The sequence below is a fragment of the Amycolatopsis suaedae genome (assembly GCF_004214935.1).
Lineage (GTDB): Bacteria > Actinomycetota > Actinomycetes > Mycobacteriales > Pseudonocardiaceae > Amycolatopsis > Amycolatopsis suaedae.
The window spans coordinates 168,534-372,399 of the sequence record NZ_SFCC01000008.1 but is presented as its reverse complement, the minus strand read 5'-3'; the positions used below and the strand labels follow the sequence as shown (position 1 = coordinate 372,399).

The window sequence follows — 203,866 nt, the reverse complement described above, 5'->3', positions numbered from 1 at the left end:
GAGGGCAAGACGATGGGTCACGCGGGTGCGATCGTGTCCGGTTCCTCGGGCACCGCGGCCGCGAAGAAGGAAGCCCTCGAGGCGGCCGGGGTGAAGGTCGGCAAGACCCCCACCGAGACCGCCGAGCTGGCCCGCGAGCTGTACAACAGCCTGCACTGAGTTCCAGTGGTGGAGGGGCCGGCGCCGGGGACGGTGTCCGGCCCCTCTTTCTTTGCCGAACACGCAACCGATCACGGATACGGAACGTCGGAACCGAGCGAGGCGGCGCTTTGCGCTAACGTTCTGGCGCCTCCGGAGTGCCGGTCGAACCAAGGAGAGTCCCGATGAGCTTCCCCAGCAGTGGGCCCGGTTACCCCCAGCAGGGTGGCGGGCAACCGAACCCGCAGGCGCCGGGCACCGGGGGTTTCCCGCAGGCGCCGCACCAGCAGCCCGTGCAGGGCGGCGGTCCGCAGCTGACCCCGCAGAACCTGTCGCTGTTCCTGGCGCTCGCCGTCGCGGTGCTCGGCCTGGTCAACTACTTCATCAGCTTCTCCAGCGAGGCGGGCGACGGCGACTGGGCTGTGCGGTTCCTGCTGATCGGGGGTCTGGTGTCGGCGCTGCGGGCACTGCCGAACGGCCCGAAGGCGCTGCCGTTCGGCACGCTGCTGAGCGTGGCGGGCGGCCTGTTCGCGATTCACGCCGTCGTGCGGGTGCCCGAGGGCTCCGAGACTCCCGGCATCCTCACCGTGCTGATGATCCTGGGCATCCTGCAGCTGCTGGTGGCGGTGGCCGCGGTGCTGTTCGAGCACGACGTGATCAGCATGCCCGCGCCCAAACCGCAGCAGCCGCAGTACGCCCAGCCGCAGTACGGCCAGCCGGGCGGTCAGGGGCAGCAGCCGCAGCAGGGTGGTCAGCCGCCGCTGCACCAGCCGACCTCGCAGTACGCGCCGCAGCCCCCGCAGGGGCCGACCGAGTCCGGGCCGTTCTCCCAGCCGACGCAGTACTCCTCGCCGGTCACGCCGCCCTCGGCTCCGCCGAGCGGGCCGCCCGCGCCGCAGGCCACCCAGTACGCACCGCAGCAGGGCCAGTTCTACTCCCAGCCGGAGCCGGGCCAGGGCCCGGGGACGCCACCGGGCGGCACGGAGAAGCCCTGACGCTTTCCCCTGTCCGGGTGGCTGTGGCATGAGCCATCGTTGATCAGCGGCGAGCCTCACCCGGTCGGCCCAGTCGGAATGCGATGGTCGGGGCATGCAGGTGCTCACCACTCCGACTCCCGCCGAGGGCGAAGAGCGGTCGAGCGACCCCGAAACGGGTGAGACACCACCCGAACTGAGCACCGTAGGCCGGTTCCGGGTATTGGCCGGTGCGGCTGTGTGGCCGCTGCTGGCCGGATACGTGCTGGTCGCCGGACTGCTGGCACTGGTGACCGGTGTCGCCGCGCAGGCGCGGTTCTCGCTCGTCACCGTCGTCTACGCGGCGGCGCCCGGCTGGCTGGCGGCACACCAGGTCCCGGTCTACGTCAACGGTGAGCCGCTCGGCGTGCTGCCGCTCGTGCCGACGATCGGGCTGTGCCTGCTGGTGGCCAGGGCCGCTGCCGGCGCCGCCCGCCGGCTCGGCTACCGGGAGCCGGCGCAGGCGGTTCCGCTGATCGGCATCCTCACCGTCGCCCACGCCACGCTGGGCACGACGATCGCCATCCTGTCGGCGGGCAGTCCGGTGACGGTGGAACCACTGGACGCCTTCCTGGTGCCGGCGTTGCTCGCCGCGGTGTCGGCGACGGCCGGGGTCTCCGGCCGGTGCGGGTTGCTCGGCACGGTGCGCCGCTACCTGGACCCGGTCGCCATGCGCGGGCTGCGGACCGGGGCCATGGGCCTGGCCGCGCTGCTGGGCGTCGGTGGCCTGGTGTACCTGCTCGCACTGGCCCTGTCGGTGCCGACCTCGCTGGAGCTGTACCGGACCGGGGCGCCCGACGTCGGCAGCGCCGTGGGCATGTTCCTGCTGTCGGCCGGCTACCTGCCCAACGCCATGGTCGCCGGGCTGTCGTTCGCCGCCGGGCCGGGCTTGTCGCTGGGCGCGGTGGACATCGGGATGTTCGGCTTCTCCGGCGGTGAGGTGCCGTCGCTGCCGCTGCTCGCCGTCCTGCCCGAGCAGCCCGCGCAGTGGTGGCCCGTGTTGCTCCTGCTGCCCGCTGGCGTCGGCGTCCTGGTCGGCTGGCAGCTGCGGCGGGTGAGCCCGGACCCGTTGCTGCGGCTGCGGGCGGTCGGTGTCGCCGGAGCGCTGACCGCGTTCGGCTGCGTCGTGCTCGGCACCGTCGCGGGCGGCAGGCTGGGCAGCGGGCTGTTCGACCCGGTCGAGATCCCGGTGGCGGCGCTGTCGGTCTCGGTGTTCTGCTGGGTGGTGCTGCCCGCGGCACTGGTGGTGTGGGTGGTCGGCGGTACGCCTGAGCCGGAGGCGCCGGTCGCGGTCGACGACACCCCCACCGAGCAGATCGACGCCGTCCCCGCGGAGCCGGAGGAGGTCCCCGAGGCCGAGCCCGGCGAGGCCGCCGCCGAGGAGGAGCCCGGGGAGACCCCGGACCCCGAAGAAGCCGAGGAAACCGAGGAAACGGTGGTCGCGGAGGACGCTCCCGAGGAGCCCCCGGCCGAGGAGCCCGAGGAAGACCCGGAGCAGCCACCGGCCTCGTGAGGGAGACGGCCGCCACACGGTTAGGCTGGCTCCCGCCAGGCACGACGCGCCGAGGAGACCCTTGACCACCAGTCGGATCACACTGCCCACTCCGGCCAGGGTGGTGGTGCTCGCCTCGGGATCGGGCACCCTGCTGCAGGCCCTGCTGGACGCGACCGCGGGCGACGGTTTCCCGGCCTCGGTCGTGGCCGTCGGCACCGACCGCGCCGGCGTGGCCGCGCTGGACCGGGCCGAGCAGGCAGGCATCCCGTCGTTCACCGTCCGGATCGGTGACCATCCCGGCCGTCCGGAGTGGAACACCGCGCTGGCCGACGCCGTCGCCGCCCACCGGCCGGATCTGGTGGTGTCGGCGGGTTTCATGAAGATCCTCGGCCAGCCGTTCCTCGACCGCTTCCCGAACCGGGTGATCAACACCCATCCCGCGCTGCTGCCGTCGTTCGCCGGCGCGCACGCGGTGCCGGAGACGCTGGCGGCCGGGGTGAAGGTGACCGGGTCGACCGTCCATTTCGTGGACGCGGGCGTCGACACCGGGCCGATCATCGCGCAGGAGCCGGTGCCGGTGGAGCCGGACGACGACGAGGCGAGCCTGCACGAGCGGATCAAGGCCGTGGAACGCAGGCTGCTGGTGGACGTGGTGGAGCGGCTGGTCCGGGCCGGCTGCACGGTGGACGGACGAAAGGTGAGGTTCAGGTGACCAGCGCAACGGGGCAGCGGCCCGTCCGGCGAGCTCTGATCGGTGTCTCGGACAAGACCGGGTTGCTGGAGCTAGCGACCGGCCTGCACGCCGCGGGGGTGGAGATCGTGTCCACCGGCGGCACGGCGAGGGTCATCGCCGACGCGGGTGTCCCGGTCACACCGGTCGAGGAGGTCACCGGGTTCCCCGAGTCGCTGGACGGCCGGGTGAAGACGCTGCACCCCAGGGTGCACGCCGGCCTGCTGGCCGACCGTGACCGCGCCGAGCACGTCGAGCAGCTGCGGCAGCTGGACATCGCGCCGTTCGACCTGCTGGTGGTCAACCTCTACCCGTTCACGCAGACGGTCGCCTCCGGCGCGAGCGCCGACGACTGCGTGGAGAACATCGACATCGGCGGCCCCGCGATGGTGCGGGCGGCCGCCAAGAACCACGGCAGCGTCGCCGTCGTCGTGGACCCGGCGCGCTACGACTGGGTTCTCGAGCGGGTCCGGGAGGGCGGTTTCGAGCTGGACGACCGCAGGCGACTGGCCGCGCAAGCGTTTGCGCACACGGCGGCCTACGACACGGCCGTCGCGTCCTGGTTCGCCAACGTCTACGCGCCCGCCGACGACTCCGGCTTCCCCGACTTCCTCGGCGCCACCTGGGACCGCGGCGAGGTGCTGCGCTACGGCGAGAATCCGCACCAGCGGGCCGCCGTCTACCGGCACTGGCGCGGCGGGCTGGCCCACGCCGAGCAGTTGCACGGCAAGGCGATGTCGTACAACAACTACGTCGACACCGACGCCGCCCGGCGCGCGGCCTACGACTTCGACGCCCCCGCGGTGGCGATCATCAAGCACGCCAACCCGTGCGGCATCGCGATCGGCGACGACGTGGCGCAGGCCCACCGCAAGGCGCACGCCTGTGACCCGGTGTCGGCCTACGGCGGGGTGATCGCCTGCAACCGGCCGGTCAGCGTGGCGCTGGCCGAGCAGATCGCCGAGGTGTTCACCGAGGTCGTGCTGGCGCCGGACTTCGAGGACGGCGCGCTCGAGGTGCTGACCAAGAAGAAGAACATCCGCCTGCTGCGGCTGCCGGAGACGGCGAACCCGGACCCGGTCGAGTTCCGGCCGATCTCCGGCGGGGTGCTGGTGCAGACGGTCGACGCCGTCGACGCGCCCGGCGACGACCCGGCGAACTGGACGCTGGCGACCGGTGAGCCCGCCGACGCCGAGACCCTGGCCGACCTGGAGTTCGCCTGGCGGGCGGTGCGGTCGGTGAAGTCCAACGCGATCCTGCTCGCCGCGGGCACGGCGACCGTCGGCGTCGGCATGGGCCAGGTGAACCGGGTCGACTCGGCGCGCCTCGCGGTGCGCAGGGCAGGCGATCGGGCCGGTGGTTCGGTGGCCGCGTCCGACGCGTTCTTCCCGTTCCCCGACGGCCTGGAGGTGCTGGCCGAGGCCGGTGTGCGCGCGGTGGTGCAGCCGGGTGGTTCGGTCAGGGACGCCGACGTGATCGCCGCGGCGGAGGCCGCCGGCATGACCGTCTATCTCACCGGGACCCGGCACTTCGCGCACTAGGAGTGTGCTGAACAACCCGGCCCGTCGCGCAGCAGGGCGGGGTTGTTCAGCACACTCCTAGGAATGCGCGAGCACCTCGTTGCCGACATCGGTGACGGCTTCGATGAGAACGTCGTCCGGGATGGGCACGTTGTCGAGGAAACCGACGTCCCAGCCGCTGTACTGGACCAGGTAGAACGTGTCGCGGTCGATGATCTGCAGGTGTGCCTCGCGGATCGTGCCGCCCATGTCCTGCACGCTGAGGCACGCGCGTTCGCCGAGGGCGGGCTGGGGCTTCGGGACGCCACCGCAGCGTAGTTCGGCCTGCCGTTCCGGCGTGATCTTCCGGATGACGACCACCAGGTCCCTGCTGCCGTCGCCGTCCCTGCCCCGGGTCTGCCCCCAGGCGCACTGGGTGTGCGTCGAGTCCTCAGAGCTGGCACGTGGTGTGGGGTTGGTGGTGCGCATCCGGGCGAGAGTGCCGTCGCTGACCGCGGAGCACGCGGCGCCCAGCCGGGCGCCGGTCGGCGGCTCGCCGCCCGGTTCGTGCGCCTGCTGGTAGAGGACGAAGACGGTGACGCCCCCGCCGAGCAGGAGCAGGAGGGGGACGGTGACCAGGGTGACGACCAGCCAGACCCGGCTCCCGCGACGGGGTGGCGGCCCCGGCATGGGCGCGGGCCAGCCGCGGTGGGGTCTCTGCTGAACAGGCGGGCCCTGCCACCCAGGCGTACTCACGATGCCACCTCCGAACGTACGTGTTCACTCTAGTACACGTACGCTCGGCCGGATGCGGCTTTAGCCCGCTAAAGCCGCATCCGGGGGCTCACTGCCCGCGGGCGCCGGTGACCTCCTTGCCGACCTCGGTGACCGCGTTGACCAGCTCGGTCTCCGGCATCGGCACGTTGTCGAGGAAGCCGACGTCCCAGCCCTTGTACTGGACGAGGTAGTGCTTGCCGCCCTGCAGGAACTGCAGCTGTACCTCGCGGATGACGTCGCCCTCGTAGACCTTCAGCCCGAGACAGGTCTGGGTGCCGATCTGCGGTGGCTGCAGCGCCTCGCCGTCGCACTCGGGCTGCCGCTCACGGCCGTCGGTGACCTGGAAGGTCAGTTCGCGGTGCCCCTCGCCGTCGCGGCCCTGCGTCTGCTCCCAGACGCACGAGGTGTGCTCCGGCCGCTCGGAGCTCAGTCCCGGATAGGGATTGGTGGTGCGCAGCCTGGCCAGCGTCTGCTCGCTCACCGCCGCGCAGGCCTTGCCGAGCTGGGCGTTCGACGGCGGCGACCCGCCGTCCTCGTGGGCGTCCTGGTAGAGCAGGAACAGCGTCAGGCCCCCGCCGAGCAGGAGTAGCACCGGAATGGCGACGAGGGTGATGATCAGCCCGGTCCGCTTCTTCTTCGGCGGCGGCTGCCCCCAGCCTGGCTGGGGTTGCTGGTACCCGTACTGCGGTTGCTGGGGGCCGGGCCAGCCGGGTGCGCCCATGGATTCCGATCCTTTCGCCGACCGCGCCGCATCTTGCCCCATCGTGCCGCACGAGCGGTGACGTGTCCCCGTGTTCGGACCGGCCGCACTGCCGCGTTACTCCGTCCGGTCGACATGGTGACCGGCGAGGTCGACTGACGGTAGAACGGAAGAAAGCTGATCTTTCTTCGTCTGGGGGTACCGGTGGGTGTCGGGCAGCGGATCGCGGCCATGCCTGGGGTGGGTTCGGTACGCAGGCCGGCCGGCGGCGCCGAGTTCGACCTCCACTACGTCCGGACCGGGCCGGCGGGGGACTGCCCGCTGGTGGTTCTGCCCGGCGGGCCCGGGCTGGCGTCGATCCTGCCGTACCGGCGGCTACGGATCGAGGCGACGGAGCGTGAGCTGGACGTCGTGATGATCGAACACCGTGGTGTGGGTCTTTCACGTATCGGGTGCGATGGTGCGGATCTGCCGGTGTCGGCGCTCACCGTCGGTGAGGTGGTCGACGACATCGCCGTCGTTCTGGACGCCTGCGGAGCCGAGCGGGCGGTGTTGTACGGCTCGTCCTACGGCAGCTACCTCGCCCAGGCGTTCGGCGCGCGTCATCCCGGCCGGGTCGCCGGGATGGTGCTCGACTCGCCGATGCTCACCGCCGAGGACGACGACCTGGCGCGGACCGCGCTGCGCAGCCTGTACCTGGGCGTGGTGCGCGAACTGGTCGACGGCGGGCTGATCCCGGCCGACGAGAGCGGCGCGGTCGTGCAGGTGGCGCACGAGTTCGGCGGACCGGTCGCGGCCCGCAGGCTGCCCCGGCTGGTCGCGGGCGGGCGGGGGCGCGGGCTGTGGACCTGGCTGGCCGGGCTCGGTGAGGCGGAGACCGCCAGGGTCGTCCGGTACGTGATGGAGTTCGACCTGGTCGGCGCGATCGCGTTCGGCGAGCTGGGCTACGCCCCGCAGCCGGACGGCTTGCCACTCGACGTCAACCTGTCCTTCGCCCGGCAGGCAGGGGACTTTCCGGCCTTCGCGGGCGAGCCGTTCGATCTGCCCGCCGAGCTGCCGCGGTTCGGCTGGCCGGTGGCGGTGCTCTCGGGCGAATGGGACATTCGCACGCCGAGGGCGGTCGCCGAGCGGATCGTCGAGCTGGCGCCCGACGCGGTGCTGGTGCCGCTCGCGGAGACCGGGCACAGCGCGCTGGATACCCACCGGCTGGCCGCGCTGACCGCGGCGAGAATCGTTGTGGCGGGGGCACATCACCGGCTGCCCGGGCTGGCCGATCGGCTCGCGGCGCTGCCCCGGCGGGGCGGCGCGCGGCTGCTCGGACCGCTGCTGTGGGCGCGATTGGCGCTGGCCGCGGCGTTGCCGTCGAGGTAGTGGGACCACTCACTCGGGTGAGTTCCGCCGGGCTTCTTGACAGTGGTTCAGCGGCGGGTGTGTACTCCTGACATCGAACACGTGTTCGATGCACCGCCTTCCCCGTGGTGCCGAGTGGTGACCCGCACCCGGGTCACCAGCGTACCCGCGTGGGGAGGTGGCGACTGTCGTGACGAGTGGGCTGGTGGACTCTCCGCCCGCCGCGGTACCCCGGGCTACCGCCCTGGCGGCGCTGACCTCGCTGCCCGGCGTGAACACGGCGAGCGGGGTGGCGTCCGCCGCCGCGCACGCGGCCACCACCGGGCGGGTCCTGCCGGTACTGCCCGAGCTGGCGGAACTGCTGCCCGCTCGCGGGCTGCGGCGGGGAAGCACGGTGGCGGTGCGGAACTCGACCTCGCTGCTGCTGGCGTTGCTGGCCGCGGCCACATCCTCGGGTTCCTGGGTGGCCGTGGTCGGGATGCCCGACCTCGGCGTGGCGGCCGCCCGGGAACTCGGGGTCGAACTGGCCAGGCTGGCGCTGGTGCCCGATCCGGGTGCCGACGTCGCCGCCGTGACGGCGGCGTTGCTGGACGGGATGGACGTGGTCGTGGTGGGCGCCGCGGCCCAGCCCGCCGGCGGTGTGCACCCGCGGGTCGCCCACCGGTTGTCGGCACGGGCCCGTAACCGGGAGGCGGTGCTGCTGGCGCACGGGCCGTGGCCGGGTGCGGAGGTCGAGTTGAGCTGCCGGACGCGGTCCTGGTCCGGTGCCGGAGCCGGCGACGGCCACCTGCGGGGCAGGCAGGTGGAGGTGCGTACTCGGGGGCGTGGTGCGGCTGCCCGGCCGGGTGGTGGCGGGCTGCTGTTGCCGGGGCCCGGTGGTGCGGTGGCACCCGGTGACGTACCCGTCGCCGCGGTGCGCGAGGTGGGCTGAGGGGAGGTGTTTTGTCCACAGTAGACACAGTGAATGTGGTGGAACCGGTTCGCACGCTGGTGTTGTGGTGCCCGGACTGGCCGGTGGTGGCGGCCTGTGCGGCGGATCAGGTGCCGGCACACCGTCCCGCGGCGGTGTTCGCCGCCAACCGGGTGGTGGCCACCTCGGCGGTGGCGCGGGCATCGGGCGTGCGCAGGGGACAGCGGCGCAGGGAGGCGCAGTCGCGGTGCCCGGAGCTGGTGGTGTTGCCCGCGGACCCGGACCGGGACGCCCGGTTCTTCGAGCGGGTGGCCGCGGCGGTGGAGGAACTGGTCGTCGGAGTGGAGGTGGTACGTCCCGGGGTGGTGGCGGTGCCGGTGTCCGGTGCTGCCGGCTACTTCGGTGGTGAGGAGCCGCTCATCGAGATGCTGGTGGATCACGTCTCCGGAGTTGCGGGGGTGGAGTGCCAGGTCGGTGTGGCTGACGGGGTGTTCGCCGCCGTGCTCGCGGCGCACCGGGCGGTACGGGTGCCGCCGGGCGCGACCGCGGCCTTCCTCGCGCCGCTGGACGTCCGGGAGCTCGATCAGCCCGGCGCGGACCGGGGTGAGCTGGTCGACCTGCTGCGCCGGCTGGGGATCCGCACCCTCGGTGCCTTCGCCGAGCTGACCGAGCGGGACGTGGCGTCCCGGTTCTCCGCCGACGGGCTGCGGGCGCACCGGCTCGCCCGGGGCCGGTTCGACCGGCCGCCGCACCGGCGCAGGCCGCCACCGGAGCTGTCGCTGAGAACGGAGTTCGACCCTCCGCTGGAACGGGTGGACGCCGCCGCGTTCGCGGCCAGGTCGCTGGCCGGCCGGTTCCACGCCGGGCTGGCCGAGCACGGGCTGGCCTGTACCCGGCTGGGTATCTACGCCGGTACCGAGCGGGGTGAGGAGTTCGCCAGGGTCTGGCGCTGCGCGGAGCCCCTTGACGCGCAGGGCGTGGAGAACCGGGTTCGGTGGCAGTTCGAGGGCTGGCTGCGGGCGGCCGAGCCGGGGGCCCGTCCCACCGGCGGCGTCACCTGGCTGCGGCTGGTGCCGGACGAGACGGTCGAGGGCAGGCACCTGCAGACCGGGCTGTGGCACGGCGCCGGGGCGACGGCCGACGAGGAACGGGACGGCAGGGCGGCGCGGGCCATGGTGCACGTCCAGGGCCTGCTCGGCCCGGAACGGGTCGTGACCGCGCGGCTTGACGGCGGGCGGGGGCCCGCCGAGCGGGTCCGGCTGGTGCCGTGGGGTGAACGCCACCAGGCCGACACCCCCGCCAACCCGCTGGACCGGACGGACCCGGCCTGGCCGGGGCGGCTGCCGGCGCCCTCGCCGGCGACGGTGTACCGGCGGCCGGTGCCGGTCGGCCTCCGCGGCGAGTCCGGTGCGGAGGTGGTGTTGCTCGGCCGTCGCGAGCTCAGCGAGCCGCCCCGGGCGGTGGTGCTGAGCGGGCAGCCGCGGGCGGTGCGGCGCTGGGCGGGGCCCTGGCCCGACAAGCTGGTGCGGTCGACCTGGCAGCCCGACCGCGTCTGGATGCAGCTGGTCCTCGAAGGGAGCGGGGACGAGCCGGAGGTCGCGCTGCTGATGGCGGCCGACCTGCGAACCGAGGCTCCGCAGTGTCCGCAGTGTCCTCAATGGACGATCGAAGGGATGTACGACTAGTGGGCGACCAGGAATTCCTGCGCAGTGTGTCGGCCTGGCTCGACGAGCTGGAGCCGGGAAAGCGTGGTGCCGATCTCGACGAGTTCGACGACGTGGAGGAGGAGCTGCTCGCGTTGATCCCGGCCCCGAGGGTGTCGGCGGAGAACCTGCCCTGGTGAGTGCGTGACGTCATGGGATGGAACAACCCACCGGTCACCTGGGAGACGCTGAACCGGTCCCTTTCCGGGGAACCGGCCGAGATCCCGGAGCGGGAACGCGACGGCGGCGACAGTCCGGCGTGGGGCAGGCGGCGCGAGCACTACAGCCGCCCCGCCGACCTGTCCTCGACGCGCCGGAAGGAACGGGAGGAGGCCGGGTCGGGGACCCGGGTGCCCTACGCCGAGCTGCACTGCCACTCCAACTTCAGCTTCCTCGACGGTGCGAGCCACCCCGAGCAGCTGGTGGAGGAGGCCGCGCGGCTGGAGCTGGACGCGCTCGCGATCACCGACCACGACGGCCTGTACGGCGTCGTGCGGTTCGCCGAGGCGGCGCGCGAACTCGGGATCAGCACCGTGTACGGCACCGAGCTGAGCCTCGGGCTGTCCGGTCCGCAGAACGGTGTCGCCGACCCGGAGGGTGAGCACCTGCTGTTGCTGGCCAAGGAGAAGCCGGGCTACACCGCGCTGAGCCGGGCGATCACCATGGGACAGCTGCGTGGCTACGACGACGCCGACGGAAGGCTGTCCCGCGCCGAGCGGGCGGAGAAGGGCAGGCCGATCTACGACCTGCACACCGTGGCGAACGAGGTCGCCGGCGAGTGCGCCGTGCTCACCGGCTGCCGCAAGGGCGCGGTCCGCAGCGCGCTGGTCACGGCGGGCCCGGACGCGGCAAGGCAGCGGCTGCGGGAGCTGGTCGACCTGTTCGGCCGCAACGACGTCTACGTCGAGCTGATCGATCACGGCCAGCCGCTGGACAGCACCCACAACGACCAGCTGGCCGTGCTCGCCGAGGAGCTGGGCCTGCCCACGGTGGCCACCAACGCCGTGCACTACGCGATTCCCGAGCACAGCAGGGTCGCCGACGCGGTCGCGGCGATCCGCGCCCGGCGCGGGCTGGACGAGATGGAGGGCTGGCTCCCGCCCAGCGGTGAGGCCTACCTGCGCTCCGGTGAGGAGATGGCGAGGCTGTTCGCCCGCTATCCCGGCGCGGTCCAGCGAGCCGCCCTGCTCGGCAGGCGGTGTGCCTTCGACCTGCAGCACATCAGGCCCGAGCTGCCGCCGTTCGACGTGCCCGAGGGCCACACCGAAGCCAGTTACCTGCGCAAGCTCGCCTACGACGGCGCGGCGCGGCACTACGGCAGCCGAGCCGTGAACTCCAGGCCGTACGCCCAGATCGAGCACGAGCTGAAGATCATCGAGGATCTCCGTTTCCCCGGTTACTTCCTGATCGTCTGGGACATCGTCGACTTCTGCGTCCGCAACGACATCCTGTGCCAGGGCAGGGGATCGGCCGCCAACTCGGCGGTCTGCTTCGCGCTGGGCATCACGAAGGTCGACCCGATGGAATGGAACCTGCTCTTCGAGCGGTTCCTCGCCCCCGACCGCGACGGCTACCCGGACATCGACCTGGACATCGAGTCCGACCGGCGGGAGGAGGTCATCCAGTACGTCTACCGCCGCTACGGCCGGTTGCGCACCGCCCAGGTGGCCAACGTCATCACCTACCGCTCCCGGTCCGCCGTGCGGGACGCCGCCCGCGCACTCGGCCACTCGCCGGGGCAGCAGGACGCGTGGAGCAAGCAGATCGACCGCTGGGGCATGCTGCGCGACACCCAGGGCGACGTCGACCACGACATCCCCGCCGACGTCGTCGAGCTGGCCGGCGCGCTGGAGGGCTTCCCTCGCCACCTCGGCATCCACTCCGGCGGGATGGTGATCTGCAAGCAACCGGTGAGCGAGATCTGCCCGATCGAGTGGGCGCGGATGGCCGACCGCAGCGTCCTGCAGTGGGAGAAGGACGACTGCGCGGCGGCCGGATTGGTCAAGTTCGACCTGCTCGGCCTCGGCATGCTGTCGGCCCTGCACTACATGGTCGACCTGGTGCGCGACCACGAGGGCGTCGAGGTCGACCTGGCGCATCTGCCCCTCGCCGACGAGAAGGTCTACGACATGCTCTGCCGCGCCGACGCCATCGGCGTGTTCCAGGTGGAGAGCCGGGCCCAGCTGGCGACCCTGCCCCGGTTGCGGCCGAGGGAGTTCTACGACCTCGCCGTCGAGGTGGCGCTGATCCGGCCAGGGCCCATCCAGGGCGGTTCGGTGCATCCCTACATCCGGCGCTCCACCGGCAAGGAGAAGTGGGAGCTGGAACATCCGCTGCTGTACAAGGCACTGCACAAAACCTGCGGCGTACCGCTGTTCCAGGAACAGATGATGCAGATCGCGCTGGACGTCGCCAACTTCACCGCCGCGGAGGCCGACCAGCTCCGGCACGCGATGGGTTCCAAGCGGTCGAAGCGGAAGATGGAACGGCTGCGGCAGCGGTTCTACGACGGCGCCGCCGCCAACGACGTCCCACGGGCGCTGGCCGAGAAGATCTTCGCCAAGATGCAGGCCTTCGCCAACTTCGGCTTCCCGGAGAGCCACGCGCTCAGCTTCGCCCACCTGGTGTTCGCCAGTGCCTTCTTCAAGCTCTACTACCCGGCCGCCTTCTGTGCGGCGCTGCTGCGGGCTCAGCCGATGGGGTTCTACTCGCCGCAGTCCCTGGTCGCCGACGCCCGGCGGCACGGTGTGGTGGTGCGCGGGCCGGACGTCAACGCCAGCCTGTCCCACGCCACCCTCGAACCGGTCGGGGAGGGTGAGCCGGGCAACGCGGTGCGCATCGGCCTGGGGGTGGTGCGCAACATCGGCGACACGCTGGCCACGCAGCTGGTCGAGGAGCGGGAGCGGGGCGGACCGTTCCACGACATGGCCGACGTCGCGAGACGGGTCCGGCTGACCACCCCGCAGGTGGAGGCGCTGGCGACGGCGGGTGCGTTCGGCTGTTTCGTGCCCGACCGCAGGCAGGCGCTGTGGTCGGCGGGTGCCGTGGCGCAGGAACGCCCGGAGAAGCTGCCGGGTACCGGGGTGGGCACGACCGCGCCGATGCTGCCCGGCATGGACGGGATCGATCTCGCCGTCGCCGACGTGTGGGCGACCGGCCTGTCCCCGGACAGCTTCCCCACGCAGTTCGTCCGGACGAAGCTCGACGAACTGGGCGTGGTCACCGCCGCGGCGCTGCAGGAGGTGCCGGGTGGTACCCGCGTGCTGGTCGGCGGCGCGGTGACCCACCGCCAGCGGCCAGGTACCGCGGGCGGCATCACGTTCATCAACCTCGAGGACGAGACGGGCATGGTGAACGTGGTGTGCTCGGCCGGGCTGTGGCGCCGCTACCACCGGGTGGCCAGGGCCAGCCCGGCGTTGCTGGTCCGCGGCGTGGTCGAGCGGGCCGACGGCGTGGTCAACGTTCTCGCCGACCAGATGCAGCGTCTGGACATGCGGGTGCCGAGCAGGTCGAGGGACTTTCAGTGAACGCGGCCAGCCGGCCGGCCAGTGCCCGCACCAGGTCGCGGAGGGCGTCGGGGCGCTCGATGACGAACGGCCGGTCGAGGGCGGCGAGCAGTGGCGGTATCCAGTCGAGTCGCTGAGCCCGGATCCGGGCCCTGACCCAGCCGGCGTCGGGGATCGCCTCCAGCGCGGCGATGGCCGGCGGGAAGACGGAACGGATCTGCTCGGGCGCCGACCGGATCCGCACGGACACCTCGTGCTGGTACGGCGTCTCGGCGATGGCGGTCAGCACCTGCTGGGCCGGGTCGAAACCGGCTGGTGTGTCGAACGTTCCGGCGAGCATCTCGACGCCGGTGATCCTGTCGGCGCGGAACGTGCGCACCTGCCCGCTGGCGGAGTCGAGGCCGCTCAGGTACCACCGTCCGTTGTGTGCCACGACCCCGTACGGGTGCACGACACGTTCACTGGCACCGCCGTGGGCAGCCGTGTAGGCGAGTTCGATCGGGCGTCGTTCCCGCGCCGCCTCCGCGACAGTGAGCAGCACCCTGGCCTCGGCGGTGAGTGCCGATCGCGCGGGGGTGGTGAAGTCGGCGATCTCCAGCAGCGCGTCGAGCCGGCGGCCGAGGGCTTCCGGCAGTACTCGCCGGACCTTCGCGGCCGCGCTCTCCGCTGCCGCGGCCGAGGTGGTGACCAGTCCGGCTCGCCGGCCCGCGACCAGGCCGAGCAGGACGGCGAGCGCCTCCTCGTCGGTGAGCATCAGCGGGGGCATCCGGTAGCCGGGGGCCAGGCGGTACCCGCCGTGTCGTCCGCGCACCGACCGGACCGGGATGTCCAGGTCCAGCAGGTGGTCCACATAGCGCCGGACGGTGCGTTCATCCACGCCGAGCCGCTCGGCGAGCTCGGCGACGGTCCGGGTACCTCCGCTCTGGAGGATCTCCAGCAAGGCCAGGACACGGGCGATCGGCCGGGTCACGAGAAAGATCCTGCCAATACCGGGCGGAACCTGTCCACTTTCGCTTCTAGCGTGTGCGGTGTCCCTCCACTGCAGAAAGGATCCGCCGTGCGGTTTGCCTCAGTTCGTGTCATCACCAGCGACGTCGCCCGCCTTGCCGAGTTCTACGAGCGGGCGACCGGAATCGAGGCGCGCTGGCTCGCCGAGCAGTTCGCCGAGCTGCCGGGTGAGTCGTGCACCCTGGCGATCGGCAGCGCGCAGACGATGGCGTTGTTCAGTGCCGGGGCGGCGGTGCCCGAGTCGAACCGGACCGTGATCCTCGAGTTCCTCGTCGAGGACGTCGACAGGGAGTACGACCGGCTGACGGGCCTTGCTCCCGAGATCGTGCAGAAGCCGACCACGATGCCGTGGGGAAACCGCTCGCTGCTGTTCCGTGATCCCGACGGCAACCTGGTCAACTTCTTCGCCCCGGCCACCGACGAGGCCCGCGCGCGGTTCGCCCGCTGACGGCGAAGCCCCTTGTGCGTATGGTGTACCCTTACGAAAAATAAGCGTATGGTGTACGCACAAGGGGGCTTCATGGCGAACGGCCTGGCCGGGTGGATCCAGGAGAACGGACACCCGATCGACACACTCGGTCTGGAGGCCTCGCCGGACGATCTCGCCCCGCTGGCCGGGATCGTCGGATCGGCACGGGTGGTCGGTCTTGGGGAGAGCTCCCACCACGTCCGGGAGTTCTATCAGGCGCGGCACCGGATGCTGCGGTTTCTCGTCGAGCGGTGCGGGTTCACCGTCCTGGCCCTGGAGGCGCCGTACGCCGGCGGTCACCTGCTGGACGACTGGCTCGGGGGTGGTTCCGGCGACGTGAAGGACCTCGCCTCCGCCGCCATCGCCCTCGGGCTGGGCGACGTGCCGGAGCTGCACGACGCTCTGCGCTGGCTGCGGACGTACAACCGGCGTGACCACGGGGCGCCGGTCCGCTACGCGGGCGCCGACCTGCCGGGATGCCTCGGATCGCCGTTGCCGGCACTCGATGCCGTCGCCGCCTATGTCGAGGCACACGACCCGGACGCGGTGCCGGTGCTGGCGCGGGCACGCGAACTCACCGGCCGTTTCCACGACCCGGCGCCGATGAAGGTCCTGTTCGGATACCCCTCGGTGGCCCAGGCGGAGCGGGACGCGCTGACCGCGGCGCTGGCCGAGCTGATCGCGCGGACACAGCGAATGGCGCCCCGGCAACGGGCCAGGGGGAGGGGAGCCGAACACGCCGAGGCGGCGCACCTCCTGCGGGGTGCGTGGCTGCTCGATCAGCTGCACCGCTCCATGGCCGTGGAGGGCATCGAGATCGCCTCGACCTTCCGCGACGTCTACCTCGCGGAGTCGGTACTGCACCTGCTGGAACGCGATCCCGGCGCCCGCATTGTCCTGGTCGCGCACAACTGGCACCTGAAGAAACTTCCGGAACCGTTCGGTGCCGGCGAACTGTTACCCGCCGGGTATCACCTCGCCGCGGAGCTCGGAACGGACTACCGCGCGATCGGGGTGACCTCGCGTGGCGGCCGGACCGCGGTCGCGAGCGGCGACCTCACCGGCTTTCCGTTCCGGGAGGCCGCCCTCCCGCCGCCGGAGGACACGGCCATCGAGTCGGCCTTCCCCGCCTCCGCGACCTGGACTCTCGCCGATCTGCGCGCGGCGAGCGGAGTCGAAGACGCCGGAAAGTACACCCGGATGCGGATGGCGGACTACTTCTGCGACCAGCCCGCCTTCGACTGCTTCGACGCGCTCGCCTGCGTCACCGAGACCAGCGGCACGGCTCACACTCGCTGAGTTCCCGCCCCGGGCCGGTAGAGCTCGGCCAGCCGGTGGAAGGCGGCCTTCGGCTCCCAGTCGACGGTGTCCGCCGACTCCCGTAGCACCTTGACCACGCCGTAGCTGGCCAGGTCGAGGTCGTGCCGCGGATCGGCCGAGTGCGGGTGGAACGGTTCGCTGAACTGGAACGCGAACGCGCCGTGCACCCGCTCGGCCGCGAACACGGCGAGCAACTCGGCCAGGTAGCCCGCCTGCTCGTCCTCGTCCCGCCGCGGACTGCCTTTCACCGTTCCGCCGCCGGGGCTCCAGTGCACCACGTGCTCGCCGGAAGCGCCCTTCGCCGCCGCGCCGACGTAGGCACAGCAGCCGAACTCGGTGATCACCACCGGTTTGCCGTGCCGCCGCAGTGCTCGCACGGTGCCGGCGTAGTTCCTGGCGTTGGACCGGTCCCGGTACAGGTTGACGCCGACCACGTCGAACGGTGTCCAGTCCACGCTCTCCCAGCTGCCCGCCGCGTAGCTGACCTCGCCGCCGAACCGGTCGCGCACCGTCCGGCAGACCCGCGCGAGGTAGGCGTTGAGCCTGCGGTTGTACCACCACAGCAGCAGCGGCCAGGTGGTCGTGAGCGCGACGGTCCGCCTGCGCAGGGTGCCGCCGGGGACGATGCCGGTGCCGAACAGGCTCAGCTCGCAGCCCACCGCGACGGTGACCCGGCCCGGGTGGGCGGTCCGCAGCCGTTCGGCCAGCGTGGCCGTCTCGGCCAGTGCGGCATTCTGCTCGGCCGCGGTGGCACCGACGAGCCGCGGCTGCAGCCACACGCTCAGCCCGCGGTCCAGCGCGGCCGTCGCCGGGAGTGCGAACCGGTCCAGTTCGCTGCCGTACAGCAGGACCGCCGTGCAGTGCAGGTCGTCGGCCAGCACGCCGATCTCGTGTTCGACCAGCCGACGGTTCCATGCCGAGCGGGACACGAACCCGGGCAGGTACCGGGTGCCGACGTCGTAGTTGACCCCGCGAAGCACCAGTGATTCGGACACAATAAGAATCGTATCCGAACACTGGTGTTCAGCGGGTCTCAGTCGATGGGCGGCTCACCCGGCTCCAGCTCGATGAGGTCACCCTCGGCGAGCAGCTCCTCGATCGACGCGGGCAGCACGTAAGCCGCGCCGCCGCCCGGCTGGTTGAACCACGGGATCGCCACCCCGGCCAGCGCCTCGAGCGGACGCTGCACGCGGTAGACGTGGTACGGCCGGTTGATCCACTCCGGCACCAGCGAGCGTTCCTCGAACGGCGTACCCGCGACGTAGGTCAGGTTGCCGTTCGGGCCGCCGAAGCGGTCCAGCTCGCTGCCCGCGGGCAGCTCGCGCAGCTCCTTGCCGCGGAACAACGTCAGCGGCGGCTCGCCCGGCAGCGGCGTGATCGGCCACTGGGTCCCCTGACCACCGCCCTGACCAGCCTGGCCACCCGCGGCGGCGGGCCGCTGCTCGGGCTCCGGGCGCCGGGGCGGTGCCGGACGCGGTGGTGCCGGTGGCGCGGGCGTGGGGGCGGGCGCCGGCCGCGGCGCGGCCATGGGCTCGGGGGCGCGCGGCGGCGGGCCGTCCGCCGGCCGTGGTGAACGCGGCGGGCCGGGCTCGACGGGCTCGCCGTCCAGAGCCGCGCCCAGCGACCCGGCGGCCGCGGCGGGCGCCTGCGGTGGCGGACCGGCGGGTGCGGGCCTCGGCGGGGGCGCTGTCACCATCGTCGGCTGGGCCGCGGCGGGCGGCGGGACCCGGCGGGGTGGCTCGGCCGGCGGCTCGGGCTCCCGGCGCGGCGGCTGGACCGGCGCGGGCGGCACCGGCGGCGCGACGGCGGCCTGCGGCGCGGGTGCGGGCGGCTCCGGAGCCTCGGGCTCCTCGGGCACCTCGTGCAGTCCGCCGAGGTTCGTCCGGCCGTCGCGGTCCAGCAGCAGCTTGCCCAGCAGGAAGGCGGCGGCGTCGTCGGCGTCACCGAACACCGCCGGGTTGACCAGCTCGCCGTCGTACCAGCCGACCCGCCAGCCCGACTCGACCTCCTCCAGGCTCCAGCCCCGGTCGATCGGCTCGCCGATGTGGTAGGCGTCCTCGGGCACGTCCAGCTCGTTGAGCTTGGCACGCAGTTCCCCGAGCACCGGCTCCTCGTCGTCGACCGGGTGGTAGGCGGCCGTCGGCGGCCCGGGGTCGGCCAGGGCGGGCGGCACCGGCGTGAAGTGGGTGGCCTGCTCGGGCTCCGGCTCCGGCTCCGGCTGAGCCTCGTCCTCCCGCGGGTCGTGGGCGTAGGCCCCGATCCCGTGGTCCTGCGGGTCCTCGGCGTAGCCCTGCTGCTCGTAGGGGACCTCGGGTTCCTGCTGCTCGTAGCCGTAACCGTCGTCGGCATGCTGCTGCGGCTCGGCGTAGGTGACGTCCTCGGCGTAGGCGTCGGCGTAGGACGGCGGCTCGTAGTCGTGCACCGGCTCCGGCTGCGGGGCTTCCGGCTGCGGTGGTTCGGGGTCGGGCTGCACCGGTGCGACGAAGGTCGTCTCGGGGGCCGGCGCGACCGGCGGCGGCCCGGGCGGGGCACTCGGGCGGGGCGGCGGCGCGGAACGCGTGACGTGCGCTGCCGCCGCCTGCTCGGCCTGCTCGCTCACCTCGGGCGCGGTGTAGCCGGCGGCCCGCACGTGGGCGACCAGGTCGGGCTCGGGGGCGACCGAGTACTCCCGCAGGTAGTAGTTGACCGCGGCCGGCCAGATCCAGGTGCCGTCGGTGTGGAAGGCGACCGGGACGGTCGGCTCGGGCGGGGTGGCGAGCAGGTCGACGTCGTAGCCCCGGCTGGGCAGGATGACCGGCGCGGCGTCGAGGTACTGCAGCACCTGCTCGGCTTCCTCGACGGTCAGGTCGGGCCGGGTGATCAGTGGGTGCCCGTCGGTGTCGGCGCCGTCGAAGACGCGGGCCATGCGGAACCGCGGCCCCGGCTGCTCAGGAGCGAGCCCGGCCATGCGGCGCATGAGCCACTCCGGGACGTTCTCGTCGGAGCGGGGGAACATCCGTAGTTCGTCCGAGTACGCCTGCGGCGGGGGCATCAGGTCCCACTTGGGCTCTTCGCGGTCGTACTCGAGGTTGTAGCTGGACGGGTGGTCGAGCTGGTAGCGGGCGTTGAACCAGGTGCCGCGGCCCTCCCGGTACATACCGGCGCGCAGCTTCCCGAACAGTGCGGCGATGTCGTGGGTGGCGACCCATTCCTGAACCCCGCCGTCGGCGGTCTGGACCTCCCCGGTGAGCTCGTGGTACCTGCCCACGGCGCGGTACTCCGCGGACACCTGCCGCCAGTCGCGCGGCGCGGCGCGCAACAGGGCCAGGCCAATCTGCTTGACCAGGGTGTCCTGCTCGGTTGCGTTCAGCTGGGTCGTCGGTTGTGCCACCCGAATATCTTGACTTGTCCGCAGCGTCAATGCACGGGACATGTGGCGATTCATGCCACCGACCAGGTGGTCGGTGATTTGGCACTCGCCCGACTGGGGGTGCCGAGGCGCAGATCACGCAGGCTGTACGCGGGTTCGGGGCCATCCGGTTGCCAGAATGAGGGTGATGACTGCCACCACTCCGACGGCGGATCCGGGCACCGTCCCGAGCGGGCCCTCCGTCATCCGCCGTGTACTGGGAGTAACGCTCGCGGTGGTCTCCGGGATCGCGATGGCGGTGCAGGGCCGGATCAATGGCCAGCTGGGCGAGGAGCTGCACGACGGGTTGCTCGCTGCGGTGATCTCGTTCGGCGGCGGTTTGGTCCTGCTGCTTGCCGCGTTGCCGTTCGCGGCGCGGATGCGAGCCGGCTTCACGGCCGTGGCCCACGCCGTCCGGGAGGGCACGCTGCGGCCGTGGCACTGCCTCGGCGGGCTGGCCGGGGCGCTGTTCGTCGCCGGGCAGTCGATCACCGTCGTGGTGCTCGGCCTGGCCCTGTTCACCGTCGGCGTGGTGGCCGGGCAGACCGTGAGCAGCCTGCTGGTCGACCGCGCCGGGCTCGGTCCCGCCGGCCCGAAGGCGCTCAGCTGGACCAGGGTGCTCGGTGCCGGACTGACGCTGGCCGCCGTCGCGTGGTCGGTCTCGGCCGGCATGGCCGAGATCGGCGGGAACGAGATGTGGCTAATCGTCCTGCCGGTCGCGGCGGGGGCGTGTGTCGCGGTGCAGCAGGCGATCAACGGCCGGGTGGGCGCGGCGGCGGACAACGCGCTGACGGCTACTCTCGGCAACTTCGCGGTCGGCTTCGTCGCACTGGTGCTGGCATGGCTGGTGTCGCTGGCCGTCCGCGGCGGGCCCACCGGTGTACCCGCCAATCCGGTGCTCTACCTGGGCGGGCTCGTCGGCATCGTGTTCATCGCGGTGGCCTCGCTGGTGGTGCGCTGGACCGGGGTGCTGCTGCTGGGGCTGGCGGCCATCGCCGGGCAGCTCGTCGGGTCGGTCCTGCTGGACGTCGTCGCTCCCGCGCGGGGGGAGCACCTGACCGCGTCGACGCTGGGTGGGGTGCTGCTCGCCCTGGTCGCCGTCGTGATCGCCGGGTGGAGTCCCCGCCGGTGAGGGCTTTGGAACAATGGCGGCCGTGACGGCGACGATTCTCGACGGCAGGGCCACCAAGGACGCCATCTTCGCGGAACTCGGTCCGAGGGTGGCCGCGCTGGCCGAGCGCGGAATCACCCCCGGGCTGGGCACCGTGCTGGTCGGCGACGATCCCGGTTCGCACTGGTACGTGAAGGCCAAGCACTCCGACAGCGCGAAGGTCGGCATCGCGTCCATCCGGCGCGACCTGCCTGCCGACATCTCCCAGGCCAAGCTCGAATCGGTCATCGACGAGCTGAACGCCGACCCGGCCTGCCACGGCTACATCGTCCAGCTGCCGCTGCCGGCCCACCTGGACTCCGGCGCCGTCCTGGAGCGGCTTTCGCCCGCTAAAGACGCCGACGGGCTCGCGCCGGTCAGCCTCGGGCGGCTGGTGCTGGGTGAGCCCGCGCCGCTGCCGTGCACGCCGCTAGGCATCGTCGAGCTGCTGCGCCGCTACGAGGTGCCGCTGGCCGGTGCGCGGGTCACGGTCGTCGGCAGGGGGATCACCGTCGGCAGGCCGCTCGGGCTGCTGCTGACCCGGCGCAGCGAGAACGCCACCGTCACCCTCTGCCACACCGGCACCCGTGACGTCGAGGCGGAGATCAAGCGCGCGGACATCGTCGTGGCCGCCGCCGGTGTGCCCCACCTGATCACGCCGGACATGGTCCGGCCGGGTGCCGCGGTACTGGACGTCGGCGTCTCCAGGGTGGACGGCAAACTCACCGGTGACGTGCGTCCGGACGTCGCCGAGGTCGCCGGCTACCTGGCGCCCAACCCGGGCGGCGTCGGCCCGATGACGAGGGCGATGCTGATCAGCAACGTCGTCGAGGCCGCCGAGCGAGCAGCGTGACTGTCGTGCCCGCCTCCCCCAGGGAGTCCGCCGGTCCCAGCCAGCCGGAGCAGCCACCGCCGCCGCCGAGCAGGCGGTCGTGGGTGGTGCACCTCCCGTTCCTGGTGGTCATGCTGATCGTCCTGGTGGCGGGCGTGCGGATCTGGCAGTACCACTGGCGCCAGGGCGCCGCGCTGATCGCGGTGGCGCTGCTGGTCGCGGCCGGCCTGCGGGCGGTGCTGCCCGAGGTGAAGGCCGGTCTGCTGGCGATCCGCGGCAAGGCCATCGACGTGCTGAGCTACCTCGGGTTCGCCGTGGTGATCCTGTTCGTGGCCCTGACGATCACCGGCGGCCCGTTCGGCTGACGGGCCGCCGGTGCGGGTCAGGCGGTAGCGGGTGCCGGAGCGGTCTCGCGGCGGTCGAGCAGGCCGGACACCGCGGCGATGCTCAGACCAAGTACCGCCAGCATGGCGCCCACCCAGTTCGGCGCGACCAGGCCGAGCCCGCCGGCGATGACCAGGCCACCCAGGTAGGCGCCGATCGAGTTGGCGATGTTGAACGCCGACTGGACGGCCGCCGACACCAGCGACGGCGTACCACCGGCCTTCTCCATGATCCGCGCCTGCAGCATCGGGCCGATCATGAACCCGGCGACGCCGACGGCGAACACGGTGATGGCCGCGCCGACCTTGCCCTCCGCGGTGACCGTGAAGACGGCCAGCACGGCGGCCAGGGCGGTCAGGGCCACGTAGAGGCTGGGCATCAGAGCCCGGTCGGCCAGGCGGCCGCCGAGCAGGTTGCCGATGGTCATGCCGAGCCCGGCCAGCGCGAGCAGCAGCGTCACGTCGCCGGGCGCGTATCCGGCGACGTCGGTCAGCATCGGGGCGATGTAGGACAGGCACGCGAACACGCCGCCGAGGCCGAACGTGACGATCGCCAGCGCCAGCCACACCTGCGGGCGGCGGAACGCGGCCAGCTCGCCGCGCAGCGACGCCTCGGCCGGCTTGCCCTGGTGCGGAACCAGCTTCTGGATGGCCGCCATGGCGACGAGACCGATCGCGGCGACGACGGCGAAGGTGGCACGCCAGCCGACCTGCTGGCCGAGCAGCGTGCCGAGCGGCACGCCGATCACGTTGGCCAGCGTCAGGCCGACGAACATCATCGAGACGGCCTTGGCCCGGTTGCCCCGGTCGACGAGGCTGGACGCGACGACCGCGCCCGCACCGAAGAACGCGCCGTGCGGAAGGCCGGCGACGAACCGGAAGGCGACGCCCACCTCGGCGTTGGGCGACAACGCGAACAGCAGGTTGCCGACGGTGAACATGGCCATCATGGCCAGCAGCATCGTCTTGCGGGGCAGTCGCACCGCGACGGCCGTGAGCAGCGGAGCCCCGATCACCACACCCAGCGCGTAGCCGGAGATCAGGTAACCCGCGGTGGGGATGTCCACGTTCAGGTCGGCGGCGGCCTCCGGCAACACCCCCATCATGACGAACTCGGTGGTGCCGATGCCGAAGGCACCGATAGCGAGCGCGAGCAGCGCGATGGGCACGGCTCTCCTTTCGAGGAAGCGATGGGCTGTATCGATCCAGCGGTGGACACAAAAAGAGACAGGCCAGCGCGGACCCCGACATCGCTGAGCTGTCTGCTACCAGTTCAACCGATCGGAGCCGAAAAATCATCCTCGAACGGCGTGAGGTCGCACACCGTAACGACGATCACGCCGGGGGCGTGGTGTGCGCGTGCACTTCTCCGGTGCGCAGGTTGATCGCCAGGGCACGGCACCACGGCTCGTCCGGCGTCCAGCCCTGCGCGGGTGTGAAGTGCAGGCGGACGCAGGTCGCGGTGTCGGGAACGGTGCCGCCGATGTCGCGGGTGCCGTGTGCGGCCTCGCCGGCCGCCGGGGAGAACGCTCCGCCGTTGTAGTCGCTGTAGCTGGTGCCCACGTCGTCCTCGGCTCGTAACAGCCAGTAGGCGTGGAAGAGGTTCTCCACCCCGCCGGGGACGAACTCGTAGTGCAGGGCGGCGCCACCGCGGGCCAGCTCGAGCCCGCGGGCCACCACCCGGTGACCGCGCGCCAGTTCGCCGAGGTCGACGTCGAACTCGATGTCCAGGGTCCGCCGCACCCCGCCGGCGTCGTTGGCCCGGCGGAAGTACTCGTCGGTGGCGGTGCGCGGCGGGATGGTCATCGTGTCCCTCTCGACGGGTTCACCTGGTCATCTCGGGGCGGCGAGGATGCCGTTCAGCAGGCCGGGGAACAGTGCGTCCAGGTCCTCGCGGCGCAGCGAGTTGTACTTGGCCGTTCCCTGGTGGCGGTCGGTGATGACGCCGGCCTCGCGCAGGATCCGCAGGTGGTGGGTCAGCGTCGACTTGCTCACCGACACCTCCAGCCCGCGGCACGCGATCTCACAGCCCGGCCCGGCGAGCTGGCGCACGATGGCGAGCCGTACCGGATCGGCGAGGGCGTGCAGCACGGCCTCGATGTGGATCTCGTCGCGAGCGGGCTGCGCCGAGTGGCCCCGCTGCTCCGGGGCGAGCTGGACTTCCGTCACCGCGTCCATGTCCCTATTGTCCCCCGGATCGCCGGGATTGCTCCAGGCCACGCAACACGACGGTGAGGCCGCGGCGGAACTCGGTCGCCGCCGGCACCGTGCGGGCCAGCGCCGCCGTCTCGGCGACCAGCGGGAATTCGTCGCCGGGCAGCGCTGCCATCGCCGCCGTGCCCGCGCCGGACAGGGCGCCGTAGTGCTCGCTCTGGAGTGCGCCGAGCAGGTAGCTGACCAGTGTGCGCTGCGCGATCACCCGTTCCTTGCCGGTGAACCCGGCACGGGTGAAGGCACCGAGCGTCGCCTCGATCCAGCGGACCGAACTGGGCGCGGCGTGCCGGCGCGCCACCAGCAGCGGGATGGTCGCCGGGTGCCCGGCGACGGCCTCACGCAACCGTTCGGCGAGCACGGTGAGCTGGCGCTGCCAGCTCGCCCGCGGCGGCACCTCCAGGTCGATGCCGCTCAGCACGTGGTCGACCACCCAGGTCTCCAGCTCCTCGCGATCGGAGACGTAGCGGTAGAGCGACATGGTGCCCATACCGAGTTCGGTCGCGACCGCCCGCATCGACAGCGCGGGCAGTCCGTCCCTGTCGATCACCGCCAGCGCGGCCGCTGCGATCCCTGCCTGAGTCAGCGAGCGAGGTCGAGGCACGGCTTGACAGCGTACAGCTTACGCGTATTTTGAGTTTTAAGCGTACATCGTACTCCTAAGAAGGGTTGGTTCATGCTGGGCAGATCGAGTCCCGTCGTCGATGTCGTGTCCATAGCCGGCGTGCCCGTACGGGTTCCGGACCCCGACCGCGTGGTGCACCTGCAGTTCCGCCGGTTCGCCGGCTGTCCCGTCTGCAACGTGCACCTGCGCTCGTTCGCCGTGCGCCAGGACGAGATCACCGCCGCCGGGGTGCGCGAGGTGGTCGTGTTCCACTCGCCCGCCGACCAGTTGCGTGAGCAGGCGGGCGACCTGCCGTTCGACCTGGTGGCCGACCCGGACCAGGACCTCTACCGGACCTTCGGCGTCACCTCGGCCCGGCGTGCCCTGCTCGACCCGCGGGCCTGGCCCGGCATCGCCAGGGCGGTGGCGGTCACCGTGCCCGCGGTCCTGCGCCGCCGCGTGCCCGCGCCGCCACCCAGCCCGCACGGCGGCAGGCTCGGCCTGCCCGCGGACTTCCTCATCGGCGCCGACGGCACGGTGCTCGCGGTCAAGTACGGCGAGCACGCCAACGACCAATGGTCGGTCGCCGAACTGCTCACCCTCGTGCGCCAGGAGGTGCCGGTCCGATGATGTTCATCGAGATCTACCTGCCCGCCGGCAGGTTCGACACCGGCACGCGGACGCGGATCGCCGAACGCGTGGCGACCGGCCTCGTGCCGTCCGGAGGTGCCCCCGAGGCCGTGCTCGACGGCGCGCGGGCGATGACCCAGGTCGTCGTCCACGAGCCCGTGGCGTGGCATGCGGGAGATTCCAGCGCGCCTCCTTTCGTGGTCAGGCTGACGTTGCCCGCCTCGGTGAAACCGGCCGAGGCAGGTGGCTACTACGTTCCGCGGATCACCGGCCTGCTCGCCGAGTTCGTCGACGACCCCGGCCGGCTTCACCGTGAACCTCACGCGTGGGTGCAGATCGTCGGCCTCGACGAGGGCGCCATCGGTGCACTCGGGCGCCCGCTGTCGTCGACCGATCTCACGAGGATGATCACCGCCGGGTACCGCGAGACCGCTCCTGCCGCGCAGGACGGCATCGACCCGGTATGCGGTATGCGGGTGGATCCCGCCTCCGCGACCGTCACCCACGAACACGAGGGCGCGACCTACGTGTTCTGCGCTCCGGTGTGCCGCGAGGTATTCCTGGAAGAACTCGCCGCCGCGAGCTGACCGCTACGACGCGTCGATCTCGCAGTCCGGGCCGGGGAACACCAGGCCCTCGTGCCCGTCGGCGAACCGCACGAGATACGGGGGAGCGCCGTCCTCGCCCCGGACCTCGACGATCTCACCGTGTTGCTCGCCCGCACCGACCGTCCGGCCGTGGACCAGGATCCGGTCACCCACTGCCGCGTGCATGGCGCACCACCTCCGCAACGCGTTCACATGTCCTCCACGGTAGGAGCATCGGAGCGATCCGGCCAGAGTTGTGTACGAGATGCCCGTTCGCGTGCGCGTGCAGCGGTTTGTCGCCCGTCGTGCTTACGATGGCCGAGGAGGTGTCCGCAGATGTGTGGAATCGTCGCCGCGGTCGGCGAGGTCGACGTCGAGTTGTGCCGCGCGATGCTGGCAAGGATCAAGCATCGGGGGCCCGACGACACGGGAGAGATTCACCGGGGAGAGGTGTGGCTCGGCCACCAGCGGCTGTCCATTATGGACGTCGAGGGTGGCGCGCAGCCGATCGCGAACAGCGATCGGGACACCTACCTGGTCGCCAACGGCGAGATCTACAACCACCGGCACATCCGTCGCGATCTCGGCCACGAGCTGTTCGAGACCGGTTCCGACAGCGAGGCCGCGCTGCACGCGCTGATCGTCGACGGACCGGTCGGGCTGGCGAGGCTGCGCGGGATGTTCGCACTGGCGTTCATGAACGACGACGGTGAGTTCCTCGTGGCACGGGACTCACTCGGCGTGAAGCCGCTGTACTGGGTACGCAGGGACGAGGTGACGCTGTTCGCCAGCGAGCTGCGTGCCTTCGCTCCCGCCGACCGGCCGTTGGTGGAGAGCTTCCCGCCGGGCCACTGCTGGACCCCGTCGGGCGGTCTGGTGCGGTTCGCCGACGCCGTCCCGGCGCGGGTACGGCCGGCCCGGCGCGCCGACGTGCCGGGGGAGTGGGACGAGGCCCTGCTCAAGTCCGTGCGTGAGGTCGTCGTGACCGCGGTGGAGAACCGCATGATGAGCGACGTCGGGATCGGTGTGTTCCTCTCCGGCGGGCTCGATTCGGCCATCGTCGCCGCGGCGGCCGCGAGTTACGCCGAGCGGACTCGGCAGCCGCTGCCGACGTTCGCGGTCGGCGCACCGGGTAGTGCCGATCTCGAGGCCGCGCGGGTGGTCGCCGACTTCCTCGGCACCGAGCACCACGAGATCGTCATGACTCCCGCCACGGCGGCGGAGGCGCTGCCGAAGGCGGTACGGGCGATCGAGCACTACGACCCGTCGCTGGTACGCAGCGCGGTGCCGAACCTCCTGCTGGCCGAGTACGCGGCGAAGCGGGTGCACGCGGTGCTCACCGGTGAGGGCGCCGACGAACTGTTCGCCGGGTACTCGTACTTCCACGCCGAGCCGTTCACCGATCCGGATGCGCTGCAGGCCGAGCTGGTGCGCACGGTCACCGAGTTGCACCACCTGAACCTGCAGCGGTGCGACCGGACCACGATGGCCTACGGCATGGAGGCCCGGGTGCCGTTCCTGGACCGCGACGTCATCGAGCTGGCGCTGTCGATTCCGCCGGAACACAAGATGATCCGGCCCGGCGTGCCCGAGAAGCAGCTGCTGCGCGAGGCGTTCGCGGGCTGGCTGCCGGAGGACATCCTCATGCGTGGCAAGGAACAGTTCGGCGACGGCTCGGGCGCCAAGGACGTACTGGCCGACGCGGTGCGCTCGATGCCGGAGCTGGCCGCCAGGGAGGGGGTGACGTTGCGCGACCGGCAGGAGTCGGTCTTCTACGCCGTGTGGCACGACGAACTGGCCGGCATCCGCCCCGGCGCCACGCTGGGGATGTTCGCGACGACGTAAACGGCTGGCCACCGTGGTTACGGTGGGGTGATGAGCGAGGTCGTCGCCGAGGTTCCCGGTGTCTGCGGTCAGCTCGTGCTCAGGCGCGCCGGCCGCGCCCTCGAGGTGATCGCCAACGGGACGTTTCTGATGGACACCCGCAACGGCGAGTCCGAGCGGCTGCTCGTCACCGCGGCCGCCGACCGGGTCGCGCCCGGCGCCCGGGTGCTGGTCGGCGGGCTGGGCGTCGGCTACACCCTGCGTGCCGCGCTGGATCACCCGGCGACCGGCGAGGTCGTGGTGGTCGAGCGCGAACCGGCGGTCGTCGAGTGGAATCGCACCGGCCCGCTGCGTGAGGTGCACGGCGACGCGCTCGCCGACCCGCGTGCCACCGTGGTGACGGCGGACCTGCTGGAGTGGCTGCGTGACACCGGGGAGTCGTTCGACGTGGTCTGCCTCGACATCGACAACGGTCCGATGTGGACCGTCACGGACGGGAACGCCTCGCTGTACGAGGAAACCGGGCTGGACCTCGTAGCGGCGCGGTTGCGTCCCGGGGGCGTGGTCGCGGTGTGGAGCGCTGCCGACAGCGCGGACTTCACCCGGCTGCTGCGCACCCGCTTCGCCGACGTCCGCGTGCTGCGCGTCCCGGTGCCGCGCGGCGAGCCGGACGTGGTCTGGCTCGCTAGTTGAACCAGGTGCCGAACATCGACGCGTTGGAGCGTCCGGTGAGGCGCTCGTTGAGGTCGATGGCCTGAGCCTCGGTCAGCAGGCAGATGTAGTCCGCGACGGCACGTGCGCGTATTGTTTCCTTGTTGCCACCCACGGCGTCGCGAAAATCGTTGTCACGTTTGATGTCCTTGTAGATAACTCGCAACTGCACGGGTGGACTTTGTGTCTTACGCGGTTTCTCCAGATGGTGCATGAGTTGTTCGTAGAGGGAGGCGATGATCGCTCGCTGCCCCTGCTGCATTACCGCGAGTGAGGGACGATCGATCACGTAGAACCAGGTGAGCTCTTTGAGGGCTTCGACGCGGTACTGAGTCTCGGTGTCTATACGGATTGACGGGGCGAAGTCTCCCGTTAGCTTGAAGGCATCGATGCACTTGGTGATGTTTTGCGAGGTGAGCTCGTTCATGCGCACGCGGTTTGTCCGGGTGTCCCAGCAAGCCGACTTGATTTCCCCCTCGAATTCCTTGACCACCAGGTTAAGTTGGTGGCTGAAGGCGCACTTGTCGAAGTCCTTCCGCTTTCCCAGTCTCTTCGCGGCGTGCTTGAGGATTCTCTGCTTGTCCGGTTCGAGATTGTGCAATGGGATGAGGCCCGCGCGGAAGTAGTCCTCGATGTCGTGAGTCGCGTAGGTGATGTCGTCGGCCCAGTCCATGGCGATGGCGTTGAGGCAGCGGCTGTCGTCGGGGTGGCTGCGTGCGAAGTCGAAGTCGCCGAACTCGCTTCTGTACGCACCCCATTTCTCCCCTTTGGTACGGTCGGTCCAAGGGGGTGCTTCCTGTTTGCGCCGAGCTTCCTTGGTGGCTTTCGTGCACGGGTACTTCAGTACGGCGTCAAGTGTTGCGCGCGTCAAGTCCAGTCCGAGGTAGGACATGCGTCGTCGAGCCAGCTTGGTTACCACTCGGAATGACTGGGCGTTTCCCTCGAACCCCTCTAGGAGCGGGGCTGACTGCAGTATTTCATTCAATTTTTCTTCTGCCGCGTGCCCGAACGGCGGGTGTCCGATGTCGTGTACGAGTCCGGCGGTTTCGACGACATCGATGTCGAGGGTGGATCGGTCGAACTCGGGTTCTTGCTTTTTCGCCACGTGCTGCACCAGGCGACGTCCGATCTGGGCCACCTTCAAACTGTGCGTCAGCCTATTGTGTAGCACTCGCTGTTCGCTGACAGCGGCGACCTGAGTCACGCCGGACAGTCGCCTGAAAGCAGACGAGTACAGGACACGGTCCCTGTCCCGCTCGAATTCTGTGCGAGAGTATCTGTGGTCGTCCGTCGAGTGCCGACGTTCTTGTGGGTTCTTCTGCTGTTGCATGGGCCGACCCCTCCTGCGCCTGGGCGCCCGCCCGTTCGGACGGGTGTCCACTACGGCGTTCGGCAGAAGCGGGTTGTTACGGAGGGTGGCCTCACGGCTGAACATCGACGCCCGACCGTCGCGCAGGCGAGATCCAATCGGGTCCTTGATCAGGCGTGATCGAAGTGCAACGCCCTCGCTATTTCTTCGCCGCTGCCTTCGCGGCGCGCTTGAAGTCGCGTACCTGGGCCAGCGACTCGGGGCCGGTGACGTCGGCGATGGAGCGGTGCGAGCCGTCCTCGCCGTAGGCGCCCGCCGCCTCACGCCAGCCCGCCGGCTGCACGCCGAGCTGCTTGCCGAGCAGGGCGAGGAAGATCTTCGCCTTCTGCTCGCCGTAGCCGGGCAGTGCCTTCAGCCGCTTGAGCACCTCGGGCCCGTCGGGCTTGCCCTTCTTCCAGATCGCGTCGGTCTTGCCGTCGTAGGTCTCCACGACGAACTGGGCCAGAGCGTGCACCCGACGGCCCATCGAACCGGCGTACCGGTGGATGGCCGGCTTCTGCACGCACAGCTCGACGAACTCCTCCAGGTCGGAGTCGGCGATCTTGCGGACGTCGAAGCCGTCCATCCGGTCGGCGATCTTCTTCGGGCCGATGAAGGCGACCTCCATCTGGATCTGCTGGTCCAGCAGCATGCCCGTGAGCAGTGCGAACGGGTCCTTGCTGAGCAGCTTGTCCGCGTCGGCGTCGCCGGTGAGTCGCAGCGTCTTGGGCATGGGCTACATACTGGCACGTCAGGGGCTAACCGGGCAGCCGGCGGCGGCCCGCGAAGCCGATGTCGGCCCGGTGGTACCAGGCCAGCTCGGTGTCACCCTCCAGCCAGCAGAGCAGGACCGGGACGCCGTCGAGCTCGGCGGGGAAGTCGACCAGCAGCGGCGCGAAGCCCTTCAGCTCGGCGCCGGTCTGCTGGACGGTGGTCATCAGGTCGTCGAGCCTGGCCTGCGCGGCCTTCAGCTCCGGCAGGCCGCCGAGCGGGGTCGGCGGTCCGTCCGGGCGCAGCGACGCGGTCAGCTCCGCGGCGTCGGCCCGCAGCGCGACCAGCTCGTCGAGTACCGGTAGCAGCCGTTCCAGCTCGTCCCGGGCCTCGGACACCGTGAACAGGGCGGCGGCTGTCATGTCGGGAACCTCCTCGGTGCGGGTTGGCAGGGCGAAACTATCGCTGGTTTGATGCCAGCACGCGACCGCTCACACCGCCGGGGACCGATTACCGCTGGGTAACAAGGGTGCGCCCGACACGGCCGCATCATTTACCAGTACGCTTGTACCGCTACCACGAGACGTGCAGACAACGCGTGAACCCGCGAGAGGAGCACCGCTGCTCATGGCCAAGATCAAGGTCGAGGGCACCGTCGTCGAACTCGACGGCGATGAGATGACCCGCATCATCTGGCAGTTCATCAAGGACAAGCTCGTCCACCCCTACCTGGACGTCAACCTCGAGTACTACGACCTGGGCATCGAGGAGCGGGACCGCACCGACGACCAGATCACCGTGGACGCCGCCAACGCCATCAAGAAGCACGGCGTCGGCGTGAAGTGCGCCACGATCACCCCGGACGAGGCGCGGGTCGAGGAGTTCGGCCTGAAGAAGATGTGGCGGAGCCCGAACGGCACGATCCGTAACATCCTCGGCGGCGTGGTGTTCCGCGAGCCGATCATCATCTCGAACATCCCCCGGCTGGTGCCCGGCTGGACCAAGCCGATCATCATCGGCCGGCACGCGCACGGTGACCAGTACAAGGCCACCGACTTCAAGGTCCCCGGCCCCGGCACGCTGACGATCACCTACACGCCGGAGGACGGCTCCGAGCCGATGGAGTTCGAGGTCGCCAAGTACCCGGAGGGCGGCGGCGTCGCCATCGGTATGTACAACTACCGCAAGTCCATCGAGGACTTCGCGCGCGCCTCGCTGCAGTACGGCCTCGACCGCGGCATGCCGGTCTACATGTCGACCAAGAACACGATCCTCAAGGCCTACGACGGCATGTTCAAGGACGTGTTCCAGGAGATCTTCGACGCCGAGTTCAAGGCGGACTTCGACGCCAAGGGCCTGACCTACGAGCACCGGCTGATCGACGACATGGTCGCCGCCGCGCTGAAGTGGGAGGGCGGCTACGTCTGGGCCTGCAAGAACTACGACGGTGACGTGCAGTCCGACACGGTCGCGCAGGGGTTCGGCTCGCTCGGCCTGATGACGTCGGTGCTGCGCACGCCGGACGGCCGGACCGTCGAGGCCGAGGCCGCGCACGGCACGGTCACCCGGCACTACCGCCAGCATCAGCAGGGCAAGCCGACCTCGACCAACCCGATCGCGTCGATCTTCGCGTGGACCCGGGGCCTGGAGCACCGCGGCAAGCTGGACTCCAACTCCGAGCTGGTCGGCTTCGCCAACAAGCTGGAGCAGGTCGTCATCGAGACCGTCGAGAGCGGCAAAATGACCAAGGACCTGGCCCTGCTCGTCGGCAAGGACCAGGCGTTCCAGACCACCGAGGACTTCCTCGCCACGCTGGACGCGAACCTGCAGCGCAAGATGGCCGAGGGCTGATCCCGCTCGCCTGAACGCCGGAGGCCACCCTCACGACGAGGGTGGCCTTCCGGCGTTTCGGGCACGCTATGTAGTCGGGTGATCACAGTGATCCTGCTGCCGGGTGGTTGCGTGCGCCGAGCCTTCCGCCCGGCTCTACCCGGTGCATACCCTGGTGGGACGGGTTTCGGCTTCTGCGAGGGAGCGCCGGTGATACTGGGAATTCCGAAGCGGATCCTGCTCATCATCGCCGTGGTGGGCGGGGTCGCGGTGATCTACTTCCTCGGGGCGGGCAAGCAGGCTTCCGAAGGCGCCGAAGGGCCGACCGGCTGCAAGATGTCCGTCACGGCCGACGTCCTCAACGTCCGGGCCGCGCCCGCCGACTCCGCCGAGATCGTCGGCAAGTACAAGCAGAACGCCGAGACCGACGCGCATCCGGTGGTGCAGAACGGGTTCCGCAAGCTCGGCGAGAATCGCTGGGCCGCAACGGAGTTCCTCACCCCGCTGCAGGGTGCTCGCTGCGGTTAGAGCCGGACCCGCATGGGTCAGCAGTAGCCGTCGCGCTCCGGCGACGGTCCGCTGTCACCGGTGTAGGCCACGGTCAGTCCGGGCGCGGACAGGCGGACGCCCAGGTTGGGCACGTAGTGCGGCAGCAGCCGGGTGGCCAGCTCGAACGGCCCCACGCGAGAGGCCGACGCCAGGTCGCGCAGGTCGAACACGGTCGCCGGATCCGGCCCAGCGCGGTCAGGTCGCTGCAGTGGTCGGGATGGGCGTGGGTGACGATCACCGCGTCGACCGCCCCGTCCGGGCAGGCCGCCAGCAGCGGGCCGGCGGTGCCGTAGCCCAGGTCCAGCAGCACCCGGAAGCCGTCGTGTTCGAGCAGGTAACCGCTGCACGCCCGGCCGGGCTCCGGCCACGCGCCGCAGCTGCCGAGCACCAGTAGTTCACCCACGAGTGGTGATCCTGCCAGCCGGTAGCCTGCCGGGGTGCTGACCGTCGCCACCGTGAACGTCAACGGCATGCGTGCCGCCGCCAAGAAGGGTTTCGTCGAGTGGCTGGCCGCCACCGGCGCCGACGTCGTCGCCTGCCAGGAGGTGCGTGCCGAGCCGGAGCTGCTCCCGCCAGCGGTACGCGAGCCCGAGGGGTGGCACGCCGTGCACGCGCCCGCCGCGGTGAAGGGGCGCTGCGGGGTCAGCGTCTACTCGCGTGCCGAGCCGTCGGCCGTGCGGATCGGGTTCGGCGAGCCCGAGTTCGAGGACAGCGGGCGGTACCTGGAGGTCGAGTTGGACCACGTGGTGGTGGCGAGCCTGTACCTGCCCAGCGGCGACGTCGGGACCGAGCGGCAGGCGGAGAAGGAACGGTTCATGGCCGCGTTCCTGCCCTACCTCACCGAGCTGCGGGCCAAGGCCGCCGCAGGCGGGCGCGAGGTGCTGGTGGTGGGGGACTGGAACATCGCGCACGCCGAGGTGGACCTGAAGAACTGGCGGGGCAACCGCAAGAACTCGGGGTTCCTGCCGGAGGAACGGGCCTGGCTGAGCCGGGTCTACGACGAGGCGGGCTACGTGGACGTGCAGCGCCGGGCCGATCCGGACGGGCCGGGGCCGTACACCTGGTGGTCCTACCGGGGCAAGGCCTTCGACAACGACACCGGCTGGCGCATCGACCTGCACGTGGCGACGCCCGCGTTGGCCGACTCGGTCGCCTCGATCCGGGTGGAGCGGGCGGACAGCTACGAGCTCCGCTGGTCCGACCACGCCCCGGTGACGGCCACCTACGCCTGGCCGCCCGCCTGAGAAACGCGAGCAAGGGAGCTTTACTACCCTTCTTCGCTAGTAAAGCTCCCTTGCTCTCGTTCAGGGGCGCACGTAGGTCAGGTGCAGCACGCCGGAGTCGAAGCGCTCGACGTCGGCGAGCTTGAACCGGCGGGGCTGGAACTCGCCCTCCAGCAGCGGTACGCCGGAGCCGGCCGTCACCGGGTGCAGCTTCAGCACCAGCTCGTCGATCTCGTCGCGCAGGGCACCGGCGAGCGTGGCGCCGCCGACGAGCCAGATCTTGGCGCCCTCCTCCTGCTTGAGTTCCCGCACCTTGGCGACCGGGTCGGTGTTGACCAGCTCGACCTTCTCGCCGGGGACCTCGGTCAGGGTCCGGGAGAACACCAGGTGCCGCAGGTGCTCGTACGCGTCGTTCACGCCGGCCTTCACGCCGCCCTCGTAGGAGACGCGGCCCTCCAGCACCGTGTCGAAGTGCTTGTTGGGGGTGTCAGCGAGGCCGAGAGCGGGCCGGACGTGGGTGGGGATGATCTCGGGCCAGTCGCGCAGCAACGCCTCGCCGTGGTCGCCCTGCATCAGGAAGAAGCCCTCGCGCTGGGTCGGGTCCTCCCGGTCGGGGGCGGCGATGTAGCCGTCGAGGGTGCAGGCGACGAGGTAGGTCAGGGTTCGCACGGGGGTCTCCTTCTGCAGAACTACTGAGAACAGAGTACTTCAGTTGGAGTGGTAAAAGCGAGGGCCCGATACGGAGCCGTGACATTCGGGTCGCTAGTCTCGGCGCCGATGCTGACCGCAGACCACAGGGCTTGACACGCTCGGTAGCTTTTCCCCAGCAACGTTCCCTCGTTCGGGCGACAAGTTCGTCTCAGGAGGCACCCCGGTGCGCAACCCCCGGCACAACCTGTTGCGGCCCGTCATGGCCGCGACCGCCCTCTCCCTGTGCCTGACCCTGCTGGGCGCTGGTTCCGCGTCCGCCGCCACCGCGATCGAGCCGGAGGCCATGTCCGCCGGCATCCTCGGCCCCGTCGGCCTTGTCGCCGTGGTTCTCGGTGTGGTCGGCATGGCGCTGGGCATCCTGCGTCAGCGCCGCAAGGCCCGTGCCGCCCAGCCCGCGCCGCCGCAGCAGCAGCCGCACGAGGAACCCACCCGCCCCACCCTTCAGCCGCACGCCTGAGCGTCGAACACGGCTCCGGCGCACGGGCCCAGCGTGACGCCGTCCCCGAGCGTGACGTCGCCGGTCGACACCAACGGCACGAGTGCGGAGTCCCAGGGCAGCGAACGGCCCGTCGGCGCGAGGTTCAGCACCACCAGTGAGCGTTCCTCCTCCGTCGCCCGGAGGTAGGCGAGCACGCCGGGCGGCCCGTCGGTGAACACCTGGGTGCCGGCCCGCAGTGACGGCCGCCGCCTGCGCAGCGCCAGCAGTTCCCGGTAGAGACACAGCGTCGAGCCCGGGTCGGCCAGCTCCGATTCGACGTTGAGCCGCCCGGCCGTCGCGCCCAACGGCAGCCACGGCGTCCCGGTGCTGAACCCGTGGCCCGGACCGGCCGTCCACGGCATCGGCGTGCGCTGGGGATCGCGGCCGTTACGGTCCTCACCGACGCCGGGCGGCAGCTCGGTGTCCGGCAGCCCCAGCTCCTCGCCCTGGTAGAGGAACGGCGTGCCGCGCAGGGTGAGCAGCAGCATGGCGGCCAGCCGCCCGGCGGCCTGCCCGCCCCACCGGCTCACCACCCGTGGGATGTCGTGGTTGCCGAGGAACCACGCCGGCCAGACGTCTTCGCCCGCCAGGTCCAGGAACTCCTGGACGGTCGCCCTGATCGCGGCCGCGTCGAAGGGCAGTCCGGAGAACACGAAGTTGTGCGCGAGGTGCAGCTCGCCGGGAGCCACGTAGGGCAGGATCCGCCGCTGGTCGAACTCCCAGACCTCGCCGACCGCGACGGCATCCGGGTACTTGTCGACAAGCGTGCGCACCTCACGCAGGTAGTCGTGCAGCGTCGGCCAGTCCCGCTGCCGCGACGGCAGCCCGTCGACGTTGTCCCGGTACCCGGGGTCCTTGCCCAGCCGGTTGATCGAGTCGAGCCGGACGCCGTCGACGCCGCGGTCCAGCCAGAACCGCAGCACGTCGAGCTGGGCCTGCCGCACGGCGGGGTTGGACCAGTCGAGGTCGGGTTGCTGCGGCAGGTGCGAGTGCAGGTACCACTGGCCGGTCTCCGGGTGCCACGTCCACGCCGGGCTGTCCGGCGGGAAGCCGGCGACCCAGTTGTTCGGCGGGCCGCCGTCGGGGCCGCTGTCCCGCCAGACGTAGAAGTCCCGCATCGGCGCACTGCGCGAGGTCGCCGCGGCGCGGAACCACGGGTGCCGGTCGCTGGTGTGCGGCAGCACGATGTCGACGAGGATCCGCAGGCCGCCGGCATGTGCGGCGGCGATCAGTTCCTCGGCGTCGGCATCGGTGCCGAAGACCGGGTCGACGGCCGTGTGGTCGCTGACGTCGTAGCCGAAGTCGGCCATCGGCGAGCGGAAGAACGGCGAGATCCACAGCGCGTCGACGCCCAGCGAACGCAGGTAGCCGAGCCGTTCGACGATCCCGCGCAGGTCACCGATGCCGTCGCCGTCGGTGTCGGCGAAGCTGCGCGGGTAGATCTGGTAGACGACGGCGTCCTGCCACCACGGCCTGTTCATGGTGCTCCTCTCCGGTGAAGGCGGCGGATCGGCTGACGACGACGGCCGCGGCGAGCCCGCACACCGCCGCGATGGTGAGTGCGCCGCCGCCGAGGCTGACCCCGCCGGCCCAGGCGCCGAGCGCGATCCCGGCCTGGAAGGCGACGATGTAGACGGCCGATGCGAGATCCGGCTGGGCGGCCGCGCGCAGCACGGCGGCCTGCAGCACCACGGCCATTCCGCCTGCCGGAATCGCCCACAGCACCACGGCGACGGCCGCGACCGCGGTGGACACGGCCCCGGCGGTCAGCAGCAGGAGCATGCAGGCGGCGAGGCCGCCGGTGACCACCAGTGCGGTGGTGCGCGGGTGCCGGTCCACCGCCCGGCCGATCACGACGAGGCCGAGCACCCCGGCCGCGCCGTGCGCGAGCAGCATCGCGGAGCCGTCCAGGCGGACGTAATCGGCGATGATCACGGTGATGTAGGTGAACGCCGTGAAGTGGCCGAGCACGACGAGCACGGTGGTCAGGTTGACCGAGACGAGCGAACGGTCGGTCAGTGCGTGCCGCAGCGGCGAACCGCCCGTTCGCGGCACGGCGGGCATGGCGTCCACCGTCAGGCGGATCACCGCGGCGGCGAGCGCGGCGACACCGGCCATGACCAGGGCGGTGGCTCGCCAGCCGAGCGTCGTGCCGAGCCACGAGCACAGCGGGAGCCCGAGCAGGAACGCGACCGAGTTGCCCGCGTAGACGACGGCGGTCGCGCGACCTGCCCGTTCGGGCCCGAGCATCCGGCTGGCCATCGCCGCGACGACCGACCAGAACACCCCGTGACCGACGGCCGCCACCAGCCGCGCGATCACCGCCACTGCGTAGCCCGGCGCCACGGCGAGCAGCAGGTTCGACGCCGTCACCGCCAGGATCGCCGCGAGCGCGGTCGTCCGGCGGTCCCATCGGGCGGTCACCGTCACCAGCGGTACGACGGTGACCGCGACGACCACCGCGTACCCGGTGACCAGCAGGCCGATGGCCGGTTCGGACACGCCGAAACCGTCCGCGAGCTGGGGAAGCAGTGCGACCGGCAGGTTCTCCGACGTCACCGACGTGAAGCAGGCCGTGCTGAGCGCGGCCAGGGCGAACCGGGTCCGGACGAGCATTGTGTAACGATACACAGATAGGCTGGGGCAATGTCCAGCCCCAAAGCGTCCCGCGTCACCATGGCCGAGGTGGCGCGCCGCTGCGGCGTCTCCCCGATGACGGTGTCGTACTGCTACAACCAGCCGGAACGGGTCGCCGCGGACACCCTGCGCCGGGTCCGGGAGACCGCCGCCGAGCTGGGCTACCGGGGGCCGGACCCGACGGCGCGCTCCCTGCGCCGCCGCCGCACCGGCGCGATCGGCGTCGTGCTCGGCGAGCACCTGGCCTACGCCTTCGAGGATCCGCAGGCCCGCGGGTTCCTGACCGGCGTCGCGCAGGTGTGCCGCGAGCGCGGGATCGGACTCAACCTCATTCCCACCACCGGGGCGGACACCGACGTCGACCGGGTGAAATCCGCCTCGGTCGACGGCTACATCGTGTGGCCCACGTTCGAGTCCGACCCCGTGCTGGCCGCGCTGAGCGGGATCGGCAAGCCGGTGGCCATCCAGGGCGGCCCGGCGGTCGAGGGAGCATCAGTGGTGACCATCGACAACCGCGCCTCCGCACGCGAGCTGGCCGTTCATACGTTCGCCGGAGCCCGTAGGCCCGCCGTGCTGAGCTTCCCGTTCGACCCCGGCCGCCGAAGCAGGCTGGAGACCGGACCCGACCCGGCGACCGTCGAGTTCACGGTCACCCGCGAACGGCTGCTCGGCATCTACGACCACCGCGGCGGGTTGCCCGTGGCCGTCGTCAGCCGCAATGACCGCGCCGAGGCCGCCGCCATGGCCGAGACGCTGTTCGACACCTGCGAGCCGGACGCGGTGATCGCGATGAGCGACCAGCTCGCGTTCGGCGTGCTCGACGCCGCCCGCCGCCGGGGACTGCGGGTACCCGGCGACGTCGCGGTCGCCGGGTGGGACGACGACCCGGACGCCGGCCGGGAGGGACTCACCACGGTCGTGCAATCGTTGCAGGACCAGGGCCGGGACTGCGCGCTGATCGCGCTGGGCGAGGCCGCGCCGGACGCCGGGGCGGCGTGGTCCGTCACCGTGCGCTCCAGCACCGGGCTTATTCCCGGTTCGGCGAGGAATCCCTCACAGTAAGAGAATGTGCCCGTGAGCCGTCCGCGGTCGTAGGCTCGCGGTCATGGCTGATCGCGTGCTCCTCGCCCCGCCGGATCCGCAACCCACCTCCTCCGCGATGCGCAGGGCCCTCCGCCGCGCCGCCGACGGGGTCGCGCTGGACACCACCGAGGCCGCGATCCTGCTGCAGGCCAGGGGAGAGGACCTGGAACAGCTGATGGACGCGGCCGGCCGGGTCCGCGACGCGCACCTCGCCGACCAGGGCCGCAGCGGGATCGTCAGCTACAGCAGCAGCGTGTTCATCCCGCTGACCCGGCTGTGCCGGGACCGCTGTCACTACTGCACGTTCGTCACCGTGCCCGGCAAACTGCACTCGCTGTACCTGGAGCGCGACGAGGTGCTGGAGATCGCCCGCGCCGGTGCCGCGGCCGGCTGCAAGGAAGCACTGTTCACCCTCGGCGACCGGCCGGAGGACCGCTGGCCGCAGGCGAAGGAGTGGCTGGAGGCCCGCGGGTACGAGTCCACACTGGACTACGTGCGGGCCAGCGCCATCGCCGTGCTGGAGGAGACCGGCCTGCTGCCGCACCTCAACCCCGGCGTGCTGAGCTGGGCCGAGCTGCAGCGGCTCAAGCCGGTCGCCGCCAGCATGGGGATGATGCTGGAGACCACGGCCGACCGGCTGTGGTCGGAGAAGGGCGGCCCGCACTACGGCAGCCCGGACAAGGAACCGGCCGTGCGACTGCGCGTCCTCGACGACGCCGGGCGCGTGGGTGTCCCGTTCACCACCGGGATCCTGGTGGGCATCGGGGAGAACCGGACCGAGCGCGCCGAGTCGCTGCAGGCCATCCGGCAGCGGGCCAGGCAGCTCCGGCACATCCAGGAGATCATCGTCCAGAACTTCCGGGCCAAGCCGGACACGGCCATGCGGTCGGTGCCCGACCTGGACCTGACCGACCTGGCCGCGACGGTGGCCGTCGGCAGGCTGCTGATGCCGCCGGGCGTCAGCGTGCAGGCGCCGCCCAACCTCGCCGGCGAGGAGCACGCCCTGCTGCTGCGGGCGGGCATCGACGACTGGGGCGGCGTGTCCCCGGTGACGCCCGACCATGTCAACCCCGAACGGCCGTGGCCGCGGCTTGACGAGCTGGCCGAGTGGACCCGCCAGGCAGGCTACGAGCTGCAGGAGCGGCTGGCCGTCTACCCGCGTTACGTCACCGCCGCCGAGAAGTGGATCGACATCCGGCTGCACCCGCACGTCACGGCGCTGGCCACCGAGGACGGCATGGCCGACGAGGACGCGGCGATCGAGGGCCGCCGCTGGCAGGAGCCCGACGGCGGGCTGGACACGATCGGCCGCGCCGACCTGCACACCGCCATCGACACCGAGGGCCGCACCGGTGACCGGCGCGGTGACTTCGACAGCGTCTACGGCGACTGGGACATCCTGCGCAGCCAGGTGCCTGCCGCGCCGGAGCGGCTGGACACCGACGTCCGCACGGGCCTGCGGCTGGCCGCCGACTACCCGGGCGCGCTGCTCGAACCCGAGCACACCGACGCCGCGATGGCGTTGCTGACCGCCGACGGCCCGGCGCTGGAGGCCATGGCGACGCTGGCCGACGAGCTGCGTGCCGACGTCGTCGGTGAGGACATCACGTATGTCGTCAACCGCAACATCAACTTCTCCAACGTCTGTTACGTCGGTTGCCGGTTCTGCGCGTTCGCCCAGCGTGAGCGGGACGCCGACGCGTTCCGGCTGTCGGTGGACGAGGTCGCGGCGCGGGCCGTCGAGGCGGCGCACGCCGGTGCCACCGAGGTGTGCATGCAGGGCGGGATCGACCCGAAGCTGCCGGTCAGCTACTACGCCGACATCGTCAGGGCGATCAAGGCGGCGGTCCCGGACATGCACGTCCACGCGTTCTCGCCGATGGAGATCGTCTCCGCCGCGGCGAAAGCGGGCATCAGCGTCGAGGAGTGGCTGACCGAGCTGCGCGACGCCGGGCTCGGCTCGATCCCCGGCACGGCGGCGGAGATCCTCGACGACGACGTGCGGTGGGTGCTCACCAAGGGCAAGCTGCCCGCCCAGACCTGGATCGACGTGGTCAGCACGGCACACCGGCTGGGCATCCCGTCGTCGTCGACGATGATGTACGGCCACGTCGACCACCCCGGTCACTGGCTGGGCCACCTGCGGGTGCTGGCGCGGATCGCGGAGGACACCGGCGGGTTCACCGAGTTCGTCGGGCTGCCGTTCGTGCACCACAACGCGCCGATCTACCTGGCGGGCGTCGCCCGGCCGGGGCCGACGGTGCGGGACAACCGCGCGGTGCACGCGTTCGCGCGGCTGGCGCTGCACGGGCGGATCGACAACGTGCAGTGCTCGTGGGTCAAGCTCGGCGACGAGGGCACGGCGCAGGTGCTGCGCGGCGGTGCCAACGACATCGGCGGGACGCTGATGGAGGAGACCATCTCGCGGATGGCCGGGTCCGAGCACGGGTCCTCGCGCACCACCGCGGAGCTGGACCACCTCGCGTCGCTGGCCGGACGCCCCTCGCGGCAGCGGGACACGGTCTACGGCCGCCGCCTGGCGGCTTTAGCGGGCTGAAGACTGCGCCGGGGGCAAAACATAGGTACCGGACACGGATTGTTTCCCCCGGTGCACAGGCCGCAATGTTCGTGCCATGCGGACGGAGTTCTCACGGGCGCTCGACCAGGCGTTCACCGACAGCGGGCTGGGTCTTGACCGGGTGCGGCACCGGCTGGCCCAGCGTGGCGTGCGGGTCAGCGTCACGACCCTGAGCTACTGGAGAAGTGGAAGAAGCCGCCCGGAGCGGCCTGAGTCGCTCCGGGCGGTGTGCATCTTCGAGGAGCTGTTCGGCCTGAAGCCGGGCTCGCTCACCGGACTGCTCGGCCCGCGCCGGCCAAGGGGCCGCTGGTGTGCCGGCGCGGGCCGGACAGGTTCAGACTCCGCTGTTGCTGCGGATCCAGGACCGGTAGTAGGGCACGTCGACGTAGATCGACGGGGCCGTGGCGCAGGTGGTGCTGTTGTTGCCGGCCCGGCTGGTGGCACCGATCAGCTCCCACCGTCCGCTGACCTGCTTGATCTGCGGCCCGCCTGAGTCGCCGTAGCAGGCACCCTTGTTGCCGTCGGTGTTGTTGGTGCAGATCTCACTCGCGGCACGGATGCCCATGCAGCGGCTGTCGGCCACGATCGACGTGTCCAGCTCCTGCAGGGTGATCGGCGCGCCGCAGGCACCACGCGGGGCGCAGGTCTGGCCCCAGCCGATGATCCTGGTGGCGGTGCCGACCGGGCCCGACTCCGTCGAGATGCTGATCGGGGCCTGGCTGACCGGCGTCGACAGACGCAGCAGCGCCAGGTCGGCCGACGGGTGGGCGATGCGCTGCGCGACTCGCGCCACCGAACCGCCGCTGGTGCGGTTGGTGGTGCCGACGCGCACCTGGGCGGGCTGGCCACAGTGGGCGGCGGTGACCACCCAGGTCGAGCTGATCAGCGAGCCACCACAGGAGTGCCCGCCGGAGCTGGACTGCAGCGACACCATGAACGAGTAGACCTGGGTCGCGTTGCGACCGCCGACGATGAACGGCTGGACGCCGTCGGGGGCGGGAGCGGCAGCCGCGGTGGCCGGGACCGCCATGCCGGCGAGCGCGCTCGCGCCGGCGACGAACACACCGGCGAGCAGGGACCGTAGCTTCATTGCTTCTCCTTCGCTGAACCCGGTGTCACCGGGGGGAGTGAGGAAAACGTTATGAAGGCGCCCGCTCACGAAGCACCGCCGGAAGTAGTGTCGATTTAACCGTTTAATACTTTTGTCGCAGCCCCCTCGGCGGTGCGGCCGGCGGCCCGCCTGGAAGAATCGCCGCGTGGCACCAGAGCACTCGAAGCTGCGCGTACTGTCCGGGATCCAGCCGACGGCGGACTCGTTCCACCTGGGCAACTACCTCGGCGCGCTGCGCCAGTGGGTTCGCCTGCAGGACACGCACGAGACGTTCTACTGCGTGGTCGACCTGCACGCGATCACCGTCGAGCACGACCCGAAGCTGCTGCGCGAGCGCACCCGCCGGTCGGCCGCGCAGCTGCTGGCGCTCGGCGTCGACCCGGACCGCAGCACGCTGTTCGTGCAGAGCCAGGTGCCCGAACACGCCCAGCTGAGCTGGGTTCTGGAATGCCAGACAGGGTTCGGCGAGGCAGGCCGGATGACGCAGTTCAAGGACAAGGCCGCCAAGCAGGGTACGGACCGGGCCAGCGTCGGCCTGTTCACCTACCCCGTGCTGCAGGCCGCCGACATCCTGCTCTACCAGGCCAACGCCGTCCCGGTCGGCGAGGACCAGCGCCAGCACCTGGAGCTGACCCGCGACCTGGCGCAGCGGTTCAACAACCGCTACGGCAGGACGTTCACCGTCCCGGAGCCGCACATCGTCAAGGACACGGCCAAGATCTACGACCTGCAGGACCCGGCGATCAAGATGAGCAAGTCGGCGTCCGCGGTCAACGGCATCGTCGAACTGCTCGACGACCCCAAGCGCTCGGCGAAGAAGATCCGGTCCGCGGTCACCGACACCGGCCGCGAGATCGTGTTCGACGCCGAGAACAAGGCTGGTGTGTCCAATTTGCTCACCATCTACGCCGCGCTGACCGACCGGGCGATCGCCGATCTGGAGAACGCCTACGCGGACAAGGGTTACGGCGATCTGAAGAAGGACCTCGCGGAGATCCTGGTCGAGTTCGTGACGCCGTTCCAGGAGCGGGTCAGGTCCTATGTGGACGATCCGGCGGAGCTGGACAAGGTCCTCGCGCGCGGTGCCGAACGCGCGCGCGAGGTGTCCTCGGCCACCCTGGCTTCGGTCTACGACGCCGTCGGGTTCCTGCCCGGGGCTCACCAGCCGGGATAACGCCCCTGCCAGTCGGGTGGCTCCGGCCCGAACTCGGCGAGCGCGTCGACGGCCAGCGTGTCGATGACGTCGCGTAGTTCCAGTGCGGCCAGCCACTGGGCGGGGATGGCGCCGGGGCCGTGCAGTGCGCCGAGGATGTTGCCGCAGATGGCGCCGGTGGAGTCGCTGTCGCCGCTGTGGTTGACGGCCAGCAGCAGCCCGTCGGCGAGGTCGTCGGCCGCCAGTGCCGCGCAGACGGCGATGGCCAGTGCCTCCTCGCCGACCCAGCCGCCGCCCAGCTCCGCCGCGATGGCCTCCGGGGTCGGCCGTCCCCGCTTGGCCAGCGCGATGGCGGCGTCCAGCGCGGCGAACTGCTCCTCGTAGCCGTCCCACCGGATGAGTTCCAGCCGGGCCGCGCCGACCGCCCTCGGCAGGTCCGCGCCACCCAGCAGGGCCTGCACGATGACCGCCAGCGCTCCGGCGGACAGGTAGCCGCTGGGATGGCTGTGGGTCAGTGCCGCCGCCTGCGCGGCCAGCCGGAACACCTCGCCGGCGTCGCCGGGCCACAGTGCACACGGCGCGACCCGCATCACGCCGCCGCAGCCCTTGGAGTTGTTCAGCGCGTGGGTGAGCGTGCCCTGCACGCCGTCGGTGGCGAACGCGCGCAGTGCCTTCAGGCAGGTGCTGCCGGGTGCGCGGCGGTCGTGCAGCTCGCGGTTGCCGACCAGCCAGCCGTCGGGTTCGGCCGCAGTGGCGAACCGCCCTCCGGTCTGCTCCCACGGCCTGCCCTGGGTGTGCAGCCAGCGCTGGTAGGCGTGTTGCAGCACCTGGACGACGTCGCGTCCGCCCGCGTGTGCGCGGATCAGCCCTTCCAGGGTGAACAGCGTCATCTGGGTGTCGTCGCTGATCAGCCCCCGGTCCGGGTTGACGTATCCACGCAGCCCGTCCGGGCCGTGGGCTGCCCGGATGCCCTCGATCTCGTGGAACTCGATGTCGTAGCCCAGCGCGTCGCCGACCGCGCCGGCGAGGATCGACCCGCGGAACCGGTCCGCCCTGCTCACCATCCCGGGTACCTCGCCAGCCACTCGCCGGTACGCGGCGGCTCCGGCCCGAACTCGGCGAGGCCGTCGACGGCCAGCTGGTCGATGACGTCGCGTAGTTCCAGCGCGTCCAGCCAGGGCGCGGGAATGGCGTCGGGGCCGTGCAGTGCGCCGAGGATGTTGCCGCAGATGGCGCCGGTGGAGTCGCTGTCGCCGCTGTGGTTGACCGCCAGCAGCAGCGCCTCGCCCAGGTCGTCCTCGAAGACCAGCGCCGCGCAGACCGCGATGGCCAGCGCCTCCTCGCCGACCCAGCCGCCGCCCAGTTCGGCGGCGATCGTCTCCGGCGTCGGCCGACCCCGGCCGGCCAGCGCGATCGCGTTCTCCAGTGCCCGCAACTGTTCCTGGTGGCCGTCCCACCGGACCAGCTCGGCCAGTGCTGTGTCGACGGCCTGCCGCAGGCCCGCGCCGTCGAGCAGTGTCCGCACGATGACCGCCAGTGCCCCGGCGGACAGGTAGCCGCTGGGATGGCTGTGGGTCAGCGCCGCCGACTGGGCGGCCACCGTGAACACGTCCTGTGGCCACAGCGCGCACGGCGCGGCCCGCATGACGCCGCCGCAGCCCTTGGAGTCGTTGAGTTTCGTGGTGAACGTGCCCTGGGGACCGCCGTTGGCGAACGACCGCAGCGCCCGCATGCAGGTGTTGCCCGGCGCGCGGCTCTCCAGCAGGCCGCGGTTGGTGACCAGCCAGCCGTCCGGCTCGGTACGGCCCTCGGCGAACCGGCCGCCGTTGCGTTGCCACAACGTCGCCTCGCCGGGGCGGGGGCCGCTGTCGCGTTCCCACGGCGCGCCCTGGGTGTAGAGCCAGCGCTGGTAGGCGTGCTGCAGCACCTCGACGACGTCGCGTCCGCCCACGTGCGCGCGGATCAGGCCCTCCAGGGTGAACAGCGTCATCTGGGTGTCGTCGGTGATCAGGCCGCGCCCGGGGTTGGCGTACCCGCGCAGCCCGTCCGGGCCGTGCAGCCTGCGGATGCTGAGGATGGAGTCGAACTCGATGTCGAAGCCGAGTGCGTCGCCGACCGCGCCGGCGAGAAGGGACCCGCGGAACCTGTCCGCTCTGCTGACCATGCTGGAGAGACTGCCAGCAGGCCCCGCGGGTTCCCGATCAGACGTACTGGTAGCCGCGCAGGTCGCGGATCAGCAGGTGGCAGTTCTCCAGCCTGGCGGAATCGCTCAGCGACCGGTAGATGCCCCACTTGGGCCGGATGACGTCGTCCAGGAACGTGTCGCCGTTCTTGCTGGCGTCGATCAGCGTGCTGCCGCCACTGCGCAGCACCCAGCGGACCCGGCCGGAGTTGCCGATGCGCTGCTCGATCTCCACGTCGGTCCACCGGTTGTGCAGCCTGGCCAGGTCGACCCTGCCGACCAGCACGTCACCGCCGAAGATCTTGAACTCGACGGTCGGCGTGCTGCCGACGTGCCGCAGCGACATGACGGTCAGCGGCGAGGTGCCCTTGCCCGGCATCTTCGTCTGGAAGATGTGCGTGAACGAGGTGGTGGCCTTGAGCGAGGACGGGATGTACATCGAGTACGTGACCCGCCAGGTCTCACCGTCGCGCCAGTTCAGCACGGTGCCGTTCTGCCGCATGCCGCGGACCTCCTGCCGCTGGCGGTCGGTGGAGGTGTCGCGGTCGCGGGTGTGCATGTCGAAGCGGTACGCGCCGCCCTGCGGGTAGATGTGCTTGACGCCCGGGTGCGACTTCGCCCGGTCGTCCTCGACGCCCTCGAAGGCGTTCAGCCCGGTGGAGCCGGGGTCGGGGTTCCAGCGCAGCCGCCAGCTCGCCGCGTGCGCGGGGGCGGCCGCCAGCAGGGGAAGGGTCAGCGCGCCGCCGAGGACGGCGCGGCGCCCGACGCCAGGTGCGGGGTTCACGGTGGTCTCCTCTCGGTACCTGGCGGCGGACGGTGGAAAGCGCTTTCAGCGTCGCATCGGGGCGTCACCCGCGTCAACCCGCTCGCGTTGCGGCCTCCGGTGGGCCTGGTTAGCGTTTGTTAATGGCGGAACAACAGGAAAAGCTCCTTCCCAGGTTGCGCAGGCGTTACCCGTGGCTGGACCACCTGGTACGGGCCAACGACGCGTTCACCGAGCGCTACGGCAACCACTACGCCGCCGCCATCACCTACTTCAGCGTGCTGTCGCTGTTCCCGCTGCTGATGGTGGGGTTCTCCGTGGCAGGGATGGTGCTGGCCGGTGACACGGCCACGCTGGACAAGCTCAAGCAGGGCATCATCAACTCCGCGCCGGAGGGGCTCGGCGACTTCCTGTCCAACATCGTCGGGACGGCACTGCAGGCCGGTGCGGGTACCGGGATCATGGGTCTGCTGCTGGCCCTGTACTCCGGCGTCGGCTGGATGACGAACCTGCGGGACGCGCTGACCGCCCAGTGGGGGCAGGAGAAGCAGCAGCTGCCGCTGGTGTCGACGACCCTGCGTGACCTGGTCGCCCTGGTCGGGCTGGGCCTGGCGCTCGCGATCTCGTTCGGCCTGACCGCCGCCGGCAGCGGAATCGGCCAGCTGCTGCTGGAACTGGTCGGTCTGGCCGACCAGACATGGGCGATCGTCGCGCTACGGGTCGCGACGATCGTGCTGTCGCTCGCCGCGAACGTGCTGGTGTTCCTCTGGGTGATCGCGCGGTTGCCGCGGGAACGGGTCAGCGCCCGCAGCGCGGTCAAGGGCGCGATCATGGCCGCGGTCGGCTTCGAGGTGCTCAAGCAGGTCACCACGGTCTACCTGGGCTTCGTGTCGACGTCGCCGAGCACCGTGGTGTTCGGGCCGATCCTCGGCCTGCTGTTCTTCGCCAACCTGGTGTCGCGGTTCCTGCTGTTCGTCACGGCGTGGACGGCGACCGCGCGGGAGAACCAGACCAGGATCGCGCCGCCGCCGCCCGTCGTGGTGAAGCCGCACGTGCAGGTGGTGCGCGGACCGGGCGCCGGTGCGGTGGCCGGTGCGTTCAGTGTCGGCGCGTTGCTGGGCTGGCTCACCCGCCGCCGCTGAACGGCGCCGAAACAAGGGCGACAGGAGATGCTTCGCGCGCCTAAGCTTTCTGTTGACTCGAACAGGGGGCGCGGTGAGCGACACGTCGACGCGGGAACGGCCGGCGAAAGTCCGGTATCCACGCGAGATCTGGGTTCTGGCGTTCGGCAGTTTCCTGATCGCCATCGGGTTCGGCCTGGTGGCACCCGCCATTCCCAGCTTCGCCACCAGCTTCGACGTCGGCGTGACCGCCGCCTCCGTGGTGATCAGCGCGTTCGCCGCGATGCGGCTGGTGTTCGCACCGGCCAGCGGCAGGCTGGTCACCGCCTTCGGTGAGCGGCCGATCTACCTGTGGGGCCTGGTCATCGTGGCCGTCGGCACGCTCGCCTGCGCGCTGGCCGTCGAGTATTGGCAGCTGCTGGTGTTCCGCGCGTTGTCCGGCATCGGGTCGACGATGTTCACCGTCTCGGTCACCGGCCTGCTCATCCGGATCTCCCCGCCGCAGCTGCGCGGGCGGGTCTCCGGGCTGTCGGCGACGGCGTTCCTGCTCGGCAGCATCGCCGGTCCGCTGGTGGGCAGCGGGCTGGTGGCGATCTCGCTCCGGGCGCCGTTCGTCGTCTACGGCATCGCGTTGCTGCTGGTCGTGGTGCTGGTGTGGTGGCAGCTGCGTAACTCCGAGCTGGCCGGCCGGGCCGCCGGGGAGGCCGCGCCGACGCTGACGTTCACCGCCGCGCTGCGTCACCGCACCTACCGCGCGGCGCTGGGCGGCAACTTCGCGCTGGGCTGGATGGTCTTCGGCGTGCGGGCGTCGCTGCTGCCGCTGTTCGTCACCGCGGTGCTGGTGCAGAGCGAGCAGTTCACCGGCGTCGCGCTGGCGGTGTTCTCCGTCGGCAACGTCCTGCTGCTGCCGGTGGCCGGACGGCTGGCCGACAGCATGGGCCGCAAGCCGGTCGCGGTGACCGGGCTGGCGTTGCTGGCCATCGGCAGCGTGGCGATCGGGCAGACCGACAACGAGTGGCTGTTCCTGGCGGCGTCGCTGGTCGCCGGGATGGGGTCGGGTGCGATGAACCCGCCGCAGAACGCCGCCGTCGCCGACGTCCTCGGCGCCAAGGCCCGCGGCGGCGGGGTGCTGGCCGGGTTCCAGATGTCGGCCGACGTCGGCGCGGTGCTGGCCCCGCTGGTGGCCGGGTTCATCGCCGAGCAGTGGTCCTACGGCGCGTCGTTCGCCGTCACCGGCGGCATCGCCGCGGTGGGCTGCCTGCTCTGGGTGGTGGCGCGGGAGACGCTGCCGGCCGAGCACGCGGACGAGCACACCGCGCAGGACGCGGTGACCGAGGAGAGCTGCAAGGACACCCGTTGCGGTTAGCTCCACCCTGGGGTGGAGCCGTCCGGCTGTCTGGTGGTCCAGACTGCTACCGATGACGTTGTGGCGACGACTGCTGACCGGCGACCCGGAGACCGGGCCGCTGGTGCGCGTCCTGGTGACCGCGGTACTGGCGGTCGCCCTGCTGGCGGGCGGCCCGCGCGAGCCCTGGGTGTGGGTACTGGCCGCGATCGCGTTCGGCTGCTGGCTGTTCTGGGCCGTGTTCGACGGCAGGCTCGGCTGGGCACCGCTGGCCGCGCTGGCCGCGTGCTCGCTGCTGTCCACCGGCACGATCGGGCGGGCCGACAGCGGCGCCGCGACCATGGCGTTCGTGGCCCTGCTGGCGCTGGCGTCGCACCTGCGCCCGCCGACCTGGCTGATCCTCGGCGTGCTCGCAGCGGACCTGGTGCTGCTCGGCGTCGTCGCGCCGCACTGGACGGCCGCGACGTACGGGCTCGCCGGGCTGTTGCTGGTGCTGACGTTGTTCGGGCTGAACCGGCGGCAGTACCGCAGCCGGGTCAGGCAGACCGAGGAACTGCTGGAGCAGACCCGGCGAGTCCAGGAGGAACGGGCGAAGGCCGCCGCGCTCGACGAGCGGACCCGGATCGCCAGGGAGATGCACGACGTGCTGGCGCACTCGCTGGGCGCGCTGAGCGTCCAGCTGGAGGTCGCCGAGGCGCTGCTGAGCGAGCGGGGCGACGTCGGCGCGGCACTGGACCGGGTGCGCCGGTCGCGGCGGCTGGCCGTCGACGGCCTGGACGAGGCCCGGCGTGCGGTCGCCGCGCTGCGTACCGACGTCCGGCCGCTGCCGGAGGCGCTGGGGGAGCTGGTCGAGGCGTTCCGGCTGGACCACCCGTCGCCGATCACGCTGCGCACGGCTGGGACGCCGCGGCCGGTGTCGGCGGCGGCGGGGGTCGCGCTGCTGGCCACCGCCAGGGAGGCGCTGACCAACGCCGTCAAGCACGCGCCGGAGGCCGCGGTGACCGTCGTACTGGACTACAGCGGGGACACGGTGTCGCTGGAGGTCGCCAATCCCGCGCCGCCCGAGGCCGGGGCGGGCGGCTACGGGCTGACCGGCATGCGTGAGCGGATCGCTCTTGCCGGCGGGACACTCGCGGCGGGGCCGGTCGCCGCCGGGTGGCGGGTGTTCGCCGAGGTGCCGCGGTGATCCGGGTGCTCGTGGTGGACGATCAGCAGGTCGTGCGGGAGGGGCTGGTCGCCCTGCTGGAGCTGGTCGACGACATCGAGGTGGTCGGTGACGGCGGCGACGGCGAGCAGGCCGTGCGGCTGGTCGCCGAGCGCCAGCCGGACGTGGTGCTGATGGACCTGCGGATGCCGGGCTGCGACGGCGTCACGGCCACCGAGCGGATCACCCGTGATCACCCCGGGGTGGGCGTGGTCGTGCTGACCACCTACGCCGACGACGAGTCCATCGACTCCGCGCTGCGGGCCGGTGCGCGGGGTTACCTGACCAAGGACGCCGGCCGCGGGGCGCTGGCGTCGGCACTGCGCTCGGCCGCGGCCGGACAGTCCACTTTCGACGCCGCGGTGTCCCGGCGGCTGGTGTCCGCGCTCGCCGGCCCGCCACCCCGCCGAGGCGGCCAGCCGGACGGGCTGACCGCGCGCGAGGCCGAGGTGCTCGGCCTGATCGCCCGCGGGCTGACCAACGCCGAGATCGCCGCCGAGCTGTTCATCGGGGAGGCGACGGTGAAGACGCACATCAACAACGCGTTCGCCAAGATCGGCGCCCGCAACCGGGCCGACGCCGTGCGGTACGCCTACCGCGTGGGGCTCTGAGATCCACCCGGAACTCCACCCGCGGGAGGTCCGAATCCACCCGGCCGGCTGCATAACGTCCCGGACATGACGAACTTGGCTTTCGACGCGTCGGACGTGATGAGCTTCCTGCTGCTGAGGGTGGCGATCATCGCCGGTGTGGTGGTGCTGGTCGCCCTGATCGTGCTGGGCGTCGTCGTGCTGCTGCACCGCAGGGGAAAGCTGGGCCAGGCGCGGCGCGTGGTCGAGCCGATGGCCCGGAGCTGGGGCGAGCGCGGCGGGCCGGTACGCCGCGCCGCCACCCGCACGGCGCTGACCGGGCTGGACCGCTTCGACCGGGACGACCGCGACGACCGGGACGACAAGGACGACCGGGACGACCGGAACGGTCGCTAGAGACCCTGGTGCGGGTCCTCGGCGGCGCGCTTGCGCCGGTGGCCCACCACGAAGCCGACGATGATGATCACGCCGACGAACATCGTGATGATCCAGCCGGTGACGCCGAACGGGTCCTCCGCCGTCGACGCGGCCGCGGCCACCGGCGACTTGCCGGCGACGTCCGCGGTCGGCTCGGTCGCGCCCGCGTCGTAGTCGACCTTGCCGACCGGCTCCGGGTTGGCCGCGGCCAGCGCGAAACCGTAGTCGAGCAGCTTGGCGGCCTGGTCGGAGAAGCGGATCGGCTTCTGCTCGCCACGCATCATCACCACGGCGAGCCTGCGGCCGCCCTGTTGCGCGGCGCCGACGTAGGTGTGCCTGGCGTCGTCGGTGAACCCGGTCTTCCCGCCGAGGAAACCGGGGTAGGACGACAGCAGCTTGTTGTCGTTGTACAGCGGGAACGGCTGCTTCTCGCCCCAGCCGGGGAACTGGATCTGCCTGGTCGCGACCGCCTTGGCGAACAGCGGCTGCTTCATCGCGGCGTGGAAGATCAGGCTCATGTCGTAGGCGGAGCTGGACATGCCCGGTCCGTCCAGCCCCGACGGCGTGGCCGCGCGGGTGTCGGTCGCGCCGATCGAGGTGGCCAGCGCGTTCATCTTCTCCAGCGTGGCGGGCACCCCGCCGAGCGCGGTGGCCAGCGCGTGCGCGACGTCGTTGCCGGAGTGCATCAGCAGGCCGTACAGCAGCTGCTCCACCGTGTACTGCCCACCCGCGACGATCCCGACGCAGGTGCACTCCTGCTCGGCGTCCTCCTTGGTGACCGTGATCGCGGTGCCGGGCTGCAGCTCCTTGATCACCACCAGCGCCAGCAGCGTCTTGATCAGCGAGGCCGGGCGCTGCCGCCCGTGCGGGTCCCTGGCCGCGATGACGGCGCCGGTGTCCAGGTCGTGCAGCACCCACGACGCCGCGGTCACCTGCGCGGGTGGGTTGCGGGTGTTGCGCGGCAGGATCAGCCCGCACTCGGCCATCCGCTCGCCGCCGACGGCGCGGCCGGGCACCGGCAGCGGAGCGGGGGAGGCCTGGCCCGGCTTCGGTTTCTCCGAGGTGTCCACGGGCGGCGGGGGCAGTTCGCGGTTGGCGCAGCTGCCCTGCGACCGCGGCTTGTCGTCGTCGCGTCGCTGCGCACCCGCCTGGGGTGCGAGCACGGCGAGGAGCGCGGCGATCAGGACGAGCAGGACGGCCCGGTGACTGGCGTTACGCACCAGGGCAGGCTATCGGCGCCCGCGGCGGCCACTGAACTACCCTCCGGTCGCATGACCCTGTCCCGGCGTGCGTCACTGTTCCTGCTGGCCTTCGGCATCTGGTCGTGGATCGTCTGGGTGAACTTCGCCCGCAATCTCTTCGACAGCGACCGCGCCTTCGCGGCGGACGGCTCGCCGACGGCCTACTTCGTGATACACGCGGTACTCACCGTGGCCTCGGTCGTGTTCGGGACCATCATCGGGGTGATCGGCTGGCGCGGCTGGCGGGCGTCCCGCTCCGGGCGGTCATGACGATTGCCCCGAATGGGGGGCAGTGTTTCCCACCTCCACTGCATAACGTTGCGCGCATCGAAAGGGCAGGCGAGAACTACCGTTCCTCGTGAGAAGCCCACTCATCTGGAGGTGGAATGTCCCGGGTTCGACGATGGCTGCTCCCGGCGGCCTCGGTGCTGGCGGTCGGTGCCGCTGGTGCGCTGACCGCGCCAGCCGCGGCGGCGCAGCAGGATGCGGCGCCCACGTGCGACACGACCAGTCCGTCCTACAGCTACGTTGTCCTCTACCAGCCGTGGACCTCGGCCAGGACCGTCGACCGTGAGCTGACGGAGAAGTGCGGCACCAAGGTGCACTACTACCCGGAGATCGGCGTCGCGGTGGCCACCTCCCGCAACGCGGACTTCCAGGAGCGCATCGGTGTGTTCCGCGCGTACTCCGGTGCCCGCGAGGTCGCGATCCCGCCGACCACGGCCGCCGCGCAGGCACGCGCGCAGGCCCGTGCCGAGCTGGAGAACGAGGAGACGACCTCGGTCGCGGCCGACGGCGACCTCACCGCGCAGCAGTGGGACATGCGGGCCATCAAGGCCCCGGAGGCGAACAAGATCAATCCGGGCAGCTCCTCGGTCACCGTCGGTGTGCTCGACTCCGGCGTCGACCCGGCCCACCCGGCGCTGAAGCACGCCGTCGACACGAAGACGTCGGCAGGCTGCAACACCGGCGCGCCGGACACCACGCCGGCCGCGTGGCTGCCCACCAACATCGACCACGGTCAGCACGTGGCCGGCACGATCGCGGGCAAGGACACCGCCCGTGGCTTCACCGGCGTCGCGCCGGGGGTGAAGGTCGCCTCGGTCAAGGTGATCAACGACGACGGGCTGATCTTCCCGGAGGCCGCGGTCTGCGGCTTCATGTGGGCGGCCGAGAAGAAGTTCGAGGTCACCAACAACAGCTACTACGTCGACCCGGGCATGTTCTACTGCCCGAAGCAGCCGGGTGACGCCGCGGCGTTCGAGGCCGTCCGCCGCGCGGCGGACTACTCGTTCCGCAAGGGCGTGCTCAACGTGGCGGCCGCCGGCAACTCCGGCTTCGACATCAAGGCCCAGACCACCGACCCGAACCGCCCGCACCCGGTCGACCCCAGCTGCGAGATCCTGCCCAAGGGTTCGCCGCACGTGGTCACCGTCTCGGCGGTCGGCTACAACGGCACGAAGTCGTCGTACAGCAACTACGGCCGCGGCCAGATCGAGGTGACCGCCCCCGGTGGTGACCGCGCCCAGCTGCCGCCGCCGGGTGAGGGCGCCGGCTGCCCGCTGTCGACCATCTTCAACGGCCAGTACGGTACGAAGTGCGGCACGTCGATGGCCGCGCCGCACGCCGCCGGTGTCGCCGCGCTGCTGGCGAGCAAGTACCGGCACGCGCCGCCGTGGGCGCTGGCCACCCTGCTGGAGGTCACCGCCGACCCGAAGTCGTGTGGTGGCGCCGAGGGCTGCACCGGCCCGGACCGGAACAACTCCTTCTACGGACGCGGCCAGGTCAACGCGCTGAAGGCGGTGCGCTAACCGCCGGAAAAGCCGCCGCCATCGCGTGATGGCGGCGGCTTTTCGCGGGCGAGGTGGGTGGTCCCGAGTGCAGAACTCGCGGGCCGGAACGCAGAACTCGCGTGCGTGAGCGCAGAACTCACGACGTGGACACCGGTTCTCCCGTGGCGCCGGTCGCCCCGCGTGAGGTCAAGCTCGTGAAGGCCACCTTCATTACGTGTGACGTGGTGATGGTGGCCTTCACGTGCTTTGGTGCTTGGTGGGTTGTGGTGTTCGAGGCTGGTAGGGCGGGGGTCTCGACGACGAGTTCGGCGTCGACCTCCGGCCCGGCCAGCAAGAGGCGGACCTGCTGATCGAACGCGGTACGCCGGACCTCGCTGCCGCGCAGGGCCACCGGCACCCTCACAGCCGGCCCACCATCCGGACCAGGACGTCGATCTGCGCCGGGTTGTAGAGCTCCACGACGGCCTTGCCCAGCGCCTCCTGGGCGAACCGCTTCCCGAGCGGGGCGTCCGCGGTCAGGTTCAGCAGCATGGGGGACTCGGCGTACACCCCGCGGGCGTAGTCGGACATCCGCTCGGCCAGGTCCTGCCGGGTCGGCTCGTCGGCGTCGGCAGGCAGCCGGTCGAACTCGGCGGCGGTCGGCTCCAGCCGGTCCCTCCGCACCGACGCCACGTACGCGTCGAGCGCCTCCGGGCCGAGCACCTGCGCGGCGACGACCATCATCGCCCGGTCCGCCGGTGAGAGGCCGGCGACGGCACTCGCCAGCTCCGGTGGCAGGTCGGTCGGCGCCGACTGCCGCAGGATCAAGGCGAGTTCGACCCGCGCCCGCCGCAACCGTTCGATACCGGCGGCCAGCTCGGCGTCCAGCGCGCGCAGTGCCTCGACGGGGTGTTCGTCGGCGGAGCCCAGCTCGGCGATCTGCGGCAGGGACAGCCCGAGTTCGGTCAGCCGCCGGATCCGCAGCAGCCGGATGAGGTGCTCCACCCCGTAGTCCTTGTAGCCGTTGGGCCGCCGCCGCGGCTGCGGAAGCAGGCCGATCTCGTGGTAGTGCCGCACCGTGCGCAGGCTCGTGCCGGCGAGCTTGGCGAGCTGGCTGGTACTCCACCCCATGCGCGTCCCCTCGGTGCCGATCTCCGCCGAGTATCGCACCGCGGGTTCAGTAGTTTCGCCACTCCGCCTTGGCGTAGTCCAGCACGACCGGATGCATCAGTGTCGACGCCGGGACACCCGGCAACCGCCTGCGGTCCACCGGGAACGTGCCTGCCGCGCGCAGCGAGTCGGCGTCCAGCGAGGACGTCGATCACGTCGCAAAACCCCCTCAACGGACAACGGCGACACTGTAGCGGGGGCGGACAGCGGAAGGGGCCGCAATCGCGAAACTCGCGACGGCGGCCCCTCCGTCTGGGATCTCAGACGCGCTTGAACAGCAGCGCCCGCTTGACCTCCTGGATGGCCTTGGTCACCTGGATGCCACGCGGGCAGGCGTCGGTGCAGTTGAACGTCGTGCGGCAGCGCCACACACCCTCGGCGTCGTTGAGGATGTCCAGCCGCTCTTCGGCGCCCTCGTCACGCGAGTCGAAGATGAACCGGTGCGCGTTGACGATCGCCGCCGGGCCGAAGTAGGAGCCGTCGCTCCAGTACACCGGGCAGGACGAGGTGCAGCAGGCACACAGGATGCACTTCGTGGTGTCGTCGAACCGCTCGCGGTCGGCGATCGACTGGATCCGCTCGCGGGTCGGCTCGTTGCCGTAGGCGATGAGGTAGGGCTTCACCGCGCGGAACGCCTCGAAGAACGGCTCCATGTCCACATAGAGGTCCTTCTCGGTCTTCAGCCCCTTGATCGGCGCGATGGTGACGGTGGTCTGCTTGCCACCGCCCGCCATCAGGTCCTTGACCAGCACCTTGCACGCCAGCCGGTTGATCCCGTTGATCTGCATGGCGTCCGAACCGCAGATGCCGTGCGCGCAGGACCGGCGGAACGACAGGGTGCCGTCCACGTAGTTCTTGATGTTCATCAACAGGTTGAGCACCCGGTCGGTGGGCAGCGCCGGGACGTCGTAGGACTCCCAGTGCGGCTCGCTGTCGAGTTCCGGGTTGAACCGCAGGATCTTCACCGTGATGGTGACCGAACCCTCCGGCGCGGGAATCTGCGAGGTGTCGTGCGCACCTTCGGCGAGGACGGTAGTCATCAGTACTTGCGCTCCATCGGCTCGTACCGGGTGAAGGTCACCGGCTTGTAGTCCAGGCGGATGTCGGCGAGGAAGCCCGTCAGGCCCAGCGGTGCGTCTGGGTCCTCAGACTCGGGCAACTGCTTGTACGACATGGAATGCCGCATGAAGTTGACGTCGTCGCGGTTCGGGTAGTCCTCGCGGGCGTGACCGCCGCGGGACTCCTTGCGGGCCAGCGCGGCGACGACCAGCGCCTCGGCGAGATCGAGCAGGAAGCCCAGCTCGATGGCCTCCAGCAGGTCGGTGTTGAACCGCATCCCCTTGTCCTGCACGGAGATCCGGCCGTACCGCTCCTTGAGCGCCTGCACGTCGGTCAGCGCCTGCTTGAGCGTGTCCTCGGTGCGGTACACCGCCGCGTTGGAGTCCATGGTCTGCTGCAGCTCGGTGCGGATGTCGGCCACCCGCTCGCCACCGTGCGCGGTGCGCAGGTGGTTGACCATGCCCTCGACCATCCTCGCCGGGTCCTCCGGCAGGTCGACGAAGTCGTGGCCGGCCGCGTACTCCGCGGCGGCGATCCCCGCCCTGCGGCCGAACACGTTGATGTCCAGCAGCGAGTTGGTGCCCAGCCGGTTGGCGCCGTGCACCGAGACGCACGCCACCTCGCCGGCCGCGTACAGACCGGGGATCACGGTGTTGTTGTCCCGCAACGCCTCGCCGTGGACGTTGGTCGGGATGCCGCCCATGGCGTAGTGCGCGGTCGGGTACACCGGCACCGGCTCCTCGACCGGGTCGACGCCGAGGTAGGTCCTGGCGAACTCGGTGATGTCGGGCAGCTTGGTCTCCAGCACCTCGGCGCCGAGGTGGGTGCAGTCCAGCAGCACGTAGTCGCCGTGCGGCCCGGCACCGCGGCCCTCCAGCACCTCCAGCACCATCGAGCGGGCGACGATGTCGCGCGGCGCGAGGTCCTTGATGGTGGGGGCGTAGCGCTCCATGAACCGCTCGCCGTCCTTGTTGCGCAGGATCGCGCCCTCGCCGCGGGCGCCCTCGGTGAGCAGGATGCCGAGACCGGCCAGGCCGGTCGGGTGGAACTGGTAGAACTCGATGTCCTCGAGGGGAAGCCCCTTGCGGAAGTAGATGCCCATGCCGTCGCCGGTCAGCGTGTGCGCGTTCGACGTGGTCTTGAAGACCTTGCCGAAACCACCGGTGGCGAACACGATCGACTTCGCCTGGAACACGTGGATCTCGCCGGTCGCCAGCTCATAGGCGATCGCGCCGGACGCCTTGGGGCCGTCTGGGGTGTCAGACAGTGCGATGTCGAGCACGTAGAACTCGTTGAAGAACTCGATGCCGTGCTTGACGCAGTTCTGGTACAGCGTCTGCAGGATCATGTGCCCGGTGCGGTCGGCGGCGTAGCAGGCGCGGCGCACCGCGGCCTTGCCGTGGTCACGCGTGTGACCGCCGAACCGGCGCTGGTCGATCTTGCCCTCGGGCGTCCGGTTGAACGGCAGGCCCATCTTCTCCAGGTCGAGCACGGCGTCGATGGCCTCCTTGGCCATGATCTCCGCGGCGTCCTGGTCGGTCAGGTAGTCGCCACCCTTGACGGTGTCGAAGGTGTGCCACTCCCAGTTGTCCTCTTCGACGTTGGCCAGCGCGGCACACATGCCGCCCTGCGCCGCGCCGGTGTGCGAGCGCGTGGGGTAGAGCTTGGTCAGCACGGCCGTGCGGGAGCGCTGCCCCGCCTCGATGGCCGCGCGCATGCCCGCCCCGCCCGCTCCGACGATCACCACGTCGTACTTGTGGAACTGCATTGGAAACTCCGTGTGGTGGGAGGCGGTCAGCTGGCCTTGATGTCCGGGTCGAACGTGAAGATGACCATCGTGCCGACGGCGAGGATCAGCACCATCGAGGTGTAGAGCACCATCTTCAGCCAGAACCGCGTGCTGTCCTTGCGGGCGTAGTCGTCGATGATCGTGCGCAGCCCGTTGCCGCCGTGCAGCTGCGCGAGCCACAGCATCGACAGGTCCCAGAACTGCCAGAACGGCGAGGCCCAGCGGCCGGCGACGAAGCCCCAGTTGATGCGGTGCACACCGCCGTCGAGGATGTTCATGATGAACAGGTGCCCGAGCACCAGCACGATCAGCGCGACGCCGGACAGGCGCATGAACAGCCAGCTGTAGAGCTCGAAGTTGCTGCGGCGGGCGGCGGGCCTGCGCGGCGAGCGCGGCTTGTCCAGGGGGAGTGCGGCAGACATGTCAGTGGCCTCCGAACATCTCGCGCACCGTGCGCTCCAGCATGAAGTACGTGCCGGGCACCATCACCACGACCCAGATCCCGACCGTGCTCCACAGCATCACGCGCTGCAGCTTCGGTCCCTTGGACCAGAAGTCGACCAGGATGACCCGCAGGCCGTTGAGCGCGTGGAACAGCACCGCGCCGACCAGGCCGACCTCCATGAGGTTGACCAGCGGGGTCTTGTAGGTCTCGATGATCTCGTCGTAGGCGTTCGGCGACACGCGCACCAGCGCGGTGTCGAGCACGTGGACGAACAGGAAGAAGAACGTGGCCACGCCGGTGATGCGGTGCAGCACCCAGGACCACATGCCAGGGTCGCCGCGGTAGAACGTCCCGTTCCAGCGCGAGGCACCCGCCCGATCGCTCGCTTCCGCCGACTCGGCGGCGCTAGCCGTGGTGGACATCGGTGAACGGCCTCCAACGTCACTGATGGACTGAGCCCGTAACCCCGAAGGCGGCATCTCACCAGCGGATTCCCCGGCGCCGGTGCCGTGATCAAGGTCGTCGAGCTTTGATGGGATGGATGCTAGACCCGCCCCGCGGACGGGGCCTCACCTCGGGTTGACAGGTGTGACGCGCCAGACATCGGCCGTCACCCGGAAAGCGACGATTCCCATCGCCTTCACGGCCATCTGAGTGTTGATTCTTGATGGTTATTGACGGTTTATGGGGGACATCATATGTTATGTATCCCGCAGGTTCACTCTGCCGGGACCGCACGTCGCCGTTCTCCGCCGCCAGCAGAGAAGGGAAACGTCACCATGAACCAGCCGATCGACCGGCGTAGGGCCCTGGCGCTGGGGGCGGCCGGAGCGGGGGCTCTCGCGCTGGGCGGGCTCACGGTTCCGAGCGCGCAGGCCGCCTCCTGGGTCCTGAAGTGGAGTCCCGACCCGGCCCGTGACGGGCTGAACGCCTTCGAGGGCCTCGAGGATGACCGAGCCGGCTCGCACCCCGGCGTCAAGCACATCTACGTCCAGGACGGGGTCTACCGCTTCGACATGCACACCCGCGACCGGGACGGTTCGGACCGGCAGCGCAACGAGTCGAAGGGCATGCGTGCCAACGGGCAGGTCCTGAAGATCAACAAGGACACCACCTGGCGGATCTCCTACCAGGCCTACTGGCCGAGCTCGCTCACCGCGACCACCCGGTTCACCCACATCATGCAGATGAAGGTGCAGGACGTCGGCGGTCCGCTGTGGACACTGACGCCGCGGATGAAGTCCGGCAGGCCACGGCTGACGGTGCTGACCCTGCGCGACAACGACGCCAACACCGAGCACGACCTCACCGACTACGCCCCGCTGCAGAACAGGTGGATCGGCGTCGAGTTCGAGTTCAAGGCGGCCAACAGCGGCGGGTTCCTGCGCATGGTGCTGCGTGACGGCGCCACCACCGTCGTCGACCGGCGCACCACCGCCGTCGACCTGTGGCGGGACAAGAACTACCTGCGGCCCAAGTGGGGCATCTACCGCAGCATCGAGAGTTCCGGGCTGCAGAACACCTACCAGCTGATCCGCGACTACAAGGCCTACCAGTACGTCTAGGAGGAGTTCGCAGTGTTTCCACTGGCACGCAAGATGATCGCCGCCGTGGCCTCCGCCGCGACGGTGCTGGGACTGACCGTCGCGACGGCCACGCCCGCCACGGCGCTGCCCGACGGGCTGGCGCTCACGCCGCCCATGGGATTCAACAACTGGAACACCACCGGCTGCGACATCGACGAGAAGATGATCCGGGACATGGCCGACATCTTCGTCCGCGACGGACTGCGCGACGCCGGCTACCAGTACGTCAACGTCGACGACTGCTGGGCCGCGCCGGAGCGCGACCCGGTCACCAAGCGGTACCTGCCCCATCCGACCCGGTTCCCCAGCGGCATCAAGGCGCTGGCCGACTACGTGCACGCCCGGGGCCTGAAGTTCGGCATCTACACCAGCGCGGGCACGCTGACCTGCGCGAAGACCATGCCCGGTTCGCTGGGGTTCGAGGAGATCGACGCGCAGACGTTCGCCGACTGGGGCGTCGACTACCTCAAGTACGACAACTGCAACAACCAGGGCGTCGACGCGAAGCTGCGGTACACGACCATGCGGGACGCGCTGAAGAAGACCGGGCGGCCCATCGTCTACTCGCTGTGCGAGTGGGGCGAGAACAAGCCGTGGGAGTGGGGCGCCGACGTCGGTCACCTGTGGCGAACCACCGGTGACATCAACGACACCTGGAGCAAGACCGTCGACATCTTCAAGCGCAACGCCCCGCTGGCGCGCTACGCCGGGCCGGGGCGCTGGAACGACCCGGACATGCTGGAGGTCGGCAACGGCGGCATGACCACCACCGAGTACCGGTCGCACTTCGGGCTGTGGGCGATGATGGCCGCACCGCTGCTGATCGGCGCCGACCTGCGGGAGATCTCCCGCGAGCATCTGGACATCCTGCGCAACCGCGAGGTCATCGCCATCGACCAGGACAAGCTCGGCGTCCAGGCCAGGGTGCTGTCCAGCGAGAACGGCCTGTGGGTGCTGGCCAAGCCGCTGGCCGGCGGCGACGTCGCGGTCGCGTTGTTCAACGAGACCGAGGCCAACGCCCGGATCTCGACCACGGCGCGGGCCGCGGGGCTGCCGCAGCGGCCCGGCTACCAGCTGCGCGACGTCTGGACCGGCAGGAACTACCAGAGCGCCGGTGTCATCTCGGCGGTCGTCGCGCCGCACGCCACCACGATCTTCCGGGTGAAGGCCGACGCGCTGGGCTGGCCATTGCGGGAGCCGCTGGTCAGTGCCGGGCTGGAGCTGACCGCGCCGGCGCCGGGCGTGCCGGGCAACCTGACGCCCGCGGGCATGCCGTTCGATGCGACGGTCTCGGTCACCAACCACGCCGTGGTGCCGGTGCTGCGGCCGCGGGCGACGCTGACCGCCCCGGCGGGGTGGCGGGTCGAGCAGGTCAGCGGTCCCGCGCTGCCGGTCGTCGGGACCGGTCAGTCGGCCGTGGCGAAATGGCGGGTCACCCCGCCCGCCGGAGCGGAGGGGACGACGGCGGTGCTGCGCAGCGGTACCGAGTACACGGTGCTCGGCCGCGGCCGGGTGACCGCCGCGGAGGAGACCACGCTGTCGGTGCCGAAGCCGGTGCCGCAGGGGGTGAGCGCGCTCAGCGACGTGGCGTGGGCCTACGCCAGGAACGGCTACGGCCCGCCCGAGCGGGACATGTCCAACGGCAGCGTCCCGGCAGGCGACGGCAAGCCGCTGACGATCAACGGCGTCCGGTACGCGAAGGGCATCGGGGCACATGCGGTCAGCGAGATCGTGTTCTACCTCGGCGGGCGGTGCCGGTCGCTGGTCACCGACGTCGGCATCGACGACGAGCGTGAGCCGCGCCAGCAGGGGTCGTCGGCGTTCCAGATCTGGGCCGACTCCCGCAAGGCCGCCGAGACCGGCGTCCGCACCTGGCAGGACCCGGCGATCGGCATCAGCGGTGACCTCACCGGCGCGCGGTTCCTGCGCCTGTCGGTCACCGACGGTGGCGACAACAACTCCTACGACCGCGGTGACTGGGCGAATCCGGTCCTGACCTGCTGATCTGGTCACAGCACCGGAAGGCCACCTTCGGTACGTCCCCCGTGCCGGAGGTGGCCTTCACTGGCTCACATAGCGTGAGCGGGCGAACGCGGGGAGGCTCCTGAGCAAACATTTGGGTCACGTAGCGTGCCTTCGTTGTGTCCTCGGAATGGCCGTTGGGTACGGTTCGCCAGTCGAACCCGGCATTGGTGCCGGGTGTTCTCAGGCACCGTTGTGACAGGCAGCGGGGAGGGAGAAGCACCGTGCGCGGTACAACCACACGCACGATGGCGGCGGCCGCGCTGGCCGGAGTGCTGGCGCTGGCCGGATGCGCCAAGGATTCCGGAAACACCGGCTCGAACAACGCCGCCCCCCAGGACCAGGGCTCGCAGCAGACCTGCGCGACCGCCCCGGCCCCGCCCGCCGCGGCCCCGGCCGCCAGCAGCTCGGCGGACGCCGGCGAGAAGGTCGACGCCAGCGCGCTGCGGGTCGGCCTGGCCTACGACGTCGGCGGGCGCGGCGACGCCTCGTTCAACGACGCGGCCGCGGCCGGTGTCGACAGGGCGAAGGCCGAGTTGGGCGTGAAGGACGCCAACGAGAGCACCGCGACCGCCAGCGAGAGTGAGGACTCCAAGGCCCAGCGCCTCACCCAGATGGCGACCGCCGGGTACAACCCGATCATCGGCGTCGGCTTCGCCTACGCCAAGGCCGTCGAGGCCGTCGCGCCGAAGTTCCCGAACGTCAAGTTCGCCATCATCGACGACGACTCGGTCAAGGCCCCGAACGTCACCCCGCTGGTGTTCGCCGAGGAGCAGGGCTCGTTCCTGGCAGGCGTGGCCGCGGTCTACAAGAGCAAGTCGTGCCACATCGGCTTCGTCGGCGGCGTCGACACCCCGCTGATCCAGAAGTTCGAGGCCGGTTACCTGCAGGGCGCCAAGGCCGCGTCGAGCAAGGTCAAGATCGAGGACGAGTACCTCACCCCGGCGGGCGACATCTCCGGCTTCAACGACCCGGGCAAGGGCAACATCAAGGCCAAGGCCCAGATCGACAAGGGCGCCGACGTCATCTACCACGCCGCGGGCGCCTCCGGTAAGGGCGTGTTCGACGCGGCGAAGGCGTCGGGCAAGGCCAAGGCCATCGGTGTCGACTCCGACCAGTACAACCAGAAGAACGTCGCCGAGGTCAAGGACGTCATCATGACCTCGATGATCAAGCGGGTCGACGTCGCGGTGTTCGAGTACATCAAGGCGGTCGCCAAGAACGACCTGTCGCAGCTGCCGAAGCGGTTCGACCTGAAGGTCGACGGCGTCGGGTACTCGACCTCCGGCGGCATGGTGGACGACATCAAGGCCATCCTCGACGGCTACAAGCAGCAGATCATCGACGGCAAGATCCAGGTGTCGGACAAGCCGCAGAAGTAGCTGGCAGGCACGACAAACCCGTGTGGGGCTCGGGAAGGTGATCCCTTTCCCGGGCCCCATACGTGATTTCGAAGGTGAGGCATGAGCGATCCCGAACCCGCGCCCGAGCGCGGCGAACCGGTCGTCGAGCTGTCCGGCATCACCAAGCGTTTCCCCGGCGTCGTGGCGAACTCCGACGTCAACCTCACCGTGCACGCCGGTGAGGTGCACGCGGTCTGCGGGGAGAACGGTGCCGGCAAGTCGACGCTGATGAAGATCCTGTACGGGATGCAGAAGCCCGACGAGGGCACGATCTCGATCAACGGGAAACCGGTCGACTTCCGCAACCCGCACGACGCGATCCGCGCCGGTGTCGGCATGGTGCACCAGCACTTCATGCTCGCCGACAACCTGACCGTCCGGGAGAACGTGCTGCTCGGCGCGGAGAACCTGCACGGCATCGGGCGCGCGGCCACCCAGCGGCTGGCCGAGCTGGCCGAGCGCACCGGGCTGAAGGCCGAGCCGGACACGCTGCTGGAGCGGCTCGGCGTCGCCGACCGCCAGCGGGTGGAGATCGTCAAGGTGCTCTACCGCGGCGCGCGGATCGTCATCCTGGACGAGCCGACGGCCGTGCTGGTGCCGCAGGAGGTCGACGCGTTGTTCGACACCGTGCGGCAGATGCAGAAGCAGGGCTTCACCTTCATCTTCATCTCGCACAAGCTCGACGAGGTGCGGGCCATCGCGGACACGGTCACCGTGATCCGGCGCGGCACCACGGTCGGCACCGCCGACCCGAAGACGATCAGCTCCCGCCAGCTCGCCGAGATGATGGTAGGCAGCGAGCTGCCCAGCCCGGAGACCCGTGAGTCGACCGTCACCGACCGCGACGTGCTGCGCGTGTCCGAGTTGCGACTCGACGCCGAGGGCTCCGACCGCGCGGTGCTCGACCACATCTCGTTCACCGTGCGGGCCGGTGAGGTGCTCGGCGTCGCCGGTGTCGAGGGCAACGGCCAGACCGAACTGGTCGAGACCATCATGGGCATGCGCAAGGCCGCGTCCGGCACGATCGAGCTGGTCGACGCCGACGGCAACGCCCGCGACCTGACCAAGCTGGGCACGCTGGCCCGGCGGGAAGCTGGCATCGGCTACATCGCCGAGGACCGCACCCGGCACAGCCTGCTGCTGACGCAGCCGCTGTGGGCCAACCGGGTTCTGGGATACCAGACTCGGCCTCCGGTCTCGAAAGGACAGTTGCTCGACATCGCCGGGGCCCGGGCCGACACCGAGCGGATCGTGCGCGAGTACGACGTCCGCACGCCCGGCATCGACGTCCCGGCGGCGGCCCTGTCCGGCGGCAACCAGCAGAAGCTGGTGGTGGGCAGGGAACTGTCCGGTGAGCCGGTGCTGCTGATCGCCTCGCACCCGACCCGCGGCGTCGACGTCGGCGCGCAGGCGCTGATCTGGGAGCAGATCCGCACCGCCCGCGCGCGGGGGCTCGCGGTGCTGCTGATCTCGGCCGACCTCGACGAGCTGATCGGCCTGTCCGACACGATCCGCGTCATGCTGCGCGGCAGGCTGGTCAGCGAGGCCGACCCGGCCACGGTCACCCCGCAGGAGCTGGGCTCGGCGATGACCGGCGCGTCGGTGGAGGAGGGCGAATGAGTACCTGGCGCGCGAAGCTCCTGCCGCCGCTGCTGGCGATCGCGTTCGCGGTCCTGATCAGCTCGGTCGCGCTGCTGATCTCCGGTGCCGATCCGCTGAACGCGTTCGGCACCATGCTCTCCCAGCTGTTCGCCGGGACCACCGCGGTCGACACGGTGAACCTGGCCAGCACGTACTACCTGGCTGGGCTGGCGGTGGCCATCGGCTTCCAGATGAACCTGTTCAACATCGGCGTCGAGGGCCAGTACCGGTTCGCCGGGGTGATCGCGGCCATCGTCGGCGGGGCGTTCGTGCTGCCGCCGGTGATCCACGCGGTGTTCATCATCGTGGTGGGTGCGCTGGCCGGTGCCCTGTACGCGGCGATTCCGGCGATTCTCAAGGTTACCCGCGGGGTCAGCGAGGTCATCTCGACGATCATGCTGAACTCGATCGTCATCGGCATCGTCGCCTACCTGATCGACGACGAGCAGTTCGGTGAGCAGATCGGCAACAACGTCGCCACCAAGGAGATCCAGCCGTCCGGGCTGATCCCCGGCATCCCGCTCGGCGCGGCGGGCACGATGTTCGGCTTCGTGCTGATCGCCGCGGTCGTCGGCGCGGCCTACTGGTTCATGCTCAACCGCACCCGGTTCGGCTTCGAGCTCAAGGCCAGCGGCGAGTCCACGACGGCCGCCGCCGCGGGCGGGGTGAACTCGAAGAAGATGACGTTGATCGCCATGCTGCTCTCCGGCGCGGTGGCCGGTCTGGTCGCGCTGCCCGAGCTGCTCGGCCGCGACCATGTCTACGCCATCACCGCCACCACCGGCTACGGCTTCACCGGCATCGCGGTCGCGCTGCTCGGCCGCAACCACCCGGCCGGTATCGCGCTGGGCGCGTTGCTGTGGGCGTTCCTGGACAAGGCCGCGGTGTCGCTGGAACAGATCCAGGTGCCGAAGGAGATCGCGACGATCATGCAGGGAACGATCGTGCTGTCGGTCGTCGTCGCCTACGAGATCGTGCGCCGCGCCGACCTCGCCGCCGAGCAGCGGCGCGTCGGCAGGGCGCTGGCGGGTAACGGCAAACGCTCCAGCGTCAGCGAAGGAGGTGCGGTGTGAGCACGCTGACCGGTTCCACTCCGGCGACCCTCACGGAGCCGCCGAAGCGGCGCATGCCCGGCTGGGCGCGTGGCGTGCTGTGGGCCGTCATCGCCATCGGTGTGCTGTCCACGACGTCGTACCTGACCGGCGAACCGGGGCTGACCTCGTCGAACACCTCGCAGGTCGCGCTGCGACTGGCGCTGCCGATCCTGCTGGCCGCGCTCGGCGGGCTGTGGGCCGAACGCGCCGGTGTGATCAACATCGGCCTCGAGGGCATGATGATCCTCGGCACCTGGGGTGCCGCGTGGGGTGCCTACTACGGCGGTCCGTGGGCCGGTCTCGGCGCCGCGATCGTGTTCGGCGCGCTGGGCGGGCTGCTGCACGCCGTCGCCACGGTGACGTTCAACGTCAACCACATCGTGTCCGGTGTGGCGATCAACCTGCTCGGGCTGGGGGTGGCGAAGTACCTGGCCAGCCTGGTGTTCGAGCCGCTGTCGGGTAACCCGAAGGAGTCGCCGAGGGTGCCGAAGTTCGACACCTATTCCGCGACGTTCCTCTCCGACTGGCTGGGCGAGCTGGAGGCCGGGCAGCGGGTGGTGATCTCCGACGTCGCGGGCATCCTGCGCGGGCTGATCACGCAGGTGTCGCCGCTGGCGATGATCGCGCTGCTGCTGGTGCCGGTGAGCTACCTGGTGCTCTGGCGGACCCGGTTCGGCCTGCGGCTGCGCTCCTGCGGGGAGAACCCGGTGGCGGCCGAGTCGCTGGGTGTCAACGTGTACGTGCACAAGTACAGCGCGCTGGTCATCTCCGGCGGGTTCGCGGGCATGGGTGGCGCTTCGCTGGTGCTGCTCAACGGCGGCGCCGACTATCTGGAGAACCAGACGAACGGCCGTGGCTTCATCGGCCTCGCGGCGATGATCTTCGGCAACTGGCGGCCCGGTGGTCTGCTCGGTGGTGCTGCGTTGTTCGGTTACGCCGACGGCCTGCAGCTGTCCGGCGGCGGCACGCTGGTGCTGGCGTTGCTGTACGGCGCGGTGATCCTGCTCGGCGTGATCGTGGTGGTGCAGCTGATCCGGCGGCAGTGGTTCGCCGCGGCGATGGCCGTCGTCGGCGCCGGGATCCTGTACTTCATCTACTGGTCCAACGACGAGCTGCCCGAGCAGCTGATCCCGTACTCGGCGCACTTCGTCACGATCATCGTGCTCGCCGTGGCGTCGCAACGCCTGCGGCCGCCACGGTCGATCGGCAAGCGGTACCGGCGAGGTGAAGGTGACTGACTGGGAGCTGCTGCGGTCGGAGGCGGTGCGGGCGGCGAAGTCCGCGTACGCGCCGTACTCCGGCCTGCATGTCGGCGTCGCCGGGCTGGTCGACGACGGCAGGGTCGTGCTGGGCTGCAACGTGGAGAACGCCTCGTACGGCCTGGGGCTGTGCGCGGAGTGCACGATGGCGGGGCAGCTGCGGCTGTCCGGTGGCGGGCGGCTGGTCGCCGTGGCCTGCCGGAGCGGCGACGGTGAGCTGCTGATGCCGTGTGGCCGGTGCCGTCAGATCCTGTTCGAACTGGGCGGCGCCGAGTGCGAAGTGGACACTCCGCGGGGCATCCTGCCGATGCGGGAGGTTCTGCCGGACGCGTTCGGACCGGAGGACCTGCCGTCGTGAGCACCGAACCGTTCGCCGCCGTCGACGTCATCCGCGCGAAGCGGGACGGCGGCAGGCTCAGTGACGAGCAGATCGACTGGGTCGTCGATGCCTACACGCGCGGGGTCGTCGCCGAGGAGCAGATGTCGGCGCTGGCGATGGCGATCTTCCTGCGCGGGATGGAATCGTCGGAGATCGCCCGGTGGACCGGGGCGATGATCGAGTCCGGTGAGCGGCTGGAGCTGGCCGTCGACCGGCCGACGGTGGACAAGCACTCCACCGGCGGCGTGGGTGACAAGATCACGCTGCCGCTGGCGCCGCTGGTCGCCGCGTGCGGGGCCGCCGTGCCGCAGCTGTCCGGGCGCGGGCTGGGCCACACCGGTGGCACGCTGGACAAACTGGAGTCCATCCCCGGCTGGCGAGCCGAGTTGTCCACTGAGGACATCCGAAAGCAACTGTCCGAAGTGGGCGCCGTGGTGTGTGCCGCGACGCCGGCCCTGGCGCCGGCGGACCGCAAGCTGTACGCGTTGCGGGACGTGACGGCCACCGTCGAGTCGGTGCCGCTGATCGCCAGCTCGATCATGAGCAAGAAGATCGCCGAGGGGTCGGCGGCGCTGGTGCTGGACGTCAAGGTGGGGTCCGGGGCGTTCATGAAGACGCCCGAGGACGCTAGGGAGCTGGCGGCGGCGCTGGTCGAGATCGGTGCCGCGCACGGCGTGGCGACGACCGCGCTGCTGACCGGCATGGGCACGCCGCTGGGCCGGGCCGTCGGCAACGCGGTGGAGGTGGCCGAGTCGGTCGAGGTGCTGCGTGGCGGTGGCCCGGCCGACGTCGTGGAGCTGACCGTCGCGCTGGCGCGGGAGATGGTCGCGCTGGCGGGCCTGGACGCCGATCCGGCGGCGGTGCTCGCCTCGGGACAGGCGTACGAGACGTGGTGCCGGATGATCACCGCCCAGGGCGGTGACCCGGAGGCTCCGCTGCCTCGTCCTTCTTGTGTGGAGGTGGTGGAGGCGCCGCGGTCGGGTGTGCTGTCGTCACTGGACGCCTATGCGGTCGGTGTGGCGGCCTGGCGCCTCGGCGCCGGCCGGGCCCGCCGGGAGGACCCGGTGCAGCACGCGGCCGGGGTGCTCTGCCTGGCGAAGCCGGGGGAGCGGGTGGAGGCCGGGCAGCCCCTGCTGGAGCTGCACACCGACACCCCCGAGGCGATCCCGTCGGCCCGCGAGGCCCTGAAGGACGCCGTCGCCGTGTCCGACGCACCCCCGCTCCCCACCCCGCTGGTCCTGGACACCCTCCGCGCCGTCCTGTGATGCCGTGAAGGGGGCCCTCACGGCATCAGACGCCGTGAGGGCCCCCTTCACGGCATGGGGAGTTGCCCACAGGGGTGCGGTTGTCCACAGGCGGGCAGATCAGTTTCCCCCGGGGCGCTGAAACCGGCGCACTATGGCTGCTGTGATCAAAAAAGGAAAATGGACGGCCAGCCCGCGACTGCTCGCCGAGCGCAGTCGCCTGGGTGTCATCAGGGTCGCCACACTGGAAGCGCTCGGCATGGACAGCAAGACCGCCTACCGATGGTGTCTGCCGGGAGGCCCGTGGCAACGCCTCCTGCCAGGGATCATCCTGCTGCACAACGGCGAGCCCAGCGCCGATCAGCGGGCCGTCGCGGCATTGATGCACGGTGGGGTCGAATCACAGGTGACCGGTGTCGAAGCTTGCCGAAGACATGGGCTCAGACCCCGGCAACTCCCGGACACCGACGACATCCACCTGCTGGTCCCCCACGACCGGCAGGTCCGAAGCAGCGGCTACGTCACCATCGAGCGCACCAAGCGGTTGCCCGCGCCAGTCACGCGTGGCGGAATCCCTCTCGCGCCCCTGGTGCGGGCGGTCACCGACGCGGCTCGCCGGCTGCGGGACGAGAAGCAGGTGGCAGGCTTGTTGATCGAGGGTATTCAGCGGGGCCGATGTGACCCGAAGTCACTCGCCAGGGAGGTCGAGGCCGGTACGAAGCGTGGGACCGCTCTGCCCCGGCGCCTGCTCGCTGAGATCGACAGCCTTCGTTCGGTCGCCGAGCTGCACGCGCGTGAGGTGGCCGGTCGAATGCGGGTGCCGCCGACGCACTGGAACGCGGCTGTTCACGGTCCGTCGGGTCGTTACCTCGGAAGGCCGGACGCGTGGTGGGACGAAGTCTGTCTGGCCTGGGAGATCGACTCCTTCGACTTCCACTTCTTCCGCGACGGATACGCACGCACCCTGGAACGAAATGTCCGGTACGCCGGGGCGGGGATCACCGTCGTGCAGACACTGCCGTCACGGCTGAGATCCGACCCGGCTGGGGTCCTGGCGGAGCTGGAAGCGGCCTACAACACGGCCGCCGCCCGCCCGCGTCCGGATGTGACGCTCGCGGCCTGACCCGAATGCCGTGAAGGGGGCCCTCACGGCATCAGATGCCGTGAGGGCCCCCTTCACGGATTAAACAGGAAAGCGAGCCGGGGTCAGGAGTCGGAGGACTCGCTGCCGGAGTCGCCGGACTTGCTCTTGGCGTCGGCGGCCTTGGGGGCGCGGCCGTTGCGCTGGCGGCGCGGCTGCCGCGGCGCCGGGGGCGCGGCGGCGATCACGGGCTGGGCGGCGGCGGGGCCGCCACCGAGCATCAGCTCGGCGAACGTGGCCATGGCCTCGTCGAGCTGACCGCCGATGCGCCGCTCGGACTCCTCGTTGCTCTTGCGCACCAGCGAGGTGACCGAGTCGGTGTCCGGGCGGGCCGACAGGGTGCCCTCCACCTTCGACAGGCCGGTCTTGAGCGTGCCGTCCAGGTCGCCGAGCTGCGCGGCGAAGCCGTCCTCGACCTTGTCCAGCCTGCCGGCCAGGTCGTCGAGCCTGCTGGTGACCTGCTCCAGGCGGTCGCCCAGCTTGTCGAGCCGGTCGGAGGCGTCGACCATCTCGCCGGTCTCGGCCAGCGCGGTCTTGAGGGCCTCGGTGTTGGCGCCGATCCGCTCCTTGGTGGAGCTGTCCAGCGCGTCGACGCGGGAGCGCAGGTCGGCGTCGCCGGCGTCGATCCGCTCACGCAGCGTGGCCTCGGCCTGCTCGATGCGCTCACGCACCGGGCCGTGGACGGCCGCGGGCAGCGAGTCGAGCTTGCCGTCCTGCTTGTCCAGGTGGCCGCCGAGCTCGTCCAGCCTGCGGTGGATGTTCTGGAGCTTGTCCTCCAGCCCGTCCATCCGGCCGGCGACGCCCTCGAAACGGGCACCGACACCGTCGAGCCTGCCGTCGAGCTGCGCGAACGGCTTCGCCAGCTTGTCGACGATGCTCTCCACCGACCGCGCGAGTGCCGCGATGGCGTTGTCCTGGGCCTCCAGCCGCGACATCGCCTCGTCGAGGCGCTCGGCCAGCACGCTGACCTCGGTGCGGTCAGGCAGCTCGGACAGCCGCTTGCGGACGGCGCCCAGCGAGTCGACCGGCGCCAGCCTGGCGTAGATGTCGTCGAGGGCGTCGAAGATCTGCTGCTGTTCGCTCTCCCTGACCTCGGCCGCGCGCACCAGCATGTTGCGCATTCGGTCGAAGGACGGGGCCCCGATGTGGTTGTCTGTGGTCACTGCGGTGTCCTCCGTCAGTGGGGAAGGGACTACAGCGAGCTTAGCGACCGCCCAATTGCTCTCAGTGGCGCCCCCGGTGAATTGCAATGGAGCAACTCATCTCTATGGCCGATTCCTGGGCTTGATCGACAAAGCTCACGGTGAAGTCGAACGTGAGAGTTACGTCGGTGTAGGTGACGAGACTACACCGCGCGGACCTGCGTTCGGAGCGGCCGCTCGGAGTACCGTTGGCCCATGTCAACCTCGCCGAACCCCACCCTCGACCTGGAAACCATCCGCCGCGCCCCCAAGGTGCTGCTGCATGATCACCTGGACGGTGGCCTGCGGCCGCGTACCGTCGTGGAACTGGCCGAGGCCACGGGCTACAGCGCGCTGCCGACCACCGACGTCGACGACCTCGGCAGGTGGTTCCGGCAGGCCGCCGACTCCGGCTCGCTGGAGTCCTACCTGGAGACGTTCGCCCACACCTGCGGCGTGATGCAGACCGAGGACGCGCTGGTCCGCGTCGCCGCGGAGTGCGCGGAGGACCTCGCGGCGGACGGTGTCGTGTACGCCGAGGTCCGCTACGCACCGGAACTGTTCGCTGACGGAGGGCTATCGCTCGAACGAGTGATTGAGGCTGTGCAGGCCGGGTTCGCCGAGGGTGAGCGACGGGCCGCGGCCGCGGGCACGCCGATCCGGGTCGGCACGCTGCTGTGTGCCATGCGTCAGCACGCCCGCGCGCAGGAGATCGCCGAACTCGCCGTGCGTTATCGGGACGGCGGCGTCGCCGGTTTCGATATCGCCGGACCGGAAGCCGGATATCCGCCCACCCGCAACCTGGACGCGTTCGAATATCTGCGCACGAACAATGCGCATTTCACTATTCATGCCGGCGAGGCATTCGGTTTGGCGTCCATTTGGGAGGCTATTCAGCACTGCGGTGCCGAACGCCTCGGGCACGGCGTCCGCATCATCGACGACATCAAGGTCGGCGCGGACGGCGAGGCGCAACTGGGCCGCCTGGCCGGATATGTGCGCGACCGGCGTATCCCGCTGGAGCTGTGCCCGTCGTCGAATGTCCAGACCGGAGCGGCGCCGTCGATCGCCGAGCATCCCATCGGACTGCTCACCAAGCTGCGGTTCCGGGTCACGGTCAACACCGACAACCGGCTGATGAGCGGTTGCACGGTCTCCAGTGAGTTCGCCGCACTGACGGAGGCGTTCGGATACGACCTCGCCGACATGCAGTGGTTCACCATCAATGCGATGAAGTCCGCATTCCTCGACTTCGATCGCCGCCTCGACCTGATCAACACCGTGATCAAGCCGGGTTACGCCAAGCTGGCGAGCGAAGCTTCGACCGGGTGATCGAAGCTCACACCTTCGTGGGCGCAGCGGGTGCGCTGACTCCGGTCAGTGCACCCGCAGGCGGTCCTCGAACGCCTCGACCAGCTTGCGCCACTCGCCCTGCTCCGCGTCGAACGGCGCGCTCGGGGCCAGGCGGTTCGGGTCCGGCTTGAGGACGTAGGACACCAGCCAGCCGAGGCTCTCCGAAGTGGACAGTGCCTCCTCGACGTCCTTGTCCTCGGCCCACTCGGCGGCGTCGGTGAGCAGTTCGACCGCCAGCTCCAGCTGGGTCGGGTCGATGGCCTCCGGCCCCTCGGCGATGTCGTCGTCGAGACCGGACAGCTGGTAGGTGTTGTCGTCGTCGACCTCGACCTCCAGCTCACCGCCGGTGGCCTTGGTCAGCACCTCGTCCCAAGTGGACACCTCGGCGAGGTCGGTGCCTGCGAAGTCCTTGCCGTCGACCAGCGCGCGCTGCAGGGCCTTGGCCGAACGGAAGACGTCGACGCGGCCCGCGGAACCGAGGAAGATCGGCTCGTCGTCGAGGTAGCAGCGCAGGGTGTAGTACTCGTCCGAGCCGATCACGATCTTGATCGGGTCGATGCCGACCTCGGCCCAGAAGCCGGTGCGCTCCTCGGCGACCTCGTCGGAGTCGGCGTCGCTGTCCAGGTCCTCGTCGACGGCGTCGACGCCCGCCTCGGCCTCCGCCGACTCCTCCAGGAACGTCGCCAGCTCCTCGGCGGTCTGCTCGAGCAGCTTCTGGTCGACGTCGGGAACGGTCACCAGCTGGTCGATCGCGTCGAGGACGCTGTCCCACTTCTCCGAGACGGTCTCCGACAGGTCGGTCCACAGCCGCTCGCCCTCGCGGCCGGTGAACGGCAGGCGGCCCTGATCCAGCAGCGAGAAGCCCTCGCAGCCGTCGAGCACCTCGTGGACGTCGTCCAGCTCGCAGACGTCGGCGAGCGACCGGACGATGCCGACGATCTCGGCCAGCTCGGCGATGGTCCAGGAGTCCGGCTCCTCGGCGACCAGCTCCGGCACGCCCACCAGGTCGTAGGAGTGGTCGTCGTCGGGGATCAGCTCGGGGACGTTGAGCACCGGCACGGTGTTCCACGCGGGATGGTCGGCCAGATCGTGCTCGCCGGAGGTGCGCACGAACGCCGCCAGGTGGGCGGCGTCGGGAAAGGCGTACAGGTCCTCGTCGTCACCGAGGAACGCCTCCCACTCCTCGCCGTCCTCCCGCCAGCGTGGCGCCCACAGGGTGACCAGGTCGCCCTGCGGCAGCCCGAGCTCGATCGGGATGATGTCCTGTGCCATTTACCGTCCTCCGGATTACCACGCGCGACATGCGCAGCCTACGGGTTCCGTGCCGCAGCCGCGATCACCCCCGGCCACCTCGATGCCGGATGAGACAATTGGCGTCCTGATGACTCCTCTAGCCGACGCCGTCCCCGCCCAGCCCGATCCCGACTCCCTGTTCGAGGCGTTCTCCGACTGGGCGTCCGGGCGGGACCTGCAGCTGTACCCGGCGCAGGAGGAGGCGCTGATCGAGGTGGTGTCGGGGGCCAATGTCATCCTGTCGACCCCGACCGGATCCGGCAAGAGCCTGGTGGCGGTCGGTGCGCATTTCACGGCACTGGCGAACGGCGTACGCAGCTTCTACACGGCGCCGATCAAGGCGCTGGTCTCGGAGAAGTTCTTCCAGCTGATCGAGATCTTCGGCGCCGACAACGTCGGCATGATGACCGGCGACTCCAGCGTCAACCCGGATGCCCCGATCATCTGCTGTACCGCTGAAATCCTGGCCAACGTCGCGTTGCGCTTCGGTGCGGACGCCGACGTCGGCCAGGTCGTCGCCGACGAGTTCCACTTCTACTCCGAGCCCGACCGCGGCTGGGCCTGGCAGGTGCCGCTGCTGGAGCTGCCGAACGCGCAGTTCGTGCTGATGTCGGCGACGCTGGGCGACGTCACGTTCTTCGAGAAGGACCTGACCCGGCGCACCGGCCGGTCCACCGCGGTGGTGACCTCGGCCCAGCGGCCGGTGCCGCTGACCTTCCGCTACGCGCTCACCCCGCTGCACGAGACGATGTCGGAGTTGTTGAACGGCGGCCAGGCGCCGGTGTACGTGGTGCACTTCTCGCAGGCCGCCGCCGTCGAGCGGGCGCAGGCGCTGATGAGCATCAACGTCTGCGGCAAGGCCGAGAAGGCCGCGATCGCCGAGCAGATCGGCGAGTTCCGGTTTTCCGCCGGGTTCGGCAAGACGCTGTCGCGGCTGGTCCGCCACGGCATCGGGGTGCATCACGCCGGCATGCTGCCCAAGTACCGGCGGCTGGTCGAGCAGCTGGCGCAGGCCGGGCTGCTCAAGGTGATCTGCGGGACCGACACCCTCGGCGTCGGCATCAACGTGCCCATCCGCACGGTGGTGTTCTCCGCGCTGACCAAGTACGACGGCGTCCGCCAGCGCCACCTCAAGGCCCGCGAGTTCCACCAGATCGCCGGCCGGGCGGGCCGGGCCGGGTACGACACCGACGGCTACGTCGTCGTGCAGGCGCCCGACCACGTCATCGAGAACGCCAAGGCGCTGGAGAAGGCCGGTGACGACCCGAAGAAGAAGCGCAAGATCGTCCGCAAGAAGGCGCCGGAGGGGTTCGTCAACTGGACCGACAGCACCTTCGAGCGGCTGGTGGCCGCGGCGCCCGAGCCGCTGACGTCCAGCTTCACGGTGTCGCACTCGATGCTGCTCAACGTCATCTCCCGGCCGGGCAACGCCTTCGAGCACATGCGTCACCTGCTGGAGGACAACCACTCCGACCGGCCCACGCAGCGGCGGCTCATCCGCAGGGCCATCGCGATCTACCGCGCGCTGCTGGCCGCGGGCGTGGTGGAGCGGCTGCCCGAGCCGGACGCCGAGGGGCGGATCGTGCGGCTGACCGTCGACCTGCAGTTCGACTTCGCGCTCAACCAGCCGCTGTCACCGTTCGCGCTGGCCGCGATCGAGCTGCTCGACCCGGAGTCGCCGTCCTACGCGCTCGACGTCGTGTCCATTGTGGAATCCACGGTGGACAACCCGCGACCGGTACTGTCCGCGCAGCAGTTCAAGGCCCGCGGCGAGGCCGTGCAGGCGATGAAGGCCGAGGGCATCGAGTACGACGAGCGGATGGAGCTGCTGGAGGAGGTCACCCACCCCAAGCCGCTGGAGGACCTGCTGCTGGCCGCGTACAGCCGCTACCGCCAGGGGCATCCCTGGGTGGATGACTACGAGCTGGCGCCGAAGTCGGTCGTGCGCGACATGTACGAGCGGGCGATGAACTTCACCGAGTACGTCGGCTTCTACTCGCTGGCCCGCTCGGAAGGGCTGGTGCTGCGCTACCTCGCCGACACCTACGACGCGCTGCGGCACACGGTGCCCGACGAGGCCAAGACCGAGCCGCTGCAGGACCTCATCGAGTGGCTGGGCGAGCTGGTACGCCAGGTCGACTCCAGCCTGCTCGACGAGTGGGAGGCGCTGCGTCACCCGGAGCAGGAGGGCCCGGTGCCGACGGCGCCGCCGGAAGGGCCGCCCCCGGTCACCCGCAACGAGCGGGCGTTCCGGGTGCTGGTGCGCAACCAGCTGTTCCGCCGCGTCGAGCTGGCCGCCCGCCGGGACTGGGACGCGCTCGGCGAGCTGGACGGTGCCGCCGGCTGGGACGCGCAGGCGTGGGCCGAGGCCATGGCGGACTACTTCGAGCAGCACGACGAGCTGAGCACCGGGCCGGACGCCCGCGGGCCCGCGCTGCTGCTGATCGAGCGCGAGCCCGAGGTGTGGCGGGTCCGGCAGATCTTCGACGACCCGGACGGCGACCACGACTGGGGGATCAGCGCGGAGGTCGACCTGGCGGCGTCGGACGAGGCGGGCGCCGCCGTGGTCCGGGTCGTGACCGTCGACCAGCTCAGCGGGTTCGCTTCCGTGTGACATCAGGGACAAATGGGGGGTATACCCCAGGGTTGTCTCAGCTTGGGTGAGGTACGTTCCGCAGAGTGAGGAACCTACGCTCCTATATCTCCAGGTGGCTGGGTCGCCGGTACATCGCGCGGACGCAGAAGAAGGGGTTCGACCTCTCCAACATGTCGTTCCTCCCGGACTCGGCGCTGCTGCCGCTGAAGCGGGACGGGCTCGACCCGGTGGACGAACTGCGGCGCGTGCGGGAGAGCGAGCCGGTCAGCGAGATCCCGCTGCCGTTCGGGATGAAGGCCTGGCTGGTCACGGGGTACGACGAGGCGAAGGCGGTCCTGGGGGCCGCCGACGCGTTCAGTAACGATTTCACGAACCTCATCGGAACGGCCGGTGCCACCGACGAGCAGAACCCGGGCGGGCTGGGGTTCGCCGACCCGCCGGTGCACACGCGGCTGCGGGGCCTGCTGACGCCCGAGTTCACCATGCGCAGGCTGAACCGGCTGACGCCGCGGATCAACGAGATCGTCAACGAACAACTGGATTCGATGGCGAACAAGTCCGGCCCGGTCGACCTGATGCAGGACTTCGCGCTGCCGATCCCTTCGCTGACGATCTGCGAGCTGCTCGGTGTGTCCTATGAGGACCGCGACGACTTCCAGCGGCTGAGCACGGCCCGCTTCGACCTGTTCGGTGGTGCGACCGCTTCGCTCGGCGCGATCTCCGAATCGCTGTCCTACCTGCTGGAGATCGTCAAGAAGCAGCGCGAGGAGCCCGGCGACGGCCTGCTCGGCATGATCGTCAAGGAACACGGTGACGAGGTCTCCGACCGTGAGCTGGCGGGGCTGGCCGACGGTGTGCTCACCGGCGGGCTGGAGACGACCGCCAGCATGCTGGCGCTGGGTGCCATCGTGCTGCTGCGTGACCAGGAACACTTCCAGCGCATCCACGACGACGACAAGGCCATCAACCCGTTCGTCGAGGAGCTGCTGCGGTACCTGACCGTGGTGCAGGTGGCGTTCCCGCGCTTCGCCAGGCATGAGGTCGAGGTCGGCGGCGTGACGATCGGCAAGGGCGACATCGTGGTGGTGTCGCTGTCCGGTGCCAACCGGCACGCGTCGGTCGGCGCGGACGCGGAGTCGTTCGACCCGTCCCGCAAGACCTCGCCGCACCTGGCGTTCGGCTGGGGTGTGCACCGGTGCATCGGCGCCGAGCTGGGCAGGATGGAGCTGCGTGCGGCCTACCCGGCCCTGGTGCGACGGTTCCCGAAGCTCCGCCTGGCCACCGACCCGGACGAGCTGACCTACCGCAAGGTGTCCATCGTCTACGGAGTGGACACGCTGCCGGTTCTCCTCGACTGAGTTCAAGCGGAAGTAAGGCTTCCGCTAAGTCGGGGTGTAAGAATGCTCGCCATGACCGTCGAGCAGCCCACCAGCCTGCGGGCTGACGCGCGCCGTAACCGCGACCAGATCCTCGCCTCGGCGCGGGTGCTGTTCGCCTCGCACGGGGCCGAGGTCCCGATGGAGGAGATCGCCAGGCACGCCGGTGTCGGGGTTGGCACGCTGTACCGCCGGTTCCCGGACCGCGAGGCGCTCATCCGGGAGGTGGCGCAGGAGGCGTTCGGCACGGCCTGCGTCGGCGGCAGGGAGGCGCTGGCGGAGGCGGCGACGGCGTGGGACGCGCTCGTCCGGTTCCTCAACTACAGCCGCGAGGTCAAGCTCAGCGTCCAGCTGGCCATGCACTCGCCGGTCGCGCAGCGGGTGCTGGAGGAGGACCCGCGCACGGTCGGCTACCGCGACGAGCTGCTGGCGATCCTGGACGAGATCGTCCGCGCCGCGCAGGCCGAGGGCACCCTGCGGGCCGACGTCGGCACCGGTGACATCGCGATCATGTTCTCGACCCTGCTGCGCCAGCTCGCGTTCCGGGATTCGGAGCTGGCGCAGCGGTCGACGGCCCGCAGCCTGGCGCTGATGCTGGACAGCCTGCGGGCCGAGGGCGCCACGCCGCTGCCCGGCAGCCCGGTGACCAGCGCGGAGCTACTGGCCTAGCGGGTGCCAGACGGTCTTCGGCTCCAGGTAGCGGCGTAGCCGCGCGATGTCCGGCCGGTCGGTCCAGGACGGCTCGTCCTCCGGCACCGACAGGACCCGCTTGACGGTGCCGGCGGCCTCGCGGGCCAGCCCGGCCCGGTCCTCCGGTGCCGCGCCCGTCGGGTCCAGCGCGTTGACGTCGCCGTGGGCGGCCAGCCAGCTGCCCAGCTCCGCGGCCCGGCCGGTGAGGATGTTGACCACCCCGCCAGGGACGTCGGAGGTGGCCATGACCTCGGACAGCGTGATGGCGGGAAGCGGGCGGTCGGCGCTGGTCACCACGACCGCGGTGTTGCCGGCGGCCAGCACCGGCGCGAGCACGCTGACCAGGCCGAGCAGCGACGAGCGCTGCGGCGCGAGGACCGCGACCACGCCGGTCGGCTCGGGCACGGTGAACGAGAAGTACGGCCCCGCCACCGGGTTCGCCGCGCCGAGGACGGTGGCGATCTTGTCGGTCCAGCCCGCGTACCAGACCCACCGGTCGACGGCGGTGTCCACGAGCGACTGCGCGGCCTTGGCCGAGACGCCCTCGGAGGCGGCGACCTCCGCGGCGAACTGCTCGCGGCGGCCCTCCATCACCTCGGCCACCCGGAACAGCACCTGGCCGCGGTTGTAGGCGGTGGCGGCCGACCAGCCGCCGAACGCCTTGCGCGCGGCCACCACGGCGTCGCGGACGTCCTTGCGGGACGCGTGCGCGGCGTTGGCGAGGAAGCCGCCCTTGGCGTCGGTGACCGGGTAGGAACGACCCGACTCCGAGCGCGGGAACTTCCCGCCGATGAACAGCTTGTAGGTCTTGGCGACAGCGAGACGATCAGACATCGAGGTAGGCCTCCAGCCCGGTCCGTCCGCCCTCGCGGCCGAAACCCGACTCCTGGTAGCCGCCGAACGGCGCGGCGGGATCGAAGCGGTTGAACGTGTTGGCCCACACCACGCCGGCCCGCAGCTGGTTGGCCATCCACAGGATGCGCGAGCCCTTCTCGGTCCAGATTCCGGCGGACAGGCCGTACGGCGTGTTGTTCGCCTTGGTCACCGCCTCGTCCGGGGTGCGGAACGTCAGCACCGACAGCACCGGGCCGAAGATCTCCTCGCGGGCGATGCGCATGGACTGGTGGACGTCGGAGAACACCGTCGGGGCGAAGAAGAAACCACGCTCGGGCACCGGGCACGGGCTGGTCCAGCGCTGGGCGCCCTCGCTGTCGCCGGACTCGACCAGCTCACGGATCTTGGTCAGCTGCTCCGCCGAGTTGATGGCGCCGATGTCGGTGTTCTTGTCCAGCGGGTCGCCAAGGCGCAGCGTGGACACCCGGTACCGCAGCTTCGCCAGCAGCTCGTCCACAATGGACTCCTCGGCCAGCAGCCGGGAACCCGCGCAGCAGACGTGGCCCTGGTTGAAGAAGATGCCGTTGACGATGCCCTCGACCGCCTGGTCCAGCGGCGCGTCGGCGAACACGACGTTGGCCGCCTTGCCGCCCAGCTCCAGCGTCAGCTTCTTCGGCGTTCCGGCCACCGAGCGCTGGATCAGCTTGCCGACGTCGGTCGAGCCGGTGAAGGCGATCTTGTCGATGCCCGCGTGGTTGACGATCTCCGCGCCGATGTCGCCCGCGCCCGGCAGGATGTTGACCACTCCCGGGGGCAGGCCGGCCTGCTGGCAGATCTCGGCGAACACCAGTGCGGTCAGCGGCGTGGTCTCGGCCGGCTTGAGCACGACCGTGTTGCCGGTGGCCAGGGCCGGGGCGATCTTCCAGGCCAGCATCAGCAGCGGGAAGTTCCACGGGATGATCTGGCCGGCGACGCCCAGCGGCTTCGGGTCGGGGCCGTAACCGGCGTAGTCGAGCTTGTCGGCCCAGCCGGCGTGGTAGAAGAAGTGCGCCGCCGCCGTCGGGATGTCGGCGTCGCGGGACTCCTTGATCGGCTTGCCGTTGTCCAGGCTCTCCAGCACCGCCAGCTCACGGGCGCGTTCCTGGATCAGCCGGGCGATGCGGAACAGGTACTTCGCGCGCTCGGCGCCCGGCATCTTGCGCCACACCCGGTCGTAGGCCCGGCGCGCGGCCTTCACCGCGGTGTCCACATCGGACGCCGAAGCGGTGGAGACCTCGGCGAGGACCTCCTCGGTGGCCGGGTTGATGCTCTTCAGCGGCTCGCCCGAGCCGTCGGCGAACTCGCCGTCGATGAACGGCCGGTAGTGCGGCTTGAGGTTGGCGATGTCGCGCGACTCCGGCGCCGGCGCGTACTCGAAAACTGGCATCAGTCCACCGTCACGTAGTCGGGGCCGCTGTAGTGGCCGTCGGTCTGGGTGCGGCGCTGCAGCAGCAGGTCGTTGAGCAGGCTGGACGCGCCGAAGCGGAACAGCGCCGGGTCCAGCCACTGCTCGCCGGCTACCTCGTGCACGGCGACGAGGTAGCGGATGGCGTCCTTCGTGGTGCGGATGCCGCCGGCCGGCTTGACGCCGCGCAGCTGCCCGGTGCGGGTGTGCCAGTCGTGCACGGCCTGCAGCATCACGTGGGTGACCGGCAGCGTCGCGGCGGGGGAGACCTTGCCGGTGGAGGTCTTGATGAAGTCGCCGCCGGCCAGCAGCGCCAGCCAGGAGGCGCGGCGCACGTTGTCGTAGGTGGCCAGCTCGCCGGTCTCCAGGATGACCTTGAGGTGTGCGTCGCCGCAGGCCTGTTTGATCACCTGGATCTCCTCGAAGACCGCGCCGTAGCGGCCCTCCAGGAACGCGCCGCGGTCGATGACCATGTCCACCTCGGTGGCCCCGGCCTCGACCGCCATCGCCACGTCGGCCAGCTTGATCTCCCGGCTGGAGCGTCCGGAGGGAAACGCGGTGGCCACGCTGGCCACGCCGATGCCGGTGCCCTGGAGTGCCTCCACGGCGGTGGCGACCAGGTCGGGGTAGACGCACACGGCGGCCACCCGCGGCGTGTCCGGGCGCTCCGGGTCGGGCCGCTTGGCCTTGGCGGCCAGCGCGCGGACCTTGCCGCGGGTGTCGGCGCCCTCCAGCGTGGTCAGGTCGACCATGGAGATGGCGGTGTCGATGGCCCAGAGCTTGGCCGCCTTCTTGATGCTGCGGGTGGCCAGGCCGGCGGCCCGCTGCTCGACACCCACCTGGTCGACGCCGGGCAGGCCGTGCAGGAAACGGCGCAGGCTGGTGTCGTCGCGGGTGGCGTCGGCCAGCTGCGCGGGCAGCGGCGGGGTGTCCGTCGCCGTTGACGTAGCGGTCATGCCAGCGAGTCTAGGCCGTGCGCTGACGTGCCGGGCTGTGCCTTAGGCGAGCGGCTCAGCCCTCGAGCTGCTGCCTCGGCTGTTTGCGGGGCTTGCGGTGCACGGTAACCGCGCCCCAGAAGGCGAAGCCGGTCACCTTGACCACCGGGGCGTCGGGCGGGGCGTCGGCCAGCTCGCCCTTCTCGACGGACTCGAAGGCACCCATGAACCCGATGCCGGTGACGTCGACCACGACGTCGTCGGGCACGGTGATGTCGACCCCGCCCATGATCGCCACGGCGTTGATCGTGGAGTGACGCTCGGCGAAGCGCGCGCTGGTCAGGTCGATCTCGACGCCGCCCCAGAAGGCGAAGCTGTTGTGCGTCGGCGGCAGCACCCAGTTGCCCTTGCGGGTGGCGCCGGACATGACCGCGACCGAGTTGGTGGAGCCGGGCGTGCCGCCGATCCGGTTCGCCACCGTGCTCGGGGTGGCCGGCTGGATCGCGGCCGACGCCGGGGACGCCGGTACCACGGTGGCGCCGGGCAGGTCCTGCACCGTCGGCTGCAGGTCGGCCAGCGTCTTGGCGGCGTAGACGTCGCCGAGCCGCTCCTCCAGTTCGGTCATCGTGATCCGGCCCTCGCCCATGGCCTGGTGCAGGATCTGCGCCACGCGCTCACGGTCGGCGTCGGACGCCCGCATCTGGGACGGTTCGGGAAGCTCGCTCACCCGGCGAAGCCTATCGCGGGGACGCGCCCAGCGGACTCCATCCTTCAGACGACTCCGGGATAAGTTGTCCACCATGGACGTCCAGGTTGTCGAGCACCCGCTGGCCAAGGCCCGCCTGTCCACGATGCGCGACGCGCGCACGGACAGCGCCGCGTTCCGCGCGGCCCTGCACGAGCTGACGGTGATGCTGGTCTACGAGGCCACCCGCGACGCCGAGGTACGCACCGAGCGCATCCACACGCCGGTGGCCCGCACCGACGGCTACCGCCTGGCCAACCCGCCGCTGCTGGTGCCGGTGCTGCGGGCCGGGCTCGGCATGGCCGACCAGGCACACAAGCTGATCCCGGACGCCCAGATGGGCTTCGTCGGCCTGGCCCGGGACGAGGAGACGCTGCAGCCGACGCCGTACATGGTCTCGCTGCCGGAGTCGCTGGCCGACCGGCCGGTGCTGGTGCTCGACCCCATGCTGGCCACCGGCGGGTCGATGGAGTACACGATCCGGCTGCTCACCGGCCGCGGCGCCACCGACGTGACGGCCATCTGCGCGCTGGCCGCGCCGGAGGGCATCCGGCACCTGGAGGAATCGGGCCTGCCGGTGCGGGTGGTCACGGCCAGCATCGACGAGCGGCTGAACGACTCGGGCTTCATCGTCCCCGGCCTCGGCGACGCGGGCGACCGCCAGTACGGCGCCGTGTGACCGGTCAGGCCAGCCAGCCGCGGACGTTCATGCGCAACGCGGTCTCGTAGGCGCCGCCGAAGTCGAACGTGTCCGGCTGCGACCCGGACACCTCCAGCGACACCAGGCCGTGGGCCAGTCCCCAGGCGCTCATCGTCATGACGTCCGGGTCGACGTCACGGAACACCCCCGCCTCGATCCCGGCGGTCACCAGGTCCCGCAACGGCCGCAGGGTGCCCAGCGCGAGTTCGGCGGCGTCGTCGCCGGGCTCGAACCCGGGCACCGCCTGGGTGAACATGATCGTGTACAGGTGCGGGTCGGCGAGCGCGCTCTCCCGGTAGGCCAGGCCCAGCCGGACCAGGTCCTCGGCGACGTCACCGGTGGTCTCGACGCCGGCCATCCGGGCGCCGAACCGCCGGAAGCCCTCCACGAACAGGGCGTTGACCAGGTCGAGCTTGCTGCCGAACAGCGAGTACACGGCCGTGGTCGAGGTGCCGACCTCGGCCGCCAGCTTGCGCAGGCTCAGCGCCTTCGCGCCCTCCGCCGACAGCAGCTCGCCCGCCCGGTCGAGCAGCCGCAGCCGCAGGGCCTCGTCGTGGGTACGGGGGCGCGCCATGCGAACAGCCTAAGTTCGGGTTTGACCTGGAGCGCACTCCAGGTCGTACGGTCGATGTCATGAGCCACTCGATAGCCGAAGCCGCACGCCGGAGCGGCCTGTCGATCGACACCCTGCGCTACTACGAGCGCATCAAGCTGCTGGACCCGCCGGCCCGCGACGCCGCGGGGCGGCGCAGCTACTCCGAGACCGACCTGGCCTGGCTGGAGTTCCTCACCAAGCTGCGGACCACCGGCATGCCCATCCGGCTCATGCGTGAGTACGCCTCGCTGCGCCGCCTCGGCAACGTCAGCGCCGGCCGCCGCAAGGCGATCCTGGTCGAGCAGCGCCGGTCGGTCGCCGAGCGCATCGCGGAGCTGACGGCCTGCCTCGACGTACTGGACTACAAGATCGACAACTACGACCAGCTGGAACGTAAGTACATGGAGTCACAACCGGAGTTCGAGGGGAAGACCGCGTGAAGACACGCACACTGGGCACGCTGGAAGTCGGCGCGCAGGGCCTGGGCTGCATGGGGATGAGCGAGTTCTACGGCGCGGCCGACGACACCGAGTCGGTCGCCACCATCCACCGCGCGCTCGACCTCGGCGTCACCCTGCTGGACACCGCCGACATGTACGGCGAGGGCGCCAACGAGGAACTGGTCGGCCGGGCCATCGCCGACCGGCGGGACCGGGTGGTGCTGGCCACCAAGTTCGCCATCGTCCGCGACCCGGACGACCCGCACGCCCGGACGATCCGCGGCGACGCACCCTACGTGCGGCAGGCCGCGGAGGCGTCGCTGCGGCGGCTGGGCGTGGACCACGTCGACCTGTACTACCAGCACCGGGTCGACCCGAACACGCCGATCGAGGAGACCGTCGGCGCCATGGCCGAGCTCGTCGAGCAGGGCAAGGTGCGGCACCTCGGGTTGTCCGAGGCGGGTGCGGAGACGATCCGCAGGGCGCACGCGGTGCACCCGATCACCGCCGTGCAGACGGAGTGGTCGCTGTGGTCGCGGGAGATCGAGGACGAGGTGGTCCCGGTCTGCCGTGAGCTGGGCATCGGCATCGTGCCGTACTCGCCGCTCGGCCGCGGCTTCCTGACCGGGCGGTTCACCTCGCGGTCGGACTTCGGCGACGACGACTTCCGGCTGACCACCCAGCCGCGGCTGGCCGAGGAGAACTTCGACCGCAACCTGGCGCTGGTCGACGCGGTCCGGACGGTGGCGGCCCGCAAGGGGATCACGCCGGGCCAGCTCGCGCTGGCCTGGGTGCACTCGCGGGGCGCCGACGTCGTGCCGATCCCGGGCACCAAGCGGCGTACCTACCTGGAGGAGAACGTCGCGGCGGCGGACATCGAGCTGTCCGGGGAGGACATCGCCGAGGTGGAGGCGGCGGTGCCGGTGACCGAGGTCGCCGGCACGCGCTACCCCGAGGCGGCCCTGCGGCTGCTCGGCCGGTAACGCCGAGCCCGGAGCACGTGAAGGCCACCTTCACCACGTCTGACGTAATGAAGGTGGCCTTCACGTGCCTGGCGCGCTACGGGGAGCCGGTGAGCAGGCGGGTGACAGCGTCGGCGGCCTCGGCCGCCGGCACCGTCCGCTGGTCCCGGGTGGCCAGGCTGCGCACGGTGACGTTGCCCGCGTCCCAGTCCTCCTGGCCGACGATCACCACGACCTTCGCGCCGGCCTTGTCCGCCCTGGTCAGCTCCTTGCCCAGCTTGCGGTGCTCCAGCGGGCTCGACGTGCGCAGCCCGGCGCGGCGCAGGGCCGACGCGACCGAGCGGGCGGCACCACCCAGCTCGGCGACCACCGGGATCACCGCGACGTCGAACTCGTTGCGTGGCTTGGGCAGCAGGTCGTGCGTGGTGAGGAAGTCGATCAGCGTCACGTCGCCGAACGCGAACCCGATGCCGGGGATCTCCTTCGGCGTGAACAGCCCGGCCAGGTCGCTGTACCGGCCACCGCCGAACAGCGCCCGGTTGTTCTCCGGCGAGGTGTCGTAGACCTCGAACACCGTGCCGGTGTAGTACGCCAGGCCGCGCACGATCATCGGATCGAACTTCACCAGCCTGCCCGCGTCACTGTTGAGCACCTCGACCAGGTGCGACGCCTCGCGCACCGCCGCGGGCAGTTCGTCGAGCAGCGCGGTGCCCGCGGTCAGCGTCTCACCGAGCCGCTCGAACTGCTTGTCGGTCAGGCCGATCTCGGCGGCGTCGGCGGCGAGCTTCTCGCGGTCGTACTTCTCCCAGCGGTCCACCAGGGAGAACACCTGGAGTAGCTGCTCGCCGGTCACACCGACCACATCGGACAGCGCGCTGCTCAGCAGCGTCCGGTCGTTGGCGCGCACCACGAACATGTCCTCGGTCGCGCCGAGCGCGCCCATGATGTCGTGGACCAGCTCGAACAGCTCGATCTCGCAGTTCGCGCTCTCCGAACCGAAGATGTCGACGTTGATCTGCCAGTGCTCGCGGACCCGGCCGCGCTGCGGACGCTCGTAGCGGTGGCAGTTCGGGTGGCTGTACCAGCGCACCGGGAACTGCAGCGATCCGGCGTTGCCCGCGATCATCCTGGCCACCGACGGCGTCATCTCCGGCCGCAGCGCCAGCCGCCGCCCGCCGCGGTCGGTGAGCGTGTACAGCTGCTGGTCGGCCAGCTCCTGCCCGGACTTCGCCTCGTAGATCTCGGCGGACTCCAGGATCGGGCCGTCGTAGCGCTGGTACCCGTAGCTCTCGATCACCCGGTAGAGATGCTCGAACACCTGCGTCCGGACGGACATCTCCGCGGGGAGGAAGTCCCTGGTTCCCCGGTACGGGGCGGTCGGCAGGTACTCGGGCACGGTCGTTCCTTAGCTCGGCTGTACGGACCCCTCAAGCCTAACGGTCGCCCGCGACGGCAATAACAGCGCGACCAGCGCACCGGCCAGGCAGACGAAGGCGGTGAGCAGGAAGATCTCGGTGTACTGGGTGTGCATGGCCCCGCGTACCGCGCCGGTGTAGGCCCGCATCGCCGTCTCGAACTCCGCCGCGCTGGGGTGGAGCACCTTGATCGGGGCGTTCAGCGACCCGGTCAGCTCGTGGAAGCGGTGCAGGCCCCACGCCGACAGCGCGGCGATACCGACCAGCATGCCGGTCATCCTGGCCACGACCAGTGCCGCGCTCGCCACACCGTGCTGGGTGTCCGGGACCACCCGCAGCACCGCCGAGGACAGCGGCGCGATGACCAGTCCCAGCCCGAGGCCGACGATCACCAGGTCGGTGTCCAGCCGGGGCAGGCCGAGCGGGTGCGTGGCGGCGAGGACGTCGATCGGCCACGCCGACATCAGCAGGAACCCGGCGCCGGCGACGACCATGCCGCCTGCCGCCACCCAGCGTTCGCCGATCCGCGCGGACAGCCAGCCGCCCAGCAGGGCGCCGACCGGCAGTGCCACCAGGAACCGCAGCAGCAACAGCACGGCGCCGCGGTCGTCGCGGCCGAGCAGTGTCTGGGCGAACAGGTCTACGTCGACGAGCGTCACCATCAGCGCCGCGCCCGCGGCGAGGCTGGTGCCCAGCGCCGCGCCGAAGGGCCGGCCGCGCACGCCGCCGGTGTCGATCAGCTTCGTGCGTGCCCGCAGCTCCCACAGCACGAACGCCACCAGCACGACGGCCGCCGCCACCAGGCACGGCACGCCCCACTCCGGCAGCACCCGCACCCGCGGCTCCGGGTTGTACAGCCCGACCACCAGTAGCGCGAGCGTCACCGCGAGCAGCGCCGCGCCGGTGACGTCGGCTTTAGCCCGCGAAAGACGGTCCGGGCGCTCGTGCCGGGGCAACGCGAACTGGACCGCGACCATCGCCGCCGCCGCGAGCGGGACGTTCACCCAGAACACGCCACGCCACCCGGCCGCCGCCGCGATCGCGATGCCGAACAGCGGGCCCAGCACGCTGCCCAGTTCCTGTGCCGCCCCGACCGTGCCCAGCACGGCGGCCCGCCGCCGCTGCGCCCACAGGTCGGCGACCAGCGCCATGGTGACCGGCAGCAGCGCGCCGCTGGCGATGCCCTGCACGACCCGGCCCGCGACCAGCAGCGGCAGGTCCGGCGACAACGCCGTCAGCACGGACCCGGCGAGGAACCCGCCCAGGCACAGTTGCAGCAGCGGTTTGCGGCCGAACCGGTCCGACGCCTGTCCCAGCAACGGCATGGCCGCGACGTAGCCGAGCAGGTAGCCGGTGATGATCGGGGTGACGCGTTCCAGCCGGTTCACCGGGATCCGCAGGTCGTCGATGATCTCGCGGAGCAGGCCGACGACGACGTAGGTGTCCAGCGCGCCCAGCAGCACGGCCAGGCCGCCCGCGGCCAGCGCCACCCGGCGCCTGCCGCCCAGCACGGTGCTCACGCCGGGGGCGTGACGGTCACCGGCTTGTCCACATCGGACAGCGTGACCTCGACCGTGGCGCCGTCCGGGAACTTGACGGAAGCCTTCAGCGGCAGGCGCTTGCCGTCGGCCTGCAGCCAGTAGGTCGCCTCCGTGTCACCCTGGACGCCGGGCAGCAGACCGGTCAGTGCGGCCTGCGGCAGCTTGCCGGTGACCTTGTACGCCGCGACGCCGCCCACGTCCTCGCGGGCCTCGGTCTTCGGCTCCTGCACGCCGCCGATGACCTTGGCGATGCCGCGTTCCGGGTCCAGCACGGCCGACGGGTCGTAGACCGAGGAACTCAGCATCGCCGGGATCTTCTGGAAACCGCCGGTCGGCCCCTTCAGGTAGAGGGTGTCACCGGTGAGGACGAACTCGCCCTCGATCAGCTGACCGCCCAGCTCCAGCTTGCCGGTGCCCTTGGCGCTGCCGGACGGGCCGCCGTCCTTGGTCAGGTCGCCCTCCAGGCTCTGCACGCTCAGGCCGGCGACGGTCCCGTTGGTCTGCAGGGTGAAATGGGCGCTGCGGACGTCGCGCATGGCCGTCGCCGACTCGCTGACCAGGGTCGCGGCGTCGGGCAGTTGCGCGCCGGGTTCGTCGGAGGAACAGGCGCCGAGGGTGGCTCCGATGGCGAGCGCGAACGCGGCGAACAGCAGGCGACGGGGCTTCATGGCGTGCATCGTAGGCCTATCGGACGCCAGGGTTCGCTTGGTTGGCCGCGTTTCACCCCGTACCGGTTCGGCTACTCTGCGGTGACCCCCGCTGGAAGGGAGAAAGCCCTGCCAGAAATACGCGGTGACGACGGCGTTTTCGTGATCCAGCAACACCATGGCGGCCAGCCGCACTGGGACGTCCGGGTACGCCGGGGTGGCGACCTGGTCTCCTTCGCGGTGCCGCTGGGCCTGCCCTGTGAACCCGGCGTGAACCGGCTCGCGGTGTGCACCGATCACCCGGTCGCCGGTGAGCCGGTGACCGAGTGGGACCGCGGCAGCTGCGCCGCCGGGCACTGGAACGACGACCGCGTCGAGGTCACGTTCCACGGCGAGCGGGCCCGTGGCCGGTACGTGTTCGTCAACGTGCACGGCGAGGGCGACCGCCACTGGATCGTCCGCCGGGTGGACCCGGCGCCGGCCGGCTGGCGTCCGCTGCCGGTGTTCGTGCCGCCGATGCTGGCCCGTCCCGGGCTGCTGCCGAAGGTCGACGAGGACGAGCAGTGGGCCTACGGCCTGGCCGGCGGCGGGGTGCGGGCCGTCGCCAGGGTGCAGGACGGCTGGCTGGTCCTGCGTGACGCCGCGGGCGAGGACATCACCGCGCGCTATCCGGAACTACGCGGGCTCGGTGAGCGGCTCGCCGGTGCGGAAGTGTTGCTGGACGGGGAGATCGTCACCCCGCGCGGCGGCAGGCCCGCCGTCTACCTCGTCCACGACCTGTTGCATGTGGACGGACTGTCCTGTCTGGACCTGCCCTACGCCGAGCGCAGGGCCCTGCTGGACGGACTGGACCTCGCCGGTGCGCACTGGCGGGTATGCGGGCACTACGTCGGCGATCCTGCCACCGCGCTGCGGGTCGCGCACTCCCGCGGACTGGCCGGGGTCGTGGCCAGGCGGCTGGGCAGCCGGTACCGGCCGGGCAGGACCTCGCCGGACTGGCTGGCCGTGGACGGGGTGTACATCGCGGAGGTCGTCGTCGGCGGCTGGCGGCCCGGCTCGGGCAGGCGGTCCGGCACGTTCGGCTCGCTGCTGCTGGGACTGCGCGAGGGCGGCGTGCTGCGTTACGTCGGCAACGTCGGTTCCGGCTTCTCCACGGAGGAACTGGCCTGGCTGACCGGCAGGCTGAACGAGGCGGCCACCGACCGCTCGCCGTTCCACTCGGTGCCCGAGGGGCAGGCGGCAGCGGCGTACTGGGTGCGGCCGTCGCTGGTGGCCGAGGTGGTCCACCGCGGCTGGACCAACGCGGGCTGCCTGCGTAATTCCCGCTGGCGCGGACTGAGGTAGTTGCGGTAGCCTGAAGGCGTCTCCTCTCCTGGGTGAGGGCGGTCAGCCCCCCGGAGAGTGGTTCTCCAGAAAATCCGGTCCGAGCCGGATTCGTCGTGGCCGTAGTTCTCGCCACACCCTCCTTCGTAACTGACACAGAAAAGAAAACACCATGTCTGACAACACCTTCGCGGTGGCGGGCGTCCTCGACGTCGCCGGCAACCGCACCCTCCTGCGGACCGACGGGTACCTGCCCGGTCCGCGGGACGTCACCGTCCCACGTGGACTCGTCCGGGAACACGGGCTGCGCCGCGGCGACGCCGTGGCGGGCACCGCCGGACCCGCCGGGCTGACCGGCGTGGACACGGTCAACGGCAGGCATCCCCGCTACGCCGTGTCCCGGCCCGCGCTGGCCGACCTCGTCCCGGTGCATCCGGACGAACGGCTGCGGCTGGAGTCCGAGCCGCACCTGGTGACCGCGCGAGCGGTCGACCTGCTGATGCCGATCGGCAAGGGTCAGCGCGCGCTGGTCTTCGCGCCGCCCAAGGCCGGTAAGACGTCCGTGCTGCGGGCCATCGCGCACGGCATCGCCAAGAACCACCCCGAGTGCCACCTGATGCTGGTGCTCGTCGGCGAGCGGCCCGAGGAGGTCACCGACCTGGCCCGGACCGTTCCCGCCGAGGTCGCGGCCGCGACCTTCGACCACACCGCCCGGGACCAGACCGCCGTCGCCGAACTGGCCGTCGAACGGGCCAAGCGGCTGGTCGAGCTGGGCGAGGACGTCGTGGTGCTGCTGGACTCGATCACCCGGCTCGGGCGGGCCTACAACCTGGCCGCGCCCGCGTCCGGGCGGATCCTGTCCGGCGGCGTCGACGCGTCCGCGCTCGTGCCGCCCAAGCGGTTCCTCGGCGCGGCACGCAACATCGAGAACGGCGGCTCGCTCACGATCGTCGCCACCGCGCTGGTGGAGACCGGTTCGGCCGCCGACACCCTGATCTTCGAGGAGTTCAAGGGCACCGGCAACGCCGAGCTGCGGCTGGACCGGCAGGTCGCCGCCCGCCGGGTGCACCCGGCCGTCGACCTGCCCCGGTCCGGGACGCGCAAGGAGGAACTGCTGCTGGACCCCGCCGAACTGGCCGCGACCAAGGTGCTGCGCCGGGCGCTGTCCGGCCGCGACAACGCCGCCGACACGCTGGTCGACGGCCTGCGCAAGACCCAGACCAACGCCGAGTTCCTCGCCCGGATCGCCGGGACGGGCACGGCGCGGCGCGCAGCGTAGCGGAGACCGATGGCATCCCGATGATCTGACCATCCGGCTGCGCACGGTGGTGAAGTGCCTGGTAGAACGGTCGCTCGTGACTGGACAACCGACCTTCGTCCTGGTGCACGGCTCCGGCACCAGCTCGTTCATGTGGGCCCCGGTGCAGCGCGAGCTGGCGCTGCTCGGCCACCGCAGCTACGCGGTGGACCTGCCCGGCCACGGCTTCGACGCGGACTACTCACCGCACTACCAGGCCCCGCAGGACCTGGCCGCGTTCGGCGCCGAACCGTCCCGGCTGGCGGGCGTGACGCTCGAGGACAACGTGCGCCAGGTCGTCGAGGAGGTGCGCGCGCTGTCCGCGCACGGGCCGGTCGTGCTGGTGGCGTCCAGCCTCGGCGGGGTGACGGCGAGCAAGGTCGCCGACACCGTGCCGGAACTGGTCGCCCACGTCGTCTACGTCTCGGCGTGGTGCTGCGTGACCCGGCCGAATCCGGTCGCGTACATGGGGGAGCCGGAGTTCGCTGGCAGCCTGCTGCCGGGGCTCGGCGGGCTCGCCGTCGGCGACCCCGAGGCCATCGGCGCGGGCAGGGCCAACTACCGCACGGCCGACAAGGACCTGATCGCCGCGCTCAAGGAAGCCACGATGGCCGAGGCGGGCGACGGGCAGTGGCTGGCGTTCCTCAACATCATGCAGCCCGACGAGTCGATGCAGGTCATGCTGGGCGACGCCACCGTGCACGCCGACCGGTGGGGCACCGTGCCGCACACGTTCGTCCGGCTCACCGGGGATCGGTCGCTGCCGATCGAGCTGCAGGACCGCCTGATCGCCGACGCCGACCGGCTCACCCCGGACAACCCGTTCACCGTGCACACGGTGCACGCCAGCCACGCCGGGTTCCTGCTGAAGGCGAAGGAGGTCGCCGCGATCCTCGACGGGACCGTCGCTTCGCGCTAGGTTTCGCGCATGTTCGCACGCCGAGTGGCAGCCGTGGCTGTGTCCGTTCTCGCCGTCGCCGGGTTCGCGCCCGCAGTGGCTTCCGCCGCGCCCGCCCCCGCGCCGCCGACGGTGCGCTGCGAGTTCATCCCCACGCCGGACCTCCCGGCCGCCAAGCCGGTGAAGCCGCCGCGGCCCACCGCGCCGACGCGCGGCACGGCGCTGTCGGTGCTGCTGACCAACTACGGCCCGGTCGCCGTCCAGCTGGACCGGTCGGTGGCGCCGTGCGCGGCGCACAACTTCGCCCACCTGGTCCGCAGCCGGTTCTACAACCACACCCAGTGCTTCCGGCTGACCAACTCGGCGCGGCTGGGCGTGCTGCAGTGCGGTGACATCTACGAGGTGGAGAAGGGCGGCCCCGGCTACCGCTTCGCCGACGAGGTGACCGGCAAGGAGACCTACCCGCGGGGCACGGTCGCCATGGGCAACCAGGGGCCGGGCACCAACGGCAGCCAGTTCTTCGTCGTGCACTCGCACGCGAACATCCCGCCGAACTACAGCATCTTCGGCAAGGTCGTGCTCGGCATGGACACGCTGGACCGCATCGTCGCCGCCGGCATCGCCGACGGCAAGGAGGACGGCCTGCCGAAGCACCCGGTGCGCATCCACCACGCGTTCGTCATCTAGGGACTCGGCCTCTCCCGCGAAGCCGGGTGTCCGGCAGGGCGAGGTGGGTGGGTCCCGAGCGCAGAACTCGTGTTCCGGAACGCAGAACTCGCGTGCGTGAGCGCAGAACTCACGATGTGGACGCCGGTTCTCACGTAGTGCGCCGGTCACCTGGGTGAACGGTCCGTTCGCGCGAGTCGTCCGTTCTCACGCGCGAGTCGTCCGTTCCGGACCCGCGAGTTATCCGTTCCGGACCCGCGAGTTATCCGTTCCGGACCCGCGAGTTGTCCGTTCCCGCCCGCCTGGTCCCACCGTCCGGCGTGGCGGTTCCAGATAGCGAGACACCGCCCGTCCCAAGCTCGTGAAGGCCACCTTCATTACGTCTCACGTGGTGAAGGTGGCCTTCACGTGCTCGGGGACTTCGCCGGGCAGGGCGGGGAGGGCGGCTTCAGCGGGCTAAAGCCGGTTCTCGAGGGTGGCCGCCAGGGTGGCGCCCAGCTCCCAGCAGGCCTCCCGGTCGGCCGCGGTGGGCTCGCCGGTGACCGTCACCGGCTCGGCGGCCTGCTGCCAGCCCAGCCCGGTGGTGATCGACGCGATCCCGCGCAGGGTGCCCGACACGTCGCTGCCGCCGTGCACGAACACCCCGAACGGCCGCCCGCGGGTGGAGTCCAGGCACGGGTAGTACACCGTGTCGAAGAAGTGCTTGAGCGCCCCCGACATGTACCCGAGGTTCGCCGGCGTGCCCAGCAGGAACCCGTCCGCGGCCAGCACGTCGGGCACGGTCGCGCCGAGCGCGGGCCTGCGCACCACGTCGACGCCGGTGATCTCGTCGGTGGTCGCACCGGACAGCACCGCCTCGAACATCGCCTGAGTCGACGGCGACGGCGTGTGGTGCACGATCAGCAGCGTGGGCATCAGAACGCCGCGATCGTGCCGGGCGCGCGCTCGGCCCGCGACAGCGCCCGCAGCACGCTGGTCGGGCCGTGCCGCCGCACCGCCAGCCGGGACAGCAGGTCGATGACCCGCTCGGACGCGCTGTCCGGCAGCTCCGGTGTCGCCACGCCGACGCTGACCGCCAGGTCGTCCGAGTGCACCGCCAGCTCCATCAGCCTGGTCAGCAGCAGATCCTCCAGCAGCAACGACCACGGCCCCCAGAACGGCAGCCGCATCGGCCGGTTGTCCGCCTCCGGCAATCGCTCCGCCATGGTCGCCAGCGCGGCGTCGAACCGGGCCACCATCGCGGCGTGTCCCTCGGCCGCCTGCTGCTCGCCGCCGCGCCGGATGTTGACGTTGAACTCGGCGTCCAGGTCGGCGTCGATCCACTCCGCCCGCTCGTAGTGGCCGAGGACCGGCACGGTGGGCTCGGCGGGCGTCGGGCTGTCCAGCAGGTCCGGCAGCGCGAGCACCTGGAACGCCAGGTGCTCGGCCAGCCCGCCGACGGTGAAGTCCGCCAGCGCGCTCGGCTCGTCCCAGCGGGCGGCGACGGCCGGGTCGCGCAGCAGCTCGCCCGCGGCCCGCGCCGCGGCGAGGAAGTCCTCGCGGATCACGTGTCCTCCTTCAGCAGCGCCTCGACGGCGCCGCGTAGCCCCGCCAGCCGCCCGGCGGCCCGCTGCCGCGCGTCGGCCAGCTCGGCGGCCACCGGCTCGGTCACCTGCAGGTACGCCTTCAGCTTCGGCTCGGTCCCGGACGGGCGCACGACGACGCGCAGCCCGTCACCGGTCAGCCGCAGCACGTCCGCCTCGGGCAGCAGGTCGGTGACGGTCACCGCCGTCCCGGCCAGCTCGGCGGGCGGCTCGGCACGCAGCCGCGACATCAGCCTGCCGATCGTGCCCAGCTCCGACACCCGCAGCGACACCTGGTCGGTCAGGTGGACGCCGTGCCGCACGGCCAGCTCGTCCAGCGAAGCGGGCAGCGATCCACCGCGTTCCTTCAGCGTCGCGGCGAGGTCGCAGGCGAGCACCGCGGCGGCGATGCCGTCCTTGTCCCTGACGAAGTCCGGGTTGACGCACAGGCCCAGCGCCTCCTCGTAGGCGAACACCAGACCCTCGCCCGCACGCGCCAGCCACTTGAAGCCGGTGAGCGTCTCGGTGTAGCGCGCGCCATGTGCCGCCGCGATCTCACCCAGCATCGACGACGAGACGATCGTCGTCGCCACCAAGGGATCTGCACTGTCCACAGTGGACAAAATGTGCTCGCCGAGCAGGACACCGGTCTCGTCACCGCGCAGCATCCGCCACCCGTCCCGGTCGCGTACGCCGAGCGCGCACCGGTCGGCGTCCGGGTCGAGCGCGACGGCCAGGTCCGCGCCGGACTTCTCGGCCAGCTCCAGCAACAGGTCGGTCGCCCCGGGTTCCTCGGGGTTGGGGAACGCCACGGTAGGGAAGTCCGGGTCGGGCTCGCGCTGCGCGGCCACCAGTTCCGGTTCGGCGAACCCGGCGGCCCGCAGGGCGGCGGCCAGCGTCTCCGCGCCGACGCCGTGCAGCGCCGTCGCCACCACCCGCAGCTCACGGGCGGTGCCCCGGGGCAGTGCCGCCACCCTGGCCAGGTAACCGTCGACGACCTTGTCACCGAGCACGGTTGCCCCTGGCGCGCGGGGAACGGACACCGCCCCGGGCGCGGCGGCGATCGCCTTCTCGATCAGGCTGTCCGCCGGCGGGACGATCTGGGCGCCGGTGTCGTCGTAGAGCTTGTAACCGTTGTCGGCGGGCGGATTGTGCGATGCCGTGATCTGGATGCCCGCCACCGCGGACAGCTCGCGTACCGCGAAGGCCAGCACCGGCGTCGGCAACGGCCCGGGCAGCACCCTGGTGTCGAACCCGGCCGCGGTGAGCACCTCGGCCGCCGCCGTGGCGAACTCCGCCGACCCGTGCCGGGCGTCCCTGCCGACGACGACCACGCCACCGGCCTTGCCCCGCGACGCCAGCCAGGCGGCGACACCGGCGGTGGTCCGGACCACGACGGCGGTGTTCATGCCGTTCGGCCCGGCACGCACCGGGCCGCGCAGTCCCGCGGTGCCGAACTCCAGCGGGCCGCCCATGCGGTCCTCCAGTTCGGCCAGCGCGGCGGGGTCCTGGCTCATCGCCCTGGCCAGCACCTGCTGCAGTTCGGCGCGGCTGTCCGGGTCGACGTCGTCGGCGATCCACCGGAAGGCCCGGTCACGTAGTTCGGCGGTGAGGCTCACCCGGTCACAGTAGCCACACACGAGATCATCGGCGCCGATGACGGTATATGCGATCGGTGGCAGCTCCAGCGTCGGCAAGACGACCGTGGCGGAGCGGCTCGCCGCCAGACACGGTGTCGGCGAGGTGGTTCACGTCGACGATCTGCGCACCCACGACCTCACGGCGAGTCCCGGACACAGCTGGCTGCGCCCGGACGCCGAACTCCTGGAGGCGTTGCTGGCCTCGACGGCCCGGCTCCAAGCCACGCTGGCCACCGAACTCGACCGGCTCAGCGCGCTCGGTCGCTCCACGATCATCGAGGGGGAAGGCATCCAGCCGGACCTACTGCACCGGTACGCGCACAGCGACTGCCGCGTGGTCTACGTGATCGAGCCCGGGGAACAGGCGCTGTGGACGACACTCGCGACCCGGCCGGGCAGTTCACGGTTCCTGGCCCTGAGCCCGCCCGAACGGCGCGGCGTGGTGCGGATGAACCACCTGTACGGGCAGTGGTTGCGGACGGAGGCCGAGCGGTACCGGCAGCCGTGGCTGTCCAGCAGGCCCTGGGACACCCTCGACCGCCGGGTCGGCGAGTGCCTGTTCCGGTAGCTGGCAGCGCGAGCGGATTCTGCCTACGCTCGAACCAGTGCGAATACTCTTCTCGAGTCTGGTACACACCGGACATTTCTTCCCGCTGCTGCCGCTGGCGGCAGCGCTCAGGGACAACGGTCACGAGCTGCTGTTCGCCACCGGCTCGGACAACCACGACACGATCACTTCACTGGGGATGACACCGATCGAGGCGGGGATCGGCCTCGACGTCGGCGCGCCGACGGCGGCCGAGCAACTGGGCGTCGATCCGGACCCGAAGGCGGAGCGCTCGCCGGAGGAGCTGGTGCGGCTCATCGTCACCGCCTTCGCCGACGTCCTGCCGCGCCGCTTCGTGGCCGACCTCGAACCGGTGCTGGCCGAGCGTGCTCCGGACCTGGTCGTGTGGGAGGCGGGCAACCTCGGCGCGATGATCGCCGCCAAGCGCGCCGGAATCCCCAGCATCGCCCACGGGTTCGGCCGGGTCGGTGACGACGACTTCGACGTCCAGGGCGCCGAGGTGATCCAGCGGACCGCCGCCGAGTTCGGCGTCGAGCTGCCCGGCGGTCGCGGGTTCGGCGACCGCTACCTCGACATCTACCCGGAGTCCTTGCAGGGCAAGCGGTTCCTCGCCGAGGAGGCCGACCTCCGGATCCCGCTGCGGCCGGTGCCGTTCAGCAAGCCGGGTCCGCTTCCCGCGGTCGCCGAGGGCGAGCGCACCCGGCCGCTGGTGTACCTGACGATGGGCACCGCGTTCGGTTCGGCGGAGGTGCTGCGGACCGCCGTCGCCGGGCTGAGCGAGCTGGACGTCGACGTGCTCGTCTCGGCCGGGCCGTCGGTGGACGCCGGTGAGCTGACCGGCCTCGGCGACCGCGTCACGGTCGAGTCCTGGGTTCCGCAGGACCAGCTGCTGCCCCGCGTCGACCTGGTCGTGCACCACGGTGGCGCGGGGACGACGCTGGGCAGCCTGGGCGCGGGCGTGCCGCAGCTGTTCCTGCCGCAGGGGGCCGACCAGTTCATCCACGCCGGGGTGGTCACCGAGGCGGGTGGCGGCGAACAGCTGCTGGGTGAGGCGTTCGGCGCCGACGCCGTGGCCGAGACGGCGCGGCGGCTGCTCGACGAGCCGGGCTACCGGCAGGTCGCCGGCCGGATCGCAGGCGAGATCGCCGAGATGCCCTCGCCCGCCGAGGTCGCCACGCGGGTGGTCAAGCCCGGCTGACCAGCTCGCGCAGCAACGTGCCCATGCGCACCGCGGCGGCGCGGCCGGCCTCGAGCACCTCTTCGTGGTTGAGCGGTTCGCCGGTGATCCCGGCGGCCAGGTTCGTCACCAGCGACAGCCCGAAGACCTCGAGACCGGCCGCCCGTGCCGCGATGGCTTCCAGCACGGTCGACATGCCGACCAGGTCCGCGCCGAGCGTGCGCAGCATGCGGATCTCGGCCGGTGTCTCGAAGTGCGGGCCGGGTAGCCCGGCGTAGACGCCCTCGGCCAGGTCCGGCTCGATCTCCCGGGCGATCCCGCGCAGGCGGTCGGAGTACAGGTCGACGAGGTCGACGAAGTTCGCGCCGGTGATCGGCGAGGTCGCCGTCATGTTCAGGTGGTCGGAGATCAGCACCGGCTGGCCGACCGTGAAGCCGTCGCGCAGGCCACCTGCCGCGTTGGTGAGCAGGACCGTACGGGCACCGGCCGCCGCCGCGGTACGCACGTTGTGCACCACCGGGGCGATGCCCTTGTTCTCGTACAGGTGAGTGCGGCCCAGCAGGATCAGCGCGCGCTTGCCGCCGACCTCGACCGACCGGACGGTGCCGCCATGCCCCACCGCGCTCGGCGCGGCGAAGCCGGGCAGGTCGGCCAGCGGGATCTCCGCGGCCGGTTCGCCGATGACGTCGGCGGCAGGCCGCCAGCCCGAGCCGAGCACCACCGCGATGTCGTGCTTGTCCACACCGGTCCGTTCGGCGATCACCTTCGCGGCGTCGCCGGCTGCCTCGAACTGGCCGCCCGCGCTCTCAGTCATGCGGTGGAGCGTAACGCTCGTTAACCCGGTGGTGGGCTGGACCCGCACCGGTCGGGCCGTCGGCGTCTGGACTGACGAGCCCCAAGGCCGCTCAGCGGCCGACGGCGAGGAGGGAAGACGCCGACTGAAGGGCCCGACCGCGTCCGAGCGGAGCGAGGACCAACTACGCAGTGGTGCGGAAGGTGGGGACGATCTGGTCGAACAGCTCGGTGCGCGCGGTGACCTCCTGGTCGGTCGGGACGGCCACACTCACCACCCACAGGCTGCCGCCGTGGGTGAACACCTGCGCGAACGTCGTCCGCGCGGCAGGGCGGTCCGGGGAGTCGGGGTTCCGCTCGACCGTGTGGTAGGTCAGCGTCATCCCGTTGCGGCCGTCGGTCAGCGGCGTGGAGTCGGCGACCGTCAGCACGCCCTGCGGCCACGACTGCCGCAGCAGCGCCGCGTACTCCTCCGGGCCGGTGCCGCCGCCGAACCCGGCGAACCGCTCGACGGCGGCCACCTGCCTGCCGTCGGCGGAGACGAACCGCACCAGCGTGCTGGGCGGCAGCAACGGCATGGTGTTGCGCTGGGTGCTGAACCGGACCCAGTCCTCGGGCACCTTGAGGGTGAACAGCCCGCCGGACATGCCGCGGACGTTGGTGGCGTCCCCGTCGCGCTCGACGAGCGGGCGCAGCGGCGGAGCGGTCGGCGCCGGCGCTGGTTCGGTGTCCGGCGGGGCCAGCGGGCTGGCCGACACGACCCTGGTCAGCACGAATCCGCCCGCGGCGGCGGCCAGGAACAGCAGCACCGCCAGCAGCGCCAGGCCCACCCCGGCGGCCGCGCCGCGCCCGGCAGGTGCCGGTGCGGCGGCGGGAGCCGGGGCGTGGCCGCCGAACGGCAGCGGTCCCGGGTCGGCGGCCAGCGCGCCCTGCGACTGAGCCGGCGGGGCCTGCGCCGCGGGTGGTGCGGCGGCGGGGGCCGGGATGACCTGGGTGGCGCCCGCGTCGGGCTGGCCCCGCTCCGGCGGCTTGGCGGGTGTGCTGAACATCGCCGGGTCGAACAGGGTGTTCCGGGGCTTGCTGAGCAGCGGGTACAGCCGCTGCCGCACCTGCGCCAGCGACAGCCGCTCGGCGGGCTCCTTGGCCATCAGCCCGGAGATGATCGGCGCGAGCGGGCCCGGGCTGGGCCGCGGCACCTCCCCGTGCACGACCTCGGTGACGGTCTGTAGCGGGTCGCCGTTGACGTCGTACGGCGGCGCCCCCTCCACGGCGGCGAACAGCGTCGCGCCGAGGCCCCACAGGTCGGCCGCGTGCGACACCTCGCCACCGGAGGCGACCTCCGGCGCGATGTAGGCGGGGGAGCCCAGCATCATCCCGGTCCTGGTCAGCGTCACCTCGGAGACGTTGCGGGCGATGCCGAAGTCGGTCAGCTTGATCCGGCCGTCCGCCGCGACCAGCACGTTGCCCGGCTTGACGTCACGGTGGGTGATCCCGGCGGCGTGCGCGGCCTCCAGCGCGGCGGCCACGGCGTCGGCGACGGCGGCGGCCTGGTCGATGTCCAGCGTGCCGTTGTCCCGCAGCAGCGCGGCCAGGCTGTGTGAGGGCAGCAACTCCATCACGACGAACGGCTCGCCGTCCTCGCGGGCGACGTCGTGCAGGATGATCACGTTCGGATGCGACAGCACGGCGATGGCCCGAGCCTCGCGCAACGTGCGTTCCCGCAGCTCGGCGGCCTGCGACTCGTCGACGCCGGGCGGCAGCCGCACCTCCTTGACGGCGACCGGCCGGTGCAGGAACTCGTCGTAGGCCGACCACACCGTGCCCATCGAGCCCGTGCCGAGCACCGAGCGCAGCCGGTAGCGACCGGAAACCAGGCGGGTCTGCTCGTCAGGGGTCACACCCCTATTTTGTCGGCACCGCGACTCGCGTCACACTCGCAGGGTCCCCGGTGGCCCTAGCATGGTTTTTCATGACGACGACGTCCCTGCCGGAAGAACCCGGCGAGCTGGTGCTCGGCGGCGAGTTCGACGCGCCGAGCCGGCAGCGGTGGCAGGAGCTGGTCGCCGGCGTGCTGCGCAAGAGCGGAGCGTTACCCGAGGACTTCGGCGGCGATCCGGACAGCCTGCTCACCAGCCGGACCTACGACGGCATCGAGCTACGGCCGCTGTACACCGCCGACGACCAGGCACCACCCGCCGGTTTCCCCGGGCTGCCGCCGTTCGTCCGCGGCACCCGCCCGGAGGGCGCGCTGGTCACCGGCTGGGACCTGCGTCAGCTGCACGCCGACCCCGACCCCGCCGCGGCCAACCGCGCCATCCTGGCCGACCTGGAGGGCGGCGCGGGCTCGGTGTGGCTGCGCACCGGAACGGGCGGCGTGCCCATCGCCGCCCTGCCCGACGTGCTGGCCGGCGTCTACGCCGAACTGGCCCCGGTCGTGCTCGACGCGGGGGAGGAGTACGCGGCCGCCGCCGACGCGCTGCTGGCGGTGTTCGCCGACCGTGACGTCCCGGACAGCGCGGTCACCGGCAACGTCGGCGCCGACCCGATCGGCCTGCGGGCCCGCACCGGACAGCCGCACGACGTCGCCCCGGCCGCCGAGCTGGCCGCCCGGCTGGCCGGCCGCCATCCGAACCTGACCACGCTGGTCGCCGACGGGCTGCCCTACGCCGAGGCGGGCGGTGCCGACTCACAGGAGCTGGGTGCCGCGGTCGCCACCGGCGTCGCCTACCTGCGGGCGCTCACCGCCGCCGGGCTCGACGTCGCCACGGCGGCCCGGCAGCTGGAGTTCCGCCTCGCCGCGGGCGCCGACCAGTTCCTCACCATCGCCAAGCTGCGGGCGGCGCGGCGGCTGTGGGCCAGGGTCACCGAGGTCTGCGGGGTACCGCCGGAGCAACGCGGCATGCGGCAGCACGCCGTCACCTCGCCCGCCATGTACACCCGCCGCGACCCGTGGGTGAACATGCTGCGGGCCACCATCGCCTGCTTCGGCGCGGCCGTCGGCGGCGCCGACGCGATCACCGTGCTGCCGTTCGACCACGCCGTCGGCCTGCCCGACGCGTTCGCCCGCCGCATCGCCCGCAACACCAGCGCGATCCTCGGCGAGGAGTCCCGGCTCGGCGGGGTGATCGACCCGGCTGGCGGCTCCTGGTACGTCGAGCGGCTCACCGACGAGCTGGCTCACGCGGCATGGCGGGAGTTCACCGCCATCGAGGCCGAGGGCGGCATCGAGTCCACACTGGACTCCGGAGCGCTGGCCGGCAGGCTGGAGCGGACCTGGGCCGGGCGGGCGAAGCGGATCGCCAAACGGGCCGACGCGATCACCGGGGTGAGCGAGTTCCCCAACCTGACCGAGAAGCGTATCGAGCGTCCCGCGATGTCCACTGTGGACGGCGGGTTGCCCCGGCGCCGGTACGCCGAGGCGTTCGAGGCACTGCGGGACGCCGCCGACGCGGCGCAGGCCCGGCCCCGGGTGTTCCTCGCCACGCTCGGCCCGGTCGCGGCACACACCGCGCGGGCGACGTTCGCGGCCAACCTGCTCGCCGCCGGCGGCATCGAGGCCATCAACCCCGGCGCCACCGACGACCTGCCCGCCGCCCTGCGCGAGTCCGGCGCGACCGTGGCGTGCCTGTGCGGCACCGACCGCGACTACGACGAGCGTGCCGCCGAGGTCGCCACCCGGCTGCGTGAGGCCGGCGCGACGACGGTGCTGATCGCGGGCAAGCCACGCGACGGCGTCGACGGCGCCCTGTACGCCGGCTGCGACGCGCTGGCCGTCCTGACCGAGCTGCACGCGACGCTGGGAGTCACGGCATGACCATCCCGAACTTCGCCGACGTCGAGCTGGGCACGCCCGAGCCGGGCGGCGCCGCGGACTGGGCCGACGCCCTGCAGGCCAGCACCGGCAAGGGCGCCGACGCGCTGGCCTGGGAGACACCGGAAGGCATCGGCGTCAAGCCGCTCTACACCGCCGACGATCTGTCCGGAGTGGACTTCACCGGCGGCTACCCCGGCATCGCGCCGTACCTGCGCGGGCCCTACCCGACGATGTACGTCAACCAGCCGTGGACCATCCGGCAGTACGCCGGGTTCTCCACCGCAGAGGAATCCAACGCCTTCTACCGGCGCAACCTCGCGGCAGGCCAGAAGGGCCTTTCGGTGGCGTTCGACCTGGCCACCCACCGCGGCTACGACTCCGACCACCCGAGGGTCGCCGGTGACGTCGGCATGGCCGGGGTGGCCATCGACTCGATCTACGACATGCGTCAGCTCTTCGACGGCATCCCGCTGGACCGGATGAGCGTGTCGATGACGATGAACGGCGCGGTGCTGCCGGTGATGGCGCTCTACGTCGTCGCCGCCGAGGAACAGGGCGTGCCCCCCGAGAAGCTGGCCGGGACCATCCAGAACGACATCCTCAAGGAGTTCATGGTCCGCAACACCTACATCTACCCGCCGCAGCCGTCGATGCGGATCATCTCCGACATTTTCTCGTTCACCTCGCGCAACATGCCGCGGTTCAACTCGATCTCCATTTCCGGCTACCACATGCAGGAGGCCGGGGCGACCGCCGATCTGGAGCTGGCCTACACGCTGGCCGACGGTGTCGAGTACATCCGCGCGGGCATCGACGGCGGGCTGGACATCGACTCGTTCGCGCCGCGGCTGTCGTTCTTCTGGGCCATCGGCATGAACTTCTTCATGGAGGTCGCCAAGCTGCGTGCGGCCCGGCTGCTGTGGGCCAAGCTGGTCAAGCAGTTCTCCCCGGCCAACGACAAGTCGCTCTCGCTGCGTACGCACTGCCAGACCTCGGGCTGGTCGCTGACCGCGCAGGACGTCTACAACAACGTCGCGCGCACCTGCGTCGAGGCGATGGCCGCCACCCAGGGGCACACGCAGTCGCTGCACACCAACGCACTGGACGAGGCACTGGCGCTGCCCACCGACTTCTCCGCGCGCATCGCCCGCAACACCCAGCTGCTGCTGCAGCAGGAGTCCGGCACCACCCGGGTCATCGACCCGTGGGGCGGCAGCGCGTTCGTCGAGCGGCTCACCTACGACCTGGCGCGCCGGGCGTGGGCACACATCGAGGAGGTCGAGTCGGCGGGCGGCATGGCCAGGGCCATCGACGCCGGTATCCCCAAGCTGCGCATCGAGGAAGCGGCGGCCCGCACGCAGGCCCGCATCGACTCCGGCCGCCAGCCGGTGATCGGGGTCAACAAGTACCGGCTGCCCGCCGACGCCACCGAGGACGTCGAGGTGCTCAAGGTCGACAACGCCGGGGTGCGCGGTCAGCAGCTGGACAAGCTGCGGCGGCTGCGCGAGGAACGCGACTCCGCGGCGACCGAGGACGCGTTGCGCAGGCTCACCGCGGGCGCCGAGGCCGACGGCAACCTGCTGGAGCTGGCCATCGACGCGGCGCGGGCCAAGGCCACGGTCGGGGAGATCTCCGACGCGCTGGAGAAACTGTGGGGCCGCCACTCCGGCCAGATCCGTACCATTTCCGGCGTGTACCGCGACGAGGTCGGCAAGTCCGGGAACGTCGAGCTGGCCCGGCAGCGGGTCACCGAGTTCGGCGAGGCCGAGGGCCGGCGGCCACGCATCCTGGTCGCCAAGATGGGGCAGGACGGGCACGACCGCGGGCAGAAGGTGATCGCCACGGCGTTCGCCGACCTGGGCTTCGACGTCGACGTCGGCCCGCTGTTCTCCACCCCGGCCGAGGTGGCCCGTCAGGCCGTGGACGCCGACGTGCACATCGTCGGTGTGTCCTCGCTGGCCGCCGGGCACCTCTCGCTGGTGCCCGCGCTGCGTACCGAACTGGCGGAGCTGGGTGCCGAGGACATCATGGTCGTCGTCGGCGGGGTGATCCCGCCGCAGGACTACGACGAGCTGCGGGCCGCCGGTGCCGCCGCGATCTTCGGTCCCGGCACGGTGATCGCCGACGCGGCCGTCGAACTGCTCGGTCAGCTCAGCGCGCGGCATGGCTCGTAAGGTCGACGTCGCGGCCTACGCCAAGGGCGTGCTGGCCGGGGACAGGGGGACGCTGTCGCGGGCGATCACCCTGGTCGAGTCCAGCCGTCCCGAGCACCGGGCACTCGCGCAGGAGCTGCTGGTCGAGTTGCTGCCGTCGGCCGGTGGCGCGCGGCGGGTCGGCATCACTGGCGTCCCCGGTGTCGGTAAGTCGACATTCATCGATCAGCTGGGCACCGACCTGACGACGGCCGGGCACCGCGTCGCCGTACTGGCCGTCGACCCGTCGTCCACCCGCACCGGCGGCAGCATCCTGGGCGACAAGACCCGGATGGCGCGGCTGGCCGTCGACCCGGCGGCGTTCATCCGGCCCTCGCCCACGTCGGGCACGCTCGGCGGCGTCGCGCGGGCGACCAGGGAGACGATCGTGCTGATGGAGGCCGCCGGGTACGACATCGTGCTGGTGGAGACCGTCGGCGTCGGGCAGTCCGAGGTGACCGTGGCCAACATGGTCGACTGCTTCCTGTTCCTCACCCTGGCGCGCACCGGCGACTCGCTGCAGGGCATCAAGAAGGGCGTGCTGGAACTGGCCGACGTCATCGCCGTCAACAAGGCCGACGGCGAGCACGAGCGCGACGCCAAGCGCGCGGCCAGGGAACTGTCCGGCGCGCTGCGGATGATCTACGGGCCGGACGCGCCGTGGACGCCGCCGGTGCTCACCTGCAGTGCGCTGAACGGCACCGGCCTGGACACGGTGTGGCAGCAGGTCGGCAGGCACGCCGACACCCTGGCGGCCTCCGGTGAGCTGGCCGCCAAGCGCAGCCGTCAGCAGGTGGACTGGACCTGGTCGATGGTGCGCGAGCAGCTGCTGGACCGGCTGACCGCGCATCCGGGCGTCGCCGAGGTCGTGCCGGAGGTCGAGCGGGCTGTCCGCGACGGTGAGCTGACCGCCACGCTGGCCGCGCAGCGGATTCTGGACGCGTTCGGCAGGTCCGGATGACGCACAGTGGCCGGCAGGGCACACTGAGGGGCGTGGCGTACAGGCGTGTGGTGTTGGCGGTGCTGGCGGGTGTGCTCGTCGGGCTCGGTGTGCTGACCGGTCCGGCTGTCGCCGCCGAGCCGGCTCCCGGGTCGGAGATCGTGCTCGCGCAGACCCAGCCGGGGCCGGTGCTCGACCCGGCCGAGACCGAGCGTGCCAACGGGGAGAACAGCCGCAGCAAGCTGATCGCCGGCGGCGCGGCCGTCGTGCTGGCCGGGATCGTGTTCTGGGGACGGCGGGTGCGCAAGAAGCGCCGCAGTGGTGGCTGAGTTCGTTAAGCCTGACCGAACTGAGTGTCGCCGTTCGGCGCAGATCCACTACCGGCTGTCCGGTTGAGCACTGTGGAAACTGGTCCCTTGCGACCTGCATGGTGCACCATCGAGCACCGATGGGTACGACTTTTCTCACACTTCGAATGGCAGGTGCGGCGTGACCGTGCTGGATTCGCGGCCGGAGACGCCGGAGGACCGGGACGGCGTCCGGGTGGCCACCACTTCCGGTGACCCGGACGCGCTCATCACGCCCGGTGGCGTCAGCATGGCACCTGTGCAGGATGTCGGAGCCGGACGAGGCCCCGCCTGGCTCGACGAGTGGCTGACCGAACACGCGGCCGACGTCGTGGCGTGGCGGAGGCACATCCACGCCAACCCGGAGCTGTCGCGGCGCGAGTACGCGACGACCGAGCTGGTGGGCGGCGTCCTGCGCTCGGCGGGGCTGCGGCCGTCCGTACTGCCCGGCGGGACAGGCCTGATCTGCGACATCGGCGAGGGTGACCGGTGCGTCGCGCTGCGTGCCGACATGGACGCGCTGCCGCTGACCGAGGCGACCGGCCTGCCGTTCGCGTCGACCGTCGACGGCGTGGCGCATGCCTGCGGGCACGACGCGCACACCACGATCCTGCTGGGTACCGCGCTGGCCCTGCGGGCCGCCGACGAGCTGCCCGGCCGGGTGCGGCTGATCTTCCAGCCCGCCGAGGAGGTCATGCCCGGCGGTGCGCTGGACGCCATCGACGCCGGTGCGCTCAAGGACGTCGAGCGGATCTTCGGGCTGCACTGCGCGCCGAGGCTCCCGGTCGGCGTCGTCGGCACCCGGGTGGGGCCGCTGACGTCGGCCGCCGACCTGGTCGAGCTGCGGCTCACCTCGCCCGGCGGGCACACGTCGCGCCCGCACCTGACGGCCGACCTGGTGCACGCGCTGGGCACAGTGATCACGTCGCTGCCCGCGCTGCTGTCCCGGCGGGTCGACCCGCGGTCGGGCACGGTGCTGGTCTGGGGTGCGGTGCACGCGGGCGAGGCCGCGAACGCGGTGCCGCAGGACGGCGTCCTGCGCGGCACGCTGCGGACGGCCGACCACGACACCTGGACCCAGCTGGAGCCGCTGGTGGCGTCGCTGGTCGAGTCGCTGCTGGCGCCGACCGGCGTCGGCTTCTCGCTGTCCTACACCCGCGGCGTGCCGCCGGTGGTGAACGACCAGCTCAGCGTGGACATGATGCGGGCGGGCGTCGAGGCCGCGCTCGGTGAGCGGTCGCTGACCGACGCCGAGCAGTCGTCCGGCGGCGAGGACTTCGGCTGGTACCTGGAGCACGTGCCCGGCGCGTTCGCCCGCCTGGGCGTGTGGTCCGGCGAGGGCCCCATGCGTGACCTGCACCAGGGCACCTTCGAGCTGGACGAGCGCGCCCTCCTGGCCGGCATCCGCGTCATGACCCACACCGCCCTGACAGCCCTGGCCTGACCCGCGAGTCTCGCGCTCAGGAACGCGAGTGTCGTGTTCAGGAACGCGAGTCTCGCGCTCAGGCCGCGAACCCCCGGCGGGCGAAGGCCGCCCGGACGCCGGCGATCAGCCGGCTCGGGTCGTGCAGGTCGGTAGCGTCGGCGCGGATGACGATCCAGCCGCGCCGGCGCAGGTCCTCGTCCCGTCGCGCGTCCCGACCTCGCCGGTCCAAATGGGCGGCGTAGCCGTCGTACTCGACGGCAATCCGCAGGTCGGGCCAGGCGAAGTCGAGCCGGTACACCACGCGGCCGGCCAGGTCGGTCACCGGGAATTGCGGTACCGGCGGCGGCAGGCCGCCGTCGACGAGCTCCAGGAGGGTCCAGCTCTCCGCAGGCGACTCGGGTAGGCCGGTGGCCAGACCCAGCAATGCGTGAGCCTGGCGCCGGCCCCTCGGATCGACCCGCTCGTCGATCCGCATGCCGACCCAGTCCAGGAACCCCGCGTGTGCCTCGGCCGGCACGCGGGCGAGGACCTGGTCGGCGCAGGCCAGGGCCGAACGTCGGCTACCGCGGGTGAGCAGGTCTGCCAGTGCCAGCTCGACAACGACCGTGCGCAGGCCGTCGACCTCCTCCACGTCCGCCGGGTCGAGGCGGCCTCGGTGAGCAACCAGACCGGACCGGTCACCGACCCGGCTGCTGTAGGGCACGAGCAGGTCGATCGGAGCGTTGTCGGCCGCCGTGCAGCCGTTCAGCAGAAGGGTACTGTTCCTGGTGAGGGCGGCGTCCGGACCGGCGTGGAGAAGGGCTGCCTCGGCCCGGGTGTGGAATTCGAGGGCACGTTTACCGTCCATCAGGACGGAGCGGGAGAATGACACGAGGATGCCGTGATCGATCGCCGCACGCAGGGCTCGTTTGCCGAAGACCCGCATCGCGTCGGTGCGCAGGCAGGCGCCGTGTGCGCTGTTCGGAAGAGTAGTCACGTGCCTACTGTGCGCCCGTTGTGACGAGCGCGTGACCGTCCGAACGGACGTGGATGAAATCTGTGGATAACCCGAAAGGGTGTGGATAACTCATCCACTGGGCGCGAGCGCGTCATTCGCGTTCCTGAGCGCGAGACTCGCGTTCCTGAAGGCGAGACTCGCGGGTTAGGGGCCTATGCCTGAGCAGGGGCGGGTGCGCAGGGCCTCGACGTAGTCGGCGGGGGCGCCTGCGGCCTCGGCCGCGTCGGCAAGCACGCCCAGGTAGCGGGCCGAGGGCAGGCCGCCCTCGTAGGCGTCCAGCACGTACAGCCAGGCCAGCACCGAGCCGTCCATCGTCTGGACCCGCAGGCGGATCTTGTTGTGCATGCCCAGCTCACCGCCCTCCCAGCGGTCCAGCTGGGACTCGTCGAGCGGGGTGACGTCGTAGAGGACCACGAACACCCTCGACCCCGGATCCTCGACGATCGTGGCCAGGGCACCCTCCCAGCCCAGGTCCTCGCCGCCGAACGTCAGCCGCCAGCCCTCCAGCCAGCCGGTGCCGGCCATCGGCGAGTGCGGCGCACGCTGCATCATCTGGGCGGGTTCCATATTGGACCCGTAGGCGGCATACAGGGGCACGGGCGACAGCCTAGCGACCCCGTGCCGAACCGGCCCGGCTACGGTGGACGACGTGCCGACCACCACCGGCTCGAGGGAGGAACGACAGGTGACCAGGATCGTCATCATGGGCGGCGGGCCCGCCGGGTACGAGGCCGCTCTGGTGGCCGCGCAGCACGGCGCCGACGTCACCATCGTCGAGCGCGACGGCGTCGGCGGCGCCTGCGTGCTCTACGACTGCGTGCCCTCGAAGACGTTCATCGCCTCGTCCGGCGCCCGGGCCAGCCTGCACGGGTTCGCCGAGCTGGGCATCGCCACCGACCTGGCCGACACCAGCGTCGACCTGCGCACGGTCCACGGCCGGGTGCGCGGGCTCGCGCTGGCCCAGTCCGCCGACATCCGCGCCCGCCTGCAGCGCGACGGCGTCCGCGTGCTGACCGGTGAGGCCCGGTTCTGCGACGACGAGCCGGGCCTGGCCACCCACAAGGTCTCCGTCACCGACCACGACGGCAACACCGAGGTGCTGCCCGCCGACGTCGTGCTGATCGCCACCGGCGCCACGCCGAGGGTGCTGCCCGGCGCCGTGCCGGACGGCGAGCGGATCCTCGACTGGCGCCAGCTCTACGACCTGCCGGAACTGCCCGAGCACCTGGCCGTCGTCGGCTCCGGTGTGACCGGCGCCGAGTTCGCCTCGGCCTACACCGAGATGGGCGTGAAGGTCACCGTCGTGTCCAGCCGCGACCGCGTGCTCCCGCACGAGGACGCCGACGCCGCCGCGGTGCTGGAGGAGGTCTTCAGCCAGCGCGGCACGGCGGTGGTCAAGCACGCCCGCGCCGACCGCGTCGAGCGCACCGAGAAGGGCGTGGCGGTCCACCTGACCGACGGCAGGGTCATCGAGGCCAGCCACGCGCTGATGACCGTCGGCTCGACGCCGAACACCACCGACATCGGACTGGAGACCGTCGGCATCGAGCCGGGCCCGGGCGGGTTCATCACGGTCGACCGGGTGTCGCGCACCAGCGCGTCCGGGATCTACGCGGCGGGCGACTGCACCGGCGTGCTCATGCTCGCGTCGGTGGCCAGCATGCAGGGCCGCATCGCCATGTGGCACGCGCTGGGCCAGGGCGTCGCGCCGATCAAGCTGAAGACCGTCGCGGCGAACGTGTTCACCCACCCGGAGATCGCCACGGTCGGCATCAGCCAGCAGGTCATCGACTCCGGCGAGGTAACCGCTCGCACCATCATGCTCCCGCTGGCGACCAACCCGCGGGCGAAGATGGAGAGCGTGCGGCACGGCTTCGTGAAGCTGTTCTGCCGCCAGGCCACCGGCGTGGTCATCGGTGGCGTCGTGGTGGCGCCGTCGGCCAGCGAGCTGATCCTGCCGATCGCGCTGGCCGTGCAGAACCAGCTCACCGTCGAGCACCTGGCGCTGACGTTCTCCGTCTACCCGTCGATGTCCGGCTCGATCACCGAGGCCGGACGCCAGCTGATGCGGCACGACGACCTGGAGTGAACGCGTGCGGACGCGTGCGGCCCCCGGAGGTTGTCCTTCCGGGGGCCGATTTTTGTCAAGATTGCCGGTTCATTCCGCGATCGTTCCGTTATTTCCGGCGGCAACCTGGGGTGGGGAAATGGCGTCTTTGGGGTGTCGGAACGCTGAAGCGGAAATGATGACTGGGGATTTCTGAACGGCTTCCGCGTTTCAAGCAGAACGCAATTCCAACCGGGGCACTCCCATGTCTTTTTCAGGAGATGAAATGAATCGCAAGAACATCGTCGTGGCCGCTCTCGTCGGCGGAGCCCTGCTGCTGGGGCCAGGCGTCGCCTTGGCGCAGGACGCGGCTCCCGGCAAGACCGGCTTCAGGGTGTCCCCGGTCACCGTGTCGGTCGGTGACACCGTGACCGCTAGCGGGCGTTGCGTCAGTCCGTACAACTTCCTGGTGAATCACCCAGCCGGATTCAGGAAGGTGGCCGACGACTCGACTCACCACGACGGCTGGAAGGACGTGAAGGTCACCTACCGGGTCACCGGCGAGGCCAAGCCCGGCACCCATCAGTTCATGTTGGTCTGCGAGGGTAAGCGGTTGCCGGCCAAGGTGACCGTCAAGGCCAAGGCGCCGGTCACGAAGCAGGCCGCGCCCAAGCAGGTCGCCAAGGTGCCGATCGGCGCGGCCGAGACCGGTGCCGGACCGGAGGACCCGGCCTCCTACACCGGCCTGCTCGCCGGTGCCGGGGCGCTCGCCGTCGTGGGTGGCGGCGTGTGGTTCGCGGCCCGGCGCCGCGAACACGGCTGAGTAACGGTGCCGGCCGCGGGCAACCTCGCGGCCGGCACCGGCGTGTACATCGCAGCGAGGGCACAGGGGAGTGGTCCGGCCGCGCCGGATCCCGCGCGAACAAGGGGAACACCCATGACCATCACCAGACTCACCGCGGCGGGTTTGCTGGCCGGGACACTGCTGCTGACGCCGGCCGCGCTGGCGCAGGCGCCCACCTCGCCGAGCAAGCCGCCGGGGCCGCAGCTGACCGTGAAAGTCAGTCCCAGCAAGGGAAAGCCGGGCACGAAGGTGTCGATCAGCTACGACTGCCAGGTCGAGGGCGCGGCGTGGTACGGCTACCCGTCGTCCGGCGCGATCGACATCAAGTCCAGCCCAGCCTCCGACAAGGCGACCGGCACGGTGAAAAACGTCAAGCCCGGCGAGTACTCCATCGACGTGCTCTGCCAGTACAAGGGCGGCTCCCGCCGCGAGGGCTCGGCCACCTTCACCGTCCTCGGCGCCGAGCAGCTCCAGCCCGCACCGGCCAAGAAGCCCGGCCAGGTCGTGAAGGTGCCTGCCGGGGGTGTGGAGACCGGCGGCGGACCGAAGTGAGAGGGGAGAACACCATGAACATCACCAGAATCACCGCGACCGGTCTGCTCACCGGAGCGCTGCTGCTCGCGCCGGCCGCCGCACTGGCACAGGAGACCAGCGAGCCGAAGCCGCCGCCGGCGCCCAAGCTGAGCGTGAAGGTCAGCCCGGGCACGGGAAAGCCGGGCGCCGCCGTCACGGTCACCTTCAACTGCCAGGTGCCCGGGCAGGCCTGGTACTCCCAGGTGACGTCCACGGCGATCGACCTGAAGTCGGCAGGCACGTCGGACCGGGCCTCCGGCACGGTGAAGGACGTCAAGCCGGGCAAGTACTCGGTCGACGTCACCTGCTCGGCCAGGAACAAGCCGGAGCGTAAGGGCTCGGCCACGTTCACCGTGCTGGGCACCGAGCCGGCCAAGCCGGCCAAGCCGCAGCCCGGCCAGGTCGCCAAGGTGCCCAGCGGCGGGGTCGAGACCGGTTCCGGTCCGGCGGACCCGTCCGCCTACGCCGGCATCGTCGCCGCGCTGTTCGGCGCGACCACGCTCGCCGTGGCGGCCGGCGTCGGGGTGTACGCCTACCGCAGGCGCAAGAACGACTCGAATGTCCATTAGGGACTGGGGGTCGGTCCGGCTGGTGGCCGCCCTGCTCGCCGCGCTGGCGCTGGTCGCGGGCTGCGGCGGGGCGGGCGCGCCACCAGCCGCGCCGGCACCGGCCCGACCGCCCGCGACCGGCGCGCCGCCGGCCGGGATGCCCAAGGCCGAGCCCGAGTCCATCGACATTCCGCGGATCGGCGCACACTCGACGCTGGTCGGGCTGGGGCTCAACGCCGACAACACCGTCCAGGTCCCGCCGGTCACCGAGCCCATGCAGGCGGGCTGGTACACCTACGGCCCGACGCCGGGCGAGGTCGGTCCGGCGGTGGTGCTCGGCCACGTCGACGGCAACAAGCAGAAGGGCATCTTCTTCCGCCTGCACGAGCTGGTCCCCGGTGACGAGGTCACGATCAGCCGCAAGGACGGCACGGTCGCGCGGTTCGTCGTCGACCGGGTCGACCAGGTGGCCAAGAAGGAGTTCCCGACCGACGCCGTCTACGGCGACACCGACGCACCGGAACTGCGGTTGATCACCTGCGGCGGCAGTTTCGACCGTGACGCCCGCAGTTATCGCGACAACGTGATCGTCTACGCAAAGTTGACCTGAATTCACCCACTCGGGTATTCAACCAACCGCAACTGATTCTTCTCCGGGAATCGCGGCCGGTGGTGGCAGACTCGGGGGCCTCCCGCGACGACTGGAGTCCCCGCGATGGCGTCGAGCGCCGAGACCGCTTCGGGCACGCCCTGCTGGGCAGGGCTGACGGTCCCTGACCGCGAGCTGGCCGCCGGGTTCTACGGGCCGCTGCTGGGCTGGGAGTTCGGCGAGTACGACGACGGCGACGCCGTCCACCTGGTCTGCACCCTCGGCGGCCTGCCCGCCGCGGGGATCTCGCAGGGGCCGGACACCCTCTGGACGACCTACCTCGCCGTGCCCGACCTGGCCGCCGCCGCGGCCAGGGTCGGCCCGGCGGCGGGCAGCATCCTCGTCCCGCCGCGAGACGTCCCCGGGGGCAGCCTGGCCGTGGCCGTCGACCCGGCCGGCGCGGCGGTGGGCCTCTGGCAGCCCGCGGGCCCGCCGGTGGCGACCGGCACGGGGGCGATGGCCTGGAACGAGTGCCTCACCGACGAGCTCGACGCCGCCGTCACGTTCTACACCGGCGTGTTCGGCTACGGCACGATCGACATGTCGGTCCCCGGCTTCCGCTACCTGGGCCTGACCACCGGCGGCGAGCCGGTGTGCGGGCTGGGTGAGCTGCCCGCCGACACGCTCGGCGAGGTGCCGGCGCACTGGGTGACCTACTTCTCCGTCGCCGACGTCGACGTGGCGACGGAGAAGCTGGCCTCCCTGGGTGGCCGGATGCTCGTTCCCCCGTTCGACGACGCTCAGGGGTCACGTCTGGCCGTGGGCGCCGACAACCAGGGCACGATGCTCGGGCTGGTCAGTCCTCCACCCAGTCGAAGGTCTTGGTGACCGCCTTCTTCCAGTTCCGGTACTGCTTCTCCCTGGCCTGCTCGTCCATCCCCGGGTCCCACTGCTTGTCCTGGGCCCAGTTGTTGCGGATGTCGTCCTCGCTCGCCCAGAAGCCGACGGCCAGCCCGGCGGCGTAGGCGGCGCCCAGTGCCGTGGTCTCGTTGACCACCGGGCGGATCACCGGCACGCCGAGGATGTCGGCCTGGAACTGCATCAGCAGCTCGTTGACGACCATGCCGCCGTCGACCTTCAGCGACGTCAGCGCGACGCCGGAGTCGGCGTTCATCGCGTCGATCACCTCGCGGGTCTGGAACGCCGTGGCCTCCAGCACCGCCCTGGCCAGGTGGCCCTTGTTGACGAACCGGGTCAGCCCGACGATCGCGCCGCGGGCGTCGGAACGCCAGTACGGCGCGAACAGGCCGGAGAACGCGGGCACGAAGTAGGCGCCGCCGTTGTCCTCGACCGAGCGGGCGTGCTTCTCGATCTCCGCGGCCGAGCCGATCATGCCCAGGTTGTCCCGCAGCCACTGCACCAGCGAGCCGGTGACGGCGATGGAGCCCTCCAGGGCGTACACCGTGTCGTTCGACCCGATCTTGTAGCAGACCGTGGTGAGCAGGCCGTTGTCCGAGAGGACCTTCTCCGTGCCGGTGTTGAGCAACACGAAGTTACCGGTGCCGTAGGTGTTCTTCGCCTCACCGGGTGAAAGACATGCCTGACCGAACGTAGCCGCCTGCTGGTCGCCGAGGATGCCCGCGATGGGCACGCCGCCCAGCGCACCACGCTCGCGGACCTTGCCGTACTCCTCCGACGACGACCGGATCTCCGGCAGCATCGACAGCGGAACGCCCATGTCCGCGGCGATCTCGCTGTCCCAGGACAGCGTGTCCAGGTCCATCAGCAGGGTGCGCGAGGCGTTGGTCGGGTCGGTGACGTGCACGCCACCCTCCGGCCCGCCGGTCATGTTCCACAGCACCCAGGTGTCCATGTTGCCGAACAGCAGCTCACCGTTCTCGGCCCGCTGCCTGGCGCCGTCCACATTGTCCAGGATCCACTTGATCTTCGGCCCGGAGAAGTACGTGGCCAGCGGCAGGCCGGTCTTCGCGCGGTAGCGCTCCTGCCCGCCGCCCAGCGCGCCCAGCTCGGCGACGATCTTGTCGGTGCGGGTGTCCTGCCAGACGATCGCGTTGTACACCGGCTTGCCGGTGGCCTTGTCCCACACCAGCGTGGTCTCCCGCTGGTTGGTGATGCCGACGGCGGCGATGTCGCCCGCGGTCAGGTCGCCCTTGGCCAGCGCGCCTGCCGCGACGGCCCTGGTGTTCTCCCAGATCTCCTCGGCGTTGTGCTCGACCCACCCGGCCTGCGGGAAGATCTGCTCGTGTTCGCGCTGGTCGACGGCGACCACCCGGCCGGAGTGATCGAAGATCATCATCCGGGTCGAGGTGGTGCCCTGGTCGATGGCGGCGACGTAGGAGGTCATGCGTTCTCCCTGTGGTTATCAGGCGGCTACAGGCATGGCGAGGTAGAGCAGCGCGGCGAGCGCACCACCGGCGAGCGGGCCGACGACCGGGACCCACGAGTAGCCCCAGTTCGGGTTGGCCTTGCCGCGGATCGGCAGGATGAACGCGTAGGCGATGCGCGGGCCCAGGTCACGGGCGGGGTTGATGGCGTAGCCGGTCGGCCCGCCCAGCGAGGTACCGATCACCAGCACGACGAACGCGACACCGGCGTAGCCCAGCGCGGCGTTGCCGAACGTGGGGACGCCGTCCGGCCCCATCTTGTAGTTGGCGGCGAACAGGATCCAGGCCACGAGCACGAACGTACCGATGATCTCGGTCACCAGGTTCCACACCTTGTGCGGAATCTGCGGCGCGGTGGAGAAGATGCCCAGCGTGTTCTCCGGCTCGGGGTGGTCGTCGAACTGCAGCTTGTAGGCGGCCCAGCACAGCGTGGCACCGACGATGGCGCCGACCATCTGCGCGAGCATGTAGATCGGCACCTGCGACCAGGGAACCTTCTCCGGGTCGGCGATCGCGAGCCCCAGCGTGACCGCCGGGTTGAGGTGCGCGCCGGTGGGCGCGGCGATGCTGGCGCCGGTGAACACCGCGAACGCCCAGCCGAAGTTCACGAACAGGAAGCCCGCGTTGTTGCCGTTGTTCTTCCGCAGCACGTTGTTGGCCACAACACCGTTGCCGAGCAGGATCAGCATCGCGGTGCCGATCAGCTCCCACAGGAAAATCTCGCCAGCAGCCATCTCATCCCTCCACAACGGACGTTCTCTGCGCAGGGTGCCTCCCGGCGTGCCACGGCGCCGCTGCCGCCCCACGATCGGGGGAACGTTACTAGTTGGTACACGATCATTCCAATGCACTGAACGCCGCAATTTCGACACGAACGAGCGCTTCGCCACACGACCCCCGCTCCGGCGGGGGTCGACTCGCCAAACGTGCGATGCTGGAGGTCCTGGCGAAAGGAGGACCTGCGGTGCCTAAGCAGGATGGGAACTCGGCTCGATTGGGCCCGGACGCGCGCGAGGACTCCTGGCGACGGCTGTCGGAGGAGACCTACGACCTGGTGGTCATCGGGGGCGGTGTCGTCGGCGCCGGTGTCGCGCTGGACGCGGCCACCCGCGGCCTGCGGGTCGCGCTGGTGGAGGCCCGGGACCTGGCGTCGGGCACGTCGAGCCGGTCGAGCAAGCTGTTCCACGGCGGGCTGCGGTACCTGGAACAGCTGGAGTTCGGCCTGGTGCGGGAGGCGCTGCGGGAGCGGGAGCTGATGCTCACCCGGCTGGCGCCGCACCTGGTCAAGCCCGCCCCGTTCCTCTACCCGCTGACCAAGCGGGTGTGGGAGCGCCCGTACACGGCGGCCGGGTTGTTCCTCTACGACCACATGGGCGGGGCCCGGTCGGTCCCCGGCCAGAAGCACCTGTCCAAGGCCGGAGCGCTGCGGATGGTGCCTGCCCTCAAGCGCGGCGCGCTAATCGGCGGCATCCGCTACTACGACGCGCAGGCCGACGACGCCAGGCACACGATGATGGTGGCCCGCACCGCCGCGCACTACGGCGCGGTCATCCGGACGTCCACCGAGGTCGTCGGGTTCCTGCGGGAGGCGGACCGGGTGTCCGGCGTGCGGGTCCGCGACGTCGAGGACGGGCGGACGACCGAGGTCCAGGCCAGCGTGGTGATCAACTGCGGTGGCGTGTGGACCGACTCGCTGCAGTCGCTGTCCGGCACCCGCGGCCGGTTCCGCGTGCGGGCCAGCAAGGGTGTGCACATCGTGGTCCCCAGGGACCGGATCGTGTCCGAGGCCGGGTTGATCCTGCGTACCGAGAAGTCCGTGCTGTTCGTGCTGCCCTGGGGCAACCACTGGATCGTCGGCACCACCGACACCGACTGGAACCTCGACCTGGCCCACCCAGCGGCCACGCAGAAGGACATCGACTACATCCTCGAACACGTCAACCGCGTGCTGGCCACGCCGCTCACCCACGACGACATCGAGGGCGTCTACGCCGGCCTGCGGCCGCTGCTGGCCGGGGAGAGCGAGGAGACCTCGAAGCTGTCGCGGGAGCACGCGGTGGCGCGGGTCGCGCCGGGCATGGTGGCCATCGCGGGCGGCAAGTACACGACGTACCGGGTGATGGCGGCCGACGCCGTCGACGCCGCGGGATCGGACCTGCGGGGCAGGCTCCGGCCGTCGATCACCGACAAGGTGCCGCTGCTCGGCGCCGACGGCTACCACGCGCTGGTCAACCAGACCGACCACCTCGGCGCGCGGTACGGGCTGCACCCGTACCGCGTCCGGCACCTGCTCAACCGCTACGGCTCGCTGGTGCACGAGGTGCTGGCGCTGGCCGACGGGCGGCCCGAGTTGCTCAAGCCGATCGAGGAGGCGTCGGACTACCTGGCCGTCGAGGCCGTCTACGCGGCCAGCCACGAGGGCGCGCTGCACCTGGAGGACGTGCTGGCGCGGCGTACCCGCATCTCCATCGAGTACCCGCACCGCGGCGTCGCCTGCGCGGCGCAGGTCGCGCGGCTGGCCGGTGAGGTGCTCGGCTGGTCGGCCGAGGACATGGCCCGTGAGGTGGAGGTCTACACCGCCCGGGTGGAGGCCGAGCGGGCGTCGCAGACCGAGCCCAGCGACGAGGCCGCCGACGCCCGCCGGCTGGCCGCGCCGGAGGCCCGCTCCCGGCTGGGCGAGACGGTGGCCCGCGCCTAAGCGATACCGCGGGGGCAGTCCGCCCAGAACGGGGCCCGCAGGGCTTTCTTGTCGACCTTGCCGACCGGCGTGAGCGGCAGGGAGGCGGCGAAGTCCACCCCCGCGGGCACGAAGTGCTCGCCACCCAGCTCGGCGCGGACGTGGGCGCGCAGGGCGGGCCCGTCCGGTGTGCCCACGGGTACCACCGTGGCGTGTACCAGCTCGCCCTCGCCGCCGGGGCCGGGCACGCCGAACACCGCGGCCTGCCGCACGCCGGGATGGGTTGCCAGCGCGGCCTCCACGATCGCCGGGTACACCTTCGTGCCGTGCTCGCCGGTGACGATGACGTCGCCGGCCCGGTCGAGCAGGTACAGGTAGCCCTCGTCGTCGAACCGGCCGATGTCGCCGGTACGCAGCCAGTCGCCGGCGAACGCGGCGCCGTCACCGCCCGCGTGGTAACCGTCCATCAGCGACAGTCCCTGGACCAGCACCTCACCGGCCTGGCCGGGCGGCAGCTCGGCCAGGTCCGGGCCGACGACCTTGGCCGCCATGCCGGGCACGATCCGGCCGACCGACTCCAGCCGTTCCGGCCTGCCGTCGACCTCGGCGGCGGTGATGGTGGCGATCATCGGCGCCTCGGTGAGCCCGTAGCCCTGGCCGACGATGGGCCCGAACACCTCCAGCGCCCGTGCCCACCGCCGTGGCGGCAGCGGGCTGGCGCCGAGGAACACCGCGCGCAGGCTGGACAGGTCGGTGCCGGGCAGCGCGGGGTGATCGAGGACGGCCGCCAGCCGCGGCGGGGTCAGGCTGATCCGGGTGATCCGCTCGGTCTCGATCGCCCGCAGCACCGCGCCGGCGTCGAACCCCTCGTGCAGCACGATCGTGTCGCCGGACAGCAGTGCGCCCAGCGCGGTGGCGTTGCCGGTCAGGTGGGACAGCGGCGCCACCTGCAGGATCCGGTTCGGCCCCGCCGGGTCGGGGCGGAAGATCTGCGCCATGCCCTCGTAGGTTCCGCCGTGGCGGATCAGCTTGGGCGTGCCGGTGGTGCCGCCGCTGCCGAACACGGTCCGCACCGACGGGGGCACGGTGACCGGCACATCCGGGCCGCCGGACAGCTCGTCCGGATCGCTGATGACCAGGTCCGCCCCGGCGGTGTCGAGGGCCGACCGCCGGTGCGCGGTGCTCGCCGACGCGGCGACCAGCAGCACGGTGGCCCCGCGCAACTGCGCGGCGATCTGGGTCAGCAGGGTCTCCGGCCGGTTGCCGCCGAGCACGGCGACCGTCGACTGTGGACCGACGTCACGGGCGGCGAGCGCGGAGTGCAGCCGGAGCAGCAGTTCGCCGGTGTCCTCGTAGGACAGATCGGCGCCGTCGTGGCGGAACGCGACACGTCCGGCGTAGACGTCGGGCAGGGCCAGCAGCCGGGTCAGGAACGCGCTCGCGGGCATGCCTCACTCTCGCGCATCCCGGCGCCGGCCGCCACGTGCCCTGCCTCACCCGCCCGGTAAAGCACGTGAAGGCACCTTCATTACGTGAGACGTCAGGGGCCCGGCGAAGTCCGGGGTGCGGCAGGACGCGGTGGGTGGTCCCGAGCGCAGAAGTCGCGGTCCGGAACGCAGAACTCGTGTGCGTGAATGCAGAACTCATGATGTGGACGCCGGTTCTCACGTGGTGCCGGTCGCCCGCGTGAACGGCCCGCCCGCGCGAGTCGTCCGTTCCGGACCCGCGAGTTGTCCGTTCCCGCCCGGCTGGTTCCACTGTCCGGCACGCCGGTTCCAGATCGCGAGACGTGGGCTTGGGGTCAAGCTCGTGAAGGCCACCTTCATTACGTGTGACGTGGTGATGGTGGCCTTCACGTGCTTTGGTGCTTGCTGGGGTTGTCTCGTTCGTGGTGGCTGGTGGGGTGGTTGTGGTGTTGGAGGCTGGTGGGGCGGGTGTGCCGGGGTGAGGGCGGATGTGGTGGCGTCTGATGCCGTGAAGGGGGCCCTCACGGCAACCGCCCACGACTCTGGACTTTGCCGGGCCCTGACGTCAGACGTAATGAAGGTGGCCTTCACGAGCTTCGGGGCCTCACCCGGTCCTCCGAAGTGATGACCCGCATCGGCACCTTCCGCCGACGCCGGGACCCGCGGGTTCCGGCGATGCTGGTCGCCATGGACAGGATCTTCGAGTTCATCGCCGAGAACCCGATGGCCGTGGTGATCGCCGCGGGGGAGATCGGCTTCTGGGTGTGCATCGTGCTGGGCCTGGTGGCCCGGTACGTGTTCCGGCTGCGGCGCACCAGCGTCGTGTTGCTGGCGCTGACGCCGGTCATCGACGTCGGCGTCCTGGTGGCGACGATGATCGACCTGTCCGGTGGGGGACAGGCCGGCTTCGTGCACGGCCTGGCGGCGGTCTACCTCGGCTTCAGCGTGGTGTTCGGCCCCAGCATGATCCGCTGGGCCGACGTGCGGTTCGCGCACCGGTTCGCGGGCGGCCCGGCGCCGGTCAAGCGGCCCAAGGGACGCGCCGAGCGGCTGAAGATCGAGTGGCGGGAGTGGGGCAAGTGCCTGGCCGCCTGCGGGCTCGCGGCGGCGGTGATGGCGCTGCTGATCTTCGTGGTCGGCACGCCCGAGCAGACCAGGGGACTGTGGGCCGACGGCGGCTGGCTGCCGCGAATGGGCATGGTCGCCGGGATCTGGTTCCTCGCCGGGCCGTTCTGGGTGATGACGTCGAAGAAGCCGAACGAGCGGGAAAGGGTCAGCCAATGAAGGAAATCATCGGGATCATCCTGATGGTCCAGGGAATCGGCGGGTTCATCAACCGGGTCGCCGAGAGCACGTCCAAGTCGTGGTTCGTCCAGCTGCACATCCTGCCGGACGGCATGCACATCGTCGCCAGCGTGCTGATGGCGGTGCTCGGTGCGGGTCTGATCATCGCCGACATCGCGGCGAGCAGGAAACGCAAGCGCGTGGGGAACTGACCTTCAGCGGGGCTTGCCACGCAGGCTCATCAGCAGGATGGCGATCGCCGGCAGCAGCAGGATCGGCCAGAAGCCCCGCAGCACGGTCAGGAACAGCAGCACGCCGAGCACCGCGGCGACCGGCACCGTGAGGTTGCCGAGCAGACCGCCGCCGCGCCGTACCGGGGGTGGCGCGGCGGCCGGGCGCGTCAGGGCGTCGAGCACGGCGGGCCGGGGCGCGGGGAGGTCGGCGAACAGCGGGATGAGATCGCCGCTGGTCCTGGCCACGCTGACCCGGGCCGACCGCTCGGCGAACTCGTCGACGTCGAGCCTGCCGGTGCGGACGTGCTCCTCCAGCGCGTCGAGGGCGTCCTGGCGTTCGGCGTTGCTGAGCCGGTACGCGGGATCCACGCCTCCAGCCTACGTGGCGTCCTTCAGCTCCAGCAGCGTCGAGCCCTGCGTCACAGCGGCGCCGACCTCGGCCGACAGCCCGGTCACCGTGCCCGCCTTGTGGGCGGTGACCGGGTTCTCCATCTTCATGGCCTCCAGCACGACGACCAGCTCACCGGCCTCGACCCGCTGGCCCTCCTCCACGGCCACCTTGACGATCGTGCCCTGCATGGGCGCGGTCACCGCGTCGCCGCTCGCGGCGGCCTTCGTGCCACCGCGCTTGCGGGGCTTGGCCTTCGCGGCGTTGCCGCCCGCGGCGGGGGCGCCCAGGCTCAGCGACCCGGGCAGGGACACCTCCAGCCTGCGGCCGCCGACCTCGACGACGACCTGCTGCCGCGGTTCCTCCTCGGATTCCCCTGCCTCGCCGGTGAACGGCTCGATCCGGTTGTCGAACTCGGTCTCGATCCAGCGGGTGTGCACCGAGAAGCCCGACTCGTCGCCGACGAACGCCGGGTCCCGCACGATCGCGCGGTGGAACGGCAGCACGGTGGCCATGCCCTCGGCGACCATCTCGTCGAGCGCGCGGCGGCTGCGCTCCAGCGCGTTGGTGCGGTCCGAGCCGGTGACGACCAGCTTGGCCAGCATCGAGTCGAACTGGCCGCCGATGACGCTGCCCGCCTCGACACCGGAGTCGACCCGCACGCCGGGCCCCTCCGGGAAGACCAGCCTGGTGACGGTGCCGGGGGCGGGCAGGAAGTTGCGGCCGGCGTCCTCGCCGTTGATCCGGAACTCGATCGAGTGCCCTCGGGGCTCCGGGTCCTCGGTCAGCCGGAGCTTCTCGCCCGCGGCGATGCGGAACTGCTCGCGCACCAGGTCGAGTCCGGTGGTCTCCTCCGACACCGGGTGCTCGACCTGCAGCCGGGTGTTGACCTCCAGGAACGAGATGGTGCCGTCCACGCCGACCAGGTACTCCACCGTGCCGGCGCCGTGGTAGCCGGCCTGCTTGCAGATGGCCTTGGCCGAGGAGTGGATGGTGGCCCGCTGCTCGTCGGTCAGGAACGGTGCCGGTGCCTCCTCGACGAGCTTCTGGTGCCTGCGCTGCAGTGAGCAGTCGCGGGTGCCGACGACGATGACGTTGCCGTACTGGTCGGCCAGCACCTGCGCCTCGACGTGGCGCGGCCGGTCGAGGTAGCGCTCGACGAAGCACTCGCCGCGGCCGAACGCGGCGACCGCCTCGCGGGTGGCCGACTCGAACAGCTCGGGGATCTCCTCCAGCGTCCTGGCGACCTTCAGGCCCCTGCCGCCACCGCCGAACGCCGCCTTGATCGCCACCGGAAGGCCGTGTTCCTCGGCGAACGCCACGATCTCGGCGGCGTCGGCGGCCGGTTCCTTCGTGCCGGGCACCAGCGGGGCACCGGCCGCGGTGGCGATGTGCCGCGCGGTCACCTTGTCCCCGAGGTCGCGGATGGCCTGCGGGCTCGGCCCGATCCAGGTCAGCCCGGCGTCGATGACGGCCTGGGCGAAGTCGGCGTTCTCGGACAGGAAGCCGTAGCCGGGGTGCACGGCGTCGGCGCCGGACCGGGCGGCGACGTCGAGCAGCTTGCCGAAGTCGAGGTAGCTTTCGGCGGCAGTACTGCCGCCCAGCGCGAACGCCTCGTCCGCCAGCCGGACGTGTGGCGCGTCGCGATCCGGATCGGCGTAGACGGCCACGCTGCCGAGCCCGGCGTCCTTCGCCGCTCGGATGACGCGGACGGCGATCTCCCCGCGGTTGGCGACCAGAACCTTGCTGACCGGTGCATCGGGCACGGGTACCTCCTCGTACTTCCGAGTAAGTCTAGGCACTGTCGCCCGAGGCGGCCTTGAGAAACGCCTCACGTTGTGCGGTCCCTCGGGAAGCTCGCTTACGCTCGCGGTGTGCGAAGAAGGGTTCCGCTACCGGCGACGGTGCTGGTCACCGCCGTTGTCGCCATGCTGGTCGCGGTGGGTGCCGTGGTGACGGCCGTGGTGCTGCGGCCGAAGGCGGAGCCCGCGCCTGCCGCCGTCCCGGCCGCGGCGGGCGGCTCGGCGACCGTGACCTGTGATGGCGGGCCGTGTGTCGTGCTGGCATCCCGGCAGGCCAAGGGGGAGACCGTCGAGTTGCTCGCCGACGCCGCGGGCGGCAGCGGCAAGATCCGCTTCGGCGGGACGGGCTCGGACATCGTGCTGGAAACGTCGATCACCGTCATGGGCGCCCGGCTGCGGCAGGACTCGCTGGAGTGCGTCGACGGGCCGACCGCCGCGTGCCTGGTGCGCGGGCCCGTCGACGGCGGGATGCTCGGCGAGGTCCTGGTGGCCAGGGCGGACATCTGGCGGCCGGCCGAGCAGCCGTACTTCGCCGACGGAAGCCGGATCGTGCTGGCCCAGGTCGTCGACGACGACACCCCGGAGGTCATCGTCGTCCGGCACGTCTGCTCCGGCGCGGCCACCGACTGCCAGCGGGACCCGGTGGTCGCCGCGGTGTACCGGCTGGGTGCCGACGAACCCGTCGGCTGCACCCGCCGCTACAGCGTCCCGGCACAACTGCGGGGGTGGCCCGACGTGCGGGTCACCCGCGGTGAGCTGCGGCAGTGCCCGTGATCAGGCGAGCTGCGGCTTCGCGCCGGTGTCGCTGAGCAGCGGCGGGGCGCTCGGGGTCCGCAGGACGTCGTCGTCGAGCAGGCCCTCACCGCGGGCGACGATCGCCGGAACCACGATCTGCCCGGCCACGTTGGTGGCGGTGCGGGCCATGTCCATGATCGGGTTGACCGAGTAGATCAGCGCCAGCCCCAGCGCGACCTGCTGCGGGGCGAGACCGATCAGGCCGGTGGTCAGCGTCAGCGCGGTGAGCCAGCCGGTGGTCCCGGCCGTGGCCAGCGCGCCGAAGATCGCCACGAACACGATGCCGACGTACTGCCAGATGCTCAGCGTCACGCCGGAGATGTTGGCGATGAAGATCGCGCCGATGGCCGGGAACACCGCGGCGCAGCCGTCCATCTTGGTGGCGCTGGCCAGCGGGGTGGCGAACGCCGCGTAGCCGGGGTTGACCCCGAGGTTCACCGCGGACTGCCTGGTCAGCGGCAGGGTCGCGGCCGAGGACTGGGACACGAACGCGAACTGGATCGCCGTCCACGCCTTACCGAAGAAGCGGGCGGGGGAGATCTTGGCGACGAACTTCAGCAGGATCGGGTAGACCACGAACAGCACCAGCGCGCTGCCGATCCACACCGCGCCGGTCAGCCAGGCGAGCGCGCCGAACAGGGCGTCGCCGTACTGCGCGACGGCGGCGCCGATCAGGCCGAGCACGCCGATCGGGGCCAGCCGGACGATCCAGCCGAGGTAGCGCTGGACGATCTCGAACAGGCTCTCGGCCAGGTCGACGAACGGCTTGGCGCGGTCACCGAGGCTGTAGGCGGCGGCGCCGAACAGGATGGCGAGGAACAGCACCTGCAGGGTCTCGCCCTCGGCGAAGGCGGCGACGAAGTTCTGCGGCAGCAGCCCCTCGATGAACGCCGTCCACGACCCGCCGGTGGCCTCGGCCGCCCGCTGCGTGTTGCGTGCGGTCGCCTCGGCCGCGACCCCGCCGCTGCCCGGGTTGACGATCTTGCCGATGGCGATGCCGATCAGCACGGCGATGAACGATGTGGTGGCGAACCAGAGAACGGTTTTGCCCCCCAGCCGGGCGGCGGTTTTGCCGCCACCGAGGTTTCGCAGGCTGTTGATGCCCACCACGATCGCGGTGAACACCAGCGGGATGACCGCGATCTGCAGCAGGGTGGTGAACACCGTGCCGATCTGGTCGAGGGTGGTGGTCAGCCAGGAGGCGCCGGTGGTCCTGGCGACGATGCCGAGGACGGCGCCGACCACGAGCGCGCCGAGGACCGCCCCGGCGAACACTCCCGGCTTGCTGTAGGTCCGTACGAAAGACACGGCTCGCTCCGAAGGGGGTGCAGGATTTGTCTTGTGCCGAGCAGATCAACACTCGGCGCGACGAGACTCTTCCGCATCCCCCGATCGTGTGGGACGACTCTCAGAGAGTGGGATCCGTGCGCCAGAAGTCGGTCACCGACAGTCCGACCTGCGCCAACAGTTGCCGGGTCAGCGGCAGGCTGATCCCGATCACGCTGGACGGATCGCCGTCCACCCCCTCGACGAACCAGCCGCCCAGCCCGTCGAGCGTGAACGCCCCCGCGACGGCCAGCGGCTCGCCGGTGGCCAGGTAGGTCTCCAGCTCGTCCTCGCTCGGGGAGGCGAACCGGACGGTCGTGGCCCGGCAGCCCGCCGCCGTCGCGGGGCTCGCGCCGAGCCGGATCACCGCGTGGCCGGTGAGCAGTTCGCCGCTGCCGCCCGCCATCGCCGCCCAGCGCTTACGGGCGACCTCCGGCGTGCCCGGCTTGCCGACCACGTCGCCGCCGATGGACAGCATCGAGTCGCAGCCGACGACGACCGCGTCGCCGGTGATCTCGCCCGCGACGGCGTTCGCCTTGGCCTTGGCCAGCTCGGTCACCAGCTCGGCGGGGGACGGGTCGGACAGCGAGGCGGCCACGGCGTCCTCGTCGACGCCGGACACGACGACGCTGGCGTCGATCCCGGCGGCACGCAGCACGGCGAGGCGGGCGGGCGAGGCGGAGGCGAGCACGAACTTCATGCGCCGACCCTAGAAGCCACCTGCTCACGGCACATCGCGGGCGGAGTTATGTGATTGTGACCTGACTCACGGCGTTCGGGCGCCTACTTTGTTGTGGCGCGCAACATATCCGTTTCGCACCCGGAGGTCCCCGATGTCGCTACGCCTCCGCGTTCCGGGTTTGTCCCGGAAAGCGGCCACCGTCCTCCTCGCCGGCGCCCTCGCCGCAGGCATCGCCGCACCCGCCGCCTCAGCCGCCGAGTCGAGCTGGTGGCCGCTGTACAAGAACCCCTACCTGCCCGTGCAGCTACGGGTGGGCGACCTGATGGACCGGATGAGCCTGGACGACAAGATCGGCCAGATGATCCAGTCCGAGCGGGGTGCCGTCACCCCGCAGCAGGCCGCCGAGCTGCGACTCGGCTCGATCCTGTCCGGCGGCGGCTCGGCGCCGACGCCGAACACGCCGGAGTCCTGGGCGAACATGTACGACGGCTACCAGCGCGCGGCCACCGCCACGCCGCTGGGCATTCCGATCATCTACGGCGTCGACGCGGTGCACGGGCACAACAACGTCTACGGCGCCACGGTTTTCCCGCACAACGTCGGCCTCGGCGCGGCTCACGACCCGAGGATGGTCGAGCGCATCGGCGCGGCCACGGCGAAGGAGGTCGCGGCCACCGGGCTGGACTGGAACTTCGCGCCGTGTCTGTGCGTGGCCCGCGACGACCGATGGGGCCGCACCTACGAGTCGTTCGGCGAACTGCCGGGCGACGCTTCCGCCAACACCACGGTCATCAACGGCCTGCAGGGCCGGTCGCTCAACCAGCGCACCTCGGTGCTGGCCACCGCGAAGCACTACGTCGGCGACGGCGGCACCACCGGGGGCGACGACCAGGGCAACACCGAGATCAGCGAGCAGGAACTGCGCCGCGTCCACCTGCCGCCCTTCCGCGAGGCCGTCCGCCGCGGCGCCGGGTCGGTGATGATCTCCTACAGCAGCTGGAACGGCGCCAAGATGCACGCGCACCGCTATCTGATCACCGACGTGCTGAAGAAGGAGCTGCGCTTCTCCGGCATCGTCGTCTCCGACTGGGAGGGCGTCGACAAGATCGACGGCCAGCAGGGCTTCACCCCGGAGGAGGTGCGGCAGTCGGTCACCGCGGGCATCGACCTGTTCATGGTCCCGCAGAACGCGGCGACGTTCATCAAGTACCTGCGGGCGGCCGTCGACTCCGGCCAGGTCCCGATGTCCCGCATCGACGACGCGAACCGGCGGATCCTGACCAAGAAGTTCGAGCTGGGGCTGTTCGAGCGGCCCTACACCGACCGGTCGCTGCTGCCCAGCGTCGGTAGTACGGAACACCGCGCGCTGGCCAGGGAGGCCGTCGGCAAGTCGCAGGTGCTGTTGAAGAACGACGGCGTTCTGCCGCTGAAAAAGAGCGGCAGGATCTTCGTGGCGGGCAAGAACGCCGACGACATGGGCAACCAGGCGGGCGGCTGGACGATCAGCTGGCAGGGCGCGAGCGGCCCGACCATCCCGGGTACCACGATCCTGGAGGGCATCCGGCAGGTCGGCGGTGCGTCGGCGAAGGTCGACTACGACCGCGAGGCCGACGGCATCGACGGCGGCTACGACGCGGCGGTCGTCGTGGTGGGCGAGAAGCCGTACGCCGAGATGTTCGGCGACCGGCCGGATAGCCTGGCCCTCGACGCGGAGGACCAGGCCACCCTGGCCAAGGTGAAGGCGTCCGGCGTGCCGTTCGTGGTGGTCACCGTGTCCGGCAGGCAGCTCGACATCACCAAGGAACTGCCCGGCTGGAACGCGCTGGTCGCCGCCTGGCTGCCCGGTTCGGAGGGGGCAGGCGTCGCCGACGTCCTGTTCGGTGACCGCAAGCCCACCGGCAAGCTCACCTTCACCTGGGCCGCCGACTTCGGTCAGCACCCGATCAACGCGGGTGACGGCAAGAAGGCGTTGTTCCCCTACGGCTTCGGCCTGACCTACCCGCGGCGCTGAGCCGCGGCTTCGAGATCGTGGCCCGGGGCGCCAACGGCGGCGGCGGTGCCCCGGGCCACCCTCGGTGACCGCATGAACAGCGCGGCCACCACACCGGCCAGCAACACCCCCGCGGGCAGCAGGATCGACACCCCGGCGGCGTCGGACAGTCCACTGTGGAGCACCTGCTGGACCAGTCCCTCGGTGCCCGGCGGCAATGCCGCGTGCGGGGCGGCGTCGAAGCCGAACTCCCCGCCGCCGCTGACCGAGCCCGCGACGGCGTCGACGAACGGCTGACGCTCCTGCGCGGGCAGTGCCGCGGCGGCCTCGCTCGCCCGCTGAGCTACCGACGACGTGACGCTCGCGGACAGCAGGACCCCGACGCTCGCGCTGCCGAGCACCCCGCCGACCTGGCGGACGGTGTTGTAGACGCCCGACGCCGAGCCGGTCAGCTCCCGCGGTGCCGCGCCCATCGTCGCGTTGCTCATCGGGCCGAAGATCGAGCCGATCCCCACGCCGCACAGCACCAGCGGGATCATCAGCGTCCACGGGCTGGTGCCCGCACCGGCCCACACCGCCGTCCAGGCCAGCCCGCCTGCCAGTGCCAGCAGGCCGAACACCAGCGGGTACCGCGCGGGCAGCCGGTCGGACAGCTTGCCGACGAACGGCGCGACCAGCCCCTGCATCAGGCACATCGGCGTCGTCACCAGGCCGGCCATCGTGGGGGACAGGCCCTTGGCCGACTGCAGGTACACCACGAGCGGGATGAACATGGCCGTCATGGCGAACCCGACGGTCATCGAGGTGAACGTGCCCGCCGCGAACGTCCGGTTGGTGAACAGCCGCAGCGGCGTCAGCGGTTCGGCCGCGACCCGCTGCCGGAGCACGAACACCACCAGCAGCACGACACCCGCGATGATCAGGTGCGGGACGGTGACCGGGCCGAGCACCGGGCCCCAGTCGTAGTGCTGGCCGTTCTGGATCCCGAAGACCAGCAGGCCGAGTCCGGCGGCCGAGAGCAGCACGCCGGGGACGTCGAACCGGTGGGCGTGCCGGGGCTGCCAGTCCGGGACCAGCCAGAGCGTCAGCGCCACGGCGAGGACGCCGATCGGGACGTTGACGAAGAAGATCCACTCCCAGCCGAGGTGATCGACCAGTACACCGCCCAGCAGCGGGCCGGTGATGGTGGCCAGCCCGGCGACGCCGCCCCAGGCGCCCATGGCCTGGCCACGCCGGTCGGGCGGGAACAGGTGGGTGATGAACGCCAGCGTCTGCGGGGTCATCAGCGCGGCGCCGAGCCCCTGTACCGCCCGCGCGGCGATGAGCTGCTCGATCGAGCCGGCCAGCCCGCACCAGAGCGAGGCGAGGGTGAACACGGCGAGCCCGGCGAGGAACACGCGTTTCGGGCCGAAGCGGTCGCCGAGCCTGCCGGTCAGCAGCATCGGGACGGCGTAGGTCAGCAGGTAGACGCTGGTCACCCAGACCACGGCCGTCAGGCCGGCTCTCAGTTCGGTCAGCATGGCCGGAATCGCGATCGAGACGATCGTGGTGTCCAGCAGGATCATGAAAAAGCCCAGGCACAGCGCCAGAAGCGCGGCCCACGGGCTGCGGGTCTTCGTCATTGTCAGTCGTCTTTCGGTGGGTGCTGGAAGGGGATCCGCCCGGATTCGAGGTCGTCCCGCAGCCGCTCGGTCCACTCCAGCTCGAAGCGCCGGTGCGCGGTGAGGTAGCGCCAGTCGAGCCAGTAGATGTCCGGTGTGCCCTTCTCGTGCAGGCGTTCCAGGACCACCTCGTCGGCGGCGACCATGGACTTGAGCTGGGTGATGCGCCTGGTCAGCTCGGCGAGCGCGGCCTTGGGGCCCAGGTCGTCGAGAACGGCGAGGCCGGAGAGGTAGTCGGGACGCTCGTCGGCGACGGTGGCGACGAGTTCGCGGGCGCGCTGGATGTAGACGTCGCGGCCGGCTTCGGTCAGGCCGTAGACGGTGCGCTCGGGTCGCCTGCCCTCGCGCTGGGTGTCGACGACCTCGACGAGTTCGGCGGCCACCAGCCGCTCGACCGTGTGGTAGAGCGAGCCGGCCTTGAGCTTGACCCGGGTGTCGACGTGCCGCTCGCGCATCAGCTGGACCATCTCGTACGGGTGCATGGGCCGTTCGTGCAGCAGCTCCATCACCGCGAGGGCGAGCGGGGTGATCCTGGCCAAGCCGGGCCTCCGGTAGTTCCGTGCGGTTTATTCCACATGGACTATACCGAGCCGACTAGTCCGCCGTCGAGCGTGACGACCGGGACGAAAGCGGCTTTAGCGGGCTAAAGACGGCAGCCAGCGGGTCACCAAAGCACGTGAAGGCCACCTTCACCACGGCTGACGTAATGAAGGTGGCCTTCACGTGTTCTGGTGCGAGACGGCCGGGCGCGGGTCAGCGGGGCAGGGCGGAGGCGCGCCAGGCACCGGGGCCCGGGTGCGGCGGCTGGCGCAGGTTGGCCGCGCGGTCGGCCCACCGGGAGGTCGGCCGGGGCCGCGCCGGACCGTTCGCGGCAGAAGCCTCCCCGGCCGCCGCGGCCGCCACGACGGCCGTCAGCGCCGCCAGTTCGACGTCGTCCGGGTTGCCGCGGACCACCCGCAGCAGGGGCTGCTCTTCGCCGCTCATAGCGGGATGTTCCCGTGCTTCTTCGGCGGAAGCGTCTCCCGCTTGTCCCGGAGCAGCCGCAGCGCGCGGGCCACGTAGCCGCGGGTGTGCGCGGGCGGGATCACCGAGTCGACGTAGCCGCGCTCCGCGGCGACGTACGGGTTGCACAGGGTGTCCTCGTACTCCTGGATCAGCCGGGCCCGCAGCGCGTCGACGTCGCCGCCGTCGCGCTCGGCCTCCTCGGCCAGCGTCTTGCGGTGCACGATGTTGGCCGCGCCCTGCGCGCCCATCACCGCGATCTGCGCGGTCGGCCAGGCCACGTTGACGTCGGCGCCGAGGTGCTTGGACCCCATCACGTCGTACGCGCCGCCGTAGGCCTTGCGGGTGATCACCGTGACCAGCGGGACGGTGGCCTCGGCGTAGGCGTAGATCAGCTTCGCGCCGCGGCGGATGATGCCGTTCCACTCCTGGTCGGTGCCGGGCAGGAAGCCGGGCACGTCGACGAACGTCAGCACCGGGATGTTGAACGCGTCGCAGGTGCGGACGAACCGCGCGGCCTTCTCCGACGCGTCGATGTCCAGGCAGCCGGCGAACTGCGTGGGCTGGTTGGCGACGATGCCGACGCTGTGCCCGTCCACCCGGCCGTACCCGACCACGACGTTGGGCGCGAACAGCTCGTGCACCTCCAGGAACTCGCCGTCGTCGACGACCCTGGTGATCACCTCGTGGATGTCGTAGGGCTGGTTCGGCGAGTCCGGGACGATCGTGTCCAGCTCGCGGTCGGAGTCGGTGATCCCGTCGGTGACCGGGTCGGCCGGTTCGAACACCGGCGGCTCGGACAGGTTGTTCGGCGGCAGGTAGGACAGCAGGTCCTTGACGTAGGCGATCGCGTCCTCCTCGTCCGAGCCGAGGTAGTGCGCGTTGCCGGACTTGGTGTTGTGCGTGCGGCCGCCGCCGAGGTCCTCGAACGTGACCTCCTCGCCGGTCACCGTCCGGATCACGTCCGGGCCGGTGATGAACATGTGCGAGGTCTGGTCGACCATCACGACGAAGTCGGTCAGCGCGGGGGAGTAGACGTGCCCGCCCGCGTTGGCGCCCATGATCAGCGAGATCTGCGGGATCACCCCGGACGCCTTGACGTTGCGGTTGAAGATCTCGCCGTACAGCCCGAGCGAGACCACGCCCTCCTGGATGCGGGCGCCGCCGCCCTCGTTGATGCCGATGATCGGCCTGCCGGTCTTGATGGCCAGGTCCATCACCTTGACGATCTTCTCGCCGTAGACCTCGCCGAGCGAGCCGCCGAACACGGTCACGTCCTGGCTGAACACGCACACCGGACGGCCGTCGATCGTGCCGTGCCCGGTGACCACGCCGTCGCCGTAGGGCCGGTTGCGGTCCTGGCCGAAGTTGGTCGAGCGGTGCCGGGCCAGCTCGTCCAGCTCGACGAACGAGCCGGGGTCGAGCAGCAGGTCGATGCGTTCCCGCGCGGTCTTCTTGCCCTTGGCGTGCTGGCGCTCGACGGCCCGCGCCGACCCGGCGTGCACCGCCTCCTCGTACCGCAGGTACAGGTCGGCCAGCTTGCCCGCCGTGGTGTGGATGTCCGGAGGCGTCCCAACAGGCTCCGTCGCACTGCTCATGAGGCGCCAGCCTAGTGCGGAAAGCGCCGCTCGGCCTGTGACACCGGCTACGCTCCGGTCCTGAGCCTGCGGCGCACCTCCCGGGTGGCCAGGTGGGCCGCGACGTCGGCATAGCGTTCGGCCTGGTTGGCGAAGTCCACGTACGCCCGCGCCCGGGTCAGCCAGTCCAGAGTGGACGGGCGGACCGCGCCGGCCGCGGCGGCCAGCTCGGCCATCCGCAACGGCGGCTCGGTGCCGGTCGCCAGTGCCTGCTCGATCACCGCGTCCAGCGCCTGCTCGGTCACCGACCGCAGGTCGGCGCCGCTGAACAACGCGGTACGCGCGGCCAGCGCCGCCGGGTCGACGCCCTCCGTGGGCACCTCCCGCAGCAGCACGCGCAGGATCTCCGCGCGGGCGGGCTCGTCGGGCGGCGGCACGAACAGCACGCGGTCGAACCGGCCGGGCCGCAGCATGGCCTCGTCGACGTCCCACGGCGCGTTGGTCGCGGCCAGCACCAGCACCCCGTCGTTGTCCGAGCCGATGGCGTCCAGTTCCTGCAGCAGCACGTCGACCAGCCTGCGGGCGTCCGAGCCGCGGTGCTTGTGCCTGGCGAACGCCAGCCCGTCCAGCTCGTCGAGGAACAACACACACGGCGCCTGCGCGCGGGCGGTCTCGAACGCGGTGTGCAGGTTCTGCTCGGACATCCCCAGGTACGGGTCGACGACGTCCTCGATCCGCACGTTGACGAACGGCAGCCCGCACTCACCGGCGGTACCCCTGGCCAGGAGCGTCTTCCCGCAGCCGGGCGGCCCGTAGAGCAGCACCCCGCCACCGGTCCGGCGGCCGTAGCGCGCGTACAGCTCCGGACGGGACAGCGGCAGGATGATCATCCGGTGGATGACCTTCTTGACCTCGGTCATGCCGCCGACGTCGGCGAACGTCAGCGTCTCCGGCGCGACCGGAACCGCCGCGGCCGCCGGTGCGGCGCCGTCGGCGGCGACGCGGATCCGCACCAGGTCGTCGGCCAGTGCCTGCAGCCTGCCGATGCCCTCGACGACCCCGGCCTCGCGGGCACGCTCCAGGCAGGCCCGCAGCAGCGGAAGCGCCTGCTCGGCCGCGGCCAGCTCGCCCACCGTGACCAGCGTGTCCGGCGGCAGCGCGTCGTCGGTCAGCAGGCGCTCGTACTCGGCCAGCGCCTCGGCCCGGCGCCCCGCGCCGGTCAGCTCCTCGGCCAGCATCAGCCGCAGTGCCGGGTCGGCCGGGCTGGCGGCGACGGCCCTGCGCAGCGATTCGATCCGGTCCATCAGCGCCGCCTCAACCACTTGCGCACCAGCGGTGGCGCGACCCAGGAGTACACGGCGAAGAGGAACCAGCAGGCGCCCAGCGCGCCTGCCAGCGGCAGCAGACCGGCCCAGCGCAGGCCGAGGATCACCACGATCACGGCCAGCCACACCTTGAGCGGGCCGAGCCGCTGCAGTGGCACCAGCGGCCGCAGCAGCGGATGGGCCGCGACCCTGGCGTCCAGCGCCGCCTCGACGAACGCCGCATTGTCCGGCCGGTCGGCCGCGGCACCGCGCAGCGCCTGGTAGGCCGGGCCGACGTCGCCGCCCGCCGCCGCGGCGGCGCCGTACATGCCGCGCGCGGTGGTGCTCTCCGGGTCGGCCGCCAGCGCCTCGCGGCCGAGCCGCTGGGCGCCGCTGATGTCGCCGGAGGCGATGGCGTGCAGCGTCCGTATGGCGGCGACCTGCGCGTCGTCCGGTTCCAGCGCGGCGGCCCGTTCGATCAGTGCCGCGGCCTTGTCCAGCTGGCCGACGTCGATGCACACGTGTGCGTAGGTGCACAGCAGCTGGGTGCTTTCCGGCTCCAGCGCGAGCCCGTCGAGCAGTGCCCGCTCGGCGGCCTCCCTGCGGCCGAGTTCCCGGTAGGCGCCGCCGAGGACGGACAGCAGGCCCGGGTCCGGCCCGTACACGGCCAGTCCCTGCTCGGCGATCCGGGCGGCCTCGGCGTTGCGGTCGGCCATCCACAGCGCGGTGGCCCGCAGCGACACGGCCGGGTAGCCGGTGGCGTCCTCCCCGGACAGCCGGTCGAGTGCGGCCAGCGCCTGGTCGTGCCTGCCCAGGTCCAGCCAGTGCCGTGCGGTGGCGACGGGGTCGTTCATACCTGTGTCCAGACGAGGTAGAGCAGCACGCCCTCGGGCACGCCGCAGGTGAGCACGGCCAGCGTGCCCGGACCCCACAGCGACGCGTAGGGGTCGTCACGCAGCATGTGCAGGCGGTCGAGCCTGAGCAGCGGGACCAGCTGCACCAGGCAGCCGAGCACCGAGATAGCCCGGACCGTCAGGCGCATCCCGGTCCCGTCGGCGGCGGCGGGCAGCAGCAGGGCGAACGCGAACTCGGCGAGCAGCGTCAGCGCTCCGGCCACCAGGATCGTCCTGCGGCCGGACCGGTCGAGGCCGAGCCTGCGGCCGTTGCGCAGGGCGACGACGGTCATCGCCGCCGCGCCGCCGAAGAACGCGACGACCGGGATGTACTGCGAATGCCACGGCGGCGGACCGGCGGGCCGGTCGCGCACCGTGGGCTGCAGCAACGGGTCGGTCATGCGGTTTCCCCCTCGGATGTGCGGGGGAGACTAGACGACCGGGGGCGCGTCCGGGTAGCGAAATGGGCTCGCTCAGGTGGCGACCTGGCGCCAGTACTGCCGCTTCTTCTCGTCCCGCACGACCACGCCGAGCTTGGCCAGTTCCGCGCGTACCGCGTTCGCCTCGTCGGTCTCCAGCTTGTCCAGCGCGGTACGGCGGGCCTTGAGCAACGCGTTGGCGCGGCCGGACAGCTCGGGGGTGTCCTCGACCCAGAGGTGGTATTCGCCGGCGTGCGGATCGGCCTCGCGCCAGGGCAGGTCGTTGCCGGTGAACAGCTCCCGGAGCCGGGCCGCCGGGATGTCGCTGGACTCCCTGGCCAGCTCGCCGCCGTTGGTGTCGAGCAGGACGAGCTTGCGCTTGTCCAGGTACAGCGCGCCGATCTCGGCGCGGGGGAAGCTGCCCTTCTCCCGGCCACCGCGGTGCACGACGACGGCGTCCGGGGTGACGGTGAACGTCGGGCGGTCGGCCGCGGCCAGCAACGCGACGCCGAGCCCGATCAGCACGCCGAGGCCGAGCGAGCCGAGGGTGAGGCCCGGCTCGGGGATGGAGGCGACGAGCTTGAACGGCCCCTGGAACGGGAACCACTCCAGGGACGTGATCCAGCCGGCCAGCCGGGTCAGGCCCCACAGGATGCCCGCGCCCGCGATCGGGCCGCCGGTCCACAGGGTGACGGCGAGCCAGGCCGGGTCGGTGATCGTGTCGTTGTCACTGCTCCCCATGTGGGGGAGGGTACTTCCGGGCTGACCTCAGCGAATTCCGCGGGTGCGGTAGCCCGCCGCGAGCGCGGCGATACTGACGAACGAGACGGCGAGCAGGTAGTAGCCGGGCGCGATCTGCGAGCCGGTGGCGGTGATGAGCGCCGTGGCGATGGTGGGGGTGAAGCCGCCGAAGATCCCGACCGCGGTGTTGTAGCTGAACGACAGCCCGGTCGCGCGCGCCCGCACGGGGAAGGCGTCCGACATCACCGAGGGCAGCGCGCCGAAGTACGCCGCCTTGAGCAGCCCGAGGATCGTCATGACCGCGGTGAGCGTGAGGAAGGACGGAACCGCGGTGACCCAGGCGAACAGGGGCACCACTCCGATGCCGATCAGGACCGCGGCGGGCACCATGATCACCAGCCTGCCGAACCGGTCGGCGAGCAGCCCGACCACCGGCGTGCCCACCGTCAGGATGACGCCGGTGACGAACAGCGCCACGAAGGACAGCGAGTCGTCGAGGCCCAGTTCCTTGACGCCGAACGTCGGCAGGTACTGGAGGATGAAGTTCAGTGCCGTGGACACCACCAGCGCGCCGCCTGCGATGAGCAGCCCGGCCCAGTGGTGCCGGAACACCGACCAGACCGGCGACGGCACCGGCTCGTCCGCGCGCAGCGCGGGCGATTCGTCGACATAGCGGCGGATGTAGTACCCGACCGGGCCGATCAGGAGGCCGAACACGAACGGCACGCGCCAGCCCCACGAGGTCATCGCGGCGTCGGAGAGCACGGCGGTCAGCACGGCCGCGAACCCGGCCGCCATCAGCGTCGAGAGCCCCTGGCTGGCGAACTGGAAACTGCCGAGGAAGCTCTTGCGCCGTTCGTTCTGCTCGACCAGGAACGAGGTCGCGGCGCCGAACTCGCCACCCGCGGCGAACCCCTGCAACAGGCGTGCGACCACGACCCCCAGCGGCGCGACGATGCCGAGGGTGTCGTATCCGGGCAGTACGGCCAGCAGGAAGGTGCCGGCGACCATCAGCCAGATGGTCAGCATCAACGCCTTCTTGCGCCCGTGACGGTCGGCGTAGGCCCCGATCACCAGCCCGCCCAGCGGCCGGATCAGATACGTCACGCCGAACACGGCGTAGGCCTGCACGAGCTGGACGCCGGGGTCGTTCTCGGGGAAGAACGTGCGGCCGATGTAGCTGGCCATCAGCGCGTACACCGCGAGGTCGAACCATTCGAGCGCGTTGCCGATGGTGGCGGCGGCGATCGCACGCCGGGAGGAGGTGGGCGTGGCGGTGGTCATCGGGACGCCTTTCCGGCTAGTGCGTGGAAGAGGGCGGTGGCCAGCACGAGGCCCTCGCGGGCGATCGGTGCGAGAAGGTGCTCGTCGGGCGCGTGCTGGAGACAACCGGGGTAGGAGTGCGGCAGCCACAGCGTCGGTATGCCGAGGAGGTCGGTGAACACGGAGTTGGGCAGCGAGCCGCCGATGTTGGGCAGCACGGCGACGGGTTCGCCGGTGGCCTCTTCGAGCACGCCGTGGGCCCAGCGCGGCCATGGACCGTCGATCTCGGTGCGGCTGGCGGGGAACTCGCTGGTGACGCGCACGCCCACCATCGGGTACCCGTGTGCCGCGAGGTGCTCGGTCAGCGCCCGCTCGGCCGCGCCGACGTCGGTTCCCGAGACATAACGCAGCTGTAGTGCGGCGCGGGCCCGGCCGGGAATCGCGTTGACCGGGTGGTCGACGTCCGCGGCACCGATGCCGAGCACCTCGAGCGTGTTCCAGCCGTAGAGCCGTTCGGCCGCGGTCAGGTCCTGGTCGCCCCAGCCTTCGTCGGGTGCCGGGTCGCCGGGACTGTTCGCCACGGCGATCCCGGACAGGGCGGTGCGGACCGGATCGGGCAGGCCGGGCGGCAGGAGGCCGGGGATCAGGATGCGTCCGTGCCCGTCGACGAGGGTGGTGATGGCGCCTGCCAGGGTGGTCGCCGGGTTGCGCAGGACGCCACCCCAGTTGCCGGAGTGGTAGGCGCCGGGGCGCAGATCGACGTCGAGTTCGAAGTTCAGCCCACCGCGCGAGCCGAGGAACAGGGTCGGGGTGGCGGCGTCGAGGCGCGGGCCGTCCGAGGCGATCAGGACGTCGGCGCGCAGTGCTTCGCGGTGTGCGGCGGCGAACTCGGCGAGTCCTGGCGAGCCGATCTCCTCACCGGTCTCGAACAGGAACTTCAGGTTGAAGCCGAGTGAGCCCGTTTCGGTGAGCAGCAGGCGCAGCGCGGTGAGGTTGATCAGGTGCTGGCCCTTGTTGTCGGCCGTGCCCCGGCCGTACCAGCGGTCGCCGTCGACGGTGAGCGTCCACGGATCCCGGCCGTCGCTCCACCGTCCACTGTGGCCGTCGACGACGTCGGCATGGCCGTAGCACAGCATCGTGGGCAGTTCCGGTGACTCGATTCGCGTGCCGAGCAGGAACGGGCCGCCGGACGGATCCGGATTGGGGTGTTCGGTCACCGTGCAGCCGAGCTCGGTGAGCATGGGCGTGAGGACGTCGTCGAGGTATGCCTTGAGCGCAACGCGGCCTTCATCGGTGGTGCTCGCTGTCGGGTAGCTGACCAGCCTGGCGAGGTCGTCGCGGAGTGCCCCGGAATCGACGTGGTTTTCGGCTTTCAGGCGCAGGCTCTGCGGTATCACTGGCGGGCTCCGAGGGTCGGCGACGCTGCGATGCAGAGCAGGCTAAGCCGGTTTTCGTGGCGTGACCATTGCCGTTTTTGTCATCGAGCGTTCTACTATCGGCAAACCGGAGGAAGGCGTGGACGATGCAGCTGCTCCCCATGGGGCTGACGTACTTCGCCGAGGTCGCGCGGACCGGCTCGGTGACCGACGCGGCCCGGGCGCTGACCGTGGCACCGTCCGCGATCAGCAGGCAGATCGCCAAGCTGGAGACCGAACTGGGGGTCTCGCTGTTCGCCAGGCATCCGCGGGGCATGACGCTGACCGACGCGGGCGCCAGGCTGCTCGCCCACACGCGCCGGACCGAGGCCGAGTCCGCCGCGCTGGTCGGCGAGCTGCGCCGGGCGGACGGCTCCGAAATGCGGCGGGTGACCGTGGCGTGCTCGGAGGGCTTCGGCAGGCGGATGGTGCCGCGGGCCATGGCGGCGTTCTGCCGCGAGCATCCCGGGGTGAGCTTCCAGCTCGACATCGTGACCCGGCAGGAGGCGACCCGCCGGGTGGTGGAGGGCATCGCCGATGTCGCGGTCACCTACACGATGGGTCCGCAGCACGACGTACGGGTGGAGTGCGCGATCGTCGCCGAGGTGGTCGCGGTTGTCCCCTGTGGACACGAGCTGGCCGGGCGGGAGCGGATCGGGCTGGCGGAGCTGTGCGCGTACCCGCTGGCGCTGGCGTCCGCGCGGACCAGCCAGCGCGAGCTGCTCGACCTGGGCGCACGGGCGGAGGGGCTTGCGGTGACGCCCGTGCTCGTCTGCGACGGGCTGGCGCCGCTGTACGAGTTCGTCCGCGACGGTGGCGGGATCGCGCTCGTCGGCGATCTCGGGGACCTGGACCGCGGCGACGGCGTGGCCTACGTGCGAGTCGATCATCCGGTGTTCCGGCAGCGGGAGGCACAGGTGCAGACCATGCTCGGCAGGCGGCTGCCGAGCATGGCCATGCAGTTCACCGGGCTGCTGGTGTCACTGCTGCGCGGTGTCGCCCGGTAGGCCTCGGCCGACGCGGACCGGCAGCCCGGCGGGCGTGCGCAGTTCCCAGCGTGGGTCCGGCCCTTCGGTGAACTCGCCGTCGAAACCGAGGATGTCGGCGTAGAAGCGGCGGGCCGTCTCCGGCGCCTCGCTGATGTGGACCAGGGTGCCGGGTGGGACGTCCCAGCCGGCGAACTTGCCGGCCTGCCACAGGGAGAACGCCGCCCCTGCCGGGTCGACCAAGGTCGCCATGCGGCCCTGGTCGCCCGCGTCGAACGGTCCGGCCACCAGCCGGGCCCCGGCCGCGACCGCCCGCTCGGTCCGCAGGTCGGTGTCGTCGGTGGCGAGGTAGAAGGCGATGTGCGCGGGGGTTCCCGGCGGATAGACGGGGTTGGCCAGGTCGCTCAGGCCGCCGATGCGGTGCTCGCCCGACCGGATCACCGTGGCCCGGCGCCGGTCGGATTCGTCCACAGTGGACGTCCAGCCGAAGGTGTGTTCGAAGGAGGCCGCCGTGGCGGCGACGTCGTGGGTCTTGACGTCCATCCAGCAGAACGTCATGGGGCGACTCCGGTGAACTCGGCGGCGTGGTCGGCGGCCCACCGGCGGAACGTGCGGGGCGGACGGCCGGTGATGGTCTCGAACGTGCCGGTCGGTGGCAGCACGCCGGTGCCGTCGATGGCGTCGGCGGACAGCGCCAGCAACCACTCGGTCACGTCGTCCGGGTAGCCCTGTGCCGCCCACAGTTCGCGGGCCTGCTGTTCGGTCAGCTCGACGAACTCCACGTCGCGGCCGGTCGCCTCGGCGATGGCGGCCACCTGCTCGCGGCGGGTGACCTTCTCCGGGCCGGTGATCGTGTAGGCGGCGCCCGCGTGCTCGCCGGTGAGCAGGGCCGCCACCGCGACCTCCGCGACGTCGGCCTCGTGCACCAGCGGGTAGCCGGACTCGCCGTGCGGCTCCCGCACGACCCCCTCGGTCCGGACGCTCTCCGCCCAGCCCAGTGCCCCGGCGGCGAGGATGCCGGGCCGGACGTGGGTCCACTCGGCACCGGTGGCCTCCACGGCCGCCTCGACCGCGCGATGGGCGGTCCGTTCGTCCTCCAGGTGCCACGCCAGCGGTCCGTCCGCGGGGTCCCGCGGCGTGAAGCCCGCTGCCGCCGCGGAATGCGTCACGAACCGGCGAACGCCCGCCTCGGCCGCGCGCTCGACGAAGCCGGGCCCGGCGAACGGGAACAGGTACAGCCGGTCCACGCCCCGCAGGGCGTCGGCCCACGAGTCCGGCCGGGTGAAGTCACCCGTCACCACCTCGACCCCGGCGGGAAGCCGGGCGGCCGCCGGATTCCTGGTCATGGCCCGCACCGGCTGGCCCGCCCCCACCAGCCGCTCGACAACGCACCGTCCGATGTTTCCAGTCGCACCCGTCACCAGCACCGTCACGCCCGCCGACGCTAGCCACGACGGGGAACGCCGCGCACATAGATATTCGCGAACGGGAATCGAATTGCGGTGGGTGTTACGGTCGGTGCATGCAGCGAGCCGCGATGACGACGACGCCGGACTACGTCCCGGCGCGCTGACAGCTGTTCGCACGAGCCCGGGGCGGGTGCCCCGGGCTTCGGACGTCAGGTGGTCACCCGTCCCCTTCGGACACCGAGGAGACGACATGAGCGACCACCGCAGGCTCGGCAGGGAGCTGGGCCTGTTCGACACCGACCCGCTGATCGGCGCCGGACTGCCGTTCTGGCTGCCCGGCGGTGCGGTGCTGCGGCACACCCTGGAGCAGTACGTCCACGAGCTGGAGCGGGAGTCGGGCTGCCGGCACGTGCACTCGCCGGTGCTCGGTAAACGAGAGTTGTACGAGTTGTCCGGGCACTGGGAGCACTACCGCGACGACATGTTCCCGCCGATGGACGTCGGCGGCGAGCAACTCGTGTTGCGGCCCAGCCTGTGCCCGCACCACGCGCTGATCTACCGGTCCCGCCAGCACAGCTACCGGGAGCTGCCGGTGCGGCTGGCGGAACTGGGCGGGCAGTACCGCGCCGAGCTGTCCGGTGTGCTCGGCGGGCTGAGCCGGGTGCGGTCCATCCAGCTCAACGACGCACATCTGTTCTGCGCGCCGGACCAGGTGGCAGGCGAGGTCGCCGCCGCGCTGGACCTGATCGCGCGTGCCTACGCCGACCTGGGGCTGAGCCCGGCCAGGTACCGGCTGTCGCTACCGGGTCCGGGAGCCAAGTACGTCGCCGACCCCGGCCTGTGGGAGCGCGCCGGGGCGTTGCTGACCGGCGTTCTCGACGACGCGGGCATCGAGTACGAGCCTGCCGGTGGCGAGGCCGCGTTCTACGGCCCGAAGGTCGACGTGCAGGTCGCCGACAGTGCCGGGCGTGAGTCGACCCTGTCCACCGTGCAGGTGGACCTGTTCCAGCCGGAGCGGTTCGACCTGGCCTACGTCGGCGCCGACGGTGGGCGGCACCGGCCGGTCATGGTGCACCGCAGCGTGATCGGCAGCCTGGAGCGGGTCGCCGCGCAGCTGATCGAGGTGCACGGCGGTGCGTTCCCGCCGTGGCTGGCGCCGGAGCAGGTGGTGGTGTTCCCGGTGGCCGATGCCGACTGGCCAGTCGCCGACGCGATCGTGCGCGACTGTGCCGCTCGCGGCCTGCGGGCCCACGCCGCCGGACCGGAGCTGGGCAGCCTCGGCGCCCGGGTGCGCGACGCCCGGCTGGTGCCGTACCAGCTGGTCGTCGGCGCCCGCGAGGCAGGCGACGTGTCAGTGCGGCTGCGTGACGGCCGTCGTCTGCCACCCGCGCCGGTACCGGAGGTGCTGTCGCACATCGCCGCCCGGGTCGCCGCGCGCGGTGCCGAGCTGTGGTGACAGGCTCGTGAAGGCCACCTTCACCACGTCAGACGTAATGAAGGTGGCCTTCACGAGCTTTCGCCGGCGGTGGAGCGGTGCAGGGCCTTCAACTCGCGCAGCACCGCCAGGTGCGGGCCCAGTTCGGCCTTGCGGCGCCGCCGCACCAGCCAGGCGAGCACGCTGGGTACGAGCGCCACCGCCGCCATGCCGATGCCGACGTAGACCGCCGTCGGTGCGTCGTCGCTGAGCCCAATGAAGAACGGGAACGGTGCGCTCCCCAGCAGGAAGGAGGCGATACAGCCGGGAGGGAAGAACTTCTTGGTCCAGTAGTTGTTGCGGATCCGCAGCCGGTCCAGTTCGGACGGTCCAAGCGGGTCGAAGCCGTGCTCGGCGTGGAACCGCTTCGCCCGCTCGGCCACGACGGGGTTTCGCCGCAATTCGGCCGGTCGCAGGCCCTCCAGCATGGGTTCGTCCACGGTGTGCATGACCGTGGTGCCGATCCGGGCCAGTGCCAACGCGCCGGGGTGTCCGTGTACCTTCTTCCAGCCTGCCTGGGTGATTACTCGGTCCCGTTCGTCGTCGGGAATGCTGCTGTAGCGCGCGGAATCGAGCAGGTACTTGCCGTCAGCGCCGGGCTCGGCCGCCGCCAGTTCGGCGGCGAGCCGGGCCCGCGGGTCCTCGACCGGCACCGAAGGCTGGTGCACCAACCGCAGCCACCAGTGCTTGCCGCCGTACTCCTGGCCGTTCAGGCGCCAGCCGTAGGGCGCGGCGAGGTCGAGTAGTTCCTGTTTGGACAGAGTCTTGAACAGCATCCAGTCGACGTCCAGCACCGGCCCATGGTGACTTGCCAGCAGCTGGCGGAACGCTCCCAGCTGGCGCTCGCGGTCGGCCTTCTTGATGCTGGTACCGAAACCGAGGGCGCTAGCCACCATCAAGGAGAGGGCGATCGCCGCGGACGGCACGAAGATCCAGATCGCCAGCAGGTTGAGGTCCTGGTCAGACATCGCGCTTCACCCGCTCGAAAGCGAGCGACCGGCTACTGCCACCCTTGCCGTCCTCCAGGTACCGGAACCCCCTCTCTTCTGCGAGATCCTTGATCTGGTGCTCAGTCAACGGACGGCACTGCCACACCTCGACTTTGGCCTCGTTCCACCCCGGGCGGAGGTCCAGTTTCTTCGTCACATACGCCACCGCGTCGTCCACGTCGTGGAAGAGGACGCGCAGCCAGGTCCACGTCGTCCACCAGAGGAGCATCGCGAACACGACGCTTATCGCTACTTTCAGCACGTTGGTCTCAATCTCCGTCAAGAGCGTTTCGCAGGGCCGAGTTGGGATCACTTGGTGGCGTGAAGCTCACTGACCGCGCGATCCCGTCGAGTATTCCAGCGAAATCCTCCCAGTCGTCGATGTCGGATGTGGACATGCTGAAGATGGCCAACCTTTGTAGGTCCGGCAGCCGGAATATCACCTGGGCCTGCCTCATCGACTGCGTTCCTCCGTTGAAGGTGACTAGTCGTTGCTCACCGTGAACGATGGCTTGGCCGGCTGGATAGTCGAGTAGCAGTGTCTCGCTCGGTTCGCCAGGTTCATGCAGCCCGCGTGCGATCGTTGCCATCGACTGCTCGGACAGCCCCGGCGGTTCCTGCACGAGGACCGTGAACAGGCCGGTGACTATCCGGTGCGGTTCGTGCTCGGAGCGGGCGATGCAGTGCGCGGCGTAGACCGCTCCAGCCCTGGCGAGCTGGCCGAGCAATGCCTCTTGTGCGAACACCGCGTTGGCTCGCTGCGAGACGTCGGTGCCCGGCAGGACACCGGCCTGCTCGTTGATCCTCCGCATGCGCTGACCGATGGGTTCAGTGAGGTCGATCTCGGTGAACTGGTTCGGCACTGTGAACCACAGCGGCAGGCTCGTGGGCTCACCGGCCAAGGCGTCGGTCGTGTACATCGGTGCCTACTTTCGGGTGAACCAGGAGAGGACGGCGCCTCCAGCGCCACCGACGTCTTTCACAGTTTTAGCTTGGTCACTGTCGCTGGTCAGTCCGCCGAGCGCGGGCACCTGCAGCGCTGTGCTCAGGGTGCCCTGGTATACCTTCGCCGCTGTGGCGGCTGCCTCCGGCGTCATACCGGGCAGCTTTGAGGCCAACGCTGTCATGTTCGCGCTGGCCTCGGCCATGTCGTCTTTGAACGCCTTGCCGCCCTGGACCACCTTCGCGCCCAGATCGACGGCCTCCCCTGCCGCGTCCAGGCCCTTCTGGACTGCCTTTACGCCGGGGATCATGCCGAATGCATCGCCGGCTACCCCGATCCAGGCATTCCAGTCGGTCCACTTGCCGTTGATCGCGATGTCACCCACATGCGATGCCAATGCCACCCCGCCCGCGATTAGTGCGACCGGCGCAGCGACGACGTTGACGATTGGGATGAAGGCAAGGACCCCAGCGATAGCTGAGACGATTCCGGCGACGTCACCGATGAACTCCAGAGCTCCAGACGCCCATTCGCCGAGTCCTTCGAAGAAGCCCTCGTCTGGCGCGCGGTCTCCGGCTTCGCGAAGCCTGGCCGCGCAGGTCCGCGAACCAGCCTCCCACGCGTGCAGGACCTGCTCCGCCTTCCGGCGGAGTTCCTCGACCGACGCTGTCGCCGCGTTCGCCGCGGCGTTGGCCTGGGAGGCGGCCTGGGCATTCGCTTGTGCCTGCGCCTGCGCCGCCTGGGCGGCGGCAGGGTTGCTCGCGTCGTAGGTGATCGTCTGGCCGGCCGTGGCGTTCGCCTGCTCCGCGGCGGCGTGCGCCTGCTGTTCCTTGGCCAGCGCGGCCGCCAGGTCCCGCTCGATCGATGCCGCGTCCTGCTGGTACTGCTTCAGCTCGTCGGCCCAGGTCTTCAGCGCCTTGCCCGCATGTTCCATTGCCCAGTGCGCGTCACCGAGGTAACCGGGCAGGTCCTCGATGTTCTCGGCGAACTTCTGCGCCGCTGGGCCGGTCCACACGTCGGTGTTGTTTTTGACCCCGTTGAGGGCGTTGCGTGCTTCGTCCGCGTAGGTCGCCGTCGCGGACAGTTCGGTGGCCAGTGTGTGCAGTGTTTCGACGTTGCCGCGGGCCGGGTCGTAGCCGATGCTTGGGTACTTCTCCGCGCCCATCAGACGTTGTTCGCCTTCAGGTCGGCCGTCTGCTCGGCCATCTTCCGCAGGTTCTCGCGGATGCCTTCCTCGACCTCGTGGTAGCTCTGCATCGCCTTGTCCAGGCCTTCGGCGATCTGCTCCACCGCCTCCTTGATCTCCTCGAGGCCCTCCTCCCAGTCCTCGCGGAAGTCCGCGCACGCCTCGTCCAGCTCGTCCGAACCAATCGAGTCCGGCCCCAGGACGTCGAGTTTCTTGGTGGCCCCGTCGATGTTTTCCTTGGTGCGGTTGAGGTTCTTCTGGAGTGCTTCCAAACCGCCTATGTCCACGGTGAAGTCGGGCATCGAGTTCCCCCTCGTCGCCGGTCGATGCCACGGACCGTAGCAAGGCGAACACGGCCCGGGCGGCGTTTTCGGTGAATCACCGACCGGCGACGAGGAAGGGGACTAGTTGGCGAGGCGGCAACCCGCGGAGGCCATGCCCAGCCAGGTGTGCGGATTTCCCGCCCAGCACCAGCCGAGCTTGGGCGAGCGCTGGCTGATCCAGATGGCGGGCACCCTGCGGTCGGTGGACCGGGTGCCGCCGAGCGAGAAGCACTTGTTCTTCACCAGGATCTCCGGGAACTGGGTGATCAGCGCGATGCCCTCCTCGACGGTGAGCAGGGTGCGGCCACGCGACGCGATGGTCGCCATGGCGTCGTTGGGGACCGCGCCACAGAACTCCTCGCCGCGCTCGACGTCCAGCAGCAGGTAGGCCTCCTCGTGCGGTGCCGCGGCGTCCTCGGTGGTGACGAACCGTTCCAGCGCACCGGGTTCGAAGCTGTGGTCGACGAACCCCGGCTTGCTGCCGTTGGCCAGCGTCGTCCTTGCCATCGCCTCCTCGATGGGCACCACGCGCCGGGTCAGTACCAGCACGAACGGCACCCGGCCGCCCGCCGGGTCCGGGGCGGCGGTGATCGTCTTGGCGACGTCGCGCAGCGGCGCGACCAGCGCGTCGAACCGCTCGGGGCCGACCAGGTCGCGGTAGCCCAGCTCGGTGAGCCGCGTGACCTGGCGGTCGAACTCCGCTTCGCCCGAGGCCGGCGCCACCCTGGCGAGCGCGCCGGTTTCCAGAGCTGTCCACAGTGCACCGTCGGGACCGACGGTGATGCCGTGCGGCTCCGCGCCGGGCGCGGGCAGGTCGTGTACCTCGATCCGCCCGTCGGTGCTGATCCGGCCGACGCGGTTCGCGCCCCACTCGGTGAACCACAGTGCGCCGTCCGGGCCTGCCGTGATGGCGTGCGGCCGGGCGGCACGGTCGGGCAGCGGGTACTCGGCGATCTCGCCATCGGTGGTGATCCGGCCGATCTGGCCGGCGCCGATCTCGACGAACCACAGTGCGCCGTCCGGACCCGCCGCGATACCGACCGGTCCGGCCGCCTCGGTCGGCAGCGGGTGGACGGCGACCTCGCCAGCCACGCTGATCCGGCCGATCGCGTTGGCCTGGTTCAGCGTGAACCACAACGCGCCGTCGGGGCCCGCGGTGATCGCCGAGGGGAACGCGCCCTGGTCGGGCAGGCCGAACTCGGTGACCTCGCCGTCCACGGTGATGCGGCCGATCCGGCAGGCCGCGGTCTCGGTGAACCAGAGCGCGCCGTCCGGGCCCGCCGCGATGCCGAACGGGCCGCAGTCCGGCGTGGGCAGGGTGAACTCGGTGACCTCGCCACCGGCCTCGATCCGCCCGATCCGGTGCGCCTGGTACTCGGTGAACCACAGCGCACCGTCCGGGCCCGTGGTGATGACCGTCGGCCCGGTGCCGGCACCCACCGGGTGGACGGCCGGTTCGCCGCCGGGTACCAGCCGGCCAATGTGTCCACTGTGGACCAGGGTGTACCAGAGGGCGCCGTCCGGGCCGGTGGTGAGTGCGTACGGCCCGGCGTCCGGGGTGGCCACGGTGTACTGCTCGATTGCCATGGACCTAAATTTAGGTCAGATCTAAAAAAGTGTCAAGTATAAATTTTGACCCGACCCATGTATGGTGTCGTCATGAGCACCGGTCTCCGCGCGCTGAAGAAGCAGCAGACCAGGGAGAACATCTCCCGGCAGGCCACCGCGCTGTTCCTCCAGCGCGGGTTCGACGACGTCACGATCAGCGAGATCGCGGCGGCCGCCCAGGTGGCCAAGATGACCGTGACCAACTACTTCCCCCGCAAGGAGGACATCGCGCTGGACCGGCGTGACGAGTTCGTCGCCGCGCCCGTGCGGGCGGTCGCCGAGCGGGAGCCGGGGGAGTCGGCGCTGGCGGCGCTACGCCGGTCGTTCCTGGCCGCGGTCGAGCGGCACGACCCGGTGATCGGCTTCTCCGGGCCGGAGTTCGCCCGCATGATCGCGGGCAGTCCCGCGCTGCTGGCCCGGTTGCGGGAGTTCCACGACGACCGCGAGCGGGCGCTTGCCGACGCGTTCGCCGAGGAGTCCGAGGACGCCGTCCTCAGGGGCGTGGCCGCCACCCTGCTCATCGGGGTGCTGCGGCTGTTGTTCGAGGAGACCATGCGGCGCACGCTGGCCGGTCAGCCCGACGACGAGATCGCCACCGCGGTCGCCGCGCACGCGCGGCGGGCGTTCGGCGTGCTGGAACCGGGGCTGGGCCACTACCTGGTCCGGGTGCCGTGACCCCTGCCGGCTCAGCAGGCGATCAGCTCCGCGAGTGCGTCCGCGACGGGCTTCGGGGCGAAGTTCTGCAGCCCGTGGCCGAGGCCGGGCAGGAGCCGGACGCGGCCGTCGCGGGCGTGGTCGCGCACGAGCGTCGCGTCGGAGTCGCCGGACAGGGCGAACACCGCCGGGTCGGCGCGTAGCAGGGTGACCGGGCCGCGGACCTGGCGCAGCCAGGCCGCCGCGTGCTCCAGGCCCCCGTAGGTGTGCCGGGTGTCGTCCACGGTCGCGTCGAGGAAGGCGGGGTCGTGCCGGTGCAACGCGGCGGCCATGCGCCGGAGATAGGGATGGCCCGGGCCGAGCATTTCGGCGGTGGTCCGGTCGCCGGCGGGTTCCGCACCGAGCAACGTCAGCAGTTCCGATTCCGGTCGCCCGCACCAGTTCCGCCACGTGCGCATCCGGGCGCCGGTGCGCTCGAACAGGTTCAGCATGCGAGACAGGGACAGTGGCGCGTCCCCCACGACAAGCCCGCGTACGACGTCCGGGTGCCTGCCAGCCAGCGCCAGCGCGACCTGACCGCCATAGGAATGGCCGTACCACCACGCCGGCCCGTCGAGGTTCGCGACGGCCCAGCTCGCGAGCTGGTCGGCGGCGTCCTCCAGGCGGTAGCGCCCGGTCCAGGCCGAGTCGCCGTGTCCGGGCAGGTCGGCGCCCCACCACCGCACCGCCGGTGGCAGCTGCTCGAACAGTTCTGTGCCCAGCTGCCAGCAGCCCGAGCCGCCATGCAGGAAGACCAGTTCCGGACCGTCCCCGCCGCCGGACCGCACGTTGATCACAAGCCACCCCCGGTTCACCAACCCTGCACTCGGCGCAATAGTAGACCGAGTGCAGAAATACGGTGAATCAGGCCGGACGGCCGGAGCCCGCGTAGTCGTCGCCCGCCCTGCGGTAGGAGTGGATCTGGATGGCCTGCCCCTGCGTCGGCGCGTTGATCATCAGGCCGTTGCCCAGGTACAGCCCGACGTGGTGGATCCGGGTGCCGGGGTTGCCGTAGAACACCAGGTCGCCGAGGCCCGGCTCGACGCCGATGCGCAACGCCCGGTACTGCGTGTCGGCCGTTCGCGGCAGCGCCACCCCGGCGCTGTCGTAGGCGGCCTTGGTCAGCCCGGAGCAGTCGAACCCGGCCGCCCCGGCCTCGGGGCCGTTGCCGCCCCAGACGTAGGGCAGGCCGATCTGGTCGAGCGCGAAACGCGTCGCCCGCACCGCCGGGGTGCCCGCCCGCGCCGGGTCGAGCGACAGCGTCGCGTAGAGCTGGGCGTGGCCGAGCGCGCGCTGCCGGAACCGCTCGTCGCCCGGCCGCACGCCGCCGACGGCCTTCCACCAGCCGCCACCCGCCAGGTCGACGCCCTTCGCGCACAGCTTCCGCCCGGTGGCCAAGGCATCCGCCGCGCCACGGTGGTCGTCGGCCGCCTTGCCGAGTCCCGCCAGCGTCACCCAGGTCAGGTGGCAGTCCGGCCGCTCCTGACGCATCGCCAGCTCGCCGGCCGCGTAGGCCTTCAGCGAGGATTCCGGAATGTCCAGCGGGCCGGCCAGCCGCTGTGCCCAGACGTCCAGCTCGCTCGGCTGCTGGGCGGGCGCCGCCTCGGCCGCGGGCGCCGCGGCCGGTGTCTCCAAAGTGGACGGAGGGGCGGGCACGGCACCGCCACCGGCTGGCAGCGCCTGCACCTGTGGCTCGGAGCCGGAGCGGCCGGCGTCGACGATCATCCAGGCTCCGACGGCCAGCGCACCGATCAGCGGCAGCGCGACGGCGGCGCGGCCGACCGGACCGGCGGCGAGGCGTTGCATACGGGACACGCCAACACTGTATGTGGTCGGTCAGCGCGATCCCGGTTGGCGGGACTCATTACCCTGATGGAATGAATCAGCGGAGCACGCCGATCGACGTCGCCAGGCTGCGGGCGGGCCGGCTCGCCCCCGAGGGGCCGTACACCGTGCTGGACGTCGTGCCCACCACCGGCTCCACCAACGCCGACCTGCGGGCCGCGGCGGCCGACGGCGCGGACGACCGGACGGTGCTGATCTCCGAGGAACAGACCGCCGGACTGGGCAGGCGGGCCCGGCACTGGGCCTCGCCCAAGGGCACCGGTGTCTACTGCAGCGTGCTGCTGCGTCCGGCCGGCGTGCCGTTCGCCGCGCTCGGGTCGCTGACCGTGGTCGCCGGGCTGGCGGTGCTGGAGGTGGCGAACCGCCTCGGTGTCGACGCCGTGCTCAAGTGGCCCAACGACGTGCTCGCCGGACCGGACCACGCCAAGTGCGCGGGCATCCTGTGCGAGGCGTTGTCCTCCGACGAGGCAGGCGTCGTCGTCGGCATCGGCATCAACGTCCTGCCGCTGCCGGAACGGGTCGCGCCGGGCCCCGGCGGGCTGGCCGCCACCTCGCTGGCCGAGCAGCAGGCCACCAGCGTCGACCGCACCGACGTCGCGGCGATCCTGCTGGACGCCTTCGCCGAGCGCGAGCGGCGCTGGCGGGCGGCGGGGGCCGACCTCGCCGAGGCCGGCCTGCTCGACGGCTACCGGCGGGCCTGCGCCACCCTCGGCCAGGAGGTCAAGGTCGTCGGGCCGGACGGGGCGACCACCAACGGCAAGGCGGTCGACGTCGACTCCGGCGGACAGCTCGTGCTGGAGAGCGGCGAGCAACGGCGCACCGTGTTCGCCGGTGATGTAGTGCACCTGCGCTGGTGACACGGACGGCATCCGGCGGAGTACGGTAAGCGCACCAGTTGCCGACAACACGGGAGCGCTTGTCGTGGCCTATCCGGACGATCTGCTCAGCGAGGGCGAACGCGTCGTTGTGCACAAGCACCCGCATTTCAAAATGCTGGTGTTGCCGATCGTGATCCTGCTCGTGGTCATCGCGGGCGGCGTCTGGCTCGCCGTGCTGGCCAAGGACAGCACGCCGCCGTGGGACATGATCTGGCTGATCGCCATCGCCGCCGTCGCCGTACTCCTCATCGTGTGGCTGTTCCTCGCGCCGTTCGTGCGCTGGCGGACCACGCACTTCATCGTCACCACCGACCGGGTGATCGCCCGCGAGGGCGTGGTCAAGCGCACCGGGATCGACATCCCGATGGGCCGGATCAACAGCGTCCAGTTCGAGCACGGGCTGACCGACCGGATCTTCGGCTGCGGCACGCTGATCATCGAGTCGGCCTCCGACGAGCCGCTGAAGTTCGACGACATCCCGCAGGTGGAGAAGGTGCACACCTACATCTACCGCCAGGTCAACGACAACCCGTACGACGACTACCCGCCGGACACCACGCAGCCCGCCGACCCCGGCCCGCAGCAGCAGCCGCGCGGCCGCCGCGGCCGCTGACGTGGGGGCGCGCGACGTCGGCCTGCCCGCCACGGTGCCCTCGGCGGGTGAGCTGCCCGCCGAGGTGACCATCTGGGAGGTCGGCGCCAGGGACGGCCTGCAGAACGAGCAGTCGGTCGTGCCGCTGGAGGTGAAGCTCGAGTTCCTCGGCAGGCTCGCCGACGCCGGGCTCACCGTGCTGGAGGCGACCAGCTTCGTGCACCCCAAGTGGGTGCCGCAGCTGGCCGACGCCGAGGCGCTGCTGGCGAAACTGGACCGCCGGGACGGGGCGCGGTACCCGGTGCTGGTGCCCAACGAGCGCGGCCTGGACCGGGCGCTGGCCGCCGGGGTCGGCGAGATCGCGGTGTTCGGCAGTGCCACGCAGACTTTCGCCGAGCGCAACCTCAACTCCGGGCTGACCGAGCAGTTCGCGTTGTTCGAGCCGGTGGTCGGCAGGGCCCGCGCCGAAGGGCTGCCCGTCCGGGCGTACCTGTCCATGTGCTTCGGCGACCCGTGGGAGGGTCCGGTCCCGGCCGCGCAGGTGGTCGACGCCGGGCGCAGGCTGCTCGACCTCGGCTGTTTCCAGCTGTCGCTGGGCGACACCATCGGCGTGGCCACCGCGGGTCAGGTCGAACGGCTGATCGCCGCGTTCGCCGACGCGGGTGTGCCGGCGTCGGCGCTGGCCGTGCACTTCCACGACACCTACGGTCAGGCGCTGGCCAACACGCTGACCGCACTGCGTTGCGGGGTGTCCACTGTGGATTCCTCGGCGGGTGGCCTCGGCGGCTGCCCGTACGCCGAGTCGGCGACGGGCAACCTGGCGACCGAGGACCTGGTGTGGGCGCTGGACGGACTGGGCGTGCGGACCGGCGTCGACCTCGACGCACTGGTGGCCACCAGCGCGTGGATGGCCGGGTGCCTCGGCAGGCCCAGCCCGTCCAGGGTGGTGCGCGCGCTGGCAGGCTAGACCGGGCATGCTTGGTGTGAACCGGTTCGCAAAATCTGGGAACCGAAGCGGTGGGGGCTGCGTCTCACGAGTCACCGGGTGCTGTCACCGCAGGATCGCTGGAGGTGTCGATGGAGGGCTACCAGGCTCGGGTGGACGAGTTGCTCGCCGACTACCGCCGCAGCCGGGAACAGCTCGCCGGGACCCAGCGGGAGCTGGCAGCCGCCACCGGGACCGCCCGTAGTGCCGACGGGCTGGTCACCGCGACCGTCGGGGCCAGAGGCCTGCTCACCGGCCTGACCATCGACCCCGACGCCTACCGTGCCTACCGGCCCGAGGAACTGGCCAGGCAGATCGTCGCCACCACCACCGCGGCCGCCGTCCAGGCACTGGCCGCGGCCGGTGAGGTGCTCGCACCGGCGTTGCCAACCGGTGCCGACCCGCGTGCGCTGCTACACGGCACCGCCGACCTGCGCGACAGTGAGATCGAGCCGGCGGCGCCGGACGAGGACAGCTACGAACGGCAGAACTGGGTGGCGGAGCGGTGAACAGTGGGTTCGAGGTCGACGCCGAGCGCGTCGCGGCCGGTGCGGCGGAGGTCGAGCACCTGGTCGCGCGGGCCGCGGCGATCGCGGGGGAACTGGAGCAGGCGCTGTCCGGCCCGGTGTGGGGAGACGACGCCATCGGGCGCAGCTTCGCCGAGGCGCACACCGCCCGAGCCGAAGTCGCGCTCGACCGGGTCCGGGGTGTTGCCGGGAGCCTCGAGGGGATGGGTGACAGGCTTGCCGAGGCCGCCGCGCGGTACCGGGAAGCTGACGAGACGGCCGCCGAGCAGGTGGAGTCCACCGACGTGAACAACTAGGGGAGCGGTATGGGGATCGAGCTTCCCGGGGAGCTCACGGAGGTGGCGGCCGCTGTCGGCCTGGCCTGGCCCGAGGCCGACGAGACCGCCATGGCCGCGCAGGCCGAGGTCTGGCGGCGCGCGCAGCGCGAGCTGACCGCGCTGGCCGCGGACGCCGACGACGTGGTGGGTGCCGCGGTCAAGGGCCTCAGCGGCACCGTCGGGGAGGCCGCGACGGCGGCGTGGGCGAAGGTCGGCGACCCGGAGCTGGGCACGCTCGGCGCGGCGGCACGGGACGCCGGGGCGGCCGCCGACCGGCTGGAACACGCGGCCGAGCGGATCGCCAAGGCCAAGGTCGAGATGGTGGAGCAGCTCATCCAGGCGGCCAAGCAACGCGACGCCGCGCACGTCGCCGCCCAGGCCGGGCACCCGGACGCCCTGCTGGGCCTGGACACCGTGTTCGCCGGGACCGCGGCCGTGCTCGGTGGCGTGCGGGAGGGGCTGGTGGCCGAGCTGGCCACGGCCGAACCGGGCCGCACACCGCCGTCGGGGATACCGCTGGCGCCGGACACCGGCCCGGTGCGGGCACCGTATGAAGGCCTGCTGCCCGACGGCGGCTTCGAGGACGTGCCCACCCCGCCGTCCGGCACGGCGCTGTCCGGCGACACCGGCCCGATCCCGAAACCGGCGCAGGGCACCCAGGCCGCCGGGTTCACCGACGCCGGACCGGGGGCGGCACCGGCCGCACCAGCGGCACCGCCCGCGGTGTCCCAGCCCGGCGCACCGCCGGGGTACGCGCCGCCCGCCTACCCGTACCAGCAGCAGCCCTACCCGCCGTACCGGCAGCAGCCGGGACAGCCGGTCCCACCGGGGTACCCGCCGGTCTACCCGCAGGCACCGCGGCGGCCGTCCCGGCGCCAGCCACTGGGCGCTCCGCGGCGGGAGCGGGAGAGCATCGTCGCGTTGTTCCTGGTGCACATGTTCCCGATCGGGCATCTCCCGGTCGCCGCGGACCGGCCGGCCAGGCAGCTGCCGCATCCCGCGCCGGGGACGGAGGCGTCCTGCTTCCCGCCGCACGACCACCCGGAGTCCGGCCGGATGGACAGCACCGAGGCGCTCGGCAAGATCCACGCGGGCTGGCGCCGCCATCCCACGCCGCCCGGTACGGCGCCGGAGGAGGTGCTGGCAGGCTACGAACCGGCTGCCGGCGTCGACGAGCAGGCGTGGCCGCCCGCGGAGGAGTACCCGGAGGGCTGCCGGGAGCCGGGCGAGCCGGTGCTGCTGCCCGAGGGCACCGAGCTGGACCGCTTCGGGCCGGTGGCGGGCAGGGTGTTCGCCCCGGCCGGGGTGGCGTTCGCCGGGCGGTCGCTGCCGCCCGCGTTCGCGGCGGCCGAGTACCGCCGCTACCGGGTACGCCGGACGCTGCCGGTCTGGCACGCGGTCAGCGCGCCGTGGTTCGGCCAGGACGGCGGCGCGGTGCGGTACCGGACGCTGTACTCGGCCGACGAGCTGGTGACGATGGGGTATCTGGTGGACGTGACGTTCGAAGGGCGGGGGGCATGAACGCCGAGACGATCGGCCGGTGGCTGGAGACCCTGGGCGTGCCGCCGGAGGTGGTGTCCATCGGCACCGAGGCGGACAACGCGTGGTGCCTGCTGCGCACCGAGCTGCCCGAGGAGGACGGCGTTCCGGCCTGGGAGGTGTTCTGGCGCGAGCAGGGCAACCGCTACGACTGGGCACGGTTCAGCAACGAGCAGGTCGCCTGCCACTACCTGTTCGGCCGCCTGGCCTGGGCGCAGGTGGCACGTGGTGCGGTCGGGGTGCTGCCAGGCCGCTAAATCGCTCGATTGTTCGAGTCCCCGGTGTCACGCTCTTGAGTTATGACAACGTGGGAGATCGTTCGGGAGGCCGACCTCGGCCGTGACGACCACGCGGCGCTGTCGGCGCTGCTTCGGGTGTCCTGCTCACGACCTCCCGCCGTGCGGACCAGCTGGTTCGGGTCCCGGCCCGAGGTACGGGTGGTGGCCCGCGAGGACGGGGAGGTGGTCGCCCACGCGGGCGTACTACGCCGGTTCGTCCAGGTCACCGAGCACGGCGCGCCGCTGGAGGTGCTGGTCGGCAACGTCGGGCTGCTCACTGTCCATCCGGACCACCGCGGCCGCGGGCTCGGCAGGGAGCTGGGTGACCGGCTGTGCAAGCTGTTGTCCGGGCTGAGCGTCCCGTTCGGGCTCGTGCTGTGTGATCCCGGGATCGTCGGTTACTACCGGAGCCTGGGCTGGCACCGGCTGCCCGAGGTGGACGTCCGTTATCTCGACTTCGAGCAGCGCGACCCGTTCCGGGTGGTCAGCGAGCGCTGTGCCAGCACCATGGTGCTGCCGGTGCGGGTGCCGCTGAGTGCCTGGCCCACGGCGGAACGGCTGGAACTGGCCGGCAGTCAGGTCTAGTGGCGCAGGACGTCCAGGGCGGCGTCGTGCAGCAGGCCGTTGGTCGACAGCGCCGAACCGCCGTCGAACCGGTCACCGCCGTTCAGGTCGCCGAAGCGGCCACCGGCCTCGGTCACCAGCACCTGCACGGCCGCGACGTCCCACGGGTTCACGATCGCCTCGGCGGCGATGTCGATGGCCCCCTCGGCGACCAGGCAGTGCGACCAGAAGTCGCCGAACGCGCGGTTCTCCCAGCAGGCGTCGGTCAGCGCCAGGTACGCCTCGCGGGAGTGGTGCTCGGTCCACGAGCCCAGGTGGGTGGTCGACAGGTAGGCGTCGGCGAGGTCGCCGACCGCGGACACCGAGATGCGCCGTGTCCCGGCCGTGTCCCGGCACCAGGCGCCGGAGCCGGTGGCGGCCCACCAGCGGCGGCCCAGCAACGGCGCCGACACCATGCCGACCACCGGCACACCGCCGTCGACCAGCGCGATGAGCGTGGCCCACGCGGGTACGCCACGCAGGAAGTTCTTGGTGCCGTCGATCGGGTCGATCACCCAGGTGCGGCCGTCGCCGGTGGTGCCGCCGCGTTCCTCGCCGGCGATCCGGTCGCCGGGTCGCCGGTCGGCCAGGACCGCGCGCAGCGCGTCCTCGACGGCGGTGTCGGCGTCGGTGACCGGGGTGCGGTCCGGCTTGCGGCTCACCGCCAGGTCCAGGGCACGGAACCGGTCGGTGGTGATGGCGTCGGCGGTGTCAGCCAGCTGGGTGGCCAGTTCGAGATCCTGCGCGTACCCGGTCACGATCACGATCGTTTCACGCCCCGTGGTCGTAGAGTTCACCAGGTGAGCATGGTGCTACTCGCTGAGGACGACCCGGCCATCGCCGAACCGCTGTCCCGGGCCCTGCAGAGAGAGGGCTACCAGGTGCGGGTGGTCGCCGACGGGCCGGGCGCGCTGGAGGTCACCACGTCGGACAGGGTCGACCTGCTGGTGCTCGACCTCGGCCTGCCCGGCATGGACGGGCTGGAGGTGTGCCGCCGCCTGCGCGCGGGCGGTTCCGAGCTGCCAGTGCTCATGCTGACCGCCCGCACCGACGAGGTGGACTTCGTCGTCGGCCTGGACGCGGGCGCCGACGACTACGTCGCCAAGCCGTTCCGGCTGGCCGAGCTGCTGGCCCGGATCCGCGCACTGCTGCGCAGGCGGGCGCCCGAGGCGCTGGAGGCCGGCGGGGTGCGGATGGATCTGGGCGCCCGGCTGGTCACCGTGGACGGGCGGGAGGTGCAGCTGGCGAACAAGGAGTTCGAGCTGCTGCGGGTGCTGATGAGCCGGGCGGGCCAGGTGGTCAGCCGCGACGAGATCCTCGCCGAGGTGTGGAACGACCTGGAGTCCAAGACGTCGAAGACGCTGGACATGCACATGTCCTGGCTGCGCCGTAAGCTCGCCGTCGCGCAGGAGGGTTCGCCCCGGCCGGGCCGCAACCACGACACCGAGCGCCGGATCGCCACCGTGCGCGGCGTCGGCTTCCGCTTCAACGCCGAGTGACACCGTGCGCCGCCGCATCCTGTTAGCCATCCTGCTGGCGGTGGCCGTCACCGGAGCGGCGCTGGGCATCCCGCTCGGCATCACGGCGTGGACGCTGGTGGAGACGCTGGCCAGGGACGACCTGGTGGCCAGCGGGCAGCGGATCGCCGCCACCCTCGACGACGACCTGGCCAACGGCAGGCCGATCGTGCTGGAGGGGGTGCGGGCGGCGGTGCCGTCCGACGGGCTGCTGACCGTGCGGCAGCGGGGCCAGGCCGACCTGCACTACGGCGTCGACCCGAGCACGAACGCCATCGCGGAGACCGTGCCGATCGCCCGGGAGGGCACCGTGACGCTGGCCATCCCGGCCGGGCCGCTGCGGGCGACGCAGACGCAGGTCACCGCCGGTGTCGTGTTGCTGGTGCTGTTGTCGGTCGGGACCGGGACGGTGGTGGCGACGGTGACCGCGCGGCGGCTGGCCCAGCCGCTGCGGCACGTCGCCGAACGGGCCGCTCGCCTCGGTGGCGGCGACTTCCGGCCCGATCCCAAGCGTTACCGGGTCGGGGAACTGGACATGGTGGCCGAGGCGCTGGACTCGTCCGGTACCGCGCTGGCGCAGCTCGTGCAGCGGGAACGGCAGCTCGTCGGCGACGTGTCGCACCAGCTGCGCAGCAGGCTGACCGCGTTGCAGCTGCGGCTGGAGCCGCTGACCGGCCACGAGGACCCGGAGGTCGCCGAGGACGCGCTGGCCGCGCAGGAGCAGGCGGACCGCCTCGCCGAGGCACTCGACGAGCTGCTGGCCGCGGCCAGGGCGGCCAGCGAGGAGAGCGCCGAGGTGGTCGAGTTGCCGGTGGCGTTGCCGGAGATCGCCGAGGAGTGGATGCACCAGCTCCGGGCCGAGGGTCGCAACCTGCGGGTGCGGGCCGGTGACGGCCTGCTGGTGCGGGCGACGCCGGGGCGGCTGCGTGAGGTCGTCGGCGTGCTGCTGGACAACGCCAGGCGGCACGGCGCCGGCACCGTCACGCTGGCCGCGCGGCGCGGTGACACCGAGGGCACGGTGGTCGTCGACGTGTCCGACACCGGCGCCGGGGTGCCCGACGAGCTGGCGCCGCACATCTTCGACCGCGGCTTCTCCGGCGGCGGCTCGACCGGCGTCGGCCTGGCGCTGGCCAGGGCACTGGCCGAGGCCGACGGCGGCAGGCTGGAGCTGTCCGGCAAGCGGCCCGCGGTGTTCAGCCTGTTCCTGCGCGCGCCGCGCCCCGCCGACCTGGTGCCCGGGGTGAGCTGGCCCGCCGCCCGTACGCCGCGCTAGTTCCCCAATGTGGCATTGGGGAACTTGAAGTACCCCAATGCCACATTGGGGTACTTCAACGCACCAGAAGCCACATTGGCGAGAACTAACGCGGCCGGCGGACGACCGCGACGAAACCGGCGCGGGCGGGCAGGCCGAGGCTGCTCCACAGCGCGCCGGCGTCGGTGCGGGCCACCCGGGTGGCCGGGCCGCCGCCACGCACCGCACGCAGGGCGTGGTCCAGCAGCAGGTGCTCCCGCCGGGTGTCGGCCGCCCGCGCGGTGACCAAATAGGACAGTTCACACGCGCCGGTCGCGGTGGTACGCAGTCCGAACAGGAACAGCGTCACCACCGGGCCGCCCGAATCCTCCCGCCACACCGGGGCCGGCGGCTCCAGCCGCACCGCGACGCCGTCGGGCAGCTGGCTGGTGAGCAGGCGGCTCAGCGCCGCGTCGGCCTCGGGGATCACCTGACCAGCGTGCGGCCCGGCGGGCCGTTCCGGTAGGACCCGGCGAAGGGCCGACCGGGCGCCCCGGGCCGCCCTTTCGGGCAGCCCGGGGGCCACCCCCCCTGAGGGTGCGTCTGCCGGGTGGGGCCTACTGCGCGCGGCCAGCGCGGCGATCGCCTGCGTTGTCGGCAGGCCCGAGTACGATCCAGTACGAGGGCCTGCCTCCGCCTTGGCGATCACCACGCTGATCCACGCTCGCTACGGCCCCACCCGGCAGACACACCCTTAGATCAATCCCTCGCGCATGGCGTAGGCCACGGCGTGGGACCGGTTGCGCAGCTGGAACCGGTTGGTGACGTCGTGCAGGATCGCCTTCACGGTCCGCTGCGAGTAGGACAGCTTCGCGGCGATCTCCTGGGTGGACAGCCCGGCCGCGACCAGCCGCAGCACGTCGCCCTCCCTGGCGCTGATCCCCGCCAGCCGCATGCCCTTGGGCTGCAGCACCTGCCGCTGCAGCCGGGACACGCTGGTCAGCAGCCTGCCCAGCACGTCGGGCGGCAGCGCGCCCTCACCGGCCGCGGCGGCCCGCACCAGGCGCACCAGCATCTCCGGCGTCGCCTCCGCGCGCCGCGCGACGGCGCAGACGCCGTACTCGACGGCCGTCAGCACCTCGTTGTCGTCGACCTCGCCCACGACCAGCACGATCCGCGAGTGCCCCCGGCACTGCAGCTTGCTCAGCTGCCGGGTCATCGCGTCGTCGAGCCGGTCGGTGACCAGCAGGACGACCGCCCCGACGTCGACGCCGCTCTCGACCACCTCGACCTCCGGCCGCGGGCGCAGCGCCGTGCGCACCCCGTGCTTGAGGATCGGGTCGGTCGCGTGCACGAGCACCGGAATCCGTCCCATGGTTTGCCCCCTCTGGTGAGTACCCGCCTCCCTACGGTTACTCACCCTGCCGGGGGAGGTGTCCCGGGCGCATGGGACCGGTGTCCCGTTCTTGCCCGAACGGGCGTACCCGAGTTCGGCTCAGCGGCCCAGTCCGGCCTGCCGCGCGCGGACGATGGCCTGCGCCCGGTCGGCCACCTGAAGCTTGCTGAACACGCTGGAGATGTGGTTGCGCACGGTCTTCGGGCTGAGCGAGAGCGACTGCGCGATGGCCGAGTTGCTCCGCCCCTCGGCGACCAGCCCGAGCACCTCACGTTCCCGGCTGGTCAGCTCGGGGAACACCGGGTCGGTCGGCGGGGCCGGGCTGCTGAAGAAGCTCAGCACCCGGTTGGCGACGTCCGGGCCGAAGATGGCCTCGCGGCGGCCCACCGCCCGCACGGCGCGGATGATCTCCTCCGGCTCCGCGTCCTTGAGCAGGTAGCCGCGGGCACCGGCCCGCATCGCGGCGAACACCGACTCGCTGTCGTCGGCCATGGTCAGCATCAGCACCCCGGCACCCGGTACGGCGGCGACGATCCGCCCGGCCGCCTCCACCCCGCTGATGTCGGGCAGGTGCAGGTCCATCACCACGACGTCGGGCCGCAACGACTCCGCCGCCTCCACCGCGAGTGCCCCGCTCGACGCCTCGCCGACCACCTCGATCACCGGCTCCGCGCCGAGCATGGTGCACAGCCCGAAGCGGAACAGTGGATGGTCGTCGACCACCAGGACCCGGACAGCCGCATTGGTCATGGCTTTCCCTCCGGTAGTGGCAAGACGGCGGCCACCCGGGTGCCGCCGCCGGGCGGGGAGTCGACGGTGAACTCGCCGCCGAGTTCGGCCGCCCGCTCCCGCATGGACGTGAGCCCGATGCCGGACCCGGGGCTGCCGGGGGTGAGCCCGGCGCCGTTGTCGGTGACGTCGATCTCCAGCGCGTCACCCGCGCGCAGGGTGACCGTACAGCGGCTGGCGTGGGCGTGGCGGACGACGTTGGTCAGCGCCTCGCAGACGATCCGGTAGGCGGCCACGTCGACCGCGGGCGGCAGCGGCGGCAGCGCCTCCGGCGCCTCGAGGACGACCTTCGGCCCGTCCTCACCCGCGTTCATCGCGTCGACGTGGTCGGCGATCGCGCCGAGCAGTCCCAGCTTCTCCAGCGCGGGCGGCCGCAGATCCTGTGCGAGCCTGCGGACCTCGGTGATCGCCAGCGTCAGCGCGTCCTGCAGCTTGCCCAGCAGCACCCCGGCGGGCCCGTTCTCGCCGACCGTCTGCCTGCCCGCCCGCAGGCCCAGGTTCACCGCGGCCAGCGTCGGGCCGACGCCGTCGTGCAACTCCCGCAGCAGCCGCCGCCGCTCCTCCTCGCGGGCACTGACCAGCCGGTCGCGGCTGCGGGTCAGGTCGCCGGTCAGTTTCGCGGTGTAGACCATCGTCCCGGCGTGCCGGGCGACCTCGTCGAGTACGTCGTGCGACCTGCGGTCCAGCGTCTCCCTGGCGATCACCAGCTGACCCACCCGCTCGCCGCGGTGGGTCAGCGGGAGCCTGCGGGACAACGGTGTCGGCGTCCCGAAGCTGGCCGCCACCTCGGTGCCGGCGTCACGCTCCAGTTCGATGGCCACATAGGGCAATCGCAGAGCGGCGCCGATCGTTTCCACCAGCGCCGGAAGCTGCTCGCCGGGCCCGGGCAGCTTCTCCAGCCGGGCGGCCAGCGCGGACACCATCCGGTACGGGTCGGTCTGCTCGCCGTAGAGCCGGGTGTTGATCAGGGCCTGCAGCCGGGCCCGCAGCGGTTGCACGGCCAGCGCGACGGCCACCGCCGCGCCCGCCTGCTGCCAGAGCTGGTCCAGCGGCCCGAACAGCAGGTGCAGCGCCCCGACGACGACCAGGTAGAGCGTGGCCAGCGCGACGCTCAGGCTGCCGTAGACCAGCGACCGGCTGATCACCACCTCGATGTTGAGCGCCCGGTGCCGCAGGATCGCCAGCGCGACCGCGACCGGGACGCCGAGGAACGACAGCGACGAGTACTGCACCGGCAGCGGGGTGGTGCCGGTCAGTGCCTGCGGGATCGACCACAGTCCCAGGTAGAGCACGGCCCCCGCACCCAGTGCGAACGCCAGCCAGCGCAGCCTGCGCCGCACCAGCGGATCGGGTCTGCTCACATAGGACACGACCAGGACGCCGACCACGAGCACCGGGAAGGTGTACAGCGCGCCGAGCGCGGGCGAGCCGGTCGTGGACAGCCGCGTCAGCGGGTCGTCGACGGTGAGCAGGGTGAACACGGCGGGAACGGCGTACAACCCGACTGCCGCGACGTAACCCGCGGCCACCCGTACCCGGAACCGGCGCCGGTCGCTCACCTCGGGGAAGGCCAGCGCGAAGTGCAGCATGCCCGCCCAGAGCAGGGTGAACCCGAGTTCGCCCGCGTACCAGCGCCAGAACTGGTCGCCCGCGACCAGGTCCAGTGCCTCCAGGTCGAAGAAGCCGGACGCGGTCACGGCGACGAACGCCAGCGTCGACGGCACCAGCCCGGCCGCGGCGGCCGGGTCGCGCGGACGGGCACGGAAGATCGCCAGCGACACCAGCAGCAGCGCGGTGGCCACCACCAGCGACGGCCAGGACGTGGCGAGGTTGCCGAGGACGGGGAAGTCGTGCAGCCGGACCTCGATCGTGCGGGTCACCCCGTCGCGCAGCACCTCGTAGTGGAGGACCTGGCCGACGGCCACGGGCGGTCCGCCGGGCAGGACGCCGACCGCCGCACCGACCGGCACGCCGTCGATGGCCAGGATCCGGTCGCCGGGCAGCAGCGGGCTGTAGGACTCCACGCCGCGGACGACCACACCACCGGAGCCCACGGCGGTGTCGCCGACGTTGATCGTGGTGCCGTCGCTCGCGCTCTGCCCCCGCCACAGCAGGGCCGCTCCACTGGCGAACAGGAAGACGGCGCCGAGCAGCAGGACCAGAGCGGGCGCCCACCGCGCACCCGCAGAATGCGACACGCTGGAAGCATCCCGCAGTTCGGACGTCCAGCCCAGCTAATTCCCCTGGCCGCCAGACGCCGGGCCACCCGTTTGGCGCAGTGGTTCGCTCTCAGCGCTGCGGCAGCTTGCGCACGACCGCGTCGTTGTCCCGCCGGCGGTGCCCCAGCTCGTCAGGGAACACCCACTTCTTGAACCCCCAGAAGCGGAACACCATGGCCAGCAGCATGCCGATCACCGAGCCGCTGGTGAAGTCGGCGATCTCCTGGACCAGGAACGACACGTGCGGCACCTCGAGGTCGAGCACGTACCGGGAGACGTAGAGCGGGACCAGGTTCACCGCGATCGCCACACCGCTGATCACGAAGAACAACGCCGCCTCGTGATGGCGCTGCCGTCCTCCTCGGGTGCGGAAGGACCACTCGCTGTTGAGGATGTAGGACACGATCACGGCGACGATGATGGCGATGGCCTTGGCCGTGGTCGGCTTGGTCTCCAGCACCGTCAGCTTGAGCAAGTACCAGACGCCGTTGTCCACCAGGAACGTCGTTCCGCCGACGACGGCGAACTTGAGCAGTTCGCGGTGCTTCACCAGGATGCCGCGCAGCGGCTTGGGCATCCTGGCCAGCACGGATTCGACGACGGTCACGTGCGCAGTCTACGTATCCGGCTCACGCGGCCTTGCGGGCCTCGGGCTCGACGGGCTCTTCGGCCCGCTGCTCGGCGGTGAGCGGGAACACCCATTTCCGCATCGCCCACCAGCGGAACACCATGGCGATGGCGGTGCCGAGCACCATGCCGGACAGGAAGTCGGCGACCTCCTGGGTGAGCAGGTCGACGGCCGGTACCCGCAGGTCGAGGACGTACCGCGACACCGCCAGCGGCGCCGAGTTCAGGCCCAGGCTGATGGCGCAGACCAGGAAGAACAGCGCGGCCTCGTGGTGGCGCCGGTGGCCGCCCCTGGTGTGGAAGGACCACTCGCTGTTCAGGACGTAGGACACGATCGTGGCGACGATGATCGCGATGCCCTGCGCGGTCAGCGGGTGCGCCTGGAGCACGGTGATCTTCAGCGCGTAGTTCACGCCCAGCGTGACGCCGAAGCAGATGCCGCCGACCGTGGCGAAGCGCACCAGCTCACGGTGCCGTTCCAGCAGCGGCCGCAGCGGCTTCGGGATGATCCCCATACGCGGCAACGCTACCGCCCCCGCCACCCGGCGGAGACGGCCGGTAACCCGCTAAACGAACGGGAACAGCCTGGCCAGCAGGTTCGGCTCGGTCGACTGCGGCGCGACCGGGGGACTCGGCTTGGCCGGGCTCGACGGCGTGCTGGGCGACGGCTTGGCCGGGGAGGACGGCGGGCTCGGCTTCACCGGCTTGCTCGGCGTGGACGGTTTGCCCGGCTTGTCCGAACTGGGCGGCGAACTCGGCGAACTCGGTGAACTCGGCGTGCTGCTCGACGGCGTGGGCTTGTCCTTGCACAGCTTGCCCCAGCAGTCGAACCGCACCGACTTGGACTCGGTGGCCCGGCCCAGCTTGGCCGTGACCGTGACGGTCAGGTCCGGGCTGGCCTTGCGCTCCAGCATCACCCACAGGTGCAGGTGCTCGCGGGGCTTGAGGTCACGCTTGCTGGTGCAGGTCGTGGTGCCGCCGTCGGTACCGCAGCGCACCCGGTAGCTGCCCAGCACCAGCCGTGCCGGGTCGTCGACGGTGACCGTCACCGGCCTCGTCGTCGGCCCCTCGTTGCGCACGCTGATGTGCAGGACCGGGTGCCGGGCCCAGGGGAACGTCGAGGTCCAGGCCGGATGCACGCGCAGGCTGAGGTTGTCGGCGGGCGCCTTCACCGGGACCCGCACGGCCACGTTCACCGGACCGCCCGCGCTGACCGAGCCGGTGACCTGGCCCGCCTCGGCCGTCTCGTCGGCGACCAGCCGGAACGTCAGCACCGCCGTCTGCCCCGGTCGCAGGCCCTGCTCGGTGCGGCAGGTGACGGTGCCGCTGCCTGCCGGGCACTGGACGTGCACCGTCGGCGCCGGTTCCGCCGGGGCCGTGCTGCTGCCGGAGGTGCTGCTCTGCGCCCCACCGCCGCCGCCACCGGGCGGCACGGCGGACACGCCCTTGGGCAGGTTCAGCGTGATGATCACCGGCTCGGACGTCGTGCCGCCGTCGTTGCGCACGGTGAAGGGCAGGTCGACGGGGCTGCCGCCGGGTTCCAGCTCGGCGCCCTGCGGCGGGGTGGCGATCACCCTGGGCGGAAGCGGCGCGGGCGGCGGAGCCGGCTGGCTCGCAGGCGGCTCGGCCGGGGGCGCGGGCGGTGGCGCCGGTGGCGGAGCCGGTTCGGCAGGCGGAGGTGCGGGTGGTGCGGGCGGCGGCGCCGGGGGAGCCGGCGGGACCACCGGCGCGGCGGGTGGCGGCGGTGGCGGCGGAGCCACCATCGCGGGCGGGGCGGGCACCTGCTGGGCGACCGGCAGGCTCGGGCTGCCGCTGGCCAGCCCGACCGCGACGGCCGCGGCCACGACCGCGGCGGACGCGCCGACGCCGACGAACTGCCGGGGAGCGCTCGCGGCGGCTCCGGCCGCGGCACCGCCGCCACCGCCTCCGCCCGCCGCCCCGGCGGCTCCGGCACCGGCCGCTCCCGCGGCCGCCGCTCCCGCGGTGACCGCGGAGCCCTTGAGCGCCCCGGCGGCCGCCAGGTACCCCAGAGCCGCGCCACCGAGCACGATCGGCGCGATGATCGCGCGCAGCACGCCGTTGACGTCGGCCAGCTCGGCGGCCAGCGCCCGGCACCGGTCGCACTCGTCCAGATGGGCCTCGACCTGGGCGCGTTCCCGTTTGGACAGCCCGTCCCTCGTCCACGCGCCCAGCCGGTCGGCGGTCGCGCGGCAGCGCTGCTCGGACGTCTCGGCCAGGTGCACCTGCAGGTAGGCCTGCCGCAGGCCCTCCCTGGCCCGGTAGGCCAGCGCGGACACGCCGTTGGCGGTCAGCCCCAGCAGCGGCGCCACCTCGGCTGGCGACTGCTGCTCGACGACCGTGTGCCACAACACGGCCTGCCAGCGCTCGGGCAGCCGGGCGAACGCCTTCGCGGCCAGCGACCGTTCCAGGCCGGCCACCGCGGTGTCGGAGAACTGCACGGTCAGCGCCTCGGCGCCGACCTCGGTCATGTCCTCGTTGAGGTCGACCTTGCGTTCGCGCCGGGTCCGGTCATAGGCGGTGTGCCGCAGAGTGGTGAGCAGGTAGGCGCGGAAGGCGGTGTCCGGGCCCTTGCCGGCCCGCAGCGTGTCCAGCACCTTCGCGAACGCCTCGGAGACCAGGTCGTCGGCCTCGGCCGAGGACCGGGCCAGCTGCCTGGCCAGGTTGCCTGCCGCGCCGACGTGGCGCTCGTAGAGCGTGCCGTAGTCGGCGATCGTTCCCCCGCGAACGGCCGCGATCAGCTCGGCGTCGCTCCGGCCGCCTGCCTGTTCGGGAACTGTGGACAACCCGCCCGCCCCTCTTACTCGCACGTAAACCCTGGCTCAGTGTGACTGACGTACCCGTGACCGTCACGTGGTGGCCCTGTGGATGACCCGGAGGGTGCAACCTTCCGGCCCGACCGCCGTAATGATCGCCCGGCTGCTCCGTCTCTCTGCCGGAGGAAATGACACGGCGAAGGGACGACGGCAAGTGGTGGACATGCCGGCTCCCGGTTCACTCCCCGGCTCGGGTGAGGACCGGAAGGTCGACACGGGGGACCGCGTGCTGCGGACCCTGCGAGCCCGCTGGCGTACCGCCAGCCTGGCTGCTGGCTGGCGGTTCCCCAGTGACTGGGGCCTGCCGGAGGTCGACGCCGTGTGCGCGGCGGTCGTCCGGGAGGACCGCGCCGAGCAGGCGCTGGCCGGACTGGGCAGAGCCAGGGCGGCGGCGGGTGCCGGGCTCACCGAGACGCTCACCGACCTCGCCGCCCTGCACGCCGTGCTCGACCAGCCCGACGGCGCCGACGGGTTCGTCGCGGCCGACGTCGACTCCATCCCGGCCCGGCTGATCAGGGTGACGGCGGTGGCCTGGGCCGACGTGGCCATGGACAAGCTGGCAGGCGCCGAGGTCACCGACCCGCTCACCGGCCTGCCCAACCACGCCTACCTGCGCACCCGGCTGGCCGAGGTGTACGCGGAGGCGGCCGCGGCGGACCGCAGCGTCGCCGACGACCACACCCTGCTGGTCGTCTCCATGGACTTCTCGCAGGTGAGCGGCTGGCCGCGGCTGACCGGCATGATCATGGTCGCCGACGCCGTGCGCGAGGTGTTCCGCTCGGGCGAGAGCGTCGCGTCGATCGGCCCTTCGGCGGTGGCCGTGCTGGCCCGCCGCTCCGGGAAGGTCGCCGGGCGGGGCGTGCTGCTGCGCCGGGCGCTGACCGACCGGCTCGCCGTCGACGCCCAGTTGCACGAGGTGGCGCACCCGCGCATCAGGGTGCTGCGGCTGCCCGGCGACCACGCGGCGGCATGTGCCCTGGTCGACGACGTACGGCGATCCTGACCTGCCCGGCCCGCGGATACCGAGTCGTGATTTCCTTGGCCGGTGACCACACCGCCACGACTAGCACTGAGAACCGCACTGGCCAGACTGTCCGTGCGGCCCAGGTCGATGCTGTGGCTCGCGGCGGTTCCGGTCATCGCGATCGTGGCGGGCGTCATCGGCTGGCTGCTCGACTGGCGTCTCGGCGTCGACAGCGCCGTCTACCGGGCCGGCGCGCTCACCCTGCTCAACGGCGATCCGCTCTACGAGGCCAACTCGCTGAGCACCGAGCCGTGGTGGGCGCTGCTGCCGTTCACCTACCCGCCGACCGCGGCGATGATGTTCGCACCGCTGGCGCTGATGCCGATCCAGGTCGCCTGGGGTGTGCTGGCCGCGGTGTCGATCCTGGCGATGGCGTTGTGCATCCGGGTGGCCATCGGCAGCCTGCCCCGGCTGCCTGGTGACGTCTCCCGCTGGGCCCAGCCCGGCCGCGCCACGCTCGTGTTCGCCGTGGTGCTGCTCGGCCTGGAACCGGTGTGGCGCACGGTGTTCCTCGGCCAGATCAACCTGATCCTGATGGCGCTGGTGATGGTCGACGTCCTCGTCGTCACCGCGCGCGGGTCCCGCTGGGGCGGGATCATGGTCGGCGTCGCGGCCGCGGTGAAGCTGACGCCGATCGTGTTCGTCGGGCATCTGCTGTTCACCGGCAAGTGGCGGGACGCGCTGCGGGCGCTGGCCACGTTCGTCGCCCTGCAGGGGCTGATGTTCCTGATCGTGCCGTCCGACGCGTGGCGGTACTGGACGCACACCCTGCCCGACACCGGCCGCATCGGGCCGCTGCACTGGGCGGGCAACCAGTCGCTCAACGGCCTGTTCAACCGGCTCACCGACCTGGCGCCGTGGGCGTCCACCGCCGCCTACGTCGCGGCGTTCGCGTTGCTGGTGCCGTCGATCTGGCTGGTGGTGCGGTTCCACCGCAAGGGACAGGCGCTGGCCGCGCTGCTGGTGACCGCGTTCTGGATTCTGCTGGTGTCGCCGGTGTCCTGGTCGCACCACTGGGTGTGGGCGGTTCCGCTGATCGTGCTGCTGGTGTCCCGGCTACCGCAGACCACGCTGTCCACCGCGTGGCGCCGCTGGGTCGCGGCGGCGGCCGTGGTGGTCGTGTTCGCCAGCTGCGTGCTGCTGATCATGCCCAACGGCCGCGACATCGAGCTGCACTGGGACTTCTGGGAGTTCGTGATCGGCAGCGCCTACATACTCATCCCGTTCGTGCTGGCCGCGGTGCTGACCGTGCGCTGGTACCTGCTGCGCAGACGGCCGCCCGTGCGAGAGCCTGCCAAAGACAATGTCGACGCGTCGATGGTCAACTGAGTCCGCTCGCTGGTGGCCAGCCGCCGTCGTGGCCGCCGCGTTCGCGGCCGGGGTCGCGGTCTGGCTGGCCGGCTGGCACCTCGGCGCGGACAGCGCGGTGTACCGGGCGGGCGCCCTGTCGTTCCTGCGTGGCGAGCAGCTCTACACCGACCGCGCGCTGAGCACGCTGCCGTCGTGGGTACTGCTGCCGTTCACCTATCCACCCGCCGCCGCGCTGCTGTTCACCCCGCTGGCGGTGCTGCCGGAGGGCCTGGCCTGGGGCGCGCTGGCGGCCGGGTCGGCCGCGTCGCTGGTCGTCGTGGTGCGGCTGGCCGCCCGGGGCAGCAGGCTGGCCGCCTGGCCGGCCGTCGCCGGGCTGTCGGTGCTGGCGGTGGCGCTGGAACCGGTGTGGAAGACGTTCTTCCTCGGCCAGATCAACCTGATCCTGATGGCGCTGGTGATGGCCGACGTCCTGGTGCTGTCGGCACGCGGGTCCCGCTGGGGCGGGGTGCTGATCGGGGTGGCGGCGGCGGTGAAGCTGACGCCGCTGGTGTTCGTGGCGCACCTGATCGTCACCGGCAGGTGGCGGGACGCGCTGCGTGCGCTGGCGACGTTCGCGGCGCTGCAGGGACTGATGTTCCTGCTGGCGTTCGGCGACACCGCGCAGTACTGGGAGCGGACGGCGTCCAACGCCGACCGGATCGGCGCCGTGCACTGGATCTTCAACCAGTCCCTGCACGGGCTGGTGGCCCGCGCGGGTGAGCTGACCCCGCTGGCGATGCCGGTGGCGCTGGCGATCGGCGCGTTGCTGGCCGTCCCGGCGGTGTGGCTGGTGGTGCGGCTGCACCGGCGCGGTGAGGCACTGATGGCGTTGCTGGTGACCGCGACGTTCGGGCTGCTGGTCTCGCCGGTGTCCTGGACGCACCACTGGGTGTGGACGGTGCCGCTGGTCGTGTTGCTGCTGGTCAGGGCCCGGTACTGGGCCGTGGTCGCGGTCACGGCCGTGTTCACCGGAGTGGTCATGCTGGTGCCCAACGGCGGGCGCGCGGAGTTCGGCTGGGGCCCGCTGCTGTCGGTGCCGGGCAACCTGTACGTGGTCGCCGCCACGGTCGGGTTGCTCGGCTTGAGCGTCCGCGAACTCGCACGTCTACGATCTGCGCGTGGATGAACGGACCAGGCTGCCCGTGGTGGGAATGGTGGGCGGCGGCCAGCTGGCCAGGATGACCCACCAGGCCGCGATCGCGCTCGGGCAGTCGCTGCGGGTGCTCGCCGCCGACGAGAACGACTCCGCCGGCCTGGTCGCCGGCCAGGTGGTGCACGGCTCGCACACCGACCTGGAAGCGCTGCGTGGCTTCGCGTCCGGTGTGGACGTCGTGACGTTCGACCACGAGCACGTTCCCGGTGAGCACCTGCGTGCGCTGGTGGCCGACGGCCACACCGTCCGCCCCGGCCCGGACGCCCTGCTGCACGCCCAGGACAAGCTGGTGATGCGCAGGCGGCTGGAAGCGATGGGCCTGCCGATCCCGGCCTACGCCGAAGTCACCGCGGTGGACGACCTGCTCAAGTTCGGCGCCGAGCACTCCTGGCCGGTCGTGCTCAAGGCCGCCCGCGGCGGGTACGACGGCCGCGGCGTGTGGATGGTCGGCGACGAGGAGCAGGCCCGGCAGCTCGTCCCCGAGCTGCTGGCGGCAGGCACCCCGCTGCTGGTTGAGCAGAAGGTGCCGATGCGCCGCGAGCTGTCCGCGCTGGTGGCCCGTTCGCCGTTCGGACAGGGTGCGGCCTGGCCGCTCGTGGAGACCGTCCAGGAGAACGGCATCAACACCGAGGTGCTCGCCCCCGCCCCCGGCCTGCTGGCCGACGTGGTGCGGCAGGCGCAGGACCTGGCGCTGCGGGTGGCCCGCGAGCTGGACGTCGTCGGCGTGCTGGCCGTCGAGCTGTTCGAGACCGACGACGGGGTCGTGGTCAACGAGCTGGCCATGCGGCCGCACAACTCCGGCCACTGGACCATGGACGGCTCGCGCACCTCGCAGTTCGAACAGCACCTGCGGGCGGTCCTGGACTACCCGCTCGGCGTCACCGACCTGCTCGCCCCGGCCTGCGTGATGGCCAACGTGCTCGGCGCGCCCGAGCAGCCCGCGATGGGGCCGGACGAGCGGCTGCACCACCTGTTCGCCCGCTTCCCGGACGCCAAGGTGCACCTCTACGGCAAGGGCGAACGGCCCGGCCGCAAGCTCGGGCACGTCAACTTCGTCGGCCCGGGCCTGGACGAGCTGCGGCGCAAGGCCAGGCTGTCGGCGCACTGGCTGTCGCACGCCGTCTGGGCCGACGGCTGGCAGATTCACTGAGACGAGGAGCGTGGAGCATGTCCCCGGTTGTCGGCCTGATCATGGGCAGCGACTCGGACTGGCCGGTGCTGGAGGCCGCGGCGACGGCGCTGGACGAGTTCGAGGTGCCCTACGAGGTGGGTGTCTACTCGGCGCACCGAACCCCGCAGCGGATGCTGGACTACGCGTCGTCGGCCGCCGGGCGGGGCCTGCGGGTGATCATCGCCGGGGCGGGCGGTGCCGCGCACCTGCCGGGCATGGTCGCGTCGGCCACCGTGCTGCCGGTGATCGGCGTGCCGGTGCCGTTGAAGTACCTCGACGGCATGGACTCGCTGCTGTCCATCGTGCAGATGCCCGCCGGTGTCCCGGTGGCGACGGTGTCCGTCGGCGGCGCGCGCAACGCCGGGCTGCTGGCCGTGCGGATTCTCGCCGCGGCCGACGAGGGCCTGCGGACCAGGATGGCGGAGTTCCAGGCCGACCTGGAGAAGCTGGTGCTGGACAAGGACGCCGCGCTGCGCTCCAAGCTGTCCTAGAGAAGTTCGCGTAGCTTGCGCTTGAGGATCTTGCCGGTGCCCGACATCGGGATGCGGTCGACGAAACGCAGGTCACGCAGCCGCTGGTAAGGCAGGACCTGCTCGTTCACGGCCCGCATCAGCGCGTCGGCGTCGAGCTGGTGGTTGCGCCGGTCCGGCACGACGAAGGCCACCGGCCGTTCGCCGACCGCCGGGTCGGGCTGGCCGACCACGGCCGCGAGCGCGACCCCGGCCTGCCCGGTGAGCAACTCCTCCAGCTCCCGTGGGTAGACGTTGTACCCCTTGTACAGCAGCAGATCCTTCTTGCGGTCCACAATGGACAAGAAGCCGTCGTGGTCGAGCACGCCGATGTCGCCGGTGTGCAGCCAGCCGCCGCGCAGCGCGAGTTCGGTCTCCTCGGGACGGTTGTGGTAGCCCTGCATGACCTGCGGGCCGCGAATACAGACCTCGCCGGGCGTGTCCGGCGGGAGCGGGTCGCCGCCCTCCTCGGACACGATCTTGATGTCGGTGTCCGGCAGCGGCGGTCCGATGGCGCCGGGCTTGTACGTGCCGGAGGCGAAGCTGTGCCCGACGGCGGCACCCATGGTCACCTCGGTGAGGCCGTAGCCCTCGGCGAAGACCGCGTGCGGGAACCGCTCCAGCAGTGCGGCGACGGTCTCCGCCGGGATGGGCGCGGCACCGGAGTTGAGCAGCCGCACCGAGGACAGGTCGCGGGTCCGCAGGTCGGGGCACTTGAGCAGTGCGGCGTACATCGAGGGGGAGCCCTGGATGGAGTTGATCCGCAACCGTTCGGCCTCGGCCAGGTAGTTCGCCGCGTCGAAGCGGTCGTGCAGCACGACGGTGTTGCCGGTCAGCAACGGCACGATCAGGCTGGCCAGCGTGCCCATGGCGTGGAACCACGGGGTGAGGTTGATCGAGATCCCGGTGCCCAGCCGGATGGGCCAGTCGTCCTCGGTGCCGACCTGGTCCAATCGCAGGTGCCCGCGGCGGCCCAGCGCCGGGACCGCGCCGTTGGCCCAGCAGGCGTACTGCAGTGCGCCCGCGACGACGTTGCGGTGGGTCAGCCGCACGCCCTTCGACCGCGCGGTGGTGCCGCCGGTGTAGGCGAGGTGGGCCAGCGTGTCGCCGGTGACCTCCACGCGGGGCGGGACGTCGGTGGCCTCGCGGTGGAAGTGGTCGAAGTCCACCGCGCCCGGCGGCAGCTCCCCGATGGGGGCCGCGACCACCACGACCTCGACCTCGGTGCGCGGCAGGACGCTGGTGAGCAGACCGGACGCCGCACCGCACGTGACGACGGCGGTCGCGGCACTGTCGGTCAGCTGGTAGGCCAGCGCCTCCTTGGGCAGCAGCGGGTTGGCCGGGCTGAACGTCGCGCCGGCCAGCATCGTGCCGAAGTAGGCCACCGGGTAGGACAGCGTGTTCGGCAGGTGGAACGCGACGACGTCGCCCGGCCCGATGCCGTGTGCGCCGAGCGCGTTGCCGAAGCGGCAGGCGCCGCGCCACAGCTGGGTGTAGCTCAGTTCACCGCGGCCGTGCTGGAACGCCGAGCGGGCGCCGTACCGTTCGGCGGCGCCGGCGAGGATCGCGCCGACCGGTACGTCGGGATACTGCAGACTGCGCGGCAGTCCCGGCGGCGGCGTGATCGACATCACTAGACCGTACGAAGAGTGTCAGCGACGACACAAGAGGGGGCCTGTGAACGGGCGCTAACATCGATGGGAATGGCACTCGTGGAGAGAGGTGACGCGGTGACGGGGCTGTACCAGCTGGCGGAGGAGCACGAGGAGCTGCGCGCGGCCGTGCGATCGCTGGCCGAGAAGGAGATCGCGCCGTACGCCGCCGAGGTGGACGAGCAGGAGCGGTACCCGCGCGAGGCACACGACGCGCTGGTCAAGGCCGGATTCCACGCCGTGCACATCCCGGACGAGTACGAAGGCCAGGGTGCCGACGCGATCGCGGCCTGCATCGTGATCGAGGAGGTCGCCAGGGTCGACGCGTCGGCGTCGCTCATCCCGGCCGTCAACAAGCTGGGCACGCAGCCCATTCTGCTGGCGGCGTCCGAGCAGCTGAAGAAGCAGGTGCTGCCGTCGATCGCCGCCGGTGAGGCGTCCGCGTCCTACGCGCTGTCCGAGCGGGAGGCGGGCTCGGACACGGCGTCGATGCGTACCCGCGCCCGGCTCGACGGGGAGAACTGGGTGCTCAACGGCACCAAGTGCTGGATCACCAATGCCGGCGAGTCGAAGTGGTACACCGTGATGGCGGTGACCGACCCGGAGGCGGAGAAGAAGGCCAACGGCATCTCGGCGTTCGTCGTGCACGCCGACGACCCGGGCTTCTCGGTCGGCCCGAAGGAGCGCAAGCTCGGCATCAAGGGCTCGCCGACGCGGGAGATCTACTTCGAGAACTGCACCATCCCGGCCGACCGGATCATCGGCGAGCCGGGCACCGGCCTGAAGACCGCGTTGCGCACGCTGGACCACACCCGGCCGACGATCGGCGCGCAGGCGCTGGGTATCGCGCAGGGCGCGCTGGACGCGGCGGTCGCCTATGTCAAGGACCGCAAGCAGTTCGGCAAGGCGATCAGCGAGTTCCAGGGCATTCAGTTCATCCTGGCCGACATGGGCACCAAGATCGAGGCGGCCCGTCACCTGGTGTACGCCTCGGCCGCGGCGACCGAGCGTGGTGACGCGCGGGCGGGCTTCATGGCCAGCGCCGCGAAGTCCTACGCGTCGGACGTGGCGATGTCGGTGACCACGGACGCGGTGCAGCTCTTCGGCGGCGCCGGCTACACCCGGGACTTCCCGGTGGAGCGCATGATGCGCGACGCGAAGATCACCCAGATCTACGAGGGCACCAACCAGATCCAGCGCCTGGTGATGGCCCGCGCCCTCCTGAAGGGCTGATCTTAGGCGAGTCCGCTGTTTCCCCGTGAGTCAGCCGCTCGCGGGGGAACAGCGGATTGGCCTTTGGTGAAGGCGTCACGGTGTCTATCTACTCATTCTCAAACTGCCACGGTGCCCGTGGGAGGATATCCTGGCCCCGGGGGAAGACTTAGGTTCCGGCGGCTCCGCCACGAGTAGTAGGCACGACGTACGAAATCTTCGGCTTCGGCCCAAGTTTCAGCTCTCATGACAGGTGCTGGGTGCATTCGAGCGTTGGTGGAGTTCGTGAACGCCACGACCGCCCTATTGTGCTTTTCAAGCTTTCGAATGTTCTCCTCGCCGTCTTCGATGTAGATGTCGGCGTTCACGTGCCCCTTTTCTTTCATAAAACATAGGTCCCAGTAAGGGATGGCGTGACGGTCAAGCCACTCGACGGTTTGTTTGACCGCGGTTTTGTGAAAATAAGAGATGAAAATTCTGTGCGTGATTACTCGAATTCGTACACCTTCGGTGCTCAGTCGTCTCAGCGATTGCACGCAGCCTGCTATCGGGTGCACATCCAAGAAAAGGCGACACTCTTTAACGGCGTATCTGTGTATGCGTTTGTACTCGTCGAGAGACGAAACGCCCCACTGTGGTAGTCCATAGGAGACGTCGCGGGGCAAGGTGTCTGGGTCGACGCCGCGCCAGTATGCAACGACCTCTCGCATCTTGCCGTAGAAATCTGCACAGACGCCATCCAGGTCGACGCCGAGCACGAACTGGTCTTCGGTGGTCATGCCAGCCTCCGTTGGTTGGTTGTCTACCGGCGTCGGTTACTCGCTGTAGCCTGTTACGTCAAGTGGGGCACTGCGTTCGTCCTGATGCAAGCCTGTGACATGGCGCTTACGTATGTTTCTTGCGGGCCTGTGGACCGAGGCGGTTTGACATGGCAGGCTGCTGGAGGCGACGTACCAAGCGGGAGTGGAATTGGCGAAGTTCCACCAGCCGGAGTGCTCAGGCCCAAGCCAGCGGACGCACCACCGGTGAACATGCTGGGCACTCGTCGCGTCATTTTCGCGGTCGACGAGACCGTAGCCCCCTGCTTGCCCCACGGTGCGGAGCCTGTGGGTGCGGTTAAGCAGTACGAGGACGTCTGCTACGTCTGCGGCCCCGAGGCATCGCCGTCGTGCTCGCCGAGCGATCGGTTGACGGTCACAAGCCGCCGGGGTGGGTGGAGAGCCAGTCGGGGTGGCGGGCCTTGAGGGCGTCGCGGGCCGCGGTGGTGGGCAGGAGGACGTCGGCGCCGCCGTCGTAGGGGTGGTGGATCCGGTCCATGGACAGGCTGGTGATCATGACCCCGGCGGTCTCGTCGTCGGCGACGGCATGCAGCAGCTCGTCCAGGGCACCGCGGCGCCAGGGGAGCTGGCTGACGTAGAGGTGGACGTACGAGACGAAGTCCGGGTGCTCGGGGCTGACGTGCGTCCAGTACTCGGCGCCGGGGTGCCAGCGTTCGTGGTCGGCGGGGCGCGGTTCGGGTGTCGCGTCGTCGGACCAGTCCGGGGTGATGACCAGGACGTCCTCTCCGGCGAAGAGTTCGTCGAGGACGGTGTTGTAGCGGTGCAGGACAGTGGCGTACTCGGCTTCGTCGCCGGGGTAGCGCTTGGACTCGGGCAGGCTGTGGAAGCGCACCCACCGGTCGGGGTGGGAGTGCTTCAGGTCGTGGGCGATCGGCGGGCAGTCCTGCCAGTTGTGCCGCCAGCGGTCGTGGAGATCGGTCATCGCTCGCGCCAGGCCAGCGGGGACAGGGTGGTGGCCGCCTCGGCGATCCGGCGCGCGGTGGCGGTCCGCAGGCCGTCGCGGGCGGAGGCGATCCAGCCGTCGAGCCGCTGGACGCCGACGTCGCGGTACTCGAGGGCCTGCAGCAGCATCTCCAGCTTGTCGGCGTCCTTGGCGCACAACGCCTCGGCGGACTGCCGTGATTCGTACTCGTCGACCGCGCCGCGCACCATGTCGCGCGACTGGTCGGGGAGGCTCGCTGTCTGGTCGGCGGTGATCCGGCGGGGGTCGGGCTTGGTCAGGTATCCGGCGGCCGTGTGCGGCAGGTCGCCCGTGCGGGTTTCCTGACTGTCGTGCCACAGCGCCAGCAGCGCCGCCCTGGCCGGGTCCGCGCCTTCCTCGACCGCGAGGACGGCCGCGAGCTGCGCCGTCCGCAGGCTGTGCTCCGCGACCGACTCCGGGTCGCGGACACCCGCGTGCCACCAGCCCGCCCGCCGGATGCGCTTCAGGACGCCCAGCTCGTAGCCGAAGGCGGCGATCGCGGCGGCGTCATCGGGCACGGGTGGTTCCTTCCTGATTCTGGCAGGGTGAGGCGGATGGAGGCGACGTACCCGACACTGCGACAGGTCGTGCTCGACTGTACCGACGCCCGGGCACTGGCGGAGTTCTACCGGGAGCTGCTCGGGCTGCGCTACCGGCCCGGTGACGAGCCGCCGGCGGCGGGGGAGCCGGACCCGCGGGGACAGGACTGGCTGGTGCTGCGGGACGTGGCAGGCCGGCCACAGGTGGCGTTCCAGCAGGTCGACGAACTACCGGAAGCGAACTGGCCGACCGGGCCGTGCCCGCAGCAACTGCACCTGGACCTGACCGTGCCGACCGCGGACGAGCTTCGGCGGCAGCACGAGCGGGCCCTGGCACTGGGCGCGCGGCTGCTGTACGACCGGTTCGACGACCCGGAGGAACCACTGCGGGTCTACGCCGACCCCGCCGGGCACCCGTTCTGCATCTTCGTGGCGCCCACGGCCTGAGCGCCGCTTCAGGCGGGGATGCGGTGGAACAGGTTGGTTGCGGGTCTTCGGCGCCTGGCCAGCCAGGCGGGTGGGTGGAACCGGGGTTTGCCGTCGACCATGGTGACGGTCCAGTCGGTGTGGTGGATGACGCGGTGGTGGCGTCCGCAGAGGAGCACCATTTCGTCCACATTGGTTCGTCCGCCGTGTTGCCATTCGCGGACGTGGTGGACGACGCACCAGCGGGGTTTGCGGGTACAGCCGGGGAACGCGCAGCCACGGTCGCGCAGGGCGAGGGCGCGGCGCTGGGCTTTGGTGGCCAGGCGGGCCTCGCGGCCCAGGTGCAGGACCTCGCCGTCGGAGCCGAACACCGCCGGAACGAGCTTGGCCTCGCAGCACAACCGGGACAGCGCCGACGCGCTCAGGTACCCGGCGCCGTCGAGTGCCGCTCCGGCGCGGCGTTCCAAGTCCTCCAGTGTCACCGTCACGGTGACGACGGCGCGTTCACCGGCTTGGGTGTGCAGGTCTTCGGTGCGGGCGACCAGGTCGACGATCTCGGCCAGCGCGTCACCCTTCCGCTCCGCCTGATCCCGGAGATCGGGCACGCCTTCCTCGGCGGGGTGTGGTTTGGCCAGCACATCGAACAACCCGTCCAGCGTGGCGCCGGTTTCCGGGTCGAGGACCCCGGCGAAACGGTACCGGCCCCGCCGGTCCACCATGGAGCGGAACTCCCGTCTCGGAGTCACCTCGGCGTCCTCGTCGGGCGGCGGGCCGTCCTGATCGAGTGTGGCCTTGATGTGGGCACCGGCCTTGCGGACCGCGGTCGGGGGTGCGGTGCGGGCCAGGTCCAGCAGGATGTCCTCGAATCCCGCCCGCGCGGCCACCGGCAGCGCGGTGATCGCCCGGTGGATCTCGGCCGCGTGTTCCGGGGAGATCTCACCCGCCACCAGGGCCGCGCCGGTCGCGGCCAGCTCGGCCGGACCCGCCAGGTCGCCGCGGAACAACGCCTCGGCCAGCTCCACCCGCTGCTTCGCCTGCCGGGGTGAGACGTTCAGGTTGTCCACCTGAAACGCCGCCAGATCCCGGAACCCCAGATCGGCACCCCGCGCACTCAACTCCGCCAGACCTTCCAGCACCTGCGCCGCGGCCGCGGCCAGCTTCTCCTGGCCACGCTGGATCACGGCGGCTACCTCCTGATCGGACAGCCGCCACGACCGGGTACCAGTCTCAGCGAACACGTCACCATTCTATACGAACACACGTTCGAAAAAATCACACGATTGAGCGACACGTGGTCGCGCGCGAAACGGACAAGCCTCAACGACGGGTTGAGACACGACGAGCGGCACCCGGTATGTAACCCGGTACCACCACTCACACTTGTGGTCTAGACCACGTAGGCCAACCTTGCGAAGTCCTGTCGCGTTCCTGTCGGTTTCCTGTCGAACCCGCCGTGGCCGTCGCCCGCTCACTAAGGTCCGTCCCAGTTGAACATTTAGCAACCAGGAGTGGGTTCACATGTTTGGTCGCGTTCAGGACGTCGCCGCGCTGGTCGGCCGGATCGGTGTCGCCGTGGTGTTTCTCGCGCACGGCCTGCAGAAGTGGAACAACGGTGTCGACGCCACCGCGAACGGCTTCGAGACCATGGGCATCCCGCTGCCCACCATCGCCGCCATTTTCACCATCGCGGTGGAGATCGTCGGTTCGGTCGCGTTCATTCTCGGGCTCGCGCTCCCGCTGGTGGGGCTGGGTTACGTCGTCATCGGCGTCGGCGCGATCTTCGGGGTGCATCTGGAGAACGGACTGACCGGGCAGGGTGGCTACGAACTGATCCTGGTCCTCGCCGCGGCCGGGCTCGCGCTGGGCTTCAACGGGGGCAGGCTGGCGCTGGACCACGTCCTGTTCGGACGCAAGAAGGAGCGCGAGACCCAGCCGGTCTAGAGCCTCAACACAGTCCGCTCGGTGTTCTCCTTGTCCGCCAGCTTCGCCGGGTCGGCATTGCTGACCTGCACCAGCGACGCGCCGGCGGCCAGCGGGGCCAGGAAACCGGCCAGGACACCGTCGGGCACCGTCCACTCCAGTGTGGACAGTACGCGGGCCCCGGGCGGCACAGCTGCTGCCCGGGCCCGCTCCAGTGTCTCGTCCACAGTGGACGAGCCGAGGGCGGGCGTCGAGCCGGGAACGGGCGACAGTGCCACGAAGTCGTCACCGGCCAGGCGGGCGTCGGAGAGGAAGTCGACCCGGCCCTCGCCGGGATCGGCGGACAGGCCCCGGCCCATCGGGTCCAGCGACACCACCGCCGTGATCTCCGCCGAGGCCTCACCGGAGGGGTCGACGAACGCCACCCGGCCACCGGATTCGACGACCGTCGCACCGCACCACCACGCGCCCAGCAGCACACCGGCCGTCTGCCAGTGCGCGGGCAGCGCGACCGACACCGGGTCGCCCGGTTCCACGTCGGCCTCGTCGACCAGCCAGTTCGCCGTCTTGGCCGCCCAGTTCGCCAGCGTGGCGACCGACAGCTCGACCCGGGTACCCGCGGCGTCGTCGTAGTGGGTGATCAGCGGCTTGGCCGCGGACCGGGCCAGCAACGGGCGCAGCAACTGCTCGGTGAGAGACACGCTCCCACCTTAATCAACACAGGTGACGCCATCCTGCGACGCCTGCGCGCTCCCCGCGGCGGCACCGCCACCGGCCGTGGGCGCGCCCCGCCCGGCCAGGCCCGCCACGAACTGGCGCACGGCGGGCAGGTCCACCTCGATGATGCTCTGCCCGTCGTCACTACGTGCCCCGACGGCGACCACCGGGATCGTCACGAAGTTCACGTTGCCGCCCGCCAGCGAACGGGCCTGCTGGGCGAACTCGAGCAGGTCCAGGTCGGGATCGAGCACCAGCGACCGGCGCACGACGTCGGTCAGCTCGGTCAGCTCCCTCGGGTCGGCCAGCGTGCCGGCGGACAGCACCTGCTTCAGCGCCGAGGACAGGAACGCCTGCTGCCGCACGATCCGCCCCAGGTCGCCACCGGGCAGGTTCTTGCGCTGCCGCACGAACGACAGCGCCTCGCCGCCGGACACCACCTGCACGCCCTTGCGGAAGCTGGCACCGGAGTCCTTGTCCTCGGTGGCGTGCTTGAGGCACACCTTGACCCCGCCGAGGGCCTCGGTGAGCAGGTAGAACCCGAGCAGCCCGATCTCGGCGTAGTGGTCCAGCCGGATCTGGGTGAAGTCCTGCACGGTCTTCACCAGCACGGCCCGGCCCGCCTGGTCGGACTCGCGCTCCACCGCGGCGTCGTCCCGCTTGCCCCGCAGGCTCTGGGCCGCCTTCTCCTTGGCGACGCCGAACGCCGAGTTGATCTTCCCCTTGCCGCGCTCCGGAATGTCCACCCAGGTGTCGCGCGGAATGGACACCGCCGACGGCTTGCTGCCGTCCTTCGGGATGCGCAGCACGATCAGGGTGTCGGTGTTGACCCCGGCCACCGCCTCCGTCCGCAGCCGCTTGAGCAGGTCCAGCGGCAGCTGGTTGCCCTGCTGGTCGGTCCGCGAGTCGGCGCCGACCAGCAGGATGTCGGTGGCGCCGTCGTCGGCGGGCGGGGCCGCCGGGTCGTTCTGCTCCTGCAGCGACGGAGTGGTCTGGACGTTGTCCCGGACGTCGTTGATGCGCACGTAGGCGTAGCCGGTGGCGGCCAGCGCGGCCACCGACACCAGCGCCACGACGGCCTTCGCCGCACCCCGCACGCGCGACCGCTTGCGGCGCGGCGGCGGCTCCGGCGCGGGGGCGGGCTTGGACGGCTGCGGGAGCGACCGCGGATACGGCGTCGGTTTCGGCCGCTTCTCGGCGCCGGCCGTGCTGCTCTTGTCCCGCTCCGGCGGGACAGTCTCCTCGTCGTCGCTCACCCCGGTCACCTCCCCCTGCAACCCACTCTCGCCTGCCCCCTCAGGCTAAGGCACCACTCCGACTCTCAGTTGACGCAGGGCACCCCACCTGCGGTGATGGGCTGGTCGGCCGCCGGAGGCTCGGTGACCTGCTGGGCCGGTGGCTGCGACGGCGGCGGGGCGGCCTGCGACGACGCCGGCGGGGCGGCGGGCGGCTTGTAGTCGGCCCCCAACAACACCCGAACGTGGCCCTTGGGCACGTTGCGGTCCGGCTCGAACTGGTACTGCCCGCCCAGCGCCTGCTTCAGCAGCTCGGCGTTGGCCGCTTCGGACGGCGCGTAGCGGATCACCGTGGTCTGCCTGCGGTTCAGCGAGGTGTCCGAACCGTCGCGGAATCCCTTGCCGCGCACCAGATCCCGCACCTCGGTGCCGGTGGCCGAGCGGCCGGTCGCGTTGATCACGTCGACCGTGACCGCGTCCGCGCCGGGGATCCCGGCGGCGGGCGGCTGCGGACCACCGGGGGCGGCGGCACCGTCGCCGGCCATCCGCTCGAAGAACGTCCGGACCTGCTGCTCGTCGATCTTGAGGACGTCCGCGCCGCCGAACTTGGCGTCGCCGACGATCGGGATCGTGCGGAACTCGACCTTGCCGCCGGTCAGGCCACGCATCTGCTCGGCGAACTCCATCAGGTCCCACCCCTCGGAGAGCACCACGGACTTCTTCACCGCGTTGATCACGTCGGCGATGCGGACCGGGTTCATCAGCACGTCGGGGGAGAGCACCTTGCGGGCCAGGCCGGACAGGAACGCCTGCTGCCGGGCGATGCGGTCCAGGTCGCTGTTGGGCAGGTCGTACCGCTGCCGCACGAACGACAGTGCCTGCTTGCCCTCGATGAGCTGCGGGCCCGCGGGCAGGTCGACACCGGAACGCCACTCCTTGACCGGCGCCTTCAGGCACACCTCGACGCCGCCCATCGCCTTGGTGACCTCGGCGAAGCTGAACAGGTTCACCTCGGCGTAGCGGTCGATCAGCTTCGGCTTGCCGAGCAGGTTCTCGATGGTGGCGATGAGGTTCTTGCGGCCCGCGATCTTCGCCTGCGCGTCGGCGGCCTTGATGTCGGTGCCCTGGCCGGTCAGCGTGCCGAAGGTGTCGTTGTAGGCGTAGACGAACGCGCTGTTGAGCTTGTGCTTGCCGTAGCCGCCTGCCAGTTCGACGAGCGTGTCCCTGGGGAACGAGATGGCGACCGCCCGCTCACCGTTCTGCGGGATGTGCACGAGGATCATCGTGTCGGTCTGCCGCTCGCCGTCGGCCTTGCCGCCGTGCAGCTCGGCGAGGATCTCCGGCGGCAGCGGGTTGCCCTCGTTGTCGGTCCGGCTGTCCTGGCCGACCAGCAGGATGTCGACGGCGCCGTCGAGCGGCTTCTTCTGCAGGCCGCCGCCGTCGAAGACGTTGGTGGTGGCCAGGCCCTGGTTCGGGTCGCCGATGACCTGCCAGCCGTACCAGGCCGCGGCGAGCACCACGACGGACGCGATGGCGATCACGGTCTGGGTCACCCGTAACGCGACGGTCGCCGGGAGGCTGTGTCTGCGCCGGCTCCCGGCGTCGAAAGCCTCGTCATATGGACGCGGCGGCCCAGCGGTCACCACGCGCTCCTCCCAGCCCGACACACCAGCATCCGGTGACCCCGCGTCACCGGCCCCCTGCCGTGTCCATCCACTCTACTGATCCTTGTGTGTGACGTACGTAGGATGGGTGAGGTTGCCAGGGGACCGGAGATAACCGTTCGTGGTCATCCGACTGCTCGATTCGCTGCTTTCGACCTGCCGGATTCCACCCGCTCCCGTGGCAGACTGCCCCTGAAAGCGTGGGAGCAGGGCAGCTACGGAAGGGGTATGGCATGCGGGCGCTCGTCACTGGGGGTGCGGGCTTCATCGGGTCCCACTACGTCCGGCAGGCACTGTCGGGTGAATACGAGTCCCTCGCCGACGCCGAGATCGTCGTCCTGGACAAACTGACCTACGCCGGCTGCGAGGCCAACCTCGCCCCGGTCGCCGACAATCCGCGGCTGCGGTTCGTCCAGGGCGACATCTGCGACGCCGGTCTGGTCAGCGAGCTGATGACGGGCACCGACCTGGTGGTGCACTTCGCCGCCGAGTCGCATGTGGACCGCTCGATCCTCGGGTCGGCCGACTTCGTGCTCACCAACGTGCTGGGCACCCAGACGCTGCTGCAGGCGGCACTGGACGCCGGGGTCGGCAAGTTCGTGCAGGTCTCCACCGACGAGGTGTACGGCTCCATCGAGACCGGTTCGTGGACCGAGGACCACATCCTCGAGCCCAACTCGCCGTACTCGGCGTCCAAGGCGTCCGGTGACCTGATCGCCAGGGCGTTCCACCGCACACACGGCATGAACGTGTGCGTCACCCGGTGCTCCAACAACTACGGGCCGTACCAGTTCCCGGAGAAGGTCATCCCGTTGTTCGTCACCAACCTGCTCGACGGCGGCACGGTCCCGCTCTACGGCGACGGCCTCAACATCCGCGACTGGCTGCACGTCGACGACCACTGCCACGGCATCCAGCTGGTGGTCGACGGTGGCCGTCCGGGCGAGATCTACAACATCGGCGGCGGCACCGAGCTGACCAACAAGGAGCTGACCAAGCTGCTGCTGGAGGCCGCGGGCGTCGGCTGGGAGCGGGTCGTCCCGGTCGAGGACCGCAAGGGCCACGACCGCCGGTACTCGGTGGACATCGGCAAGATCAGCAGTGAGCTGGGTTACGCTCCGCGGGTCCCGTTCGACACCGGGCTCGCCGACACCGTCCGCTGGTACGCCGACAACCGCGCGTGGTGGGAGCCCCTGAAGGCCCGCGCGGCCGTTGGGAGCAAGTGACTCCTTGGGCGACAAGCTTTGCCTGCTGGTGCCGGGAGGCACCGGTCAGCTCGGCACCGACCTCGCTGCGCTCGCGTCCGACACCGTCTCGGTGCGGGCGGCGGGGTCGGCCGAGCTGGACATCACCAGCGCCGGCTCGGTGATCGAGGCCGTGTCCGCGCTCGCGGACGAGGCCCAGGCGTCGGGCTCGCGGGCGGTGGTGATCAACGCCGCCGCCTACACCGCGGTCGACGCGGCGGAGTCCGACGAGGAGCGGGCGTTCGCGGTGAACGCCGACGGCCCTCGGGTCCTGGCCGCGGCCTGCTCCTCGCGGCGCGTGCCGCTCGTCCACGTCTCCACCGACTACGTGTTTCCCGGCGACGCCGACCGGCCGTACCAGCCGGACGACCCGCTAGGCCCCCGCAGTGCCTACGGCCGCACCAAGGCCGCCGGTGAGGACGCCGTGCTCGGTTCCGGCGCCTCGGCGTGGATCGTGCGTACCGGGTGGGTGTACGGGCTGACCGGCAAGAACTTCGTCCGCACCATGATGCGCCTGGAGTCCGAACGCGACACCCTGTCCGTAGTGGACGACCAGCGCGGCGCGCCGACCTGGTCCGCCGACCTCGCCGCCGGGCTGCTGGAACTGGCCCGCGCCATCGCGGCCGGGCAGGGACCGCGGCAGCGGGTCCTGCACTGCACCGGGGGCGGCGAAACGACCTGGTTCGGCTTCGCCAGGGCCATCTTCGGCCACCTCGGCGCCGACCCCGAGCGGGTACGGCCGTGCACGTCGGCCGAGTTTCCCAGCCCGGTCGAGCGGCCGGCCTACTCGGTGCTGTCCGCCGACGCCTGGCGTGCGGCTGGGCTCGCCCCGCTGCGCGACTGGGACGAGGCGCTGACCGCCTACTTCGAGGCCCTGCGCTCCGCCGCGGTGCGGTAGGCCTGCACAGTCAGCTCCGCGCAGCGCCGCCAGGTGAACCCGGCGGCGTGCGCCCGCCGCTGTGCCAGCGTCGAGGCGGCGTGCGGATCCGACACCGCGGCCCGCAGCGCCGTCACGAGTGCGTCCACGTCGTCGCGCGGCACCAGCTCGGCGAAACCGCCGGACACCTCGCGCAGCGCCGGGATGTCGGTGCACACCACCGGGACGTCGCAGGCCATGGCCTCCAGCACCGGCAGCCCGAAGCCCTCGTCGCGGGACGGCAGCACCAGTGCCGAGGCTCCGGCGACCACCGCGCGCAGGTCGACCGGCGGCAGGTAGCCGGTGTGCAGAGCGCGTTCCGAGGTGGTGAACCGGCCGGGCCCGGTGAACACCAGCGGCGGCAGGTCCGGTGCGGCCGCGTGGGCGCGGGACAGCCAGGTCAGCCCCTTGCGTGGCCCGGCGGCGCCGACGAACAGCAGGTACTCCGCGGGAAGGCCGAGTGCCTGACGTTGCTCCTCGGGCAGCGGCCGCGCGGTGAACCAGGCCGGGTCGACGCCGAGCGGGGTCACCATGATCTTGTCCCTGGACACGTCCAGCCGTTCGGCGACCGAGTCGGCGACGGCCGAGGTGGGCGTGCAGATCACGTCCGCGCGTGCCGCGCCGGAACGGACCAGCGCGGGCAGGTCACGGTCGCTGGGGGACAGCTCACCGGGAGCGTCGAGGAACGCCAGATCGTGCACCGTCTGCACGCCTGCGGCGCGGAACGCGGCGGGGAGCACGAAGTTGGTGCCGTGCACGACGTCGGTGCGCCCGGCGAACAGTTCCACCGGCGGGAAGTTGCCGCGCAGCCAGCACTGCCGCAGCAGCCGCGCCGCCACCGGCATGCCCCTGGCCCGCACGCCGTGCGGCAGGACCGAGCGCAGCCTGCGCCAGCCACGCAGGGTGAAGGCCACCGTCCTGGCGTCGACGGTGTCGTCCACACCCCAGGAGACGAGCTCCTCCAACAGCGACGCCGTGTAGTGCCCGATCCCGGTCCTGGTGCCCAGCAACGGGGTGCCGTCCAGCAGCACCCGTAGCGGCCTGCCTGCTCTAGCCACGGCGCCGCCGCGCGACCTTCAGCACCCGGCCGCCGACCCGCCGCGCCAGCTCCTTCGGCCCGCCGTCGGCGAGGTACTCGCGGACCAGCGCCAGATCCCGGCGGACCAGCTCGGTGCCCCGCAGCGGCGCGGACGGGGCCAGCGGTTCCGCCCCGGGCAGCCGGTCGGCCGCCGGGCGCGGGTTGCGGCAGAACTCCACCAGCGGCGCCAGCGCGTTCGGCCAGGCGAACCGCTGTGCCACCGCCGCGATGCGCTCGCGGCAGCCCGCGGCGAACTCCTCGTCGTAGAGCGCGCGCTCCAGCGCGTCGGCCAGCGCCGTCGCGTCCTCGGCGGGCACCACCACGCCGAGCCGTTCGGAGCGCACCAGGTCGGCGAACGAGTCGCCGTCGGTGGTGACGATCGGCAGGCCGGCCCACAGGTAGTCCAGCACCCGGGTGCGGAACGCGAACGTGGTCTCCACGTGCTCGTAGTGGGTGGTGACCCCGCAGTCGGCGTCGAGCAGCCAGTTCTGCCGCTCGCCGTAGGGCACCCACTGCTCGTTGAAGAACACGTGCTTGCCGGTCAGCCCGAGCGAGTCGGCCAGCCGGATGGTGCGGGCGCCGATGTCCATCTCGGTCACCTCGGGGTTGGGGTGCTTCATCCCGAGGAACACCAGCCGGACGTCGCCGCGGCGCTCCCGCAGCAGGTCGACGGCGCGGACCAGGGTCAGCGGGTCGAACCAGCTGTACACCCCGCCCGCCCAGATGATCACGTGGTCGGTCTGCGCGATGCCTGCCACGTTCGCCCGCAGGCCGGGACCGGTGCGCCGGGGCGGTTCGGCGCCCAGCCCGAACGGGACGACCGCCAGCAGCGACTGGGTGGTCGGGTCGGCGTCGTAGAGCTGCGGGGTGAGCCTGCCCAGCGCGGTGAGGTGGCCGAGCCAGAACAGCCGCTGCCGCTCGGAGGCACACAGGAAGAAGTCGCCCCGCTCGACCTGGTTGACCAGCACCTTCGTGACGCCCTCGAGGTCGGCGGCGCGGCGGTCGTCCGGTACGCCCTTGCCCTGTTCCAGCAGCTCCAGGTGCATCGGGTCGTAGAGGTCGCAGACCACGATCTTGGCCGAGTCGCGGGCCTTCAGTTCGGGCGCCATCTCCAGGACGTGCCCCTGCAGGATCACGATGTCGGCCCACGCCACCGGCTCGGTCAAGTCCCGCCGGCGGGCAGCGCTGACCGAGAACGGCGCGGGCGGCGGGTCGGCGACCGGGTTGACGGTGACCAGGCGGACCTCGTGCTCGCCGGACAGCGTCGCCGCCATGTTCCACGCCCGGATGGCGGGCCCGGCCATGCGCTCGGTGATGGCGTCGCCGGTCAGCACCAGGATCTTGCGGCGCTGCCCGAACACCTCCTCGATACCGAACGCTTCGACCAGGATGTCGTGGGCAGCCAGGTACCGGGGGAGTGGGTAGGCGGGCTCCAAAGCCTTGCGCAGCAACGGGATCAGGTCGGCGTCGGTGCGTACCCGGGCGGCCTGCTCGGCGGCGCGGGACTCGGCGAGCGAGGGCAGCAGCTCGACGAACTGGTCGATGGCCAGTACCCCGGCCAGTGCCGTGCGGGGCACCGGCACCGGGCCGGTCTCCACCGGCGCGACGCCCTTGCCGAGGTCGAGCTGGGTGGCGTCGATCTCGCCGCGCGCGGTGGACCGCCGGACGGCCAGCGCGAGCGCTGCTGGCAGGACCCTGGCCAGCGTGGCGTCGGAGAGGTTCTTGTACAGCGCCGCGAGTGCGTTGCGCTCCAGCAGGAAGGTTTCCCGGCCGGTCGCCTCGGTGTCCACTGTGGACATCGTGGCGTGATGGCGGTGGTAGGTGAGCGAGGCGGGCACGTAACGGAAGCGCCAGCCCCGCAGGTTGAGCCGCCAGCCCAGGTCGACGTCCTCGTAGAACATGAAGAACCGCTCGTCGAACCCGCCCAGCTCGGCGAACAGCCCGGCTCGGATGAACATCGCCGAGCCGGTGCCGAACAACACGTCCTTCGCCGCCTCGTGCTCGGCGGCGGGGACGTCGGCGAGCGGGCTGCCCGCGTGACGCTTGTAGCCCATGCCGAACCAGGTCAGCCCCGCGTCGACGAAGTCGGTGCCGGTGCCGTCCCAGTCCAGCACCTTGCTGGCGACGGCCCCGACCGTCGGATCGGCACGCAGCTCGGCGACCGCGGCCCGGACCCAGCCGGGGTGCGGCCTGGCGTCGTTGTTGAGGAAGGCCAGCACGGTGCCGGTGGCGTGGCGGGCGCCGAGGTTGCAGCCGCCCGCGAAGCCCAGGTTGTCCGGCGACTCGAGCACGGTCACCGACGGGACGGCGGCGCGGATGCGCTCGGCCTCACCGGCGATCCCGGAGCCGTTCTCGACGCAGATCAGCTCGACCTTCGGGTAGTCCAGCTCCTCGGCCAGGGCACGCAGGCAGGTGATCGTGTCGTCGGCGCCGCGGAAGTTCACCACGATCACCGACACCAGGGGCAGTGCCTGGTCCCCCTCGTTCACGGTGTTCACCTGGGTCAATGCCCGACTCCCTCGGCTCGTGGTCCCCAGTAAAAGACTAACCGCCCGCCCACCTGCGCCAGACCTCGCCTCGGCGCAGGATCGCGCGGCCCCCGATCGCCCGCCGGGCCCGCAGGGTCGCCGGCAGCCGCAGCGCCACCTCGGCCAGTACGCGGGCCCGCAGGCCGAGCCGGAAGTTCGCCGCGCCGGGCACGTCCCGGCGCAGCGGCAGCACCGCCGTCAGCGCGGCGAACCGGGCCAGCTCCCGCACCGCGACGGCGGCGGGCGCGCAGCGCAGCAGCATCAGCAGCCGGTTGCGTTCGTTCCACCGGTGGAACAGCGGCGACCCCGGCCGGGTCGAGGCGCCGTGCAGGTGCGCCACGTCGGACCCCCCGGGTGCGGGCAGCACGTCCAGCCCGGCCAGCCGCAGCCGCCAGGCGGTGTCGGTGTCCTCGTAGTAGCAGAAGAAGTCCGCCGGAACGCCGCCGACGGCCCGCAGTGCGGCCGTGCGCAGCAGGACCGCGCCGCCGCAGAAGCCGAACGTCTCGGGCGCGGGCTCGGTCCGGTCGGCGCCGTGGCCGTCGGCGGTGAGCCGCACCCCCAGTGACTGGACGGCGGTGCCACGCAGCAGGCGGGAGGTCACCGCGGCCGCGTCCGGGCGGGCGTCCAGCGCGTCCTCCAGCGTGGCCAGCCAGCCCGGCCCGGGTGCGGCGTCGTCGTTGAGCCAGGCCATCAGCGGGGTGTCGATCCGGGCCAGCGCCGCCGCGATCCCGCCCGCGTAACCGGCGTTGCGCGGCAGCCGCAGTACCCGCGGCTTCGAGGGGTGGGCGGCCAGCAGGCCCGCCGTGCCGTCGTCGGAGGCGTTGTCCACCACCAGTGTCCGATGTGGACGGTCCTGAGCGGCGAGCGCGTCGAGGCACCGTTCGACGTGCCCGGCGCCCCGCCAGGTCACGACGACGACCGTGGCCCTCGGCGCTGAGCCTGCTGGTGGACCTCCGATCGATGGGATTCGTGATCCAGATGGCTCCTGGCAAGGCGGAGCAGGGTCCTCATATCGGGTCATATTCGGACCTTGCGACAACGCAGCCAGGAGCCATCTGGGCGCGAATACCGCGATCAGCGAGGTTCGCCAGCAGGCTCTGAGTCACGGCGAGCACAATAGTGGCCGTGCCCGAGCTGGTCGTCCTCGCCGAGCAACTGCTCGCACCCGTCCCCGGCGGCACCGGCCGCTACACCGCCGAACTGCTGCGCGCCCTGGCCGCGACGGCGCCGGAGGGCTGGACGGTCACCGCTGCCGTCGCGCGGCACGCCGACACCGGCCCGGCCGAGATCCTCGGCGCCCCACGGGTACTACCGTTGCCACCCCGCGCCCTCGTCGCGGCCTGGCAGCTGGGACTGCCGCTGTGGCCCGGCGGCGACGCCGTGCACGCGCCGACCCCGCTGGCCCCGCCGCGGGCGCCGAGGGGCCGCACGCTGAGCGTCACCGTGCACGACACCGTCCCGTGGACCCACCCCGAGACGCTCACCCCCCGCGGGGTGTCCTGGCACCGCTCGATGGTGGCCAGGGCCGCCCGGCGGGCCGACGCCCTGGTGGTGCCCACCGCGGCGGTGGCCGACGACCTGGCCGCCCGGGTGCGCCGCACGGCGCCGGTGCGGGTGGCCGGGCACGGGGTCACCGAGCTGCCGGCCCCGGGCGCGGAGCTGGACCTGCCGGAGCGCTACGTGCTGGCCGTCGGCACGATCGAGCCACGCAAGGGCATCGACGTGCTGATCGAGGCCATGGGGTCGCTGGACGTCCCGCTGGTGCTGGCCGGGCAGCCCGGCTGGGGTGGTCTGGACCCGCTGGCGCTGGCCGCCCGGCACGGCGTTGCCGGCGTGCGGGTGCTCGGCCGGGTCACCGACGCCGAGCTGGCCACCGTGCTGCGCGGGGCCGCCGTGCTGGCCGCGCCCAGCCTCGCCGAGGGCTTCGGGCTGCCGGTGCTGGAGGCGATGGCGGCGGGTGTGCCGGTGGTCCATTCGGACGCACCGGCCCTCGTGGAGGTGGCCGGAGGCGCCGGGCGGGTCGTGCCGGCCCGCGACGCGGATGCGCTGGCCACGGCGCTGCGCGAGGTACTGGGCTCGGCCGAGCTGGCCGGCCGGATGCGGGCGGCGGGTTTGTCACGCGCGGCGGATTTCACCTGGTCGAGTGCGGCGGAAGTCGTCTGGTCGGTGCATGCGGGACGGTAGTTTTCCCGGTTCCCGGCCACCGCTGGGCCGATCGGTCGTACTCTGCTTGCGTGGCAGGTGACGACCAGAGCGTGCTCATCGACGCTACCGCCGTGCCCGCGGACCGGGGTGGGGTCGGTCGGTATGTCGACTCGCTGGTGGCCGCGCTGGACGAGGACGGTGCCCGGATCACCGTCGCGTGCCAGCCCCGCGACGCCCGCCTGTACGCCGAACTCGCCCCGCGCTCGCGGGTGCTGCCGACGCCGACCGCCACGTCCACCCGCACCGCGCGGCTGACCTGGGAGCAGACGTCGCTGCCCCGGCTCGCCCGCAGGCTGGGTGTCGACGTCGTCCACTCGCCGCACTACACGATGCCGCTGGCGCTGAACACGGCGTCGGTGGTGACGTTGCACGACGCCACGTTCTTCACCGACGCGACGCTGCACTCGTCGGTCAAGGCCCGGTTCTTCCGCGCCTGGACGATCACCGCGCTGCGCCGGGCGTCGCTGTGCGTGGTGCCCAGCCAGGCCACGGCCGACGAGCTGGGCAAGGTCGCCAGGGTGGACCCGGCGTCGCTGGAGATCATCCAGCACGGCGTGGACACCGAGCGGTTCCACCCGCCCTCGCCGGCGGAGGTCAAGGCCGCCCGCGACGCGGTCGGGCTGGGCCGGACGCCGTACGTCGCGTTCCTCGGCGCGCTGGAGCCACGCAAGAACGTGCCCGCGCTGATCCGCGGGTTCGCCCGTGCCGTGTCGCGCATGCCCGAGCCGCCCGCGCTGGTACTGGCCGGCCAGCCCGGCTGGGACACCCAGGTCGAGCGGGCGCTGGACGCCGTGCCGCACCGGCTGCGGGTCATCCGGGCCGGGTACCTGCCGTTCGAGACGCTCGCCGGGTTCCTCGGTGGCGCGGAACTGGTCGCCTACCCGAGCCTGGGCGAGGGGTTCGGCCTGCCCGTGCTGGAGGCCATGGCCTGCGGGGCCTGCGTGCTGACCACGCGGCGGCTTTCGCTGCCCGAGGTCGGTGGCGACGCCGTCGCGTACTGCGGGGTCGGCGCCGGTGACGTCGCCTCGGCGCTGGTCGAACTGCTCGGCGACCCGTCGCGGCGGGCCGCGCTGGCGGCGGCGGCGCAGCGGCGGGCCAAGGAGTTCTCCTGGGCCACCACGGCCGAGCGGCACCGCGAGGCGTACGCCCGGGCCGCACACGACCACCGCCGCCGTCGCTGACAGAATGGCTCGCCGTGACGGAACCCATGAGCTACGGCGACGAGGTCGCGGTCGTCGTCGTGACCTACTTCCCCGGTGAGACGCTCGAACCGTTCCTGGACACGCTGGCCAAGGCCACCACGCGGCCGGTGCGGGTGGTGCTGGCCGACAACGACACCACCGGCGAGGCCGCCGCGGTCCTGGACCGCGCGGCCGAGCGGGACAACGTCACACTGCTGCGGCTGGGGGAGAACCTCGGCTACGGCACCGCGGCCAACCGGGCCGTTGCGGAGCTGCCGGACAGCGTCGGCTGGGTGGTCGTCGTCAACCCGGACCTGGAGTGGGAGCCGGGCTCGCTGGACGCCCTGCTGGAGGTCGCCGGCCGCTGGCCGCGCGGCGCCGCGTTCGGGCCGCTGATCCGCGAGCCGGACGGCTCGGTCTACCCCTCCGCACGGTTGCTGCCGTCCATCGGCCGCGGCATCGGACACGGCCTGCTGGGCAAGGTCTGGAAGGGCAATCCGTGGACCCGGGCCTACCGGCAGTCCAGTGCCGAGCCCACCGAGCGCACGGCGGGCTGGCTGTCCGGGTCGTGCCAGCTGCTGCGGCGGGAGGCGTTCGACTCCGTCGGCGGTTTCGACACCCGCTACTTCATGTACTTCGAGGACGTCGACCTCGGTGACCGGCTGGCGAAGGCGGGCTGGCAGAACGTCTACGCGCCCTCGGCCGCCGTCATGCACATCGGCGGGCAGGCCACGAAGCTGGTGTCGGCGAGGATGCTGAAGGTGCACCACGACAGCGCCTACCGCTACCTGGCCGACCGCCACCGCGGGCTGCTGTGGCTGCCGGTGCTGGGCGTGATCAAGCTCGGCCTGGAGCTGCGCCTGCGCATCGCCGCCCGCCGGGGCTAGCCGGGGTACTCGTCAGATCCCGTCGAGGCGGCGGGAGAGGTTCGACCGCTGGGTGGGCGTGGTCTTCGTGGTGGGGATCAGCCCGCCGACCTCCTCCTCCACCTGCTCGGGCTGCTGCCCGCGGGGCGCGGGCGCGCCGCCGAGCCGCGTGGTCTGCGCCGAGTGCGTGAGGAAGTTGTCGTTGGCCTCGATGGTGGCCGCCGACAGCTTGGTGGTGGTGTCCGGATCCGCACCCTGGTCGATCTCCGACACGACCGACCGCGGGATCTGCTGGGTGTTCGCGGCGTCCATGGGGGAGGTCGCGTTGTCCGGTGTCACGACGAATTTGCCGCGCGCCCTGGCGCGGGAGAGTAGGGCGTCAGCACGTTCGCGGGGGTCCATCCCCTTGGCCTCCCGACTCGGCCTCGAGGCCCTCTCCGACCGGGGCCGCTCGATACTTCTCTAGGGTAGGGCCTCGCGCCGGTATCCGTCAGCGTTTCCGCCGGTTTGTCGCTCGGCAGGGGCGCCGGGAAGAAAAGGAGCTCCCCACGCATGTCCTCCGGACCGGGAGTTGACGCGGTCGTCCTCGTCGGCGGGAAGGGCACGCGGCTGCGCCCGCTGACCCTGTCCGCGCCGAAGCCGATGCTGCCGACGGCCGGTGTGCCGTTCCTGGCGCACCTGCTGTCCCGCATCCGTGCCGCCGGGATCACGCACGTCGTGCTGGGTACGTCGTACCGGGCGGAGGTGTTCGAGGAGCACTTCGGCGACGGCGCCGCGCTCGGGCTGGAGATCGACTACGTGGTCGAGGCCGAGCCGCTGGACACCGGCGGCGCCATCCGCAACGTGTTCGACCGGCTGCGGGCCGACGACGCCGTGATCTTCAACGGCGACATTCTGTCCGGCGCCGATCTCGGGGCGCTGCTGAGCACCCATCGCGACGCCGGCGCCGACGTCACCCTGCACCTGCAGCGGGTCGCGGACCCCAGCCGGTTCGGCTCGGTGCCCACCGACGCCGCCGGCAGGGTCACGGCGTTCCTGGAGAAGACGCCGGATCCGCCGACCGACCAGATCAACGCGGGCTGCTACGTGTTCCGGCGGCAGGTGATCGAGCGGATCCCGGCCGGGCGGCGGGTGTCGGTGGAGCGCGAGACGTTCCCCGGCCTGCTCGCGGCCGGGGCCCACGTGCACGGGTTCGTCGACGACTCGTACTGGCTCGACGTCGGCACGCCGGAGGCGTTCGTGCGTGGCAGCGCCGACCTGGTGCGCGGGCTCGCGCCCACCGCCGCGCTGCCCGGCGCGACCGGTGACGCGCTGCTGCTGGACGGCGCGGACGTCGCCGCCGACGCCGTTGTGGACGGTGGCAGCACCGTCGGCAGGGGCGCGATGGTCGGTGCGGGTGCGCGGGTGACCGGTTCGGTGCTGTTCGACGGCGCGGTGGTCGGGCCGGACGCCGTGGTGGAGAACAGCGTGCTGGGCGCGGGCGCCAGCGTCGGTGCCGGAACCGTGCTGCGTGGCGTGGTGCTGGGCGACCACGCCGCCGTCGGCGCGGCCTGCGAGCTGCTCGACGGCGCCAGGGTGTGGCCCGACATGCTGCTGCCCGACGGATCGGTGCGGTTCTCGAGTGACGTCTAGACGCTGGACGCCGGGCTACGCGCTCGACTTCGCCGGGGTCCTGGCCCCGTTGCGGCGGGGCCGGGGCGATCCCACCGTGCAGTGGGACGCGCCGGGCCGGGTGTGGCTGGCGGCCAACACCCCGGACGGGCCGGGCACGCTGGGCCTGCGGCGCTGCTCCGACGGCAGCGTCGAGGCGGCTGGCTGGGGCGCGGGCGCGGAGTTCCTGCTCGACGGCGTGCCCGCGTTGCTCGGTGCCGAGGACGACGACGAGGGGTTCGTCCCGCATCACCCGGCCGTGGCGGCGGGACGGCAGCGCAGCCCGAACCTGCGGCTGGGCGCGGCCGGCCGGGTGTGGGACGTGCTGGTGCCCGCGGTGCTGGAACAGAAGGTGACCGGCATCGAGGCGCGGCGGTCGTGGCGGGAGCTGTGCCGGTGGTTCGGCGAACCGGCGCCGGGCCCGGCGCCGAAGGCGCTCCGGGTGCCGCCGTCGCCGTCCGCCGTGTTGTCCATTGAGGACTGGGAGTGGCACCGCGCGGGCGTCGACGTCAAGCGGCGGCAGGCGCTGATCGCCTCGGCCAGGGTGGCCGGGCATCTGCAGCGGGCAGCGGAGCTGCGGGGGGAACGGGGCAGGGCGCTGCTGCGGACGGTCCGCGGCATCGGCGTGTGGACGGCGGCCGAGGTGGCGCAGCGGGCCTGGGGTGACCCGGACGCGGTCAGCTTCGGCGACTTCCACATCCCGGCCGTGGTCGGTCACGCCCTGGTCGGCAGGGCACTGGACGACGCCGGGATGGCCGAGGTGCTCGCCCCGTACGCGCCGCAGCGTCAGCGGGCGGTGCGGTACCTGGAGGCGTCCGGGGCACGCAGGCCCCGCTTCGGCCCGAGGTACCCGATCCGCGACTTCCGCGCCATCTGACGCCCGCTTCGGGTCAGTGCGCGGGGCGGGGACGGAACGCGGAGGACGGCGCGGCCGACAGCTGGCTCTCCAGCGCGGCGGTCACGATGGCCAGCGCCTCGCCCTGGCTCAGCCCCAGCTTGCGGACGGTTCTGGCGTACTCGGCCGCGGCCTGCTGTGCCCGGCTGCGGTTCTGGTCGCCGGAGGCGCCGACGAAGCTGCCCGCGCGGCCGCGCGTCTCGATCAGGCCGGCCTCCTCGAGTTCCCGGTAGGCCCGCGCGATGGTGTTGGGCGCGATGCCGAGGTCCGCGGCGAGCTTGCGCACGGTGGGCAGCTTCGTGCCGACCGGGAGCGTCCGGTCGTTGATCTGCTGCGCCAGCGCGGAGCGGACCTGCTCGTACGGCGGCACCGGCGAGGTGTTGTCGACGCTGAGGATCATCGTGTGCCCACCGTACTGTGCCGCCTGCCGGACAGCACGGCCTATATGTATCAACCCCTGTGCAGCAGAGTGCACAGGGGTTGATACAAAAGTCAACCGCGGAATCAGCCCACCTGGACGTCGATGCAGGCGTAGAAGGCGTTGGCGGTGTCGCCGACGTTCCAGATGGCCAGCACCTTCTGCTTGCCCGAGAAGTTGCCCAGGTTCACCTGGTGCGACACGGTCTCCGGCGGCTGCTGGTTGTTCCCGGAGATGTCGGCGACCTTCGTGCCGCCCACGTAGTACTCCCAGTTCGCGGTGCGGTGCCGCGCGGTGAACTTCCAGGTGAAGGTCGCGTCCTTGCCGATCGGCGTGGCCTTCCAGCCCTTGCTGTCGTCGTTCAGCTCGGCGAACGCGGAGTTGCCGCCACTGCAGTCACGCAGGCCCTTCGGGCCCTCGACGCTCTGCGGCTCCCACTTGATCGGGCCGCACGGCACGGTGTTCGACGCACACTGGGCCTGGCGGCTGGGCGGGGAGTTGACGTAGCCGTGCGCGCTGGCGGTCGCCGCGGGCAGGACCACGGTCAGCAGCGGCGCGAGAGCCGCTCCGGCGGCCACCACCGCCAGGTTCCGTTTCATGGTCATGTCAACGCTCCTTCTCCATTGAAGGCCGGATTTCTCATGCGGAGAAAGGCATCCCGGTGGGGCCGGTCCGCCTCCGAAAACGTTTCACATCCAACGTGTGGTCTAGACCATAACGGCCGCTCGGGTGATGGTCAAGCAATGACAAAAACTCGTCCAGTGTTGGTGATTTACCGCTGGCAGCGGCGAGCCCGGCGCCGCCGGAGGGCGACACCGGGCTCGTGGGTGTTCCTAGCGGACCTGGAGATCGATGCAGGCGTAGAACGCGTTCGCCGTGTCGCCGATGTTCCAGATGGCCAGCACCTTCTGCCGTCCGCTGACGTTGCCCAGGTTGACCTGGTGCGAGACGTTGGCGGGCGGTTGCTGGTTGCCGCCGTCGAACGTGGCGAGCTTGCGGCCGCCGAGGAAGTACTCGTAGTTCGCGGTGCGGTGCCGCGCGGTGAACGTCCAGTTGAACGTCACCGTCTTGCCGACCGAGGTGGCACGCCAGCCCTTGCTGTCGTCGTTCAGCTCGGCGAATCTGCCGACCCCGCCGTTGCAGCTGCGCAGGCCCTTCGGACCCTCGACGCTCTGCGGTTCGTACTTGATGGCCCCGCACGGCACCGTGCCTGCCGCGCACTGGGCCTGCCTGCTGGGCGGGGAATTGACGTAGCCGTGCGCACTGGCCGTTCCGGCCGGCAGGACCACGGTGATCAGTGGCGCGATGGCCGCACCCGCGGCGATGGTGGCGAGCCGTCTTCTTCTCGTGGACATGTCGAACTCCTCCGGGCGTCATTGGCGGCGGAGCGGTTGGTCTAGACCACGGTAGCGAACCGTGGGTGATCAACTCAAGACATGCGGTGACGGTTTCTAACCGACAGCGGCGGCCAGCATTTCCACCAGGTCCTCCGAATCCGGCGGCAGCGCGGTCACCGGCCACCAGCGCAGGTCGTCGGACTCCTCGCTGCGCACCGGCTGTGCACCCCGCGGCGCACGCACGGCGAACCGCACGTCGAAATGCCTGGTCGGCACGCCGAGCGAGCAGGTGACCGGGTGGACGTCCAGGTGAACCGGCTCCGGGTCGATGACCAGACCGTCCATTCCGGACTCTTCGGTCGCCTCCCGCAGCGCGGCCGCGGCCAGGCCGGTGTCGTCGGCCTCGCAGTGCCCGCCCAGTTGCAGCCACCGCCCGACCCTCGGGTGGAGCGTGAGCAGCGTGTGCTCGCCGTCGGCGTCGAGCACCACGGCCGACGCCGTCAGGTGCCCGGCCGCGCACGAGCGCGCACAGGCGTCCTCGCGGGCCGCGAGAAAGCCCAGATACGCCTGCCGCAGCGCTTCCTGGCCCGCCGTCGGTGCCTTCCATTCCTCTAGTACGGACACGGCGTCGGTATGGATCACAGTTCCACCAGCCAATCACCGGGCTCCCGCGGCGGCCGGGGCCCCGCGGGCCCGTCGGCGGGATGACCGATCGCGACGGCACCCAGCGGGCGCCAGCCCGCTGCGAGGTCCAGCGTCTGCCGCACGGTGTCGGCGGCGAAGATCGTCGACCCGATCCAGCAGGACCCCAGCCCCTCGGCGGCCAGCGCGATCAGCAGGCCCTGCACCGCGGCGCCCCCGGCGACGGTGAACATCGTGTTCTCGCAGGCGTTGCGCCGCTCGTCGGAGTAGGTGTGCATGCCGTCGGGCAGCAGGAACGGCACCACGACCTCGGGCGCGTCGAACAGGATGTCGCCGCGGGAGATCCGCTTGGTGATCTGCTCCTCGGTGAACCCGTCACCGGCCAGGTCGGCCCGCCACCGGTCCCGCATCGCCTCCAGCAGCTTGTCCCGCACCGGCCTGCTGCGCAGCCAGACGAACCGCACCGGCCGCGTGTGGTGCGGCGCGGGCGCGGTGAGCGCCGCGCCGATCGCGCGCCGCAGGACGTCCGGGTCCACCGGCTCGCTGGTGAACGAGCGCACCGACCGGCGGACCAGCACCGCCTCCCGGCGGCCCTGCTCGATCGCCTCGTTGGTGCCCAGCCGGAACAGGTCCTCGCCGGTCGGCCGGATCAGGTCCCGCGCCGTCGAGCCGTCGTCGGTCAGCGTCAGCCCGCGTACGACCGCGACCGGCGTGCCGCCCAGCTTTCCCTTCACCAGGTCCGCCGCCGCGGCGAGTTCGTCGGCGACGGCCACCTCGGTGACGGCCAGTTCGTTGCCCTGCGAGTCGACCTGCCCGGCGTAGGCGTGCAGCACCCGCAGGCCGGACGAGCCGATGGCGGCGTCGGTCTGCCCGACCCGCCAGGCGCGGCCCATGGTGTCGGTGATCACCACGGCCACCTCGACGCCGAGTCGTTCCCGCAGCCCGTTGCGCAGGGCCAGCGCGGAGGCGTCGGGATCGGCGGGCAGCGTGGCGATCGTGTCGCCGGCGACGTTGGACGCGTCCACGCCGGAGGCCGCCTGCACGATGCCGAGCCGGTTCTCGGTGATCACCGTGCGGTTGATCCTGGCGATGACCCGCACCGACTCCGACTCCACCAGCTTGCGGCGCGCGGCGTCGCGTAGCTCGGGGTCGGCGGGCACCCGGTGCAGCATGCCCTCGGTCTTGGAGACGACCTTGCTGGTCACCACCACGACGTCGCCGGAACGCAGCCAGCGGGCGGCGTCGGCGATGGCGCCGGTGAGGTCGTCGCCGGGGCCGAACTCGGGCAGGCCCTCGACCGGCAGGATCTCCAGCTTCGGTGAGGCATGGTCGTTCACAGGTCCACTCCGGACAGTTCCAGTGCCGCGCGGGCCATCTCGGCCGTGGCGTCCACATCGGACATGATCAGCGGCACGGCACGCACCGCGACGCCGGGGACGTCGGCCTTGTCGCCGGAGTGCACCAGCCAGCCGTCCAGCAGCCCGTCCGACGACGTCTGCCGCGAGCCGTAGTGGCGGCCGACCGCCTCCGCCGAGGTCTCCACGCCGATCGCGGTCAGGCAGGCGTCGGCCATGCCGCGCAACGGTTTCCCGCCGATGATCGGGGACAGGCCGACCACGCCGCCCGCCGTCTTGCGCACCGCCTCACGCACGCCCGGCACGGCCAGCACGGTGCCGACCGACACCACCGGGTTGGACGGCGCGAACAACACGGCGTCGGCCTCGGCGATGGCCTCCAGCACGCCCGGCCCGGCCGTGGCCTCCTCGGCGCCGACCGGGACGATCGAGTGCGCGGGCAGTTCGGCGCGGTAGCGCACCCACCATTCCTGGAAGTGCAGTGCCTTGCGCTGTTCGGGCTCGTCCGGGTCGTCGACGACGACGTGGGTCTCCACCCGGTCGTCGGTCATCGGCAGCAGCCGCGCGCCGGGCTGCCAGCGGTCGCACAGGGCCTCGGTCACCGCCGACAGCGGGTAGCCGGCCCGCAGCATCCGGGACCGGATGAGGTGCGTGGCGATGTCCTTGTCGCCGAGACCGAACCAGCTCGGCTCGGCGCCGTAGGCGGCCAGTTCCTCCTTGACCGTCCACGTCTCACCGGCATGTCCCCACCCGCGGGCGGTGTCGATCCCGCCGCCCAGGGTGTACATGCAGGTGTCCAGGTCCGGGCAGATCCGCAGCCCGTGCATCCACACGTCGTCGCCGGTGTTGACCAGCGCGGTGACCTCGTGCGGGGATTCGCCCGCACCGACCGGCGGCAGGCCGAGTGCGGCCTTCACCCCGAGCAGGAACCGGGCGCCGCCGACACCGCCGACAATGACCACAACCTTCACGGTGAGCGATCCTCGCACGCGCGGGCGGGAACCCAGTACCGGTACCGGTGATGTTCGGTGAATCCGAGCCGGGCGTACAACGCGAGTGCCGCGGCGTTGTTCACGTCGACCTGCAGCACGGTGCGGGTGGCGCCGTGCGCCGCGGCCCAGCCGGACAGCGCGCCCATCACCGCCGTGCCCAACCCGCGCCGCCGGTGCTCCGGGCGCACGGCCAGCCGCGACACGTGCAGCAGGTCGCCGACCACCGCGCCCCGGCCTGCCGCGGTCGTGCCGCACACGGCGTAGCCGACGAGTTCCGCGCCGGTGAGCACGTGCCGCTGTGCCGGGTCCGGCGCGGTGGTGCCCGCGCACAGCTCCCACCACGCCGGGGCCGGCTCGTCGAGCACCTCGGCGGTGCCCGGCTCGCCGGTGAGCGGGCCGAGCAGCACCGACACCTCGTGACCGGCCGGATGCGTGGTGTGCGGCACCCAGCCGCAGTCCGCGATCGCGGACTCCGTCGCGCTGCCGTCGATGGCGTGCACCATGGGGTCCAGACCGTGGGAGTGGGCGAACTCACACACCTGCTCGAGCGCCCGCGCGAGCGGGATTCCCGGGTCGCCGACGGCCAGCGCGCTGTTGGCACGGCCGGTGAACCCGCCCGCGGCCCGCAGCCGCCATCGGCCCAGTTCACGCAGGTGGACCGGCGGCCAGGCCGCGGTGCAGGCGAGTTCGAGTGATTCGGCACTGTTCACGGTTTAATTGTCCCCATGAGCGTTTTCCGGAGGGACGAGAAGCACAGGGAGAAGCTGGTCGACGAGATCGCCGACGGGTTCAACCGGTCGCTCGGGCGCACGAAGCCCGAGGACGACAAGCCCGAACCGCCGAAGTTCCGGATCACCGGCGACCGGCGTGAGCCGGAGCGCCGCCGGCGCGACCGGTGAGGGTGACCTCAGCCGATTCCACCGGTTCGGGACGCGTAATGTCGCGTGAAGCGAGACCCGAACAGATGACCTGCAGGAGTGCGCAGTGACCTACGTGATCGCCGAGCCCTGCGTCGACGTGCTCGACAAGGCGTGCATCGACGAGTGCCCCGTCGACTGCATTTACGAGGGCGACCGGATGCTCTACATCCACCCGGACGAGTGCGTCGACTGCGGTGCCTGCGAGCCGGTGTGCCCGGTCGAGGCCATCTACTACGAGGACGACGTGCCCGACGAGTGGTCGGCCTACACCAAGGCCAACGTCGACTTCTTCGACGAGCTGGGCTCGCCCGGCGGCGCGTCCAAGGTCGGCAAGACCAGCCACGACCCGCAGTTCATCAAGGACCTGCCCCCGCAGGGCGAATGATCCCGCCGTCCCTGCCCGACTTTCCGTGGGACCAGCTCGCCGAATACGGTGCGCGGGCGCGAGCCCACCCCGGCGGCATCGTCGACCTCTCGGTCGGCACGCCGGTCGACCCGGTCGCGGAGAACGTGCGGGCGGCGCTGGCGTCGGCCTCGGATCTGCCTGGTTATCCCACCACCCACGGCATTCCCGAGCTGCGCACCGCCGCCGTCGCCGCGCTGAGCAGGCGGCACGGGGTCACCGGCGTCGATCCGCAGGCGGTACTGCCCACGATCGGCTCGAAGGAGCTGGTCGCCTGGCTGCCGAGGTTGCTCGGCGCCGGGCCTGGCGACGTCGTGGTGATCCCCGAGGTCGCCTACCCGACCTACGAGGTCGGGGTCCTGCTGGCGGGGGCCGAGCCGGTGCGTGCCGACGGGCTGACCCAGCTCGGGCCGCGCCGCCCGGCGATCCTGTGGCTGAACTCGCCGTCCAACCCGACCGGTCGCGTGCTGGGCGTCGACCACCTGCGCAAGGTCGTCGAGTGGGCCCGCGAGCGGGGCACGGTCGTCGTGTCCGACGAGTGCTACCTGGCGCTGGGCTGGGAGAGCGAGCCGGTGTCGCTGCTGCACCCGTCGGTCACCGGCGGCAGGCTCGACGGGCTGCTGGCCGTGCATTCGCTGTCCAAGTCGGCCAACCTGGCCGGTTACCGCGCCGGGTTCGTCGCCGGCGACCCGGAGCTGGTCGCGCGGCTGCTGGCGGTGCGCAAGCACGCCGGGATGATCGTGCCGAGGCCGGTCCAGCAGGCCATGGTCGCCGCGCTGGACGACGACGAGGGCGTCGCGCGGCAGCGTGAGCGGTACGCGCACCGGCGCCTGCTGCTGCGCAAGGCGCTGCGGGACAGCGGCTTCCGGATCGACCACTCCGAGGCCGGGCTGTACCTGTGGTCCACCCGCGACGAGGACGCCTGGACGACCGTCGGCTGGCTGGCCGACCGGGGCATCCTGGTCGCGCCGGGCACGTTCTACGGCCCGGCGGGCAGGCAGCACGTCCGGGTGGCGCTGACCGCCACCGACGAGCGAGTGGAAGCCGCCGCTGAGCGGTTAGCGGAGTAGCGACTTCGCCGTCGAGTGGATGCGGGCGACTGCCCTCGGGTAGTCGGCCCGGGCGTCCGCCCGGCGGGCCGCCTCGCACTCCACGATCCGGCCGGCGATGAACGCCACCTGCGGGTCCGGGCTCGTGTCCGGGTCCAGCAGTCTGCGTACCCGCTCGGCTGCGACGCAGGCGTCCTGGTGCTCGCCGAGCACCGTCTGCAGCCGCTTCGCCGCCTTCATCAGCTCCCTGACCTGCGGCGCCCGCTTCTTGCCCGCCGCGGGCTCGGCCAGTTCCGCGGCGTACCGCAAACGCTTGCCCATGATCCGCAGCGCGTGCAGGTCGTCGTCCGGTGGGTCCTCCGGCAACGCGGCGACGGCCTTGGCGAGCTTGCGGTACGGCTTGCGCAGACCGGCCACGAGATCGAGTCGGGCGGTGGTGGCGCCGTCGCCGGTCAGGCCGTCGACCCGTTCGATTTCCGGCCGCCGGGCGAGCTGGGCGA

General features: G+C 71.4%; 200 protein-coding genes and 3 pseudogenes (1 of these 203 running past the window's edge). 102 read left to right on the top strand and 101 right to left on the bottom strand.

What is annotated here, in order from left to right; genetic code table 11:
• The 5 genes and pseudogenes from EWH70_RS18200 to purH all read left to right on the top strand — a co-directional run.
• Positions 1-159 (top strand): annotated as a pseudogene (locus EWH70_RS18200) (succinate--CoA ligase subunit alpha); the annotation flags it as partial.
• Positions 160-323: 164 nt separating this feature from the next.
• Positions 324-1,133, top strand: a complete 810-nt coding sequence (locus EWH70_RS18195; protein ID WP_130476597.1) for a DUF5336 domain-containing protein — start codon at positions 324-326, stop codon at positions 1,131-1,133.
• A gap of 94 nt (positions 1,134-1,227) precedes the next feature.
• Positions 1,228-2,664: a cell division protein PerM gene (locus EWH70_RS18190; RefSeq protein ID WP_165436313.1), complete on the top strand. Its 1,437-nt coding sequence runs from the start codon at positions 1,228-1,230 to the stop codon at positions 2,662-2,664.
• Positions 2,665-2,740: 76 nt separating this feature from the next.
• Positions 2,741-3,358 carry a phosphoribosylglycinamide formyltransferase gene (purN, locus tag EWH70_RS18185; protein ID WP_130476648.1) on the top strand — a complete coding sequence of 206 codons (618 nt, stop codon included), beginning with the start codon at positions 2,741-2,743 and terminating at the stop codon, positions 3,356-3,358.
• On the top strand, positions 3,355-4,917 hold the full coding sequence (gene purH / locus EWH70_RS18180) for a bifunctional phosphoribosylaminoimidazolecarboxamide formyltransferase/IMP cyclohydrolase (protein WP_130476595.1): 1,563 nt from the start codon (positions 3,355-3,357) through the stop codon (positions 4,915-4,917). The genes purN and purH overlap by 4 nt, the downstream gene beginning before the upstream one ends.
• Positions 4,918-4,974: 57 nt before the next feature.
• On the opposite strand, the gene EWH70_RS18175 is transcribed toward purH, so the two are convergent.
• Positions 4,975-5,631 carry a hypothetical protein gene (locus tag EWH70_RS18175; RefSeq protein ID WP_130476594.1) on the bottom strand — a complete coding sequence of 219 codons (657 nt, stop codon included), beginning with the start codon at positions 5,629-5,631 and terminating at the stop codon, positions 4,975-4,977.
• An 88-nt stretch (positions 5,632-5,719) separates the two neighbouring features.
• On the bottom strand, positions 5,720-6,373 hold the full coding sequence (locus tag EWH70_RS18170) for a hypothetical protein (protein WP_130476593.1): 654 nt from the start codon (positions 6,371-6,373) through the stop codon (positions 5,720-5,722).
• Between the two features lie 183 nt (positions 6,374-6,556).
• Between EWH70_RS18170 and EWH70_RS18165 the strand changes: the two genes are divergently transcribed.
• The 5 genes from EWH70_RS18165 (at position 6,557) to EWH70_RS18150 (ending at position 13,842) form a co-directional block, all read left to right on the top strand.
• The gene (locus EWH70_RS18165) at positions 6,557-7,723 is read left to right on the top strand and encodes an alpha/beta hydrolase (protein ID WP_205669155.1); all 1,167 of its coding nucleotides are present in this window, start codon (positions 6,557-6,559) and stop codon (positions 7,721-7,723) included.
• A gap of 169 nt (positions 7,724-7,892) precedes the next feature.
• Entirely contained in the window at positions 7,893-8,633 is a 741-nt protein-coding gene (locus EWH70_RS18160; protein ID WP_240687044.1) for a hypothetical protein, read from the top strand.
• A gap of 35 nt (positions 8,634-8,668) precedes the next feature.
• Positions 8,669-10,297, top strand: a complete 1,629-nt coding sequence (locus EWH70_RS18155; protein ID WP_420809075.1) for a DNA polymerase Y family protein — start codon at positions 8,669-8,671, stop codon at positions 10,295-10,297.
• On the top strand, positions 10,297-10,455 hold the full coding sequence (locus EWH70_RS35500; protein ID WP_165436312.1) for a carboxypeptidase M32: 159 nt from the start codon (positions 10,297-10,299) through the stop codon (positions 10,453-10,455). Before EWH70_RS18155 ends, EWH70_RS35500 begins: the two co-directional genes overlap by 1 nt.
• 12 nt (positions 10,456-10,467) lie before the next feature.
• Entirely contained in the window at positions 10,468-13,842 is a 3,375-nt protein-coding gene (locus EWH70_RS18150; RefSeq protein WP_130476590.1) for an error-prone DNA polymerase, read from the top strand.
• On the opposite strand, the gene EWH70_RS18145 is transcribed toward EWH70_RS18150, so the two are convergent.
• Entirely contained in the window at positions 13,772-14,791 is a 1,020-nt protein-coding gene (locus EWH70_RS18145; RefSeq protein ID WP_130476589.1) for a helix-turn-helix transcriptional regulator, read from the bottom strand. The genes EWH70_RS18150 and EWH70_RS18145 overlap by 71 nt on opposite strands.
• A gap of 87 nt (positions 14,792-14,878) precedes the next feature.
• Here EWH70_RS18145 and EWH70_RS18140 point away from each other — a divergent pair, with 87 nt between their 5' ends.
• Both EWH70_RS18140 and EWH70_RS18135 read left to right on the top strand, forming a co-directional pair.
• A complete protein-coding gene (locus EWH70_RS18140; protein ID WP_130476588.1) occupies positions 14,879-15,277 on the top strand; it encodes a VOC family protein in 399 nt (132 codons plus the stop codon).
• A 72-nt stretch (positions 15,278-15,349) separates the two neighbouring features.
• On the top strand, positions 15,350-16,597 hold the full coding sequence (locus tag EWH70_RS18135; RefSeq protein ID WP_165436311.1) for an erythromycin esterase family protein: 1,248 nt from the start codon (positions 15,350-15,352) through the stop codon (positions 16,595-16,597).
• On the opposite strand, the gene EWH70_RS18130 is transcribed toward EWH70_RS18135, so the two are convergent.
• On the bottom strand, positions 16,585-17,613 hold the full coding sequence (locus tag EWH70_RS18130) for an abortive infection protein (protein WP_130476586.1): 1,029 nt from the start codon (positions 17,611-17,613) through the stop codon (positions 16,585-16,587). The two genes, EWH70_RS18135 and EWH70_RS18130, sit on opposite strands and share 13 nt — an antisense overlap.
• Positions 17,614-17,651: 38 nt before the next feature.
• Positions 17,652-20,030, bottom strand: coding sequence for a TNT domain-containing protein (locus EWH70_RS18125; RefSeq protein WP_130476646.1), 2,379 nt, complete (start codon positions 20,028-20,030; stop codon positions 17,652-17,654).
• Positions 20,031-20,154: 124 nt separating this feature from the next.
• Here EWH70_RS18125 and EWH70_RS18120 point away from each other — a divergent pair, with 124 nt between their 5' ends.
• The 3 genes from EWH70_RS18120 (at position 20,155) to EWH70_RS18110 (ending at position 22,353) form a co-directional block, all read left to right on the top strand.
• A complete protein-coding gene (locus tag EWH70_RS18120) occupies positions 20,155-21,138 on the top strand; it encodes a DMT family transporter (protein ID WP_130476585.1) in 984 nt (327 codons plus the stop codon).
• Positions 21,139-21,160: 22 nt separating this feature from the next.
• Entirely contained in the window at positions 21,161-22,009 is an 849-nt protein-coding gene (locus EWH70_RS18115; RefSeq protein WP_130476584.1) for a bifunctional methylenetetrahydrofolate dehydrogenase/methenyltetrahydrofolate cyclohydrolase, read from the top strand.
• Between the two features lie 110 nt (positions 22,010-22,119).
• Positions 22,120-22,353, top strand: a complete 234-nt coding sequence (locus tag EWH70_RS18110) for a DUF3017 domain-containing protein (protein ID WP_130476645.1) — start codon at positions 22,120-22,122, stop codon at positions 22,351-22,353.
• A gap of 17 nt (positions 22,354-22,370) precedes the next feature.
• Here EWH70_RS18110 and EWH70_RS18105 read toward each other — a convergent pair whose 3' ends face one another.
• The 4 genes from EWH70_RS18105 to EWH70_RS18090 form a co-directional block, all read right to left on the bottom strand.
• On the bottom strand, positions 22,371-23,540 hold the full coding sequence (locus tag EWH70_RS18105) for an MFS transporter (RefSeq protein WP_130476583.1): 1,170 nt from the start codon (positions 23,538-23,540) through the stop codon (positions 22,371-22,373).
• 166 nt (positions 23,541-23,706) lie between these two features.
• Positions 23,707-24,177: a hypothetical protein gene (locus EWH70_RS18100; protein ID WP_130476582.1), complete on the bottom strand. Its 471-nt coding sequence runs from the start codon at positions 24,175-24,177 to the stop codon at positions 23,707-23,709.
• A gap of 27 nt (positions 24,178-24,204) precedes the next feature.
• Positions 24,205-24,549, bottom strand: coding sequence for an ArsR/SmtB family transcription factor (locus EWH70_RS18095; RefSeq protein ID WP_130476581.1), 345 nt, complete (start codon positions 24,547-24,549; stop codon positions 24,205-24,207).
• Positions 24,550-24,553: 4 nt separating this feature from the next.
• Positions 24,554-25,186: a TetR/AcrR family transcriptional regulator gene (locus EWH70_RS18090; protein ID WP_130476580.1), complete on the bottom strand. Its 633-nt coding sequence runs from the start codon at positions 25,184-25,186 to the stop codon at positions 24,554-24,556.
• A 72-nt stretch (positions 25,187-25,258) separates the two neighbouring features.
• On the opposite strand from EWH70_RS18090, the gene EWH70_RS18085 reads away from it, so the two are divergent.
• Both EWH70_RS18085 and EWH70_RS18080 read left to right on the top strand, forming a co-directional pair.
• On the top strand, positions 25,259-25,816 hold the full coding sequence (locus EWH70_RS18085) for a peroxiredoxin-like family protein (protein ID WP_130476579.1): 558 nt from the start codon (positions 25,259-25,261) through the stop codon (positions 25,814-25,816).
• Positions 25,813-26,403 carry a YHS domain-containing protein gene (locus EWH70_RS18080; protein ID WP_165436310.1) on the top strand — a complete coding sequence of 197 codons (591 nt, stop codon included), beginning with the start codon at positions 25,813-25,815 and terminating at the stop codon, positions 26,401-26,403. Before EWH70_RS18085 ends, EWH70_RS18080 begins: the two co-directional genes overlap by 4 nt.
• A gap of 3 nt (positions 26,404-26,406) precedes the next feature.
• Here the strand turns inward: EWH70_RS18080 and EWH70_RS18075 are convergent, their stop codons facing one another.
• Positions 26,407-26,589: a DUF1918 domain-containing protein gene (locus tag EWH70_RS18075; RefSeq protein WP_130476577.1), complete on the bottom strand. Its 183-nt coding sequence runs from the start codon at positions 26,587-26,589 to the stop codon at positions 26,407-26,409.
• A 150-nt stretch (positions 26,590-26,739) separates the two neighbouring features.
• On the opposite strand from EWH70_RS18075, the gene asnB reads away from it, so the two are divergent.
• Together asnB and EWH70_RS18065 are read left to right on the top strand one after the other, a co-directional pair.
• Complete coding sequence (asnB, locus tag EWH70_RS18070) at positions 26,740-28,248, top strand: asparagine synthase (glutamine-hydrolyzing) (RefSeq protein ID WP_130476576.1); 1,509 nt, start codon at positions 26,740-26,742, stop codon at positions 28,246-28,248.
• Positions 28,249-28,278: 30 nt separating this feature from the next.
• Positions 28,279-28,920, top strand: a complete 642-nt coding sequence (locus EWH70_RS18065; RefSeq protein WP_130476575.1) for a spermine/spermidine synthase domain-containing protein — start codon at positions 28,279-28,281, stop codon at positions 28,918-28,920.
• On the opposite strand, the gene EWH70_RS18060 is transcribed toward EWH70_RS18065, so the two are convergent.
• The 3 genes from EWH70_RS18060 to EWH70_RS18050 all read right to left on the bottom strand — a co-directional run bounded on the left by EWH70_RS18060 (position 28,913) and on the right by EWH70_RS18050 (position 31,419).
• A complete protein-coding gene (locus EWH70_RS18060; RefSeq protein ID WP_130476574.1) occupies positions 28,913-30,268 on the bottom strand; it encodes a deoxyguanosinetriphosphate triphosphohydrolase family protein in 1,356 nt (451 codons plus the stop codon). The genes EWH70_RS18065 and EWH70_RS18060 overlap by 8 nt on opposite strands.
• Positions 30,269-30,446: 178 nt before the next feature.
• On the bottom strand, positions 30,447-31,019 hold the full coding sequence (locus EWH70_RS18055; RefSeq protein ID WP_130476573.1) for an HhH-GPD-type base excision DNA repair protein: 573 nt from the start codon (positions 31,017-31,019) through the stop codon (positions 30,447-30,449).
• A gap of 25 nt (positions 31,020-31,044) precedes the next feature.
• Complete coding sequence (locus tag EWH70_RS18050) at positions 31,045-31,419, bottom strand: DUF2203 domain-containing protein (protein WP_130476572.1); 375 nt, start codon at positions 31,417-31,419, stop codon at positions 31,045-31,047.
• Positions 31,420-31,624: 205 nt separating this feature from the next.
• Between EWH70_RS18050 and EWH70_RS18045 the strand changes: the two genes are divergently transcribed.
• Together EWH70_RS18045 and EWH70_RS18040 are read left to right on the top strand one after the other, a co-directional pair.
• A complete protein-coding gene (locus EWH70_RS18045; RefSeq protein WP_130476571.1) occupies positions 31,625-32,848 on the top strand; it encodes an NADP-dependent isocitrate dehydrogenase in 1,224 nt (407 codons plus the stop codon).
• A gap of 189 nt (positions 32,849-33,037) precedes the next feature.
• Positions 33,038-33,355 (top strand): SH3 domain-containing protein, encoded by a 318-nt coding sequence (locus EWH70_RS18040; RefSeq protein ID WP_130476570.1) that lies wholly within the window; start codon positions 33,038-33,040, stop codon positions 33,353-33,355.
• 38 nt (positions 33,356-33,393) lie between these two features.
• On the opposite strand, the pseudogene EWH70_RS18035 reads toward EWH70_RS18040, so the two are convergent.
• A pseudogene (locus tag EWH70_RS18035) lies at positions 33,394-33,779 on the bottom strand (MBL fold metallo-hydrolase); the annotation flags it as partial.
• 34 nt (positions 33,780-33,813) lie between these two features.
• On the opposite strand from EWH70_RS18035, the gene EWH70_RS18030 reads away from it, so the two are divergent.
• Entirely contained in the window at positions 33,814-34,620 is an 807-nt protein-coding gene (locus tag EWH70_RS18030; RefSeq protein WP_130476569.1) for an exodeoxyribonuclease III, read from the top strand.
• Positions 34,621-34,680: 60 nt separating this feature from the next.
• Here the strand turns inward: EWH70_RS18030 and EWH70_RS18025 are convergent, their stop codons facing one another.
• Positions 34,681-35,268, bottom strand: coding sequence for a dihydrofolate reductase family protein (locus EWH70_RS18025; protein ID WP_130476568.1), 588 nt, complete (start codon positions 35,266-35,268; stop codon positions 34,681-34,683).
• 205 nt (positions 35,269-35,473) lie between these two features.
• On the opposite strand from EWH70_RS18025, the gene EWH70_RS18020 reads away from it, so the two are divergent.
• Positions 35,474-35,767 carry a hypothetical protein gene (locus tag EWH70_RS18020; protein ID WP_240687043.1) on the top strand — a complete coding sequence of 98 codons (294 nt, stop codon included), beginning with the start codon at positions 35,474-35,476 and terminating at the stop codon, positions 35,765-35,767.
• Here the strand turns inward: EWH70_RS18020 and EWH70_RS18015 are convergent.
• Together EWH70_RS18015 and EWH70_RS18010 are read right to left on the bottom strand one after the other, a co-directional pair.
• On the bottom strand, positions 35,752-37,269 hold the full coding sequence (locus EWH70_RS18015; RefSeq protein WP_130476567.1) for an alpha-amylase family glycosyl hydrolase: 1,518 nt from the start codon (positions 37,267-37,269) through the stop codon (positions 35,752-35,754). The two genes, EWH70_RS18020 and EWH70_RS18015, sit on opposite strands and share 16 nt — an antisense overlap.
• Positions 37,184-38,404: an MFS transporter gene (locus tag EWH70_RS18010; RefSeq protein ID WP_130476566.1), complete on the bottom strand. Its 1,221-nt coding sequence runs from the start codon at positions 38,402-38,404 to the stop codon at positions 37,184-37,186. Before EWH70_RS18010 ends, EWH70_RS18015 begins: the two co-directional genes overlap by 86 nt.
• Positions 38,405-38,434: 30 nt before the next feature.
• Here EWH70_RS18010 and EWH70_RS18005 point away from each other — a divergent pair, with 30 nt between their 5' ends.
• Complete coding sequence (locus EWH70_RS18005) at positions 38,435-39,487, top strand: LacI family DNA-binding transcriptional regulator (protein ID WP_240687042.1); 1,053 nt, start codon at positions 38,435-38,437, stop codon at positions 39,485-39,487.
• A 43-nt stretch (positions 39,488-39,530) separates the two neighbouring features.
• The gene (locus EWH70_RS18000; RefSeq protein ID WP_130476565.1) at positions 39,531-42,065 is read left to right on the top strand and encodes a bifunctional FO biosynthesis protein CofGH; all 2,535 of its coding nucleotides are present in this window, start codon (positions 39,531-39,533) and stop codon (positions 42,063-42,065) included.
• Positions 42,066-42,420: 355 nt separating this feature from the next.
• Here EWH70_RS18000 and EWH70_RS17990 read toward each other — a convergent pair whose 3' ends face one another.
• On the bottom strand, positions 42,421-43,176 hold the full coding sequence (locus tag EWH70_RS17990) for a S1 family peptidase (protein WP_130476564.1): 756 nt from the start codon (positions 43,174-43,176) through the stop codon (positions 42,421-42,423).
• A gap of 166 nt (positions 43,177-43,342) precedes the next feature.
• Between EWH70_RS17990 and trpS the strand changes: the two genes are divergently transcribed.
• Positions 43,343-44,371 carry a tryptophan--tRNA ligase gene (trpS, locus tag EWH70_RS17985; protein WP_130476563.1) on the top strand — a complete coding sequence of 343 codons (1,029 nt, stop codon included), beginning with the start codon at positions 43,343-43,345 and terminating at the stop codon, positions 44,369-44,371.
• Here trpS and EWH70_RS17980 read toward each other — a convergent pair.
• Genes EWH70_RS17980 through EWH70_RS17970 form a run of 3 tightly spaced genes read right to left on the bottom strand, consistent with a single transcriptional unit; the run spans position 44,356 to position 47,316 of the window.
• Positions 44,356-45,414: an ADP-ribosylglycohydrolase family protein gene (locus EWH70_RS17980; protein WP_130476562.1), complete on the bottom strand. Its 1,059-nt coding sequence runs from the start codon at positions 45,412-45,414 to the stop codon at positions 44,356-44,358. The genes trpS and EWH70_RS17980 overlap by 16 nt on opposite strands.
• Entirely contained in the window at positions 45,408-46,514 is a 1,107-nt protein-coding gene (locus tag EWH70_RS17975) for an ADP-ribosylglycohydrolase family protein (protein WP_130476561.1), read from the bottom strand. The genes EWH70_RS17980 and EWH70_RS17975 overlap by 7 nt, the downstream gene beginning before the upstream one ends.
• A gap of 37 nt (positions 46,515-46,551) precedes the next feature.
• Entirely contained in the window at positions 46,552-47,316 is a 765-nt protein-coding gene (locus tag EWH70_RS17970; protein ID WP_130476560.1) for a Tat pathway signal sequence domain protein, read from the bottom strand.
• A gap of 122 nt (positions 47,317-47,438) precedes the next feature.
• On the opposite strand from EWH70_RS17970, the gene yhjD reads away from it, so the two are divergent.
• From yhjD to EWH70_RS17945, 5 genes are all read left to right on the top strand, one after another.
• On the top strand, positions 47,439-48,437 hold the full coding sequence (gene yhjD, locus EWH70_RS17965; RefSeq protein WP_130476559.1) for an inner membrane protein YhjD: 999 nt from the start codon (positions 47,439-47,441) through the stop codon (positions 48,435-48,437).
• 73 nt (positions 48,438-48,510) lie between these two features.
• Positions 48,511-49,782, top strand: a complete 1,272-nt coding sequence (locus tag EWH70_RS17960) for an MFS transporter (protein ID WP_130476558.1) — start codon at positions 48,511-48,513, stop codon at positions 49,780-49,782.
• 52 nt (positions 49,783-49,834) lie between these two features.
• Positions 49,835-50,947 carry a sensor histidine kinase gene (locus EWH70_RS17955; protein ID WP_130476557.1) on the top strand — a complete coding sequence of 371 codons (1,113 nt, stop codon included), beginning with the start codon at positions 49,835-49,837 and terminating at the stop codon, positions 50,945-50,947.
• Complete coding sequence (locus tag EWH70_RS17950; RefSeq protein WP_130476556.1) at positions 50,944-51,576, top strand: response regulator transcription factor; 633 nt, start codon at positions 50,944-50,946, stop codon at positions 51,574-51,576. Before EWH70_RS17955 ends, EWH70_RS17950 begins: the two co-directional genes overlap by 4 nt.
• Before the next feature lie 66 nt (positions 51,577-51,642).
• Complete coding sequence (locus EWH70_RS17945) at positions 51,643-51,951, top strand: hypothetical protein (RefSeq protein WP_130476555.1); 309 nt, start codon at positions 51,643-51,645, stop codon at positions 51,949-51,951.
• Here the strand turns inward: EWH70_RS17945 and EWH70_RS17940 are convergent.
• A complete protein-coding gene (locus tag EWH70_RS17940) occupies positions 51,948-53,192 on the bottom strand; it encodes a D-alanyl-D-alanine carboxypeptidase family protein (RefSeq protein ID WP_240687041.1) in 1,245 nt (414 codons plus the stop codon). The two genes, EWH70_RS17945 and EWH70_RS17940, sit on opposite strands and share 4 nt — an antisense overlap.
• Positions 53,193-53,243: 51 nt before the next feature.
• Between EWH70_RS17940 and EWH70_RS17935 the strand changes: the two genes are divergently transcribed.
• Positions 53,244-53,483, top strand: coding sequence for an SCO4848 family membrane protein (locus tag EWH70_RS17935; protein ID WP_130476554.1), 240 nt, complete (start codon positions 53,244-53,246; stop codon positions 53,481-53,483).
• A 116-nt stretch (positions 53,484-53,599) separates the two neighbouring features.
• A complete protein-coding gene (locus EWH70_RS17930) occupies positions 53,600-55,024 on the top strand; it encodes a S8 family peptidase (protein ID WP_130476553.1) in 1,425 nt (474 codons plus the stop codon).
• A 118-nt stretch (positions 55,025-55,142) separates the two neighbouring features.
• Here the strand turns inward: EWH70_RS17930 and EWH70_RS17925 are convergent, their stop codons facing one another.
• The 6 genes from EWH70_RS17925 to sdhC all read right to left on the bottom strand — a co-directional run bounded on the left by EWH70_RS17925 (position 55,143) and on the right by sdhC (position 59,870).
• Positions 55,143-55,409 (bottom strand): hypothetical protein, encoded by a 267-nt coding sequence (locus tag EWH70_RS17925; RefSeq protein ID WP_130476552.1) that lies wholly within the window; start codon positions 55,407-55,409, stop codon positions 55,143-55,145.
• Positions 55,406-56,155, bottom strand: a complete 750-nt coding sequence (locus EWH70_RS17920; RefSeq protein ID WP_338078583.1) for a MerR family transcriptional regulator — start codon at positions 56,153-56,155, stop codon at positions 55,406-55,408. Before EWH70_RS17920 ends, EWH70_RS17925 begins: the two co-directional genes overlap by 4 nt.
• 260 nt (positions 56,156-56,415) lie before the next feature.
• Entirely contained in the window at positions 56,416-57,195 is a 780-nt protein-coding gene (locus EWH70_RS17915) for a succinate dehydrogenase iron-sulfur subunit (protein ID WP_130476551.1), read from the bottom strand.
• Positions 57,195-58,982: a succinate dehydrogenase flavoprotein subunit gene (gene sdhA, locus EWH70_RS17910; RefSeq protein ID WP_130476550.1), complete on the bottom strand. Its 1,788-nt coding sequence runs from the start codon at positions 58,980-58,982 to the stop codon at positions 57,195-57,197. Before sdhA ends, EWH70_RS17915 begins: the two co-directional genes overlap by 1 nt.
• Before the next feature lie 26 nt (positions 58,983-59,008).
• Complete coding sequence (locus tag EWH70_RS17905) at positions 59,009-59,425, bottom strand: succinate dehydrogenase hydrophobic membrane anchor subunit (RefSeq protein WP_130476549.1); 417 nt, start codon at positions 59,423-59,425, stop codon at positions 59,009-59,011.
• Between the two features lies 1 nt (position 59,426).
• Positions 59,427-59,870 carry a succinate dehydrogenase, cytochrome b556 subunit gene (sdhC, locus tag EWH70_RS17900; protein WP_130476548.1) on the bottom strand — a complete coding sequence of 148 codons (444 nt, stop codon included), beginning with the start codon at positions 59,868-59,870 and terminating at the stop codon, positions 59,427-59,429.
• A gap of 357 nt (positions 59,871-60,227) precedes the next feature.
• On the opposite strand from sdhC, the gene EWH70_RS17895 reads away from it, so the two are divergent.
• From EWH70_RS17895 to EWH70_RS17855, 9 genes are all read left to right on the top strand, one after another.
• Positions 60,228-61,013 (top strand): hypothetical protein, encoded by a 786-nt coding sequence (locus EWH70_RS17895; protein WP_130476547.1) that lies wholly within the window; start codon positions 60,228-60,230, stop codon positions 61,011-61,013.
• 12 nt (positions 61,014-61,025) lie between these two features.
• Complete coding sequence (locus tag EWH70_RS17890; RefSeq protein ID WP_420809070.1) at positions 61,026-63,038, top strand: NPCBM/NEW2 domain-containing protein; 2,013 nt, start codon at positions 61,026-61,028, stop codon at positions 63,036-63,038.
• Positions 63,039-63,304: 266 nt separating this feature from the next.
• Positions 63,305-64,438 (top strand): BMP family lipoprotein, encoded by a 1,134-nt coding sequence (locus EWH70_RS17885; RefSeq protein ID WP_420809074.1) that lies wholly within the window; start codon positions 63,305-63,307, stop codon positions 64,436-64,438.
• Positions 64,439-64,519: 81 nt separating this feature from the next.
• Entirely contained in the window at positions 64,520-66,079 is a 1,560-nt protein-coding gene (locus EWH70_RS17880; protein ID WP_130476545.1) for an ABC transporter ATP-binding protein, read from the top strand.
• Complete coding sequence (locus tag EWH70_RS17875; protein WP_130476544.1) at positions 66,076-67,173, top strand: ABC transporter permease; 1,098 nt, start codon at positions 66,076-66,078, stop codon at positions 67,171-67,173. Before EWH70_RS17880 ends, EWH70_RS17875 begins: the two co-directional genes overlap by 4 nt.
• 53 nt (positions 67,174-67,226) lie before the next feature.
• On the top strand, positions 67,227-68,432 hold the full coding sequence (locus EWH70_RS17870; protein ID WP_130476639.1) for an ABC transporter permease: 1,206 nt from the start codon (positions 67,227-67,229) through the stop codon (positions 68,430-68,432).
• On the top strand, positions 68,419-68,811 hold the full coding sequence (locus EWH70_RS17865; protein ID WP_130476543.1) for a cytidine deaminase: 393 nt from the start codon (positions 68,419-68,421) through the stop codon (positions 68,809-68,811). The genes EWH70_RS17870 and EWH70_RS17865 overlap by 14 nt, the downstream gene beginning before the upstream one ends.
• A complete protein-coding gene (locus EWH70_RS17860) occupies positions 68,808-70,097 on the top strand; it encodes a thymidine phosphorylase (RefSeq protein WP_130476542.1) in 1,290 nt (429 codons plus the stop codon). The genes EWH70_RS17865 and EWH70_RS17860 overlap by 4 nt, the downstream gene beginning before the upstream one ends.
• Before the next feature lie 133 nt (positions 70,098-70,230).
• On the top strand, positions 70,231-71,199 hold the full coding sequence (locus tag EWH70_RS17855) for a hypothetical protein (protein WP_240687040.1): 969 nt from the start codon (positions 70,231-70,233) through the stop codon (positions 71,197-71,199).
• 83 nt (positions 71,200-71,282) lie between these two features.
• Here EWH70_RS17855 and EWH70_RS17850 read toward each other — a convergent pair whose 3' ends face one another.
• Complete coding sequence (locus tag EWH70_RS17850) at positions 71,283-72,380, bottom strand: coiled-coil domain-containing protein (protein ID WP_130476541.1); 1,098 nt, start codon at positions 72,378-72,380, stop codon at positions 71,283-71,285.
• A gap of 234 nt (positions 72,381-72,614) precedes the next feature.
• Between EWH70_RS17850 and EWH70_RS17845 the strand changes: the two genes are divergently transcribed.
• The gene (locus tag EWH70_RS17845; protein ID WP_130476540.1) at positions 72,615-73,730 is read left to right on the top strand and encodes an adenosine deaminase; all 1,116 of its coding nucleotides are present in this window, start codon (positions 72,615-72,617) and stop codon (positions 73,728-73,730) included.
• A gap of 45 nt (positions 73,731-73,775) precedes the next feature.
• Here EWH70_RS17845 and EWH70_RS17840 read toward each other — a convergent pair whose 3' ends face one another.
• On the bottom strand, positions 73,776-75,023 hold the full coding sequence (locus EWH70_RS17840; protein WP_130476539.1) for a primosomal protein: 1,248 nt from the start codon (positions 75,021-75,023) through the stop codon (positions 73,776-73,778).
• Between the two features lie 109 nt (positions 75,024-75,132).
• On the opposite strand from EWH70_RS17840, the gene EWH70_RS17835 reads away from it, so the two are divergent.
• The 3 genes from EWH70_RS17835 (at position 75,133) to EWH70_RS17825 (ending at position 79,685) form a co-directional block, all read left to right on the top strand.
• Entirely contained in the window at positions 75,133-77,658 is a 2,526-nt protein-coding gene (locus tag EWH70_RS17835; RefSeq protein WP_130476538.1) for a DEAD/DEAH box helicase, read from the top strand.
• A gap of 86 nt (positions 77,659-77,744) precedes the next feature.
• Complete coding sequence (locus EWH70_RS17830) at positions 77,745-78,998, top strand: cytochrome P450 (RefSeq protein ID WP_240687050.1); 1,254 nt, start codon at positions 77,745-77,747, stop codon at positions 78,996-78,998.
• Positions 78,999-79,049: 51 nt separating this feature from the next.
• The gene (locus EWH70_RS17825) at positions 79,050-79,685 is read left to right on the top strand and encodes a TetR/AcrR family transcriptional regulator (RefSeq protein ID WP_130476636.1); all 636 of its coding nucleotides are present in this window, start codon (positions 79,050-79,052) and stop codon (positions 79,683-79,685) included.
• Here EWH70_RS17825 and EWH70_RS17820 read toward each other — a convergent pair.
• Genes EWH70_RS17820 through EWH70_RS17805 form a run of 4 tightly spaced genes read right to left on the bottom strand, consistent with a single transcriptional unit; the run spans position 79,674 to position 83,619 of the window.
• Entirely contained in the window at positions 79,674-80,540 is an 867-nt protein-coding gene (locus EWH70_RS17820; RefSeq protein ID WP_130476537.1) for an aldehyde dehydrogenase family protein, read from the bottom strand. The genes EWH70_RS17825 and EWH70_RS17820 overlap by 12 nt on opposite strands.
• The gene (locus EWH70_RS17815; protein WP_130476536.1) at positions 80,533-81,966 is read right to left on the bottom strand and encodes an aldehyde dehydrogenase family protein; all 1,434 of its coding nucleotides are present in this window, start codon (positions 81,964-81,966) and stop codon (positions 80,533-80,535) included. The genes EWH70_RS17820 and EWH70_RS17815 overlap by 8 nt, the downstream gene beginning before the upstream one ends.
• On the bottom strand, positions 81,966-82,940 hold the full coding sequence (gene deoC, locus EWH70_RS17810) for a deoxyribose-phosphate aldolase (RefSeq protein WP_130476535.1): 975 nt from the start codon (positions 82,938-82,940) through the stop codon (positions 81,966-81,968). The genes EWH70_RS17815 and deoC overlap by 1 nt, the downstream gene beginning before the upstream one ends.
• 55 nt (positions 82,941-82,995) lie before the next feature.
• Complete coding sequence (locus EWH70_RS17805) at positions 82,996-83,619, bottom strand: DUF1707 SHOCT-like domain-containing protein (protein WP_130476635.1); 624 nt, start codon at positions 83,617-83,619, stop codon at positions 82,996-82,998.
• A 100-nt stretch (positions 83,620-83,719) separates the two neighbouring features.
• Between EWH70_RS17805 and upp the strand changes: the two genes are divergently transcribed.
• Entirely contained in the window at positions 83,720-84,343 is a 624-nt protein-coding gene (gene upp / locus EWH70_RS17800) for a uracil phosphoribosyltransferase (protein ID WP_130476534.1), read from the top strand.
• Positions 84,344-84,347: 4 nt separating this feature from the next.
• On the opposite strand, the gene EWH70_RS17795 is transcribed toward upp, so the two are convergent.
• Positions 84,348-84,938 (bottom strand): TetR/AcrR family transcriptional regulator, encoded by a 591-nt coding sequence (locus EWH70_RS17795; RefSeq protein WP_130476533.1) that lies wholly within the window; start codon positions 84,936-84,938, stop codon positions 84,348-84,350.
• Positions 84,939-84,997: 59 nt separating this feature from the next.
• Here EWH70_RS17795 and EWH70_RS17790 point away from each other — a divergent pair, with 59 nt between their 5' ends.
• Positions 84,998-85,399 (top strand): MerR family transcriptional regulator, encoded by a 402-nt coding sequence (locus EWH70_RS17790; protein WP_130476532.1) that lies wholly within the window; start codon positions 84,998-85,000, stop codon positions 85,397-85,399.
• Between the two features lie 50 nt (positions 85,400-85,449).
• Entirely contained in the window at positions 85,450-86,382 is a 933-nt protein-coding gene (locus EWH70_RS17785) for an aldo/keto reductase (RefSeq protein ID WP_130476634.1), read from the top strand.
• Between the two features lie 76 nt (positions 86,383-86,458).
• Here EWH70_RS17785 and hisS read toward each other — a convergent pair whose 3' ends face one another.
• The 3 genes from hisS to EWH70_RS17770 are packed head-to-tail and all read right to left on the bottom strand — an operon-like array spanning position 86,459 to position 89,985.
• Positions 86,459-87,757: a histidine--tRNA ligase gene (hisS, locus tag EWH70_RS17780; RefSeq protein WP_130476531.1), complete on the bottom strand. Its 1,299-nt coding sequence runs from the start codon at positions 87,755-87,757 to the stop codon at positions 86,459-86,461.
• 9 nt (positions 87,758-87,766) lie between these two features.
• Positions 87,767-89,296: an MFS transporter gene (locus tag EWH70_RS17775; RefSeq protein WP_130476530.1), complete on the bottom strand. Its 1,530-nt coding sequence runs from the start codon at positions 89,294-89,296 to the stop codon at positions 87,767-87,769.
• A complete protein-coding gene (locus tag EWH70_RS17770) occupies positions 89,293-89,985 on the bottom strand; it encodes an LppX_LprAFG lipoprotein (protein ID WP_130476529.1) in 693 nt (230 codons plus the stop codon). Before EWH70_RS17770 ends, EWH70_RS17775 begins: the two co-directional genes overlap by 4 nt.
• A gap of 141 nt (positions 89,986-90,126) precedes the next feature.
• Here EWH70_RS17770 and EWH70_RS17765 point away from each other — a divergent pair, with 141 nt between their 5' ends.
• From EWH70_RS17765 to EWH70_RS17750, 4 genes are all read left to right on the top strand, one after another.
• The gene (locus EWH70_RS17765; RefSeq protein ID WP_240687039.1) at positions 90,127-91,308 is read left to right on the top strand and encodes an ATP dependent DNA ligase; all 1,182 of its coding nucleotides are present in this window, start codon (positions 90,127-90,129) and stop codon (positions 91,306-91,308) included.
• A 151-nt stretch (positions 91,309-91,459) separates the two neighbouring features.
• Positions 91,460-92,566: a transcription termination factor Rho gene (gene rho, locus EWH70_RS17760; RefSeq protein WP_130476527.1), complete on the top strand. Its 1,107-nt coding sequence runs from the start codon at positions 91,460-91,462 to the stop codon at positions 92,564-92,566.
• 76 nt (positions 92,567-92,642) lie between these two features.
• Positions 92,643-93,503 carry an alpha/beta fold hydrolase gene (locus EWH70_RS17755; protein WP_240687038.1) on the top strand — a complete coding sequence of 287 codons (861 nt, stop codon included), beginning with the start codon at positions 92,643-92,645 and terminating at the stop codon, positions 93,501-93,503.
• Between the two features lie 9 nt (positions 93,504-93,512).
• A complete protein-coding gene (locus tag EWH70_RS17750; RefSeq protein WP_130476526.1) occupies positions 93,513-94,169 on the top strand; it encodes a peptidylprolyl isomerase in 657 nt (218 codons plus the stop codon).
• Positions 94,170-94,604: 435 nt separating this feature from the next.
• On the opposite strand, the gene EWH70_RS17745 is transcribed toward EWH70_RS17750, so the two are convergent.
• From EWH70_RS17745 to EWH70_RS17735, 3 genes are read right to left on the bottom strand one after another with little or no spacing between them, the layout of a single operon-like run.
• Positions 94,605-95,063, bottom strand: coding sequence for a flavodoxin family protein (locus tag EWH70_RS17745; protein ID WP_130476525.1), 459 nt, complete (start codon positions 95,061-95,063; stop codon positions 94,605-94,607).
• On the bottom strand, positions 95,063-95,695 hold the full coding sequence (locus EWH70_RS17740) for a maleylpyruvate isomerase N-terminal domain-containing protein (RefSeq protein WP_130476524.1): 633 nt from the start codon (positions 95,693-95,695) through the stop codon (positions 95,063-95,065). Before EWH70_RS17740 ends, EWH70_RS17745 begins: the two co-directional genes overlap by 1 nt.
• A complete protein-coding gene (locus EWH70_RS17735) occupies positions 95,692-97,329 on the bottom strand; it encodes a phospho-sugar mutase (protein ID WP_130476523.1) in 1,638 nt (545 codons plus the stop codon). The genes EWH70_RS17740 and EWH70_RS17735 overlap by 4 nt, the downstream gene beginning before the upstream one ends.
• Before the next feature lie 37 nt (positions 97,330-97,366).
• On the opposite strand from EWH70_RS17735, the gene EWH70_RS17730 reads away from it, so the two are divergent.
• Entirely contained in the window at positions 97,367-97,918 is a 552-nt protein-coding gene (locus tag EWH70_RS17730; RefSeq protein ID WP_130476522.1) for a hypothetical protein, read from the top strand.
• Positions 97,919-97,955: 37 nt separating this feature from the next.
• On the top strand, positions 97,956-99,116 hold the full coding sequence (locus EWH70_RS17725) for a glycosyltransferase (protein ID WP_130476521.1): 1,161 nt from the start codon (positions 97,956-97,958) through the stop codon (positions 99,114-99,116).
• Here the strand turns inward: EWH70_RS17725 and EWH70_RS17720 are convergent.
• Together EWH70_RS17720 and EWH70_RS17715 are read right to left on the bottom strand one after the other, a co-directional pair.
• On the bottom strand, positions 99,103-99,909 hold the full coding sequence (locus EWH70_RS17720; RefSeq protein ID WP_130476520.1) for a purine-nucleoside phosphorylase: 807 nt from the start codon (positions 99,907-99,909) through the stop codon (positions 99,103-99,105). The genes EWH70_RS17725 and EWH70_RS17720 overlap by 14 nt on opposite strands.
• 163 nt (positions 99,910-100,072) lie before the next feature.
• Positions 100,073-101,785 (bottom strand): serine/threonine-protein kinase, encoded by a 1,713-nt coding sequence (locus tag EWH70_RS17715; RefSeq protein ID WP_276320563.1) that lies wholly within the window; start codon positions 101,783-101,785, stop codon positions 100,073-100,075.
• Between the two features lie 71 nt (positions 101,786-101,856).
• Here EWH70_RS17715 and EWH70_RS17710 point away from each other — a divergent pair, with 71 nt between their 5' ends.
• The 5 genes from EWH70_RS17710 to EWH70_RS17690 all read left to right on the top strand — a co-directional run bounded on the left by EWH70_RS17710 (position 101,857) and on the right by EWH70_RS17690 (position 108,624).
• Positions 101,857-103,701: a methylmalonyl-CoA mutase family protein gene (locus EWH70_RS17710; RefSeq protein WP_130476519.1), complete on the top strand. Its 1,845-nt coding sequence runs from the start codon at positions 101,857-101,859 to the stop codon at positions 103,699-103,701.
• Positions 103,698-105,875: a methylmalonyl-CoA mutase gene (scpA, locus tag EWH70_RS17705; protein WP_130476518.1), complete on the top strand. Its 2,178-nt coding sequence runs from the start codon at positions 103,698-103,700 to the stop codon at positions 105,873-105,875. The genes EWH70_RS17710 and scpA overlap by 4 nt, the downstream gene beginning before the upstream one ends.
• Entirely contained in the window at positions 105,865-106,854 is a 990-nt protein-coding gene (gene meaB / locus EWH70_RS17700) for a methylmalonyl Co-A mutase-associated GTPase MeaB (protein WP_130476517.1), read from the top strand. The genes scpA and meaB overlap by 11 nt, the downstream gene beginning before the upstream one ends.
• A gap of 32 nt (positions 106,855-106,886) precedes the next feature.
• On the top strand, positions 106,887-107,162 hold the full coding sequence (locus tag EWH70_RS17695) for a hypothetical protein (protein WP_240687037.1): 276 nt from the start codon (positions 106,887-106,889) through the stop codon (positions 107,160-107,162).
• Between the two features lie 160 nt (positions 107,163-107,322).
• Entirely contained in the window at positions 107,323-108,624 is a 1,302-nt protein-coding gene (locus EWH70_RS17690) for a M20 family metallopeptidase (protein WP_130476515.1), read from the top strand.
• Positions 108,625-108,682: 58 nt separating this feature from the next.
• On the opposite strand, the gene EWH70_RS17685 is transcribed toward EWH70_RS17690, so the two are convergent.
• Positions 108,683-109,582: a DUF559 domain-containing protein gene (locus EWH70_RS17685; protein ID WP_240687036.1), complete on the bottom strand. Its 900-nt coding sequence runs from the start codon at positions 109,580-109,582 to the stop codon at positions 108,683-108,685.
• Between the two features lie 165 nt (positions 109,583-109,747).
• Positions 109,748-110,200, bottom strand: coding sequence for a gamma-glutamylcyclotransferase family protein (locus EWH70_RS17680; protein ID WP_130476514.1), 453 nt, complete (start codon positions 110,198-110,200; stop codon positions 109,748-109,750).
• Positions 110,201-110,288: 88 nt separating this feature from the next.
• On the opposite strand from EWH70_RS17680, the gene EWH70_RS17675 reads away from it, so the two are divergent.
• From EWH70_RS17675 to EWH70_RS17650, 6 genes are all read left to right on the top strand, one after another.
• On the top strand, positions 110,289-111,692 hold the full coding sequence (locus EWH70_RS17675) for an NAD(P)H-quinone dehydrogenase (protein WP_130476630.1): 1,404 nt from the start codon (positions 110,289-110,291) through the stop codon (positions 111,690-111,692).
• A gap of 244 nt (positions 111,693-111,936) precedes the next feature.
• The gene (locus EWH70_RS17670) at positions 111,937-112,473 is read left to right on the top strand and encodes a hypothetical protein (protein WP_130476513.1); all 537 of its coding nucleotides are present in this window, start codon (positions 111,937-111,939) and stop codon (positions 112,471-112,473) included.
• Positions 112,474-112,587: 114 nt separating this feature from the next.
• Positions 112,588-113,046, top strand: coding sequence for a hypothetical protein (locus EWH70_RS17665; RefSeq protein WP_130476512.1), 459 nt, complete (start codon positions 112,588-112,590; stop codon positions 113,044-113,046).
• A gap of 14 nt (positions 113,047-113,060) precedes the next feature.
• Positions 113,061-113,636, top strand: a complete 576-nt coding sequence (locus EWH70_RS17660; protein WP_130476511.1) for a hypothetical protein — start codon at positions 113,061-113,063, stop codon at positions 113,634-113,636.
• The gene (locus EWH70_RS17655; RefSeq protein WP_130476510.1) at positions 113,626-114,225 is read left to right on the top strand and encodes a class F sortase; all 600 of its coding nucleotides are present in this window, start codon (positions 113,626-113,628) and stop codon (positions 114,223-114,225) included. Before EWH70_RS17660 ends, EWH70_RS17655 begins: the two co-directional genes overlap by 11 nt.
• Positions 114,226-114,330: 105 nt before the next feature.
• The gene (locus tag EWH70_RS17650) at positions 114,331-115,092 is read left to right on the top strand and encodes a VOC family protein (protein ID WP_130476509.1); all 762 of its coding nucleotides are present in this window, start codon (positions 114,331-114,333) and stop codon (positions 115,090-115,092) included.
• On the opposite strand, the gene glpK is transcribed toward EWH70_RS17650, so the two are convergent.
• Together glpK and EWH70_RS17640 are read right to left on the bottom strand one after the other, a co-directional pair.
• Positions 115,061-116,569, bottom strand: coding sequence for a glycerol kinase GlpK (gene glpK / locus EWH70_RS17645; protein WP_130476508.1), 1,509 nt, complete (start codon positions 116,567-116,569; stop codon positions 115,061-115,063). The two genes, EWH70_RS17650 and glpK, sit on opposite strands and share 32 nt — an antisense overlap.
• A gap of 18 nt (positions 116,570-116,587) precedes the next feature.
• Entirely contained in the window at positions 116,588-117,343 is a 756-nt protein-coding gene (locus tag EWH70_RS17640; RefSeq protein WP_130476507.1) for an MIP/aquaporin family protein, read from the bottom strand.
• 230 nt (positions 117,344-117,573) lie between these two features.
• On the opposite strand from EWH70_RS17640, the gene EWH70_RS17635 reads away from it, so the two are divergent.
• Positions 117,574-119,307: a glycerol-3-phosphate dehydrogenase/oxidase gene (locus EWH70_RS17635; protein ID WP_240687035.1), complete on the top strand. Its 1,734-nt coding sequence runs from the start codon at positions 117,574-117,576 to the stop codon at positions 119,305-119,307.
• On the opposite strand, the gene EWH70_RS17630 is transcribed toward EWH70_RS17635, so the two are convergent.
• The gene (locus tag EWH70_RS17630) at positions 119,304-120,734 is read right to left on the bottom strand and encodes a class I adenylate-forming enzyme family protein (protein WP_130476505.1); all 1,431 of its coding nucleotides are present in this window, start codon (positions 120,732-120,734) and stop codon (positions 119,304-119,306) included. The two genes, EWH70_RS17635 and EWH70_RS17630, sit on opposite strands and share 4 nt — an antisense overlap.
• A 705-nt stretch (positions 120,735-121,439) precedes the next feature.
• On the opposite strand from EWH70_RS17630, the gene EWH70_RS17625 reads away from it, so the two are divergent.
• On the top strand, positions 121,440-122,036 hold the full coding sequence (locus EWH70_RS17625; protein ID WP_130476629.1) for a hypothetical protein: 597 nt from the start codon (positions 121,440-121,442) through the stop codon (positions 122,034-122,036).
• The gene (locus EWH70_RS17620) at positions 122,033-122,248 is read left to right on the top strand and encodes a hypothetical protein (protein WP_130476504.1); all 216 of its coding nucleotides are present in this window, start codon (positions 122,033-122,035) and stop codon (positions 122,246-122,248) included. Before EWH70_RS17625 ends, EWH70_RS17620 begins: the two co-directional genes overlap by 4 nt.
• A gap of 3 nt (positions 122,249-122,251) precedes the next feature.
• On the opposite strand, the gene EWH70_RS17615 is transcribed toward EWH70_RS17620, so the two are convergent.
• Both EWH70_RS17615 and EWH70_RS17610 read right to left on the bottom strand, forming a co-directional pair.
• Entirely contained in the window at positions 122,252-122,638 is a 387-nt protein-coding gene (locus EWH70_RS17615; RefSeq protein WP_130476503.1) for a DUF1707 SHOCT-like domain-containing protein, read from the bottom strand.
• A 9-nt stretch (positions 122,639-122,647) separates the two neighbouring features.
• A complete protein-coding gene (locus tag EWH70_RS17610) occupies positions 122,648-124,423 on the bottom strand; it encodes an acetyl/propionyl/methylcrotonyl-CoA carboxylase subunit alpha (protein WP_130476502.1) in 1,776 nt (591 codons plus the stop codon).
• Between the two features lie 108 nt (positions 124,424-124,531).
• On the opposite strand from EWH70_RS17610, the gene EWH70_RS17605 reads away from it, so the two are divergent.
• The gene (locus EWH70_RS17605; RefSeq protein ID WP_240687034.1) at positions 124,532-125,233 is read left to right on the top strand and encodes a hypothetical protein; all 702 of its coding nucleotides are present in this window, start codon (positions 124,532-124,534) and stop codon (positions 125,231-125,233) included.
• Here EWH70_RS17605 and EWH70_RS17600 read toward each other — a convergent pair whose 3' ends face one another.
• Positions 125,234-126,562: a dicarboxylate/amino acid:cation symporter gene (locus EWH70_RS17600; RefSeq protein WP_165436309.1), complete on the bottom strand. Its 1,329-nt coding sequence runs from the start codon at positions 126,560-126,562 to the stop codon at positions 125,234-125,236.
• A 100-nt stretch (positions 126,563-126,662) separates the two neighbouring features.
• Positions 126,663-127,280, bottom strand: a complete 618-nt coding sequence (locus EWH70_RS17595; RefSeq protein ID WP_130476501.1) for a Maf family protein — start codon at positions 127,278-127,280, stop codon at positions 126,663-126,665.
• A 133-nt stretch (positions 127,281-127,413) separates the two neighbouring features.
• Here EWH70_RS17595 and EWH70_RS17590 point away from each other — a divergent pair, with 133 nt between their 5' ends.
• Positions 127,414-129,273: a glycoside hydrolase family 3 protein gene (locus EWH70_RS17590; RefSeq protein ID WP_130476500.1), complete on the top strand. Its 1,860-nt coding sequence runs from the start codon at positions 127,414-127,416 to the stop codon at positions 129,271-129,273.
• Here EWH70_RS17590 and EWH70_RS17585 read toward each other — a convergent pair.
• The 10 genes from EWH70_RS17585 to EWH70_RS17540 all read right to left on the bottom strand — a co-directional run bounded on the left by EWH70_RS17585 (position 129,258) and on the right by EWH70_RS17540 (position 139,509).
• Entirely contained in the window at positions 129,258-130,919 is a 1,662-nt protein-coding gene (locus tag EWH70_RS17585; protein WP_240687048.1) for an MFS transporter, read from the bottom strand. The two genes, EWH70_RS17590 and EWH70_RS17585, sit on opposite strands and share 16 nt — an antisense overlap.
• Positions 130,877-131,419, bottom strand: coding sequence for a PadR family transcriptional regulator (locus tag EWH70_RS17580; RefSeq protein WP_130476626.1), 543 nt, complete (start codon positions 131,417-131,419; stop codon positions 130,877-130,879). The genes EWH70_RS17585 and EWH70_RS17580 overlap by 43 nt, the downstream gene beginning before the upstream one ends.
• Before the next feature lie 247 nt (positions 131,420-131,666).
• On the bottom strand, positions 131,667-131,897 hold the full coding sequence (locus tag EWH70_RS17575) for an acyl-CoA carboxylase subunit epsilon (protein WP_130476498.1): 231 nt from the start codon (positions 131,895-131,897) through the stop codon (positions 131,667-131,669).
• The gene (locus EWH70_RS17570) at positions 131,894-133,513 is read right to left on the bottom strand and encodes an acyl-CoA carboxylase subunit beta (protein ID WP_130476497.1); all 1,620 of its coding nucleotides are present in this window, start codon (positions 133,511-133,513) and stop codon (positions 131,894-131,896) included. The genes EWH70_RS17575 and EWH70_RS17570 overlap by 4 nt, the downstream gene beginning before the upstream one ends.
• Positions 133,514-133,560: 47 nt before the next feature.
• Positions 133,561-134,796 (bottom strand): AAA family ATPase, encoded by a 1,236-nt coding sequence (locus EWH70_RS17565; protein WP_130476496.1) that lies wholly within the window; start codon positions 134,794-134,796, stop codon positions 133,561-133,563.
• Complete coding sequence (locus EWH70_RS17560) at positions 134,796-135,650, bottom strand: tetratricopeptide repeat protein (protein ID WP_130476495.1); 855 nt, start codon at positions 135,648-135,650, stop codon at positions 134,796-134,798. Before EWH70_RS17560 ends, EWH70_RS17565 begins: the two co-directional genes overlap by 1 nt.
• Positions 135,647-136,090 (bottom strand): hypothetical protein, encoded by a 444-nt coding sequence (locus tag EWH70_RS17555; protein ID WP_130476494.1) that lies wholly within the window; start codon positions 136,088-136,090, stop codon positions 135,647-135,649. The genes EWH70_RS17560 and EWH70_RS17555 overlap by 4 nt, the downstream gene beginning before the upstream one ends.
• Positions 136,091-136,162: 72 nt before the next feature.
• Positions 136,163-136,849, bottom strand: a complete 687-nt coding sequence (locus EWH70_RS17550) for a YqeB family protein (RefSeq protein ID WP_130476493.1) — start codon at positions 136,847-136,849, stop codon at positions 136,163-136,165.
• A gap of 27 nt (positions 136,850-136,876) precedes the next feature.
• On the bottom strand, positions 136,877-138,133 hold the full coding sequence (locus tag EWH70_RS17545) for an MFS transporter (protein WP_130476492.1): 1,257 nt from the start codon (positions 138,131-138,133) through the stop codon (positions 136,877-136,879).
• A complete protein-coding gene (locus EWH70_RS17540) occupies positions 138,130-139,509 on the bottom strand; it encodes a M20 family metallopeptidase (RefSeq protein ID WP_130476491.1) in 1,380 nt (459 codons plus the stop codon). The genes EWH70_RS17545 and EWH70_RS17540 overlap by 4 nt, the downstream gene beginning before the upstream one ends.
• 125 nt (positions 139,510-139,634) lie before the next feature.
• On the opposite strand from EWH70_RS17540, the gene EWH70_RS17535 reads away from it, so the two are divergent.
• The gene (locus tag EWH70_RS17535; protein ID WP_130476490.1) at positions 139,635-140,534 is read left to right on the top strand and encodes a LysR family transcriptional regulator; all 900 of its coding nucleotides are present in this window, start codon (positions 139,635-139,637) and stop codon (positions 140,532-140,534) included.
• Here the strand turns inward: EWH70_RS17535 and EWH70_RS17530 are convergent.
• Together EWH70_RS17530 and EWH70_RS17525 are read right to left on the bottom strand one after the other, a co-directional pair.
• On the bottom strand, positions 140,508-141,071 hold the full coding sequence (locus EWH70_RS17530; RefSeq protein ID WP_165436308.1) for a VOC family protein: 564 nt from the start codon (positions 141,069-141,071) through the stop codon (positions 140,508-140,510). The two genes, EWH70_RS17535 and EWH70_RS17530, sit on opposite strands and share 27 nt — an antisense overlap.
• Positions 141,068-141,946 (bottom strand): NAD(P)H-binding protein, encoded by an 879-nt coding sequence (locus EWH70_RS17525; RefSeq protein WP_205669153.1) that lies wholly within the window; start codon positions 141,944-141,946, stop codon positions 141,068-141,070. The genes EWH70_RS17530 and EWH70_RS17525 overlap by 4 nt, the downstream gene beginning before the upstream one ends.
• 226 nt (positions 141,947-142,172) lie before the next feature.
• Here EWH70_RS17525 and thrS point away from each other — a divergent pair, with 226 nt between their 5' ends.
• Positions 142,173-143,378, top strand: a complete 1,206-nt coding sequence (gene thrS / locus EWH70_RS17520; protein ID WP_130476489.1) for a threonine--tRNA ligase — start codon at positions 142,173-142,175, stop codon at positions 143,376-143,378.
• A 50-nt stretch (positions 143,379-143,428) separates the two neighbouring features.
• Here thrS and EWH70_RS17515 read toward each other — a convergent pair whose 3' ends face one another.
• The 7 genes and pseudogenes from EWH70_RS17515 to EWH70_RS17490 all read right to left on the bottom strand — a co-directional run.
• Complete coding sequence (locus EWH70_RS17515; RefSeq protein WP_130476488.1) at positions 143,429-144,364, bottom strand: hypothetical protein; 936 nt, start codon at positions 144,362-144,364, stop codon at positions 143,429-143,431.
• On the bottom strand, positions 144,357-144,668 hold the full coding sequence (locus tag EWH70_RS17510; RefSeq protein ID WP_130476487.1) for a hypothetical protein: 312 nt from the start codon (positions 144,666-144,668) through the stop codon (positions 144,357-144,359). Before EWH70_RS17510 ends, EWH70_RS17515 begins: the two co-directional genes overlap by 8 nt.
• The gene (locus tag EWH70_RS17505; RefSeq protein ID WP_130476486.1) at positions 144,655-145,305 is read right to left on the bottom strand and encodes a hypothetical protein; all 651 of its coding nucleotides are present in this window, start codon (positions 145,303-145,305) and stop codon (positions 144,655-144,657) included. The genes EWH70_RS17510 and EWH70_RS17505 overlap by 14 nt, the downstream gene beginning before the upstream one ends.
• A 6-nt stretch (positions 145,306-145,311) precedes the next feature.
• Entirely contained in the window at positions 145,312-146,493 is a 1,182-nt protein-coding gene (locus EWH70_RS17500; protein ID WP_130476485.1) for a hypothetical protein, read from the bottom strand.
• Positions 146,493-146,816, bottom strand: a complete 324-nt coding sequence (locus EWH70_RS17495) for a hypothetical protein (RefSeq protein ID WP_130476484.1) — start codon at positions 146,814-146,816, stop codon at positions 146,493-146,495. The genes EWH70_RS17500 and EWH70_RS17495 overlap by 1 nt, the downstream gene beginning before the upstream one ends.
• A 102-nt stretch (positions 146,817-146,918) precedes the next feature.
• Positions 146,919-147,560, bottom strand: a complete 642-nt coding sequence (locus tag EWH70_RS35835) for a DUF5701 family protein (protein ID WP_205669162.1) — start codon at positions 147,558-147,560, stop codon at positions 146,919-146,921.
• A pseudogene (locus EWH70_RS17490) lies at positions 147,540-148,424 on the bottom strand (Vgb family protein); the annotation flags it as partial. The gene EWH70_RS35835 and the pseudogene EWH70_RS17490, both read right to left, overlap by 21 nt.
• Positions 148,425-148,496: 72 nt before the next feature.
• Between EWH70_RS17490 and EWH70_RS17485 the strand changes: the two are divergent.
• The gene (locus EWH70_RS17485; RefSeq protein ID WP_130476483.1) at positions 148,497-149,120 is read left to right on the top strand and encodes a TetR/AcrR family transcriptional regulator; all 624 of its coding nucleotides are present in this window, start codon (positions 148,497-148,499) and stop codon (positions 149,118-149,120) included.
• An 11-nt stretch (positions 149,121-149,131) separates the two neighbouring features.
• Here EWH70_RS17485 and EWH70_RS17480 read toward each other — a convergent pair whose 3' ends face one another.
• Both EWH70_RS17480 and EWH70_RS17475 read right to left on the bottom strand, forming a co-directional pair.
• Complete coding sequence (locus EWH70_RS17480) at positions 149,132-149,935, bottom strand: alpha/beta fold hydrolase (protein ID WP_165436307.1); 804 nt, start codon at positions 149,933-149,935, stop codon at positions 149,132-149,134.
• A 67-nt stretch (positions 149,936-150,002) separates the two neighbouring features.
• On the bottom strand, positions 150,003-150,944 hold the full coding sequence (locus EWH70_RS17475; protein ID WP_130476624.1) for a C40 family peptidase: 942 nt from the start codon (positions 150,942-150,944) through the stop codon (positions 150,003-150,005).
• A gap of 71 nt (positions 150,945-151,015) precedes the next feature.
• On the opposite strand from EWH70_RS17475, the gene EWH70_RS17470 reads away from it, so the two are divergent.
• The 8 genes from EWH70_RS17470 (at position 151,016) to EWH70_RS17435 (ending at position 156,684) form a co-directional block, all read left to right on the top strand.
• Complete coding sequence (locus EWH70_RS17470) at positions 151,016-151,840, top strand: biotin--[acetyl-CoA-carboxylase] ligase (protein WP_130476481.1); 825 nt, start codon at positions 151,016-151,018, stop codon at positions 151,838-151,840.
• 64 nt (positions 151,841-151,904) lie between these two features.
• Entirely contained in the window at positions 151,905-152,474 is a 570-nt protein-coding gene (locus EWH70_RS17465; protein WP_205669152.1) for a PH domain-containing protein, read from the top strand.
• 1 nt (position 152,475) lies between these two features.
• Entirely contained in the window at positions 152,476-153,420 is a 945-nt protein-coding gene (locus EWH70_RS17460) for a hydroxymethylglutaryl-CoA lyase (protein ID WP_130476480.1), read from the top strand.
• A gap of 110 nt (positions 153,421-153,530) precedes the next feature.
• A complete protein-coding gene (locus tag EWH70_RS17455; protein WP_130476479.1) occupies positions 153,531-153,947 on the top strand; it encodes a YbaB/EbfC family nucleoid-associated protein in 417 nt (138 codons plus the stop codon).
• A complete protein-coding gene (locus EWH70_RS17450; RefSeq protein ID WP_130476478.1) occupies positions 153,944-154,261 on the top strand; it encodes a hypothetical protein in 318 nt (105 codons plus the stop codon). The genes EWH70_RS17455 and EWH70_RS17450 overlap by 4 nt, the downstream gene beginning before the upstream one ends.
• A gap of 9 nt (positions 154,262-154,270) precedes the next feature.
• Positions 154,271-155,803 (top strand): TNT domain-containing protein, encoded by a 1,533-nt coding sequence (locus tag EWH70_RS17445; protein ID WP_130476477.1) that lies wholly within the window; start codon positions 154,271-154,273, stop codon positions 155,801-155,803.
• Positions 155,800-156,078 (top strand): hypothetical protein, encoded by a 279-nt coding sequence (locus EWH70_RS17440; RefSeq protein ID WP_130476476.1) that lies wholly within the window; start codon positions 155,800-155,802, stop codon positions 156,076-156,078. The genes EWH70_RS17445 and EWH70_RS17440 overlap by 4 nt, the downstream gene beginning before the upstream one ends.
• Positions 156,079-156,120: 42 nt before the next feature.
• A complete protein-coding gene (locus EWH70_RS17435; protein ID WP_130476475.1) occupies positions 156,121-156,684 on the top strand; it encodes a GNAT family N-acetyltransferase in 564 nt (187 codons plus the stop codon).
• On the opposite strand, the gene hisN is transcribed toward EWH70_RS17435, so the two are convergent.
• Positions 156,681-157,466: a histidinol-phosphatase gene (hisN, locus tag EWH70_RS17430; RefSeq protein WP_130476474.1), complete on the bottom strand. Its 786-nt coding sequence runs from the start codon at positions 157,464-157,466 to the stop codon at positions 156,681-156,683. The genes EWH70_RS17435 and hisN overlap by 4 nt on opposite strands.
• Positions 157,467-157,508: 42 nt before the next feature.
• On the opposite strand from hisN, the gene EWH70_RS17425 reads away from it, so the two are divergent.
• Positions 157,509-158,201, top strand: a complete 693-nt coding sequence (locus tag EWH70_RS17425; RefSeq protein ID WP_130476622.1) for a response regulator transcription factor — start codon at positions 157,509-157,511, stop codon at positions 158,199-158,201.
• 4 nt (positions 158,202-158,205) lie between these two features.
• Positions 158,206-159,492 carry an ATP-binding protein gene (locus EWH70_RS17420; RefSeq protein ID WP_130476473.1) on the top strand — a complete coding sequence of 429 codons (1,287 nt, stop codon included), beginning with the start codon at positions 158,206-158,208 and terminating at the stop codon, positions 159,490-159,492.
• A gap of 85 nt (positions 159,493-159,577) precedes the next feature.
• On the opposite strand, the gene EWH70_RS17415 is transcribed toward EWH70_RS17420, so the two are convergent.
• The 7 genes from EWH70_RS17415 to EWH70_RS17375 all read right to left on the bottom strand — a co-directional run bounded on the left by EWH70_RS17415 (position 159,578) and on the right by EWH70_RS17375 (position 167,285).
• A complete protein-coding gene (locus tag EWH70_RS17415) occupies positions 159,578-159,940 on the bottom strand; it encodes a Pvc16 family protein (RefSeq protein ID WP_130476472.1) in 363 nt (120 codons plus the stop codon).
• A gap of 264 nt (positions 159,941-160,204) precedes the next feature.
• Positions 160,205-160,825, bottom strand: coding sequence for a response regulator transcription factor (locus EWH70_RS17410; RefSeq protein WP_130476471.1), 621 nt, complete (start codon positions 160,823-160,825; stop codon positions 160,205-160,207).
• Positions 160,826-160,945: 120 nt separating this feature from the next.
• Complete coding sequence (locus EWH70_RS17405; protein WP_130476470.1) at positions 160,946-161,596, bottom strand: response regulator; 651 nt, start codon at positions 161,594-161,596, stop codon at positions 160,946-160,948.
• Positions 161,593-163,833 (bottom strand): sensor histidine kinase, encoded by a 2,241-nt coding sequence (locus EWH70_RS36195; protein ID WP_240687033.1) that lies wholly within the window; start codon positions 163,831-163,833, stop codon positions 161,593-161,595. The genes EWH70_RS17405 and EWH70_RS36195 overlap by 4 nt, the downstream gene beginning before the upstream one ends.
• A 91-nt stretch (positions 163,834-163,924) precedes the next feature.
• Positions 163,925-164,461 (bottom strand): GtrA family protein, encoded by a 537-nt coding sequence (locus EWH70_RS17385; RefSeq protein ID WP_165436306.1) that lies wholly within the window; start codon positions 164,459-164,461, stop codon positions 163,925-163,927.
• Positions 164,462-164,483: 22 nt separating this feature from the next.
• Positions 164,484-164,996, bottom strand: a complete 513-nt coding sequence (locus tag EWH70_RS17380; protein ID WP_130476469.1) for a GtrA family protein — start codon at positions 164,994-164,996, stop codon at positions 164,484-164,486.
• A 51-nt stretch (positions 164,997-165,047) separates the two neighbouring features.
• The gene (locus tag EWH70_RS17375; protein WP_130476468.1) at positions 165,048-167,285 is read right to left on the bottom strand and encodes a sigma-70 family RNA polymerase sigma factor; all 2,238 of its coding nucleotides are present in this window, start codon (positions 167,283-167,285) and stop codon (positions 165,048-165,050) included.
• A gap of 187 nt (positions 167,286-167,472) precedes the next feature.
• Between EWH70_RS17375 and EWH70_RS17370 the strand changes: the two genes are divergently transcribed.
• The 5 genes from EWH70_RS17370 to purE all read left to right on the top strand — a co-directional run bounded on the left by EWH70_RS17370 (position 167,473) and on the right by purE (position 172,504).
• Entirely contained in the window at positions 167,473-168,318 is an 846-nt protein-coding gene (locus EWH70_RS17370) for a GGDEF domain-containing protein (RefSeq protein WP_420809073.1), read from the top strand.
• A gap of 108 nt (positions 168,319-168,426) precedes the next feature.
• Positions 168,427-169,668 (top strand): glycosyltransferase 87 family protein, encoded by a 1,242-nt coding sequence (locus EWH70_RS17365; RefSeq protein ID WP_130476619.1) that lies wholly within the window; start codon positions 168,427-168,429, stop codon positions 169,666-169,668.
• A complete protein-coding gene (locus tag EWH70_RS17360) occupies positions 169,643-170,815 on the top strand; it encodes a glycosyltransferase 87 family protein (RefSeq protein ID WP_130476466.1) in 1,173 nt (390 codons plus the stop codon). The genes EWH70_RS17365 and EWH70_RS17360 overlap by 26 nt, the downstream gene beginning before the upstream one ends.
• On the top strand, positions 170,808-171,992 hold the full coding sequence (locus tag EWH70_RS17355; RefSeq protein WP_130476465.1) for a 5-(carboxyamino)imidazole ribonucleotide synthase: 1,185 nt from the start codon (positions 170,808-170,810) through the stop codon (positions 171,990-171,992). Before EWH70_RS17360 ends, EWH70_RS17355 begins: the two co-directional genes overlap by 8 nt.
• A 17-nt stretch (positions 171,993-172,009) precedes the next feature.
• Positions 172,010-172,504: a 5-(carboxyamino)imidazole ribonucleotide mutase gene (gene purE, locus EWH70_RS17350; protein WP_130476464.1), complete on the top strand. Its 495-nt coding sequence runs from the start codon at positions 172,010-172,012 to the stop codon at positions 172,502-172,504.
• Here the strand turns inward: purE and EWH70_RS17345 are convergent.
• The gene (locus tag EWH70_RS17345) at positions 172,501-174,153 is read right to left on the bottom strand and encodes a class I adenylate-forming enzyme family protein (protein WP_130476463.1); all 1,653 of its coding nucleotides are present in this window, start codon (positions 174,151-174,153) and stop codon (positions 172,501-172,503) included. The two genes, purE and EWH70_RS17345, sit on opposite strands and share 4 nt — an antisense overlap.
• 72 nt (positions 174,154-174,225) lie before the next feature.
• On the opposite strand from EWH70_RS17345, the gene EWH70_RS17340 reads away from it, so the two are divergent.
• Complete coding sequence (locus tag EWH70_RS17340; protein WP_130476462.1) at positions 174,226-175,407, top strand: acyl-CoA dehydrogenase family protein; 1,182 nt, start codon at positions 174,226-174,228, stop codon at positions 175,405-175,407.
• 98 nt (positions 175,408-175,505) lie between these two features.
• Here the strand turns inward: EWH70_RS17340 and EWH70_RS17335 are convergent, their stop codons facing one another.
• The 3 genes from EWH70_RS17335 to EWH70_RS17325 all read right to left on the bottom strand — a co-directional run bounded on the left by EWH70_RS17335 (position 175,506) and on the right by EWH70_RS17325 (position 177,704).
• Positions 175,506-176,165 carry a 5' nucleotidase, NT5C type gene (locus tag EWH70_RS17335; RefSeq protein ID WP_130476461.1) on the bottom strand — a complete coding sequence of 220 codons (660 nt, stop codon included), beginning with the start codon at positions 176,163-176,165 and terminating at the stop codon, positions 175,506-175,508.
• A gap of 415 nt (positions 176,166-176,580) precedes the next feature.
• Positions 176,581-177,147: a DUF3885 domain-containing protein gene (locus EWH70_RS17330; protein ID WP_130476460.1), complete on the bottom strand. Its 567-nt coding sequence runs from the start codon at positions 177,145-177,147 to the stop codon at positions 176,581-176,583.
• Complete coding sequence (locus EWH70_RS17325; protein WP_130476459.1) at positions 177,144-177,704, bottom strand: HD domain-containing protein; 561 nt, start codon at positions 177,702-177,704, stop codon at positions 177,144-177,146. The genes EWH70_RS17330 and EWH70_RS17325 overlap by 4 nt, the downstream gene beginning before the upstream one ends.
• Positions 177,705-177,740: 36 nt before the next feature.
• Here EWH70_RS17325 and EWH70_RS17320 point away from each other — a divergent pair, with 36 nt between their 5' ends.
• Positions 177,741-178,172 carry a VOC family protein gene (locus EWH70_RS17320; protein ID WP_130476458.1) on the top strand — a complete coding sequence of 144 codons (432 nt, stop codon included), beginning with the start codon at positions 177,741-177,743 and terminating at the stop codon, positions 178,170-178,172.
• Between the two features lie 8 nt (positions 178,173-178,180).
• Here the strand turns inward: EWH70_RS17320 and EWH70_RS17315 are convergent, their stop codons facing one another.
• Complete coding sequence (locus EWH70_RS17315; RefSeq protein WP_130476457.1) at positions 178,181-179,389, bottom strand: HNH endonuclease signature motif containing protein; 1,209 nt, start codon at positions 179,387-179,389, stop codon at positions 178,181-178,183.
• A gap of 280 nt (positions 179,390-179,669) precedes the next feature.
• Between EWH70_RS17315 and EWH70_RS17310 the strand changes: the two genes are divergently transcribed.
• The gene (locus EWH70_RS17310; protein WP_130476456.1) at positions 179,670-180,092 is read left to right on the top strand and encodes a DoxX family protein; all 423 of its coding nucleotides are present in this window, start codon (positions 179,670-179,672) and stop codon (positions 180,090-180,092) included.
• Here EWH70_RS17310 and EWH70_RS17305 read toward each other — a convergent pair.
• From EWH70_RS17305 to EWH70_RS17295, 3 genes are all read right to left on the bottom strand, one after another.
• Positions 180,089-180,772 (bottom strand): TIGR03089 family protein, encoded by a 684-nt coding sequence (locus tag EWH70_RS17305; RefSeq protein WP_130476455.1) that lies wholly within the window; start codon positions 180,770-180,772, stop codon positions 180,089-180,091. The genes EWH70_RS17310 and EWH70_RS17305 overlap by 4 nt on opposite strands.
• Before the next feature lie 9 nt (positions 180,773-180,781).
• Positions 180,782-182,044 carry an LCP family protein gene (locus tag EWH70_RS17300; protein ID WP_130476454.1) on the bottom strand — a complete coding sequence of 421 codons (1,263 nt, stop codon included), beginning with the start codon at positions 182,042-182,044 and terminating at the stop codon, positions 180,782-180,784.
• A gap of 65 nt (positions 182,045-182,109) precedes the next feature.
• Complete coding sequence (locus EWH70_RS17295; protein ID WP_130476453.1) at positions 182,110-183,576, bottom strand: LCP family protein; 1,467 nt, start codon at positions 183,574-183,576, stop codon at positions 182,110-182,112.
• 344 nt (positions 183,577-183,920) lie between these two features.
• On the opposite strand from EWH70_RS17295, the gene rfbB reads away from it, so the two are divergent.
• Together rfbB and rfbD are read left to right on the top strand one after the other, a co-directional pair.
• Positions 183,921-184,913, top strand: coding sequence for a dTDP-glucose 4,6-dehydratase (gene rfbB, locus EWH70_RS17290; protein WP_130476452.1), 993 nt, complete (start codon positions 183,921-183,923; stop codon positions 184,911-184,913).
• A 4-nt stretch (positions 184,914-184,917) separates the two neighbouring features.
• Positions 184,918-185,829: a dTDP-4-dehydrorhamnose reductase gene (gene rfbD, locus EWH70_RS17285; protein ID WP_130476451.1), complete on the top strand. Its 912-nt coding sequence runs from the start codon at positions 184,918-184,920 to the stop codon at positions 185,827-185,829.
• On the opposite strand, the gene EWH70_RS17280 is transcribed toward rfbD, so the two are convergent.
• From EWH70_RS17280 to EWH70_RS17270, 3 genes are read right to left on the bottom strand one after another with little or no spacing between them, the layout of a single operon-like run.
• The gene (locus tag EWH70_RS17280; RefSeq protein WP_240687032.1) at positions 185,793-186,905 is read right to left on the bottom strand and encodes a glycosyltransferase family 4 protein; all 1,113 of its coding nucleotides are present in this window, start codon (positions 186,903-186,905) and stop codon (positions 185,793-185,795) included. The two genes, rfbD and EWH70_RS17280, sit on opposite strands and share 37 nt — an antisense overlap.
• Positions 186,898-189,414: a glycosyltransferase gene (locus EWH70_RS17275; RefSeq protein WP_130476450.1), complete on the bottom strand. Its 2,517-nt coding sequence runs from the start codon at positions 189,412-189,414 to the stop codon at positions 186,898-186,900. The genes EWH70_RS17280 and EWH70_RS17275 overlap by 8 nt, the downstream gene beginning before the upstream one ends.
• Positions 189,415-189,469: 55 nt before the next feature.
• A complete protein-coding gene (locus EWH70_RS17270; RefSeq protein ID WP_276320564.1) occupies positions 189,470-190,411 on the bottom strand; it encodes a glycosyltransferase in 942 nt (313 codons plus the stop codon).
• A 167-nt stretch (positions 190,412-190,578) separates the two neighbouring features.
• Between EWH70_RS17270 and EWH70_RS17265 the strand changes: the two genes are divergently transcribed.
• From EWH70_RS17265 to EWH70_RS17255, 3 genes are all read left to right on the top strand, one after another.
• Positions 190,579-191,637 (top strand): glycosyltransferase family 4 protein, encoded by a 1,059-nt coding sequence (locus tag EWH70_RS17265; RefSeq protein ID WP_130476448.1) that lies wholly within the window; start codon positions 190,579-190,581, stop codon positions 191,635-191,637.
• Positions 191,638-191,708: 71 nt separating this feature from the next.
• Positions 191,709-192,839 (top strand): glycosyltransferase family 4 protein, encoded by a 1,131-nt coding sequence (locus EWH70_RS17260; protein WP_130476617.1) that lies wholly within the window; start codon positions 191,709-191,711, stop codon positions 192,837-192,839.
• Positions 192,840-192,853: 14 nt separating this feature from the next.
• Positions 192,854-193,726: a glycosyltransferase family 2 protein gene (locus EWH70_RS17255; protein WP_130476447.1), complete on the top strand. Its 873-nt coding sequence runs from the start codon at positions 192,854-192,856 to the stop codon at positions 193,724-193,726.
• A 12-nt stretch (positions 193,727-193,738) separates the two neighbouring features.
• Here EWH70_RS17255 and EWH70_RS17250 read toward each other — a convergent pair whose 3' ends face one another.
• Positions 193,739-194,107: a hypothetical protein gene (locus EWH70_RS17250; RefSeq protein ID WP_130476446.1), complete on the bottom strand. Its 369-nt coding sequence runs from the start codon at positions 194,105-194,107 to the stop codon at positions 193,739-193,741.
• A gap of 150 nt (positions 194,108-194,257) precedes the next feature.
• Here EWH70_RS17250 and manB point away from each other — a divergent pair, with 150 nt between their 5' ends.
• Complete coding sequence (gene manB, locus EWH70_RS17245) at positions 194,258-195,337, top strand: mannose-1-phosphate guanylyltransferase (RefSeq protein WP_130476445.1); 1,080 nt, start codon at positions 194,258-194,260, stop codon at positions 195,335-195,337.
• Positions 195,327-196,232 (top strand): DNA-3-methyladenine glycosylase family protein, encoded by a 906-nt coding sequence (locus EWH70_RS17240; protein ID WP_130476444.1) that lies wholly within the window; start codon positions 195,327-195,329, stop codon positions 196,230-196,232. Before manB ends, EWH70_RS17240 begins: the two co-directional genes overlap by 11 nt.
• 13 nt (positions 196,233-196,245) lie before the next feature.
• Here the strand turns inward: EWH70_RS17240 and EWH70_RS17235 are convergent, their stop codons facing one another.
• From EWH70_RS17235 to EWH70_RS17205, 7 genes are all read right to left on the bottom strand, one after another.
• On the bottom strand, positions 196,246-196,650 hold the full coding sequence (locus EWH70_RS17235; RefSeq protein WP_130476443.1) for a GntR family transcriptional regulator: 405 nt from the start codon (positions 196,648-196,650) through the stop codon (positions 196,246-196,248).
• Between the two features lie 104 nt (positions 196,651-196,754).
• Positions 196,755-197,273: a lytic polysaccharide monooxygenase auxiliary activity family 9 protein gene (locus EWH70_RS17230; RefSeq protein ID WP_130476442.1), complete on the bottom strand. Its 519-nt coding sequence runs from the start codon at positions 197,271-197,273 to the stop codon at positions 196,755-196,757.
• A gap of 228 nt (positions 197,274-197,501) precedes the next feature.
• The gene (locus EWH70_RS17225) at positions 197,502-198,023 is read right to left on the bottom strand and encodes a lytic polysaccharide monooxygenase auxiliary activity family 9 protein (RefSeq protein WP_130476441.1); all 522 of its coding nucleotides are present in this window, start codon (positions 198,021-198,023) and stop codon (positions 197,502-197,504) included.
• 96 nt (positions 198,024-198,119) lie between these two features.
• Positions 198,120-198,629, bottom strand: coding sequence for an NUDIX hydrolase (locus EWH70_RS17220; protein ID WP_240687030.1), 510 nt, complete (start codon positions 198,627-198,629; stop codon positions 198,120-198,122).
• 14 nt (positions 198,630-198,643) lie between these two features.
• Complete coding sequence (locus EWH70_RS17215) at positions 198,644-199,984, bottom strand: coenzyme F420-0:L-glutamate ligase (protein WP_130476439.1); 1,341 nt, start codon at positions 199,982-199,984, stop codon at positions 198,644-198,646.
• Positions 199,981-200,973: a 2-phospho-L-lactate transferase gene (gene cofD, locus EWH70_RS17210; RefSeq protein ID WP_130476438.1), complete on the bottom strand. Its 993-nt coding sequence runs from the start codon at positions 200,971-200,973 to the stop codon at positions 199,981-199,983. Before cofD ends, EWH70_RS17215 begins: the two co-directional genes overlap by 4 nt.
• Entirely contained in the window at positions 200,970-201,704 is a 735-nt protein-coding gene (locus tag EWH70_RS17205) for a GNAT family N-acetyltransferase (protein ID WP_130476437.1), read from the bottom strand. The genes cofD and EWH70_RS17205 overlap by 4 nt, the downstream gene beginning before the upstream one ends.
• 15 nt (positions 201,705-201,719) lie before the next feature.
• On the opposite strand from EWH70_RS17205, the gene EWH70_RS35495 reads away from it, so the two are divergent.
• From EWH70_RS35495 to dapC, 3 genes are all read left to right on the top strand, one after another.
• Complete coding sequence (locus tag EWH70_RS35495; protein WP_165436305.1) at positions 201,720-201,893, top strand: hypothetical protein; 174 nt, start codon at positions 201,720-201,722, stop codon at positions 201,891-201,893.
• Between the two features lie 85 nt (positions 201,894-201,978).
• Positions 201,979-202,299, top strand: a complete 321-nt coding sequence (fdxA, locus tag EWH70_RS17200) for a ferredoxin (protein ID WP_130476436.1) — start codon at positions 201,979-201,981, stop codon at positions 202,297-202,299.
• Positions 202,296-203,387: a succinyldiaminopimelate transaminase gene (dapC, locus tag EWH70_RS17195; RefSeq protein WP_130476435.1), complete on the top strand. Its 1,092-nt coding sequence runs from the start codon at positions 202,296-202,298 to the stop codon at positions 203,385-203,387. Before fdxA ends, dapC begins: the two co-directional genes overlap by 4 nt.
• Here the strand turns inward: dapC and EWH70_RS17190 are convergent.
• A protein-coding gene (locus EWH70_RS17190) for a CHAD domain-containing protein (RefSeq protein WP_130476434.1) crosses the window boundary here: on the bottom strand, positions 203,376-203,866 show its 3' portion. Its footprint extends 466 nt past the window's final position; the window shows 491 of its 957 coding nt (coding positions 467-957); the start codon falls outside the window, past its right edge — the gene reads right to left on this strand; it ends in the stop codon at positions 203,376-203,378. The two genes, dapC and EWH70_RS17190, sit on opposite strands and share 12 nt — an antisense overlap.

What these genes read in the sequence shown, in the direction of transcription:
- EWH70_RS18195 (WP_130476597.1), top strand. Translation starts at nt 324, where the DNA reads ATGAGCTTCCCCAGCAGTGGGCCCGGTTACCCCCAGCAGGGTGGCGGG.
- EWH70_RS18190 (WP_165436313.1), top strand. Translation starts at nt 1,228, where the DNA reads ATGCAGGTGCTCACCACTCCGACTCCCGCCGAGGGCGAAGAGCGGTCG.
- EWH70_RS18170 (WP_130476593.1), bottom strand. Translation starts at nt 6,373, where the DNA reads ATGGGCGCACCCGGCTGGCCCGGCCCCCAGCAACCGCAGTACGGGTAC.
- EWH70_RS18150 (WP_130476590.1), top strand. Translation starts at nt 10,468, where the DNA reads ATGGGATGGAACAACCCACCGGTCACCTGGGAGACGCTGAACCGGTCC.
- EWH70_RS18135 (WP_165436311.1), top strand. Translation starts at nt 15,350, where the DNA reads ATGGCGAACGGCCTGGCCGGGTGGATCCAGGAGAACGGACACCCGATC.
- EWH70_RS18125 (WP_130476646.1), bottom strand. Translation starts at nt 20,030, where the DNA reads ATGTCCCGTGCATTGACGCTGCGGACAAGTCAAGATATTCGGGTGGCA.
- EWH70_RS18120 (WP_130476585.1), top strand. Translation starts at nt 20,155, where the DNA reads ATGACTGCCACCACTCCGACGGCGGATCCGGGCACCGTCCCGAGCGGG.
- EWH70_RS18110 (WP_130476645.1), top strand. Translation starts at nt 22,120, where the DNA reads ATGCTGATCGTCCTGGTGGCGGGCGTGCGGATCTGGCAGTACCACTGG.
- EWH70_RS18100 (WP_130476582.1), bottom strand. Translation starts at nt 24,177, where the DNA reads ATGACCATCCCGCCGCGCACCGCCACCGACGAGTACTTCCGCCGGGCC.
- EWH70_RS18095 (WP_130476581.1), bottom strand. Translation starts at nt 24,549, where the DNA reads ATGGACGCGGTGACGGAAGTCCAGCTCGCCCCGGAGCAGCGGGGCCAC.
- EWH70_RS18085 (WP_130476579.1), top strand. Translation starts at nt 25,259, where the DNA reads ATGCTGGGCAGATCGAGTCCCGTCGTCGATGTCGTGTCCATAGCCGGC.
- EWH70_RS18080 (WP_165436310.1), top strand. Translation starts at nt 25,813, where the DNA reads ATGATGTTCATCGAGATCTACCTGCCCGCCGGCAGGTTCGACACCGGC.
- EWH70_RS18075 (WP_130476577.1), bottom strand. Translation starts at nt 26,589, where the DNA reads ATGCACGCGGCAGTGGGTGACCGGATCCTGGTCCACGGCCGGACGGTC.
- asnB (WP_130476576.1), top strand. Translation starts at nt 26,740, where the DNA reads ATGTGTGGAATCGTCGCCGCGGTCGGCGAGGTCGACGTCGAGTTGTGC.
- EWH70_RS18065 (WP_130476575.1), top strand. Translation starts at nt 28,279, where the DNA reads ATGAGCGAGGTCGTCGCCGAGGTTCCCGGTGTCTGCGGTCAGCTCGTG.
- EWH70_RS18060 (WP_130476574.1), bottom strand. Translation starts at nt 30,268, where the DNA reads ATGCAACAGCAGAAGAACCCACAAGAACGTCGGCACTCGACGGACGAC.
- EWH70_RS18055 (WP_130476573.1), bottom strand. Translation starts at nt 31,019, where the DNA reads ATGCCCAAGACGCTGCGACTCACCGGCGACGCCGACGCGGACAAGCTG.
- EWH70_RS18050 (WP_130476572.1), bottom strand. Translation starts at nt 31,419, where the DNA reads ATGACAGCCGCCGCCCTGTTCACGGTGTCCGAGGCCCGGGACGAGCTG.
- EWH70_RS18045 (WP_130476571.1), top strand. Translation starts at nt 31,625, where the DNA reads ATGGCCAAGATCAAGGTCGAGGGCACCGTCGTCGAACTCGACGGCGAT.
- EWH70_RS18015 (WP_130476567.1), bottom strand. Translation starts at nt 37,269, where the DNA reads ATGAACAGGCCGTGGTGGCAGGACGCCGTCGTCTACCAGATCTACCCG.
- EWH70_RS18010 (WP_130476566.1), bottom strand. Translation starts at nt 38,404, where the DNA reads ATGCTCGTCCGGACCCGGTTCGCCCTGGCCGCGCTCAGCACGGCCTGC.
- EWH70_RS18005 (WP_240687042.1), top strand. Translation starts at nt 38,435, where the DNA reads ATGTCCAGCCCCAAAGCGTCCCGCGTCACCATGGCCGAGGTGGCGCGC.
- EWH70_RS18000 (WP_130476565.1), top strand. Translation starts at nt 39,531, where the DNA reads ATGGCTGATCGCGTGCTCCTCGCCCCGCCGGATCCGCAACCCACCTCC.
- EWH70_RS17990 (WP_130476564.1), bottom strand. Translation starts at nt 43,176, where the DNA reads ATGAAGCTACGGTCCCTGCTCGCCGGTGTGTTCGTCGCCGGCGCGAGC.
- EWH70_RS17980 (WP_130476562.1), bottom strand. Translation starts at nt 45,414, where the DNA reads ATGGTGAGCAGGGCGGACCGGTTCCGCGGGTCGATCCTCGCCGGCGCG.
- EWH70_RS17975 (WP_130476561.1), bottom strand. Translation starts at nt 46,514, where the DNA reads ATGGTCAGCAGAGCGGACAGGTTCCGCGGGTCCCTTCTCGCCGGCGCG.
- yhjD (WP_130476559.1), top strand. Translation starts at nt 47,439, where the DNA reads ATGGCGGAACAACAGGAAAAGCTCCTTCCCAGGTTGCGCAGGCGTTAC.
- EWH70_RS17955 (WP_130476557.1), top strand. Translation starts at nt 49,835, where the DNA reads ATGACGTTGTGGCGACGACTGCTGACCGGCGACCCGGAGACCGGGCCG.
- EWH70_RS17945 (WP_130476555.1), top strand. Translation starts at nt 51,643, where the DNA reads ATGACGAACTTGGCTTTCGACGCGTCGGACGTGATGAGCTTCCTGCTG.
- EWH70_RS17935 (WP_130476554.1), top strand. Translation starts at nt 53,244, where the DNA reads ATGACCCTGTCCCGGCGTGCGTCACTGTTCCTGCTGGCCTTCGGCATC.
- EWH70_RS17930 (WP_130476553.1), top strand. Translation starts at nt 53,600, where the DNA reads ATGTCCCGGGTTCGACGATGGCTGCTCCCGGCGGCCTCGGTGCTGGCG.
- EWH70_RS17915 (WP_130476551.1), bottom strand. Translation starts at nt 57,195, where the DNA reads ATGACTACCGTCCTCGCCGAAGGTGCGCACGACACCTCGCAGATTCCC.
- sdhA (WP_130476550.1), bottom strand. Translation starts at nt 58,982, where the DNA reads ATGCAGTTCCACAAGTACGACGTGGTGATCGTCGGAGCGGGCGGGGCG.
- EWH70_RS17905 (WP_130476549.1), bottom strand. Translation starts at nt 59,425, where the DNA reads ATGTCTGCCGCACTCCCCCTGGACAAGCCGCGCTCGCCGCGCAGGCCC.
- sdhC (WP_130476548.1), bottom strand. Translation starts at nt 59,870, where the DNA reads ATGTCCACCACGGCTAGCGCCGCCGAGTCGGCGGAAGCGAGCGATCGG.
- EWH70_RS17895 (WP_130476547.1), top strand. Translation starts at nt 60,228, where the DNA reads ATGAACCAGCCGATCGACCGGCGTAGGGCCCTGGCGCTGGGGGCGGCC.
- EWH70_RS17885 (WP_420809074.1), top strand. Translation starts at nt 63,305, where the DNA reads ATGGCGGCGGCCGCGCTGGCCGGAGTGCTGGCGCTGGCCGGATGCGCC.
- EWH70_RS17880 (WP_130476545.1), top strand. Translation starts at nt 64,520, where the DNA reads ATGAGCGATCCCGAACCCGCGCCCGAGCGCGGCGAACCGGTCGTCGAG.
- EWH70_RS17875 (WP_130476544.1), top strand. Translation starts at nt 66,076, where the DNA reads ATGAGTACCTGGCGCGCGAAGCTCCTGCCGCCGCTGCTGGCGATCGCG.
- EWH70_RS17870 (WP_130476639.1), top strand. Translation starts at nt 67,227, where the DNA reads ATGCCCGGCTGGGCGCGTGGCGTGCTGTGGGCCGTCATCGCCATCGGT.
- EWH70_RS17855 (WP_240687040.1), top strand. Translation starts at nt 70,231, where the DNA reads ATGGCTGCTGTGATCAAAAAAGGAAAATGGACGGCCAGCCCGCGACTG.
- EWH70_RS17845 (WP_130476540.1), top strand. Translation starts at nt 72,615, where the DNA reads ATGTCAACCTCGCCGAACCCCACCCTCGACCTGGAAACCATCCGCCGC.
- EWH70_RS17840 (WP_130476539.1), bottom strand. Translation starts at nt 75,023, where the DNA reads ATGGCACAGGACATCATCCCGATCGAGCTCGGGCTGCCGCAGGGCGAC.
- EWH70_RS17835 (WP_130476538.1), top strand. Translation starts at nt 75,133, where the DNA reads ATGACTCCTCTAGCCGACGCCGTCCCCGCCCAGCCCGATCCCGACTCC.
- EWH70_RS17825 (WP_130476636.1), top strand. Translation starts at nt 79,050, where the DNA reads ATGACCGTCGAGCAGCCCACCAGCCTGCGGGCTGACGCGCGCCGTAAC.
- EWH70_RS17820 (WP_130476537.1), bottom strand. Translation starts at nt 80,540, where the DNA reads ATGTCTGATCGTCTCGCTGTCGCCAAGACCTACAAGCTGTTCATCGGC.
- EWH70_RS17815 (WP_130476536.1), bottom strand. Translation starts at nt 81,966, where the DNA reads ATGCCAGTTTTCGAGTACGCGCCGGCGCCGGAGTCGCGCGACATCGCC.
- deoC (WP_130476535.1), bottom strand. Translation starts at nt 82,940, where the DNA reads ATGACCGCTACGTCAACGGCGACGGACACCCCGCCGCTGCCCGCGCAG.
- EWH70_RS17805 (WP_130476635.1), bottom strand. Translation starts at nt 83,619, where the DNA reads ATGCGGGCGTCCGACGCCGACCGTGAGCGCGTGGCGCAGATCCTGCAC.
- upp (WP_130476534.1), top strand. Translation starts at nt 83,720, where the DNA reads ATGGACGTCCAGGTTGTCGAGCACCCGCTGGCCAAGGCCCGCCTGTCC.
- EWH70_RS17795 (WP_130476533.1), bottom strand. Translation starts at nt 84,938, where the DNA reads ATGGCGCGCCCCCGTACCCACGACGAGGCCCTGCGGCTGCGGCTGCTC.
- EWH70_RS17790 (WP_130476532.1), top strand. Translation starts at nt 84,998, where the DNA reads ATGAGCCACTCGATAGCCGAAGCCGCACGCCGGAGCGGCCTGTCGATC.
- EWH70_RS17785 (WP_130476634.1), top strand. Translation starts at nt 85,450, where the DNA reads ATGGGGATGAGCGAGTTCTACGGCGCGGCCGACGACACCGAGTCGGTC.
- EWH70_RS17770 (WP_130476529.1), bottom strand. Translation starts at nt 89,985, where the DNA reads ATGAAGCCCCGTCGCCTGCTGTTCGCCGCGTTCGCGCTCGCCATCGGA.
- rho (WP_130476527.1), top strand. Translation starts at nt 91,460, where the DNA reads ATGTCTGACAACACCTTCGCGGTGGCGGGCGTCCTCGACGTCGCCGGC.
- EWH70_RS17750 (WP_130476526.1), top strand. Translation starts at nt 93,513, where the DNA reads ATGTTCGCACGCCGAGTGGCAGCCGTGGCTGTGTCCGTTCTCGCCGTC.
- EWH70_RS17745 (WP_130476525.1), bottom strand. Translation starts at nt 95,063, where the DNA reads ATGCCCACGCTGCTGATCGTGCACCACACGCCGTCGCCGTCGACTCAG.
- EWH70_RS17730 (WP_130476522.1), top strand. Translation starts at nt 97,367, where the DNA reads ATGACGGTATATGCGATCGGTGGCAGCTCCAGCGTCGGCAAGACGACC.
- EWH70_RS17720 (WP_130476520.1), bottom strand. Translation starts at nt 99,909, where the DNA reads ATGACTGAGAGCGCGGGCGGCCAGTTCGAGGCAGCCGGCGACGCCGCG.
- EWH70_RS17710 (WP_130476519.1), top strand. Translation starts at nt 101,857, where the DNA reads ATGACGACGACGTCCCTGCCGGAAGAACCCGGCGAGCTGGTGCTCGGC.
- scpA (WP_130476518.1), top strand. Translation starts at nt 103,698, where the DNA reads ATGACCATCCCGAACTTCGCCGACGTCGAGCTGGGCACGCCCGAGCCG.
- meaB (WP_130476517.1), top strand. Translation starts at nt 105,865, where the DNA reads ATGGCTCGTAAGGTCGACGTCGCGGCCTACGCCAAGGGCGTGCTGGCC.
- EWH70_RS17670 (WP_130476513.1), top strand. Translation starts at nt 111,937, where the DNA reads ATGAATCGCAAGAACATCGTCGTGGCCGCTCTCGTCGGCGGAGCCCTG.
- EWH70_RS17665 (WP_130476512.1), top strand. Translation starts at nt 112,588, where the DNA reads ATGACCATCACCAGACTCACCGCGGCGGGTTTGCTGGCCGGGACACTG.
- EWH70_RS17660 (WP_130476511.1), top strand. Translation starts at nt 113,061, where the DNA reads ATGAACATCACCAGAATCACCGCGACCGGTCTGCTCACCGGAGCGCTG.
- EWH70_RS17655 (WP_130476510.1), top strand. Translation starts at nt 113,626, where the DNA reads ATGTCCATTAGGGACTGGGGGTCGGTCCGGCTGGTGGCCGCCCTGCTC.
- EWH70_RS17650 (WP_130476509.1), top strand. Translation starts at nt 114,331, where the DNA reads ATGGCGTCGAGCGCCGAGACCGCTTCGGGCACGCCCTGCTGGGCAGGG.
- glpK (WP_130476508.1), bottom strand. Translation starts at nt 116,569, where the DNA reads ATGACCTCCTACGTCGCCGCCATCGACCAGGGCACCACCTCGACCCGG.
- EWH70_RS17640 (WP_130476507.1), bottom strand. Translation starts at nt 117,343, where the DNA reads ATGGCTGCTGGCGAGATTTTCCTGTGGGAGCTGATCGGCACCGCGATG.
- EWH70_RS17630 (WP_130476505.1), bottom strand. Translation starts at nt 120,734, where the DNA reads ATGCCCGCGAGCGCGTTCCTGACCCGGCTGCTGGCCCTGCCCGACGTC.
- EWH70_RS17625 (WP_130476629.1), top strand. Translation starts at nt 121,440, where the DNA reads ATGGACAGGATCTTCGAGTTCATCGCCGAGAACCCGATGGCCGTGGTG.
- EWH70_RS17620 (WP_130476504.1), top strand. Translation starts at nt 122,033, where the DNA reads ATGAAGGAAATCATCGGGATCATCCTGATGGTCCAGGGAATCGGCGGG.
- EWH70_RS17595 (WP_130476501.1), bottom strand. Translation starts at nt 127,280, where the DNA reads ATGAAGTTCGTGCTCGCCTCCGCCTCGCCCGCCCGCCTCGCCGTGCTG.
- EWH70_RS17590 (WP_130476500.1), top strand. Translation starts at nt 127,414, where the DNA reads ATGTCGCTACGCCTCCGCGTTCCGGGTTTGTCCCGGAAAGCGGCCACC.
- EWH70_RS17580 (WP_130476626.1), bottom strand. Translation starts at nt 131,419, where the DNA reads ATGGAGCTGCTGCACGAACGGCCCATGCACCCGTACGAGATGGTCCAG.
- EWH70_RS17575 (WP_130476498.1), bottom strand. Translation starts at nt 131,897, where the DNA reads ATGAGCGGCGAAGAGCAGCCCCTGCTGCGGGTGGTCCGCGGCAACCCG.
- EWH70_RS17570 (WP_130476497.1), bottom strand. Translation starts at nt 133,513, where the DNA reads ATGAGCAGTGCGACGGAGCCTGTTGGGACGCCTCCGGACATCCACACC.
- EWH70_RS17565 (WP_130476496.1), bottom strand. Translation starts at nt 134,796, where the DNA reads ATGGACCGGATCGAATCGCTGCGCAGGGCCGTCGCCGCCAGCCCGGCC.
- EWH70_RS17560 (WP_130476495.1), bottom strand. Translation starts at nt 135,650, where the DNA reads ATGAACGACCCCGTCGCCACCGCACGGCACTGGCTGGACCTGGGCAGG.
- EWH70_RS17555 (WP_130476494.1), bottom strand. Translation starts at nt 136,090, where the DNA reads ATGACCGACCCGTTGCTGCAGCCCACGGTGCGCGACCGGCCCGCCGGT.
- EWH70_RS17550 (WP_130476493.1), bottom strand. Translation starts at nt 136,849, where the DNA reads ATGGGGAGCAGTGACAACGACACGATCACCGACCCGGCCTGGCTCGCC.
- EWH70_RS17545 (WP_130476492.1), bottom strand. Translation starts at nt 138,133, where the DNA reads ATGACCACCGCCACGCCCACCTCCTCCCGGCGTGCGATCGCCGCCGCC.
- EWH70_RS17535 (WP_130476490.1), top strand. Translation starts at nt 139,635, where the DNA reads ATGCAGCTGCTCCCCATGGGGCTGACGTACTTCGCCGAGGTCGCGCGG.
- EWH70_RS17530 (WP_165436308.1), bottom strand. Translation starts at nt 141,071, where the DNA reads ATGACGTTCTGCTGGATGGACGTCAAGACCCACGACGTCGCCGCCACG.
- thrS (WP_130476489.1), top strand. Translation starts at nt 142,173, where the DNA reads ATGAGCGACCACCGCAGGCTCGGCAGGGAGCTGGGCCTGTTCGACACC.
- EWH70_RS17515 (WP_130476488.1), bottom strand. Translation starts at nt 144,364, where the DNA reads ATGTCTGACCAGGACCTCAACCTGCTGGCGATCTGGATCTTCGTGCCG.
- EWH70_RS17505 (WP_130476486.1), bottom strand. Translation starts at nt 145,305, where the DNA reads ATGTACACGACCGACGCCTTGGCCGGTGAGCCCACGAGCCTGCCGCTG.
- EWH70_RS17500 (WP_130476485.1), bottom strand. Translation starts at nt 146,493, where the DNA reads ATGGGCGCGGAGAAGTACCCAAGCATCGGCTACGACCCGGCCCGCGGC.
- EWH70_RS17495 (WP_130476484.1), bottom strand. Translation starts at nt 146,816, where the DNA reads ATGCCCGACTTCACCGTGGACATAGGCGGTTTGGAAGCACTCCAGAAG.
- EWH70_RS17485 (WP_130476483.1), top strand. Translation starts at nt 148,497, where the DNA reads ATGAGCACCGGTCTCCGCGCGCTGAAGAAGCAGCAGACCAGGGAGAAC.
- EWH70_RS17475 (WP_130476624.1), bottom strand. Translation starts at nt 150,944, where the DNA reads ATGCAACGCCTCGCCGCCGGTCCGGTCGGCCGCGCCGCCGTCGCGCTG.
- EWH70_RS17470 (WP_130476481.1), top strand. Translation starts at nt 151,016, where the DNA reads ATGAATCAGCGGAGCACGCCGATCGACGTCGCCAGGCTGCGGGCGGGC.
- EWH70_RS17455 (WP_130476479.1), top strand. Translation starts at nt 153,531, where the DNA reads ATGGAGGGCTACCAGGCTCGGGTGGACGAGTTGCTCGCCGACTACCGC.
- EWH70_RS17445 (WP_130476477.1), top strand. Translation starts at nt 154,271, where the DNA reads ATGGGGATCGAGCTTCCCGGGGAGCTCACGGAGGTGGCGGCCGCTGTC.
- EWH70_RS17440 (WP_130476476.1), top strand. Translation starts at nt 155,800, where the DNA reads ATGAACGCCGAGACGATCGGCCGGTGGCTGGAGACCCTGGGCGTGCCG.
- EWH70_RS17435 (WP_130476475.1), top strand. Translation starts at nt 156,121, where the DNA reads ATGACAACGTGGGAGATCGTTCGGGAGGCCGACCTCGGCCGTGACGAC.
- EWH70_RS17425 (WP_130476622.1), top strand. Translation starts at nt 157,509, where the DNA reads ATGGTGCTACTCGCTGAGGACGACCCGGCCATCGCCGAACCGCTGTCC.
- EWH70_RS17410 (WP_130476471.1), bottom strand. Translation starts at nt 160,825, where the DNA reads ATGGGACGGATTCCGGTGCTCGTGCACGCGACCGACCCGATCCTCAAG.
- EWH70_RS17405 (WP_130476470.1), bottom strand. Translation starts at nt 161,596, where the DNA reads ATGACCAATGCGGCTGTCCGGGTCCTGGTGGTCGACGACCATCCACTG.
- EWH70_RS17380 (WP_130476469.1), bottom strand. Translation starts at nt 164,996, where the DNA reads ATGGGGATCATCCCGAAGCCGCTGCGGCCGCTGCTGGAACGGCACCGT.
- EWH70_RS17365 (WP_130476619.1), top strand. Translation starts at nt 168,427, where the DNA reads ATGCTGTGGCTCGCGGCGGTTCCGGTCATCGCGATCGTGGCGGGCGTC.
- EWH70_RS17360 (WP_130476466.1), top strand. Translation starts at nt 169,643, where the DNA reads ATGTCGACGCGTCGATGGTCAACTGAGTCCGCTCGCTGGTGGCCAGCC.
- purE (WP_130476464.1), top strand. Translation starts at nt 172,010, where the DNA reads ATGTCCCCGGTTGTCGGCCTGATCATGGGCAGCGACTCGGACTGGCCG.
- EWH70_RS17345 (WP_130476463.1), bottom strand. Translation starts at nt 174,153, where the DNA reads ATGTCGATCACGCCGCCGCCGGGACTGCCGCGCAGTCTGCAGTATCCC.
- EWH70_RS17340 (WP_130476462.1), top strand. Translation starts at nt 174,226, where the DNA reads ATGGCACTCGTGGAGAGAGGTGACGCGGTGACGGGGCTGTACCAGCTG.
- EWH70_RS17335 (WP_130476461.1), bottom strand. Translation starts at nt 176,165, where the DNA reads ATGACCACCGAAGACCAGTTCGTGCTCGGCGTCGACCTGGATGGCGTC.
- EWH70_RS17330 (WP_130476460.1), bottom strand. Translation starts at nt 177,147, where the DNA reads ATGACCGATCTCCACGACCGCTGGCGGCACAACTGGCAGGACTGCCCG.
- EWH70_RS17320 (WP_130476458.1), top strand. Translation starts at nt 177,741, where the DNA reads ATGGAGGCGACGTACCCGACACTGCGACAGGTCGTGCTCGACTGTACC.
- EWH70_RS17310 (WP_130476456.1), top strand. Translation starts at nt 179,670, where the DNA reads ATGTTTGGTCGCGTTCAGGACGTCGCCGCGCTGGTCGGCCGGATCGGT.
- rfbB (WP_130476452.1), top strand. Translation starts at nt 183,921, where the DNA reads ATGCGGGCGCTCGTCACTGGGGGTGCGGGCTTCATCGGGTCCCACTAC.
- EWH70_RS17250 (WP_130476446.1), bottom strand. Translation starts at nt 194,107, where the DNA reads ATGGACCCCCGCGAACGTGCTGACGCCCTACTCTCCCGCGCCAGGGCG.
- manB (WP_130476445.1), top strand. Translation starts at nt 194,258, where the DNA reads ATGTCCTCCGGACCGGGAGTTGACGCGGTCGTCCTCGTCGGCGGGAAG.
- EWH70_RS17235 (WP_130476443.1), bottom strand. Translation starts at nt 196,650, where the DNA reads ATGATCCTCAGCGTCGACAACACCTCGCCGGTGCCGCCGTACGAGCAG.
- EWH70_RS17230 (WP_130476442.1), bottom strand. Translation starts at nt 197,273, where the DNA reads ATGACCATGAAACGGAACCTGGCGGTGGTGGCCGCCGGAGCGGCTCTC.
- EWH70_RS17225 (WP_130476441.1), bottom strand. Translation starts at nt 198,023, where the DNA reads ATGTCCACGAGAAGAAGACGGCTCGCCACCATCGCCGCGGGTGCGGCC.
- EWH70_RS35495 (WP_165436305.1), top strand. Translation starts at nt 201,720, where the DNA reads ATGAGCGTTTTCCGGAGGGACGAGAAGCACAGGGAGAAGCTGGTCGAC.
- dapC (WP_130476435.1), top strand. Translation starts at nt 202,296, where the DNA reads ATGATCCCGCCGTCCCTGCCCGACTTTCCGTGGGACCAGCTCGCCGAA.